The organism is Nocardia sp. NBC_00416, assembly GCF_036032445.1.
GTDB lineage: Bacteria > Actinomycetota > Actinomycetes > Mycobacteriales > Mycobacteriaceae > Nocardia.
The window spans coordinates 288,126-518,811 of the sequence record NZ_CP107932.1 but is presented as its reverse complement, the minus strand read 5'-3'; the positions used below and the strand labels follow the sequence as shown (position 1 = coordinate 518,811).

Annotated in this window: 193 protein-coding genes, 1 tRNA gene and 11 pseudogenes (2 of these 205 only partly in view); 106 read left to right on the top strand and 99 right to left on the bottom strand. The window is 67.2% G+C overall.

Annotated features, from left to right (window positions below):
• Both OG804_RS02425 and OG804_RS02420 read left to right on the top strand, forming a co-directional pair.
• Window positions 1–662: the 3' portion of a hypothetical protein gene (locus tag OG804_RS02425; RefSeq protein ID WP_328393388.1), read on the top strand. It extends 1,168 nt beyond the left edge of the window; 662 of the gene's 1,830 nt are visible here — the last part of the coding sequence; its start codon lies off the left edge, out of view; the stop codon is at window positions 660–662.
• On the top strand, window positions 659–1,444 hold the full coding sequence (locus OG804_RS02420) for an ESX secretion-associated protein EspG (protein ID WP_328393386.1): 786 nt from the start codon (window positions 659–661) through the stop codon (window positions 1,442–1,444). The genes OG804_RS02425 and OG804_RS02420 overlap by 4 nt, the downstream gene beginning before the upstream one ends.
• A gap of 1,246 nt (window positions 1,445–2,690) precedes the next feature.
• Here OG804_RS02420 and OG804_RS02415 read toward each other — a convergent pair.
• From OG804_RS02415 to OG804_RS02400, 4 genes are all read right to left on the bottom strand, one after another.
• Complete coding sequence (locus OG804_RS02415) at window positions 2,691–21,776, bottom strand: hypothetical protein (protein WP_328393384.1); 19,086 nt, start codon at window positions 21,774–21,776, stop codon at window positions 2,691–2,693.
• Between the two features lie 91 nt (window positions 21,777–21,867).
• Window positions 21,868–22,359 (bottom strand): YbaB/EbfC family nucleoid-associated protein, encoded by a 492-nt coding sequence (locus OG804_RS02410; RefSeq protein WP_328393382.1) that lies wholly within the window; start codon window positions 22,357–22,359, stop codon window positions 21,868–21,870.
• 3 nt (window positions 22,360–22,362) lie between these two features.
• Window positions 22,363–22,722: a hypothetical protein gene (locus OG804_RS02405; RefSeq protein WP_328393380.1), complete on the bottom strand. Its 360-nt coding sequence runs from the start codon at window positions 22,720–22,722 to the stop codon at window positions 22,363–22,365.
• 9 nt (window positions 22,723–22,731) lie between these two features.
• Window positions 22,732–24,027: a hypothetical protein gene (locus tag OG804_RS02400; RefSeq protein WP_328393378.1), complete on the bottom strand. Its 1,296-nt coding sequence runs from the start codon at window positions 24,025–24,027 to the stop codon at window positions 22,732–22,734.
• A gap of 273 nt (window positions 24,028–24,300) precedes the next feature.
• Between OG804_RS02400 and OG804_RS02395 the strand changes: the two genes are divergently transcribed.
• Entirely contained in the window at window positions 24,301–24,744 is a 444-nt protein-coding gene (locus OG804_RS02395) for a hypothetical protein (RefSeq protein WP_328393376.1), read from the top strand.
• 51 nt (window positions 24,745–24,795) lie between these two features.
• Here the strand turns inward: OG804_RS02395 and OG804_RS02390 are convergent, their stop codons facing one another.
• Complete coding sequence (locus OG804_RS02390) at window positions 24,796–25,698, bottom strand: IS5 family transposase (RefSeq protein WP_328393244.1); 903 nt, start codon at window positions 25,696–25,698, stop codon at window positions 24,796–24,798.
• An 863-nt stretch (window positions 25,699–26,561) separates the two neighbouring features.
• On the opposite strand from OG804_RS02390, the pseudogene OG804_RS02385 reads away from it, so the two are divergent.
• Window positions 26,562–26,917: pseudogene (locus OG804_RS02385) on the top strand (IS982 family transposase); the annotation flags it as partial.
• Between the two features lie 1,054 nt (window positions 26,918–27,971).
• Entirely contained in the window at window positions 27,972–29,222 is a 1,251-nt protein-coding gene (locus OG804_RS02380; protein WP_328393372.1) for a type VII secretion system-associated protein, read from the top strand.
• A gap of 53 nt (window positions 29,223–29,275) precedes the next feature.
• Here the strand turns inward: OG804_RS02380 and OG804_RS02375 are convergent, their stop codons facing one another.
• On the bottom strand, window positions 29,276–31,774 hold the full coding sequence (locus OG804_RS02375; protein ID WP_328393370.1) for an ATP-binding protein: 2,499 nt from the start codon (window positions 31,772–31,774) through the stop codon (window positions 29,276–29,278).
• Between the two features lie 145 nt (window positions 31,775–31,919).
• Window positions 31,920–33,173 (bottom strand): styrene monooxygenase/indole monooxygenase family protein, encoded by a 1,254-nt coding sequence (locus tag OG804_RS02370; protein ID WP_328393368.1) that lies wholly within the window; start codon window positions 33,171–33,173, stop codon window positions 31,920–31,922.
• A 415-nt stretch (window positions 33,174–33,588) separates the two neighbouring features.
• Between OG804_RS02370 and OG804_RS02365 the strand changes: the two genes are divergently transcribed.
• Both OG804_RS02365 and OG804_RS02360 read left to right on the top strand, forming a co-directional pair.
• Window positions 33,589–34,791, top strand: a complete 1,203-nt coding sequence (locus OG804_RS02365) for an IS110 family transposase (RefSeq protein ID WP_328393367.1) — start codon at window positions 33,589–33,591, stop codon at window positions 34,789–34,791.
• 453 nt (window positions 34,792–35,244) lie between these two features.
• Window positions 35,245–37,809: an ATP-binding protein gene (locus OG804_RS02360; RefSeq protein ID WP_328393365.1), complete on the top strand. Its 2,565-nt coding sequence runs from the start codon at window positions 35,245–35,247 to the stop codon at window positions 37,807–37,809.
• Window positions 37,810–37,938: 129 nt separating this feature from the next.
• Here the strand turns inward: OG804_RS02360 and OG804_RS02355 are convergent, their stop codons facing one another.
• Both OG804_RS02355 and OG804_RS02350 read right to left on the bottom strand, forming a co-directional pair.
• The gene (locus OG804_RS02355) at window positions 37,939–38,265 is read right to left on the bottom strand and encodes a histone-like nucleoid-structuring protein Lsr2 (protein ID WP_328393363.1); all 327 of its coding nucleotides are present in this window, start codon (window positions 38,263–38,265) and stop codon (window positions 37,939–37,941) included.
• Between the two features lie 200 nt (window positions 38,266–38,465).
• Window positions 38,466–39,351, bottom strand: a pseudogene (locus OG804_RS02350) (IS5 family transposase).
• Window positions 39,352–39,419: 68 nt separating this feature from the next.
• On the opposite strand from OG804_RS02350, the pseudogene OG804_RS02345 reads away from it, so the two are divergent.
• Window positions 39,420–39,922, top strand: a pseudogene (locus OG804_RS02345) (transposase); the annotation flags it as partial.
• A gap of 64 nt (window positions 39,923–39,986) precedes the next feature.
• Here the strand turns inward: OG804_RS02345 and OG804_RS02340 are convergent.
• Window positions 39,987–42,314: pseudogene (locus OG804_RS02340) on the bottom strand (transketolase-like TK C-terminal-containing protein); the annotation flags it as partial.
• A gap of 399 nt (window positions 42,315–42,713) precedes the next feature.
• Between OG804_RS02340 and OG804_RS02335 the strand changes: the two are divergent.
• From OG804_RS02335 to OG804_RS02325, 3 genes are all read left to right on the top strand, one after another.
• Window positions 42,714–43,193, top strand: coding sequence for an Lrp/AsnC family transcriptional regulator (locus OG804_RS02335; RefSeq protein ID WP_328393361.1), 480 nt, complete (start codon window positions 42,714–42,716; stop codon window positions 43,191–43,193).
• 376 nt (window positions 43,194–43,569) lie between these two features.
• Window positions 43,570–43,752, top strand: a complete 183-nt coding sequence (locus tag OG804_RS02330; protein WP_442941922.1) for a hypothetical protein — start codon at window positions 43,570–43,572, stop codon at window positions 43,750–43,752.
• A gap of 205 nt (window positions 43,753–43,957) precedes the next feature.
• Window positions 43,958–45,211, top strand: a complete 1,254-nt coding sequence (locus OG804_RS02325) for an ATP-binding protein (protein ID WP_328393359.1) — start codon at window positions 43,958–43,960, stop codon at window positions 45,209–45,211.
• A gap of 109 nt (window positions 45,212–45,320) precedes the next feature.
• Here the strand turns inward: OG804_RS02325 and OG804_RS02320 are convergent, their stop codons facing one another.
• Window positions 45,321–46,016 carry an NAD(P)-dependent oxidoreductase gene (locus OG804_RS02320; RefSeq protein ID WP_328393357.1) on the bottom strand — a complete coding sequence of 232 codons (696 nt, stop codon included), beginning with the start codon at window positions 46,014–46,016 and terminating at the stop codon, window positions 45,321–45,323.
• Between the two features lie 293 nt (window positions 46,017–46,309).
• Here OG804_RS02320 and OG804_RS02315 point away from each other — a divergent pair, with 293 nt between their 5' ends.
• Window positions 46,310–47,203, top strand: coding sequence for an RNA polymerase sigma-70 factor (locus OG804_RS02315; RefSeq protein ID WP_328393355.1), 894 nt, complete (start codon window positions 46,310–46,312; stop codon window positions 47,201–47,203).
• Between the two features lie 30 nt (window positions 47,204–47,233).
• Window positions 47,234–47,629 (top strand): NAD(P)-binding protein, encoded by a 396-nt coding sequence (locus OG804_RS02310; protein WP_328393353.1) that lies wholly within the window; start codon window positions 47,234–47,236, stop codon window positions 47,627–47,629.
• A 30-nt stretch (window positions 47,630–47,659) separates the two neighbouring features.
• Here OG804_RS02310 and OG804_RS02305 read toward each other — a convergent pair whose 3' ends face one another.
• The 9 genes from OG804_RS02305 to OG804_RS02265 form a co-directional block, all read right to left on the bottom strand.
• Entirely contained in the window at window positions 47,660–48,754 is a 1,095-nt protein-coding gene (locus tag OG804_RS02305; protein WP_328393351.1) for an amidohydrolase family protein, read from the bottom strand.
• Window positions 48,755–48,939: 185 nt separating this feature from the next.
• A complete protein-coding gene (locus tag OG804_RS02300; protein ID WP_328393349.1) occupies window positions 48,940–49,923 on the bottom strand; it encodes an MBL fold metallo-hydrolase in 984 nt (327 codons plus the stop codon).
• 129 nt (window positions 49,924–50,052) lie between these two features.
• On the bottom strand, window positions 50,053–51,045 hold the full coding sequence (locus OG804_RS02295; RefSeq protein ID WP_328393347.1) for an amidohydrolase family protein: 993 nt from the start codon (window positions 51,043–51,045) through the stop codon (window positions 50,053–50,055).
• Window positions 51,046–51,091: 46 nt separating this feature from the next.
• Window positions 51,092–51,541, bottom strand: coding sequence for a nuclear transport factor 2 family protein (locus OG804_RS02290; RefSeq protein WP_328393345.1), 450 nt, complete (start codon window positions 51,539–51,541; stop codon window positions 51,092–51,094).
• A gap of 5 nt (window positions 51,542–51,546) precedes the next feature.
• Entirely contained in the window at window positions 51,547–52,380 is an 834-nt protein-coding gene (locus tag OG804_RS02285; protein ID WP_328393343.1) for a fumarylacetoacetate hydrolase family protein, read from the bottom strand.
• A 31-nt stretch (window positions 52,381–52,411) separates the two neighbouring features.
• Entirely contained in the window at window positions 52,412–53,335 is a 924-nt protein-coding gene (locus OG804_RS02280) for a VOC family protein (RefSeq protein WP_328393341.1), read from the bottom strand.
• Complete coding sequence (locus OG804_RS02275; protein ID WP_328393339.1) at window positions 53,332–55,344, bottom strand: acetoacetate--CoA ligase; 2,013 nt, start codon at window positions 55,342–55,344, stop codon at window positions 53,332–53,334. Before OG804_RS02275 ends, OG804_RS02280 begins: the two co-directional genes overlap by 4 nt.
• 117 nt (window positions 55,345–55,461) lie before the next feature.
• The gene (locus tag OG804_RS02270) at window positions 55,462–56,664 is read right to left on the bottom strand and encodes an acyl-CoA dehydrogenase family protein (RefSeq protein WP_328393337.1); all 1,203 of its coding nucleotides are present in this window, start codon (window positions 56,662–56,664) and stop codon (window positions 55,462–55,464) included.
• A 50-nt stretch (window positions 56,665–56,714) separates the two neighbouring features.
• The gene (locus OG804_RS02265; protein ID WP_328393335.1) at window positions 56,715–57,233 is read right to left on the bottom strand and encodes a flavin reductase family protein; all 519 of its coding nucleotides are present in this window, start codon (window positions 57,231–57,233) and stop codon (window positions 56,715–56,717) included.
• 213 nt (window positions 57,234–57,446) lie between these two features.
• Here OG804_RS02265 and OG804_RS02260 point away from each other — a divergent pair, with 213 nt between their 5' ends.
• Window positions 57,447–58,262, top strand: a complete 816-nt coding sequence (locus OG804_RS02260) for a FadR/GntR family transcriptional regulator (RefSeq protein WP_328393333.1) — start codon at window positions 57,447–57,449, stop codon at window positions 58,260–58,262.
• 116 nt (window positions 58,263–58,378) lie between these two features.
• Here the strand turns inward: OG804_RS02260 and OG804_RS02255 are convergent, their stop codons facing one another.
• Window positions 58,379–60,118, bottom strand: a complete 1,740-nt coding sequence (locus OG804_RS02255) for a CocE/NonD family hydrolase (RefSeq protein ID WP_328393331.1) — start codon at window positions 60,116–60,118, stop codon at window positions 58,379–58,381.
• A 119-nt stretch (window positions 60,119–60,237) separates the two neighbouring features.
• Between OG804_RS02255 and OG804_RS02250 the strand changes: the two genes are divergently transcribed.
• A complete protein-coding gene (locus OG804_RS02250) occupies window positions 60,238–60,879 on the top strand; it encodes a TetR/AcrR family transcriptional regulator (protein ID WP_328393329.1) in 642 nt (213 codons plus the stop codon).
• The gene (locus OG804_RS02245; protein WP_328393327.1) at window positions 60,876–61,901 is read left to right on the top strand and encodes a magnesium and cobalt transport protein CorA; all 1,026 of its coding nucleotides are present in this window, start codon (window positions 60,876–60,878) and stop codon (window positions 61,899–61,901) included. The genes OG804_RS02250 and OG804_RS02245 overlap by 4 nt, the downstream gene beginning before the upstream one ends.
• A gap of 791 nt (window positions 61,902–62,692) precedes the next feature.
• On the opposite strand, the gene OG804_RS02240 is transcribed toward OG804_RS02245, so the two are convergent.
• From OG804_RS02240 to OG804_RS02230, 3 genes are all read right to left on the bottom strand, one after another.
• Complete coding sequence (locus OG804_RS02240) at window positions 62,693–63,130, bottom strand: hypothetical protein (protein WP_328393325.1); 438 nt, start codon at window positions 63,128–63,130, stop codon at window positions 62,693–62,695.
• Between the two features lie 278 nt (window positions 63,131–63,408).
• A complete protein-coding gene (locus OG804_RS02235; protein WP_328393323.1) occupies window positions 63,409–63,672 on the bottom strand; it encodes an IS3 family transposase in 264 nt (87 codons plus the stop codon).
• 37 nt (window positions 63,673–63,709) lie between these two features.
• Window positions 63,710–64,051, bottom strand: coding sequence for a transposase (locus OG804_RS02230; RefSeq protein WP_328393321.1), 342 nt, complete (start codon window positions 64,049–64,051; stop codon window positions 63,710–63,712).
• 82 nt (window positions 64,052–64,133) lie between these two features.
• Between OG804_RS02230 and OG804_RS32235 the strand changes: the two genes are divergently transcribed.
• From OG804_RS32235 to OG804_RS02200, 7 genes are all read left to right on the top strand, one after another.
• On the top strand, window positions 64,134–64,460 hold the full coding sequence (locus OG804_RS32235) for a tetratricopeptide repeat protein (protein ID WP_442941846.1): 327 nt from the start codon (window positions 64,134–64,136) through the stop codon (window positions 64,458–64,460).
• Window positions 64,411–64,689 (top strand): tetratricopeptide repeat protein, encoded by a 279-nt coding sequence (locus OG804_RS32230; RefSeq protein WP_442941722.1) that lies wholly within the window; start codon window positions 64,411–64,413, stop codon window positions 64,687–64,689. Before OG804_RS32235 ends, OG804_RS32230 begins: the two co-directional genes overlap by 50 nt.
• 75 nt (window positions 64,690–64,764) lie before the next feature.
• A complete protein-coding gene (locus OG804_RS02220; protein WP_328393317.1) occupies window positions 64,765–65,325 on the top strand; it encodes a hypothetical protein in 561 nt (186 codons plus the stop codon).
• A gap of 98 nt (window positions 65,326–65,423) precedes the next feature.
• The gene (locus OG804_RS02215) at window positions 65,424–67,610 is read left to right on the top strand and encodes a tetratricopeptide repeat protein (RefSeq protein ID WP_328393315.1); all 2,187 of its coding nucleotides are present in this window, start codon (window positions 65,424–65,426) and stop codon (window positions 67,608–67,610) included.
• A gap of 210 nt (window positions 67,611–67,820) precedes the next feature.
• A complete protein-coding gene (locus OG804_RS02210) occupies window positions 67,821–68,378 on the top strand; it encodes a recombinase family protein (RefSeq protein ID WP_328393313.1) in 558 nt (185 codons plus the stop codon).
• 235 nt (window positions 68,379–68,613) lie between these two features.
• Entirely contained in the window at window positions 68,614–68,979 is a 366-nt protein-coding gene (locus tag OG804_RS02205) for a transposase (RefSeq protein ID WP_328393311.1), read from the top strand.
• Window positions 68,933–69,832: an IS3 family transposase gene (locus OG804_RS02200; protein ID WP_328393309.1), complete on the top strand. Its 900-nt coding sequence runs from the start codon at window positions 68,933–68,935 to the stop codon at window positions 69,830–69,832. Before OG804_RS02205 ends, OG804_RS02200 begins: the two co-directional genes overlap by 47 nt.
• Before the next feature lie 652 nt (window positions 69,833–70,484).
• Here the strand turns inward: OG804_RS02200 and OG804_RS02195 are convergent.
• Window positions 70,485–71,084, bottom strand: a complete 600-nt coding sequence (locus tag OG804_RS02195; RefSeq protein ID WP_328393307.1) for a Uma2 family endonuclease — start codon at window positions 71,082–71,084, stop codon at window positions 70,485–70,487.
• A gap of 1,104 nt (window positions 71,085–72,188) precedes the next feature.
• Window positions 72,189–72,779: a hypothetical protein gene (locus OG804_RS02190; RefSeq protein ID WP_328393305.1), complete on the bottom strand. Its 591-nt coding sequence runs from the start codon at window positions 72,777–72,779 to the stop codon at window positions 72,189–72,191.
• 502 nt (window positions 72,780–73,281) lie between these two features.
• On the opposite strand from OG804_RS02190, the gene OG804_RS02185 reads away from it, so the two are divergent.
• The 3 genes from OG804_RS02185 to OG804_RS02175 all read left to right on the top strand — a co-directional run bounded on the left by OG804_RS02185 (window position 73,282) and on the right by OG804_RS02175 (window position 75,317).
• Window positions 73,282–73,689: a hypothetical protein gene (locus OG804_RS02185; protein ID WP_328393303.1), complete on the top strand. Its 408-nt coding sequence runs from the start codon at window positions 73,282–73,284 to the stop codon at window positions 73,687–73,689.
• Window positions 73,690–74,328: 639 nt separating this feature from the next.
• Window positions 74,329–75,087 (top strand): hypothetical protein, encoded by a 759-nt coding sequence (locus OG804_RS02180; RefSeq protein ID WP_328393301.1) that lies wholly within the window; start codon window positions 74,329–74,331, stop codon window positions 75,085–75,087.
• 17 nt (window positions 75,088–75,104) lie between these two features.
• Window positions 75,105–75,317 carry a hypothetical protein gene (locus OG804_RS02175; protein ID WP_328393299.1) on the top strand — a complete coding sequence of 71 codons (213 nt, stop codon included), beginning with the start codon at window positions 75,105–75,107 and terminating at the stop codon, window positions 75,315–75,317.
• Window positions 75,318–76,279: 962 nt separating this feature from the next.
• Here the strand turns inward: OG804_RS02175 and OG804_RS02170 are convergent.
• The 3 genes and pseudogenes from OG804_RS02170 to OG804_RS02160 form a co-directional block, all read right to left on the bottom strand.
• Window positions 76,280–76,663, bottom strand: a pseudogene (locus OG804_RS02170) (DUF305 domain-containing protein); the annotation flags it as partial.
• Window positions 76,664–76,892: 229 nt separating this feature from the next.
• Window positions 76,893–79,220: an NACHT domain-containing protein gene (locus OG804_RS02165; protein WP_328393297.1), complete on the bottom strand. Its 2,328-nt coding sequence runs from the start codon at window positions 79,218–79,220 to the stop codon at window positions 76,893–76,895.
• 108 nt (window positions 79,221–79,328) lie between these two features.
• Entirely contained in the window at window positions 79,329–79,676 is a 348-nt protein-coding gene (locus OG804_RS02160) for a hypothetical protein (protein WP_328393295.1), read from the bottom strand.
• A 425-nt stretch (window positions 79,677–80,101) separates the two neighbouring features.
• On the opposite strand from OG804_RS02160, the gene OG804_RS02155 reads away from it, so the two are divergent.
• From OG804_RS02155 to OG804_RS02140, 4 genes are all read left to right on the top strand, one after another.
• Window positions 80,102–80,422 carry a hypothetical protein gene (locus OG804_RS02155; protein WP_328393293.1) on the top strand — a complete coding sequence of 107 codons (321 nt, stop codon included), beginning with the start codon at window positions 80,102–80,104 and terminating at the stop codon, window positions 80,420–80,422.
• A gap of 322 nt (window positions 80,423–80,744) precedes the next feature.
• On the top strand, window positions 80,745–81,998 hold the full coding sequence (locus OG804_RS02150; RefSeq protein WP_328393291.1) for a hypothetical protein: 1,254 nt from the start codon (window positions 80,745–80,747) through the stop codon (window positions 81,996–81,998).
• Window positions 81,999–82,310: 312 nt separating this feature from the next.
• Window positions 82,311–82,868: a DUF7691 family protein gene (locus OG804_RS02145; RefSeq protein ID WP_328393289.1), complete on the top strand. Its 558-nt coding sequence runs from the start codon at window positions 82,311–82,313 to the stop codon at window positions 82,866–82,868.
• Window positions 82,869–83,118: 250 nt separating this feature from the next.
• Window positions 83,119–83,328, top strand: coding sequence for a hypothetical protein (locus tag OG804_RS02140; RefSeq protein ID WP_328393287.1), 210 nt, complete (start codon window positions 83,119–83,121; stop codon window positions 83,326–83,328).
• A gap of 35 nt (window positions 83,329–83,363) precedes the next feature.
• On the opposite strand, the gene OG804_RS02135 is transcribed toward OG804_RS02140, so the two are convergent.
• The 3 genes from OG804_RS02135 to OG804_RS02125 all read right to left on the bottom strand — a co-directional run bounded on the left by OG804_RS02135 (window position 83,364) and on the right by OG804_RS02125 (window position 85,761).
• Window positions 83,364–83,762: an HNH endonuclease family protein gene (locus tag OG804_RS02135; protein ID WP_328398203.1), complete on the bottom strand. Its 399-nt coding sequence runs from the start codon at window positions 83,760–83,762 to the stop codon at window positions 83,364–83,366.
• 158 nt (window positions 83,763–83,920) lie between these two features.
• Window positions 83,921–84,835 (bottom strand): LLM class F420-dependent oxidoreductase, encoded by a 915-nt coding sequence (locus tag OG804_RS02130; protein WP_328393285.1) that lies wholly within the window; start codon window positions 84,833–84,835, stop codon window positions 83,921–83,923.
• 41 nt (window positions 84,836–84,876) lie between these two features.
• Window positions 84,877–85,761, bottom strand: coding sequence for a helix-turn-helix transcriptional regulator (locus tag OG804_RS02125; RefSeq protein ID WP_328393283.1), 885 nt, complete (start codon window positions 85,759–85,761; stop codon window positions 84,877–84,879).
• 165 nt (window positions 85,762–85,926) lie between these two features.
• Here OG804_RS02125 and OG804_RS02120 point away from each other — a divergent pair, with 165 nt between their 5' ends.
• The gene (locus OG804_RS02120) at window positions 85,927–87,051 is read left to right on the top strand and encodes an aldo/keto reductase (protein WP_328393281.1); all 1,125 of its coding nucleotides are present in this window, start codon (window positions 85,927–85,929) and stop codon (window positions 87,049–87,051) included.
• On the opposite strand, the gene OG804_RS02115 is transcribed toward OG804_RS02120, so the two are convergent.
• Window positions 87,016–87,813, bottom strand: coding sequence for a hypothetical protein (locus OG804_RS02115; RefSeq protein WP_328393279.1), 798 nt, complete (start codon window positions 87,811–87,813; stop codon window positions 87,016–87,018). The two genes, OG804_RS02120 and OG804_RS02115, sit on opposite strands and share 36 nt — an antisense overlap.
• Window positions 87,814–88,233: 420 nt before the next feature.
• Here OG804_RS02115 and OG804_RS02110 point away from each other — a divergent pair, with 420 nt between their 5' ends.
• On the top strand, window positions 88,234–89,142 hold the full coding sequence (locus tag OG804_RS02110) for an IS5 family transposase (RefSeq protein ID WP_328391131.1): 909 nt from the start codon (window positions 88,234–88,236) through the stop codon (window positions 89,140–89,142).
• A 590-nt stretch (window positions 89,143–89,732) separates the two neighbouring features.
• A pseudogene (locus OG804_RS02105) lies at window positions 89,733–92,751 on the top strand (Tn3 family transposase).
• Between the two features lie 282 nt (window positions 92,752–93,033).
• On the opposite strand, the gene OG804_RS02100 reads toward OG804_RS02105, so the two are convergent.
• Window positions 93,034–93,678: a class I SAM-dependent methyltransferase gene (locus OG804_RS02100; RefSeq protein ID WP_328398201.1), complete on the bottom strand. Its 645-nt coding sequence runs from the start codon at window positions 93,676–93,678 to the stop codon at window positions 93,034–93,036.
• Window positions 93,679–94,017: 339 nt separating this feature from the next.
• Between OG804_RS02100 and OG804_RS02095 the strand changes: the two genes are divergently transcribed.
• The 3 genes from OG804_RS02095 to OG804_RS02085 all read left to right on the top strand — a co-directional run bounded on the left by OG804_RS02095 (window position 94,018) and on the right by OG804_RS02085 (window position 96,728).
• Window positions 94,018–95,028, top strand: coding sequence for a tyrosine-type recombinase/integrase (locus OG804_RS02095; RefSeq protein ID WP_328393277.1), 1,011 nt, complete (start codon window positions 94,018–94,020; stop codon window positions 95,026–95,028).
• 405 nt (window positions 95,029–95,433) lie between these two features.
• Window positions 95,434–96,330, top strand: a complete 897-nt coding sequence (locus OG804_RS02090; RefSeq protein WP_328393275.1) for a sigma factor-like helix-turn-helix DNA-binding protein — start codon at window positions 95,434–95,436, stop codon at window positions 96,328–96,330.
• Window positions 96,327–96,728, top strand: coding sequence for a hypothetical protein (locus OG804_RS02085; RefSeq protein WP_328393273.1), 402 nt, complete (start codon window positions 96,327–96,329; stop codon window positions 96,726–96,728). The genes OG804_RS02090 and OG804_RS02085 overlap by 4 nt, the downstream gene beginning before the upstream one ends.
• Window positions 96,729–97,296: 568 nt before the next feature.
• On the opposite strand, the gene OG804_RS02080 is transcribed toward OG804_RS02085, so the two are convergent.
• Window positions 97,297–97,689, bottom strand: coding sequence for a DoxX family protein (locus OG804_RS02080; RefSeq protein ID WP_328393271.1), 393 nt, complete (start codon window positions 97,687–97,689; stop codon window positions 97,297–97,299).
• 252 nt (window positions 97,690–97,941) lie between these two features.
• Between OG804_RS02080 and OG804_RS02075 the strand changes: the two are divergent.
• The 4 genes and pseudogenes from OG804_RS02075 to OG804_RS02060 form a co-directional block, all read left to right on the top strand.
• Window positions 97,942–98,268, top strand: a pseudogene (locus tag OG804_RS02075) (recombinase family protein); the annotation flags it as partial.
• A 273-nt stretch (window positions 98,269–98,541) separates the two neighbouring features.
• Window positions 98,542–99,075: pseudogene (locus OG804_RS02070) on the top strand (DUF1254 domain-containing protein); the annotation flags it as partial.
• A 416-nt stretch (window positions 99,076–99,491) separates the two neighbouring features.
• Window positions 99,492–99,917: a DUF1214 domain-containing protein gene (locus OG804_RS02065; RefSeq protein ID WP_328393269.1), complete on the top strand. Its 426-nt coding sequence runs from the start codon at window positions 99,492–99,494 to the stop codon at window positions 99,915–99,917.
• A gap of 509 nt (window positions 99,918–100,426) precedes the next feature.
• Window positions 100,427–101,401 carry an IS110 family transposase gene (locus OG804_RS02060; RefSeq protein ID WP_328393267.1) on the top strand — a complete coding sequence of 325 codons (975 nt, stop codon included), beginning with the start codon at window positions 100,427–100,429 and terminating at the stop codon, window positions 101,399–101,401.
• 479 nt (window positions 101,402–101,880) lie between these two features.
• On the opposite strand, the gene OG804_RS02055 is transcribed toward OG804_RS02060, so the two are convergent.
• Entirely contained in the window at window positions 101,881–102,072 is a 192-nt protein-coding gene (locus OG804_RS02055; protein WP_328393265.1) for a hypothetical protein, read from the bottom strand.
• Window positions 102,073–102,258: 186 nt separating this feature from the next.
• Here OG804_RS02055 and OG804_RS02050 point away from each other — a divergent pair, with 186 nt between their 5' ends.
• On the top strand, window positions 102,259–106,056 hold the full coding sequence (locus OG804_RS02050) for a tetratricopeptide repeat protein (RefSeq protein WP_328393263.1): 3,798 nt from the start codon (window positions 102,259–102,261) through the stop codon (window positions 106,054–106,056).
• A gap of 149 nt (window positions 106,057–106,205) precedes the next feature.
• On the opposite strand, the pseudogene OG804_RS02045 reads toward OG804_RS02050, so the two are convergent.
• A pseudogene (locus tag OG804_RS02045) lies at window positions 106,206–106,460 on the bottom strand (SDR family NAD(P)-dependent oxidoreductase); the annotation flags it as partial.
• 450 nt (window positions 106,461–106,910) lie between these two features.
• Window positions 106,911–107,372, bottom strand: a complete 462-nt coding sequence (locus tag OG804_RS02040; RefSeq protein ID WP_328393261.1) for a MarR family winged helix-turn-helix transcriptional regulator — start codon at window positions 107,370–107,372, stop codon at window positions 106,911–106,913.
• A gap of 87 nt (window positions 107,373–107,459) precedes the next feature.
• On the opposite strand from OG804_RS02040, the gene OG804_RS02035 reads away from it, so the two are divergent.
• Window positions 107,460–107,915, top strand: coding sequence for an SgcJ/EcaC family oxidoreductase (locus OG804_RS02035; protein WP_328393260.1), 456 nt, complete (start codon window positions 107,460–107,462; stop codon window positions 107,913–107,915).
• A 232-nt stretch (window positions 107,916–108,147) separates the two neighbouring features.
• Window positions 108,148–108,408, top strand: coding sequence for a hypothetical protein (locus OG804_RS02030; protein ID WP_328393258.1), 261 nt, complete (start codon window positions 108,148–108,150; stop codon window positions 108,406–108,408).
• Between the two features lie 76 nt (window positions 108,409–108,484).
• Here the strand turns inward: OG804_RS02030 and OG804_RS02025 are convergent, their stop codons facing one another.
• From OG804_RS02025 to OG804_RS02010, 4 genes are all read right to left on the bottom strand, one after another.
• A complete protein-coding gene (locus OG804_RS02025) occupies window positions 108,485–108,676 on the bottom strand; it encodes a hypothetical protein (protein WP_328393256.1) in 192 nt (63 codons plus the stop codon).
• Between the two features lie 50 nt (window positions 108,677–108,726).
• The gene (locus OG804_RS02020) at window positions 108,727–110,619 is read right to left on the bottom strand and encodes an NACHT domain-containing protein (RefSeq protein WP_328393254.1); all 1,893 of its coding nucleotides are present in this window, start codon (window positions 110,617–110,619) and stop codon (window positions 108,727–108,729) included.
• A gap of 380 nt (window positions 110,620–110,999) precedes the next feature.
• On the bottom strand, window positions 111,000–111,386 hold the full coding sequence (locus tag OG804_RS02015; RefSeq protein WP_328393252.1) for an effector-associated constant component EACC1: 387 nt from the start codon (window positions 111,384–111,386) through the stop codon (window positions 111,000–111,002).
• Window positions 111,301–111,798, bottom strand: coding sequence for a GNAT family N-acetyltransferase (locus OG804_RS02010; protein WP_328393250.1), 498 nt, complete (start codon window positions 111,796–111,798; stop codon window positions 111,301–111,303). Before OG804_RS02010 ends, OG804_RS02015 begins: the two co-directional genes overlap by 86 nt.
• On the opposite strand from OG804_RS02010, the gene OG804_RS02005 reads away from it, so the two are divergent.
• Both OG804_RS02005 and OG804_RS02000 read left to right on the top strand, forming a co-directional pair.
• On the top strand, window positions 111,787–112,083 hold the full coding sequence (locus OG804_RS02005; protein WP_328393248.1) for a hypothetical protein: 297 nt from the start codon (window positions 111,787–111,789) through the stop codon (window positions 112,081–112,083). The two genes, OG804_RS02010 and OG804_RS02005, sit on opposite strands and share 12 nt — an antisense overlap.
• Window positions 112,084–112,428: 345 nt before the next feature.
• A complete protein-coding gene (locus tag OG804_RS02000; RefSeq protein ID WP_442941721.1) occupies window positions 112,429–113,334 on the top strand; it encodes an NADP-dependent oxidoreductase in 906 nt (301 codons plus the stop codon).
• Between the two features lie 253 nt (window positions 113,335–113,587).
• On the opposite strand, the gene OG804_RS01995 is transcribed toward OG804_RS02000, so the two are convergent.
• The gene (locus OG804_RS01995; protein ID WP_328393244.1) at window positions 113,588–114,490 is read right to left on the bottom strand and encodes an IS5 family transposase; all 903 of its coding nucleotides are present in this window, start codon (window positions 114,488–114,490) and stop codon (window positions 113,588–113,590) included.
• A 422-nt stretch (window positions 114,491–114,912) separates the two neighbouring features.
• Between OG804_RS01995 and OG804_RS01990 the strand changes: the two genes are divergently transcribed.
• Complete coding sequence (locus tag OG804_RS01990; RefSeq protein ID WP_328393242.1) at window positions 114,913–115,314, top strand: MerR family transcriptional regulator; 402 nt, start codon at window positions 114,913–114,915, stop codon at window positions 115,312–115,314.
• A 589-nt stretch (window positions 115,315–115,903) separates the two neighbouring features.
• Window positions 115,904–116,089: pseudogene (gene merB / locus OG804_RS32225) on the top strand (organomercurial lyase); the annotation flags it as partial.
• 124 nt (window positions 116,090–116,213) lie between these two features.
• Here merB and OG804_RS01980 read toward each other — a convergent pair.
• From OG804_RS01980 to OG804_RS01955, 6 genes and pseudogenes are all read right to left on the bottom strand, one after another.
• Window positions 116,214–116,681 carry a MerR family transcriptional regulator gene (locus OG804_RS01980; RefSeq protein WP_328393240.1) on the bottom strand — a complete coding sequence of 156 codons (468 nt, stop codon included), beginning with the start codon at window positions 116,679–116,681 and terminating at the stop codon, window positions 116,214–116,216.
• Entirely contained in the window at window positions 116,678–117,022 is a 345-nt protein-coding gene (locus OG804_RS01975) for a hypothetical protein (protein ID WP_328393238.1), read from the bottom strand. Before OG804_RS01975 ends, OG804_RS01980 begins: the two co-directional genes overlap by 4 nt.
• Window positions 117,023–117,083: 61 nt before the next feature.
• Window positions 117,084–117,302 (bottom strand): annotated as a pseudogene (locus OG804_RS01970) (Tn3 family transposase); the annotation flags it as partial.
• A gap of 264 nt (window positions 117,303–117,566) precedes the next feature.
• Window positions 117,567–118,601, bottom strand: a complete 1,035-nt coding sequence (locus OG804_RS01965) for a tyrosine-type recombinase/integrase (RefSeq protein WP_328393236.1) — start codon at window positions 118,599–118,601, stop codon at window positions 117,567–117,569.
• Window positions 118,598–119,056, bottom strand: coding sequence for a hypothetical protein (locus tag OG804_RS01960; RefSeq protein ID WP_328393234.1), 459 nt, complete (start codon window positions 119,054–119,056; stop codon window positions 118,598–118,600). Before OG804_RS01960 ends, OG804_RS01965 begins: the two co-directional genes overlap by 4 nt.
• A 109-nt stretch (window positions 119,057–119,165) precedes the next feature.
• Window positions 119,166–119,250 (bottom strand) — tRNA-Leu (locus tag OG804_RS01955).
• Between the two features lie 165 nt (window positions 119,251–119,415).
• Between OG804_RS01955 and OG804_RS01950 the strand changes: the two genes are divergently transcribed.
• The 4 genes from OG804_RS01950 to OG804_RS01935 all read left to right on the top strand — a co-directional run bounded on the left by OG804_RS01950 (window position 119,416) and on the right by OG804_RS01935 (window position 122,562).
• Window positions 119,416–120,231: an SDR family oxidoreductase gene (locus tag OG804_RS01950; RefSeq protein WP_328393232.1), complete on the top strand. Its 816-nt coding sequence runs from the start codon at window positions 119,416–119,418 to the stop codon at window positions 120,229–120,231.
• 136 nt (window positions 120,232–120,367) lie between these two features.
• On the top strand, window positions 120,368–121,294 hold the full coding sequence (locus OG804_RS01945) for a D-isomer specific 2-hydroxyacid dehydrogenase family protein (protein WP_328393230.1): 927 nt from the start codon (window positions 120,368–120,370) through the stop codon (window positions 121,292–121,294).
• Window positions 121,295–121,526: 232 nt separating this feature from the next.
• The gene (locus tag OG804_RS01940) at window positions 121,527–122,126 is read left to right on the top strand and encodes a TIGR03086 family metal-binding protein (RefSeq protein WP_328393228.1); all 600 of its coding nucleotides are present in this window, start codon (window positions 121,527–121,529) and stop codon (window positions 122,124–122,126) included.
• Window positions 122,116–122,562, top strand: a complete 447-nt coding sequence (locus tag OG804_RS01935) for a nitroreductase family deazaflavin-dependent oxidoreductase (RefSeq protein ID WP_328393226.1) — start codon at window positions 122,116–122,118, stop codon at window positions 122,560–122,562. Before OG804_RS01940 ends, OG804_RS01935 begins: the two co-directional genes overlap by 11 nt.
• An 86-nt stretch (window positions 122,563–122,648) precedes the next feature.
• Here the strand turns inward: OG804_RS01935 and OG804_RS01930 are convergent, their stop codons facing one another.
• On the bottom strand, window positions 122,649–123,617 hold the full coding sequence (locus tag OG804_RS01930; protein WP_328393224.1) for an Acg family FMN-binding oxidoreductase: 969 nt from the start codon (window positions 123,615–123,617) through the stop codon (window positions 122,649–122,651).
• A gap of 462 nt (window positions 123,618–124,079) precedes the next feature.
• Between OG804_RS01930 and OG804_RS01925 the strand changes: the two genes are divergently transcribed.
• Window positions 124,080–125,159, top strand: a complete 1,080-nt coding sequence (locus tag OG804_RS01925; protein ID WP_328393222.1) for a DoxX family protein — start codon at window positions 124,080–124,082, stop codon at window positions 125,157–125,159.
• Window positions 125,160–125,208: 49 nt separating this feature from the next.
• On the opposite strand, the gene OG804_RS01920 is transcribed toward OG804_RS01925, so the two are convergent.
• From OG804_RS01920 to OG804_RS01880, 9 genes are all read right to left on the bottom strand, one after another.
• On the bottom strand, window positions 125,209–126,528 hold the full coding sequence (locus tag OG804_RS01920) for a cryptochrome/photolyase family protein (protein ID WP_328393220.1): 1,320 nt from the start codon (window positions 126,526–126,528) through the stop codon (window positions 125,209–125,211).
• The gene (locus OG804_RS01915) at window positions 126,525–126,896 is read right to left on the bottom strand and encodes a VOC family protein (protein ID WP_328393218.1); all 372 of its coding nucleotides are present in this window, start codon (window positions 126,894–126,896) and stop codon (window positions 126,525–126,527) included. Before OG804_RS01915 ends, OG804_RS01920 begins: the two co-directional genes overlap by 4 nt.
• A 125-nt stretch (window positions 126,897–127,021) precedes the next feature.
• Window positions 127,022–127,525, bottom strand: coding sequence for a hypothetical protein (locus OG804_RS01910; protein ID WP_328393216.1), 504 nt, complete (start codon window positions 127,523–127,525; stop codon window positions 127,022–127,024).
• Window positions 127,519–128,169, bottom strand: coding sequence for a hypothetical protein (locus OG804_RS01905; protein ID WP_328393214.1), 651 nt, complete (start codon window positions 128,167–128,169; stop codon window positions 127,519–127,521). The genes OG804_RS01910 and OG804_RS01905 overlap by 7 nt, the downstream gene beginning before the upstream one ends.
• Window positions 128,162–128,785: a hypothetical protein gene (locus OG804_RS01900; protein WP_328393212.1), complete on the bottom strand. Its 624-nt coding sequence runs from the start codon at window positions 128,783–128,785 to the stop codon at window positions 128,162–128,164. The genes OG804_RS01905 and OG804_RS01900 overlap by 8 nt, the downstream gene beginning before the upstream one ends.
• The gene (locus OG804_RS01895) at window positions 128,782–129,537 is read right to left on the bottom strand and encodes an ABC transporter ATP-binding protein (protein WP_328393209.1); all 756 of its coding nucleotides are present in this window, start codon (window positions 129,535–129,537) and stop codon (window positions 128,782–128,784) included. The genes OG804_RS01900 and OG804_RS01895 overlap by 4 nt, the downstream gene beginning before the upstream one ends.
• On the bottom strand, window positions 129,530–130,618 hold the full coding sequence (locus OG804_RS01890) for a FecCD family ABC transporter permease (protein ID WP_328393207.1): 1,089 nt from the start codon (window positions 130,616–130,618) through the stop codon (window positions 129,530–129,532). Before OG804_RS01890 ends, OG804_RS01895 begins: the two co-directional genes overlap by 8 nt.
• The gene (locus OG804_RS01885; RefSeq protein WP_328393205.1) at window positions 130,599–131,672 is read right to left on the bottom strand and encodes an ABC transporter substrate-binding protein; all 1,074 of its coding nucleotides are present in this window, start codon (window positions 131,670–131,672) and stop codon (window positions 130,599–130,601) included. The genes OG804_RS01890 and OG804_RS01885 overlap by 20 nt, the downstream gene beginning before the upstream one ends.
• 156 nt (window positions 131,673–131,828) lie before the next feature.
• A complete protein-coding gene (locus tag OG804_RS01880) occupies window positions 131,829–132,611 on the bottom strand; it encodes a helix-turn-helix domain-containing protein (protein WP_328393203.1) in 783 nt (260 codons plus the stop codon).
• Between the two features lie 92 nt (window positions 132,612–132,703).
• Here OG804_RS01880 and OG804_RS01875 point away from each other — a divergent pair, with 92 nt between their 5' ends.
• Window positions 132,704–133,144, top strand: a complete 441-nt coding sequence (locus OG804_RS01875) for a hypothetical protein (protein WP_328393201.1) — start codon at window positions 132,704–132,706, stop codon at window positions 133,142–133,144.
• 61 nt (window positions 133,145–133,205) lie between these two features.
• Here OG804_RS01875 and OG804_RS01870 read toward each other — a convergent pair whose 3' ends face one another.
• On the bottom strand, window positions 133,206–135,293 hold the full coding sequence (locus tag OG804_RS01870; protein ID WP_328393199.1) for an MMPL family transporter: 2,088 nt from the start codon (window positions 135,291–135,293) through the stop codon (window positions 133,206–133,208).
• 95 nt (window positions 135,294–135,388) lie between these two features.
• Between OG804_RS01870 and OG804_RS01865 the strand changes: the two genes are divergently transcribed.
• Both OG804_RS01865 and OG804_RS01860 read left to right on the top strand, forming a co-directional pair.
• Entirely contained in the window at window positions 135,389–135,901 is a 513-nt protein-coding gene (locus OG804_RS01865; RefSeq protein WP_328393197.1) for a MarR family winged helix-turn-helix transcriptional regulator, read from the top strand.
• A gap of 153 nt (window positions 135,902–136,054) precedes the next feature.
• Window positions 136,055–136,384, top strand: a complete 330-nt coding sequence (locus OG804_RS01860) for a plasmid stabilization protein (RefSeq protein ID WP_328393195.1) — start codon at window positions 136,055–136,057, stop codon at window positions 136,382–136,384.
• A 16-nt stretch (window positions 136,385–136,400) separates the two neighbouring features.
• Here OG804_RS01860 and OG804_RS01855 read toward each other — a convergent pair whose 3' ends face one another.
• Window positions 136,401–137,981 (bottom strand): Na+/H+ antiporter, encoded by a 1,581-nt coding sequence (locus OG804_RS01855; RefSeq protein WP_328393193.1) that lies wholly within the window; start codon window positions 137,979–137,981, stop codon window positions 136,401–136,403.
• Between the two features lie 545 nt (window positions 137,982–138,526).
• Here OG804_RS01855 and OG804_RS01850 point away from each other — a divergent pair.
• The 4 genes from OG804_RS01850 to OG804_RS01835 are packed head-to-tail and all read left to right on the top strand — an operon-like array spanning window position 138,527 to window position 143,281.
• The gene (locus OG804_RS01850) at window positions 138,527–140,380 is read left to right on the top strand and encodes an SCO2524 family protein (protein WP_328393191.1); all 1,854 of its coding nucleotides are present in this window, start codon (window positions 138,527–138,529) and stop codon (window positions 140,378–140,380) included.
• 11 nt (window positions 140,381–140,391) lie between these two features.
• Window positions 140,392–141,306, top strand: coding sequence for an SCO2523 family variant P-loop protein (locus OG804_RS01845; RefSeq protein WP_328393189.1), 915 nt, complete (start codon window positions 140,392–140,394; stop codon window positions 141,304–141,306).
• Window positions 141,307–142,302 (top strand): SCO2522 family protein, encoded by a 996-nt coding sequence (locus OG804_RS01840; RefSeq protein ID WP_328393187.1) that lies wholly within the window; start codon window positions 141,307–141,309, stop codon window positions 142,300–142,302. It abuts the gene before it with no gap.
• Window position 142,303: 1 nt separating this feature from the next.
• Window positions 142,304–143,281, top strand: coding sequence for an SCO2521 family protein (locus tag OG804_RS01835; RefSeq protein WP_328393185.1), 978 nt, complete (start codon window positions 142,304–142,306; stop codon window positions 143,279–143,281).
• A 10-nt stretch (window positions 143,282–143,291) separates the two neighbouring features.
• Here OG804_RS01835 and OG804_RS01830 read toward each other — a convergent pair whose 3' ends face one another.
• Together OG804_RS01830 and OG804_RS01825 are read right to left on the bottom strand one after the other, a co-directional pair.
• Entirely contained in the window at window positions 143,292–144,116 is an 825-nt protein-coding gene (locus tag OG804_RS01830; RefSeq protein ID WP_328393183.1) for a hypothetical protein, read from the bottom strand.
• A 16-nt stretch (window positions 144,117–144,132) separates the two neighbouring features.
• The gene (locus OG804_RS01825; RefSeq protein ID WP_328393181.1) at window positions 144,133–144,594 is read right to left on the bottom strand and encodes a GNAT family N-acetyltransferase; all 462 of its coding nucleotides are present in this window, start codon (window positions 144,592–144,594) and stop codon (window positions 144,133–144,135) included.
• Between the two features lie 270 nt (window positions 144,595–144,864).
• Between OG804_RS01825 and OG804_RS01820 the strand changes: the two genes are divergently transcribed.
• From OG804_RS01820 to OG804_RS01810, 3 genes are all read left to right on the top strand, one after another.
• Window positions 144,865–145,452 carry an NADPH-dependent FMN reductase gene (locus tag OG804_RS01820; RefSeq protein ID WP_442941845.1) on the top strand — a complete coding sequence of 196 codons (588 nt, stop codon included), beginning with the start codon at window positions 144,865–144,867 and terminating at the stop codon, window positions 145,450–145,452.
• An 85-nt stretch (window positions 145,453–145,537) separates the two neighbouring features.
• Window positions 145,538–146,182 (top strand): transcriptional repressor LexA, encoded by a 645-nt coding sequence (lexA, locus tag OG804_RS01815; RefSeq protein ID WP_328393177.1) that lies wholly within the window; start codon window positions 145,538–145,540, stop codon window positions 146,180–146,182.
• A gap of 62 nt (window positions 146,183–146,244) precedes the next feature.
• On the top strand, window positions 146,245–146,940 hold the full coding sequence (locus tag OG804_RS01810; protein WP_328393175.1) for an NUDIX hydrolase: 696 nt from the start codon (window positions 146,245–146,247) through the stop codon (window positions 146,938–146,940).
• A 37-nt stretch (window positions 146,941–146,977) separates the two neighbouring features.
• Here OG804_RS01810 and OG804_RS01805 read toward each other — a convergent pair whose 3' ends face one another.
• Together OG804_RS01805 and OG804_RS01800 are read right to left on the bottom strand one after the other, a co-directional pair.
• The gene (locus OG804_RS01805) at window positions 146,978–147,493 is read right to left on the bottom strand and encodes a carboxymuconolactone decarboxylase family protein (RefSeq protein ID WP_328393173.1); all 516 of its coding nucleotides are present in this window, start codon (window positions 147,491–147,493) and stop codon (window positions 146,978–146,980) included.
• Window positions 147,483–148,568, bottom strand: a complete 1,086-nt coding sequence (locus tag OG804_RS01800; protein WP_328393171.1) for an NAD(P)H-dependent amine dehydrogenase family protein — start codon at window positions 148,566–148,568, stop codon at window positions 147,483–147,485. Before OG804_RS01800 ends, OG804_RS01805 begins: the two co-directional genes overlap by 11 nt.
• A gap of 152 nt (window positions 148,569–148,720) precedes the next feature.
• On the opposite strand from OG804_RS01800, the gene OG804_RS01795 reads away from it, so the two are divergent.
• The 3 genes from OG804_RS01795 to OG804_RS01785 all read left to right on the top strand — a co-directional run bounded on the left by OG804_RS01795 (window position 148,721) and on the right by OG804_RS01785 (window position 151,731).
• Window positions 148,721–149,884 (top strand): hypothetical protein, encoded by a 1,164-nt coding sequence (locus OG804_RS01795; protein ID WP_328393169.1) that lies wholly within the window; start codon window positions 148,721–148,723, stop codon window positions 149,882–149,884.
• 177 nt (window positions 149,885–150,061) lie between these two features.
• Entirely contained in the window at window positions 150,062–150,517 is a 456-nt protein-coding gene (locus OG804_RS01790) for a hypothetical protein (RefSeq protein WP_328393167.1), read from the top strand.
• Entirely contained in the window at window positions 150,514–151,731 is a 1,218-nt protein-coding gene (locus tag OG804_RS01785) for a flavin-dependent oxidoreductase (RefSeq protein ID WP_328393165.1), read from the top strand. Before OG804_RS01790 ends, OG804_RS01785 begins: the two co-directional genes overlap by 4 nt.
• Window positions 151,732–151,756: 25 nt before the next feature.
• Here OG804_RS01785 and OG804_RS01780 read toward each other — a convergent pair whose 3' ends face one another.
• Window positions 151,757–152,581 carry a YceI family protein gene (locus OG804_RS01780; RefSeq protein WP_328393163.1) on the bottom strand — a complete coding sequence of 275 codons (825 nt, stop codon included), beginning with the start codon at window positions 152,579–152,581 and terminating at the stop codon, window positions 151,757–151,759.
• 113 nt (window positions 152,582–152,694) lie between these two features.
• Window positions 152,695–152,907: a hypothetical protein gene (locus tag OG804_RS01775; protein ID WP_328393161.1), complete on the bottom strand. Its 213-nt coding sequence runs from the start codon at window positions 152,905–152,907 to the stop codon at window positions 152,695–152,697.
• On the opposite strand from OG804_RS01775, the gene OG804_RS01770 reads away from it, so the two are divergent.
• Together OG804_RS01770 and OG804_RS01765 are read left to right on the top strand one after the other, a co-directional pair.
• Window positions 152,906–153,880 carry a TIGR03557 family F420-dependent LLM class oxidoreductase gene (locus OG804_RS01770; protein ID WP_328393159.1) on the top strand — a complete coding sequence of 325 codons (975 nt, stop codon included), beginning with the start codon at window positions 152,906–152,908 and terminating at the stop codon, window positions 153,878–153,880. The genes OG804_RS01775 and OG804_RS01770 overlap by 2 nt on opposite strands.
• Window positions 153,881–154,004: 124 nt before the next feature.
• Window positions 154,005–154,193 carry a hypothetical protein gene (locus OG804_RS01765; protein ID WP_328393158.1) on the top strand — a complete coding sequence of 63 codons (189 nt, stop codon included), beginning with the start codon at window positions 154,005–154,007 and terminating at the stop codon, window positions 154,191–154,193.
• Between the two features lie 184 nt (window positions 154,194–154,377).
• On the opposite strand, the gene OG804_RS01760 is transcribed toward OG804_RS01765, so the two are convergent.
• Window positions 154,378–155,175 carry a VOC family protein gene (locus tag OG804_RS01760; protein ID WP_328393157.1) on the bottom strand — a complete coding sequence of 266 codons (798 nt, stop codon included), beginning with the start codon at window positions 155,173–155,175 and terminating at the stop codon, window positions 154,378–154,380.
• A gap of 324 nt (window positions 155,176–155,499) precedes the next feature.
• Between OG804_RS01760 and OG804_RS01755 the strand changes: the two genes are divergently transcribed.
• Genes OG804_RS01755 through OG804_RS01740 form a run of 4 tightly spaced genes read left to right on the top strand, consistent with a single transcriptional unit; the run spans window position 155,500 to window position 160,080 of the window.
• The gene (locus OG804_RS01755; protein WP_328393155.1) at window positions 155,500–156,888 is read left to right on the top strand and encodes a GntP family permease; all 1,389 of its coding nucleotides are present in this window, start codon (window positions 155,500–155,502) and stop codon (window positions 156,886–156,888) included.
• A gap of 23 nt (window positions 156,889–156,911) precedes the next feature.
• Window positions 156,912–158,153 (top strand): CaiB/BaiF CoA transferase family protein, encoded by a 1,242-nt coding sequence (locus OG804_RS01750; protein WP_328393153.1) that lies wholly within the window; start codon window positions 156,912–156,914, stop codon window positions 158,151–158,153.
• Entirely contained in the window at window positions 158,150–159,088 is a 939-nt protein-coding gene (locus tag OG804_RS01745; protein ID WP_328393151.1) for a hydroxymethylglutaryl-CoA lyase, read from the top strand. Before OG804_RS01750 ends, OG804_RS01745 begins: the two co-directional genes overlap by 4 nt.
• Window positions 159,085–160,080 carry a 2-hydroxyacid dehydrogenase gene (locus tag OG804_RS01740; protein ID WP_328393149.1) on the top strand — a complete coding sequence of 332 codons (996 nt, stop codon included), beginning with the start codon at window positions 159,085–159,087 and terminating at the stop codon, window positions 160,078–160,080. Before OG804_RS01745 ends, OG804_RS01740 begins: the two co-directional genes overlap by 4 nt.
• 13 nt (window positions 160,081–160,093) lie before the next feature.
• On the opposite strand, the gene OG804_RS01735 is transcribed toward OG804_RS01740, so the two are convergent.
• The 4 genes from OG804_RS01735 to trpB form a co-directional block, all read right to left on the bottom strand.
• Window positions 160,094–160,879 (bottom strand): IclR family transcriptional regulator, encoded by a 786-nt coding sequence (locus OG804_RS01735; RefSeq protein WP_328393147.1) that lies wholly within the window; start codon window positions 160,877–160,879, stop codon window positions 160,094–160,096.
• An 18-nt stretch (window positions 160,880–160,897) separates the two neighbouring features.
• Entirely contained in the window at window positions 160,898–161,314 is a 417-nt protein-coding gene (locus OG804_RS01730) for a hypothetical protein (protein ID WP_328393145.1), read from the bottom strand.
• A 158-nt stretch (window positions 161,315–161,472) separates the two neighbouring features.
• A complete protein-coding gene (locus tag OG804_RS01725; protein WP_328393143.1) occupies window positions 161,473–162,936 on the bottom strand; it encodes an MDR family MFS transporter in 1,464 nt (487 codons plus the stop codon).
• A 396-nt stretch (window positions 162,937–163,332) separates the two neighbouring features.
• Complete coding sequence (gene trpB / locus OG804_RS01720; RefSeq protein WP_328393141.1) at window positions 163,333–164,574, bottom strand: tryptophan synthase subunit beta; 1,242 nt, start codon at window positions 164,572–164,574, stop codon at window positions 163,333–163,335.
• Window positions 164,575–164,820: 246 nt separating this feature from the next.
• Between trpB and OG804_RS01715 the strand changes: the two genes are divergently transcribed.
• The 4 genes from OG804_RS01715 to OG804_RS01700 all read left to right on the top strand — a co-directional run bounded on the left by OG804_RS01715 (window position 164,821) and on the right by OG804_RS01700 (window position 170,238).
• The gene (locus OG804_RS01715) at window positions 164,821–166,293 is read left to right on the top strand and encodes an NAD-dependent succinate-semialdehyde dehydrogenase (RefSeq protein ID WP_328393140.1); all 1,473 of its coding nucleotides are present in this window, start codon (window positions 164,821–164,823) and stop codon (window positions 166,291–166,293) included.
• Window positions 166,290–167,351, top strand: a complete 1,062-nt coding sequence (locus tag OG804_RS01710; protein ID WP_328393138.1) for a tartrate dehydrogenase — start codon at window positions 166,290–166,292, stop codon at window positions 167,349–167,351. Before OG804_RS01715 ends, OG804_RS01710 begins: the two co-directional genes overlap by 4 nt.
• Window positions 167,352–167,608: 257 nt before the next feature.
• Window positions 167,609–169,066, top strand: coding sequence for a catalase (locus tag OG804_RS01705; RefSeq protein WP_328393136.1), 1,458 nt, complete (start codon window positions 167,609–167,611; stop codon window positions 169,064–169,066).
• Between the two features lie 206 nt (window positions 169,067–169,272).
• On the top strand, window positions 169,273–170,238 hold the full coding sequence (locus OG804_RS01700; RefSeq protein WP_328393134.1) for a glycerate kinase family protein: 966 nt from the start codon (window positions 169,273–169,275) through the stop codon (window positions 170,236–170,238).
• A gap of 25 nt (window positions 170,239–170,263) precedes the next feature.
• Here the strand turns inward: OG804_RS01700 and OG804_RS01695 are convergent, their stop codons facing one another.
• Entirely contained in the window at window positions 170,264–170,731 is a 468-nt protein-coding gene (locus OG804_RS01695; protein ID WP_328393132.1) for a PPOX class F420-dependent oxidoreductase, read from the bottom strand.
• A gap of 571 nt (window positions 170,732–171,302) precedes the next feature.
• Between OG804_RS01695 and OG804_RS01690 the strand changes: the two genes are divergently transcribed.
• The 6 genes from OG804_RS01690 (at window position 171,303) to OG804_RS01665 (ending at window position 177,230) form a co-directional block, all read left to right on the top strand.
• Window positions 171,303–171,632: a hypothetical protein gene (locus tag OG804_RS01690; protein ID WP_442941718.1), complete on the top strand. Its 330-nt coding sequence runs from the start codon at window positions 171,303–171,305 to the stop codon at window positions 171,630–171,632.
• A gap of 314 nt (window positions 171,633–171,946) precedes the next feature.
• Entirely contained in the window at window positions 171,947–172,597 is a 651-nt protein-coding gene (locus OG804_RS01685; RefSeq protein ID WP_328398197.1) for an ABC transporter permease, read from the top strand.
• Entirely contained in the window at window positions 172,590–173,780 is a 1,191-nt protein-coding gene (locus tag OG804_RS01680; RefSeq protein ID WP_328393130.1) for an ABC transporter ATP-binding protein, read from the top strand. The genes OG804_RS01685 and OG804_RS01680 overlap by 8 nt, the downstream gene beginning before the upstream one ends.
• Entirely contained in the window at window positions 173,777–174,556 is a 780-nt protein-coding gene (locus tag OG804_RS01675; protein WP_328393128.1) for an ABC transporter permease, read from the top strand. Before OG804_RS01680 ends, OG804_RS01675 begins: the two co-directional genes overlap by 4 nt.
• Window positions 174,553–175,527: a glycine betaine ABC transporter substrate-binding protein gene (locus OG804_RS01670; protein WP_328393126.1), complete on the top strand. Its 975-nt coding sequence runs from the start codon at window positions 174,553–174,555 to the stop codon at window positions 175,525–175,527. Before OG804_RS01675 ends, OG804_RS01670 begins: the two co-directional genes overlap by 4 nt.
• A gap of 23 nt (window positions 175,528–175,550) precedes the next feature.
• Window positions 175,551–177,230: an FUSC family protein gene (locus OG804_RS01665; RefSeq protein ID WP_328393124.1), complete on the top strand. Its 1,680-nt coding sequence runs from the start codon at window positions 175,551–175,553 to the stop codon at window positions 177,228–177,230.
• A 14-nt stretch (window positions 177,231–177,244) separates the two neighbouring features.
• Here OG804_RS01665 and OG804_RS01660 read toward each other — a convergent pair whose 3' ends face one another.
• The 4 genes from OG804_RS01660 to OG804_RS01645 all read right to left on the bottom strand — a co-directional run bounded on the left by OG804_RS01660 (window position 177,245) and on the right by OG804_RS01645 (window position 180,713).
• Window positions 177,245–177,856: a TetR/AcrR family transcriptional regulator gene (locus tag OG804_RS01660; protein ID WP_328393122.1), complete on the bottom strand. Its 612-nt coding sequence runs from the start codon at window positions 177,854–177,856 to the stop codon at window positions 177,245–177,247.
• A 46-nt stretch (window positions 177,857–177,902) separates the two neighbouring features.
• Window positions 177,903–179,126: a cytochrome P450 gene (locus OG804_RS01655; RefSeq protein ID WP_328393120.1), complete on the bottom strand. Its 1,224-nt coding sequence runs from the start codon at window positions 179,124–179,126 to the stop codon at window positions 177,903–177,905.
• A 172-nt stretch (window positions 179,127–179,298) separates the two neighbouring features.
• Entirely contained in the window at window positions 179,299–180,087 is a 789-nt protein-coding gene (locus OG804_RS01650) for an SDR family oxidoreductase (protein ID WP_328393118.1), read from the bottom strand.
• A gap of 38 nt (window positions 180,088–180,125) precedes the next feature.
• Window positions 180,126–180,713, bottom strand: coding sequence for a TetR/AcrR family transcriptional regulator (locus tag OG804_RS01645; protein ID WP_328393116.1), 588 nt, complete (start codon window positions 180,711–180,713; stop codon window positions 180,126–180,128).
• Between the two features lie 467 nt (window positions 180,714–181,180).
• Between OG804_RS01645 and OG804_RS01640 the strand changes: the two genes are divergently transcribed.
• Together OG804_RS01640 and OG804_RS01635 are read left to right on the top strand one after the other, a co-directional pair.
• Window positions 181,181–182,506: a bifunctional o-acetylhomoserine/o-acetylserine sulfhydrylase gene (locus OG804_RS01640; RefSeq protein ID WP_328393114.1), complete on the top strand. Its 1,326-nt coding sequence runs from the start codon at window positions 181,181–181,183 to the stop codon at window positions 182,504–182,506.
• 745 nt (window positions 182,507–183,251) lie between these two features.
• The gene (locus OG804_RS01635) at window positions 183,252–183,971 is read left to right on the top strand and encodes a response regulator (protein ID WP_328393112.1); all 720 of its coding nucleotides are present in this window, start codon (window positions 183,252–183,254) and stop codon (window positions 183,969–183,971) included.
• 5 nt (window positions 183,972–183,976) lie between these two features.
• Here OG804_RS01635 and OG804_RS01630 read toward each other — a convergent pair whose 3' ends face one another.
• Both OG804_RS01630 and OG804_RS01625 read right to left on the bottom strand, forming a co-directional pair.
• A complete protein-coding gene (locus tag OG804_RS01630) occupies window positions 183,977–184,402 on the bottom strand; it encodes a DUF7144 family membrane protein (protein WP_328393110.1) in 426 nt (141 codons plus the stop codon).
• 84 nt (window positions 184,403–184,486) lie between these two features.
• The gene (locus OG804_RS01625) at window positions 184,487–186,307 is read right to left on the bottom strand and encodes an alkyl/aryl-sulfatase (protein WP_328393108.1); all 1,821 of its coding nucleotides are present in this window, start codon (window positions 186,305–186,307) and stop codon (window positions 184,487–184,489) included.
• Between the two features lie 302 nt (window positions 186,308–186,609).
• On the opposite strand from OG804_RS01625, the gene OG804_RS01620 reads away from it, so the two are divergent.
• On the top strand, window positions 186,610–186,840 hold the full coding sequence (locus tag OG804_RS01620; RefSeq protein WP_328393106.1) for a LapA family protein: 231 nt from the start codon (window positions 186,610–186,612) through the stop codon (window positions 186,838–186,840).
• A gap of 46 nt (window positions 186,841–186,886) precedes the next feature.
• Here OG804_RS01620 and OG804_RS01615 read toward each other — a convergent pair whose 3' ends face one another.
• The 5 genes from OG804_RS01615 to OG804_RS01595 form a co-directional block, all read right to left on the bottom strand.
• Window positions 186,887–188,545 carry a SulP family inorganic anion transporter gene (locus OG804_RS01615; protein ID WP_328398195.1) on the bottom strand — a complete coding sequence of 553 codons (1,659 nt, stop codon included), beginning with the start codon at window positions 188,543–188,545 and terminating at the stop codon, window positions 186,887–186,889.
• 89 nt (window positions 188,546–188,634) lie between these two features.
• Entirely contained in the window at window positions 188,635–189,294 is a 660-nt protein-coding gene (locus OG804_RS01610) for a GAP family protein (RefSeq protein ID WP_328393104.1), read from the bottom strand.
• An 81-nt stretch (window positions 189,295–189,375) separates the two neighbouring features.
• Window positions 189,376–189,801, bottom strand: a complete 426-nt coding sequence (locus tag OG804_RS01605) for a DUF7144 family membrane protein (RefSeq protein ID WP_328393102.1) — start codon at window positions 189,799–189,801, stop codon at window positions 189,376–189,378.
• A 99-nt stretch (window positions 189,802–189,900) separates the two neighbouring features.
• On the bottom strand, window positions 189,901–191,028 hold the full coding sequence (locus tag OG804_RS01600; RefSeq protein ID WP_328393100.1) for an AI-2E family transporter: 1,128 nt from the start codon (window positions 191,026–191,028) through the stop codon (window positions 189,901–189,903).
• On the bottom strand, window positions 191,025–191,165 hold the full coding sequence (locus tag OG804_RS01595; protein WP_328393098.1) for a hypothetical protein: 141 nt from the start codon (window positions 191,163–191,165) through the stop codon (window positions 191,025–191,027). Before OG804_RS01595 ends, OG804_RS01600 begins: the two co-directional genes overlap by 4 nt.
• Window positions 191,166–191,462: 297 nt before the next feature.
• On the opposite strand from OG804_RS01595, the gene OG804_RS01590 reads away from it, so the two are divergent.
• The 6 genes from OG804_RS01590 to OG804_RS01565 all read left to right on the top strand — a co-directional run bounded on the left by OG804_RS01590 (window position 191,463) and on the right by OG804_RS01565 (window position 198,896).
• Window positions 191,463–194,015 (top strand): LuxR C-terminal-related transcriptional regulator, encoded by a 2,553-nt coding sequence (locus tag OG804_RS01590; protein ID WP_328393096.1) that lies wholly within the window; start codon window positions 191,463–191,465, stop codon window positions 194,013–194,015.
• Between the two features lie 131 nt (window positions 194,016–194,146).
• Window positions 194,147–194,344 (top strand): hypothetical protein, encoded by a 198-nt coding sequence (locus tag OG804_RS01585; RefSeq protein WP_328393094.1) that lies wholly within the window; start codon window positions 194,147–194,149, stop codon window positions 194,342–194,344.
• A gap of 10 nt (window positions 194,345–194,354) precedes the next feature.
• Window positions 194,355–195,320, top strand: coding sequence for a TIGR00341 family protein (locus tag OG804_RS01580; RefSeq protein ID WP_328393092.1), 966 nt, complete (start codon window positions 194,355–194,357; stop codon window positions 195,318–195,320).
• 257 nt (window positions 195,321–195,577) lie between these two features.
• Entirely contained in the window at window positions 195,578–197,140 is a 1,563-nt protein-coding gene (locus OG804_RS01575) for a serine hydrolase domain-containing protein (protein WP_328393090.1), read from the top strand.
• A gap of 143 nt (window positions 197,141–197,283) precedes the next feature.
• A complete protein-coding gene (locus tag OG804_RS01570; protein WP_328393088.1) occupies window positions 197,284–198,078 on the top strand; it encodes a CPBP family intramembrane glutamic endopeptidase in 795 nt (264 codons plus the stop codon).
• A gap of 32 nt (window positions 198,079–198,110) precedes the next feature.
• Complete coding sequence (locus OG804_RS01565) at window positions 198,111–198,896, top strand: MerR family transcriptional regulator (RefSeq protein ID WP_328393086.1); 786 nt, start codon at window positions 198,111–198,113, stop codon at window positions 198,894–198,896.
• A gap of 569 nt (window positions 198,897–199,465) precedes the next feature.
• Here the strand turns inward: OG804_RS01565 and OG804_RS01560 are convergent.
• A complete protein-coding gene (locus tag OG804_RS01560; protein WP_328393083.1) occupies window positions 199,466–200,431 on the bottom strand; it encodes a GlxA family transcriptional regulator in 966 nt (321 codons plus the stop codon).
• 104 nt (window positions 200,432–200,535) lie between these two features.
• Between OG804_RS01560 and OG804_RS01555 the strand changes: the two genes are divergently transcribed.
• The 3 genes from OG804_RS01555 (at window position 200,536) to OG804_RS01545 (ending at window position 202,702) form a co-directional block, all read left to right on the top strand.
• The gene (locus OG804_RS01555; RefSeq protein ID WP_328393081.1) at window positions 200,536–201,702 is read left to right on the top strand and encodes an MFS transporter; all 1,167 of its coding nucleotides are present in this window, start codon (window positions 200,536–200,538) and stop codon (window positions 201,700–201,702) included.
• A complete protein-coding gene (locus tag OG804_RS01550; protein ID WP_328393079.1) occupies window positions 201,699–202,457 on the top strand; it encodes a methyltransferase domain-containing protein in 759 nt (252 codons plus the stop codon). The genes OG804_RS01555 and OG804_RS01550 overlap by 4 nt, the downstream gene beginning before the upstream one ends.
• Before the next feature lie 107 nt (window positions 202,458–202,564).
• Window positions 202,565–202,702: a hypothetical protein gene (locus OG804_RS01545; protein WP_328393077.1), complete on the top strand. Its 138-nt coding sequence runs from the start codon at window positions 202,565–202,567 to the stop codon at window positions 202,700–202,702.
• Window positions 202,703–202,838: 136 nt separating this feature from the next.
• On the opposite strand, the gene OG804_RS01540 is transcribed toward OG804_RS01545, so the two are convergent.
• Window positions 202,839–203,858: a polysaccharide deacetylase family protein gene (locus tag OG804_RS01540; RefSeq protein WP_328393075.1), complete on the bottom strand. Its 1,020-nt coding sequence runs from the start codon at window positions 203,856–203,858 to the stop codon at window positions 202,839–202,841.
• A 119-nt stretch (window positions 203,859–203,977) separates the two neighbouring features.
• Between OG804_RS01540 and OG804_RS01535 the strand changes: the two genes are divergently transcribed.
• From OG804_RS01535 to OG804_RS01525, 3 genes are all read left to right on the top strand, one after another.
• Window positions 203,978–205,570 carry a putative glycoside hydrolase gene (locus tag OG804_RS01535; protein WP_328393073.1) on the top strand — a complete coding sequence of 531 codons (1,593 nt, stop codon included), beginning with the start codon at window positions 203,978–203,980 and terminating at the stop codon, window positions 205,568–205,570.
• Between the two features lie 150 nt (window positions 205,571–205,720).
• Window positions 205,721–207,490 (top strand): cutinase family protein, encoded by a 1,770-nt coding sequence (locus tag OG804_RS01530; protein WP_328393071.1) that lies wholly within the window; start codon window positions 205,721–205,723, stop codon window positions 207,488–207,490.
• Window positions 207,491–207,616: 126 nt separating this feature from the next.
• Complete coding sequence (locus OG804_RS01525; protein ID WP_328393069.1) at window positions 207,617–208,108, top strand: nucleoside deaminase; 492 nt, start codon at window positions 207,617–207,619, stop codon at window positions 208,106–208,108.
• 6 nt (window positions 208,109–208,114) lie between these two features.
• Here OG804_RS01525 and OG804_RS01520 read toward each other — a convergent pair whose 3' ends face one another.
• Genes OG804_RS01520 through OG804_RS01510 form a run of 3 tightly spaced genes read right to left on the bottom strand, consistent with a single transcriptional unit; the run spans window position 208,115 to window position 210,155 of the window.
• Window positions 208,115–208,759, bottom strand: coding sequence for a class I SAM-dependent methyltransferase (locus tag OG804_RS01520; RefSeq protein WP_328393067.1), 645 nt, complete (start codon window positions 208,757–208,759; stop codon window positions 208,115–208,117).
• Window positions 208,756–209,487, bottom strand: coding sequence for a TIGR04282 family arsenosugar biosynthesis glycosyltransferase (locus tag OG804_RS01515; protein ID WP_328393065.1), 732 nt, complete (start codon window positions 209,485–209,487; stop codon window positions 208,756–208,758). Before OG804_RS01515 ends, OG804_RS01520 begins: the two co-directional genes overlap by 4 nt.
• Window positions 209,484–210,155 (bottom strand): glycosyltransferase family 2 protein, encoded by a 672-nt coding sequence (locus OG804_RS01510; protein ID WP_328393063.1) that lies wholly within the window; start codon window positions 210,153–210,155, stop codon window positions 209,484–209,486. The genes OG804_RS01515 and OG804_RS01510 overlap by 4 nt, the downstream gene beginning before the upstream one ends.
• 62 nt (window positions 210,156–210,217) lie before the next feature.
• Here OG804_RS01510 and OG804_RS01505 point away from each other — a divergent pair, with 62 nt between their 5' ends.
• Genes OG804_RS01505 through OG804_RS01495 form a run of 3 tightly spaced genes read left to right on the top strand, consistent with a single transcriptional unit; the run spans window position 210,218 to window position 213,486 of the window.
• Window positions 210,218–211,750 (top strand): hypothetical protein, encoded by a 1,533-nt coding sequence (locus OG804_RS01505; RefSeq protein ID WP_442941717.1) that lies wholly within the window; start codon window positions 210,218–210,220, stop codon window positions 211,748–211,750.
• 7 nt (window positions 211,751–211,757) lie between these two features.
• Window positions 211,758–212,471, top strand: a complete 714-nt coding sequence (locus OG804_RS01500; protein WP_328393061.1) for a response regulator transcription factor — start codon at window positions 211,758–211,760, stop codon at window positions 212,469–212,471.
• Window positions 212,461–213,486, top strand: a complete 1,026-nt coding sequence (locus OG804_RS01495) for a sensor histidine kinase (RefSeq protein WP_328393059.1) — start codon at window positions 212,461–212,463, stop codon at window positions 213,484–213,486. Before OG804_RS01500 ends, OG804_RS01495 begins: the two co-directional genes overlap by 11 nt.
• A 17-nt stretch (window positions 213,487–213,503) precedes the next feature.
• On the opposite strand, the gene OG804_RS01490 is transcribed toward OG804_RS01495, so the two are convergent.
• Complete coding sequence (locus tag OG804_RS01490; protein WP_328398191.1) at window positions 213,504–214,559, bottom strand: NAD-dependent epimerase/dehydratase family protein; 1,056 nt, start codon at window positions 214,557–214,559, stop codon at window positions 213,504–213,506.
• Window positions 214,560–214,738: 179 nt separating this feature from the next.
• Here OG804_RS01490 and OG804_RS01485 point away from each other — a divergent pair, with 179 nt between their 5' ends.
• Window positions 214,739–215,737 carry a zinc-binding dehydrogenase gene (locus OG804_RS01485; protein WP_328393057.1) on the top strand — a complete coding sequence of 333 codons (999 nt, stop codon included), beginning with the start codon at window positions 214,739–214,741 and terminating at the stop codon, window positions 215,735–215,737.
• Between the two features lie 203 nt (window positions 215,738–215,940).
• Here the strand turns inward: OG804_RS01485 and OG804_RS01480 are convergent, their stop codons facing one another.
• From OG804_RS01480 to OG804_RS01470, 3 genes are read right to left on the bottom strand one after another with little or no spacing between them, the layout of a single operon-like run.
• Window positions 215,941–216,744, bottom strand: coding sequence for a nucleotidyltransferase domain-containing protein (locus OG804_RS01480; RefSeq protein ID WP_328393055.1), 804 nt, complete (start codon window positions 216,742–216,744; stop codon window positions 215,941–215,943).
• 58 nt (window positions 216,745–216,802) lie between these two features.
• Window positions 216,803–217,006, bottom strand: coding sequence for a hypothetical protein (locus OG804_RS01475; RefSeq protein WP_328393053.1), 204 nt, complete (start codon window positions 217,004–217,006; stop codon window positions 216,803–216,805).
• Between the two features lie 46 nt (window positions 217,007–217,052).
• Complete coding sequence (locus OG804_RS01470; RefSeq protein WP_328393051.1) at window positions 217,053–217,541, bottom strand: FBP domain-containing protein; 489 nt, start codon at window positions 217,539–217,541, stop codon at window positions 217,053–217,055.
• Window positions 217,542–217,775: 234 nt separating this feature from the next.
• Between OG804_RS01470 and OG804_RS01465 the strand changes: the two genes are divergently transcribed.
• Together OG804_RS01465 and zapE are read left to right on the top strand one after the other, a co-directional pair.
• Window positions 217,776–219,242 (top strand): flavin-containing monooxygenase, encoded by a 1,467-nt coding sequence (locus tag OG804_RS01465; protein WP_328393049.1) that lies wholly within the window; start codon window positions 217,776–217,778, stop codon window positions 219,240–219,242.
• Between the two features lie 100 nt (window positions 219,243–219,342).
• The gene (gene zapE / locus OG804_RS01460) at window positions 219,343–220,503 is read left to right on the top strand and encodes a cell division protein ZapE (protein WP_328393047.1); all 1,161 of its coding nucleotides are present in this window, start codon (window positions 219,343–219,345) and stop codon (window positions 220,501–220,503) included.
• Here zapE and OG804_RS01455 read toward each other — a convergent pair.
• Both OG804_RS01455 and OG804_RS01450 read right to left on the bottom strand, forming a co-directional pair.
• Window positions 220,454–220,846 carry a hypothetical protein gene (locus OG804_RS01455; protein ID WP_328393045.1) on the bottom strand — a complete coding sequence of 131 codons (393 nt, stop codon included), beginning with the start codon at window positions 220,844–220,846 and terminating at the stop codon, window positions 220,454–220,456. The genes zapE and OG804_RS01455 overlap by 50 nt on opposite strands.
• Window positions 220,843–221,943 carry a molybdopterin-dependent oxidoreductase gene (locus OG804_RS01450; protein ID WP_328393043.1) on the bottom strand — a complete coding sequence of 367 codons (1,101 nt, stop codon included), beginning with the start codon at window positions 221,941–221,943 and terminating at the stop codon, window positions 220,843–220,845. The genes OG804_RS01455 and OG804_RS01450 overlap by 4 nt, the downstream gene beginning before the upstream one ends.
• 427 nt (window positions 221,944–222,370) lie before the next feature.
• On the opposite strand from OG804_RS01450, the gene OG804_RS01445 reads away from it, so the two are divergent.
• The gene (locus tag OG804_RS01445; protein WP_328393041.1) at window positions 222,371–223,579 is read left to right on the top strand and encodes a nuclease-related domain-containing protein; all 1,209 of its coding nucleotides are present in this window, start codon (window positions 222,371–222,373) and stop codon (window positions 223,577–223,579) included.
• Window positions 223,580–223,609: 30 nt separating this feature from the next.
• Here OG804_RS01445 and OG804_RS01440 read toward each other — a convergent pair whose 3' ends face one another.
• Window positions 223,610–224,122: an MmpS family transport accessory protein gene (locus tag OG804_RS01440; protein WP_328393039.1), complete on the bottom strand. Its 513-nt coding sequence runs from the start codon at window positions 224,120–224,122 to the stop codon at window positions 223,610–223,612.
• A gap of 263 nt (window positions 224,123–224,385) precedes the next feature.
• On the opposite strand from OG804_RS01440, the gene OG804_RS01435 reads away from it, so the two are divergent.
• Window positions 224,386–226,572, top strand: coding sequence for an elongation factor G-like protein EF-G2 (locus OG804_RS01435; RefSeq protein WP_328393037.1), 2,187 nt, complete (start codon window positions 224,386–224,388; stop codon window positions 226,570–226,572).
• 196 nt (window positions 226,573–226,768) lie between these two features.
• Here OG804_RS01435 and OG804_RS01430 read toward each other — a convergent pair whose 3' ends face one another.
• Together OG804_RS01430 and OG804_RS01425 are read right to left on the bottom strand one after the other, a co-directional pair.
• A complete protein-coding gene (locus OG804_RS01430) occupies window positions 226,769–228,067 on the bottom strand; it encodes an RNA polymerase sigma factor (RefSeq protein WP_328393035.1) in 1,299 nt (432 codons plus the stop codon).
• 10 nt (window positions 228,068–228,077) lie between these two features.
• Complete coding sequence (locus tag OG804_RS01425) at window positions 228,078–228,497, bottom strand: YciI family protein (protein ID WP_328393033.1); 420 nt, start codon at window positions 228,495–228,497, stop codon at window positions 228,078–228,080.
• Between the two features lie 264 nt (window positions 228,498–228,761).
• Here OG804_RS01425 and OG804_RS01420 point away from each other — a divergent pair, with 264 nt between their 5' ends.
• On the top strand, window positions 228,762–229,226 hold the full coding sequence (locus OG804_RS01420; protein WP_328393031.1) for a DUF7144 family membrane protein: 465 nt from the start codon (window positions 228,762–228,764) through the stop codon (window positions 229,224–229,226).
• Between the two features lie 109 nt (window positions 229,227–229,335).
• Complete coding sequence (locus OG804_RS01415) at window positions 229,336–230,583, top strand: cation:proton antiporter (protein WP_328393029.1); 1,248 nt, start codon at window positions 229,336–229,338, stop codon at window positions 230,581–230,583.
• A 73-nt stretch (window positions 230,584–230,656) separates the two neighbouring features.
• On the opposite strand, the gene OG804_RS01410 is transcribed toward OG804_RS01415, so the two are convergent.
• Window positions 230,657–230,686, bottom strand: partial view of a YegP family protein gene (locus OG804_RS01410; protein WP_328393027.1) — the end only. The gene runs 159 nt beyond the window's last position; the window shows 30 of its 189 coding nt (coding positions 160–189); its start codon lies off the right edge, out of view; its stop codon occupies window positions 230,657–230,659.

The following is a 230,686-nucleotide window of genomic DNA, read 5'->3' as shown; positions in this document are numbered from 1 at the left end:
AGATCATGATGCCAGCAGACCTGAGCGGCGCGAGCCGAGATTATGCAGCGCAGTCATCGGCCGCGCAGCAGGCGATAGGCGCGTCAACGGGGTTGCCCGCGGGACAGGTTGCGGACGCGGGCGGGGCTGCGGGTACGCAGGCTGAACCTACCGCACAGGCCGGCCAACAGGCAGCGCAGCAGATGCTCCAACAGGCGGGGCAATTGGCCCAACAGATGGGGCAAGAAGCAGCGAATGCGGCGCGGCAGGCCGGGCAGCAGGCGCTGCCGGCCGGATTGCCGCCGGGGGCACTCAGCGGACCGAACGCGTCAAGGTCCGCCGGGATCGGTAGTTCCACGGCGGGTGGAGCCGCCCGCGGCGCAGGCGTCGGTTCCAGTCCGGCCCGAAGCCCGAGTGAGGCATCGAAGCTGTTTCCGCGGGCGAACGCGAATACCGTCTCGGGGGCGGCTCCGGGGCGTGCGGGTTTCGCCTCGTCCGGATTCCCTTCATCCGGTATGGCGCCGGCGGGGACGCCGGGGTCCCCGGGCGCCGCCGCTGGACGTGGTACTGGACAGGATAAAGGTGGCGACTACAAACGGCCCGCGTTCCTGGACTCTGTCGAAAATCTCGATGAAGGGCTGGGCGCGGAGCCCAGGGCGGCCAGACCCGTTGTGGAGCAATGAGACATACCTGGGCCTTTTCCGACCTGGAGTTCGTGGTCCTGTGGAATCAGCTGCGGGAGGACTTCTTACCGCGACCATTCGTCTTCACTAGTCGAACACCGCTGTACGGCGACTACCTCCGCGAACGGCGGGAGGCCCTGGAGCGTTTGCACGACACGATGGATCCTGCCTTCGAAGGCGTACTGGAGAGGGTTGCCCGGCCCGATATTCGGTTGATAGCACGCGGTCTGGACAGAAGGGCGCCGGGCAGCCCTGAGGGAAGCATCCGTTTGCTGGCAGTCCGTCACGGGGACTACGGTTACTTATTGAAACAGCTGCCGGGTGAGACCATCGATCACAGCGGCGGGTTCACTGTTACGGAATGCGATCCGCTGAAGTTGGCCGATGCCATCGCGGCCGAGCTGCCAGAGGATAGATCGGGTCGACGATCCCATTTAGCGCTGCACCCTCCAATAGCTGTGGAGGCGGGTGTAGATCACTCGTTCGGACGGCTGTCGCTGTGGGATTCAGGCGACGACCCCGCCGAAAGTGCGGTGCAATTTCTGCAGTCAGCGGTGGCCAGATTCGGCGTGATCGAAATTGGACAAGGCACTTCGAGGTTCGGGCCGCGCGGCAGGGTGATCCGACGGCTCGGATGGCGAGACCTGGTCGATGACGGCCGTTATGTGATCACTGATGAGAATCCACCGATCGCGACCGGGGTCGACTCGGAACGGCTGACAGCAAAGATCAATGCCGAGATCACGGAGGTTGTCCGCGCCATCAGGGACGAGCGACGGTAGCTGCGTGAGATCGCCGTGGGTCCCGTGGGGTGCAACGATAGGCGCCATAGACCTGGGTGCCGACAGGCGGATCTGGAGCGGTATCGTTTCCCACAGACTCATCCGAGGAGTCACGTGATGTCTTGCGGAGCCGCCTATCACACCCGAGCGGTGCGACTTCGGCACGCCACACGCTCAACATCTGAGCCGAATACGCCTTTGCCACAGCGGAGGTCAACCGGAATGACCAGGCAAGCCCAGCCGTCGGACGTCTACCCGGTTACCAATTCGTAGGCTTTCGTCCGATTGTACCAATCCCGCGACACTGGGGTTGACAGTGAGCTGGGATCGGCGCTGTCCCCACCTGTTCTGCCTGCCAGTACGCCGTATCGGCGGAACTGCGCCGCCGAGATCCAGCCAGGATTGCGACTGGTGGAGAACTGATACTCCACCAACGGTTTCGTCTTCTACGGCAAGGACTCCGATCTCGTGGGGCCGATCGTGGGCACGCCGAGGCGGCGATGCTCATACCGCATCTGCTGTAATCATCGCTGCTCCATATCAACACGCTGCTGCCGCAAACCAGGCCAGAAGATGCCGTGTTCCGGAAGTTTCCGGGAGTCGATGAGCGAATCCGGACGTCGCGGGCTGTCGGCGCTGTTCTGGTCCAAAAGCAATCCCTACGGCAGCACACCATCCTGGACCTCACGGGCGAGGGCTTGGTCAAGGTTCTCTCGGGTTCGAGTTCACCGCTGGGTGACAAACCCCCCTCTCAGACGCGCTCTGAGGCCTCTGCGGCCAACCCCGGCCGGCGGACAGGAGCCTTCAGCGAGATAGAAACCCAGAGATGGAAACCGGACCAATAGGCATCGACCTGGTCAGGATCGGTTAGTTGCGAGCGTCTTTCGTGGGCATCCAGGCGCATTCGATCCCGCTGAGTCGTCCGGATTCGCCGCTGAGAATGACCTCGCCGGACGGCCTGGCGGCAGTATCCGCGACGCTCCGTTCGCCAAGATCCCGTCCGTCGCGCGGCCCGCGGCAGGAACTCCTCAGCCTGTCACTCGCAACTCTCGGCATAGCTTCGGTGCGCTGTAAGAGGAGATCCGCGGGTGCGCTGGAATTCGGCGCGCCTGACGGCTGGATCGTCGCCGGACCGGGCGACTCTCTCGACAGATTCAGCCGCCCGTTTTGAGCTGGGGATATTGTCGAACAGATGCTGGTCGTCCGAACTCGTGATCTTGGAGAGATTCTCGCCGCTCTCGTTCTTTCACCGATGGGGAATTCCGCTGGTGCGTAGGTCCAACTCCACCGGCGGGAGGCCGTTCGTCATGCGCGCCTCGAACCGAGCGGCATATTTCGTCCGTTCACGCAGCCGCTCCAGGATTTCCTCCTCCCATTCCGGACCGGATGGCGCTTCGAGGGCGGTGTGGACGGCCTGTGATGCTTCGTCACCGAACTGGTCCACAATACTGTTCGACCACGACCGTACTTGGTCGTTGATTTCCAGTTCCCGCCGCACCGCAACCATCAAGGGAGTATCCCCGGTCCGCATCATCTCGTCTACCGGCGAACCTCGCCATAGGCGCAGCACTTGCCGCAGCCACTCGGCTGTCATCTCGTCGGTCCGCCCCTTCGGGGCCATCTGGATCGTTGCCGTCGCCCAGTCGACGAGGCTTTCACCCACATACGGCGCCAAACGCTTCGATTGTTCCTCGGGTTGCACCTCGGGGTGCTTCTCGACCTTTTCCTCGGCCTTCTTTTCCTCGGCCTGCGCTGTCTGATCCACCTCCCGGTCGGTGAGCAGGTACGTTCGCTCCGATGCTCTACGGAGCATCTCGCGCACCTCCTCGGTCGACATTTCCAACTGTCGGGCCAGCGCTTCAGCACCGCGCTCGGCGAACTCGAGTACTCGCTCATTCCACAAAGCGCGGCCGGGAAAGAATTCCGGTCGCGGCTGCACTGATGGATGGGCCAGCTTCTTGATTCCGCGCGGGTGACGTTCTTCAGCCTGCTGCTCGGTGTCCTCGTCTGGAGCTTGCAGAACACTGTCGAGTACACGCCGCGAGTCGTCGGGAATCGCGACACCGGCCAACGTGTGACCGGTGACAATATCGGCGACCAGGTCCCGGAACAACCTGTCATTCGCTCGCACGAGCCCATCCAAGATTTGCCCGAATGGTTTGGTGGGCCCAACGATGTCACGGTTCATCAATGCATTGAAAATCCGGTCGGCCTGCGTCGTCTTGTCGGCGTGCTGGCGGTCCACCCAGGCCTGGCCCACGCCATTGATCACAACGGCACCCATGTATGAGGCATCTGCGCCACCGGATCCACCTTCGCCGCGGCCGGCGAGCCCCCCGTTCGCCCCGGCGCTGCCCGTCGTCACCCCTATGTCGAATCCACGCGCGCGCGCCGACATCTCGCTGTAGGGAGACCCGTGCCATTCCGCGAACCAGTGGCTGAGCAACTTACGTAGTGTCTGCCTGTCCTCGGGGTCGTACACAATGTAGGTTCCCACATCGGCGTATTTGTCAGGGTTTGGCATCACAAGGGTTCCAGCGCCCGGAACACCCGGTATGATCTGCAGGAACTCCCGGCGCGGCGGCAGTTTTTTGCGGCGCGCGGTATTCACTTGAACGATACCGGAGGTGCCGAGCGGAATCACATTCACGGCGTACTTGTCCTCGGCTACCGCCTGTTTCAGGACTTCCAGGGCCTCGCCGACTTGCTTCCACGGCTCTTCGGGGACCTTCGCGGCACGGTCAGCCCATTTGTCCGCGAGCTCTCGAAGCCGCGGTTCGTCCGGGTGTGCCTCGGCAAGCCGGTGCAGCCAATCCTTGGTTCTCTGGATTTCCTCGTAGGTTTGGAGGAGTGACTTTTCCCAGATATCGGTCAACGTACGGGCGGTGGCGACAGTCCCGGGGGTGTAGGCGCCCGCTCGATCGTTAATCGTGCGCCGCTCCTCCTCTTGATTGTGGATCACACCGAGACCATCATTGCTGACCGTGATCCCCCCGTTCGCGAACTCCCGGAGGGCGACCGCGGGATCCCCGCCGAGAAAGGCGATCAGACCGGGCCCGATATCCTGACCGAGGGCCCGCAGCGCGCCCCGGTGGATCAACTGCCCTACCGGCAGCCCGTGCATCACCCGCTCACGAGCGAGCACATCATCCAAGGTGCGGTGCAGTTTCGCCAGGTCAGCCTTCGGCGGATGTCGTCGCCACTGTGCGGGCAACCGGATATCGATGAGGCGTTCCCGGTACCGTTTTTTCAGCCTGCGATGGTAGTCGGCACCCGCGAAAGACACCAGCGGCACATCGTATTCCCTGTCGGGGTTGACAGAAATTGCGGCATACAGGACCAGCTGACGTCCGTCCCGCAAGGTTGTACGAATAGTGGCCAGTCGCGCATCGTCGGCGCCGCCCGCCACCTTTTTCATCTCGACGCCGGCAACCTTATCCATAGCCGTCTCACCGAGGACCTCGATCTTGAAATCAACTATCTCGTCGTGCTTTTCGGCCCATTTTTGAACGGATTCACCCACAACGGCGAGCACATTCTCAACGGATGTGCGCAAATCCTCGGACTCGGAGTTCATCGGCATGAGGGGACTCAGAATCTCCCGCTTCTGCTCACGCTGAGCCCAGATCAGTTCGAGCAAGTTCCGACTCAGAGCCGACCCCATACCGGTGGTGAGGCGGAACCCCAACCGCTCGTTCATCTCGTAGAAGGCGTTCTTCCGATGGTAGATCGCTGCCGATTCGGCCCACATGTCAGCGGGGATCGCACCGAATTCACCCCCTGCCCGCCCTAGGATCAGGGCCGCAGCCAGCGGTCCGACACCGAGCAAGTTCGCAAACGCCACGGTGATCGGAGCATAGAGGAGACCGTTGACGATCGCTGGTTGCTTCGCCCGCAACCGCCTCCCGGGCATACCGGCATACGCGCTGCCGACCGTATTCAGAGAAGAGAAGAACAGGCCGTAGAAAACTCTCTCCAAGTGCTCGTCGGTGGCGTAGTACAGCTCCCGCGAAAAGCGAGCTGTGAGGTCGAACTCGTTATGATTGTCGTTATTGTGGAATCTGATGTAGCTATTCGCCACCTCGCCGACCTCGAGTTTGTAGGAAAGCATCACGTTCTTCATAACGTCGTTTCCGACCAGCGGGAATTCGAACCTGCCGTTCTCCTCCTTCGGCAACGAGGTGCCCTGCAACGCCCCCAGGTGTAGGCTCGCCCAGTCTCCGTCCGCCATAGACTTCGGGACCAGCCAGCGCCAAGTCCCCTCTTCCACCGACTGCCGGAACGAACGCATCAGGCCCTCCGCGCGTCGCAGGAGTTCTGCCCGCTCCTCTTCCGACAGCTGCGCGACATCCTCGCGTGGCGGCTTGTGCTCCAATGGTTTGAGGCCCAAGGCTTCCCGCGCCCGCCCCAGTATTCTCGCAGTCCGGTATTGGTCGAGAGCATTCTCCCGCGTGGACGGCCCCGTTCCACCCGCAGTCGCGGCCTCATAGAGTTCGGCCAGCGTCGCCCGCTCAATTTTCTTATTGGCCTGCGCGTAGTCGGTGACCATCCGACCGCCGTGGCGCACAGCACTACCCGCCAGCAAACCGGCCAGCGGCCAGCGTACGGAGCCGAGATCGAGATCCAGCAACGCCGCCAGTACGGCGCCCATGAAGATTCCGCCGGTCTCCGCGGCAGCGCTAATCATATTGCCGAGCACAGTATTCTTCGGCGGCGGCTGCCGTGGCACATACTCACTGATGAGTTTGCGCATGTGCTTGTCGAGTTTCTCGCGGATCTCCTCCCGGCCGGCCTTCTCATCGACAACCAAGACATACTGCTCTTCGTGGATCCAATGTCCGCATACAACCACATCATCCGGCAGGTCTGCTGTCCGCAGCTGCACCGTGGGTCCCGATGTCCAGAACACTCGGTTCAATAACCACGACACCTTGAATACGGTGTTCTCCCTCGGATCCAGGGCACGCTGCGGATCTGGCTTCGGATATCGGCCGAACGCATGCGCAAGCATGGTCACCGGCCGCAAGTCGGTCCAGAAGGCCCGGGCCTTGGTAACCACGCCGAAAGGGGATTCGATACCACCGAGATTCGCCTCGAGCACCCATTCGATCCCATAGGCCAACGACCGCGACGGATGCTGCCCGAGGCCACGGTAACCTTCGAGCCAGTCCACCATCCGCGGAGTGAACCTCTTCAGCCTGATATCTTTCCCTGCTCGCAGGCACCGGATGCGCTTTTCGGCGTCCTTTCCCGACACGGTGTTCAGCCGAAGGCCGAAGTCCCAACCCACCGCCTCGCCGTCGATAACCTCGCTCGCCTCGCCACCTACCAGCCGACGGATCCGAACTTCGGTCTTCGTCAGTTTCTCGATCCACTCCTCGACCCGCGCCATGTCCACACCGCGGCCCGCTTCGGGCAGCGAGGCGATGTGGGCACCGAATTCTTCGGCCCACCGTAGATTCACCCCCAGGGCCGAATTGAGATTACCGACCCATGACTTGTTATCTGCGAGCGCATCGGCCAGCTTCATAAGGATGGGCAAATCCTCTTCAGGACCCGGCCATTGATCGGGAGCCGCCGACGCCCGTACCCGCGGGAGGCCGCGGATGGGGCCACGTGGCGCGTCGCCGCGATCGATCAGCGCGGCCCGGTTTCTGCCTGGGATGTACTTCTGCATCGGGCTTCCGGTGCGGCCGAAGACGATTCCGTGCACCGCGGTGATGTCCAGCTGGCCTCGCTGATGCAGCCACACTGCGATCTCGGCCTTGCCGACCCACGTGCGGTTGCGGCCGTTGACACGCTCGAAGACCACTACCTGGCTGCCGACCTCCTTCACCCCGAAGGCGTGGTCACCGGCCCCGCCGAAGGACATCGCCCCGGCGACGGCCCCGCCGTGGTCCTGCACATGCTGAATGACATCCTTCAGCGAGCGAAAACGCTCTCCGCCGGAGAGCCAGTCGCCTCCCACTGCCCGCGCCAATGCCTCCTCGCCTACCCCGCCCTCGGCGTCGTCGGCGACCAGGCCCGACCCCTGCCACACTCCTTCCGCTTGCTCGACGAATTCCCGAATGAACGACACCACCGGCGGAGCGCAGTCTCCGAGCACTGTCCGCCGCTGCGGCCGTCGATAGACCGCGCCGCCGTCGAGAAGCATCCCCGGGCGATGGTAGACGGGAACGGCCCTGCCCTGCTTGTCGATCGCGATGAGCTCTCGCAGACCGGACACTCCGGATTCCTGGTTCAGCAACCGGGTCAGGGTGTCGAGATCGATATCGCTGCCGCCCGTATGGAGTACGAGTCGGCCGCCCCGATTACCAGCGACCCTGGACCGGATCGCGTCCAGCAACCGGGGCAGGGATATGTCGTTCTCGGGCGCGTAGAAGTTGAATTCCCGACCCTCGATCAAGAAGTTTCGGTCAGGACGGCGCCCCCGCCGCTGAGGATGCTGCACGACCCGGTAGCCGGCCTCGGCCAGCGCCTCGACCGTCTCGTCTTCCCACCGGTACCTGCGTCGGTTGCCTGGGATCGTGTTATCGCGCGGACGAGTCGGCGCCAGTAGTTCCATGTTCTCGGCCGTGTCGACGAGACTGCCGGTGGGTTCGATGGGCAACTCGGTGTCCCCCGGGTTGGCGGAATCCGCCCGACTCCGGTGATCCGGGTCTGGGTCTGCCAGCACCGGGGCATCCGCAGCTGAACTCGGATAGAGGCGGACGACATTGTGGTACTGGTCGATCACGATGACTTCCCGCAGCTCCGGGATGCCCGGGTTCCCGCGGAGCCGCGTGTCCAGGGCAGCGAGGTCCACCACGCTGTCGGTTAGGTTCACCACTACGCGGTCCGTCTGCCCTTTGTCGATCTTCGCCTCGATCCCGCTGAACACACTGTCGACAGAGTCCGAATCCGGTGAGTAGACATCGAACACCATGCCTTCCACCAGCAGGTCGGGATTCTTGTCCGTGCCCGGAACAGTGGGGTTCTGCTCGACCCGGAAACCGACCCGTGCCAGGATCTCGGCCGACTCGTTCTCCAACGCCAATCGATGTTCATTCGTCGCGTCGACGTTCACGTGCGCGAGGGTCGGTTCGCCGGACGGCCTGGCGTGAGCATCGATGGGGCCGGACGGCTGGGTGTGCGCTGGGCTGGCATCGGGGACAGGCGCCTGCGAGGTCTCCGGTTCGACGCCGCCCACGTCCATCCGGGCGCCGATCGGGGCTGTACCGTAGTCGGGGCCAGGCACCGCTTCCGGGCGACCTTTGGCATCCAGCCGCTGCACGGGCCCGTCCGCGCGGAGCTCGCCACTACTGCGCGGCTTCGGGGTAGTTCCGTCGCCCGTACTGTCCCTTGAAGTGCTCGCCTCGTGCATGGCTTGCGTGTGCTGGGGGCCGAGTGCTTCGAGTGCGCCGATAGTCGAACGGGCCGGACCCACCCTCATCGCGTTGCCCAGGTTGTCCAGGAAAAGAGCGTCGACCTGCTGTCCCATCGATTCCCGAGGAGGCACAAAATTGGGTTTGAATACTCCCTGGTCGGGATCACGTAGTTCTATGCGAACCTTGCCGTTGCCGGTTACTCTTCGGATCAGAAAATAGACGCGTCGACCACCGCGGGCACCCGGCTCGAACACCAAAGCCCCGATGTTCGCACCACTGCCGGGCTGCTCGGCATCCATCACCTTGCCTCGGGCGCGCAAGTGCTCGGCCACCGTGTGCGCATCGGGGAATTCGTGTGTTTTCCCGTTGAAAGCCTTCTCGTAAGTTCTGACTCGGAGGCCGTACAGCTCGATCCTGCGCGGAATCTTGATATCGGTTCGCTTGTATTCGGTCCAGACATCCTGCAGCACCAGCAGCCCGCCTGGAATGCCGAGCTCGTGGGCCCAGTTCGACCGGGCGGGGTGGCCTCTGGCCAGGTGGTCCAGAGTAGGCGATGTTATTATTGCCCGAGGCCTCGAATTCCCGGCTTGCCGCAGTAGCCGGCTCAGGAAGCCCGACGGGGTTGTATGCCTGTACCACTGCGCCCATCGAGCCAACGTGATTTCGGGGCTTGAACCATTATCAACTATGTGCCAATGAGTAAGTCGTGACGGATCGGTCAGCGGCAGTAACACATCGTGCGCTCCGCCGATCCCGCCTTCCGCCAATGCCTCTTCCAGCTTTAATCCCTTGTTCGGATCCCCATCTATGTGACCATATTCCGGAATATTCTTCAGCCATTCTTCGACCATATGATCCGAATCCGGAATAACCCCGTTTTCAACATAGAATCGATGTCCGAATGCGAGGATCTCAGGCAAACTCGGACTGAGCATGCCATAGATCCCGCGGTCCGCGACATGATTGAATTCATGGCCAGTAACATGATAAATAGCCCGGTGTCGCACCAACGTCCCCCAGAAATGGGATTTCAAGGCCCGGAAGTGGACCCGTTGCATTCTCGCCGGATTAGCAACCGAATCCGGATCGAATACAATGATCTCGACCGAATATCCCCTCATCCCGTAACTGCGCACTTCAGCCAAACGCCGGTCGGACAAAGGTTTGAATGTCAGGTAGTACAGGTTGTACCGGGTGCCGTGTTCGGCAATATTGTCCCGCAATGCCTCGTCCACCGCTTCGAGAACCACTGCCGAATATGACTCGTCCTCCCACCCGAAGATCCGGATGTGGTGGTCGTCGTACAGCTTTCGGACGATGCGCTCTTTATTGTCGTAATTCGACAACACGTCGGGTGGCGCGGACACCAAGGCAAGCGATGCATCCCGCCGTGTCGGCTCGTTGAAGTACGCCCAGGTCTCACCCCAGCGTTCGACACCCCACCGATCCGCCGATTCTGGCCGAGACACGATGTACTTCCATATTTCTGTCGATATATTCAGATCACCAGAAAAATCTTCACCGAGTTGTGGCCGGTGTTGATGCCATCCAACCGATATATGCAGCGAACGATACCCGTCATCAGTCATTGATATTCGAATCAGCACCTCCGCAGCTACATCTCCCTTTTCGGCTCGTTCTCGCCCTTCGGGCCAATACTGCAGCCAATATCCTTCTATATATTCCAACACACCGCGTGCACCATCACGCACCATTGAAATTGCCGCATCGGTCCGGTTGGGATCATTCCAACCCAGCTCCCGCAGCTTCTCCTTCAGCACTACCGCGGTAGCCTCGACATAGGCCATATCGCCGTGGAAGAATCTGAAGGTAGCATCAACCAGATCCCGGGAATTTCCACTGTCGTCCAGCCGTTCCCGCACAGTCTGCACTGCCTCGTCGAGTGGGGCAAGATGAGAAAATGTCGACGGATAGTAGTCGATATCTCGCTCGCTGCGGCGCATACTTTCGATGTCCGACTTGATACCCCGCACCAAACTTTCCAGATCCTCGAGGAGCTCAGGATCGGCAATCGGTAGCTCGCGCAATCGTTGCAATTCCTCATCGGCATGTTCCACCGACAGCAGCGCGATCGGATCGGCATTTGCCCGGGCCGCGAGCACGTGCAAGTGGTTCGCCCCGTCCACCCAGCCCTTAACGGAGGACTGATAGTAGCCCCACAAACGCGCCAGCTGCAATGACATATCGGAATCGGATATCTCGCCGAGAAATTGACCCAGCCGCATTTCCACACGGGTGAGCTTGTGGTAGCGGCGCGTCTCGACTTCCGCGATCCGCACCAACCCGAGCTGATCCGGCATGGTCAAGTCGGACGCCAGCCGACGGAAAGCCCCCTCCGCACGCTCCGTATCGCCGGTGATCAGTTCTTGCACATCAATATTCGCGGCAGCAGCCAACGCCGTTAGTTCCGCCAATACCGCGTCCCGCTGGTGGACCACTTTCCTGAGAGTGAGATTGACATCCTCCCACCCCGGCGGCCTCCTCAACTGGCCCGCTGCAGCGGGCGCCGTACCTTCGCCGCCCGGAGCTTGCTGCTTTCCGGGCGCCCGACGGGGCGGCAGGCCGACCTCGAACTCGGGTTCGGTACCGTCGGCTCGTTTTTCAGCGCCGCGGCGGTCGGACGGCTGGCCCGGACTCCACGGCCGACCGCTGGCGGCGTGATGAAAGACCTGCCACTGCTCAGGCACCCCTCGCGGTGTGAACGGCACCCGCCGCGGAGCGCCGCGCCTTTCCCGCGCATTCGAATCCAGGCTCAGCATCTCCGCCGCATACTCTTCGGTCGTGCCGAAGCGGCCATTGTCGGGCAACGCGCCGATGGGGCCGGTCGGGGCGGCCCCGGCCACTCGTCCTGAGCCCTCGACGAATCGATGTTCCGGCTCTCCTGTGACTTTGATGACAACACCGAAGACGTCGGTGACGCCGATATCCCGGCGGGACCCCAGCCACTGCGCTACCTCAGCTTCGCCGGTCCAGGTCAGCTCTTGTCCGCGAACCTTTTCGCGAACCACCAGCTGGCCTTTTTCGTCCAGCTTCACCCCGAACGCGTGCGCGCCCGCATCGCCGAACTGCATCGCACCCACGACCGCGCCACCATTGTGGTATACGTGGTCCAGCACGGTCGCCAAACCGGCTGCGCCCTGGCCGAAGGTGGTCTTGTGCCATTCCGCGCCCAACGCCCGCATGATTGCCTCTTCGCCCACGCCTTGCAAGTCGGTCACCGGGTTGTCCGCCAGCCCTGGCACATTCATCGGTCTCTTCGTGACGTCCTCGATGAACTCCTGCACGAACCGCACGACCGCCGGCGCGCAGTTCATCGGCCCACCCCGCAACAGCTCCGGAACTTCACCTTTCAACGGGGGCACGTACGCGGCAGTATCCGGTACCGGCCGCGCTGCCGGCGGCACATAGGACCGCGGCCAGAAAAGTTGGATGTTCTCCGGAAGAGCGGGAAGTAAATGCCGCATGCTGTCCGCGACCCAGAAACCGAAGCGGTCGATGCCGGTTTCGATCCGGGCCGACAGTTGTTGCTCGGCATGCCGCACCAACAACGCGTGGAGAACTCGCTCTCCGGCGGTAGCGTTACCCGGATCGATTTCCACCGAGGCGAACGCCTCCGGCAATGCCTCGAGGAGGTTCAAGGACCCGTCGGGGTGGAAGCTGTACCCGCTGAACTGACGGTTCAGCCACTGGGTGAACCTGACTTCGTCTACCATCTCGTGCGTTGCCCGGAAGTGGTCGAACAGCGCGTTGTGGCCATCCACATGCGCTCCGCCCATTCCGGCGATGTACATCGAGTGCCCGAATTCGTGAATGATGAGCTTGTACACCATTCGGTGGATATCTCCACCTCGGGATCCGGCATCAATCTGTTCGGCCACCAGATGTCCGGGCTCGGGACGAATCGATTCCGGATTAGTGGCAAATCCTTCATCCAACGTGATCTGACGCGTAAAACCAGCTTCGATAGGCGCTACGGAGTAAGCGGACGTCATATAGGTTCGGGCCACCGTACCCTTGCTTCGCAAGGGGTCGATGGTGATTTTCCCGACTCTGGTATAGGGATACTTGGTGAGCATGGTATCGACCGCCCGGGCGAACTCACGCAGCGTCGTGAGGTCGACATTCGGATTATCGAAACCGGACACCCCGACAGCGTGTTTTGCCGACAATGCGCCCGCGATCTGCGCGGCCCCATGATATGTGTCCCACTCGTCGGCGTCGAGTTCGACGGGGTCACTGCCGCCGGTGTGGCTCGATGATCCCGGATCGGTGCCGCCCTGACGGCGTGGTGTGTGCAAGTTCCGCATGAGCATCTCGTGCGCTGCCTTCGCCGTCGCAGTCGCGGTCGACGGATCCGCTTCGACCGCAACGAAGGCTTCGATGATCGCCTTGGGCATGTCGACCGCAGGCGGATCGGCCAAGTGACTGTGTTTGCTGAATTGGCGCAACAGCCACGCCGCGTAATGATTCGGGTCGAAAGACGTGCGAGCGGCTTCGTACAGCTTTCTCAATTCAGTTGCGAACGGGAATCCACCCTTTGTATGGAGCAGAATGCGGCCGAACTCGGCAACGACAGCACTGTAGAGCGGCCTGCCGGAGAATCCCGGCCGCGGCCCGAGTTCTGGGTCCCCGTCCCACACCGCGCGCAATCTATCCGGTGCGGTGGCGAGCTCGGCACTCAATGTGATGGTGTCGAACTGAGTGCCAGATTCTCTTGCGGCAAGCGCACAGTGGCGTGTGTCCCTGAGTTTGCCGACTCGAATTTCCCGCAACGGGATCTGCGGGTACTTGCTCAACATGTCGTCCACCGCCCGGGCGAACTCCCGCAGCGTCTCCAGGTCGACATCCGGATTGTCGAAACCAGTCACCGCCACGTGATGTTTCGCATTCAATGCCTCGACCAATTCCGCGACAGTCGATCCACTCGCGAAGTCTGGAGGCTGGTACCCAGTCGTACCCTCTACAGCCGCAGCTTCCACGCCGAATCCACTCAGCATCGCCAATCCGGCGTCCAGCTCACTGTCGAGCCTGTTCAACTCCAGCTCGAGTACGGCACGGTCTGTCGCAGCAACCAGCATTTCGTCGAGACCGTGCAGCTTTTCGACCGCTTCGCGGAGCGGGTCCTCTCGCGGTCGGTTCTCGTCATGCAGCTGCAGCAGCAGTTGCCGCACCTGGTCGCTGGTGATGCTGCCCGGCAGCACTTCTCGGGCGCCGTCGGGTGCCACGGTCAGCTCGATGACGCCCTCGGGGCCGACGACGTCCGACAAATTCCGCCGCGCCTGCTCACGCAACCGAAGCATGTTCCGTGGCCGCTGCTCGATACGCCGGAGGTCGGACCAGCGCGCCGAGTTCGCTTTGGCGAGGTCGGTGAACCGATTCACGGCTACCTGGACGCTACTCGCCACCCGGTAGCGCTCCGCTGCCAAGTCCTGCAGTGCAGCGACCCGGGCGGTAACCAGCTCCAGCTGCGCACTCGCTCGGTTGAACTCCCGCAGCCCGGGCACCGACGAATCGATTTCCCGACCGGACTGCGCGAGGTGCTCGCGTCGGATATCGCCGAACCGGACTGCTGCCACCGCGCGCCGAGCGCCTGCCCGACGCACTGCGGCCTCCGCCGCGTCGACCCGCCGCGCACGCTCGTCGGCAGTGATCATGCGTTCCAGAAGCTCGATCGTCGTGTCGAGCCGAGCGCAGTTCTCCATCGCGGCACGCTGCTCATCGCCGTACTTGTCGACATACATCAACTTCTCGAGGCGCTCCGGGGTCAGCTGCGAAGGGGCCAGCTCGAGTAATGCCGCCGCCTCTGCGATCGCGTCGCGATGCAGTTCCCGCAGCCGCTCGAGTTCACCACGCCCATTCGTGAGATCGACTTGGACCTCTCGATCCACCAGATCGACTCGAGCGGAAGTACGTGCCTTCACCGCGTCATACCCGAACCTGGACAACTCACGTCCCAGCACATCATTGTCTTCGACACGTTCCGCACTCGGCAAGCTATCGGTAGCCGCGGCCAGCAACTCGTCGAACCGGCGGTTGACGAGCAGCCGCCGCGCATCTCGGTCGATTTTCTTGTCCTCGGTGTCGAGCATCAATCGCGCGTCGGCGAACTCGATCACCCACTCGGCTATTTCATGACCCTTGCGCTGCTGTGGGTCCAACCCGATCTGATCATCGGCGGACTCGATATACCCGGATGCCAGCTGCACCAGATCCGCGTCGGGAAGTTCATGTACATCCTCACCCGTCAGCAACCGCAGCTGGTCTCGCGCATCGTCTCGCATCTCGCGCCAGCGCTGGATGGTCTGCTCGGCCTGCCTCTGGGCCCCCAGGTCCGGCTGGTATTTACCGAAAATCCTGATAGATCGATTGTGAATTCCGCGAGAAGGCCATAGGACGTCCTCATCTTCGACGTCCTGTACCGCTTGTGCCGACTCATCGAGCTCAGCAGCCTGGGCGGCCAGCCGGCCGAACTCGCCGACAGACCCCACACCCTGTTCGGATCGCGCGGCCGCCTCGTACAGCGCGTACTCCAGGGAACGAATCCGCTGGGCTCGCAGCTCGAGCCGGTTGATGTTCTCGAGTATTTCGGCAACTCGATACAACCAGACGAATGCCGCCGCGGCGGCCGTCAAGGATTCTGTTTTGGGCTGCTGCGCACGCAGATTCCCGATCTGCTGTTCGGTCTCCAGCTCGCCGATCAACTGTCTCGGAGAAATTCCCATCGCCGCGGCCAGAACGTCACGGCTGCGCTCGAGCACGCCATAGAATTCCTCCCACGTCACGGACCCGAACTGCAAGAGCTCCGGGATGTTCACCTCCTCGCCCAGGCTGGCAAATTCCTCGCGCACCTGACCACGCAGCACGCGCACCGTGTCGTCAGAGCTACGCCGCATCACGGCAAGCCGTTCACCCAACACGGCAGTGCCATCGGGAGCACGAGGCATTTGCGCCGCGCCCATATTCGCTATCGCGAATGCCGCGCCCGGCCTGCCGCGGGTGCGGCTGTTCTCCCCGAGCGACACAGCCGCGTGCCCATCAGGATTGATGACTATGCCGTGCAACCCGACCACACCCGACAACCCCTGGCGCCACGACTCGAACGCCACCGCCGGCCGCTCCCCGTCGCGCACCATGACCAGACCGCGCTCCCGGTAGATCGTCACGGCGTGCGCACCCACCACACCTGCACGCTGGAAACCAGCGAACGCCACCGCCGCGATCATCACCCCACCCTCGGGCACCGCAGCAGCCAATGCTTCGAAACTCGCGAACCCATCGGGATTCCAGTCCGCACCGATCAGCTCCGCACCGCGATTACCGCTGACTCCACGCTCCGGCACTCGGGCCAGTTCCACTATCGACAAACGATCGCGCAGGTCAGCGATCAGCGTGGATTCGGCGTCAGGGTCTTGCTCCAGCGCGGACAGTACCCGGGCCAACCCGAATCGGGCGGCCTGCGGGAAACAGTCGTTGGCAACGCCTTCCACCCGATGCAAAGGATCCCAGCGCGCTACCCCCGGACCCGGAGCTTCGACGTCGCCGCGGTCGCGATGCGCTGCGCGCGTCTTGTCGTCCCACGCATGCGACACCAGGTCCGGATCAGCCGGCGGGCTCTCGTCGAACTGCTGCTCCGGCGAGGTGAGGTCGTCCACGATCTCATACCGTTCGGCCACACCTCGATACATCGCAGCCACATCATCACCGTGACTTGCGAGCAAGGAGTCGTCCACCACCCGGACACCAGCGATCCGCATGCCGGCCACGGTTTCGTACAACGAATGATGTTGTGGAATTACGAATGCCATCACCGCTCCGACAAAGTCGTGCATGGAAGCATCCGGTGGTCGCAGCCAGGCGAAGCGAGCGACCATCCGGGCCGCAGTGCCTGAAATTCCGGTCGCAACAGGGAAGCCGCGCTCAATCGCAACCTCGCGGAACCACTCGTTACTGGTCACGAAATCAACGCGTGCTGCACCCGGCAGCCACGTCAACGGCACGGCGTACCTCTCGGGATCGAGCCCCAGCGCGGTTTCGGGGTCGACCACCTCTCCATCGTCGTGATAGACCAGAACACCCTCGACAACAGCGTTCCCGACATCATCTCGCACACGTCGGCTCCGCTCGTCGTATACATAGAGCGGCAGGACGTGACTCACGGTGTCGTCCTCGACGCGGAGCCGGGCCTCCAGCGCCTCGATATCGACACGACCCCGATCATCGCGTGGAAGTGGCGCGTCGAGCTCCAACCTGCTCTTGCGGAGCTTCTTCAGTTCTCCAGGCACTGCCTCCAGTTCTCGCCGTGATAATGGCATTCCCAGCAGGCGCCAGTCCTGGACGGTGAGGCTTCGGCGTATTTGTTCACCATCATTACGTTCGTGTCGCGCTCGGCCACTTTGACGGAGGTCGTGTATCAGCCTCACTTCTTCCTCGGTGCTACGAGCCGCATACCGCCTGATGGACATATCTTGTGCCTGGATCTGCGCGTGCGGATCCGCCGTTGGTATCGACTCACGCAACCCCCTCAGCGCGACAACATCAAGCCCCAGCTCAGCTGCCTTCGCCTCCCAATTCTGTTGGTTCAGAAGCGCCGCGAGACCTTCGTCCAACGTTGTGCCGGAAGGCCAAGGCTCCTCCAGCTGCCGGTTCCGGATGATCGCGTTGAGCACAGCGGACATCAGCTCGCGTAGATTTCCGTGCCGCCGCAGTTCGTTCAACGACACAGAGGGCAATACCATGCCGCTCCAATATTTATTGGTGTGCGCGTAGAAGGCAGCGTCAATCTGCTCTGAGGTCGCCTCGGGGTGCAAGGCGGTGAGCACCTCGTGCAATCGATCCAACATTGCGACTGCCGCACGCCTACTCTCCGGTCTGTGGTAGAGAGTCCGCGCCAGTACGACCTCATCTCGCACGCGTCGCTGCCGCCAGCCGTTTTCCGCGGTTTCCTCGGCGATCTGTGCATGCGCCTCTGGATCGACTCCTTGGCTGGCGGGGCCGGGATCGTAGTCCGAACGTGGTTCGGTTGCCGCCGCATGGGTCTGGTGGTTGAACCGGTCCTGCCAATCGTGGAATGCACGCCACTGTTCTGGAACGTTCCTCGGCGATTCCGGTGCCGGCTGTGGAGCTTGGTCCCGGTGCCGGACGGGACGGTCGAGTTCTGCTGCTAGTTCGTCGGGGTTGGGGGGCATTGGGTGAGGCTTGCCGCTGCGGGTTGTTTGCGGGGTGCTGTTCTGGGCTGGTCTGGCGCTGCTAGTGCGCAATGGGTCATGTCGATGCTGTGCAGCGTCTGCTGGGCTCGTGTCCTCTTCTGGGGTCGTGTTGCGGAAGCCGCCCAGTAGGTCCTGGGCTTCCTGGAGCTTTTCGGATATCGCAGACGCCCGGCGAACCACCGCCGCCAACCTGCGCAGCGGCTCGTCACGCCCGCCCTCGCTCAGCCGCGCCAGCTCTGCTTCGAAATCTCCGGCCAACAACCGGTCCAGCCGCGCCCGCTCTACTCCGACCGCCAGGGTACGAATGTCATCGAGCGCCCCGACCCAGTCGGTAACCGCGCCCCGCAGCGCCCGCACCAGCTGAACCTGCTGCAGCGGAGACAACGCGGGATCCGGCAGCTCGGCCGACGCCTCCGGCAGCAAACGCGTGGTCTGCTCCACCTTGTGCAGATGAGCGACGTGGTCACGCACCCGCTCCCGTACCTCGAGCAGGCGCACCCGATCCACGACGGTCATCCCACCAGCGATCGCGGGCTCGGGCAACCCATCCAGAGCACGTATGAAACGATCCGGGTCGCGCAAAGCGTCCGCCAGGTCCGGCTCACTCATCCCGGTCGCGCGCGCGACATCATAGAATCGCGATAGGGTCTCGCGATGTTCGGTACGTAGCCGGTTCAACGAATAGTCCAATTGTCGTTTCAGCCGGGCTTGTTCATCCGCGTTGAGGATCTGCGCTGCATTTCTGTTCTCTTCATCGTCATCCTCGATGACATTCAAGACATACGGGGTCATCTTCGAGCCGTCCGACCGGATCGAGGTGACCCAGATCTTCTTCGTCACGTCCGGGATCGCATCCGGGGTGAAGACCTTCTTCAACCCGGTCGCCGGTTCGACGACCAACACCACATCATGCTCGACCGACAGGTGCACCACGTGCCCGCCGACGTTGTTCTTCCCCGAAGTATCGAAGGCGAACACTGTCACCAAGGTGCCACCCTCACCCAGAATTTTCGTCTGGTGTTCGAGCTGATGGAACGGCGACATCTGGTGCCATTGCTCGGGAGTCATCTCCCCGACATCTCGAGACAGCTTCAGCAGCCGGTCTCTTTCGTCGCGGGCCTTGGTCTCCAGCTGGTGCTCACGCTCTTCGGTCTGCCGCTGTTCGATCCGCTCGAGGTTCGCGGCGCGATCTTTCAAGTTCTGGATACGTTGCTGCAAAGCTTGTTCGGCGGTCTGGCCAGTGCGCGCGGTTATTCGATCCAGCTGGTGGCGTATGCCGACAGCGATGGGCTGCCCGTCCTGCAGCTGCTGCAGGACGGTCTCCAGCCGCACCTGCGTGCGGCTGATCCGCCTGGTGCGCTTGATCTGGCGCTCATGCTGGGCCCTCTTCAGGCCCTTGGCCTCATCACGTAGTCGGCGACGCTCGGCTTGAGCCTCGGTGTAGAGCCGCTTCGACTCCAACGACGGACCAGGTGCCAGATTGCTCCCAGATCGGATCAACTCCGCACCGATCAGCCTTTCAAACTCGGCAGACCCCAAACCAGCCGGATCGCACGGCCCAACCGGTCGGATGCCCGCAGTCGGGTACTGCACCGCCAACACGTTCGTCGACTGAACAGCACACTGACCTGCCAAGACAACGTTATCCGCACCCGGACCCCCGGCTGCCGCATTATCCGAGGAACTCGAATCTCCAACGCTTACGAGGTTATTAGGCGTCTCATCCGCTGTCCGATTGCCACCATCGGTGCCCGAATCAGCCTGAGGCCCACCCTCTGGATCCGGCTTCACCGCACCATCGGGTTGGGCCGTTGCGCCGGCTTCATCCGCATGGGTTCGGGTCTGCCGAGGATCTGCTGCCGACGTGCTGACGTGGCCCGAATCCGGTTGTGTGGTGGAGAAGCCGGCCGGTGACCCGGGGCCAGTGGCCGACATATGAGGGTCAGCCTTATCAGCGGTCCTGCGGCCAGGCAAGCCAGCTGCTTGTATGTCTGCGACGAGCCCGGAGCTCTCGCTCATGGCATTCCGGAAGGCAACTCCAGCATCGGAAGAGGCGGCCCCTCTGGTTCCGCTGCGTGCCGTCCCGTGCGGTTCGGTACCTGAGACGCTACCCGCACCCGAGACCGCCGCCGGTGTAGTAGCAGAAGGCGTTGCAGCAATAGGTGGTGTGCCGGATATATACGAATCGGAGGCGGGAACGCCGGGGCTCTGTGGGATGAGCGGCTCGCCGACAAGGGCCGCGGGCGGAGGGTCGGTGCTGATCGTATTTCGCCCGCCGACCGGGACGGGGTCGCTCGCCGCGGTTCTGGTGGGTTCACTGTCCGCTCCCGTGACCTGCTGCTGCATTCCCGTGCCCGATACCCCACTGTGCGTGGCTGCCCCCGCTGCACCACTCGTCGGTGCGGCATCGGTGTCGGCGGTTGCGGCGAATGCTGCCGTCGTAGGACCAGTCGCGGTCGGCGCCGTTGCCTGCGAGATGTCCGAAGACCCATCCGTGGCCGTATTCGACTGCGCTACTGAAGCATCGCCCGCATTCCTATCGGTATCCATGAGGACGGGACCGGTCACGCCAGGGGCGCTGCCGCGGCCCTGATTCGCGTGCGCCGCCTCCGCCGCCGCCCCGGCAGCCCGGCCGCTCCCGACCACACTGCCGGCCGCAGCTGCCGCGCGCGCCGGATCAGCCGAGCGGGAGCCGGTCCCGCTCCTGGTCGCGCTGCCATCACCGACCTGGGGTTCCCCCGGCTGCCCGGCGACGAGCGTGAAGTCGCTGCGCCGCATCCGCTGGCCTTCGCCGACCCGAGGCCTACGCAGATTGCTCATCGCCCCCGGGACAACACCATTGGCGACAGCGCCGAACCAGGCATACCTATCGGTCTGCCAGTTGTCGTAGATAACCCCGTTGGCGACCATCGCCCCTGCCTGACCGATGATCCCCGCGCCACTACCGACCGCAACACCGGTTCGTATCCGGTCCCAGAGACCACCACTGTCCCAGTGGAGCTTGCGAGTCAGGTTCTCCATACCTAACCCGCCGACCCCACCAAAACCGCCACCAACGGTGGAGATCGCCATAGTTTGTGTAATGGCATTCCAGTCCAGGCTGTCTTGATAACCCTCACGAATAAGCTCGCCCTGGACGATTGCCTCCTGCCCACCCCCTTGAAGTAACTCTCTAACCGCTTCCGTCACCCCGCGCTCCACAGCTTCGACCACCACTTTGCTGGTGATCCCCCTGACCAGCCGCGAGGTATTCTCGATCCCGATCCTCGCGGCCATACGCGCCAATATTTCCGCGGTTTCCTGCGTAACCCGCGAGGCCAGCCAACGGAAGAAAATACGGGTCGTCGACACCGCATATGCCTGCCTCAACGGTGCACCCGGACCCCACAGGCTGCTGCCGGCGAACTCGGTGCCCAACCAGATCAACCCGAAGATGCCATTCAGCTTCGCTGAGACAACCTGACCGCGGTAACTGTGGATCCCCCTGGCCAGCTCACCATAGCCGTCGGCAACACTTTCACTATGCGAAATTATCTGGGCCAGATATTCGTCGATGCCATCCGCGCCGTCACCCTCCGGGTATGCCCGACGCGTCCTATTTCGCGCCATGGCCATCGCCGGAATCACAATACTGTCGATTTCCCGCCGCAGATACTCGAAACCCTGCTGCACCTCGCCCGCATCGTTTTCATCGATCGACGGAAGCTCGACACCGACCAGATAGCTGAGCCACTCCATCCCCGGAGGGGGAAACGGAATACCCACGTCAGATCACCCGAACCCCAGCGGTATTCGGTAGCACCGGATCAGCAGACGCTTCAATTCGAGGTCACCGGCCGGAATCGTAAATCCTAGAAGGCCTGTCCGACGGCCGAACCCAACCCGGTTCGTCGTCGACCACCTCTCTACGCTCCAACGCATTCGGCGGGGCCAGCGACACGACCGGCGTGACCGGGACCTGTCCCTGCACATCGGGAAACCCCTCGACCAGATCGGAAAACTTGGGCATCGCCACATTTCGCTCGGTCAATGGCTGCAAGAGTTCCTCGGTCAGGCGCATGACCTCCGCAGCGGCCTGCTGAGCAGCCTGGGTCATCGCCGCGGCAAGCTCGTCATAATCCAAATCATCGACATCCGAAGAAAACTTGGTCTCGATCACCACACCATCAGCGTTCACCGAAACCGTAACCCGCCGATCCCGCACCGAAGCCGAAGCGGTGAGCCGCGCCCGCTGCACCTGCAACTGCGAAATCAACTGCATCTCATCCCGAAAGTAATCCATTGCCTCCGCAAGGGACGCGTCGGCAAAATCATCCGCCATGCCTCATCCCTTCACTGTGACGCTCGGAACAGTGTTCCGAATAGTGTGACCAGCTCCAATATCGACATTACGCAGCGACTCCGCCGCATCCATCTGCCCCTCGGACGCGGCACCGACCACCTCGACCGCACTATCATTTCCCTCGAGCACGGCATGGAACTGCGTATCGAGACCCTGTTGCCCGTTCTTGTCCTGAATAAAGTCCTTGCTGAAAGAACAGCCGGCAGTGATCTTCATGAACTGGCCCCACAACGCCGCGGCCGTCCTGCTGTGCTCGGCCAGCGCTTCCTGGACATCAGCGAGATCACCGGCTGCCTCGCCCAGGGCACCGGTATCGACATCGACCCCCCTGTTGTGCACCATGTCCCACCCTCATCCTTCCCGCGTGGTCGAGCCGAACGTGCTCATACGCACCGCCTCTAGCCGGCCCAGGAAACTCTGCTGCGGCAGCGAGGCCAACACCCCTGCCAGCGCCAGCTGGTACATCGCACCATCGAGATCGAACCGACCGTCGTCACCGAACAGGTTCACCACCGTTTCCCGGGTGACCACACCGACCTCAGCGGCCGACACCAGCGCAGCGGCGGCGGCTCGTTGTTCGATACTCGGTTGCGTCGCGGCCAGACCGGCGACGATGCCGACCACCGTGTTCACGGTCCATACCCCGGGCACAGCGGTGACACATTCTTCTGCTGCCGGGGATTCACCCCGGTACCAGCGACCGCCCTCCCACCAGTAGACGAACGACATCAATCCGGTCACCGATCGTGGGTTCAACACTGGGTCGGCAACCCAGTCGGGAGCGCCCGCGAAGAACTCCGGCATCGCCGCACCCTCGTTGTAGGTGGCGTCCAAACTCGGAGACGCCCATACCCCACCCGACAGCACCGCCCGCCCGCCCGGCAGCGAATACAGCGTGGAACCCCCGCGCCGCGAGCTCTCGAACCAACCCGTCGACGGGAATACCCGCGGACCCCAGTCGGCTCCCGCGGCCACGAATGCCGCAGCGATACATGCCCACCGAGCCCACATCTCGGGGAAGTCCGGGAACTCGTTCTCGGCCGGGTTCGGCCACACCTTCGCGTCCCTGTCCGCCCTGAACGCTGCAGCGGCATCCTGCGGCGTACGCCTCTGACGGTTGCGGTGACCGATGTACGCCGCCAGCCACACCGGCAGCGTGTCGCGCGGATACTCCGCCAAATCGGTGCGATAGGCCTCCGGCTCGAACAACTGCCCGTCCGGGAACGGCTCGGCGCCATAGTCGTAGTCGACCTCGAATTCGCCCTCGGAATTCAACCGCACCAGCAGCCGCCACCACGGCCCCCCGTCCAACTCCGCGACCAGCGCCCGGTGTTTCCGCGCCTGCGCCAGCACGGGCGCCGGCGGCTCGGCCCGCATCGAACGCTCGCCATCGCTGTAGACGACCTCGGCGACACCGGTTGTCGTCGTCAGCGCGAACACCGCGTCCAACTGCAGCCAACCGGAAGGACCTGCTTCACCGAGCGCATCGGCAATCTGCCGCGCCAACGCCTGGTCCCGGCCGTCAGCTCCGGGCTCTTCCCCTGGCTCGGCAGTTCCGTCGGGACCATCCAGCAGACTGAAACCGATGTCCGGCGGCTCGTCCTTCTCGTCGGCGTCACCCGGTTTCCCAATGTTCTGATCGCTCACAGTCCGCTTCCGCCGATCGTCATCAGTCCTGCTCGGTGTTTCGTGGCATAGGGGGCGCCCGCAGGGCCACGACACTTCGACTATCGACGGTTCCACGACCAAGATCCGATCGAAAGCCCTACGCCATGCCTTTCAGAATTTCCTCAGAGTCCTTGTTGGACATACTCACCGAACACGATGACGCCACCGAATCATTGAACTCCGAAACCCGTGTCGGGACGAACGGAACGCACGCGGAGCGACTCGACCGACGCGTCACGGCAGTCTGTTCGAGTGACCTTTCGATTGATGCCGGGCACCGGCCTCGACCTCCCAGCGAACGCGGGCGTCCTGCGATTCGGGATGACCGAGCATGCGGCGCATTGGACGGCGTCAACTCTGGCGGACATCCGCGTCGGCGGGTGGATGTGCGGAGCGCACTGGACCTTCTTCTTCGTCCACCGCGGCATTCTGGTCACGGCCTATGCCTGCACAGCTTGCGCCGAGCAGACCATGGGGCACTTGATCGTCGAGCGGACCGAGCAGCTCCTGGACCGAGCCGCCGACGTTCCGGTCGCCTTCGGCGACTTCGACCTCTTCGGCTACCCAATCCACGAACTGACCGAGGTCCTCGCCCCATCGGACCGCAAGCTCCTACTGTCCGCAGACGTCAACCCTCGGAGCACGCACTACCTGTCCGCCGTACACCTCGACGCCTGTGAAGGCGACCGTCGCTAGGGCGTGTGTCGAAGTGGTGAGCAGTGGGCGGGCCGACGGCCCGCCCACTGCTCATGGGTGGCGGAGCCATTGGTTGATCGCGGCGATGTGGATGGTTGCGAGGTAGCGGACGGCGAGTTTGTCGAATCGGGTGGCGACTGCACGGTGTTGTTTGAGCTGGTTGATGCCGCGTTCGATGGTGTTGCGGTCACGGTAGATCACCGGATCGAACGCCGGTGGTCGTCCACCGGCCGAACCGCGGGCCCGGCGGTGGCCGGCTTGACCGTCGGGCACCGGGATCGTGGCTTTGATCCCGCGCCGACGCAGCCAGTTGCGGTTGCCGCGACTGGAGTACGCCTTGTCGGCCAGTACGCGATCCGGTCGTCGGCGGGCCCGGCTCCCGGATGCGGGGATCTGGATCCGGTCGAGGACCGCCGCGAAGTGCGGACTGTCGCCGGCCTGGCCGCCGGTGAGCAGCATGCTCATCACCCGGCAACGGTCCTCGCAGGTCAAATGTAGTTTTGTTGTCCATCCGCCTCGTGACCGGCCCAGGGCATGGTCACCGGGTTCGCGCTCACCGGGGCCGCTCGGTGGTTCAGCTTGATTGTCGGGGTCGCGGCGGGCCCCGGCCGCGTGCTGATGGGCTCGCATGATCGTGGAGTCGACGCTGATCTGCCATCTGATCGCACCGGCGGCCTCGGCGCAGGCTTGCAGCGTTTTCAGGATCACTGCCCAAGCTCCGGTTCGCTGCCATCGCCGGAAAAGCCCATAGATCGCCGACCAGGATCCGTAGTGGGCTGGGATATCGCGCCACGGGCAACCGACGCGGGTGCGCCATCTGATTCCGTTGATGAGTTGTCGTTTCGTCCACACGGGCGGACGGCCCGTCTTCTGGTTACGGGGCAGCAGCGGCTGCAACCGCGCCCATTGCGCATCGGTCAGATCCGCGCGCCCCGTCACCGCTACGCTGGCCATGAGGTCTCCGGTCGGTCTTCGGTTTTACTTGGTCGTTCAACCGACTTACCGGAGACCTCGCCTATTTGCCAACGCGGCCAACATGTTTCAGAAATCAGCAGGTGGGGTGGCACCGCATAGCGGTGCCACCCCACCTGTTACTTCGACACAGGCCCTAGAGGTCTGCGTCCGCCACCAGGTCACCCCTCGCGGCACAATCCGTAGCACGACGACCTTCGTCATCGTCGAGGTCTCGTATCTCAACCATGTCGGCCCCGGCGAAAACTCCGGCGCGGCCGAATCGTCCAGCGACGGGACGCAACCGGTGCATCGCCAGGGCAGGTGTTGCCTGATATGGCACCGGACGAGTAAGTCCCAATGTGATCAATCCTGAGTAGTGTTGCGATGTGACCCGCTGTACTCCACCCCGTCCGGTGAATGTCGAGGAGCTGTTTCCGGAGGTTGTGCCCTTCCGGCAGGAAGCGGTGCGGTTGCACCCGCATGCGGGCGAGCCCACCCACCACGACAGCTCGATCGGCGGCCCTCTGTTGTGGCCGGCGCGGGAACCGTGGCCTACGTGTTAGGAGCACGACGCGATGGTTCCCGGCGCGCAGATCTTCCGAGCCGATGTACCCGACGTCGTTCCCTTCCCACCGGGCTGCGACGTGCTCCAGATCCTGTGGTGCCCCAATAATCACACGCCGGGCTGGGTTCTTCCCACGGTTGTCTGGCGAAACGCGGGCCAGCATCCGACCGGGATGTTTCCGTATCTGCCGCAGCAGTCCGGCTACAGAAAACGCCTGCGGGGAGCGCTGGGTCTGGTCGAACGGATCATCCGGATACTGGTCCGATCCAGCGAATTCCGGCTCGATAACTGCTGGATCGTGGACTCGACCCCGGTGCCGTGTGGTCGGTCCCGGCCCACGGTCAAGCGGTCGGAGGTGGCCGGGTGGGCTGGTTACGGCTGCTGGGTGAGTACGTGCTCACCATGCTGCGTCCGTCCCGCAGAGACGAGAAGACCCGCTACGATCAGCCGCTGCTGAAGAAGGTGCGGCAGCTGATCGAGTCGGTCAACGACACCCTCAAAGGCCGACTCGACCTCGAAGACCACGGCGGACGCAGCTTCGCCGGTATCGCGGTCCGCGTCGCTCAACGCGTGCTCGCGATGACCGCCGCGATCTGGCACAACCACACCACCGGCGTACCGGTCACACGGTCACTCATCGCCTACGACCCTTGACCAGGGTTCGGACTCACTCGTCCAGGTCGACGAACTGTCGACAGCCGCATCGACACCATGAAGAGATCCTGAAGGAAGTACCGGTCCACTTTCTCCTCAGCCCGTTCTCACCTCTAATCGGATGACGAGGAAGGCACCGCTACTACCGATGGCACAGCTCACCCAAGGTGCTGCTGCACGGATAGGTGATACGCAGTTGACTTGCCAGTTGCCCGCGCCGGCACATTGCGCGAGTGGGCGCGGGGATGATTGCCAGGGCGACGTCCCTGCGATGCCACTCTGGCATTGAGCGAGAGGATCGGCTGGCCCGGACAAGGCCGATCTCGCACTGTCGATCAGCTGAGCCTGCGTCAGAGTTCCCTCAGAAGTTATGGCGTCCAAACGAAAAGAGGAAAGTTGCACAACACAATATCCAAGACAGCGCTCATCGGATGGACCGTCTTTGCCGCGATAGCACTACTCATAGCTACAACCGCTACAGCCCGCGCCGACAGACTGCCGGATCAGTGCACGGACGGTTATCAAGTCGGGGCCACTGCATATGGACGGTTCGGCACTGAAAACGTACTGTCGGTGAAACAGTACTGGTCGCCCAGCTGCCGGAAGAACTGGGGCTACGCCTGGGTTTGGGACAGTGTACGGAAGAATGTCACAGTGACTCATGTTCAGCTCGAACTGGATAACGGAGACACCCTCGCCGAGAGTCTCAGTCGAAATCAGGAAGTACTGTCGGGACTGCCGAAGATTTCTACGAGCGGCAGATGCACCCGTGTCCGTGCGACCGTCGAAATCCAGTACAGCAATGGAACGAAAGATGCCCCTCCTGCTACCTATACTCAGTTTCGCTGCGGCTGAGCATGTTCGAGGAAGCAGTACGTGCGGATTCTCGCCTGCTGAGAACGCGTTGTTACAGCTTTCGAGTAGGTCGGGCAGGGCGAGTGTCTTCGACAATGATCGTCGCGACCTCCCCCCGGCATGACGACCGCCCCATATCGAGGAATCCATCGGTTGGCACACGGAAGTCACACCTTCGATGTTGCGCAGGAACAAGGGCATGGAAGACGCAACACCGCATGTGGCGCAGCAAGGCGACTGGTTCGTGCAGGTCGATCCGGGCTGGCAGGAGACCGCACCTGAGGAGATGCCGCCGTCAGCGGCGATCCTCGGCGGATGGATGATCGGTGCGGACGGGATTCCCGGTCCATTCGAACCCAACCCGAACTACGCCCCCGCCGATGAATCGATGCCGACCGATCCAATCCATGCTGTGCTCAGCCGCGTTGCCGACAGCGACGGGTTCTACGGTGATGAGGTCCTTGCGGCCCTTCGAGGCGCCGTGGTGGAGATCGGATGCGACGAGCACGATGAACCGCTGATAGGGCCGGCTCCGGATGGATTTCCCTGCGTCGCGATCGCCACTGCCGCAATACACAAACACCGAGTCGAGGCGGACCGATGGTGGCCGGTACCAGGCGTTACGCTGCCCATCATCGTGCCCGCCGGAACCGACATCCTACTGAATCCGGACACCCCCACACAGTTCCGGCTTCACACCCGGAGCCTACGGTCGATCGAGTCAGGCTCCCATTTACCTCGCGGAGGAAGCGTTACGCCTTCTCCTGGTCCTGCACTCGGAGCTTCGGGTCTTTCTGCTGAGCTGGTCCGCATGGCCAGGAGACTTGGCATAGCGGCGACGGATGCAGGTGAAGCGCTGCACGCTGTCACAGCGCAGTTCCCGGCCAGTTTGCGCATGACGATCGATACCCTCGCGGCAGGCACATCGAACGAAGCTCAACCGTTCGACCAACTCGACACGGACACATCCCATTACATGGGCGAATCCCGCGCGACGGGAGCTTCCCACACGTTCACGGCCAGCCAGGTCCGCGGCCGACCTGTACACAAATTCGATGGTTCGTTTGTCGGACTGAGCTTTCCGCTGAAGTCCATCGACGGCGACGATAGGTTGACACTCACTTCCAAGAGACCCGACTCAGTACGCGGCGAGCACTGCCACGCCGAGACGGCGGGTGGACTGTGGCCCCCGAGGCGACTACTGCCACCCGGGCCGAAGCGGGCTTTCGGCAGTCCCTCGCGCACATCCTCGGCACACAAAGGATCGAGGGGTCTGGTCATCGCCCGGGCACAAGCCGACACACGCATATACGGCAGCCGGATCGGGAGCATTCCGCTCACGAGGTGGGGCCTGTGGACACCCCCGCAAGTCGACGGAAGGGTTTACGGGCGGATCCTCGCATGCTCACCCGCAGAAGGTCCGGCCGCATTCGAATCGCCCGAATCGTGAAGGTGCCCGGGGTGGGGATTCGATGTACACCACCCCGCCTGAGGCCGAGTGAGCTATCGTCGGCGGGCACACAACGGGTCGACCACGTACGCCTTGGTAGCACTGGGGTCGAGCAACCCGGGGGGAACGAATTGCAGTATTTCGCGGCGAGTTCCGATCATGAGCTTCTGTAGTACAGACGATATCTGGGCCGCAACGGTTCTGGACGAACTGCCGCGGCGGGCAGCGATGGCGGTATTGGTGAGCCCGGACGCGGCGAGGACCGCGACATGACGTTCCGCAACGGTCAGTTCACCCCATTCCGTACGCACATCGGTGACTGGTTCCTCGTCGTGCGGCATCGGCGGGCCGAGCGCCCGATAGTGCACCTCGCTCCGCCTCGGGAGCATCTTCGCTCCGTCGAGCTCGGCGTCCTGGTAAGCGGTGTCGCCGAGTACGCCCCGCGCCGTTTCGATGGCGGCTCGGGTCTGGTCCGCGAACGGGCCGAGACCTTCCAGATCGACACCCAGGTGCGCGCGCAAGGTGCGCGCGCCGCCTGACAGCAACGCGGTCTCTCTGGCCGCGCCGGCGATTGCCTCTCCGCCCAGTCCACTTGGCAGCTGTTTCCGGATATCGGCGGCGATTGCCCACGCGATGATATGTACCGCCCATAGCGCACCCCACTGATCCCGGTGGTCGAGCTGGCGCTCGAGTGCGGTGCGCGCGACCGCCAGCGCGGTACGTGGGTCGCCGAATCGGACCGAGGCGATGGCCGAGGCCAGTTCGGCCCAGGAAATGGCCCAGCTCGCCCCGGAGAGCCGGGCGGCGTTCAGGTGTCGGTGAGTAATCTGCTCGGCCACTGTGCCCGGCCCGAAGAATCCCGCGGCGAGCGCCTCGAACATCTCCGCGATCGCCGCTCCGCCGAAATCGCCGGACGAACAGAACTTCGTGCGGGCGACACCGAATACAGCCACTGCGCTGGAGTCACGGTCGATCAGCATCCGTCGGGCGCCGTCGGCCAACGCGACCGGTGCAGGTAGCTCGGTCGCCGGCACCTTTCCCGCCGCGGGGTCGGCGCCGAACGCGCGCAGCGCCTCGGTCAAGGTCCGCTCGGCATCGTCGCGGCGTCCCTGGCACAGCGTGAGCCAACCGGTCATCGCCAGCGCTGCGGCGCGCGCCGGGCTCGGACCGGGATGCGAACGCTGGTCCGCGAGTATGGCCCGCTCAGCCCATCGGCGCATCTCGCGCATCGTGCCGAGGAAGAACGGCGCGCGCAACGCGATAAGCCCGGTTACGATCTCGAGGCCGATCTCGGCGTCACCCGGTGCCGCCACGCTGCCCTCTACCGCGACGAGCAGGTTGTCCCAGGCGCCGCGCGCCCAGTCGAGGAGTCGCTGCTCGTCGGGGCTGTACCAGATCGCACGCGCATGCATGATCTGGTCGCGGTAGTAACGACGGTGCAGATCGGCCAGCCGAGCGGTCTCGGCGCCGTCCCGCTGGCCGAGCTGTTGCCCAGCGAACAGTCGGATGGTCTGCAGCATCGAATAACGCAAAGTAGTCGGTGTTTCGTGCGCGATGACCAACGAACGGTCGACAAGACCTGCCAGTAGCACTGCCACGCGGTCCGGGTCGATCCACGACCCGGGAGCCTGCTCGGGATCCGCGCACACCGCCCGGATCGCCGACAACTCGGCCCCAACGGCCGAGCCCGAATCGGTCTCTGCGCTGTCGTAACCCGCCGCGAACACCGACAATCGTTCGAGCAGCAACTGTTCGTCCGGTTCGCACAGCTCGTAGGACCAGCCGATGACATCGATGACACCGCGATGGCGGCGATCCGCCCCGACTCGCGGGCCGTGTGACCACCGCATTCGCCGATCATCCGCCGCGCCACTCAACTCGCGTAGGACACCGTGCAGTGGTTGATGCCGTAGCCGGGCCGCCGCAAGCCCGATATAGAGCGGGTTGTCGTGTACCCGTCGGCAGATCTCACCAACGATCTCCGCTGTGGCGTCGCCGCTGTCGATATCTTGTCCAGTCAGTACCGCACGATTGCGGAACAGGGTCCTCGCCTGCTTTCCGGCCAGTGGATGGACCCGGACCACCTGCTCGCCTTCGATATGTAGCGGTTGCCTGGTGGTCGCCACCACGGTCAGGCCGGCCACCGCACGGAGCAGCTCGCCTACCAGCGGTCGGACGGCGTCGAGGACATGTTCGCAGTTATCGAGTACGAGTATCACCGGCAGCCGCCGACCCACCGCATCCACGCGGGTCAGTGCGGAAAAGATCGCTTCACGGTCGGAATCCCCGGAGAAATCGCTCGTCAGCACGGCGCGCGCGATCTCCTGCTCGACCGACACGTCGTCGGCATGCACGGCCAAGCGCGCCAAACGCACCCAGTACACGGGCGTGCCCGTCGCGCGGCGGTAGCGGCGAACAGTTTCTTCGACCAGCCGTGTCTTACCGATACCACCGGGCCCGGTCACGCTCACCAAGCGCGTGCGGGAGAGCAGCAGCGTGATGATCTCGTCCAATTCTCGCTCGCGGCCGACGAACCGACTCGTCGGCGGCACGACTTCACTCTGCAACTCCCCCGCCCTGTACCCCATGCCGGATCAGCCTACTCTGTTCGCGCGCAATGACATTCGAATTCCTCACTTGCACAACGGCAAAGGCCGATCGCACCCTGGGAAGGTCCACTGGGAAGGGGCCGAGGCTTCACCGCCTGCCGGCGTGCACAGACCCGTCATCGCCCGCGTCGGCGGGTGGCATCACCGCCCGAAGAGAGCCGAGCAGTGCGTCGGCGGGCCGGGCGAACGAATCAGCGAAGGCGTCCGCGAGCACGGGGTCATCCTGGGCAGCCAGCATGAGCTGCCGCATTTCCGCGGACGGATCGAGAACGGCCGCAGTCCACCGCGCCGCAGGATGCGCGGTCCCGGTGAGCCAGGGCGTCGCGACCGACTCCATCCAAGATCGGTCGAACGGTCCCGCCGGACGTGCCAGGATTGCGGTCGCGTACGCGTCCCCGCAGTGAGCGGCGCTGTTCGCGCCCTGCGCTCCGGCGGGATCCATCCGGCACACCACATCCCCACCACCGAGCACAGCTCGCCCAGAGGGAAGCATCGCCACCGGCCTGCGCACCATCGGACGCACCGCGCCGGTCAATGTGGCTCCCGCATCGGTCAATTCGGCCTCGCGATAGCGGTCGGCGAGATCGGCGGGCAGCTGGGATCCGAGGAGGCGAACCACCCGGCGCAACCGATCAGAGGGAGAGTCGCCGGGATCGAACACATCGAGCGGACCACCGGGCAGGGCTTCGATCAGCAGGATCTCGCAACACCGTTCACTCCCCGGCGCTCCGGTGAGACCGGGGTAGGAAATGACCTCGCCCAGGCCGGGCAGCGATGCATAAGTACCGAGGTTGTCCGGATCCGCCGCGACGCCCTCGAGGTAGAACACCGCCAGGCGCCTGGCGGGCTCCTTCGCGACCGGCCATGCGGGATCATCAGGAAAGCAGTCGGCCAGTTCGCCGAGCGCGCGGGTAACCACGGTCAGGTCGTACTCGGCCGCCCTGCGGTCGAGCTCGGTCAGCGATGGAGCGGCGATCTCGAGGTCCCCACCGGCCTCCACATAATCCGTGAGCCACCGCGCGAAGACCGTGCGCTGATCAACGCTCTGCGCGGGTCGCGTGAAGAAACCGGTCCAACCCAGGACCCGCCGGCCGTCGACCACTGTTGTCAGCCGGATGCCTAGTATCTCCGGCGCTCGCGAACGCCAATGGCCCATTCCAGCAGCCGCTTCCAGATCGAGCGTGGCCGGAAACTTCACCTGAGTGCTGGTTACCGTGCCGTTCAGCACAGCGGTTGCGTCGCGAGCCGCGATAAGGGTGACCGGAAGACCGGCCCGCTGCAGCCGGTACGCCAGCGGTAGCCCGCATTCGCCGGCACCCAGAATTTGGATGTATCCCACCATGGGTCCTAATCAGTTCGGGGAGTGTGCCATCCGACCCACTCCTTGTGAAAACTGGCCGAAAGGTCAGCACTTTCATACGTGTCTCGATCTCGAGTCCTGGCGAAGACAGTGCCCTGGCCGTTGGCCGAGAGGTTTGATTTGTTGCAGGGAGGTCGTGCCTGCCCGAATCAGGGATGTCAGCACTGCCTGATCAGATCGCTGATGGTTCTCCGTAAGTTGTTAGGCGGCCCGGGAGGGCCGGATGTGGCTGATGGTTCTCTGCCTTATGTGGCTTCAGAGGAGTGGCCGTCCGACCCTCCGGGGCGCCCTGACTGCTAATTGAGAATTGCGCGCCATGTGCGGTCGCTGATTACGGAGATGATGGCGGGGTGTTCCCTCGGGCCGGGACTGTCGTGTTCAGAACTCGGAGGAACGAATGAACCAACAGCGGCCCCGTGCGTGGGCTGGTGTCGATGCCGGCAAGGGCCACCATTGGGTGGCGGTGGTCGATGAGACCGGTGCGACCCTGTGGTCGAAGAAGATCATCAACGACGAGTCGGCGATCCTGACCGCGCTCGGCGAGATCTGCGGCCTGGCCGAAGAAGTCCACTGGGCGGTGGATATCTCGGGGTCTTCCTCGGCGTTGCTGCTGGCGTTGCTCGCCGCTCACGGCCATCAGGCCGTCTATGTGCCCGGCCGGACCGTCAACCGCATGTCGGGTGCCTACCGCGGTGAAGCAAAAACCGATGCCCGCGACGCCTACGTCATCGCTGAAACCGCTCGGCACCGCAACGACTTCACCGCGATCGAGGTGCCGGCCCAGCTCGCTGCCGACCTGGCGTTGCTGACTGCCTACCGCACCGACCTGGTGGCCGATCGGGTCCGGATGATCAACCGGCTGCGGGACGTGTTGACCAGCATTTTCCCCGCTCTGGAACGGGCTTTCGACTACAGCAGCCACAAGGGCGCGCTGGTCTTGCTGACCGGCTATCAGACTCCGGCCGCGATCCGACGGCGCGGCCGGACCCGGCTCACGGCCTGGCTGGCCAACCGCAGTGTCCGCGCCGCGGACACCGTTGCCGACACCGCCGTGCAAGCGGCTCAGGCCCAGCACACCACACTGCCCGGCGAGGACGCCGCCGGGCAGATCGTCGCAGACCTGGCCAAGCAGATCCTCGCCCTGGACGACCGGCTCAAGCAGCTCGACAGCCAGATCCGTGAGATATTCCACGGTCATCCGCAAGCCGCGATCATCGAGTCCCTGCCGGGAATCGGGCCGATCCTGGGTGCGGAGCTGGTTGTCGCCGCCGGTGATCTGTCCAATTACACCGATGCCGGGCACCTGGCGTCGGCCGCCGGGCTGGTCCCGGTCCCCCGTGACTCGGGCCGGCGGACCGGCAATCTGCACCGGCCCAAACGGTACAGTCGCCGCTTGCGGCGGGTGTTCTACATGTCGGCCCAGACCAGCATCATCCGCGACGGACCCAACCGCGACTTCTACCTGAAGAAACGCGCCGAGGGATGCAAGCACGTCCAAGCCATCATCGCCCTGGCCCGCCGACGAGTCGGTGTCCTGTGGGCACTGCTGCGCGACAACCGCGAATTCACCCCCGTCCCACCGGTCGCGCTCGCAGCTTGACTTCCTCATTGAGACTCCTCCCAGCTGCCCGAGCATGATCGGCAGCGACAATCAAAGGATCGTTGCGACTGCCGGTAGGCGATGACTTCGTCGAGGATCATCACGATGTGGAGTCGATGGGCCGCGATCGCCGAGATCGACGCAGCGCCGAAACAATTGCGCCGCCGTCAGATCGGCGACAACGCGGCGCCGCTCCGGGCCCTATTGCGCCAGCACCGAACCGGCTCATGGCATCGTGGACGACGATCTCAAAACCGGGACCCGCTATGACCGAGTCGCCACCCGGCCGGGTTCGACTACGCACTCCGCTGCTCGACATTCACGCTCCCAGGTTTCTATCGCTACCGAACTCAACCGTTCCGATGGTGTGATCTTCGGCGTATAGGTGGGAGCAATACATCGGTACAGCCCGAGCGGCATGGCCCACTGCGGCTACTGTGGACACTCATGTCGGTGCGACCCGAGCCTGGTGCGCCCACCACCCCAGTGGTTGCGGGCGATTTCGTGGGACGGAAGGAGGAAATCCGCCGGATCACCGCACTGCTCTCGGACCCGGTCCGACTGCTCACCGTGATCGGTCCAGGCGGGATCGGCAAGACACGGCTGGTCACAGAGGCCCTCACACAGCTCACAGGGGATCCCCGGCCGGTATATTGGGTGCGGCTCGACCACTTGCCCGCGGCGGCCGATGCCACGGCCATCGAGGATGAAGTCGCCCGGGTGGTAGTCGGCACCAACTTCTCCGCGCGTTCGGCACGGGAAATCATCGTCGATACGTTGCAGCGGTCCTCGGGACCCGGGCGTCCCCCCGTCCTGGTGCTCGACAGTTGTGAACACGTCCTCGACGGTGCCGCCTCGGTGACAGCCGATCTGATCGATGCCGTTCCCGAACTGACTGTTGTCGCGACCAGCCGCATGCGGTTGGGCTGGGTCGACGAATACCTGGTGCCCGTCCCACCGCTGTCGCGGGATGAGGCTGTCGCGCTGTTCCGGGCGGGAGCCGAGCGCGTGGGACACCCCACCGACGAGCCTGCCTCTATTGCGATTGTTGAACAGATCTGCCGCCACCTGCACAACCACCCGCTGTACATACGGCTGGCCGCAGCGCGGATGACCCGCCGAACGCTACCCTCGATCCTGAGTGAACTCAGCGGCGAACCAGACGACAGCCGGCTCGACTGGGCATCCGATCCAGATCACGCCTCGCATCCGCGCCATCGGGGAATCGCCGAGGTCATCGCTTGGTCGCTGGACCAGTGCGAGGAGCCCGAACGTCTGCTTTTCGAACGAATGTCGGCGTTCACACCGGGTCACGAGCGCACTCCTGCACCCGAGAAAATTCCCGGAAAGGGCGCCGGAGCCGAACTGGCGGCAATCGTGGCCGTCTGCGCCGATACCCAGGGCGGCGGCATCGCCCCGGACGATATCGAGGAGTTGCTGGAGCGGCTCGTCGATCGATCGTTGGTCACGCTGCATCTGTCCGCAGAGTCGGCAAGGTATTCGCTGCTCGAGAACTTCCGGTTGTTCGGCGCACAACAGCTCCGGCAGCGGGCGGACACCGGTGAGCGGAAACTGTTGGCGGCCCGGCACCGACAGTACTACCGCGACCGTGTCCGGCAAGCGAACTCCTTGTGGTTCGGCCCAGACGAACCGGAACTACTCAACTGGGCACGGGCATCGTGGGACAACCTCGAACTGGCGGTGCACGGAGAACCCTGGGACGCCGACACGGCGGCCGACAGGCTGGAAATCGCCGTTGGGCTGATCGCCCTACGCGTGCCGTTCTTCAGCGGATCACTGCGCGAGTCCCGCCGGTGGACCGAGCGCGCCCTGATATCCGCCGCAGGCCGGGAACCGGTGGGGTTGCGGGTCACAGCGCTGGCCATGCTCAGCTGGATCTGCCTGTGCCAGGGCGAATACGCCGACGCCGCCCAGCTACTGGACCGATGCGTCGCCCTTTGCGTCACGGATCCGGACGCCCACGCCGGATGGCGCCGCCACCCCGACCGCGATCTCGATCTTCCCGCACCGGTCGAGTTCGCTTGCGGCTGTGAACTATTCCTCGTGCGCCGGGACCCGCAGGCGGTGACAGTCCTCGGCCGGGCGCGGGCGCGGGCCGCCGCGGCCGGGGACGCCTGCGGCGCAGCGCAATACGAACTTTTCGAGGGGTTGGCCGCCGCCTTCCTCGCCGAACCCGAGCGGGCACTGCCCATCACTCGCCGACATCTGGACAACGCCACCCGCGTGGGAGCGCGGTGGTCACGATCGTGGGCAGAATTGGCCCTCGCGATCGCTCTGGCCCGGTGCGGCGAACCAGCGGAGTCACTGACGCTGGCCCGGCGTGCGCTCGCCGATCAGCTCGAGATGCGCGACAAGTGGGGCACGCTCTGGGCGGTGCACATCTGCGCTTGGGCCTTGGCCGGGACACTCCGCACATTCCACGGTTCTGCCCGAGAAGCCGGGGAGCTCGAAGTGCGGTATGCCACCGAAATCGCCAGGCTACTCGGCGGCGCCGCCACCCTGCGCACTCGCCTCGGCGTGCGGCTCGACAACTTGGGGCCCTTCGCGACGGAGACCGGAGCCGCGGCCGAGACCGCCCGAAACATGCTCCGCCACGCAGCTTTCAACGCGGCTGAGCAAGATGGCGCGGCACTGCGACCGGAGCTCGACGAGATCGAACAGGTAGCACTCGGCACCCTGTCCATGGACAGATTGCCCGCCGACCACCCGGCATCGCGGCAACGCCCGTCACGATGGCACGAGCTCTCACCCGCCGAACAGGATGTAGCCATCCTGGCCGCCGCAGGCTGGACCAACACCGCAATCGCCGACCGTCGCGGCAGCTCGATCAGGACAGTGGATGCGCAGACAGCGGCTGTTCTGCACAAGCTGCTGATAAGTACCCGCGGCGATATCACCGCGCTCGTGCCGCCAGACCATCGCGATACTGTCGCCGCCGAAGCCGCGCGCCGACCCCGTCGTTCGCGGCGGAGGACACCTGGTTCCAGCGCCCGGTGAACTGGTTCGGGCGACGGTACACTTCGCTATCCAGTGACCGTGATCGGCTCCCTCTACACACGACCAGTCGGAGAGGCCCGACTAGGTTCTCGAGACGCCCTGTGACCAGGCTGCGCCGTATCTCATGGCCTAGCTTGCAGCGCGCTGATACGCCTCGAGCACGGTGGAGGGAATCCGGCCGCGGTCGGGTATCTGGTGCCCATTGCGGCGAGCCCACTCCCGCACGGCCTTCGCGTCCCTCTGCCGACCGGCTGCGGTCGCCTTCGTCCGACCCCGTCCACCGATCCTGCGCGCGAAGGGGATCCACTTGTTCAGACCAGCGCGCAACTCGCGGGCGTTCGCCTCGGACAGATCGATCTCGTATGACACCCCGTCAACGCCGAACGAAACAGTCTCCGCAGCGTCCGACGCACCGTCGACATCGTCGATCACAGTGACAACAATTTTGCGCGCCACGCCACACCTCCACTAGCCAAACCCTGCCCGACCCAAGCTCCAACGCGGCACAATAGCAGCACACCCTGGCTCTTCCGCACAGAACCCGACCACGCTGATGCGCAGCGTGAACCGCTCCGGGTTTGGTGCCCACCTTCTTTCTTGGGAAAGATGGGCAGATCGTGCCTGCGAAGTACGACGAAGCGACCTAGGCAGTGTCCTCAAAGCCACATGAGCAGGGTGGCCAGGTCGAGCATCCCGCGATAGGAAGTGGCGGTTTTGTCGTAGCGGGTGGCAATCGCTCGATACTGTTTGAGCCGGTTGAAGCAGCGTTCGACCACGTTACGGCGCCGATAGGCCACGGGATCGAACGTCGGCGGCCGGCCACCGGCACTGCCACGGCGACGCCGGTTGGCCTGCTGATCGACGCGTTCGGGAATCGTGGCGGCGATACCGCGACTGCGCAGGTGAGCACGGATGGCGCGGGTGGAGTATCCCTTGTCGGCAAGCACCCGCCGCGGTCGCTTCCATGATTTGCCTCGGCCGGGTTTCGGCATCCAGATCCCGGCCGAGACCTGGGTGAACATGGTGCAATCGTTGATGTTGCCCGCGGTCAGCAGCAGCGTCAACGGCCGCCCGTGACCGTCACACGCCAAATGGATTTTCGTAGTCGGACCACCACGCGAACGCCCGATAGCATGATCAACTGGTTCGCTGTGCCCGCACCCGGATCCGTTGTCCCCCTGTGTGAACCACACGAGTCCGGGCACCGGCCGCGTGCTGGTGAACGCGCACGAGCGAGGAATCCACCGACACCTCACGATCGAGTTCATCGATCGCTTCGGCGATCACCTGCACCTGCGCCACGAGCATCGCCAGGGTGCCGTTGCGCGACCACCGCCAGAACCGGTTGTAAACCGTTTTCCACGGCCCGTATCGTTCGGGCAGATCCCGCCACGCCACCCCGGTCTTGGACTTGTAGAGCATCGCGTTCAGGATCCGCCGGTCATCCACCCGCGGACGGCCTTTTGCCCCCGAGACCGGCAACAACGGCTCGATCGTGCGCCACTGTTCCTCGGTCAACTCATGCCTACGCGCCACGACCACACATCAAATCAAACCGGCACCTCGACCGCACAGGCTTTGAGGACACTCTCTAGGCCAAAGCGGTCCGGCTGGTCATCGATCACCGTGACGACTACGACAGCGAGTGGGCCGCGATGAAGGCGGTCGCGGCCCGGTTGGGGATGACCACCGAGACGTTGCGTAAATGGGTCCGTCAGGCCGAGGTCGACCGGGGTGACGCTGATGGTGTCACGACGGAGGCCGCGCGAACGATCCGCGAACAGAAGCGGAAGATCGCCGAGCTGGAACAGACAATCGAGATCCTCTCGGCAGCAACGTCTTTCTTCGCGCGGGCGAACGATTCACGACAGAAGTGAGCTGTGGATTCATCGCCGAGTATCGGGATCGGTTCGGGGTCGTTCCGATCTGCCGTGCGCTGACCGCGCACGGATGCACGATCGCCCCGAGGACGTTCCATGCCTGGACGCGGCGGGCACCGTCGAAACGGGCGCTGTGGGCCACCACGGTGACCGAGATCCTGGCCAGCTACTACGAACCCGACGCGCGGGGCCGGCGCGCGCCGGAGTCGTTGTATGGGGCGGCCAAGATATATGGGCTATGCACTCCACGCCGAGCAACCGGCTGGAGACAGATAAACCGGTGGGCATCAACCCGACGAGGTCGAGGGCGGCGCGAACGATGCTGTCGGTATCGATGCCGTGGTAGCGGTACACGTCGTCGAGAGAGCCGACCTGTCCGAATCTGCTGACCCCGAGTGCTGCACCGGCGACATGGTTGATGCCGGTCAGGAAGGCCAGGGTGTGCGGGTGACCGTCGAGGACGGTCACCATAGGTGCTGACCGGTCGGCGGGGAACACCTGGTCGAGGATCCACGACGGGGCGTCGGCCAGGCCGCGGCGGGCCTGCGCCGCCTCGAACAACAGCCCCGGACTGGTCACGCATACGACGTCCGCGGCAATACCCTGCTCGGCCAATCGATCAGCGGCAGCGAGGGTTTCGGTGATGATCGCACCCATGCCGACCAGCGTGACGGACGGGCTGTGGCTGTGCCGGAGCATGTAGGCGCCGGCGACCACCTGCCGGCGTCGGCGTTCCCGCGCGGCCGGGTCGTCGGGAACCGTGGCGAGCGTCTGGTCGACCGGGCGGGTCGAGAGCCGCAGGTACGACGAGGAGCCGTCCGGCCGGCCCAACCGTGAGATGCTGTCGAGCAGTGTCAATTCGACGTCGATCGCGAAGGCCGGTTCGTAGCTCACACAGCCGGGCTGTTCGAGGCCGATCGACGGGGTCTTGATGGACTGGTGCGCGCCGCCCTCGGCGGCGAGGGTGACGCCCGACGGGGTGCCGACCAGGATCGACTGCCCGCCCGCGTAGATCCCGTACGACCACGGTTCGAGGGCCCGTTCGACGAACGGGTCGTACATCACCCCGATCGGGAACAACGGCTGCCCCCACCGGCTCCAGGTGGCACCCAACTCCCCCATCAGCCCGACGAGGTTCGTCTCGGCGATGCCGAGTTCCATATGCTGACCGGTGGGCTTCTCCCGCCAGTGCATGATCGTCTCGGCATCGTCGTCGAACCAGTTGCGGCGCTCGTTGGGCGACCACACCCCCACCTTGTTCAGCCAGCCCGCCAGGTTCGTCGTCGACGAGACGTCGGGGCTGACCGTCACGACCCGTTTGGCGGCGTCGGGGGCCTGACGGCTGAGGTCGAGCAGCGCCCGGCCCAGCGCCGCCTGGGTCGTCGAGGTACCCGATGGCGTGCGGCCGATATCGGCCGGCACCGCGGGCGGTGTCGCAAGGTCGACGGGGTCACGCTGGAGCTGCTGGGAAACGGCGGTGCAGACTCGGCCGGCGGCGCTGTCCGCAGCGAAGGGCTCCCACGGGTTCGCGGGGTCCATCCCGAGTTCGGCCGCGAGTTGCTCGTACTGCTCCACGGTCAGCAGCGACGAGTGGTTCTGCGGATGTCCCTGCGTCGGCAGGCCCCGGCCTTTGATGGTGTAGGCGATGATCACCGTCGGCCGAGTGTCATCGATCTGCGCATATGCCGCACGCAGGGCGTCCGGGTCGTGGCCGCCCAGATTGCGGATCGCCGCCAGCAAGGTGCCGTCCTCGAGATCGGTGATCAGAGAGGCGATCGCCCCGGCATCGGGGCCCTCGCCGGGTAGCCGCCCACGCAGCTGCTCGGCGGTGCAGCGCAGCAGCCGCTGGTACTCCGGGTTGGACATATCCAGGATCCGGGTCCGCAGCTCCGGCCCGCCGGCGCGGGTGAACAGCGACTCCAGCAAGGTCCCGAACTTCACGGTGAGCACCTGCCACCCGGCAGCGGAGAACATGGCCTCGAGCCGGCCCGCGGCGATATTCGGCACCACCCGGTCCAGCGACTGCCGGTTCAGGTCGACGATCCACACGATCTCGCCCAATTCGGCGACGGAGGTGTCGAGGATCGCCTCCCACACCGCGCCCTCGTCCAGCTCGGCATCGCCGACCAGCGAATACTGCCTGCCGTTTCCGGCGCCACCGATCGCGGTCTCGACATAGCGCCGGGCGATAGCACCCCAGATCGGCGCCGTCGCGCCGATACCCACCGACCCCGTCGAATAGTCCACGGGATCAGGGTCTTTCGACCGGCTCGGGTACGACTGCAACCCGCCGAACTCACGCAAGGTCGTCAGGTACTTCTCGTCCAACTCGCCGAGCAGATAGTTAATCCCGTGCAGCACCGGCGAGGCGTGCGGTTTCACCGACACCCGGTCCCCGGGTCGCAGCTGACCTAACCACAGCGAGGTCATGATCGACACCATCGACGCGCACGACGCCTGGTGCCCGCCCACCTTCAAACCGCTCGGATTCGGGCGCACCCGGTTGGCGTGGTGGATCATCGCTGTCGACAGCCACAGCACGCGATTCTCGATATCACGCAGCGTTTCCGAGCCGGCATCAGCAATCGGGGCGTGCGGATCAGCGGACGAGGTCGTCGCGGTCATAAGTCACTTCCTGATTCGACTGAGAAGAGTTGTGTCTGTGAGTAATTCGCCGTAGAAATCCGGTGCCGGAGTCATCCCGATATGGCGGTGCACCGGGGCCGGCGGCCGACTCCCGACCTCGCCTCGTGATCACCTGGGACACGCTGAGGCCTTCACGATATGAGGGGCCCGGCCCGGCGGATAGCCGGTTTGCGAGATAACCCGTCCACTAGACGAACCGCAGGCGGAACTGGTGATTCCACGTCTGCGGCGGAGTGCCGTCACGCCCACGCCTGTCGAGATTCTTTGTGCAGATCTCTCATCATCATGACTACTGACATACAATTCGAGCAAGTTCTCCCGCAGAGATTAATCATTCTGCACACCATCGTTGACTCGCTCCAGCTGGAGGTTGGCACAATGCCCACGCCCACCGTCGATTCCATCGACGCGAAAATCCTGCGCGCCCTGAACGAGGACCCCCGCGCCACCGTCCTCGCCCTGGCCGACAGATCCGGTCTCTCCCGCAATACCGTTCAGGCCCGGCTCACCAAGCTGGAGAAGCAGGGCGTCCTACGTTCCTTCGACCACCGGATCGACCCGGCCACGCTGGGTTATCCGCTGACCGCGTTCGTCCTCACCAAGGTCACCCAGCGCAAACTGGCCCCGATCGCGGCGGCCCTCGACAGCATCGCTGAGGTAGTGGAAGTGCACGGGCTCAGCGGCGTCACCGACCTTCTCGTCCATGTCGTGGCCCGCGACGCCGACGACCTGTACCGGATCGCGGGCCGAATTCTCGATATCGACGGCGTCGAACAGACCAATACCGCGCTCGTCATGCGCAAACTGGTCGATTACCGGGTGACGCCCCTGCTCGAACCACTCGCCGACCACTCCTGAGCTAACCGGTGTGTGGGCATTCTGCGCACGCACACACGTGCCGACACGGCGATCGCGAGCAGAATGCTGAAATGGGATGTCGCCTCTTGCCGGTGAGCGGGGGCCGGTGTTCCACTCTGTACTCGCCCACCAGCGAGCAACTCTCGTTGCGCATCGTCCTCCGATCCCGAGGATGCCCGGCAGGCCGCGAAGCCAGAATCGGTCCTTCGACCGCCGTGCCGATCACACCGCCGAACCAGATCGAAGGACATCCCTGTGAGTGCAACGAGCCGACTCCGTGAAAAACCGTAGCCCCACGCCGAGCCGGAACGTCTGCCCGAACTCGTCACCGGAGCACAGACCGTGGTGCGTTCCCTCGAGGAGCTCGGCGTCGATTGTGTCTTCGGCCTACCGGCCGGTGGTGGTCGACTTCGTCGTCAGCAACGACGCCCTCGTCTGGCCGATGATCGCCGCGGGCGCGAGCAACAATCACATCATGGCTGCCCGGGGAATCCGCCCCCTGTTCGACGACGAGGACGAACACCAGGTGATTCGACCACTGCCACGCACGGCGCGCTGACCCGCAACCAGCGGTCGCATCGGTTTATCGCCGGGCTCGAGCGACAACGGACCCGCCGGCCCAGACTTGGTTCGGGGTGCAAGCCGCTCGACGAGTATCGGTTCGCAAACTGCACACACTCATATCGCAAATCGAACGCTCACCCTTCGCATACTGCACATACAGTTGTCGCATATTGCATATCTCAAGGTGTATCATCAGCGCCGTGTCCCCTCGAAATCTGCTGCCCAGACATGCTGCCGCGGCCATCGAAGCCGCTCTGACCGACACGCGCGTGGTACTGGTCAACGGAGCACGGCAAGCCGGCAAGAGCACGCTGGTCCGACACATCGCCGGCCAGTCCGATGCGGAATGGCGCGACCTGGACCGGCCGCGGGACCGCGAAGCAGCGCTAGCCGATCCCGAGGGGTTCGTCGACGCCGGGACGCCCCTGATCATCGATGAGATCCAGCGGGCACCCGAGCTCCTGCTCTCCATCAAGGTGGCCGTCGATTCCGATCCCCAGCCAGGTCGGTTCCTGCTGACGGGATCGTCCCGGCTCCTCGGGCTGCGGGGTCTGCCCGACACTCTGCCCGGGCGTATGGAGACCATCGAGCTGTGGCCGTTCTCCCAGGGAGAGATCGACGGAACCACGGATGGGTTCATCGATGCAGTGTTCCGCGACGGACCAGCACTGCGCCACACTTCGCAGATCCTACGAACCGATTACGCCGACCGAATCGTCCGCGGCGGGCTACCCGAGGCCGTGATGCGTACCGACCCCCGGCGCCGGACCCGGTTCTTCGACAACTACGTGCAGAATCTGATCGAGCGCGATATTCGGCAGCTCTCCGAGATCGAGCGTGTACCACAGCTGAAGGCGCTGCTACGTCTACTCGCTGCCCGCTCCGGAACGACGGTCTCGGCCAACGGACTGGCGAGCGAACTCGAACTGTCACGCCCGACAATCCAGCGCTATCTCACCCTGCTCGACGAGGTCTATCTGATCAAACAGATACCTGGATGGTCCCGCAATATCGGCACCCGTGTCACATCCATGCCCAAGCTGGCGTTCGTCGACTCGGGGATCGCTGCCCGGCTACTCACCACCGACGCCCACGCACTCCGACGCCCGGAGGGCCCTTTCGGCCCACTCCTGGAGGGATTTGTCACCTCCGAGCTCGCCCGGCAGCTGACCTGGTCGGAGACAGAAGCCGACCTGTACCACTATCGCGACCACAACAAGGTCGAAGTAGACATCATCCTCGAAGATGCACACGGCCGGGTCGTGGGGATCGAGGTAAAGGCCTCCAACACCGTCCGAGGCAACGACTTCCACGGTTTGCGGCGGCTCGCCGACCGACTCGGAGACGACTTCGTGGTCGGAATCGTCCTCTACACCGGCACCGATACCCTGCCGTTCGGGCCTCAGTTCCGCGCTATGCCGGTCGGGGCACTGTGGGAGACCGGAACCAGCTGAGCGAAGCCGCGCCCACGATCAGCGGATCCGGATAACTTGCTCGAAAGGCGAGCCAGCAGTCGGGCGGTGGTCGCCGGACGTCCGACTCGGCAGGCCGACCAACGCCGGCTCAGCTCTTGGTGAGTGCTTGGCCACGGATCCACTGGAACAGAGTGGGGTTGTCGGTGCTGGTGATGACACCGACGGTTGTGTGCAGGTAGCGGTCGTCGTCGAGCAGGGCGAGCATGCTCGCGGCCAGATCGGCGCGGGAGGTGAACCGGCCGTCGGCGTGGCCCTGGACAAGGGTGTAGTCGGTGATCTCCAGCCGGTCGTAGAGGCCGCTCGGGCGGACTATCGTCCATTCCAGATCGCTGGCGCCGATCAGCGTTTCCATTCGCCGCATATCGTCGTACAGTGTTTTGCCCAGCACTCGGGTCACGTACGGCAGCAGTACTCGGTTGAACAGGAACCCACCCTCGGAGTACTGGTGTGGGTCGACTCCCGTCGAGCTGACCACGGCGAGCCGCCGCACTCGATGTCGTTGCATCGCTGCGACGATATTGGCCATGCCATGTGAGTACGTGGTGATCGGTTCCTTGCCGGCGGGCACCCCGAGCGTCGAGAGCACCGCCTCGCGCTCCGCTACGACGGCGTCGACAGCGACCGGATCGAGCACATCGGCGCCGACCACTTCGAGTCGATCATGGTGCAGAGGGAACGATTCCGGTTGCCGGGTGACCGCGGCGACCTGATGTCCGGCGGCGAGCGCCTGGTCGGTGAGCAGGCGGCCGGTGGGTCCGTTGGCTCCGAAGACTGTGATGCGCATGGTGCTCGTCCTTTCCTGGATTACGACGCTTGCAGGCCAACCGTCTGGGAAGTTGCGCGCAAGGGACCGAGTGCTTGCGGCCCGATGCCGGCCATCCGGCCGCTGCCCACCACTGCTACCTGCATGTCAGCTCTCCTGCCTGGGGTATTGGGATGCACATAAGTGCCCGAAGGCCGCGAACCTGTGACAATGCGTGCTGTGACCGGCGCCACTACGCCCGGATGTCACAAAGTGACCGCGGCACACCACTGATGCATGTCCTCTTCGACCGGTCCGACAGACGGGAGCGTGACATGAGCACCGAACGCGGAGACCCTGCCACCGAGGTTTTCGTCGCCCACCGCAACCTGCTGTTCACCGTCGCTTACGAGATGCTCGGTTCGGCCGCCGACGCCGAGGACGTCCTGCAGGAGACCTGGATGCAGTGGGCAGCCATCGACCTCGGCACGGTGCGGGATCAACGCGCTCTGCTGGCAAAGATCACCACTCGGCAGGCGATCCGGCGGCTGCGCACACTCGGGCGCCGCCGGGAGTCCTACGTCGGCCCGTGGCTACCCGAGCCGCTTCTCACCACACCTGACGTGGCCGAAGATGTGGAGCTGGCCGAGAACGTCTCGATGGCGATGCTTCTGGTGCTGGAAACACTCACTCCGACCGAGCGGGCGGTCTTCGTGCTACGCGAGGTGTTCGACCTGGCCTACGACGAGATCGCCGAAGCCGTGAACAAGAGTCCGGTCGCGGTCCGGCAGATCGCCCACCGGGCCCGCGCTCACGTCGCTGCTCGCCGGCCGCGTGGAGCCGTGTCGCCGGTCGAGGCCCGACAAGCGCTCAGGGCGTTTCAACGAGCGGTCGAGACCGGCGATATGCAGGGCCTGCTCGATACTCTGGCGCCGGATGTCGTGTTCTTGGGAGATGGCGGCGGAGTCAAGCAGGCGACGCTGCGGCCCATCGTGGGCGTCGACCGAGTGGTCCGCGTGTTGAGCGGCGGCACGGGCTGGCTGGGCGGCGCCGCATCGGCCGAGCCGGCGCAGGTCAACGGCTGTCCCGCGCTGATCATCCGACTCGACGGGCAGGTCGACGGCGTTGTGGCGGTGCGGATCGATGACGGCCTGGTCACCGGGCTCTACTACGTGCGCAACCCCCACAAGCTCTCGCGTATGCAACGCGCAACCGCTCTCGACCGTTGACTTGCGCCCATCTCCAGGGAGGAGCCCCCGATGCATACCCGAATCACCCTGATCGGCGGCGGAATCGCCGGTCTCACCGCAGCCATCGCCTGCGCCGAGGCCGGTATACCGGTGCACCTACACGAAGCCCACCAGACCCTCGGCGGCCGCAGCCGGGCTACAGCCGCACCCTATGTCGCACATGAGGGCGCCCACGTCTTCTACGCCGACGGACCGCATTACACCTGGCTGAAGAAGCGCGGCTTCGTGGCGGGGTTCGGATGGCCCGGTCCCACCGCCGCCGGTAAGGTCGCCTTCCGCGCCGACGGTCGGCTGCGGCGAACCCCTCCGGCCGCTGTCTTGCGCGCACAGCGCCGCGACCCGCCGCACGGAAGAACAGTGAACAACCCGGACCCGAGCTGGTCCCGAGGGAACAATGAACGGTAGCGGCGCCGCATCGAAGTGGCGAATCGGTGTTCAGTCGGCTCGAGCGACCGCGGACCCGCCGATCCAGATCTGGTTCGGGATCCGGGCCGCGGCGAGATCGGCGGTAGGGTCGGCGTCGAGGAGCATGAGATCGGCGCGCTGCCCGACATCGAGCGCGCCACGATCGCCGAGACGAACAGCCGAAGCAGCATGCGATGTGGCAGCCCGGAGCGCCTCGGTCGCGGTCATCCCCGCAGCCTGGAGAAAGCTCAGCTCGTCGTGCAGTGAACTGCCATGCGCGACAGGGGCGAACGGAGTCTCGTTCGCGTCGGTGCCGGCGATCACCGCGACTCCCGCCTGCAGCAGCTTGCGGACGCTTTCGGTGGCGTTCTCGATCGCGGCTTCGGCGCGGTCACCCAGACGCGCGTGAGCCATCACGCGCATCATCACCAGCGTCGGGGAGACGACGGTTCCGGACTCCAGGAGGCGTTGGACGGTGTCATCGGGCAGTGGACGGTCGAGCGGAGCGTGGGTGAGGATGTCCACTCCGGCGTCGAGCCCACGTTCGAATGCTGCCGCGGTGACGACGTGCGCGACGGTCACCAGTCCACGCGCGTGGGCGCCCTCGACCAACGCTCGAATGGTCTCCACCCCGAGCGCAGGAACCTCCGTCGCGGCCGGGTCCTCGACGATGATCTTGATCAGGTCGGCCCCGCCGGCGGTGCGCCAAGCGAGATAACGCTCGGCGTCGCCGGGTCCGGTCACTGCACCTTCGGCAGGAAAGCCCATCAAGGCGATCTGGGTGCTGCCGGGCGCCGAAGCCGCCGTTCCGGCGCTGAGGAAGTTCGCGACGCCCGCCTCGGCGCGAAGCTGATCGATGAGCTGGTCAGGATGGGTGCCGAGGTCGACCATGGTGGTCACCCCGGCACGCGCCGCCGCCTGCAGGGTGTCGCGGCTGCCGAGGTGGACGTGGGTGTCGATGAGTCCCGGCAGCAGAAATCGCCCTTCGCCGTCGATCACTTCCCCGGCGCGCCGATCTGTTCCCGCGGGCGCCACCGCCTCGATCGTGTCTGCGAAGCGAACATCGAAGGCCTGGTTCGGAGTATTGCTCAGCGGGAGATATACGTTCTGGATGGTCGTGGTCATAACTCACTTCCTCGGGGTCATAGCGGTCACGGTCGGCGCAACAAGGTCGGTTTCTTTGCAGCCCAGTCGAATTGGGCTTTCGCGGTCGGGACCAGCTCGGTCGACGTACGCCGCAGACAGGGGCAGCTTAGGGCTTCCGGTCAGTGCGGCGGCTTCGGTGAGGGTGGCACCGGACCCAGACGCGGTCAAAAGACCTCGAGGTCTTTCGCCACGGTCACGGGGCCGCTGTAGGACTGTGCGATCGCAGCGATCGCGTCTTCCTCGCTCCCCCCGCTGAGCGCGTTGTGGCTCAACATCACCATGCCGGGCTTTCCGGCTTGGGCTATGCGCCCGATCTCCGCCGGCGTCAGATGTTCGTCAACGAAGTGCTGGTACACACTCTTCTTCCCGGCTTCGGTCAGGTCGGGCCGCTGCCCGGTGACAACAGCCAGGGACGCGTCGGCGTCGATCACCTCCGTCACGAGCAGGTCGACTCCCGCGACCAGCTTCGTCATCTTCTCGCTCGGCCCGGTATCTCCGGTGAAACCGATCGATCGGTCCGGCAGGTCGAAGCGGTACGAGAGCGACACGTTCTCGACGAGCTCGCTGCTTCCCTCCGGGAAGCTGTAGTGGGTGTTCTGTGCGGCAGTCAGCTTCGCGGCACCGATGTCCACGGTGCCGCCGTCGGAAATCTCCACCACCGAGACGCCGTTGGCGGGTTCGCCTCCGGAAGCGAAATCCTGACTCCTGGCGTTGAACAGCCTGGTCGCCGGCGCCACGGCGGCGAGGAGCCCGTCGACCATCGCCTTCGTGCCGGGCGGTCCGTAAATCGTCAGTGCTTCCGGGCCGGGGACCTGTAGTCGCAGGCCCAAGAGGGCAAACAGCCCGCCGGTGTGGTCGAAGTGGAGGTGGCTGATGACCACGGTGTCGATCGTGCTCGGCGGAATGCTCATCTTCCCGAGCTGGTTCACGGCTCCGGCACCTGCATCGACCAGGATGTGGCGGTCCTTGGTCACCAGCAGGTTCGCCGGCTGCGAGCGATCGACTTGCGGAAGACCGCCGGCGCCGGTTCCGAGGGTGACGAACTTCGAAGACCCGTCGTAGACCGGGGACAGGTCCGGCGCCGAGCCACCGGTCGGCGACGCGACTGCCTCGTCGCCCGCGGAGCTTGCACATCCGGTGACCGCCATCGTGACAGCTGCGATCGTCGCTACGGCCGTCACCGACGCCCGGCGCAGACGTGGACTGGGCATTCTCATGGCCGAGTCTCCTCTGGTGCATTGACGTGTGAGCCCAACTCGCGTCCGCTGACAGCGGTGTCATCGACGGTGAGCTTGCCGTTCACCTGCGGTGCCCTTCAGACGAGGGAAGAGCTGGTGCGCGTTTCGGGTGGTCAGGGCGCGCCACGTGTCACCGTGCGGTTGTTCGGCGGAATCGATCGAGGCTATCTGGCCTGCGGTCGCGGGTGCGGGGGTCCAGCAGTAGTCGCTGCCGTACAGCAGGCGGTCGGTGCCGACGGCGGCGGTCAAGGCCGGGATCTGCCGCGGGAATGGGGTGCCGGCCATGTCGAACCACAGCCGGCGCAGCTGGTCCTGGACGGTCGGGTCGTCCGGGCTGCCGCCGTCGAAGAGCCGGCGGAACAATTCCAGGCGGTCGGCCAGTAGCGGCAGTGCGCCGCCGCCGTGCGTGAAGACCCACGAGATTTCGGGATACCTCAGGAAGACGCCGGCGAAGACGAGGTCGGCGGCGGTGCGGGCGGAATCGAACAAGAACTCCAGCATCGGCCGCGGCCGTCCCGAGGAGACGGCCTCGTGCCCCGGTGGCGACGTCGGATGTACGAAGACGACGGCATGGCGGCGATCGAGTTCGGCCCACACCGGTTCGAACAGAACGTCGCCGAGATACCGTCCGTTCGCATTGGTTTCCACGGCGACGCCGTCGCTGCCGAGAACATCGAGGGCATAGGCGATTTCCCGGAGCGCGCCGTCCACATCCGGCAGCGGCAGGTTGGCGAAATGACCGAAGCGCCGCGGATGTTCGCGCACCAGGTCGGTAGCGAACTCGTTGACCCCCCGGGAAAGCTCGCGGGCGGCCCGGTCGTCACCGAAGTGCGTACCGGGCGAGGACACCGACAACATCGCGGTGTCGATCCCGCCTTCGTCCATCAGCGCCAGATGGTCGCCCACTTTCCAAGTGGGCCAGCCGGGCATCCCGTCGGGATGCTCGTGCCCGGCAGTTCTCGCTGCGGTCACGTAGCGGTCGGTGACGAAATGCGCGTGCACATCGATAAGCGGTTCGCCGGCTGTGCTCATTGCTCCTGCCCTTCACGGTCATGCGATCGGTGGCCGGACTGCTCGTTCACCGAGGTTCCGGTCGCGGCTCGACATCGTCATCGAGATTTTCTGTGTGGCGCGGGGTGGCGTGAAAGAGCAACATGACCCATGGCTGTCCGGCCGTCGACCGTGACCAAATCGTCGAGGTCAGCGAGGCGATACCGTGAGTGTGGACGCCGACGGTGACGGTGGCGTGCATGGTGCCGATTGCCACTGCGATGTCGCCGCCCAACTGCACCTGCTCGATTCGGTGCTCGATCTGCTCGTACCGCAGCCCGCCCACGGTCGAGCGCGCCAGCAATGTTTGCTTGTCGTCACGCCAGCCGTTCGAATGGGTGTAGATCAGACGGTCGTCGTAGAACGCTGGCAATTCGTCGATCCGGCCGGCGGTCAACGCCGCGGTCCGCGCGCGTTCGCGATCGGCGATCTCGGCGGCAACCGTATCCCCGCGAGCATTGTTGTTGTCGACGTTCATACCGACTAGACCAGCGGGTTTCGGAGTTCGCCGAGACCCTCGACGTAGCTGACGAGGGTGGCGCCGCGGGGCAGGAATCGTGGTGGTGTGCGGGTGCCGCCGACGCCGGCGGGGGTTCCGGTGAAGATGATGTCGCCGGGAAGCAGCGGGCAGATCGCGGAGAGCCGGGCGATCAGTTCGGGCACGGAGAAGATCAGATCGCTGGTGTTGCCCTTCTGCAGAACCTCGTCACCGAGGGAGCAGCCGATCTCGAGGTTGCCCGGGTCGGCGATCTCGTCGAGCGATACCACGGCGGGGCCGGTGGGGCCGAATCCGGGAAACGACTTGCCGAGCCCGAACTGAGGTGCGGGGCCGGCGAGTTGGACTTTCCGCTCGGAGAGGTCTTGTCCCACGGTCAAACCCGCGATGTGGTCCCAGCCGCGGTCCTCGGCGACGTGGTCGGCGCGTTTACCGATCACGGCGACCAGTTCGACCTCCCAGTCGACATGGTCCGACGGCAGGGTAACGGTCGCGGTGGGGCCGGTGATGCAGGTCGGGAACTTGGTGAACACCAGCGGCGCGTCGGGTTCGGCGAGATTCGATTCGGCGGCGTGGTCACGATAGTTCAGGCCGATCCCGAACACCTGACGCGGGAGCGCCACCGGCGCTCGGAGCCGGTCGGGGTCGAACGGCCGATACGCGTCGCCGGGTAGCGTGCTCGCCCATTCGGTGAGTTCGGCCCAGCGTTCGTAGATATCGAAACCGTCCGGGGCGAAACGTCCGTTGCTCGCGGTCGCGATATCGACGGCGGTGTCACCGTCGATCACGTGGTAGCGGGTGTCGATCCTGCTGATTCGCATAAGTGTCCTGCTTTCGGGGGTGGTGTGCGGGTCAGTTCGGCGCGTGGGAACCGGTCATGAGGGCGGCGAGATCTTCCGGCGCCAGGAACGACGGCGGCGGTGGCGGACCCCAGTTGTAGAGGCCCTTCATACCTTCGACGACTTCGGGTTTCCACAATGCGTCGTCGACGACGCAGTCCAGGTCGCTGTAGTACTCGGAGAAGTTGCCGGCCGGGTCTTTGAGGTACCAGAAGAAGTTCGATCCGATGTGATGGCGGCCCAAACCCCATACGTGGCGTTCCGGATCGGCTTCGAGCATCGAGCTCGCGCCCCGGCCGACTTCGTCGACGTCGTCGACTTCCCAGGCGGTGTGGTGCAGGAAATTCAGCGGTGCCTGCTGGACCAGGACGTTGTGGTGGTCGGTGGAGCAGCGCATGAAGGCGGCCAGCCCGGGGACGGTATCGCTGATCTTGAATCCGAGCCCTTCGGCGAAGAATCGCTGACTGGCCTCTTGATCGAGCGAGCCGATGACGACATGACCGAGTTTGCGGGGCCGGACCGGACCGGTCCGGCCGATCCCGTCGGCCCGCTCGTCGCGGCGATCGTGCCGTCCGGGTCCGTTGGTGACCGGCCACGCCGCGGGCTGCTGCACGATCTCGGGGGCGATCTCCATCACCACCGTCAGCGACGAGTTCGGATCCTGGACAGTCAGCGAGCTGTCATCGGTGGCGTAGGCGATATCCAGCGTGTCGAGCTGACTACCGATCCGCGCCAGGTCGTCGGGGTCGTGCACGCCGATACCGAGTCTCAGCAACCTACGCTGTGGTGTGCGCGCGATACGGAGTTGCTCGCCGCCGTCGACCGTGCCGAAGCGGTATCCGCCCAGCTCGGTGAGCCCGAAATCGCGGTAATAGTCGGCGGTGGTGTCGGGGTCGGGTACTCCGATAGTGATCGTGGTCAGTCGATGCAGGCTCATCGTGTCTCCTGGGCATATTCGGTCGTCCGGGCGGAGCCGGAATTCGAAGGGGCAGGCCCTGATCTGCCGCGGTCGGTGACGAGGCGGACGTACCAGTCGACGAGTTCGGGGTCGTCCACCGAGGCCGGATCGATCACATCCCCCGGCTGTGCGCCCTGCATGATCCGTTTGAGCGGGACCTCGAGTTTCTTACCGGTGCGCGTATGCGGTATGCCGGGCGCGGCAATGATCTCGTCGGGAACATGGCGCGGTGAGGCATCGCGGCGGATCGCATCGGTGATGCGGGCCCGTAGACGATCGTCGACGACGACACCGGGTGCCGGGACGACGAACAGCGGCATCCAATATCCGCCACCCGGTTCCTCGACCCCCAGGACGAGAGCTTCGGCGATCTCGGGCAGGTTTTCCACGACGTCGTAGATATCCGAGCTGCCCATTCGGACTCCGTGCCGGTTGAGCGTGGAATCGGAACGGCCGTGCATCACCACACCGCCGGTGTCTGTGCGGGTGATCCAGTCACCCTGTCGCCACACCCCCGGAAACATCGTGAAATAGGTTTCGCGGTAGCGCGTCCCCTCGGGGTCGTTCCAGAACCGCAATGGCATCGACGGCATCGGGGCGGTGACGACCAACTCGCCGACCTGCCCCGTCAGTGAGTTGCCGCCGGGGTCGTAGGCGTCCACTGCTACGCCGAGGCACGGGCCCGGGATCTCCTCGGCGTACACCGGGAGCGTCGGCGCGCCGCCGACGAATCCGCTGACGACGTCGGTGCCGCCGCTGGTCGAGGCGATGCGCACCCGCGGACCCAGTTCGTGCGCGAGCCATTCGGCGGTGGCGGCAGGCAACGTGGCCCCGGTAACCCCGACGCAGCGCAACGCGTCCAGCGACCGGGCGCGGCGCAGGCCGGGAGCATCTTTGCGGCAGCCGAGCAGGTAGCCGGGGCTGGTGCCGAACACAGTGACGTCGAACCGGTCCACGAGATCCCACAATGCGTCGGCCTCCGGATGGGTGGGGCTGCCGTCGTAGCAGACGATCCGCGCCCCGGTCAGCAGACCGCCGACCAGACTGTTCCACATCATCCAGCTCGGTGTGGTGAACCAGAAGAACGTGTCCGTCGCACCGAGATCGAGATGCAGAGCGCTGGTTTTCAGCTGTTCGAGCAGCACGCCGCCGTGCCCGTGCACGATACCTTTCGGGACACCAGTGGTCCCGGAGGAGAACACCACCCATAGCGGATGGTCGAACGGCACCGGTCGCGTCTCGAACTCGTGCTCTCCGGCGGTGGCCTCCGACCACGGGGTCATCGCCGCGATACCGGACCCGATGCGGTCCACCGCGATCGCCACCCGCACACTCGGCAGCGACGCGCGTAAACGGGTCGCGTCGACGGACTTGTCCCGCGCCGCACCGTTGAACCGGTAACCATCGGCGGTGATCAACGCGACCGGTTCGAGTTGCCCGAGCCGCGACCGCGCGGCAGGGACCGCATAGTCCTGCCCACAGCAGGCCCACACCGCACCCAGCGAGGCAGAGGCGAGAAACGCCACGACCGCCTCGGCACAGTTGGGCAGATACCCGGCGACCCGGTCACCGGGCCCGACACCGTGCGAACGCAGCGTATACGCCAGCGCTGCGACCTGCCGGCGCAATTCACCCCAGGTCACCAACGTGGTGGCCGCGCCGGGTTCGCGAGCGTCGACGACAGCGACCGTGTCCGGATCACGTGCGCGCAGCAGGTGTTCGGCGTAATTGATCCGCGCGTCCGGGAACCACGTGGTTCCGGGCATCCGCGGATCGGTCAGCGACGCGCCGGGGTTCGTCGTGGATCGGATATCGAAGAAATCCCAGACCGCCTGCCAGAACTCACCGAGGTTGTCCACCGACCAGCGATGCAGATCCCGATACGTCGCCAACCGCACATCGTGCTCGGCCGCTACGAATTCGGTGAATCGTGAGATATCGGCTGTGGCGATATCTCTGGGGTTCGGCGTCCAGATGGGGACGGCCATGTAGGGCTCCTGTCGAATCGTGCGAGTTATCCCGAGACGAGGCGGCATACGGAAGACCGTGTGGTGGCGTGATCCTCCCCCTCCGACGCCCGCGGCTCGCGGTCTCGTCCGGCCGGATCAGACCAGCGGGGTGATGGGTTCGGCGACGTCGAGCAGCGCTTTGCCGTAGATCTCGTAGCTGATCTGTGGTGCGACGATGGCGTGGCGGGCGGCGGTGGCCGAATCGCGCCAGATCCGTTGCAGTGGGTTGACTTCGGCGAAGGAGCCGGCCCCGTGCGCGGACAACAGGATCTCGATGGCACGGGTGATGCAGTCGGCGACGTAGCCGGTGTCCGCCCGTACGCGAGCCCGGGTCAGGTAGTCGGGATAGTCACCGCGCGATGCGGCGTCGTCGATATCGGCGGCAGCACGGTAGGCGATCAGGTGCGCGGTGTCGATCAGCCGGGCGGCTTCGGCGATCTGTAACTGGAAGCCCACCGATTCTTTCTGGGCGGTGAAGAAGGTATAGGAGATCGGCTTCTTCGCAGCCTTGTCCACGACCAGGTCCAGCGCCGCCTTACCCATGCCCAACTGTGGGCCGACCAGCACCAGGGCCAGCACCGGCACCAGCGCGGACCGGTAGAAGCTTTCGTCGGTGTGCTCGGTGGGATAGTCACCACCGATGGCCGGTGGCACCCGCATCACGCGGTATTCGGGGACGAAAACGTCGTCGGCGACCATGCAGTTGCTGCCCGAGGACCGCATCCCCGCGACGAACCAGGTGTCCTCCAGATCCAGCTCGCCGCGCGGGATCAGCGCCATACCCTGGTCGACGACGGTTCCTTCGTCGTCGGTGATCGGGATGCCCAGTCCGGCCCAGGTGGCGTGCAGCGACCCGGAGTTGTAGTACCACTTGCCGGTTACGCGCCAGCCGCCGTCGACCTTGCGGGTTTCCGCGGTCGGGGTCAGTACACCGCAGACCTTGGCGTCGGGATCGGCGCCGAACACCTCGTCCTGGGCGCGTTCGGGGAAGAGCCCGACCACCCACGACATGACATTGGTGAGTGTCACCACCCAGGCTGTTCCGCCGTCCGCTTCGGCGACAGCCGCCGACACATCGAGCATGGTCCGCATCGAGGTCTCGTAGCCGCCGTACCGCTTGGGGGCGGCGACCTTGAACAGTCCGGCGTCGGTCAGGGCCTGAATGCTCTCCTCGACGACCCGGCGGTCCTGTTCGCCGGCCGCGGCATTGCGCTTCAGCAGCGGAGTCAGTTCTCTGACCCGGGCGACCAACTCGGCGGCGCTGGGTGCATCCACGGACTGCTGTTCGGTGGTGGTCATCGTTTCTCCTGATCGGTACTACGTAGGACTGAAGGGTGGATCGGCGCTGGTCAGCGGGAACAGGCGGTGATGTCGTCGACGATGGGCCGGCGTGGGCGCGCCGCGAATCGCGAGTGGGTTCCGAAGGTGCGGTGGCCGTATACCAGCGGGGCTTCCTGCGTGGACGCGGCGCGGGTCACCGAGCCGATCAACAGCAGGTGGTCACCTGCCTCGACGGTCTGCCACACATCGCAGGCGGCCCAGCCGACCACACCGTCCAGCCGAGGTAGCCCCTCGGCGAGGGACCATCCGGTGGTCGCGAACCGGTCGGCGCCACGAGTGGCGAACAGTGTCGCCAGCTGGTCTTGGCCGGAGGCGAGGACGTTGACCGCGAACCTGCCACGGTCCCGGATCCGGGCCAACAGGGCGGACCGGTGGTCCAGCGCGATCGAGATCAACGCCGGACGTAACGACAGCGACGCCAGCGAGCTCACCGTGGCACCGTGCGGACCCTGCGCGTCAGCGGTGGTGACCACCGTGACCGGCGCGCACACGCCCGCCATGAGGTCTCGAAAATGCTGATCCGACATCGCCGGCCACCTTTCGGTAAATCATCATGATTAATTGCGGCCCCACCCATGCTGAGGTGGCCCCGGTCACATGTCAAGAGGATCGGGAAAATAATCATGATTAATTTCGCCACCGGATCCACGTCCGCGGCGCATGGCGGACCTGGGGATACGGAATAGTCATGATTAATTGCTACAGTGACTGGGCACCGTCTCTCCAGCAGGGAGGAAGCGATGAGCGGAAACGACGGCGACACCGCCGCCGGAGCCTTCGCCGAGGATTTCGAGGGCCCCGCATACTCACGTGAACTCTGGTCTCGCGCAACAGATGTGGGCAGTACGGTCACTGTGGGCAGGTCCCGCGCCGAGCAGGCAGCAGGCCAGATCGCCCGATTGGCGGCGGCGATACCCGCCGGAGAGCGAATCGGCAGCAAAGACGAGTTGCGCAAGCTCTGCGGCGTCTCGGTCGGCACCATCAACGAGGCGATCAAACTCGCGCAGACTCGCGGAATCATCACCTCCCGCCCCGGCCCCGGCGGCGGGCTGTTCGCCTGCGACCCCTCACCCCTGTCTCGGATGAACGGATGGTTCCGCACCGCGGCCGACCAGGATTCGGCGTTCAACGAAGCCGTGCAAATCCGCGACGCGATCGCCCCCCTGCTGATCGAGGAGGTGCTGCGTCGCATCACCCTCGCTGATCAGGACGCACTTGCCGAACATCTCGAACACGTGCGGCGAACCCGCACCTCGGGTACGGTCTCGGATTTCGTCTGGGCATGCTGGGCCCTGCACGCCCGCCTCGCCGACATGGGCAAGGGCGTCCTGCTCAACACTCTCTACCTGAGCATCATGGATGTCGGCACAAGTTACGTGCGCACCGAGCTGGAGACCACCCCACCCGAGGACGTCGACCCGAGTCCGTTGGCCGAGGTCATGGAAGACCTCGTCGATGCCCTCGCCAGACGCGACAACGACGCCGCAATCGACGCGCTGCGTCGTACCGTCCCAACCATGATCCTGCGTCGGCATACCCTCGACTCGCCGTCGTGAACGGCAGGACACCGGCACGGAAGAAGCGGAGCACGCGGCGGCCACCTCGTCCGCTGGCGTGGAGGCACGAGTCTTGCCGGAGGTGCCACCCACGATCCGGCGGTGTCAGCGCCCGGTCACGCGGGCTCGACCGGCAGCTGTAGGTACGACGCCCGGTCGCCCCCGGTGTGGACGATGTGCTGCCCGCCGGTGGCCGGTGTGTACTCGCGGTTGCCCGGCATCATCGTGCCGAGGAGCGATCGGCTGCTGACGACGAGACGGAGCTGTTCGCCCGGCCGGAAGGTGAGTCCGACCGGGAGTAGGTCGATTTCGATATCGACGGCCTCGCCGGGTGACAGCTTCTCGATTCGGTCGAAGCTGTGGGCGGGGATGTCCGCGGTCGACAGCTGCTCGTCGAGATGGCGCATCGAGACACGCAGGCGTCCATCCGTGCCCTTGTACCGCAGGACCGAGGCGCCGCGTTCGGTGACGTCGTGCACCCGCGCGTTCTGGTTGGGCACCGTGAACTGCCGCAGCGGCGTACCGTACGCGTCGAGCTTCTGAACCAGGAGGAACAGGTCCATATCGTCCGCGCCCTCCGCCTCGACCCACAGGTGCGCCTTCGGGTAGCCGACCAGCACAGTCTCCTGATCGAAACGCTTCACGAACGAGACCTCGTCGGGATTGGCCCCGACGGCGTATCCGGCCCTCGCCGCGGCTTCGGGCGCCGCGTTGGTCAGCGTCCGCGAGTTCCCGTCGAGGTAGTACTTCACAGGCGTGACGTCTGCCGGCGGGAACTGATCCGCAGGGATGTTCACCTGGTCGCCGCCCTGGAGGTCGAGCAGGGAGTAGCGCACGCGGGGCGTCTTCTCCCAGCCGTTGTCCTCACCTTTCAGGAAGTGGTCGAAGAAGCGATGCAGATCCTGCCGATTCGTTTCGTCGTAGTAGTCGGGCCATTCCTGGCTGTTGTGGATGCGCAGCCACTTCTGCTCCGAGGCGATCCGCCGCCACGCGCGGAACGTTCCCGCCGTGTGCAGAGTGTTGGAGTAGCTGGCCACGATATAAGCGGGCACGGTGATGCGGCCGAAGTCGGGGATCTTGTTCTCCCAGAGCTCGTTCATCAGCGGGTAGCGCTGCGCCTCGGCGACGATGTCCTCTTTCCGGTTCTTGCCGAAGAAGCTGCCGTCCTGCAGCTGCTCGGCGAACCCGGTGTCGGGTATCCCACCCCGCATCACCAGATCGCGATAGACATCGCTGACGCCCTCCCACGGGTTGATCGCCGCCAGGTGGGGTGGCTGCTCGGCGGCGGTGAACCATTGCGATACCGCGAGGTAGGAGGTTCCGCTCATCCCGACTTTGCCGGTGCACCAGGACTGTTCGGCGAGCCATTCGATCAGGTCGTAGCAGTCACGGCCTTCTTGGCGGTCCCACAGCACACTGTCGCCGTCGGAGTCGACCACCCCGCGGATATCGGGGTTACAGATCGCGTACCCGTGCGCGCACCAGTACGCCGGATCCGGGCCTTCGAACTTCTCCAGCCCCGAGACGATGCCGTTGTCCAAGCCGACCAGGCCGAAGACGCCCATCACGCTGGGTGAGCTGCCCTGCCCTTTGCCGTACGGACTCCACGCCACGAGCACCGGTACCTGCTCCGCGCCCGCGGGACGGAACAGGTCGACATGGATCGTGGTGCCGTCCCGCAGTGGAACAGGGACGTCCTTGTCGAACACGATGTCGACCGGCAGCGGCCGGAACGGCGGCGCGATCCGGAACCCCGCCTCCAGGGTTCGGGTACCGGGGTCGAAACCGGTCAACACGCCGGTCCGGGCGGCCGGCAGCGGATGAGACGGTACGAACATCTTCTGGTCTTCGCTCATCGATGAGCCCCTTTTCGTCTCGTGACCTGGGATAACTTTCCGTTCTCCGACGAGCGTACGAGCACAAGCCCAAAAACTCAACGCGTGTTGAGAAAAATGTGAGGCGATAGATTCAACGTATGACGACCCAGGAAGGATCACCGGCCAAGGCGCGCCGCGGCCGGCGACCCGGCACGTCGACCACCCGCCAGGCGATCCTCGACGCGGCACGCGCGCGGTTCGCCGGCGACGGCTTCGCCGCCACCACGATCCGGCGCGTCGCCGCCGACGCGGGGGTGGATCCCTCGCAGGTGATCCAGTTCTACCGGTCCAAAGAGGAACTCTTCGCGGCCGTGATGGCCATCCCGCCCGCGGCGCTGCAACGGTTCAGCACCGCGTTCGAAGGACCCGACGACCACCTGGGCGAACGAGTCGTGCGCGCCTACCTGGGAGCGTGGGAGGGGGCACCCGAGGAATCCGAGCCCCTGATGGCGATGTTGCGCGGCGCGATCGTCAACGAGAACGCGAGCGAACAGCTACGCGACTTCATCCAATCCCGGCTACTGGAGGGCACCCGGACACGCACCGACGCGGATGCGGCTCTACGCGCCGGCCTGGCCTCGTCGATGCTGGTCGGGCTCGTCACCGGCCGCCGCATCATCGGCGTGCCCACCCTCGTCGAAGCCGATACCGACGAACTCGTCACCATCCTCGCCCCGGCGATCCAGCAGATCCTCGCGCCGCAGCCGGAGACCGTCGACGACAAGGGAGGCCGGGTATGACACCCATCGACGGCCACCTCTACATCGACGGGCACCGCACCGCGATCCTGCACAGTTTCGAAGAAGCCGACCGCGCCCTGCAGGCCGGAAATACGGTGGCCTGGCTCGGATTACAGGACCCCGACCCCGATGCGCTCGCCGACGCCGCCACCCGATTCGGGCTGCATCCACTGGCCATCGAAGACGCCCAGAAGGGACATCAGCGCGCGAAACTCGAACGCTACGGCAACACGATGTTCGTCGTCCTGCGCCCCGGCGCCTACCACGACGCCAGCGAACGGGTCGAGTTCGGCGAGATCCATCTCTTCGTCGCACCGCAGTTCGTCCTCACCTTGCGCCGCGGGAACTTCCCCGATCTGACCGCCACCCGCGTGGCACTCGAAGCCGAACCGGATTTCCTCGGCCTCGGCCCCGAGGCCATGCTCACCGCACTACTCGACCAGATCGTCGACGGGTATGCCCCGGTCGTCGCCGGCTTGGAAGAAGACATCGACGAAGTCGAAGACAGCCTCTTCAGCGGGGGCCCCGTCGACCCGAACCTGTCCGAACGCATCTACCTGCTGATCGAACAGGTCATCTCGTTCCAACGCGCGATCGGCCCGCTCCCCGACATGGTCCAGAGCCTGCTGCGCGGCGCCGACCACTACGGCACCGGCGGCGAAGTCCGGAACCGGCTCCGCAACGTCGCCGACCACCTCATCCGCGTCACCGAACGCGTCACCACCTGCCGGTCCCTGCTCGAAAATGCCCTCGGCGTGCACTCCACCCTCATCGCACTGGAACAGAACGACGCCATGCAACGCATGTCCAGCGCGAGCTTCGCCCAAGGCGAAGAAGTCAAAAGGATCTCTTCCTGGGCGGCCATCCTCTTCACCCCCACACTCGTTGCGTCCATCTACGGCATGAACTTCGACCACATGCCCGAACTCCACTGGGCGTGGGGCTATCCGTTCGCGGTAGCACTCATGCTCGGTCTGGGGCTGGGCCTCTGGGCCGTGTTCAAGTACAAGCACTGGCTCTGACCCACCGCACCGGATTCACCGATTACGCTCGGCGCCGACCCTCGTGCGGGCCGATGGCTCGGTACCGCCGTTGACGTGGAATTTGACGGTGCTTTCGGCGATTCCCAGTGCGCGCCACGCCGCCACACCTCCACTACCTAAACCCTGACCAACCCACGCTTCGCCCCGGCGCACTACCAGCCACAGAACCGGGACCCTCGCTCCTTCCGATGAAGCGGTCAAAGCAGGAGCCTGGAAAACCTACAGACAGCCAAAGGCCGTGCTCGGGCATACGCTTGGACACCCTGGAACCTGTGAGATGCTCGGCCTACCGGACGTAGCTGTCCATCAACAAAACTCAGTCTCCGCGACGCCTCGCGTGGTTGTATCCCGAATGTCTTCGAACTACAACCGAACCCCCGCAGTCCCCTGGTTCTCACAGACCGTCTACACAGGTTCGACGTCATTCCTCTCGGATGTTGATCCAAGGGCTGCGTCCCCTTCTCGCTCCATAAACCCGATCCTGCCCATACCAGGAGCAAGAGGGGATGCTGTCCAGTGACTGCCACGAGCGCTTCAGCACACTCCATTAGGGATGCTTTGGTGTAGATCGGGGTTGCGGTCGTTCCAGGATCCCGGTGTGCCGCGTATCGCCGGGCCACAGCCTCTCCGTAAGTGCGTTCAACAAAGTCGCACGCATACCAGTAGGTGTCGGGGAGTGAGGAGCATCCGGCCCTGGATGTGCTGGTGCATGGCGGAGGTCCAGGCCGCGACGTTGGCGACGCCGACGGCTTTGAGGGGAGAGTTCGGTCCTACGGCACGTAGAGCGTAGCGAATCCGGGGGTGTGGATGCCGCCTGCATTGAGGATGAGTGCAACCTGCCCGACACCGGTGTGCAGTGTCGCCTCGGGAGGGAATCCGCGGAGCCCGTCGGACGTTTGCGCGGCCCCGGTCGCGCCTGTGGAGAGGTTGATCCACTGCACCGACGCATTGACCGAACAGCCCCAACCTCGGCCGGATTCAGAGGAATCAGAGCCTCGGCCTCCTGCGACAACGACGACGCCGGACTGTTCGCCGACAATAGCAACGCAGTTGGCTGCAAAGGTATCGAAGCTCCCGGCCGGATTCCCGAACGGAGCAGAGTTGATCTGGAACGGAACCGTGGTGGCTGCGGTGGCTACCCCAGCTGCCGACAGCCCTGGCAGGGCGAACACCACTGCACAAATGACAAGCCTACGAACGAATTTCATGACCGGACTGTATCGGGGTTCCGGACTGGTGAGGTCTCGCATTCAACTATCGCGGGTTCTCGGCTGGGTCCTCGGTCGGGAGGGGGCACACTCGAGGCATGGGTGCCGTCGGGAAGGGTCGTCTCCCAAGTCCTCGTCATACCGTAACGAGCAGGCGGACTGCACGCGAGCGGTTCCGACCTGATTGCTCAGGCGGCGGACCGCCTGCCGGCGGGCAACGCACTCGCCATGAGCCGAGCCGTGATTACGATTGGCGGACGAACGGGTTCGGAGAAGCGTCAGTCCGTCACCTGCTTACTCAGACCGACCCTCCTCGGGTCTATGATCTTGTCGACGGTCTTCTCGCTGACCTTCTCACCGGCCTCACGCAGATCAGCGGTGATCCGCGGGGCACCGTAGGTACCGTCGGATTCCCGGTGATGGGCGACTATCTTGACCGCCAGATCGGCACGGCGCTGCGCCCGAGGCGCCAACGACACCGACCGGCACCGTTTCCGGTACTCGTAATACCCGGACCTGGACACATTCAACAGTCGCGCCATCCGCGCGACGTCCTCACCAGAGTCGCCGGTGAACGCATCAGGAGCGGCGCACTCTGCCATCAACTCGAACCGGGCCGGTTCTGCTGCATCGCGGCAAGTACGCCGAAGCTTTTTTCAGGAACGCGATATCTTTGTCCTGCTCAGCGACCTGTTTGCGTAACCGCAGCAACTCCGCCCGCTCGGCACCGGACAACGGCTGTTCCCGATGCACCGAAGCAGCTTCGACGCGGCGGCGTTCATCAGCAACCCAGCGGCCCAGCAGGCTCTCGTGCACGCCGAGTTCGCGGGAGACCTCGGCGACCGTGCGACCGGAATCGATCACCCGATGAGCAGCCTCGACCTTGTACTCGGTCGTGAACGACCGACGTTTCCGAGACACAGCAGACATCCTTCCGCAGGATCAACGATCCTGCTAACTCGGTGTCCACTACCCGGGGGGAGCCTCAGACCACCTCGACACCCTGACCTCACGCGGCAACCTGGCCATTGCCTACGAGTTCGTGGGGCGACTGCCCAAGGCGATTGCTCTGCACGAGCAGGTCCTCGCCGACCGTGTGCGGGTCCTGGGCCCTGACCATCGCCACTCCCTGGTCTCACGCGGCAACCTCGCCAACGTATACAGAAGAGCGGGGAAAGTGCCGGAAGCGGTCACATTGTGCGAACGCAACCTCGCCGACCGGATGCGGCTTCTCGCCTCAGATCATCCTGACACCCTGGCCTCCCGGGAACACCTGGCCTTTGCCTACGAGTCCGCGGGGCGGACTGTCCGAGGCGATTGCTCTGCATGAGCAGGTCCTCGCCGACCGGATGCGTCTCCTCGCCTCAGATCATCCTGATACGTTGACCTCACGTGGCAACCTCGCCTACGCCTACGAGTCCGCTGGCCGGGTGGCCGAGGCGATCGCGCTGTACGAGCAGAACCTCACAGAGGCCGAACAGAAACTCGACTCAGACCACCCGTACATCTCGATCCACCGTCGCAACCTCTTACGGTTGCGGCGTCGCCAAACCCTTTAGAACCAACTCGTCTATCTGGGGACACCCCAGGTAGACGTCGCCGGTGGGGTCACTACCGGGTGGGGTCCGGTTCGAATGACGTTGCAGGTTCAGATTTTCCGCTACTTTGTGCCGTACACCGTCCGGCGTCGAGCGGGGGCGGTCTCGATTGAGAGGGGCGGCCTGATGGGGCCAGAGGTCATGGCAGCGGCGATGGCTGCTGCGTCGGCGGTGTCGGCCGGTTTGGCGGCCGGAGTGAGCGAGACCGCGAAACTGGCGGTGGGTGATGCCTATCAGAAGGTGAAAGACGTGCTGGGACGGCGGTACTCGTCGGTGGATGTGGAGGTCGTCGAGGCCCGCCCCAAGGCTCCGGCACGCCAGGCGGTGCTGGCCGAGGAGCTGGAGGCGGCAGGCGCGGGCGCGGATGCGGAGCTGGCGACCGCGGTGCAGGTGCTGCTGGATGTGATCGAGCGGCATTCGCCCGAAGCCGCAGAGCTGGTGGGCGTGCGGCTGGAGCGGGTGGAGGCCGGCCGGGTCGAGGTCCGCGGGGTCCGAGCCGCCGGTGCCAGCGGTGTGATCGCGAAGGACGTGAAGGCTGCCGGGGACTTCTCGGTGACCGATGTGCAGGTGGTTTCGGAGCCGCCGGACCCTCGGTAGGCGCGGCGGCAACACCCGGGCCCGCCGCGCATGCCACGTTCTCGGCTACCGGGGTCGAGGTCGGCCGCGATTTCACCACCCAGATCACCACCCGGGTGGTGCAGCCGCCGGCAGAGGCATTCCGGCCGCCGGTCGAGGTCGAGGCGCCGCCGGGGATCGACAATCTGGAAGCGTGGCCGGGTTGGTTCGTGGGCCGCGAGGCCGAGCTGGCCTGGTTGGACGCTGCCCTGGCCGGGGACGGTGTGCCGGTGGTGGTCGCGGCGGTGCACGGGCTGGGCGGAGTCGGCAAATCCAGCCTCGCCGCCTACTGGGCAGGTACCCGCGACCATGGGTGCGCGCCGATGGTGTGGATTCACGCGGACTCCAAGCAGGGAGTGCAGCGGGGGCTGGCGGGGTTGGCGGCGCGGTTGCAGCCCGCGCTGGCCGAGGTGCTGGCCGTGCAGGATCTGGCCGAGCAGGGATTGCAGTGGTTGGCGACCCACACCGGATGGCTGCTGATCCTCGACAACGTAGAGGATCCGGCCGATATCGCGCCGGTGCTCGCGCGGGCCCGGACCGGGAAAGTGTTGATCACCGGCCGGTTGTCGGTGCCGTGGCAGGCCGGAGCGGTGATCATTTCACTGGATGTTCTGGCCGCCGATGAGGCGCAGCGGCTGCTGACCGGGTTGATCACCGCGGGTGGGGCGCGGGACCTCGACGGGGTCGCGGAGTTGTGCGAGGCGCTGGGATATCTGCCGCTGGCGGTCGAACAGGCCGGGGCGTATCTGGCGCACCAGCGGTTCACCACCCCACGCGCCTACCTACGCTTGCTCACCGACCAGCCCGGCCCCATCTTCGACCGGGCCGCGGCCGGTACCGACCCGCAGCGCACGATCGCCCGGGTCTGGCGGGTCACCCTGGACCGCATCGCGGAGCTCGGGCCTGCGGCGGTGGAGCTGCTGCGCACCCTGGCCTGGTACGCACCCGACAATATCCCTCTCACCCTCTGCCGGGATCCGGCCGACCAGATCACTGTGGACGCCGCGCTCGGGGTCCTGGCGGCATACAACATGATCACCCCCGACCCCGGTAGTGCCGGGCTTTCGATCCACCGGCTGGTCCAAGCCGTAGCCCGCACACCCGACGCCGCCGATCCGCACCGCGACCCGGAAGCGATCCAACAGGCCCGCGACCGCGCCGCGGCGACCCTGCACGCCAGCCTGCCCGACGTACAGAACCCGGCCACCTGGCCGAACTGGCGAACCTTGCTACCACATATCGACGCTCTCGCCGGTTACACCATCACCAGCGGCAGCGAGTCCACCACAGCCACGATCGCGACGATCCGCAACAACACGGGGATGTTCCTGAACGGTCAGGGCCTGTACGTCAGCGCCCTGGACCACCTCCACCACGCCCGCACCGACTTGGGGCGAGTCCTCGGCGACGAGCACCCCAAGACCCTGGGCTTCCGCAACAATCTCGCCAGCGCCTACCAGTCGGCGGGACGGTTCGCCGAGGCGATCCCGCTGTTCGAGCGGAATCTCAGCGACCGAGAGCGGATTTTGGGTGACGAGCACCCCGACACCCTGATCTTCCGCAACAACCTCGCCAACGCCTACCAGTCGGCGGGACGGTTCGCCGAGGCGATCCCGCTGTACGAGCGGACTATCACCACCGCGGAGCGGATTTTGGGTGACGAGCACCCCGACACCTTGATCTTTCGCCACAACCTTGCTCACGCCTACCGGTCGGCGGGACGGTTCGCCGAGGCGATCCCGCTGTACGAGCGGACTATCACCGACACGGAACGGATTTTGGGTGACGAGCACCCCGACACCTTGATCTTCCGCCACAACCTTGCTCACGCCTACCAGTCGGCGGGACGGTTCGCCGAGGCGATCCCGCTGTACGAGCGGACTATCACCGACACGGAACGGATTTTGGGTAACGAGCACCCCGACACCCTGATCTTTCGCAACAACCTCGCCAACGCCTACCGGTCGGCGGGACGGTTCGCCGAGGCGATCCCGCTGTACGAGCGGAATCTCAGCGACCGAGAGCGGATTTTGGGTGACGAGCACCCCGACACCCTGGGCTCCCGCAACAATCTTGCCAGCGCCTACCGGTCGGTGGGCCGGACCGCCGAAGCGATCCCGCTACTGCAGCGGACCCTGACCGACTCCGAACGGATCCTCGGCTTCGACCACCCCAGCACTGGCGTGGTCCGTGGCAATCTCGCGGCTGCGCGAAAGCAACAAAGCGGTCCGCCCGGCTGGCCCTCGACGGAGTCCTCGCACCCGTGATCACTGCTGTCCATTTGCTCTCGGGCTTCTCAGTGAACTACCGCTCGGCGCTTCCTCCCGTCATATGTCCAAGTGGAGTGGACCCCAAATAGACAGCACCCGTCGAGACGAAACGCGTAAAAATAGAATCCCGCAACGCCTTAATTGACAGTTGTCCACTGGGTTCATAGAGTCCAGATTGACAACTACAGTGCGGGAGAGGATTTCGGGATGCGGGTCGGCTACATCCGGGTGAGCACACTCGACCAGAACACCGTCCGGCAGCTCGACGGCGTCGAAGTCGAGAAGACCTTCACCGACAAGGCCTCCGGGAAAGATACCGCCCGGCCCAAGCTCGACGAGCTGCTCGCATTCGTCCGCGAAGGCGACGAAGTGATCGTGCACTCCATGGACCGCCTTGCCCGCAACCTCGACGATCTGCGTCAGCTCGTCCGGACCTTGACCGGCAAAGGGGTGAAGGTGGTGTTCGTCAAGGAATCGCTGACCTTCACCGGTGAGGACTCCCCTGTGGCGAATCTGCTGCTGTCGGTGATGGGGGCCTTCGCCGAGTTCGAGCGTGCCCTGATCCTGGAACGTCAGCGCGAAGGCATCGCCGCGGCCAAGGCCCGCGGCGCCTACACCGGTCGCACGCCGGCGCTGACTACCGAACAGATCGCCCAGCTGCATGAGCGGGCCGCATCCGGAGAATCGAAGTCGGTGCTGGCCACCGAATTCGGCGTCACCCGCCAGACCGTCTACAACTACCTGCGCGCCCCCGCGCCGCGGTGACCGGGACGGTCCCCTGCTGCCCTCGACCGGGAAGCGAGTCGACAGAAGGCCGTTTCCCGTTTGCGGGTCCGCCGACCGATAGTGGGATGGCGGTTTCTGCTCCCGCACAGTCCGCCATCCCGGGGCGGGTGAGTTACTTCGCTGCTGTGAGCCGCCAGCGTTGATGTGTGAGGCTCCCCCCGGGTAGTGGACACCGAGTTAGCAGGATCGTTGATCCTGCGGAAGGATGTCTGCTGTGTCTCGGAAACGTCGGTCGTTCACGACCGAGTACAAGGTCGAGGCTGCTCATCGGGTGATCGATTCCGGTCGCACGGTCGCCGAGGTCTCCCGCGAACTCGGCGTGCACGAGAGCCTGCTGGGCCGCTGGGTTGCTGATGAACGCCGCCGCGTCGAAGCTGCTTCGGTGCATCGGGAACAGCCGTTGTCCCGTGCCGAGCGGGCGGAGTTGCTGCGGTTACGCAAACAGGTCGCCGAGCAGGACAAAGATATCGCGTTCCTGAAAAAAGCTTCGGCGTACTTGCCGCGATGCAGCAGAACCGGCCCGGTTCGAGTTGATGGCAGAGTGCGCCGCCCCCAACACGTTCACCGGCGGTGGCGGTGAAGACGTCGCGCGGATGGCGCGACTGTTGTCGGTATCGCGGTCGGGATACTACGAGTACCGGAAACGGTGCCGGTCGGTGTCGTTGGCGCCTCGGGCGCAGCGCCGTGCCGATCTGGCGGTCAAGATAGTCGCCCATCACCGGGAATCCGACGGTACCTACGGTGCCCCGCGGATCACCGCTGATCTGCGGGAGGCCGGTGAGAAGGTCAGCGAGAAGACCGTCGCCAAAATCATGGCCGGGGTCGGGATCGAAGGGATCAGCCCACGCACCTTCAAAGTCGTAACCACGGTGGTCGACCCGCGTGCGTCGTTCCCGCCGGATCTGGTCGGGCGCCGGTTCGACCAGGGGCGCCTCGACGCGGTATGGACAAGCGATATCACCTACCTGACCTGCGGGGAAGCAGACATGTATTTGTGCGCGATCAAAGATGAGCATTCCAAACGGGTGCTGGGCTGGTCGGTGGCCGACCATATGCGCACCGAACTGGTCACCGACACCCTCGACACGGCGATCGCCGCACGCGGCGGCCACGGTCGCGGAACCGTTCTACACGCCGACCGCGGCAGTCAATACACTGCGTCGGCCATGGCCGCGGCCTGTCATCGTCACGGCCTGCACCGGTCGATGGGCGCTACCGGGATCTGCTGGGACAACGCCGGCGCGGAATCGCTGTGGTCGACGTTCAAACATGAGCACTACTACCGGCATACCTACGTGACGAAGACTGAACTCGTTGCCGCGGTTGACAAATGGATGCACTGGTACAACACTCGGCGCCGTCACTCCGCGATCGGGATGATCAGCCCACTCGCTTACGAACATTCACTCTCCGCGGCAGCTACAGCCGCATAATCCCCTGTCCACCATTCGGGGTGAACCTCACGATTCCTGAGTCGGCCTGCGTACCCAGCGATCGTGAACTATCGCGGGTCGCGGACCGTCTGTCCCCCGCCCAGCGACGGCGCGCCCGGTTCTGTATCGCCCGCTTGATGCTCGGGGTCCCGGGCCGCGACTCCTTGGATGAGGCGCAGCAAAGCCCGAGCAGCGTCAGGCGTGAGGTGGGGCGGGTCCTTCGGAACGATGACTTCGACTTTCGTCGATCTCCTGTCGCCCTGCGGCAGGCGGGTGGTAGTCGACCGAACGGTCTCGGCCCGTTCAACGTTCTGCATGAGGCCACCTTCTGATCGGTGTGGCAAGCGGGGACATACCCCAACGGCGGGCCCCTCGGCCGATATCCGCAGAGCCAGAAAAACATTCGCGATATGGCGAAGTTGATGCGCTACGCCGCCCTGCCGGTTTCTCAGTATTTCCTCAGAATAACCCGAACCGAACCCCCACAGGGCCCTACCTGCGGTTTTGCATTCATTCGACTTGACACCGACCGCTACCCACACATATAACCGCAGGTAGAGCGGGTTACACGAAAGAGTGGTTGTGTCCGGAGGGGGATACAGCGGCTATCCACAGAGATCAACCTGCGAAAACTCTGATTCTGGACTATCGATCAGGGGCGATGGAGGGCGTCAAAGGTGATGGCGAGGGTGACCGGTGTATCGAGGACCAGAGCGGTGTGGTGGACCTTGTGCGGCATGTATCGCAGTCCGGACCAGTCGAGTCGGTATTCCTCGATGCGGTCGATGGTTTCCCAGCTCTTATCGAAGTGGACGATCAAGTAGCCCGGAATGCCGGCCCGTGCATACATTTTGTGCTTTTCGGAAGTGTCCGCATCGACCGTGCTCTTCGAGACGACCTCGACAACCAGGGCGATATGGTCTCGGACGGTGTTCACGTCGTAGGGTTCGCAGTCGCGGATGAAGACATCCGGGTAGCGGATGTTGAGTTGATGGTCGTCTCGGCGATCGTCGGCATCGGCGAAGCGGACAGCGACATCGGACCCGATGCGTAGACATGGGCCGGCGGGGTCACGAGCGTCTTCCAGGGCGGCGGCCAGCCGCCGCACGACGCGGCTGTGCGCTTCGCTCTGCGCCATCAATCGCACAACGAGGCCATCCACGATCTCGACATCGCCGAGAGAATCCGGTTCGGCATTCAGGAATTCTTCGGCCGTGACCCGAGGGTGTTCGTCGGGATGTGATGCCGTCACGGTCAGCTCCTTGTGGGGTAGAGCGGCCATTCACAGGGATGGGCTGTGAACATGCTGGTCGAAGATATCAGTTTGTCTCGGTGCACTCGCTGTGGCTACTGGCCGATCGGTTCTTGCAGTGCGGAGCCGTGAGCGTCCATGATCTGGAGGCCGACGGTACAAGGAGTTCGCGGGATCGAGCGGGGTGGGCTGCGACCAGTGAGCGGCACAGGATGTAGCCGTGTCCGGGCAATGGGGGCGAGCATGGCGCGTAGGCCCGGGAGGACGTCGGCGATGTCGCCGGACATCGGCAGCCCCGCACCTGACGTACCCCGCCCTCACACCCCCACTTCACCTCGACACGCTGGAAGGATGTCGAGGCCACGCTGCGCCTTACCTGAGCTCCCGACGAAATAGCGCTAGCCGGCGAGGACACTCGCACCTCATCCCCGTGCGGGGCGCGGCTTCAGGTTTCCGGCAACAGCAGCGCCAGGATGCGGGGTGGCCGCCGCAAAAGGACACTACGCGAGCTGGTTCTCAGGCCTGTCTCAGCTGGACCCGACTTGAACCCCCACGCCGCTGACCTGCGCATATAGTTCGAGTGATTGATGCTCACACCACATAACTGCAGGTAGAAAGAGGGAGATATGTGTCCGGAGGGGGATCAGAACACTGGATTTGCGACAAGTGTGCACACATTTGGTGTGCATGCCGCCACAGTACACGTTCCCGCCGCTACTCCTCCTCCCTGTTTCAGCCCCTGGTCTGCCATTGCCGCGATCCGACGGGTGTGGTCGCCTGGTGCCACTACGAGCACTTCCGCGTACGCGACCAGAGGTACTCGAAGTAGACGCCGTCACCATGAGCCGAAAGTGCACCTCGAGACCGCCGCAGGCAAGTAGGAGTCCACGCAGCCGGGTCCCGCGGCAGCAAAACCATCCGGGTTGTCGATATGGCATTATCATCCGAACCTTCGAACGGGGGAGGAACTCGATGCCGATGCCCAAGGGAAGGCAACTCGTTGGCTGACGCATACGCGGGCTCCGCAGGGCCTGCATCCGGCGCTGTGCTATCGGGCAGATAGCACTTCAGCCACAAGAAACGGTTCAACGGACTGATGCCGGTTCACCGGGCTCGCTCGTACTCCGGACCGTCGCAACGTTCGAGCCACCACCATCCGCCCGTCAGTTCCATGCTGGGGCACAGAGGAATTCCGAAGCCGTTGTACGGTCCTGGCTCCGGCGTGCCGACGAAGTGCCCGTAACCGTAGGTGTCCTCGAATACATCGATGTAGTCGGCGGCGTACCGAATCGGTGCCCCGTTGCTGTCACCGAGGTTTGTGATACGGCAGTTGGGTGCCACGACGCACAGGTGCCTCGGCAGCTCGATACCGTAGAGATCAGCTTCGCCGTGCTCGGGTACCTCCACCGTGGCCGCTGCGGCGAACGCCGGATACTCGAGCCAGAACCGCGCCCACCCGCTGGCCTCGGTGTCGATGAACAAGAACAACGACCCGCCGACACTCACGGCCGCCAAAGCCGAAGCCGCCACCGAGAGCGCACGTGAGCTCCGGCGAGCAACTGGCCACAGCAGCACGCCGAACACGAACACCAGTATCAGATATCCGAAGGCGAACAGCGGCAAGTACAGCACCCAGATCCAGTGCAGGAAGAACTCGGCGTGCAAGGTCAGCAAGATCGAGATCACGGCCGCCACAGCGGATACACTCAGTGGCAGAATCGAATTGCGCTCTTCACACGGCATCCCGGAAATCTAACTGGGCGATCTGCGAAGTAGGCGTAGGAAATGTGCAGGTTCTGTGAGCGTACCCTCACCACTACGCTACCTGCCGCCGTGCCGTGGCACTCCGGTCCACGAGCATCGGACCGCCACCGCAACGTCCACCTCACTGGATATTGCGATCCGTCGAACCCCGCCCTCCAACAGGCATGGCGCAGCGCGGTTGTCACGGGAGAGCGCAGCCTCAGAGCGGTCGTCCACCCCGAGCTGCTCAGCGTCGGCGAAGTTCTGCTCGTAGACGGATGGCTGCGGCCGGCCGGCTATGAGACGGGCTGGGCTCGCTGCCCCGGTACCCGAGCCCGGATCGGTCGGGTGGCGCCTGGTCGGGTTCGGCGCTCAGGGCCCGGGTATCAGCTGGGCGAGAAGTCCGGTCCAGGGCCTCGGTGTCAGTAGGATCCTCGGCAAGGATAGGAGTTGCATGTCGGAGGTTTCGCAGCTGACGGCGGTTGATTTCGCGGGCGTGCTCTGGCCGGTCCTGCTGCGTCCGGGGAAGCTGTCGGTGTCGCGGGTCGAATTGGTGGGTGAGGGCGTGTTCGGATCGGTTGATGACGACTACCTGAGCCGTCTGCTCGCGGTCCGCGAGTACCTGGAGGAGCGGGGGCGGCTGTTGTGTTGTCAGGGAGCTCGGCCGGATGTGTGGCCGTCGGGCATGCTGCGGCAGTTCGATAATGGTCGGCGGGCATACGTTCTCGACCACGATCGGCGTGGTGACGAGTCCGAGACAGTGGACATCTTCGCTCCGGCGCCGGCCGAGATGGTCGTGACTGTGGCGGAGCAGGGTAAGGCCGTCTTCGCGTTCTATGGCTTGCCCTGGCGGGGAGAGTAGCTACTCGTCCGGTAGACCATGCTCGACCCGCTCCCATTTTCTTGACACCGATGTTCGGATTAGCGATGGCAAGTACCACTCGCTAGGAGGCGATGTCGAAATTCGCGACCAGAACCAGACGGCTACGGCGTGTATCGAAGTAGCTGATGGGATGGCACCGCGTCTCGATGCCATCCCATCAGCGGTTTTTTGAAAGACATTGTCCGCGGTCGTATAGGCGAGATCTCCGGTAAGTGTGTTGAACGACCAAGCACAACCAAAAACCAAACCGGAGACCTCGTGACCACAGTCACGGTGGCGGGCGCGCGGACCTGACCAAGGCCCCAATGGGCGAGGCTGGAACCGCCGCTGCCCCGCGGCAGAAACCCGGACGCCCGCCGATATGGACGAACGCCAGTTCATCGACGGGATACGGTGGCGCACCCGCGTCGACTGATCGGACCGCAGGTCGTCAAGAACCTTGCCGCCGCGCGACATTAGGCGGTACCGGTCAGATGGGCTAGTTTGAACTAACTGGCCGTGCTCATCCGATGGCGGCCGAACGCACGCTCATGCCGAGTATCGAGTGGCGGGCACCGATCGGCCATCGATATCGTGAGTGGGCGTTTTGTGGCAGGGGCGCTGGGAGATAGGGCGCGCATGTCCGGGGTTCGGCGGTTCTGGATCGAATTCGACCAGGGGAAAGACCAGCCTTACTTGCCGATACTGAGCCCGGGCGTCGGCGTGACCGGATTCGATGTGCGGGATTGCTTGTCGATGGTGACGGATCTGGTCGGCGACGAACCCTTGCCACCCGTGCGCCGAATAACGGTTGACATCTCACTGGCCGAGCCACTGCCGCTGAACCCTCGCCATCTCGGAGTCCCGGTGTGGCGCGGCGTGTGGTACCCGCCGGTGAACCTCAGAACCGGGCCGATCCGCACCATCGACCGCACAGGTGCGCCTTGCGACTCCACGACACCTGTCACGGCATCACGCCACCGAACGCGGACCGACGAGACCCTGCGCACCACGTGGTGGGACGAGATCCCGCATATCGATGCTCTGTGGTGGCCGCTGGTCGGCATGCACTGCGGCGGCAGAATGCGGTATCACGCACCGGATCTGCGTGATACCTGTGCCACGGACCCGACCTACGGGATACTGCTGCGCGAAGCCCTGGACTACATGATCGCGCGACGCCCGACGCCGGAGGAATGGTTCGACCCGACCGGAATCAGGTTCGCCGATGAGCGGGAACTAGGAGAGTACCTGCGAGCCTTCCTCGACTACCTGGTCGGAACTCGCCCGGAACCGATCTACCTCCCGCCGGTGAGCGGTTTTCACACGACGGGCAACCACGATTTCCCGACGACGAGTGAAACCTCCTGGAGGCCGTCCACGCCAGAGCACGGATAACCGGCATCCGCCCGGGCATGGTGTTCGTACCCTTTCACTACGGCTACAGGGATCTACCGCACGCCACCGGTCTCCGTGCCGCCAACGAACTGACCCGCACCGAAGTCGACCCCGCGTCCAAACAACCGCTGTTCAACAGCAGCCGCCCGGATATGCCGAGTAGAGCCGGGTTGACATCGGCCACGGAACAGCCGAACCACTGCCCACAGTTCCGCCGGCCGCCCGGCTGAGCGGCTGTCGGTGGAGGGGCCGGCCAGGGAAAGAGGGATATCACCAGGGTTGATGTGGACGGGCATCAACTCACCGGAGACCGGGCAGCCACCCCGGATACTCTCAGCACACCGGACACTTCATACAAGTGCTCCGGAAGCCCAGCCTGCGGCTCGGAGGTGGGATCGCGGGCGACGGTACCCGCAGCTATGTCGTCGCCAACAACTATGGCTCGCCCAGCAACATGGGCGGCGAAACGAGCAGTGGCACACTCAGCGTCACCGGGAGAACGTAGGGCGCCCGAGCAGATACCGCAACAGCGGCTCCGGCAATGGTGAGATCAAGTAGTCAATTGCCGCGACCTCACCAGCAGGAGACCGGCTGGATGCAGTGCACTGCGAGATGAGCTGGTACTCAAGACTGTCTCAGCTGAACCCGACTTGAACCCCACACTCCTGACCTGCGCATCTGGTTCGAGCAATTGATGTCAACACCAGATAACAGCAGGTAGAAAGAGGGAAGATATGTGCCCGTAGGGGGAATCGACCACTACGCCGCCCGCGCTCACCAGGCAACACGTCCTATAAATGGAATAGCGGACAGGTACACATAGAAACCGCAGATTAGGAAGTCCCCTCCACGCGTTCCGGCACTGGCACGCAACTGGTCGGCGAAGGGGTCGGTGTTGACCCAGTTGATATTCTCGCCGTGTGTTGGCCGCCCGGCGCTGGGCGCGATGAGGAACGGTCGCGCGCGCAGGACAATTCGGCTGCCGCCGTATCGGCGCCGGCCTTTACGCTGGGCGCCGATACTTCCGGAGGGGGAGCCGACCCGAACCCTACGCTCGTACATCGAACGGCACCGAGGTTGCCGTGAACACCGGTCGCGGCAGCGGCCGGTGCGCGCCCGACCAAAGACAACCGCTGCCGTCCGTGCGCAAGCACCTACTTTCGAAGAAGGCTCCTTGCCCGTCGGCAGCGATTCAGGGTGGGAAACCCGCCCCGCTCCCGAGCAGCAGGGTCATGGTGGCTGCCTCGCGGATCTGGTCGGTGAACATCGCGCGAGCCAGCCGGTTGACCGGGCCATCGGACAGTGCCTCAACAGCGGCCTTGGCCATCACCGCTCCGCCACCGTGGTGGCGACGCATCAATGTGAGGAATAGGTAACCGGCTCGCCCATCGCGGGCGGCGGCGAGTTCGTCGAGTTGGGCGGTGGTGGCCATACCCGGCATGCCCGCCGGAGTGGCCCGTTCCGGAGCGGGGTGATGGTCGTGCCTGGCGGCGGCCGACATCCACGCCATCGGGTGAGGGTTGGTGGGTAGCGCACCGGCCAGGGTGAGCCAGCCCGTCATGGTGCCGATTTCGGTGCGCTGGGCATCCGTCCGCTACCTCGCAACCATCCACATCGCCGCGATCAACCAATGGCTCCGCCACCCATGAGCAGTGGGCGGGCCGTCGGCCCGCCCACTGCTCACCACTTCGACACACGCCCTAGATAGGCCGATCTGGCGAATCCAGCACTTGGAGTAAGCATCTAAGAAACGAAACGCCTTACGATGCGAGCTATTCCGTTCGATCCATGCAACTGAAAGGGGATCAGCTCGGCTCCCTGGAGTGTGGTTGCTGGATCCATTGCTGGTAAGTCTCGTGGCGGAACTGGTAGGCGGTGCCGTTCACACGGAGCAGGCCGCTGCGGCGAGCCCAGTCTAGAAATACGGCGGGATGGCTGGGCATCGCCTTCGTGAATCGGAAAACGAGTGTGGCGAGGTAGAACCGCCCGGCCGCGAGCCCGACCGCGACTCCGAGCATGACCCCCGCCAGGATCCCAAGCATAATCCCGAACCGGAGCCCGTCCACGACCCCGTTCAGGAGTTCGTCCAGCCCGGCCACGAGACCTCCCGCCATCACGGAAACGCCCCCGTTCAGGAGCCCGAACACGAGACCTCCCGCCATCACGGAGACGAGACAGCTCGCGATAGTGGCAACTGCCGCAGCTTGGGTGTTGTTGCGAATGATCCGGCGTTCATCGATCACAAGCGCTAGCTCCTCGTTCGCATCAACCTGAAGTCCGACCACGACCCCGACCACGACTCCGGCCAGGATCCCGAACGTGATCCCGAACGTGACCCCGAACGCCAGGGGCCCGAACATCTCGAACGCCCCACCATAGACAATGACCCCGGACCTCTCGAACCCCCCGCCAGAGAAACTGACCCCGGATACCCCGACCACGACCCTGAACACGCCCCCGAACACCATCCCGAACACGACCCCGGCCAGGGACCCTGCCTTGAGCCCGCGTCTCCACCGGGAGGGGCCAGGCACACTCCATGCCATCCGCCGAGGGCGGGGTAACTTGATGAGCCCGAGCACGACCCCGAGCACGACCCCAAGCACGACCCCGAACACCACCCCGAACATGTCCCTAACCTTGATCCCGAACACGTCGCCGCCCCCGACCAAAGCCCCGAACACGTCCCCGGCCAAGGACCCGACGTACATGTCCTTGGCCAAGGACCTGAACACGTCCCCGGCCAAAGCCCCGAACACGTCCCCGAACGTGACTCCGAACACGCCCCCAGTCAGGGACCCGAACACGAGCACGGCCAGGGACCCGAACACGAGCCCGTGCAGGATGCGGATGTGGTTGGTTCCGGCGATCTCCCATATCTCGTCGAGTCGTATCGCGGTGCCGTTGCGTCCCTCGTCGCGGCGTCGTTGCAGACAGCGGGCCAGTGAGCCCAACCATTTCTCTACGCTGGCGTCGGTGTAGTCACGATATGTCTTTTTGCCTTCGTCGATGGCGGCGACAGCGGCGGGGATCTGAGCAGTAAACAGCAGGTCGCGGACAGCTGTTTCGGTGGTGCAGGCGATCAGTCGTTCTGCGATGCGAGGGGTGTGGTGCTGCTGGTGCAGGGTGGCGGAAGTGAGTCCGAGCATCCACGGGTTGCGCACGCAAGTGGCCAATGCCCCGTCAGGGTGGGCAGTGATGTGGGTGATGACCTGTGTCCAGCCAAGATGGCCGGATTCGGTCTCGTCCTGCTGTGCGGCGAGGTATTCGCTGATCGTGTTGGTGGCCAGTGGTTGCAGGATGAGGGTGGTGCCGCCGTGCAGGCCGTTGTCGTCGCGCGGCCGAGTGAGTTCCTCGAATTGGGTGGTGCGGCACATAACGATGACCGGACGGCCACGCCACGGGGCTCGGTTGAGCCGTTCCAGCAGCGCGCGGGCTCGGGACCCTGCACTGTCGGTGTCCATTTCGTCGAGGCCGTCGATCACGGGCAGGATCAGTCCGCGGTCCACCATCTCCCTAGCCACGTTGGGACGTAAGCGGTAGTCGTAGCCGAGCCGGAGGATCAACCAGCGAGTGAAGTCCTGCTGTCCGTCCCATCCCGCGGCGTTGATCCGCACCGGGACCGGTACGTTCGCGCGGGGCGAGTCATCCCGCTCCCACCGGGTTTTCAGCAAACCCAGCACCAGGTACGTCGCGGCCACCGTCTTCCCGCTGCCCGGGGCACCGAGCACGATCAATCGACGCCGGTGGGGTTCGCGGTGCCCCAGCAGTTCGAAGTAGGTGGCGATGTCCGCCACCTCGACCGGGCCGGCATCCCCGGCCTGCCGGGCCGTGGTGGTGAACTCGACCCGCATGAGCTCGTGGTCAATCGCCCGCAATTCTCGTTGCAAACGGTCCTCGCCCCGCTGCACCGCGGCACTCAACTCATCGGACAAGACCGCGATCGAAGCCCGGTCCGATACCGGCCGCCACCACCTATACAGCACCATCAACGGTTTGACCAGTGCCCCCAGCAGCTTGAAGACGCTGCCACCCATATCTCCCACACGGAACAGACTGCCACTAAACAGATTCCGGCATCCAGTGATCGAAAACAAGACGGAGACCTGAACCACCCCGGGTTCGATGCGCACCGGGTTATCTGTCTCCAGCCGTTTGCTGGGGCCGACGGGGGGCGACCGGCTCCCCGGAAGTTGGCTGGATGCGGACTCGGCGTGATGTGCTGTTTCAGGTTCTCCCGGTCACGGACGAGACTCGTCGGTGCCGTCACGGATGATGTCGGTTATTACTTTGGCGGATCGGGACAGACATGCCTCGATCGCGGAGATGATTGCGGGGTCGGTGTCCGAGGGCAGCCGGGCGTGGATACCGGCGGACGTCTCGGCGACGTCGTCGTCGGTGACCAGATACTCGGGTGTACGTAGCTTGAATAGTTTCCAGACCTCAGGCTCGTACACGGCCATGAGCTCGTCGAGCAGTTCCGGTTCGCACAATTCACGGAGTCGGGTAGCCAGCCGGTCCAGCTCGGGATCGGGGATCCCAAGCTCGTTGTCGAGCAGCAGCAGCTCGAAGGCCTGCGCCTCGTCCACGACTCCCATTGTCCCCTGCATGGCAAGGGCAAGCGCGATTGTGGTTGTTGAGGTGGCCAGCGGAAATTAGCGCCGCGAACTCGACGACCCGGTGCGGGGCCAGATCATCGACCACCTCACCGAACGAGTCGGCCAGGTGGCTCTGGTCGCGAATTTCGGCACCACCTCGATCGCGAATCCCAGCACCGTTCGATGTGGTGTTCATGAATCTCGACAGCACCCCGGCCAGACGACCGTACGCAATATCAGCGACTGACCTACTGTTGTTTGCCACCTGCCGTGCGGCCGCCGAGCTGCCGGACAAGGGACCACCGACTGCGGGAGTTCATAGAGTAAACATGTTCCAGATCCGTGATGTGAGAGCGGTCCAGCGGGCGTCCCGCCCAACGCTCGCTCATGCCGATGAGCGAGCCCTCATGTGATCGATGGGGACATTCGGTAGCATCGCAACGCCACTAGAAGAGGAAGATCAGGAACCCGAAGCAGGCCACTCCTACGCACAGGAGCGCCAGCAACAAAGTAGCGATGAACACCGAGCAGCAGAAGAGCACCCGGACCAGCCGAGCCTTGCGATGCGCTGCTGGTCGAACCCCATCCTTTTCGCCGGGGGCAACCTCTACTCCGACGACACCCGCCTTACTGGCCGCAATCCTCTCGAGGATCGCTTCGGTTCCGCTTCCGTGCCCGACCTGTTCACGCTCACCCACGCCGCCAGATTGCCACAGAACAGGAAACCCAGTGGCTGATGGCAGGGAACATGGACTCCGCCACTCAGCAAAGCGATAACCCGTTCTAGTGTTGCTATCGGTGAGCCCACAAGTGGCGACGTGTGTCCGTCATGATGGCAAGCGACAACCCAGCTGCGGAAGTCGGTCAGGTACCGCTGTACCGCAACCAGGATGGCGCGATGGTGTCGTGATTCGCGACCGGCCCCGAACAAGACGCTGTCGAAATTCGCGACCAGGCGGTGCCCGAATTCGCGATCAAAGCCAGATTCAGCAATTCACCCTCGCCGCGATCGCCCGGATCGCCTTGGCCCGCCCGACGATCCACCGCGCCGACGAGCCGATGACCGACCGCCAGCTGCGCGACCTGTGCGCTCTGGTGATCGAGGCCGACCAACCCGACATCCCCGACAGCGGTGTGCTGCACAATCCCGCGATGCGCCGGCTGATGGCCCGCCTGTCCTACCAGCAGGGATTCTTCCGCTACGACGAGTACGGCGACGTCATGCGCACCCTGGCGTTACTCGTCGAGCACGACCCGGCAGTCCACGGACTGCCCACCGCACAGGACTGGGAGGCGGAGCTCGGAGTTCCGCTGCCGGACTACCTCGCGATCGTGTTCGCCCTCTACGTCGGCGCGAACATGCGCCGCGGCCGATTCACCACCGCCGATCTGGCCCACCACGCCGAGGTCGGTGCCTTCGGTGGCCACGATGCGGCGACAGTGGAGAAGCTGATCGCCACCCATCTGGCCACCGACCTGCCGGCCCTGCATGAGAAGGCGCGCACCGAGGACGCGGACGAGAGCGGGCCGGGCCGGCAGATGTGGTTGACCAACCCGCTGCTGGCCACCCCCATGATCAGCGACAGCGACGGCTGGCGGGCGCCGATCAGCCCGTACCTGCTGCACAAGATCACCCCGTTGGGCCTGTACTTCACCGGCTTGACCCACTTCGGTGACGACTTTCCCCGTGCGCTGGGCGATTCGTTCGAGCTGGTCGTGGGCCGCCACCTCGCCCTGCTCACCGCCTGCGGGGCCGTCGTGCATCCCGAGATCGCCTACGGCCGCAAGGGGAGCAAGAAGACCGTCGACTACCTGATTGTATTTCCCGAACTCGTGCTGCTCGTCGAATCCAAGAGCATGCGATCGACCGCCGAGGCACGCCTCGGCGACGAGGACGGCCTGGCCCTGCTCACCACGCGGGTGCAGAAGGCACGCAATCAGATCGACACCACCGCCGACCTCATCGCAGACCGGATCCCCGAACTGGAGGCCATCCCGGCGGATCGGCCGATCCGCGGTCTGGTCGTCACCCTCGAGCCAATCCCTCTTGTCGATACCTACCTATTCACCGACCTGATCGGACCGAACACCGTGCAGAGCGCGACGGTGTGCGCCCACGACTTCGAAGCGATTCTGCCCACCCTGGCCAAGACGCCGGACGCCGGTCAGCGCCTCCTCGACGCGCTGACCTTCCGCGACCCGACACCACCGGCGCTGGCCCGCGCGGTGGACGAAATCGAGGGCCGCGAGGAGAACCCCCTCACCACTGACCTGTGGGACCGATGGAAGGAAATTCTGCCCCGACCGTCGTAACGACAACCCACACGAATGGGATTCGCCTGCCAGGAAGACGCGCCTCGATGACGAGACGATATGTGTATTCCATTGGAATTTCCGACGCGGGCCCCGCTTTCCGTGCCACCGCAGTGGATGGGCTGCTGTGGGCCGACGCCGGCTGGTCCGGCGCTGGCCCGCACCCACGTCCGTCGGCGGGGTAAGGCCCGCAGCCGCACGCCATATCGCCAACAGGACCCACGCTTTCGGTCACTGCGCCCGCGTACCGTGAGCGGTTGGCGGCGCACCTGGTGCCGGTCGATCCAGCAATGGTGAGCGTGGGGAGTGGTTATGGGGTACGGGGTCATGGCGTATGCGGTAGATATCGAGGTGTTGCGGGCCCCGTCCGCGTTCATGGCCGAACCACGCGACTACCTCGACCAGATGGTGAATATGAGCATGTCGATGGACAGACCCGACGGCTTCGCCGAGGCGCTGGAAGAGCTGTTCTTTTCTCGGCCGCGCACCGGCACGGACGGATCGGTCTACGGCTACGCCCTGGAATCGCTGTGCGAGCGGGCAGGCACCGCTCTGCCGAATGCCTACTGGTATCCGGTCGGCGAGTCATGGTTCCGAACCGTGCACGACGCCCTCGGCGAGATCGGTGTGCAGTTCGACCCTGGCGATCTCGTCTACTCGGGCTCTCCCGTTGTGCTGCCGGAGATCGTCGACTTTCCCGGGATCGGTCACCTCGCACACGCAGAGCTGACCCCGGTCGCGCAGGCGCTGGCATCCGCTGACCTGTCCGCCATCGCCGACGATCGGGTCACGCAATCTATTGCTGAAATGCGGGATTGGGTCCGATTCTGCGCAGACCATGGCTACGACCTCGTGAGCTTCTACCACTGAATGCGCCGTCGCGGCAGTGTAGGACCGCGCCCGCTTCGGCACCGAATACCATGGAGGCTGTGCAGCGCGCGGGGGCCGGTGATGCACCGTGAATCGCTTCCGCTACTGATCCTCGGGGCTGAACCAGGCAACCGGCGGGCGGACTCGGACGGCCGGGTCGCCACGCCGAGCGAGTGGTTCGGTGACCGACGGAACATCGGCCCTTCGCTCCTCCTCGGAGCGAAGGAATTTCATCGGTACGCTCGGTGGCATGGGCGGGGACCTGCTACTTCTGATCGCCACCGTCGGCCCGTTGGTGCTTTTCGGGTGGGCGGCTATTCGGGCGAAGCACCACGGCCTCGGGGGAGCGTTTGCCGGGCCGTTCCAGGAGATGTTCGATCCCGGCGCGGCGCGAGCACAGATCGTCGTCGAGGAGAGAGCGGAACTGCCGGATCCTGCGGATGCCGGCGAGCGGAGATGACCGCGCGCCCGCCGCGCGGACCGGCGCCGGAAGGTTCAGCAGCCCGCCAGGACTTCCGTGAGCGCGACCTTCTCCGCCGGTTGTACGGTGAGGTGCCAGGTCGATTTCACCGCGATCCACATCCGCGCATATGTGCATCGGTAGGTGGTGTTCGGCCGGAGCCACGCGGCCGGATCCTGGTCGCCCTTGGATCGATTGGACCGCGCGGTCACCGCGATCAGCTGAGGGCCGCCGAGATCGTTGGCGAACTTCTCGCGCGCCTCTGTGCTCCACTCCCGGGCGCCGGACCGCCACGCTTCGGCGAGCGGGACCACGTGTTGTCTGTACCTGACTGAGTGTGTCGTTGACCTCTGCGAAGAACCCACTGGATCGTCGTCCTCAGCAGTACGCGCGCTGGCCCGAAGACTCGATGACGAACGGCGCGAGCACCGCAAACAAACCGCCGAGCTGCGCAAAGCACTCGAAGCCGCGCACGGAGAAAACTTGGAACTCCGGCGCCGCTTGGCCCGCTACGAACCGGGCTGAGTCAGCTCCGTCGGCCACCGGGGGAACCAATCCGCCGGTGGCCGATTTCACGCGAGAGCACAGCAATTCAGATGAGGTTCAGTGCGTCCGCGACCGTGGTGAGGTAGTCGATGTGAGCATCGACGGAGTCGAGCCCGAAGCCCATGGTCGCTACGGCGGCGTGGGTGCCGCCTGCTGCGCTCCAGGTGGCGATCTCGGTGGCGACGGTTTCGCTGCCGTGGCTGAGGGCGACGTATTCCGCGCCGAAGTCTTCGGTGCTCCGGCCGGCTGTTCGGAGGCGTTCACGTAATTGGTTCCAGGAGTCGACCGCGGTGTCGATGCCGGTGGCGCCGAAGAAGACGAATCCGTCTGCGAGGCGGGCGGCGCGGTCGAGTGCTTTGTCGGAGGCTCCGCCGAGCCAGATCGGGATCGGACGCACGGGTTTGGGAATTAGGGCCGCTCGGTCGACACGGTCGAAGCGGCCGGAGAAGTCGACGACAGGTTCGGTGAACAGGCGACGTAGCAGGTCGATCTGCTCTTCCTGCCGGGTTCCGCGGGTGCGGAAGTCCTGGCCGAGGGCTTCGTATTCGACAGGGCTCCAGCCGACACCGACTCCGAGTCGTAGTCGGCCGCCGGAGAGCAGGTCGACGTCGGCGGCTTGCCGCGCGACGAGGGCGGTTTGGCGTTGCGGCAGGATCAGCACGCCGGTGGCGAATCCGATCCGTTCGGTGATGCCGGCGAGGTGGGCGAACAGGACGAACGGGTCATGGAACGGATCGTGTTCGGTGTAGGGGCCGGTCAGTGGCGGCGTTCGGTCGGCGTGTACGGCGCCCAGGACGTGATCGTAGGCGAGGAGGTAGTCGAAACCGAGGTCCTCGACCGCCTTGCCGAATCGCCGCACGGCGGAGGGGTCTCCGCCGAGTTCGGTCTGGGGGTAGACCGCACCGATCCGGATCCGGTCGGTCGCCGCGCCGGTCGGGGACTCGCTGCTGCCTGCGGACATATAGGTTCTCCATTCATCGGTCGCTGGACTACCGCGAGCGTTCAGTGCTCGGCGGGGCGAGAGGTCTGCGGATCGAGTTGATCTTGGGTGGCGGCCCAGCTGGCGAGCAGTGCGAGACCGTCGTGGGAGGCGCTGGCGGGTTCGGGGGTGTAGGCGGTCAGGGTCAGTCCGGTGTCGGCGGACAATGCCATGACCTCGAAGGCGAAAGTGAGTTCACCGACGACAGGGTGGTGGAAGGTTTTGGTGCCCGCGCGGTGCAGGCGCACGTTGTGGGCGGCCCACCGGTTGCGGAAGATATCGCTGCGGGTCGACAGTTCCCCGATCAGGTCGGACAGGTCGCGGTCGAAGGGGTTGCGGCCGGCTTCGGTGCGCAGCATCGCCACGGTGGTGTTGGCTGCCTCGTCCCAGTTCGGGTAGATCGTTCGGGCCTGCGGGTCCAGGAAACAGAACCGGGCGAGGTTCACCGGCCGTGCCGGGTCGGCGAACACCGGCAGGTACAGGGCCCGGCCCAGCCGGTTGGCCTCCAGCAGGTCCAGGCGCTCGTTCATCACGATCGCCGGAACCTCTGTCATGCCGTCCAGGATCCGGCGCACGCTGGCTCGAACCTCTCGCGCGGCGGGGCGGCGCCCGCGGGTGCGGGAGGTGGTGTTGGCGGTGCGGGCCAGGTCACGCAGGTGGGCGTGTTCGGCCTCGTCCAGGCGCAGAGCTACGGCGATGGCGTCGAGCACGCTGTCGGACACTCCGGTGAGGTTTCCGCGTTCCAGACGCGCGTAGTAGTCGGTGCTCACCCCGGCGAGCATCGCCACTTCCTCGCGTCGCAAGCCGGGGACGCGGCGTCGCCCGTAGGTAGCCATACCCGCTTGCTGGGGTGTGATCCTGGCTCGCCGGGTGGCCAGGAACTCACGGATCTCGTTGCTGCTGTCCACGTCAGTCAGGCTACGGTCCCGCGCCGGCAGTAGGGGTGGTCTGTCATTACCTGGGTAACCAGGCACTGCCTCGCCGTCCGCTGGAGGGGTTTGCTCGAGTGCAGGCCCGGACGCGGTGCAGATGCCGTGATCGCCAGGGATCGGGCCTCGGATTCGAGGAGACCCATGACGGAGGGCACAGCGTTTCGAGGGATCGGGCGGCGCGCGTTCGCGACACGAACCGCGCTGCTGGGGGCGGCGCTGGTTGTGGGCCCGATGGTGACAGCCGCGTGCGCGGATCAGCCGAAACAGCACCACGGAAGGGGCACCGATATGCAGACTCGAAGTCTGGGCGATTTGACCGTCTCGCAGGTGGGGGCGGGCGCGATGAGTATCAGCGCCAACTATGGCCCGCCTGCGGACCGGAATCAGGGCATCGCCACTTTGCGCGCCGCACACGACCGGGGTGTCACCTTCTTCGACACCGCTGAAGTGTATGGCCCCTACACCAGCGAAGAGCTGGTAGGAGAAGCGCTGGCACCCGTCCGGGACCAGGTGCGCATCGCCAGCAAGTTCGGCTTCGATGTCGAGGGCACCGGCGCACCGTTGAGCCGGCCCGAGCACATCAAAACTGTTGTCGAGGGCTCCCTGCGTCGGCTGCGCACCGACCGGATCGACCTGTACTACCAGCACCGGGTCGACCCGAATGTCCCCATCGAGGACGTGGCAGGGACAGTGAAAGACCTGATCAGCGAAGGCAAGGTGCTGCACTTCGGACTCTCGGAGGCCGGCGCGCGAACCATCCGCCGCGCCCACGCGGTGCAACCGGTGACCGCGGTGCAAAGCGAGTACTCCCTGTGGACGCGTGACCCCGAACGAAACGGCGTTCTCGACACCTGCGAGGAACTCGGGATCGGTTTCGTCCCGTGGGGGCCACTGGGTGAAGGCTTCCTGACCGGCACGATCGGCACCGGCACCCGATTCGACCCGGACACCGACCTACGGTCCCGCTTCCCCCGCTTCGCCCCCAACGCCCTCGCCGCCAATATGCCGATCCTGACCACGGTGAAACGACTGGCCGAAAAGAAGAACGTCACCCCCGCCCAGTTCGCGCTGGCATGGCTCCTGGCGCGCAAGCCGTGGATCGTACCGATCCCGCATCTGCCGCTGGGCGGGCGACTGGAGAATGAGACGCAATGCGGTTCCGGGCATCCCATAATGCCGATGAGCGGTTGTGCGGCGGCCGTGGAAGTGATCGTTCGTCAAGTAACTGGGTTATTGCATCATCTGGATGTGCGGGTGCTCATGTGATGTCGGGCAGATTCGGATGATCTGGTTGTTGACGTCGGAGACACAGATCTGGGTCGGCATGCTCGGGCCGCCTTGTACAGACCCCCATGAGCTGTTGGCGGCCTGGTCCTCGAAGGGGATCCAGTGGTGGATGTCGAATTGCCACTCGTCGCTGGCGATCGTCAGCAGCGGCTCGGTCGGGGTGCCGCAGGTGGGGCAGGGGGTCGGATACGGGTCTTGCATATTCCAGTCGATCCAGCCGCCGATCTTCCAGCCAGGCGCAAGATTTAGGAAGTTGTACGGCTGATCGTCGTCACCGAGACCACCGAACTCGACGCCGGGAATCTGGTCCATGGTCCACCGGTCCACTCGTCGCCGAAGCTCCCCCTCGAGCTCCCCCGAGTTCGGGTATTCGATCACCTGTTCCGGATCGATCATGCACGGTTCGGGCACCAGGTCCTCCTGACACTCCGCCGATTCCGGAGGATCCACCAGGACGTCGGATATTGCCGCCGCCGACCGCCAGAAAAGCGCGGTCTTGGGCAGGCAGTCGCCGTGCTCGTTGGGGCACCACAACACTTGCAGCAGATCAGCTCCCTCGGGCGGATTCAGACCAGGCACGTCACGGGCGTACAGTTGCGCGACTGGCAGCATCGCGATCGGACCGCCGGACGCCGGACGGTTCTCCATCCGGAGAAGGATGTTCCACTCCTCTGTGGTGTAGTCCCTGTGCTCGCCGTCCTTCGCTTCGCGCATCCGCCGCTTCAGCCTGACGTCTGCCACAGAGACTCTCGGTACCCATACTGCTTCGTGGTCCACGGCACTGCAGTGCGGCCAAGGCTCGTCTGCCGGCCACAACAGTGGCCCCCCGATCGAACTGTCGCGCACCGATGGCGTTCCCGGACGCGGATGCAGGCGAGTCGCGGTGCGGGCCAGTGGTGCCAACTCGGGAAAGACGGTCACGAGATCAACCGGACGTGGCGGAGTAGTACGAGTCACACAACAACCTCTCGACCTACCCGGAGGTATTCGATTTCGATGACGATGGGACCGGCGCGGTCCCATCCCGAGACTAGGCCGCGTTTCATAAGCCCGATGGTGTGGGATGGAACCCGTTGTCCGGGTTGAGAAGTTGGTGATGTGGCGAGGTCTCCGGTAGTTGGTTGAACGACCAAGCACAACCGGAAACCAACCGGAGACCTCGTGAACAGCGTAACGGCAACGTGCCGTGCGGATCTGACTGATGCTCAGTGGGCGAAACTGAAACCGCTACTACCTGCTGGTATGAAGCCGGGTCGGCCACCGCGGTGGTCGAAACGCCGGTTGATCGACGGGATCCGGTGGCGGATCCGGACCGGCAGCCCGTGGCGTGATATTCCGACAACGTATGGGCCGTGGCAGACGGTGTACGGGTTGTTCCGCCGCTGGCAGCGTGACGGCACGTGGGAATCGATACTGACCGCGCTGCAAGCCCACGCCGACGCGGGCGGCGAGATCGAGTGGACGGTGAGCGTGGACTCCACGATCGCCCGTGCGCACCAGCATGCGGCGGGTGCCCGCCGCGACTTCGACGGTCAGGTCGAACCGGCGGGTGGTTTCGACGACGAACCCGCTGACCACGGTCTGGGACGGTCGCGGGGTGGGTTCACCACGAAGCTGCATCTGGCCGCCGACCAGGGCCAGCGGCCGTTGGCTCTGGTGATCACACCTGGTCAGTGGGCCGATTGCCCGCAGTTCACGACGGTGCTCGGCGAAATACGGGTGCCGCGACTCGGGGTCGGTGGCACCCGGTCGCGACCGGATCGGGTCCTGGCCGACAAAGCCTATTCCTCGGCGGCCAACCGTGCTTACCTGCGGCAACGCGGGATCAAGGCAACCATCCCGATCAAGGCGGACCAGGCAGCGCATCGCGTGGCCAAAGGAAACGCTGGCGGCCGGCCGCCAGCGTTCGACCCGAACCTCTACAAACTGCGCCACGCCGTGGAATGCACGATCAGCCGCCTCAAACAGCACCGCGCAGTCGCCACCCGCTATGACAAACTCGCTGTCCGCTACCTGGCCACGGTCCGCGTCGCCGCAATCAACCTGTGGTTATCCGGCCACGACTTATGAAACGCGGCCTAGACGCGGCAACACACGGAACCGACACTGAGTAAGGGCGGCTCGATAGCTACATCGGTGAACATCCGACAACGCCCGCCCCCGGCCCGCTCCCTCTATTCCCTAGACCCGGACGAGCCGACACTGTGAGGTGAGTGGGTCCATCGCTGCAACGATGGACCCACTCACCAATTACCCGGACACTCTTCGATTTTCACCCGGCACTACCGCATACCACCTGCTGTGACCTGGCCCTTCCGCAGCTCCGGAAGGTGTTTGAAGAGCGTGGATCGCGAGACACCGGGTTGCCGTAGTATCCGCCGAAAATCGGGCGGATATGACGTCCTTACTGATCGGAGCACTGCTGGAAGTCCGCTCCGACCTGCTCGGTCTCTTCTTTACGACTACAGCGGCCAGGGGAATGGGCATATCCGTTGCTTTTTCGGCGATTGCTGGGGTTCCGGTAGTAACCGCCGAAAAACCAACGGATATGGCGTAGCCGCAGCGCGACTGCCGGTGAGGTCCGGTTCGGCCTGCGGTGGAGGCGGACTGCTGGTTTGCTTGTCTCCCAGCGCTATTGGTTGGTGTGGGAGGTCGGTTTCGTGGCGACGCGGGTGTTCGCGGATGAGGAGTTGGCGCGTCTGCGGGAGTTCCCGGAGATCGGCCGTGAGGAGCTGTTCCGGTTCTTCACGCTCTCGCCGGCGGATCTGGCGTTCGTCGATCCGGGGCGCGGGCGTGGTCCGGCTGATCGGCTCGGTATCGCGATCGCGTTGTGCACGTTGCCGTGGCTGGGGTTCGTGCCCGATCGCGTGGTGAGCGCCCCGCCGGTCGCGGTGGCCAGGTTGGCCGAGCACCTGCGCCTCGACGGTAGCGAGATCCGTTCTTACGGTCGCCGAGCTCAGACCCGCACCGATCATCTGCGTCTGGTCGCGCAGTATCTAGGCTGGCGTTCGGCCGGTGCGCTCGAGGTCAAGGAACTCGACGAGTTCCTGCTGGCGCGGGCGATGGAGCACGATTCCCCGACTCTGCTGTTCCGGCTGGGGTGTGAGTATCTGATCTCGGCGCGGGTTGTCCGTCCCGGCCCGGTGAGCATGGTCGAACGCATCGCCCACGCCCGTGAGCAGGCCCAGCGCGAGACCTACGACCGCCTGGCCCACGAGTTCACCCCGGACCGCTGCGCCGAGCTGGACGCGCTGCTGGTCACCGACACCTCTCTGGGGGTTTCACGGTTGCGATGGCTGTCGACCGGTCCGGTGGAGGCCTCGGCGGCCGCGGTGCGCGCGGAGGTCGACAAGCTGGCGTTCCTGCGCGGGCTGGGCGCGGATCGCCTCGATCTGTCGGTGCTCCCGGCCGAGCGGCGGCGGTTTCTGGCCACGATGGGACGCCGGTTGACCCCGCAGGCGCTGGAACGCCGGGATCCGCAGCGGCGGTACCCGATCCTGCTGACCGTGCTGGCCCAGTCCGGTACCGACGTGCTCGACGAGGTCGTGGCGTTGTTCGATCAGGCGATCTCGGCGAAGTTCGGTGCCGCGGAGCGCCGGATGCAGCAGGAGCTGGCCGAGCGCGGCAAGACGGGGGGAGGACCGCCAAGCGCTGCTCGACGACCTGCTGGCGATCGTCACCGACCCGGCGGTGGCCGATGAGGAGATCGGCGCGCTGATCCGCGGCGATGCGATCGGGTGGGAGCGACTGCGGGCGGCGCTCGCCCAGGCCAAACCCCGGTTGCCGCGTGATCACGGGCATCTGGCCGCGCTGGACTCCTCCTACAACTACCTGCGCCAGTTCACCCCGGCGGTGCTGTCGACGGTCGGTTTCGCCGGCGGGACCGCCGCGTCCGAGTTGCTGATCGCGGTCGCGATGCTGCGCGAGCTCAACGCCACCGGGCGCCGGAAGGTCTTCGAGGAGGCCCCGACCGGGTTCGTGCCCGCGAAGTGGCGTGGCTACCTCGATGCGGCGCGCAAGTCCGGCAGCACCACCGCCTACCGGCACTACTGGGAGCTGTGCGTGCTGCTGGCGCTGCGCGACGGGCTGCGCAGCGGGGACGTGTACGTGCCGGGCTCACGCCGCTACGCCGACCCGGCCGCCTACCTGCTCACCGGCGAGCAGTGGGAACCGCATCGGGGCGAGTTCTGCCGCCTGGTCGGGCGCTCGGCCGATCCAGGCATCGCCCTGGCCGCCGTGGTCGAGGAGCTGCATACCGCGGTGGGTGAGCTGGAGGCGGTGCTCGCCGAGGGCGAGGGCCCGGTGCGGCTGGACGGTGAGTCCGGGGAGCTGGTCATCTCGTCGTTGACCGCCGAGGATGTTCCTGCCGAGGCGGTCGCGCTCAAGGCGGAGCTGACCGAGATGTTGCCGTTCGCGCCGATCGTGTCGCTGCTGATCGAGCTGGACAAACGCACCGGCTACCTGGACTGCTTCACCCACGCCGGCGGCCAGGCGACCCGGACGCCGAAGCTGAAGCGCAACCTGATCGCGGTGCTGCTCGCGCACTCGACCAACCTCGGGTTGACCCGGATGGCCGAGGCCTGCGGCATCTCCTACGACATCCTGTCCTGGACCGACGAGTGGTATGTGCGCGAGGAGACGCTACGCGCGGCCAACCTGGTGATCATCGGCTACCACCAGCGGCTCCCGCTGACCCCGGTGTTCGGCACCGGGACACTGTCGTCGAGCGATGGGCAGCGCTTCCCGACACGCGGAAAGTCCACGACCGCGCGGCCGATGAGCCGCTACTTCGCGAACGAGGGCCTGTCGACCTATACCCATGTCACCGACACCCACGCCACGTACGGCACCAAGATCATCGTCGCCACGCGCCGCGAAGCTCACTACGTGCTCGACGAGATCCTCGGCAACGCCACCGATCTGCCGATCACCGAACACGCCACCGACACCCACGGAGTCACCCTGGTCAACTTCGGCCTGTTCGACCTGCTCGGCATGCAGCTGTCCCCGCGGATCCGGGACCTGGGCCGGATCACCCTCTACCGGCCGGGCCCGCGCGGCACCGCCGAGGCCCGGTTCCCGCACGCGGGCCCGCTGCTGACCCGCAAGGCAAACCTCGATCTGATCGCCGGGCACTGGGACGACCTGCTCCGGCTGGCCGGGTCGTTGAAGTTCGGGCACGCCACCGCCTCCCTGCTGGTCGGCAAGCTCTCGGCGTCGGGGCGCCAGAACACGCTGGCCGCTGCCTTGAAGGAGTACGGGGCGCTGCGGCGCACGATCTACGCCGCGAAGTACCTGGCCGATCCGGGCTACCGGCGCAAGATCACCCGCCAGCTCAACAAGGGCGAATCCCTGCACGCGCTGCGCCGCGATCTGCTCTACGCCCACGAAGGCACGATCCGGGCCCGCCAGCTCGCCGACCAGACCGAGAAGGCGTGGTGTCTGACCTTGGCCACCAACGCCGTGATCGCCTGGACCACCGAGTACTACGGCCTCGCGGTCGCCCAGATGCGCCGGGCCGGCCACCGCATCGACGACGAGGTCCTGGCCCACATCTCCCCCGCGCACAGCGCCAACATCAACTTCTTCGGCGCGATCGAAGTCGACATCGAGGCCGAACTCGCCGCGCTCGGCCCGACGGGCTACCGGCCGCTGCGGGTGCGCGACACCCTGTTCTGACCGGTCCCGGCGTTACACCAGGGCCCGGTTCGTGTGCTCGCTGTCGAGCCATTCGGTGGTCGTCATGTCCGGGATCAGGTCCGCACAGGATCGTCCGTCCTGGGTCCAGTCGTGGTCCCAGGCTCGCGGGTAGTGCGGTCTGGCGACGTAGCCGAGGGCGTAGGGAGCGCCCTCGACGCCGATCCGCAGCTTGTCGGCGGGTGCTGCCCGCCCACTGGCGTCCGGAGTGCCAGCTGATCGCCCGCCACACCCGGCCAGTGGCGAGCCCGATATATGCAGAAGTTAGGACTTACTGCGTGCGAAAAGAATCGCTTGCTGAGCTTTCGCATCCGGGTCGAGCAGCATCTGGGCCTCGACCACGAATCCGGCATCGTGCAGCCAGGATGCCACCTGGTCCGGCTGACGGCGGTGGACATGGACCTTCATCGGGTGACCGCCGTAGCCCTCCGTCTTCAACAGCGACTCGTCGCCGACGTGAAACAGGAGTTGCAACGGTCCGCCGGGACGCAATGCTCGGTGGAAGCGCCCGAATACAGTCGGCACCTCGTCGTCTGGGATGTGGATCAACGACTGCCAGGCGAGCAGGCCGGCCACCGAAGTGACGGGCAGGTCCAGTTCCGTCATCGAGCCCACCTCGAACCGCAGGCCGGGGTGGTAGCGCCGGGCCACGTCGATCATCGCCGGGGAGAGGTCGATACCGAAGGCGTCGACACCGAGCTCATGCAGGTGGGCGGTGACTTCACCGGGGCCGCAGCCGACGTCCGCGACCGGTCCGCCGCCAACGGCCCGCACGCTGTCGGCGAACAACGCCAGAGCCGCGCGAAGGTACTGGTGTCCGGCGAGGGCGCCGCGCACTTGGTCGGCATAGCTGACCGCGACCGTGTCATAAGAGGTTCGGGTGTCGGCCAACCAGTCATCCGTGGTCATGACCGGCACGATATTCCATGATCGCGGCGGACTCTGCGCTACCCGGGAACGACGAAGGTGCCTCCACCCGGCCGGGTGGAGGCACCGGTAGGCAGGACGGCATTGCTCATTGCGCGGGCCCCGAGAGACCTTGGCCGACTCTGTCATCCGGTGGCGTGGGCATCGGTGACTGCGGCGAACGGCGGTACGCGTCTGGCCGTGACCGCTCAACGATTGCAGTGATACCCCGGATAACGGTCTGTTATCCGGGGTGACATCGGGGACGGCCTGCGGCGACCCCGTCGCGGCGCGACATGAAGCGACCCGGTTATCCGGGGCAAGCACTGACGAAGGGATCCGATGGCCGCGAAGGTGACCCGGCTACGCACCGCCCCGCCGGCGCGCACCCTGCGCATCGCCGCCGAAGCGTTCCTCGACACGATCAGCTCGGCGAACACCCGCCGCGCCTACGGCATCGCCATCGTCAAGACCGTCGACCAGCTCGACGGCCGCGGACCCGACGGACTCATCGGGCACAGCCGCGCCCTGGACGCGGTCACCGACACCGAAGTCGGCGCCGCGCTGGAAACCCTCTGGGGCGACGCCGCGGTGAACACCTGGAACGCGCGCCGCGCCGCAGTCGGCAAATGGCTGAGCTGGTGTGCCGAGCAGGGCTGGACCGCACCGCGAGTGCCGACCTCGGCCGCGCGGTCGACGCCGCCGGACTCCGACACCCCGGTCCGTTCCCGCACCGCGATCGACCGGCTCATCGGCCGCCGCGATGTCCACCTGCGGGAGAAGACGCTGTGGCGGATGCTGTACGAGACCTGCGCCCGCACCGAGGAGCTGCTCGGGCTCAACATCGAAGACCTCGACCTCGCGGGCCGCACCGCGGCGGTGAAGTCCAAGGGCGCCAAACCCCGCACCCGCCGGCGCGGCGCCGCCCACCACGAACACGTCCTCGAGAACGTGTACTGGGACGCGGGCACCGCCCGCCTGCTACCGCGGCTCATCCGCGACCGCACCCGCGGGCCGGTGTTCGTGACCCACCGCCGACCGGGGCCCGGCAAGTACCTCGCCGACCGCGACGTCTGCCCCACCACCGGCCTTGCCCGGCTCTCCTACGACCAGGCCCGCGACCTACTCGACGCCGCCACCGCCGTCGACGGCCCCGGGACCGGCTGGGACCTGCACGAACTGCGCCACTCCGGCCTGACCCACCTCGGAGAATCCGGGGCCAGCCTGCTCGAACTGATGGCCAAGTCCCGCCACCGCAAGGCCGAGAACCTGCGCCGCTACTTCAAACCGTCCCCACAGGCGATGCGCGAGCTGACCTCGATCCTGGGCCCGGGAGCCGAACGCCGCCGCTGACCAGCAGCTACGCCATATCCGTTGATTTTTCGGCGGTTACTACCGGAACCCCGAACACTACCCAGCCTGCCGAGGCGCGGCCGCGCGATCATCATCCACGACGACAGCGATGATCCGGTATGGGATCACTACAGGTTCCTTGACTGCCGCTGGCTCCGAGGGCTGGTCGACGCCGACTACCAACATCTCCGGGAAACTCGCAGTCGCTCGACGGTCCCAGTCTTCGTCTCGAAACCTTGGTTTCGAGACGCCGACCGTGCTCGGTCAGAGATTTCGGCGAACTTCGATGGGGCGAGGGGGTTTTCCGCTATCCGGGTCTATAACTCTGGGGACCGTGCGGGCAGAGAGCGCGGTCTCGGGTCGGCGAGGGAGGCCAACCTGGAGCGTGCGTGGAGGAGGAAATGTATGGGTACGTCGGACTTCGATGCTGTCCGAATCGGCAGCACATCCGATCCGGACCCCGCCGGTGCCATGTTCCCGGAGAAAGCCGGTGACGGCGTTCTCCGGGATCATGACCTCGACGTGGCCGTCTGCGAGATCGATGTGTTGAGCAGTGAACTCGCCGTCTTGGCGCCGGCCGGGGATTCGATCGACCCGGTGCTGTGGCCGTCTTGCCTGGAACGGGTGCAGGCAGATTTCGAGGTATTCGACCGGCTCGTCGATAGCGACGTCAAGGGCGAGCCGTGGGAACAGATCGTCGAGGCGCTGGACGCGTACGCGTCCGGAGTTCTGGATCCGTGGATCAGAACCGGGGTGATCTACGCCCAGACCTCACACAGACTGCTCGGCGTGCCGGACTGGCCGGCCGGGCGTGATCGGCTGGCCTGCGACCAGAACTACCGCGAAGAGATGATCGCCCACATCGTGGTCCGCGCCATGGAGAAACTGCAGAAGGGGCTGCGCGCCGGCACCGGCTGGAATCCGCGCAAAGGTCTATCGCTGGCGTCGTATTTCGTCACCGGCTGCCTGCACGAGTTCGTCTACCTGTTCAAGAAGGAACATAGATGGTGGACCACCCATCAATGCGAGCTCGACGACAGTTCCGACGAGCTCATCGGTTCGGCCGGGCTGTGGGATTCACGCCTGGGCGCCGATCCCGCCGATATCGTCATCAGCCGGATGATCGTTCTCGAACACCTGGCCGCCCTGTCCCCGGTGGACCGGACGGCGTTGTGGGCGAACCTCAGCGGCTACTCGAACGCCGAGATCGCCCACCTGCTGCAGGTGACGACGAAGGCGGTCGAACGCCGCCTGCACCGGCTTCGTCAGAAGGCCCGCCAGTCTGTGAGGAGCCTAGGATGAACGGACACGAAAGCACCGATGCCAACGCGGCAGAACTGGTCTCACACGTCCGTGCCCTGATCGAACGCACCGCCCTCGGCGCGGAAGGTCCACGCCGGCTCCGGGCGCGGGCCTCGCGTGAGCAGCTCGAAAGAATCCAGCGGTTGCGCCGGTCCGGCGCCGATACCGACCTCGGGCCGTCGGAGGCCGCGGCCCGCCGCCTCGTCGCCGAGGCGCTGGGACAGACCGGCCTGCCGCGGCGCATCCCTGATCCCGACCGCACCGTGGCCATGTACCGCCCGGTAGACCACAAGATCGGCTATCCCGATCCCGCGCTCCTCGGACCACACCGAACCGATACCGCCACCCTGGTCAAGGTCGCCAACTGGCTACGCCGCTCCAGCACCTGCTCCATCTGAGCCCGGAAGGCATCGTCGACGGGCTTTCCCCGGGGTCCGCGGTGGCACGCGCGTTACGAAAGTGGGGTGACAATCGCCGACAGCGCTGTGACCTGCACTCCCCGTCGATTTCCGGCTTCTGTTTGCGGCGTGCTGCATTGAGCACGCGGGGCAGATCTATGCCCCGAAGCCTCAGTCGAATCGACTGAGGCTTTTGTCGTTTCACCCCATATCGACTCCAAGCCCTCGGCACCTGCCGGGGGCTTTTTTGTGTCCGTAGGTGTCGTTGTCCAGTCATGTCCCGGTCACGGTCTCGTCGCTGTTGGCGGCGGGACTGTGGCCCCTGCTGATCCTCGTGCTCGCCGTCGTCGGCGTGACAGCTGTTGCCCTGCTGCGCGCGGAGAAGCAGGATGTACCTGCGGTATTCGCTTCGTTTGCGCGTGCTTTCGGTTTCCACAGGAACTCGGAAGACCCGGCCACCCCCGGTCCGGAGGACAACTCCCGCGCCGATGACACCGACCGACCCGCGGAGAATGAGCCCAGGTCGGCGTCGACACTGCCGAACCGACCCGCTGGCGGCTTGCCCGAATCAGCCGGTGAACGACTCGGGGCCGAAGCGGCCCCAGGCCACGAAGGCGGCCGCAGCGAGGTAGACGAAGTTCAGTGCGACGTATTTGTACTGGCCGTAGCGGGCGTGGGTGATCATCGCGCCGATCATCAACAGGATCCAGCACACGGCGGTCACCGGCACCATCACCGGTGCGATGTCGAGCACGGCGGGCAGGATCAGACCGGCCGCGGCCAGGATCTCCAGAGCCCCGAGGGTTCTGACGAATCCGGCGCTGGCGTGCTCGGTCCATCCCCCACCGGACTTTCTGCCCAGTTCGTCCAGCTTGTCCTTCGCCATGAACGCCTTGGTGGCGCCACCGAACAGGGACAGGGCCGCAAGCAGGCCGGCAACGATCCAGAGGGCGAGGTTCATGAGCGTCCTTGAGTTCGGCGGTCCGGGAGGACCGGGTGTGGCTGATGCCGGTCGTGGGCAGCCCTCTCAGCTTCCCGATGGTGTAACCGGTCGGCCATCAGACACCGCCCGACCTGGGTGTGTGACACCAGGCCAGCGTGACGTGCGCCACCGCACGCGCTGCCCTTGCGGCGGAGTCGGGCCGAACATGACCACCGGCCTTGGCGGGGCGAAGGTGTAGCGAGCGGCAGCTCGATCTAGGACTGGCACGACCCGTTCGGAAAACTGTTCCTGCAAACCCTCGCCATGGTCGCGCAGTTCGAAGCCAACCTCGGCCGCCTGCGCACCCGCGAGGGCATGGCCAAGGCCCGCGCAAAAGGCCGACTCAATGGCAAACAGCCGAAACTGCCTCTCGCAGCCCAAAAAACGATCTACTGCCGCTACCACGACCCTGACGACAATGCGAGTCTTCCCGATCTGGCCGAGGGAAACAGCGTCGGCCGCTCCACCATGGTCGTGCTGTGGCACACGTACGCGCACTCGTCGAAGGCCACGACCCTCGCTTGTGGGACGAATGACGAACCACCCACATGTTCATAAAAGGGGGTGTTTGCTGACAGAACCGACAGTGGGATCATCGCTGAACAGCGATGATCCCACTGTCCAACGTCCAGAAATGCATCATTTTATGAAGATGCTCATTCGGGTCGCACCGCCACCGGGTATGTGCGGGGTTCACCTGCGGTTGGTGAGGTGAACGGCGGTTGCCGGGTGTGAGGCTCGTGTGAGCCGGGGCGGGCCGGCCGGTCCGTGTCCGGGGGCCAGGCATGTCAACGTGAGGAGTTGCAATTGCCCGAACCTGCGAGCGACGGCATGGCCTTCCGGGAGTTTCGTGTTTCCCCCGCAAAGAACTGGGATGAGCAGCGGATCTACGGGCGAGCGCTGGAAGCAGTGATCTGGGGAATGCCCGCGGTCAGTATGGCCTTCTTCCGCCACAGCGCGTTCGAGGCCTACGGCATCGGCTACCACGACGTGATCGCGTTCTCCCACCCCGCGCTGCCCCGCCACGAACTGCTCACTTCCAACGCACAGGTCCCCTACATCTTCACCTTCTTCGACCTGCGCGACGGCCCGGTCGTAATGGACGTGCCACCGGCCGACAGACATTCCCTGCTCTACGGGCAGGTGGTCGACGCCTGGCAGGTGAGCATCGCCGATATCGGCCCGTCCGGACTGGACCGCGGCCGAGGAGGCAAATATCTGTTCGTGCCACCGGACTGGCACCAGCCACTGCCCGAGGGCTACCTCGTCGTTCTGTCGCAGAGTTATCGGCTGAACATGATGCTGCGCTCGGTCAAACGCGGCGATACCACCGACGAGCAAGCCGAGGCGTATGCGCACCGGCTCCGCATCTACCCGCTCGCGCAGGCCCACGATCCCGCAGCGACCCGGTTCGTCGACGGCTACCCCGGATCGTGGGACAGTCTGCCGCACTACGATCTCCGGTACTTCGAGCATCTCGCCGACCTGGTCTCGGTGGAACCGGTACGGGCGCGGGACAAGGTCATGATGGGGATGCTGCCGACCCTCGGCATCGAACCCGGCAAACCGTTCACCCCCGACGCCCGCACCACTGACATCCTGGAACACGCGGTCATCGATGCGCGTGCGGTCCTGGAGGATTTCTTCGAAACCCCAGGCCGGGCGATGAGCCGTACTGGCCCGGCAGCCAATGGGGTTTCCTCGCCATCGACCCCGACCGCATCCAGGGCTTCAGCTACGAAACCGACACCGCCCTCTACTACGAAGACCGCGCTGGTGGCATGTTCTACGGGGCAACCTTTCTCCCGAAAAGCCTGCAGGGCGGCGGCACCTTTTACCTGTGCTCGCTACGCGACGCCGACGGCGAACTGTTCCGCGGCGCGAACACCTACCGGCTGCGGGTCCCCGCCGACGTCCCCGCCGACGACTTCTGGGCACTGGTCGCCTACGACCTCGACAGCAAGTCCTACATCGCCAACGACCTCGACCGCAGTGGCCTGTCCAGCTTCGAACTCCCCTCGATGACCGTCAACAACGACGGCAGCGTCGACCTCTACCTCGCCGCCACCGCTCCCACCGGATCGGAATCGAACTGGATTCCCACTGCCGGCCGCGACTTCTTTCTGTTCTTCCGCTTCTACAGTCCCCAGCAATCCATCCTGGACCGCTCCTGGCACGGCCTATCCGACGTCGAACGCCTCGACTGACCGAACCCCGCACCGCTCTCCGCCCGCTGCGGACACACCGGCTGCGGTCGAACCACCGGCCTTCGGTTATCTGCCAGAGGGTGCGCTCACCGCCGACCATGCTGATCACCCCGGGCTCCCGCCCAGATGTCACGTACTCCCGCCATCTCAGCGGGTCTATCTCGCTAAAGGCTCCTCTCTGGTCAAGCCCCGGCCAGCAGAGAGGTACCAACTTGTTGAATTGGGGCCGGAGTTCGTGGTCTGCAGCCATGATCTTCGAGGCTGCGGTCGGGATCGCTCGGGAAACACCTGTCACCCTCCGGGATTGACCTTCTAACGGCATGCGTCCCGGCCGTGGCCGCCGACAGGGAGTGGCTTGAGAGAGGTCTGCACCGCCCGAAGTTGGTTTGCCCTCCTCGTTGGAACCCGTTCGTTCGTAGGTCCTCCTGGAGGTGTCATGCCGAAAACCACTCCCACCGATCAGGTCGTGATCGCTGTCGACCCGCACAAAGCATCGTGGACGGCAGTCGTTGTCGATCAACAGTGCCGGCCGCTCGGTTCATTACGTGTCGAGGTCAACCGCACCGGCTATCGGCAGCTGCGCCGATTCGCCCAAACCTGGCCCCACGCGATCTGGGCGATCGAAGGAGCTCGTGGGCTCGGAGCGCCCTTGGCGCAGAAGCTGGCCATCGACGGTATCGAAACTCTCGATGTTCCAGCCAAACTTGCCCACCGGGTCAGTGCTCTCGACCGGCCACGGCCGCAAAACCGACGCTCTGTCGGTCGGTATCGCCGCACTCAACAGCACCGGACTGCAGTCCATGCGCACCGACCCGACCGCCCAGGTGCTGCGAACGCTCACCGAATACCGCGACGACCTGATCCGCACCCGCACCCAGACCGCCAACCGACTGCACCGCCTGCTGGTCCAATTGGTGCCTGCGGGGCTGCCGAAACGGCTCACCGCCGAGGCCGCGGCCCAGCTGCTGCGGTCGGTGCGTCCTCGTGAACACTACGGCCGGGCTCTCCGCCAGGTTGCTGTCGACCTGGTCGCCGAACTTCGCCGGCTCGATCGCCGCATCGACAGCGCGACCGACTCACTCAACGCCGTCGTCACCGAATCACGCACCCAACTCACCACCATCCATGGTGTTGGCACCGTGGTGGCCGCGAAGATCCTCGCGCACACCGGCGACATCCGCCGCTTCCGATCCGCCGCCGCGTTCGCCTCCTACGCTGGTGTCGCCCCGATCGAAGTATCCTCCGGAGACGCCCGCCGCCACCGGCTCTCCCGCGCCGGCGACCGTCAGCTGAACTACGCCCTGCATGTCATCGCGATCACCCAGATCCGCCGCGATACCGTCGGGCGCGCTTATTACCAGCGCAAACGTGCCGCCGGGAAAGGCCATAAGGAAGCGCTGCGATGCCTGAAACGCCAGCTCTCCGACATCGTCTACCGAATCATGCTCCGAGATGCCGGTACCTCTCTGCTGGCCGGGGCTTGACCAGAGAGGAGCCCTTAGATCCACAGTCCCGCCGGATTGCGGGCACCGACGATTGGGCGAACGGCGCGGCACAGGATGTAGCGCAGCTCGGCTGGGCCGGGGTCCGAGCACGCCCGGTCAGTTTCCCGTCGGTTCTTCTGGGCGCGCTCGATCAGGGTGTCGCACGCCAGCATGCACCAGCGGGGAGCCCACGATCTGCTGGTCGAAGTTCCGGGCCCGCGTTGTCCGGAGGCGGGACTGCGGTCGTGGTGCTGGGCACCGACGTGCCGGGCGGCACCGTGCTCGATACGATCGGACGTCGCGACGGTCCGATGACCGGCTGTGGTGGACACATCCGGGCACGACTCTCGGCGGGCCTGCAGGCTCCGGGCAAGATTTCGGCAGCGTTCCCGCCGCTGGATACCTCTGCCATCACCGCGATGATGACAGGGCAGCGCGGTTGGTGTTGTGAGTGCTCGAGGTAGGTGGGTTCGCACGGGTTACAGAGACTTGTAGGTGGTGATGGCGAGCAGGATCAGAGTGAGGGTGCTGCCGAATCCGATGCCGGCGGCACAGATCGTGGCCGCGAGGGTAGCGCCGTCGGTGCGGGCGAGCAGACCCGCGGTGAGGGCGACGAGGGTGGCCGCCAGCACGGCTGTGGTGAGCAGCAGGGCCTTGGTTATGGTGGGCATGAGTGGGTCGTTCTCCGTTTCCGGCCAGGGTTTGTCGGTCGAGATCAGCAAGCCCGACCGTGCACGACCTCGTCCAGCGAAGCCCAGCACAATGCGCGTGGAAAACACAGGTCAAAGCGGGTTTATCGGATTCGCCGAGAGCGGCGGTTCCGTTCCGAGTCACCCGAGTCGGAGAGGGAACAGACCGTGACGGGTAGCCGGCCTGACCGCCCGAAGTACACGCGCGCGGGTTACGTCCAGGCCTTCTTCAAACTCCATGCCGAGGCGAAGAACCCCTATCCCCAGGACGTCGCGGCGTGGATCCTGGCCAAGAAGAACCGGCGGGTCTCGGCCAACACGATCACCGAATGGCTCAAACCCAACCCGGTGGTTCCCCGTGATGTCGAGAAGTTCGTATTGGTGCTGGAATGCCTGCACGTGATGGCCGGCAAGCCATGGCCGCTGCCGACCGAGACGCTGCGACGGTGGCAACAGCGCCGCGCCGACGCCTACGCCGAAGCGCGCGCCACAGCGACGGAGAAACCGGGACCGGTCCAGGCGTCACCGGGCACCAGCGTGGCTGGTTCGCCGGACGAGGCCGGCCTCTTCCCGGCCGCTGTTTCACCCACGGGCGAATCCCGGGATGTCGTGGCGGTAGGCAAGATCCCTGCTGAACCTGTCCATTTCGTGGCGCGTGAGCAGTTGCGCCTACTCGCGCAGAGCGCGGCCACCTCACGGGTGTCGGTGGTGGTGACCGGGATGCGGGGTGTGGGCAAGACACAGTTGGCCGCCGCGTACGCGCGCGAGGCCATCGATTCGGGTATCGGGTTGGTGGGTTGGGTCGACGCGGAAACCGATGGTGCTCTGCTGGAGGGTTTGGCGGCCATCGCATCCCGGCTGGGGGTGGCCGATCCCGAGGGAGACTCCCAGCGCTCGGCGCATCGACTACGCGATCACCTCGTCACCCGCACCGAGCCCGGTGTGCTGGTGTTCGACAACGCCACCGACCCGGACCGGGTCGGTGAGTTCGTTCCGGTCCGCGGTGGCACCAGGATCGTGATCACCAGCACCGACCACGCCTTCACGACGCTGGGAACACTCGTCGATCTCGAGGTCTACACCCGCGCGGAGTCGATAGCGTTCCTGCGCAATGCCACCGGTCTCGACGACGACTACGGCGCCGACCGTATCGCCGGCCAACTCGGGGACCTGCCGCTGGCCCTGACCCAAGCCGCGGCCACCATCACCATCCGCCGAGTCGACTACACCCGCTATGAGACACTGCTCGACCAGCCGCTGCCCGCGGCGCTGACCCGCCTGGCCGGCTCACCGCACCCGCACCGGGTGGACAGAGCGATCCTGCTGTCACTGGAAACCACCGAAGCCGCCAGCGGCGACACCGAACTCGACACCGCGGTCCGCGACCTCCTCGAACTGATCGCGATGCTGTCCCCATCAGGGGTATGGGTGCAGATCTTGCCCGATCGGGCAGGACGTCTCCATGAGGCTCTGGCCCGCTGCGAGTGGGGGTCACTTCTGACCCGCTCGACCACCGGTGACGCCGTGCTGATGCACCGCCTCATCTCCCGGGTGCTGCGCGAACGCGCCTCCACCGAACAGACACTCACCCAATATCCGGCCGAGGAGACGGGACCCGGGCTCGGGCGGTTGGCGAACAACGCCCTGGAAGTGATCGAAGACCACTTCTTCGATACGAATCAGGCCTGGAAGTATCGCGAGACCGTCGCGCACCTGATCGATCACATCGACGCGATCTGGAACAGCCGGGCCCACACCACGAACACCCCCCTCGCCCAGAGATCGGCACAGGCCCGAATCTGGGCCGGACGCCAGTTGATCGAGGCCGCCGACACCACCCGCGCGATCTCCTACACCTACCAAAGCCTCGCCGACACGGCACTGCTCCTGGGCACCAGCCACCACGCCACCCTCGCCTGCCGCTTCAACCTCGCCATCGCCTACCACGCGGCAGGCCGCGTAGAAGAAGCTGTCTCGGTGTTCGAGCTGACGCTCTCCGACGCCGAACGGGTGCTGGGCTTCGATCACCCGGACACCCTGCTGTGCCGCAAAGACCTCGCCGAGAGTTACACCGCGACGGGCCGGATCGACAAGGCAATCCCGCTCTTCGAACAGACCATGGCCGACGCCGAACGAGCTCTGGGGCTCGACCCCCTCACCCTCGCCGTGCGCAACCAACTCGCCAACGCCTACTCGACCGCGGGCCGGCTCGAGGAGGCGATAGGTCTGCACGAGCAGACTTTCGCCGACCGCGCCCGCACCCTGGGCGCCGAGCACCCCGACACGTTGACTTCCCACAGCAACCTCGCCCTCGCCTACCAGGCAGCAGGCCGGGTGACCGAGGCCATCGCGGCGTCCGGGCAGGCTTTCACCGATCGCGCCCAGATCCTGGGCCCCGACCACCCCTCCACCTTGGCATCCCGCGGCAATCTCGCCCTCGCCCATCACGATGCGGGGAAGTCGACCGAGGCTGTGACGTTGTTCGAGCAGAACCTCACCGAATACGAGCGAGCTCTCGGCCCCGAGCACCCCGACACCCTGCGAGCACGCGGCAACCTCGCCGCGACGTACCGGGACGCGGGCCGGGTAAGCGAGGCGATCGTCTTGTTCGAGAAACTTCTCGCCGACACCGAGACAGTCCTGAGCCGCGACCATCCCGACACTTTGCGCGCACGCGGCCACCTCGCCGCGACGTACCGGGCGGCGGGCCGGATGAGCGAGGCGGTCGTGTTGTGCGAGCAGACTCTCGCCGACTACGAGCGGGCTCTCGGGCCCGATCACCTCGACACCCTGCGGGCCCGCAGCAACCTTGCTGCGACGTACCGAGCGGCGGGCCGGGTGAGCGAGGCGATCACGGTAGCCGAGCAATCCCGGATCGACCGTGAGCGGGTCCTGGGATTCGACCATCGGGAGGCATTGCGTGGCCGTGTCAACCTCGCCGTCACGTACCAGGCCGCCGGCCGTGCCGAATCCGTCCCGCTACTCGAGCAGGCCCTCACCGACGCCGACCGCATCCTCGGCAGCGACCACCCCGACACCTTGAGCCTCCGCAACGACCTCGCTGCCGCCTACAAAGTGGCGGGTCGGATACCCGAGGCGGTGACGTTGTTCGAACAGTCCCGCACCGACACCGAGCGAGCCCTGGGCCCCGACCACCCCCTCACCTTGCACGCCGCCGGCAGCCTCGCCTACGTCTACGTGATGGCGGGCCGAGTGCCCGAGGCGATCACGTTGGCCGAGCAGACCCTCACCAATTTCCAACGAATCCTCGGCCCCGATGACCCCCGGATTCCGGCCTGCCGCGGCAACCTCGCCCTCGCCTACCGAGTAGCGGGTCGGATACCCGAGGCGGTTGCCGTCTCCGAGCGGGCCTACGCCGACGCCGAGCGCATCCTCGGCGGCGACCACCCCGACACCCTGACTGTCTGTCACCACCTCGCCGACGCCTACCACTCGGCGGGCCGGGTGGGCGAGGCGATCCCCCTCTACGAAGACATCCGCGCCACTCGCGAACGAATCCTGAGCCCCGACCATCCCGACACGCTGGCCGTGCGCAACAACCTCGCCCACGCCTACCACTCGGTCGGCCGGGTTCCCGAGGCGATCGCCCTGTTCGAGCAAGTCCTCTCCGACACCGAGACGTCCCTCGGCGACCACCCCGCCACCTTGACCGTGTGCAAAAACCTCGCCGACGCCTACCACCTCGCCGGCCGCGTGGACGAGGCGACCGCCATGTCCGAGCAGGCCCTCACCAAACATGAACGGGTCCTGGGCTCAGACCATCCCGAGACCGTGACCGTCCGCAACAACCTCGGCGACACCTACCTGGCGGCGGGCCGGGTGCGCGAAGCCATCGCAACGTTCGAGCAGGCACTCACCGACGCTGAGCTCACCCTCGGACCCGACCACCCCGACACCCTGACCATCCACGACAATCTCACCCGCGCAACCCTGCAGGCCGGGTGAACAAGACCACCCATTCGGGCCGAGGCTCCATCACCCCAGCCGCCGAAGCATCCGCAGCCGAAATCACCTAATAGGCACCCGGGACGGGCATCTGCCGAATCGGCCCCGATACAGGACAGACAGCCCTTCGGTCCGCAGCCCTTGGTCATAGCGTAGATCGATTGGCCGGGAAACGGTGTGCGGTCGGCGTTGATACTGCCGATGTTGATGATGCGCCCGCCGTCGCTCATATGCGGCAGGGATTCGCGAATGGCGACGATCGCGGATCGGACGTTGATCGTCAGCATCGCGTCGATATCGGCCATCTTCATGTCGACGATCGGGGCGGAGCCTCCGAACCCCGGCCCCCGCCAAGCGGTGCCGCGCCCGCCGACCTTGGCCGACCTGCGCGACTCCGGGGTCATCGCCCACGTCGCCGAAACAGTGATCCTCCTCGATCGGCCCGATATGTATGGCTTCGATCGCGAATTCGGGCACCGTCTGGTCGCGAATTCGGGCACCGTCTCGTTCGCGGCTGGTCGCGGATCTCGACATCACTGCGCCATCCTGGTTGCGGTACAGCGGTACCGACTGACCTCCCGCAGCTGGGTTGCCGGTTGCCATCGTGACGGATCATCACGTCGCCACTCGTGGGACCACCGAAGGCAACCTTGAAACGGGTTATCCCTTTGCTGAGTGGCGGAGTCCCGTTCCCTGTGTGACCGGTAGGCGGCATTACCGGATGACCGGGTGGCGGGTAGCGCTTTAGCGTTCGGAGGGTCAGCGGGCCGAAACCCCCCGCATCCCAACGATATGGGTCGGCTCACGAGTATCCGCCGCGCCGGGCTACGTGACTGAGCTGGATATCCGCCTGCTCATCGCTGGGCTGCCCGGATTTCTTCGGTTGCCGCACGGAAGGCGGGCGCGGCGTGGGCGAAGTAGTCGAAGAGGACCGCGCGCTGTTCCGGTGTGTAGCGGTCGAGGATGTGGGCGATTCTGCGGCGCGCCGGTGCTACCAGCTCGCTGATGCCCGCGAGGGCGTCGGTCACGGGCTCGACGACGACCTTGCGGCGGTCGGTCGGGTCGCTTATCCGACGGGCGTAACCGGCCCGTTCCAGCCGGTCGATGAGGCGGGTGGTCGCGCCGGTCGTCAGGCCTGTTCGCTCTGACAACTGTCCCGAGGTCAGTGCGCCTGCCAATGCGAGCTGGCTGAGCGCGTACCACTCCGAGGCTTGCAGTCCTGCCGCTGCCGCGCCGGCCATGCCGTGCAACCCGACGGCGTCGAGATAGGCGCGGAAGACCTCCTCTTCGGCATTCTGCTGCGCAGTAGTTGCCATGATGCTCGAAGCCTCCTACTCTGATTGCTGCACACATGCAGATACTGAGTCTGTGCAGATAATTCATCTTACCCACAGGAGGAAGTCATGGCCATGACTGACCGGGACGATCAGCAGGCAGTTGTCGAGGTGATCGCCGGACTCGTAGATGCCTGGCGTCGTCACGATGCCGATGCCTACGGGGCAGCATTCACCGAGGACGCCACCTACATCACCTTCGTCGGCACTTACTACCGCGGGCGGGGCGACATCATCGAAAGCCACCGCACGCTGTTCGCCAAATACCTGAAGGGCACCCAGTTGGCCGACGAAATCCTCGACGTCCGATTCCTCGGGCCTGACACGGCCGTGGTCACCGGACGCGGCGAATCATACAAGGGAGACCGCCCCAAGAAGCTGACCAAAGTTCAGACCTACACCCTGGTCCGCGAGCCGTCCGGGCAGTGGCGCGTCGCGGCATTTCAGAACACGAAACGCAAGCCGATAATGGAGGCGATTTCGTTCAAAACCGCTCCCGGCCTGATCCCGGCAGCCCAGCGGTAGAGCGGGTTGTGCAGCAGGAGTGCGATGAACCCATAACGACGCACGATATTCCGCATGAGGGTCTGTTCGGCGGGATGCCCCAAGGCTGGTCGCGCATCACGGATCTGGAACATGTTCACTCGACGGACTACCGCAGTCGGCGGTCCATATCCGGCAGCGTGGCGGTCTCATGACGAGTACCGAAGGATAGCCGGTCGTGCGCTGAGGTTCCGTACCGGTCGTCTGGCTGGGGGTGCTGTCGAGATTCACGAACACCAAATCGAGCGGTGCTGGAATTCGCGACCGGAGTGATGCCGAGATTCGCGACCAGAACCACCCATGGTTCGGGCGATTGGCCGAGCGCAACGAACGCATCTGGCGGCAGTCCCGATATCGAACACCCTGGCAGATTGCGGTCGGCGAAGAACTCTCCGAAGCCAGGATCGGCCAGATCATCGCCGAAGGAACCGACTTCTACGACCGTCCATTCACGCCGCGCTCAAATAACGAGTAAGCGGCCGCCGTCGACCGCCGCACGGTCGACTTCTGTCGCGCGTGGCGATCGGTGATGCACCGTGAATCGCTATCGCTTATTGGTCCTCTGGGCTGGACCAGGCAACCGGCGCGGGGGCGCGGGCGGCCGCGTCCGCGGCGCCGAGTGAGTCCAGCATGTCGCGCCAGTGCGCGCGCCACGCCGCACGCTGGGGGTCGTCGGCCAATACCTGGTCGATGTGGAATCGAACGCCTCCGCCACTGCGGCCGTCGAAGCTGAAAGGGGTCAAGCCGGTCCATCGACGCGATTCTGCTGGCGGGCGGGTGAGCCCCGAACGGATCAGTTGGACGGGCTCTCATCGGCGCTCGGGGCGGGTTGTTGGAGCCATCGCCGGTAGGTCTCGTGCCGGAATTGGTAGGCAGTGCCGTTGACTCGTAGGAGCCCGTTGCGGCGAGCCCAGTCCAGGAACACGGTCGGCCGCGCCGCGAAAATGCCGGTCTTGCGGAAGATGAGCGTCGCGGTGAGGAACCGCCCGGACGCGCGGCCGATCAAAAGCCCGAACGTGGTGACAAAAATAATGGCGAACCACACGGACACGGGGATCAGGCCTGGAGCCCACCCTTCCATGATTAGGTCGCTACTGGTCTCGAGTCTGGGGATGGCTAGTAGCAACAGCGCGGCGATGGACGTGATTCCGGCAAGTGCTCCAATCATTGCTGCGGCGCGCAGATCGTTGCGGATCAAATGCCGTTCATCGACGGTGTGGCGTAGCTGGTCTTCGGCGTCGGCGGAGAACACGATCACGAGCACGAACGTCAGCGCGGCGATGATCCCGAGTACGAGTCCACTCGAGTGATGGCTGGCGACCAGTCTGACAACGATCCCGACACCGGCTCCGGCCACCAGGCCTAGAGGGAGGGCTTTACGCCACCTGGATCGTTTGGGCGCCTGCCATACCAGGCGAGTCGCTGGCACAGTTTTGAACAAACCGACCACCACACCGGCGGCCAGGCCGAACGTCAGTCCGAATGCGAGGCTGAATCCGATTCCGAGCACGAGTCCGAGGATGATCGCGGTCTGTATCAGGTGGAGAGGAGTGGGCATGGATGTGGTGTTCATTTCGGGCTCGTAACTGAGCATCAGGAGCGCAGGGCCGAGAATGATAGAGGCAGAGAGACCGGCTGTCATCGCGAGGAGGATGGCGGCCGTGGCTGCGTGCCAAACGCGGCATCGGGTGGTACCTGCGAGCTCCCAGATCTCGTCGAGCCGGATGGCGGTGCCGTCACCTCCAGTGCTGCGGCGGTGCTCGAGACAGCGGGCCAGCGTTTGCATCCAGGTGCGGACGTTGTCGCTGGTGTAGGCGCGGTACCGTTTGTGCTGTTCACGGCCGATGACCGCAGCGGGGATCTGAGCGGCGAACAACAGGTCTTCGACAGCGTCCGGGGTGGCGCAGCCGGTGAGGCGCTCTGCGGTGGTGGGGTCGTGGTGTAGGGCATTGACGGCGAGCCCGAGCATCCAGGGGGTGTGCAGTGCGGTTGCCAGCGCTGTGTCGGGTTCGGCGGTGATGCGTGTGCTGACCTCGGTCCATGTTCTGCTGGCCGTGCCGATAGCGTCTCTGTATGCGGTGAGGTATTCACCGATGCGGTCGGGCGGCAGGGGTTGCAGAGTGACCGTCGCCGCACCGTGCAGACCGTTGTCACCGCCCAGCTCGCAGAGTTTCCAGAACTCGGCGGTGCGGCATACGACGACGACCGGCGCATTACGCCAGGCTGTGGTGTTGAGCTGGTCCAGCAGAGCGCGGGCCCTCGATCCTCGGCTGTCGGGGGTGTCCATCTCGTCGAGGCCGTCGATCACCGGCAGGATCAACCCGTCTTCGACCAGCTTGCGCGCCAGCACCGGCCGTAGCTGCGGATAGTCGTAGCCCAGCCGGGTGGTCAGCCAGCCGGAGAAATCCTGCTCACCATCCCAGCCCGCGGCGTTAACCCGGACAGGCACCGGCTGTTCTGCACGCTGCGCGTCGGTAGCGGAGTTGCGTCGCGTTTCCAGCAGGCCCAGCACCAGATGGATCGCGGCGACGGTCTTGCCGCTGCCCGGCTCGCCGAGAACGACCAGACGTGGTAGCGGCTCACCGAGCAAATCGTAGTAGGCGGCGATATCGGACACATCAGCGGACTCGATGGTCTCTCCGGGCGTCGACCGCGAAACGGTGGTGAACCCGACCCGCATGAACACCCCCGGCCCTCCCCGCAGATCCTCACGCAGCCGCCTTTCGGTACTGCGCACAGTCGCGGCCAGCTCATCGGCCCAGCCGGCGACAGTCGCCCGATCGGTCGGCGGCCGCCACCACCGCCACAACGACATCGACGGTTTGATCAACGCCGCCCCCGCCCGCACGAGCCCAACTTACCAGACACACAAAATAGACTGCCACCACCGACATCTCGGCGCACCGTTACCGAAATTCTCAACTGGCAGACGGATTAGACGTTGTGGCGTGGCCCGGATCCCAGCCTGGTGTCGGTCGGTCATGCGCTCCTCACCTCCGCTGATGTGTCCGATGGTGGGTCCCTGGGCAACGATCAGGTCAGCGGTGTCTTCGGAGCCGGCCCGAGCTACGGATTGTCGATTTCGGGCGTCTGGCTCGGCTGCGCTTCGTCCAGGATCTGGGCGACCTTATCGAGCAGCTCCGGCACACCGCGTACTCGTTGCGCGTCGAACTCGACCCGGTGGCCGCTGCGGTCCTCGACGATCAGTGAGATGTCGGAATGGCGTTGGGTGAGCCGGGTCGAGATCGAGCAGGCGAGTAGCGCACCGACTCCGCCGGCGCCGAGGGCTACCGACAACACCTGTAGGACCCCCTCTTCGAGACCGCCATATTGGTCTAATCTTCCGACCCAGCGGAGTCGCCCGCGGTCAGATCCAATAAGAGCAGATGCCGTCAGCGGTTTCGGCTGACACGACACCACCACATGCGTGGATGACCCCGCGCGATCCGGCATTGTCGGCGCGACAGGTGAGCAGAGCGGGACGGATGCCGAGATCACTGGCCAGATGAAGTGTCTGGCGCAGGATCTCGGTCCCGTGCCCGCGCCTGCTATGTCGTGGAGCGACGACATAGCCGATGTGCCCACCCCACCGCGTCAGTTTCTCGGTCAGATGGTGGCGGATATCGCTGCTGCCCACCAGCACGCCACCGAGGTCGGCGACCAGGAAGGTGTAAGGCACCGTGGTCGGTGCCAAGCCGACGCCCGCGCGCGCATTGTCCTGGACGAGAAGGTACTCCGGCCACAACATACCTGGCCGGTAGTCCTTGGCGAAGACCGTGCCGTCCTCAGTGATCGCCGATCGTAGTTCGAGAAAGGCTTCTTCGTCGCGTGGTCCCGGCGGTCGCACGATCAGGTGGTCGGACATGGCCATGACAGCAAATTCCTGACCAACCCCGCCAACCAGGGCCTGGAGCTCCAACAGCCCATCATCGAGATCCCTGCCAGCCACTGGAGCCACTTCCTCCAGCTCGTGCTGGACGGCGCCACAGCTGGCGGCAAAGACCTCCCGGAGATCGAATACCGCAGCGACGGCCGGGTATCGCTACGAGTCGATCCGGTCGTGCTGATCTACACCCCGGCCGAGTGGGGTGCGTTCTGCGACGGCGTCCGGAAGGGCGAGTTCGACCGTTTCGCCGCAACGGCAGCATGATTGTGTAGGGTCTCAGAACTCGTGTCGGAATCTCAGAATGATTGTCGGTGACTTGGCAGATCCGCCACGGTTCTGAGATTCCACATCCTGTGCACGCAGTTTGGCATGCTCTGCTGGCGCGGTGATCGAAGCAACTCCGCCCTCTGCTTTGGCCGTTCGTCAGTATTGTTTCTGACGAACGGCTCGAAGCGTGGTGGTCCGACTGAACTGTCATGCCGACTATGTGGCATTGAGCGTCCCGCTGACGGCACCTCGCAGGATTGCCGGTGGACGGCTCGCACGGAATATTCCAGTACCCCACGGGGTTGACGGCCACAGTTGATCGTCAAGTTGTGGAGGTTGGGTATGCGCGCGATCCGGATCGATCGGTTCGGCGATCTTGCGGCACTAGGGATAGCAGAGGTCCCCGAGGTCGTCGCGGCAGGCGGTGAGGTCGCGATCCGTACCGTCGCCACCAGCATTAACCCGGTCGACGACAAGACACGCGAGGGTGGCATCGGCGAAGGAACGCCGCCGTTCCCGATGACGCTCGGGTGGGACATCGCCGGTATCGTCATCGACCCCGGCACGAGCGGGTTACGCCCCGGTGAGCGGGTATTCGGGATGTCGCATCAGCTGGGGACCGGCCGGGGAACGTGGGCCGATGTGGTAGTCATGCCGGTCGATGCGGTGGCGCCCGCACCGGCAACAGTCAGCCTTGTCGAAGCTGCGGCCGTGCCATTGGTCGGTTTGACGGCCCTGCAGACATTGGATTGGCTGGCGGTATCGGCCGGGGAGCGCCTGCTGGTCACAGGAGCGGGGGGCGCTGTCGGGAATGTGGCCCTGCAGGTGGCCCATGCCCGGGGTGTGCACGTCGACGCGTTGGTCTCGCGCGATGCCCACGTCGATCTCGCTGTTGCGCACGGCGCGAAGTTCGCCACCACCGACCCCGCCGCGCTGCCGCACCGCGGCTACGACAGCATCTTCGACACTTTCGGTGCCTTCGTCACCGATGCCGTGGTCGACGGCGGCCGATACGCTTCGATTGCGACGCAGGCCGGTTCGGTGCCGGATCTGTCGGAGCGCTCGGTGCGGACCACGGTCAATCAGGTGTGTGAGGATGGCGTCCGACTGCGCGAGCTGGCTGGATATATCGATGAGGGAATCCTCCGCGTCCGGGTGGATTCTACCTTCGGGATTCACGAAATCCGGCGGGCCCATGAGCGTTTTACCGCGCGGGATCGCCGCGGTAAGGTCGTCGTCACCTTCTGACACAAGGAAACCCGGCGCAGGTCACACGTCGGCTCGATGTACGACCAGCGATAGATCCAGCGAACGGAACTGTGCTCGCTCATAGCCGCCTATCGCGCGATCACCCGGCGGAGGTTGGTCAGCCAGCGGTGTGGCGCGGATCGCGGCGCGGTGTCGTGATAGCGGACGAAGCATGAGGAAATGCCACCCGAATTGAGACTAGGGCGTGTGTCGAAGTGGTGAGCAGTGGGCGGGCCGACGGCCCGCCCACTGCTCATGGGTGGCGGAGCCATTGGTTGATCGCGGCGATGTGGATGGTTGCGAGGTAGCGGACGGCGAGTTTGTCGAATCGGGTGGCGACTGCACGGTGTTGTTTGAGCTGGTTGATGCCGCGTTCGATGGTGTTGCGGTCACGGTAGATCACCGGATCGAACGCCGGTGGTCGTCCACCGGCCGAACCGCGGGCCCGGCGGTGGCCGGCTTGACCGTCGGGCACCGGGATCGTGGCTTTGATCCCGCGCCGACGCAGCCAGTTGCGGTTGCCGCGACTGGAGTACGCCTTGTCGGCCAGTACGCGATCCGGTCGTCGGCGGGCCCGGCTCCCGGATGCGGGGATCTGGATCCGGTCGAGGACCGCCGCGAAGTGCGGACTGTCGCCGGCCTGGCCGCCGGTGAGCAGCATGCTCATCACCCGGCAACGGTCCTCGCAGGTCAAATGTAGTTTTGTTGTCCATCCGCCTCGTGACCGGCCCAGGGCATGGTCACCGGGTTCGCGCTCACCGGGGCCGCTCGGTGGTTCAGCTTGATTGTCGGGGTCGCGGCGGGCCCCGGCCGCGTGCTGATGGGCTCGCATGATCGTGGAGTCGACGCTGATCTGCCATCTGATCGCACCGGCGGCCTCGGCGCAGGCTTGCAGCGTTTTCAGGATCACTGCCCAAGCTCCGGTTCGCTGCCATCGCCGGAAAAGCCCATAGATCGCCGACCAGGATCCGTAGTGGGCTGGGATATCGCGCCACGGGCAACCGACGCGGGTGCGCCATCTGATTCCGTTGATGAGTTGTCGTTTCGTCCACACGGGCGGACGGCCCGTCTTCTGGTTACGGGGCAGCAGCGGCTGCAACCGCGCCCATTGCGCATCGGTCAGATCCGCGCGCCCCGTCACCGCTACGCTGGCCATGAGGTCTCCGGTCGGTCTTCGGTTTTACTTGGTCGTTCAACCGACTTACCGGAGACCTCGCCTATTTGCCAACGCGGCCAACATGTTTCAGAAATCAGCAGGTGGGGTGGCACCGCATAGCGGTGCCACCCCACCTGTTACTTCGACACAGGCCCTAGCCGATTTGGGTACCGAACTCAGCCGACTCGGCCACCCTTGCACTCGGTCAGCATCCAGTCTCACAAGTCGGGGTAGCCGTAGTATTCGCCGAAAATCGGGCGGATATCCCGTAGCGGATCCCGGTACCAATCGCCGAAAGAACCGAATTGGCATAGCCGTAGGCGCGCGCTGACGAATCGCAGATGCGACCTGCGCTGGCGGCAGGTTGCGATGTGGAGCTGGGGGTTGACCCTGTAGTCGGGTACCGGGTTGAGAATGTGGGTATGCGTACCGGAGAGCTGGCCGCGCGGGCAGGCGTGAACACGCAAACCCTGCGGTACTACGAAGGGCGCGGCCTGCTGGAGCGGCCGCCCCGATCGGCTGCGGGCTATCGCAGTTATCCGGACGAGGCGGTCGCGGTGGTGCGGTTCGTCAAACGCGCCCAAGAACTCGGATTCAGCCTCGAGGAAATCGGTGACCTGCTGCATCTGGCCGACGGCGGTCCGGAGGACTGCGACACCGCCCGCGCCCTGGCGAAGGCGCGTATCCATCAACTGGCGCACCGGATCTCGGCTCTGCAGCGAATGCAGCAGTCACTCAGTGAGCTGGTAGACACCTGCGAGTTCCCCCGCGGGCAGCGCTCGTGCCCGATCCTTTCCGCCCTGCACCAGGAGGACACCCCGTGAAGCTGGAGATTTTGCAGGTCACCGATTGCCCGAATGCGGCCGTGCTCGAACAACGCCTGCGTCAGGCCACCGCCGGAACCGGTATCGAGGTCGATCTCGTCCATCGAGTCATCGACGACGTCGACCAGGCTGCCGAAGCCGGCATGACCGGCTCACCCACTCTGCTGGTCGAGGGCCGGGATCCGTTCGCGGTGCCCGGACAACCTGCCAGTGTTTCGTGTCGGCTCTACCGCACCAGCGGCGGTATCGAGGGCGCACCCTCGGTCGCAGCGCTCCGGCAAGCATTGGCCTCCACCACACCGGTATCCGAGGATGCCGACAAACCGGCGCCGGCGTGCTGTGCGGACCCGGCCGGGGAATCGGCCGTCGAGTCATTGACCGCGTGGCGTGGCCGCGCCCAGCCGCCGACGCGACCGAAAAGGCCCTCCACCACGCGATCCTGCGTGGCTTCGCTACCACCGGTCGAGCACCCACCACCGACGAACTCGCCACCACCCTCGGGGCGGACGCCTCGGTCGCGCAGCAGCTGGGCCGGCTCCACGAGGCCGACGTGATCCAGCTCGACAGCTCGGGGGCGATCGCCGCGGCGTACCCGTTCTCGGCCACGGCGACCGCGCATCGAGTCCACCTCGACGGTGGCGCGAGCGTCTACGCGATGTGCGCCATCGACGCGTTGGGCATCGCCGCCATGCTCGGCACCGACATCACGATCGAGACCACGGCCCCCGACACCGGGCAGCCGCTCACCATCACCATTGCTGATCAGCAGTTGACCGCGACTCCGGCGACCGTTGCCGTGTTCGTCGGCGGGCAGAACGCGCCCGGTCCTTCGGCGGATACCGCCCACGCACAGCAGCGCCCCGGCGCCGATCCAGGCCCACCAGCGACGTCCCTGCGTCTCAGCAGCCACAACGACCTCCCTCACGGGTGTCAGAGGCACCGGTGGTGGTGCCCGGTGCGGTGTCGAACGGGACAGGACAGGACGAGGATTCGCTGCAGGCCAGCAGATCCTCACATCCGGCCGCCAGCGCCGCGCGCAGGGTGTCGCGGACCTCGGTGAGCTCGGCGAGTTTGGCGTCGACCTCGGTGATCTTGGCGCTCACCCGTGCCCGCAGGTCCGCATCCGTGCGTCGGCGCGAGCCCACCCGGGTGCCTTCGAGCAGGTCGGCGACCTCTTCGAGGGTGAACCCGAGCCGCTGGGCGGCCTTGATCACCCGCAGCACCGTGACAGAATCCTGCGGGTAGACCCGGTGCCCGCCCAAGGTGCGGTCGGGCGCGGCGAGCAGTCCGCGGCGTTCGTAGTAGCGCAGGGTCTGGGCGTTGACCCCGGCGGCCGCAGCCAGCTGGCTGGTGCGTAACCCGCTCATCTGCTCGCCTCGATCGCGGCCCGGGCGCGCGCGGTGAAGGCGTCGAGCACCTCGACGTAGGCCGACGGAATCCCGACGCCCATCACGAGCCCCTCGCCGGTGGTGGTGAAGTCGAAGGTGAAAAACGAGCAGCAGCTGCTCTCGCGCCCGGCGAGCTGTCTGGCCAGGATTTCAGCGGCCGGATCCACGGTGATCTCCACTCGCGCGGACTCGGGCCGGTCGATGGTGCGCGCCCAGGTGGTGAAGAACTCGTCGAACTCGTCGACCCGAATCGGCTGCTCCACAGTGGGCAGGGTGCAGGCCGAAGGCACCCAATCGCCCTGAGCTGCTGACATCGTCATGATTCCACGGTAAGCCTGTACCCCGGTACAGGATGCAACCCCCGGGACGGGGACAAATGGTTCAGAACAAGGTGTCGCGCACCCGCAGCGGCCGATACCCGGTCGGGCCGAGCTGGGCGAGTTCGGCGTCGATGTCGACCTCGATCGCGCCGAAGAAGTTGATGTTGGCGCTGCGCGCCGGGGAGATATGGGCGATGACCTCGTCGTCGATCCGCTGCCCGGCCCGGCGCATCTGCTCCACGGCGAGCCCGTAATACTCGGTGGTCCACGCGGTCTGGGCCGTTGGCGGGCGTGCGCGGCCAGCACCGGGCGCACCGCATCTTCTCTCATCCCAGGACGTAATCCGCCTCAACTATCAGTCGACCAGAGCAGATCCCCAGGTCACCCGCGTTCCCATCTTCGACGTGCCCCGCCGGGGACACAAACTGCGACAGCTACCCGGACGCAGGTGCCGGAGAATTATTCGCAGCCGATACGCCGAGATCAGCGGCAAGACCGGGCGCACTTCCGCTGACCACGGCATAGGTTTCATCCTCGGCTGGTGTCAGTCTGCCACCGGTGCCAGCGGGTGAGGTTCGCCGGTGAGATGTGCGACGGCGAGGGCGACTTCGGTGATAGTGGCGGTGGTGTAGATGCCGGTGACTCCCCCACCTGCCTGGCTGTGGCGGGCGAATTCCCGGGCCACGGCGGTGCCGTAGTGGCGCTCGACCCAGGTAATTGTGGTACGACGCAGCCAGTGGATCGAGATCCCGTGGGTGAACACCCACGGGAGGTGTCTACCGAGGCGTTCGAACAAGTGGTTGTAGCGGCGGCGCGTGATCGGGTTGCCGTTCCGCGCGCGCAGCAGCGGGCCGGACGCGGGCGCACCACGTTGTTCGGCGTGGCGGCACAGGGCTTGTATGAGGGTCGGTGAGATCGGCTGCCACAGCTGGGTTCCGCCTTTCTCCCGCAGGAGGATTACCGATTGCACCGGGTCGAGATCCTGGGGCCGCAGGGCCAATGCCCCGGCGCGGCGGCAGGCGGTTTCGGTGTGTAGGCGCAGGATCAGGCTGTCCAGTTCGGGGTCGTTGCCGGTGGTGGCAGCGACTTCGACGAGCTGCGCCAGGACGTCGGTCGGCAGGGCGCGGCGGTTGGAGCGGGTGCGTTTGGGTTTGGTCAGGCGGGCGGCCGGGTTGTCGCGGGGGTCGATGAGTCGGCTGTCTTCGGCCTGCCTGTACAGCTTGCGCAGCGCGTCGATGACGTGGCGTACGACTTCATTGCCGCCGCGATCGGAACGCCGGATCACCCGACCGGCCCGGATCTGTTCACACAGCACCTGCAGATCCGCGGTGGTGGGTTCGTCGAGTCGCCGCTCACCCCAGCCGGGTTGAATCAGGATCTTGTTCCAGTACGTGCAGTAGTGCTCACGGGTACGGCCCGCGGGCATCCGGTCGATCGCGACCGGGATGAACTCGGCGAAGGTCGGTGTGAGACGGGTAGTCTCGGCCGGCGATCCGGCACCGATATCGGCGACGGTGAGACCGAAGCGTTCCATCATCATCTGGACCGCGGCGATATCGGCCTGGGTACCAGTAGTCATTCGGGTGCTCCTTCGGCAAAGCGACGAGCGAGGATGTCGTCGAGAACCGCGGCGGGATACACGACCAGCAGTGTCTGGTCGGGGTCGGCAGCGAGCAGCACACGGTCATGGATCCGGATGCCCGCGGAATGCCTGACGGCGGCGGGCAAGGAGAGGTGGCCGTATTTGGTGATGCCGCGGCGACCGTGGCCCGGGCGAGTGATCAAGACCAGTCCCCCGGTGACCCGCCACGACAGCAGATCTCCGGGATGCCAGTCGAGGGCTCCGACAATGGCTTTGTCGACGACACGTCCGTTGGTGTCGACGGGCCGGATGCTGTGCACGGCCCTCGACCGCACGGGCTCCTCGAGGGTCGCCATCGGCAGGGCTGGACCCGCAGCCCGACTGCCGGAACGGCCGATCAGGGGCCCACCCATGAACGAAGGCAACAACGGCACCAGTGTGTCACTGGTCACAATTTTCACCCCCGCCCGGGGTGAAACCACAGGTCACAGCGGTGACAGGAAAATGGGTGTCCAGGCAGTGCACGGACACGGTTTTTAGGGCACAAATGCAGCAAAAAAGTGTCCGGAGGGGGACTTGAACCCCCACGCCCGATAAAGGGCACTAGCACCTCAAGCTAGCGCGTCTGCCATTCCGCCACCCGGACCGGTGTGCTCAGCAAGAGTATCGGATCGCGCCACCGGGGCAAAATCGCCCGTGCCACCTGCGGATATCCATCCAATTGTCAGCCGGTGACGAATTCCGGTCCGGTGGGCCCGGTGGGTGGGTAGATTGTGGTGCGCAACGGAGCAGTCGCGGTGAGGAGCGCCAGGTGGGTCACGATGTCGCGGTGGTAATCGGGGTCGGCGGGATGGGGCGGGCGATCGCGCGTCGGATCGGGGGCGGGCGGCGGCTGTTGCTCGCCGATTTCGACAAAGAGAATCTGGATTCCGTGGTCGAGGTGCTGACCGGTGAGGGGCATGAGGTATTCGGGCGGCAGGTCGATGTGTCGGATGCCGGGTCGGTGGCGGCGCTGGCCGCGGCCGCGGCGGAGGCGGGGCGGGTCACGCATATCGCGCACACCGCCGGGGTGTCGCCGACTCAGGCCGTGACGAAGGCCGTGTTCGAGGTGGATCTGCTGGGGACTGCGCTGGTGTTGGACGCGTTCGAAGGTGTGGTCGCCGAGGGCGGGGCCGGGGTGGCGATCGCGAGTATGTCCGCGTATATGGTGCCGCTGCCCGACGATCAGGTCGCGGCGCTGGCGCATACCCCGGCCGCGGACCTGCTGGCTTTGCCGTTCCTCGACCACGACGCGCATCCGGGTCTCGCCTATTCGGTGGCCAAACGGGGCAATATCGCCCGGGTGCAGGCTTCGGCGGTGGGGTGGGGGCAGCATGGGGCGCGGCTCAACTCGATCAGCCCCGGAGTGATCTCGACGCCGATGGGCAGACAGGAACTGGACGGCGAATCGGGTGCGTCGATGCGCGCGATGGTGGCGGCATCGGCGACCGGGCGGCTGGGGACACCGGACGATATCGCGCACGCGGCGGCTTTCCTGCTGGATCCGGCCACAAGTTTCGTCACGGGGATCGATCTGCTGGTCGACGGCGGCACGGTGGCGGGGGTGCGGGCGCTCACCACGGGATGATTCCGGCGGGCGCGGCTGCTGTACTCACGCAGAGGTCCAGGTCCACTGTCTCGGTACGGCTGATGCCAACTGTTGACGGTTTCCGGATCGGCGGATGATGATGCCGCTGCCCCGTCCGACGATCCGAAAGTGAACTGTGCCCGACACCAGCACTCCCGCAATCCACCTCGGTCCGGAATACGACCCTGCCCTCGCGCGGGGAATCGAGGGTGGCGGCGGTCGACTCGTACCGCTCGACGACGCCGAGGCGGTGGTGTGGTCGGGCGGACCGGATGCGTTCCCCGACCGGCTACCGGACACGGTGCGGTGGGTGCAGTTGCCCAGCGCGGGTATCGAACGCTGGATGGCCGCGGGGATCGTCGATCACGACCGCGTCTGGACCTCGGCGGCGGGCGCCTACGCGCCGAGTGTCGCCGAACACGCGGTGACGCTGCTGCTGGCGGGGGTGCGGGGGCTGGGCGAGCAGGTGCGCGCCACCTCGTGGCGGAAAGCGGAGTTCGACGCGCGGGTGGGCACGCTGCGCGGGGCGACGGTCGCGATCATCGGCGCCGGCGGGATCGGGCGGGCGATGATTCCGCTGCTGGGCGCGTTCGGCGCGGACGTTCTGGCGGTCACCCGCTCGGGGACATCGGTGCCGGGGGCCGTCGAAACGGTGGCGGCGAGCAGGACCGGCGAAATCTGGTCGCGCGCGGATCATTTCGTCATCGCGGCGCCGGCGACGGCGGAAACCGCGCACCTGGTGGACGCGGAGGTGATGGCCCGGATGAAACCGACGGCGTGGATCGTGAACATCGCACGCGGATCGCTGATCGATACCGATGCGCTGGTGCGGGCGCTGGGCGACGGGACCATCGGGGGTGCGGCGCTGGATGTCACCGACCCGGAACCCCTGCCGGCCGGACACCCGCTGTGGACGCTGCCCAACGCCATCGTCACGCCGCATCTGGCGAATCCGTCGACCGGCCTGCGCACCCTGCTCGCCGACCATGTGCGCGCCAATGTCGAGCGGTTCGCGGCCGGGGAACCGCTGCTGGCGGTCATCGGTCTCGAACGGGGGTACTGACCGAAATATCCGGGCGACGCGGGCTCGGAGTATCCGAGTCGGGCAGGCGGGAACGCGCATCGCTGACACAGATGCCTGTTCCGCTTCCTGCGTCGACGCCCCGGGAGAAGGACCCGGCGAGCGCTCTCCTCGATTCATCGGCACTGCGAATGCCGCCCCGGGCACACCTCGAAGGTGATACCGGGGCAAAACTCTGCGCGCGCCCGAGTACACACCGATATAGCCTCGGCATATGGCATCCGATCCGATCGAGGACCTCGAGCGCGCGTCCGCGGCGGTCCTCGACCTCATCGCGGCTGTCCGCCCGGACCAGTGGGCGGCGCCGACACCGTGCACCGACTGGTCGGTGCGGGATCTGGTCGATCATCTCGTCGGTTCGAACCTCATGTTCCTGGCCATATTCGGCGAGACCCCGATGCCCGAACACGGCACCGATATCCTCGGTGCGGATCCGGTCGCCGCCTACGCGGCCTCCGCGACGGCGCTGGAAGCCGCTTTCGCCCGTCCCGGCATTCTGGACGAGGTCTATCAGGGCCCGCTGGGCGACGCGACCGGCGCCGACCGGTTGCAGTTCCGGCTCACCGACCTGCTCGCCCACGGATGGGACCTTTCCCGGGCCCTCGGCATTGCGGCCCGGCTTCCCGAGGACCTCGCCGAGACGGCATTGGTCTTCTCCCGCAGGCAACTACCGGATGGGTCCCGCCCCGGACGCTTCGCCGAAGCGCAGCCCGTTCCGGAGAACGCCACCGCCGTCGAACGACTCGTGGCGTTCCTCGGCCGCCCGGTCAGCCCTCCGTGGTCCGTCCCTGAAGGAGTACGCAATGGCAGGTAACGACAGCGTCAGAATTCCCCGCTGGCTCAAACCGGTGAACCGCGCAATGGTCGCCGTCAGCCGGGTCGGGGTTCCCCTGCCCATGGCGCTGCTCACCGCGCCGGGCCGCAAATCGGGGAAAGCACGAACCACACCGGTGACACCGTTCGAGTACAACGGCGTCGAATACGTGCTGGGCGGCATTCCCGGTGCGGACTGGGTGAAGAACGTGCAGGCCGCGGACACCGCCGAACTGAAGACCGGACGACAAGAGCGAACAGTGCGCCTGGTGGAGATCCCGGCGCAGGAGAGCGAACCGGTGCTGCGGGAATTCCCGCGGCTCGTGCCCACCGGTGTACCGGTCATGATCAAGTCCGGCGTGGTGACCAGCGATGATCCCGACGAGTTCGCCGCATTGGCCGGTCGGTGCGTGCTGTTCCGGATCGACGACGCCTGACGCCACCCGCACCAGGGCAGGACGGCTCTATTGCCGGTCTCTGCGACGACGGTCTCTGCGACGACGGCCGGGTAGCCGCGGACCGCTCAGATCTCGAGGACTTCGTCCACCGGTCGGCGTGGGGTGTCGGCGAGCGGCGCGGCACTGTACGGACTCCAGCCGACCCGGACCAACGCCTGCGGATACGCGCAGTCGTGCAACAGGCCGATGCGGATCGCCTGCCGGGAACGCGCCATCCCGAGGGGCTCTGTCTGCAGGCTGGTGGCCAGGCCGAGTCCTGTCGCGGTCAGCAGGAGGGCGCTGGTCGCCTCCCCGGCGCGCAGTTGCGCCCGCCGGTCGTCGCGGGTGGTGCCGACGACGAGCCACTGGGCGGCGTCGGGCTGATCCGCCGGGTCGAGCAGGGCAGGTTCGGCGAAGGTCCGGACCGGGATTTCACCGGCGGGACGTGCGCCCGGCGCGTTGCGCGAAGGGACGCCGTCGGTGATCCGGTTGCTTCCACTCCAGGTGGCGAGTTCGTCCTGATACCGGCGGTCGGTGGCGTGCACCGCGACGGCGCGCCGCATCGGTGTGGCGAGGCGCGGCAGCAGGGTGTCGGGAACCTGCCGAACGGCCGCGCCCCGGGCCGAGACCTGCGCGGCGAGGGAGCGGAGATGGCGGGCGGGGACGGGCCGCGGGATGTAGTGGCGTCGGTCGGTGCGCCGCAGCATGATGGCAGCGGCCAGGTCGATCTGGACGTCGGTGGGTTGCTGTCGGGCGGTGCGGATGGTGGCGAGATGGTCGGGGTCGGCGGGGTCCGGGCAGTAGTCGACCGTCGAAGCCCAGCCGAGGGCGGCCAGCGCGGCGCGCATGTGGTGCAGCGCGGCGCCGCAGCTGACGATGAGCGACCGCTTGTACGGGTCGGTGACCGTCAGCTGCCTGCCGGTATCGGCGAAGAGCTGGATTCCGGTGCGCGTCGAACGCCAGCGCCAGGGTTGGGTGTTGTGGACCGACGGCGCTCGGACCGCCAGTCCGAGGGCGATATCGGTGACCTCACGATCCGGGATCGTGCGGGGCATAGCTGTAGGGTCCTTCCGATTGCGGGCGATGTCGAGATTTTCCGGCTGTGATCGGCCGGCCGCGCCGATACGGCGCTGTCGCCACCACTGCGCCATCGGCTCCGGTGCCGGGCGCCCGCGGTGGTCGAGTTGCTGGCACCGAGGGTAGACATTTCGCCGGGCCGTGACCTGCACATTCGGATATTCTTCTGGTCGGCGCCCGTCGTCCCCGGTGTGCACGGGACGCCAATCATGCACCGGCGGTGCCGATCCTGCTGCACCCGGGGCGTGGTGTGATATCAGCCATAGTGACGGTGACCTCCGGGCTCCGTGACCCGACGTATATCTTCCGCTGCGGCCCCGGTCGGCGACACGCGCGACCTCGCGCTGTTTCCCACACCGAATGCGGGGTAGATCGCCAGTACTCTGGACTACCGCCCCCTGGTGACCAGCAGTGACAGATGCGATACACCGAGGAAAGGGATGCACACCATGCTGCTACGCCGGCTTGCCCGCCCCCTACTGGCGAGTGCGTTCGTCGTCAACGGAGTCGAAACCCTGATGCATCCGGAATCCCGGGTGAAGGAGGCGTCGACCCTGGTCCACAAGGGGCAGGAGTCGCTGCCGTCCGATCTCGCGGCCAACCTGCCCTCCGATCCCAGCACCCTGGTCCGGGTCACCGCGGCTGTGCAGATCGCGGGCGGCGCGCTGCTGGCGCTGGGTAAAGCGCCGCGACCGGCGGCCCTGGCACTGGCCGCGACGGTCGTGCCCGCGACGGTCACCGAACAGAACTTCTGGGCCGAGAACGACCCCGAGCGCAGGGCCGCGAAACGGACCGCCTTCCTGAAGGACGTCAGCCTGCTGGGCGGACTCATGATCGCCGCCTCGGATACCGCGGGCAAACCGTCGCTGGGCTGGCGAGGCAAGCGCGCCGCGCGCCGGGCCGCCGCGACGGTCGGCGGCGCGCTCCCGACCGGTGGTTCCGGCCGGAGTGGCAGCAGCGAGGCGGTTCGCCAGCAGTTGCAGCAGGCGGCGGGGCGCGGCCGGGAGCTGGCCGGATCCGCGGCGAGCCGGGGCGCGGAACTCGCCGAGACGGCCCAGGAGCGCGGTCCGGTGTGGGCAGATACGGCGAAGCACCGGGGCGCCGAGTTCGCCGGCATCGCGAAGCACCGGGGCGCCGAGCTGGCGGACTACACCAAGAGCCGCGGCAGCGAACTGGCCGAAACCGCCCAGCACCGGGGCCCCGTGTGGGCCGGAGCGGCGAAGCACCGGGCCGCCGAACTCGCCGACTACACCAAACACCGCGGCAGCGAACTCGCCGAAACCGCCCAGCACCGGGGCCCCGAACTGGCCGGAGCGGCGAAGCACCGGGCCGCCGAACTCGCCGACTACACCAAACACCGCGGCAGCGAACTCTCCACCGCGGCGAAGGAACAGCGCGTTCAACTCGCGAAGGCCTACCAGGAGGCGCAGAAGTCCGCACAGAAGTCGGCGAAGGCGGCGAAGAAGTCCGCGAAGAAGTCCGCGAAATCCGCACAGAAGTCCGCCAAATCCCGCTGGTGATCGTCGTCGCGCATGCTGCCCGGGCATTAGATGCCCGGGCAGCGTCGCGTCACATGCCCGGGAATTCCAGGATCGGCGCTGGATAATCCGCGCCGCCCGCCCGCCACGGGCGATGGATTCCCCGGCCGTCGATCCCGGCGAGTTCGGGCACCCAGCGGCGTACATAGTCGCCGTCCGGGTCGTAGCGGTCGGCTTGGCGAAGCGGGTTCAGCACTCGATTCGGGCGGGTGTCGTTGCCGGTCCCCGCGACCCATTGCCAGTTGAGCTGGTTGTTCGCCAGATCCGCGTCGACCAGCCAGTACGAGAAGTGTCGTGCCCCGGTCCGCCAGTCCACCCGCAGCGATTTGGTGAGGAAGCTCGCGGTGATCAGCCGGGCACGATTGTGCATCCACCCCTGCTCGCGCAGCTGCCGCATGCCGGCGTCCACGATCGGGAGCCCGGTCCGCCCCTCGCACCATGCCGCGACACCGTCGGGATCGGTACGCCAGCGGATCCCACGATCGCGATAGTCCGCCCACGCCGCGTCGGGCCGGGCGGCCAGGACCTGGTGGTGGAAGTCGCGCCACGCCAGCTGCCGGACGAACGCCGCACCGCCCTCGCTGGAATCACCGGCCCGGTGCACCACTTCCGTCGGTGACAGACACCCGAAATGGAGATACGGCGAGAGCCGGGACGTGGCGTCGGCGGCCAGATCGTCACCGGCGGTCGCATACTCGGCGGCGGCGTGGGAAAGCCAGTCCCGCAGGACTTTCCGGGCCGTGGTCTCGCCGCCGACGGACAAAGCGGGTGAGGGGTCTCCGGTGCCGAGTGCCGCCGGCTTCGGCAGCGACCCGAACGGTATCTCCGGCACGTCGAGATGCCGGGGCGCGCGCAGCGGTGTCCGCCGCCGCGCATCGGTCCAGCGACGGAAGTAGGGCGTGAACACGGCGAAGTGATCGCGACCCGACGGCAGCAGTTCACCCGGCTCCACGACCGTCAGCGACGCGCCGTGTACCCGCAGTGCGCGTCCGTCACGGGCCAGGCGTGCACGCAACCGCCCCTCTCGCTCGCGGCTGTAGGCGCTGACGTCGGCGGCGATGTGCACGACGGCCGCGTCGGCCGCCGCCGCCACCTGCGCCACCTGTTCGGCGACGTCACCGGTGCGCACGATGAGACGCCCGCCGATCTCGCGTAGCTCGTCGTCGAGTTCGCGGAGGGCGGCCGCCAGGAAGTGCGCGCGGTTGGGCGGGCACGGACGTCGCGACAGGATGGCGTCGTCGAGCACGAAGAGCGGGGCCACCGTCGCGGCTTCCCGGTGTGCGGCGGTGAGCACCGGGTTGTCCCGCACCCGCAGATCGCGGGTGAAGAGGGCGACCGCCACCTCGGTCACGTGAACCAGACCAGACAGAACGTATGGCCCACCGGGTCCGTGTAAACCCGGAATGCCTCTTCCGCGTGGACGAAGGCGGCGCCCAGCGCCAGTACGGCAGGTTCGGCGACCTCCACATCGCGCACCAGCACGTCCAGATGGATCTGCTGCGAGCCGGCCGGATCCGGGAACCGGGGCGGCCGGTATTGCGGTGACAGCTGGAACGCGAGTCGCCGGCCCTGTGGATCCACCATCGCCACCCAGGTGTCGTCGCTCTCCTCGCGCAACACTTCGCCGCCGAGCAATCCGAGGTAGAACTCGGAGAGCTGCCACGGATCCGGGCAGTCCAGCACGACTGTCCGCAAACCTTCTACCCCGTCGGCCACCATGATCGGCCTCCTTCCGAACGTGACAACGGTGATCGCGTACCCGGCCGGACGCCGTGGGAAACCCGAACGTGGGGCGCGGTGCCGCCGAGTGTAGGTCAGCGTCGGTGGTTCGCCGGGGCGGCGCGTCAGCGCGTCGGCGACGGCACTTCTTCGTAGACCTGCCCCACCTCGCCGGCGAGCAGCCGGTCGGTCATCTCCTGTTTCAGGACGGTCAGCCGCGCGTTGTCGGCGGCACTGCGGTCGCGGCGGGCGCCGAGCGCGATGAATTCGTCGGTGACGAAACCCGCGTCCCGCAGTTGCAGCACTACCCCGCGACCGCGGTAGGTGAATTCCCAGACGTACCGGGCGAGGGTGGCGCCGCGGGCGGTCGCCGCGAGTGCGGGTTCGACGACGAAACGCTCACCGGTGACCGCGCGCAGCGCCATTTCCACCGCGTCCCGGCCGCCCGGCCCGGGAAAGGCGGTGCGGACTGTGACCTCCCGGCGTTCGATATCGCCGAGTACCGCGACGGCGTGGCGCATCGCGCAGTACGCGTGCGCGACACCGCCGGGGAACTCCGTGCCGTGGTACTTCATCAGATCGGTGAACGAGATGTCGATCGGCACGCCCGATTCGAGGACTGTCAGCATGTCTTCCCTTTGTTCCTGGTGGCCCAGTACAGCGCGGAGTAGAGCAGTTGCGTTGCGCCGGGCATGAATCCGGATCCGTGGTGGTACACGGGATCCATCGTGGTCACGAGCAGTCGTCCGGCCGTGGACGTCTCGTCGATGTAGAGGATCGAACCGTCGCGGGCGCCGTCCTCGGTGTGCAGGTCGACCAGGCTCACCGCGCCGTCGGGCGGGTCCAGCACGCCGTGGTAGTGCCAGATCACCGCGCGCTCGGCGAAGAACTCCCAGGCGGGGTGGCCGGGTGCGCGGGTCCGCAGCCGGTGGTCTGCACCGGTGCGCCACCACCAGAACACTGTGGGACGGCTTTCTTCCCTGACTCCGGGCAGCCACTGTCCGACGGAATTCTCGCCGAAGACGAGGACGGTCGCCCCGTGATCCAGGGCGGCCGGGATCGCGCCTGTCCAGCGTCGCAGCAGGTCCGGGCGCAGCCGATCGGCGACCACGATCACCTCGGCCCCGGCCAGATCGTCGAGTGCGCCCGTGCGCACATGCACCGGACGGATCCGGTAGGGCGCGAGCGCGGGGTCGGCGAGGGTGGCCAGCTGGGCGTGGCTGCCGCCGTGCAGGAAGACGACGGCCGACGCGGGCCGACCGGGGTCAGTCATCGTGTCCCTCCAGCCACCGCAGGAGTTGCGGGCGCAGCCGGGCGGTACCGCGGTCGGCGCCGGCGAACTGCAGCAGGTCGTTGCCGCCGTGCACCAGTACGCGACCCGTGCCCAACGGGTAGTCGTAGTCGATCGGGGCGTGGGTGCGGCCGATCGTATGGACTATCCGCGCGTATTCGGGCAGGTCGGGGTAGCAGCCGCGACCGTAGAAACCGGCGACGCCGATCCGTTCCAGTTCCGCGAACGGGACGGGGCCGCGGGTTCCGGTGTTGTACAGGAACGACTTCGGATCGGTGCCTGCCCAGACGGGGTGTTCGGTGACCCGCGTCAACGCGAGATCGCGGGGATTGCGGAACTCGAGTTTGCGCCAGGTGGTCAGTCCGTCCAGGAAAACGCGCTGGACGTGGCCGTTGACCACGATCCGCCCGCCGCGGGCGACGAATGTGTCCAACAGCGGCCGCTGTTCGAGCAGGAATTCCTGGTCGGCGTCATCGGTCAGATAGATACCGGTGGTAGCGGTGTCGCACTCCCCCGGGAGGTCGTAGACGTCGACCTCCCGGAAGCCGTCGACCAGCTCCCCTGCGCTCCGGGCCATCACGGCTTTCACCACCGTCATCCGATCCCCCGTCCGAAATCGGGTACGGTCAGCCGCCTGATCGCACTCGGCGTCTCGATATCGGCCGTCACGATCGGGACGCCGTACATCTCGGACAGCAGTGCGCCCGTGAGCAATTCGCGGGTCGAACCGGACCGCTGGTCGTCCGGGCCCACCATCAGCATCGACCGTTCGGCCACGTGCAGGGCGTGGTCGGGATGATGGGTCGTCATCACGACCGCCATCCCCTCGTCCGCCAACGCCCGCAGCACGGTCAGGACCCGAGCCTGATTACGGAGGTCCAAGGCGGCCGCGGGTTCGTCGAGCACGATCGTGTCGCATTCGGAGACGAGTGCCCGGGCGATGAGCACCAGTTGCCGTTCTCCGCCGCTGAGCCCGGTGTAGTCCCGGTCGGCGAGATGCACGACGCCCACCCGGCGCAGCGCTTCGCGGGCGGCGGCGCGGTCGTGGACGGTCGGGGTGCTGTAGATCTTCACCGTCCGCGCCCGGCCCATGAGCACGATATCGAGGACCGAGAACGAGAACACCACCGAATGACTCTGCGGCACATAGCCCACCCGGCCGCTGACCTCGACCGCGCCGGAAACCGGCCGGGCGATCCCGGCCAGGCATTTCAGCATGGTGGTCTTGCCCCGGGCGTTCGGGCCGAGGACGGCGAGCACCTCCCCCGCCGCGGCGCGTACCGATACATCACGAAAGATCCACGGCCCCTTGGCCGAGTAGCGGAACGACAGTGATCGGGCCTCAAGCATCGGCACCCCACAGGCGGGAACGGTTGCGGATCAGCAGTACCACGAAGAACGGGGCCCCGATGATCGCGGTGAGGATCCCGATCGGGATCTCGGCGGTGCTCAGGGTGCGCGAGAGCGTATCGATCGCGGTCAGATAGGTGGCGCCGAGCAGCGCGCTGACCGGCAGGACGATCCGGTTGTCCGTACCGACCATCATGCGCACCAGATGCGGGACGACCAACCCGACCCAACCGATGACACCGGCCACCGAGACCGAACCCGCGGTGATCATGGCGACGCACAACAGCAGGAAGTTGCGCAGCCGCCGGGGTTTCAGCCCGAGCGCGGTGGCGTCCTCGTCGCCCATGGCGAGGATGTTCAGCCGCCAGCGCAGGGCGAGCACGGCCAGCCCGGCCACCACGATGGGTATCGCGGCGGTCAGCACCTTGGTGTAACTCGCGGTGGCCAGCGAACCCATGAGCCAGAAGACGATCGAGGGGAGTTCGCTGTAGGGGTCGGCGATGTAGGTGATGAACGAGACCATCGCCTGGAACATCGCACCGACCACCGTGCCGCCGAGGATGATCATCAGCAGCGGCGCCCCGGGGACCGCCCGGGCGATCGTGACCACGAGGACCAAGGCGACGACGCCGCCGAGGAAAGCACCGCCCACCAGTGCGGCCCCGCCGAAGCCGGCGAGCAGGATCAGCACACCGCCGAAGGAAGCGCCCGAGGACACACCCAGCACCTGTGCGCTGGCCAGCGGGTTCCGGAAGACGGCCTGCATCACGGCGCCGGTGAGCGCCAGACCCGCCCCCAGCAGTATCGACAGCAGCACCCGGGGCATCCGCACGTCGAGCACCACGGTGCGCTCCTGCGGGTACCAGGTCTGCTCGATCGGCAAGAACTGGCCGAGCAGGATCCGCACGATCTCGTTCGGCGGGACGCTGTAGCGGCCGACCGCCAGCGCGGCGACGGCCACGACGGCGAGCAGGACGACGAACCCCGGGACGACCAGCAGTCGGCGATCGAACCGCGCACGGCGCGGCGCCGGATCTACCGCCGCCGCGGCCGCGGCCTCGTCAACGGAGGAACTGGTCATAACCCGCGGCGTCCTTGTTCAGGTCGAAGCGCAGCACCTGGTCGATCTCCTGGTCGGAGATCCGGTAGGCGAACAGGTCGTCGAACGCGGCCCGGATATCGTCGCGCAACTGCCCGTCTCGGGCGCCGGGGTACAGGATGTGGTGCATCCACTGCCACATCAGCGGGGATTCGGCGCTGGGCACCTGCCAGCGGTAGCCGCCGAGCGGCGTTTTGTAGACACGCTTGTGCTGGACCGCGCTCACGCCGGCCAGCCGGGGGTCGGCGTAGATATCGGCGGGCGTGCTCTCGTCGAATCCGCTCAGCATGATGACCTCGGGGTTCCAGGCCAGGATCTGTTCGGGGCTCACCTGCCCGGCGTCGGAGAGGAAGTCCTTGGTGACCAGATCCGCGCCGACGAGGTCGAACTGGAATCCGTCGTAGCCCTTCGGGCTGGTGGTGCTGTAGGTGTCACCGGCGCGCGACAGGATCATGGCCCGGGGCCGGGGTGTCGTCTGCGCGGCCACGTCGGCGCGCATCTCGGACTGCTCGGTGCGCTGCCAGTCGACCAACTCCTGCCCGCGCTCGGGTTTACCCGCGATCTGCGCGAACAGCGTGATCCACTGCTCCAGATCCTCTTGCGTTCCGTATTTCAGGCCCACCACGGGAAAGCCCGCCGCCTCGATCGGCGCTGTGACGTCGGGCCCCCGGTCGCCCCACTGGACCACGACATCGGGATCGAGTTGGAGCAGGGTCTCGACATTGGGCACGAAATCGTTGCCCGCGACGACGGCGGATTCCGCCGACTGGGGGAACATGGTCGCGAACATGCCGCCCCGGTTCGCCACCAGCGTCGACTGGTTGATGCCGACGATCCGGTCGTAGCTGCGGTCGACGGCGGCGAAGATCGAGGGCGCCGGCATCACCGTGAACGCCACCTTGCCGGCCGCACCGGCCAGGTTCACGGTGTCGCCGCGCTGGTCGACGATCGACAGCGCCCCGACGCCGCCGGTGGAGTCGTCGGTCTGCGCTTCCCGGGTGGAGCATCCGGCGGTCAGCGCGAGGGCCCCGATCACGCCGGCGACCATCCATCGCCGTGGTGGGAAGCTCCGCTTCCGCCACCGTGCACGCTGCGTATTCGATGCCATGCGCATAATCGTCCTACCTCTGAATCATCCGAAATCGGATTCAGGTTAGCCTTACCTATGCAAATGGTGTGAAGCGGGGGTAACTCACTTATCGGCGCGATCGCGCAGGATCTGGGCCGTGGCTTCGTCGGCGGGGAGAAACGTCTCCAGTTGCAGTTCGGCGAGAGTGACGTCGACGGCGGTGGTGAACGACGAGATCATCGTGATCAGGCGCAGTTCGCCCGCGGCACTGCGCAGTCGCAGCGGTACCGCGAAACCCAGATGATCCGGTCCGAGTTCGGTTGGCGGCAGATAGCTTTCGAGTTCGGCGACCAGTTCGTCCACACCCGGATCCGGACTGCGGGCCGCCCGGCCCCGCAACCCTTCGGTGATATGGCGGCCCCATTCCGCGAGGTTGACCACCCGTGGGGCGAGTCCCTCCGGGTGCAGCGCCAGCCGCATGACGTTCAGCGGCGGCCGCAGCAGCGACGGCGTGGCGCCCTCGGTCAGCAACCCGAAGGCCGCGTTGGCCGCGACCAGGATGCCGTGCGGACGGACGACGACCGCGGGATAGGGCATATGCCCGTCGAGAATGCTGCGCAGCGCTCCGCGTGCCGGCGCCAGTTCGGCTGTGTCGAGTGCGGATTCGGGGAAGGCCGGAGCGTACCCCGCGGCCAGCAGCAGTCCGTTGCGATCACGCAGTGACAGACCGAGGGATTCGGCCAGTCGCACCACCATGGCCGGTCCCGGCCGGGACCGGCCCTGTTCCAGGAAGCTCAGATGCCGCTGCGTGGTACCGGCCCTGATGGCCAGATCGAGCTGACTCACCCGGCCCCGCAGCCGCCACTGTTTCAGCTGCCCGGCGAAACCGGTCCGTGTCCCTGCCATCGTCACCTGTGCAGTATCGGCGCCGGGTCCGCGCTCCCGCCATTCCCTCCAGGGAATCGCACAGCGGTGCACCGCCGGACACACTCGGTGATATGAGCAACCGTGACGAGCACGAACCGACCCGCCTCGCTGACGACTACATCGCGCTGTGGAACGAGAACGACCCGGAAACCAGGCGTAAGCGGCTGTCGGAGCTGTGGACCGAAGACGGCGTACAGGTACTGGTGAACCCGCCGCAGGGGATGCGGGACGCCCTGGCGGCCCTCGCCGTCCCGCTGCCCTCGGTCGAAATCCGGGGGCGTGCCGCCCTGGAGCGGCGGGTGAGCGCCGCCTATGACATGTTCGTCGCTTCGGGCGAACACAGATTCGCGGCGGCCGGGCCCGTCGTGCGACTGGCCGGCAATCTGTTCGGGCTCGCCTGGTCGATGGTCGCCACCGGCGACGGGTCGGTCGCGGGTGGCGGATACGACATCCTGCTCGTCGACAACGTGGGCCGGGTCCGCTGGGACCACCAGTACGTCGGCATCTCGTGATGTCCCACCGGGAACTCCCAGGTCTCCGGTGGCTGCCCGCCACCGGAGACCCGCGACCCGATTACCGCGGCTGTCCCACCAGCGGCGTACTCGGCTCGCCCGTCGAGCTGCGGGCCAATGCGCTGGGCCACCACACTTTCGGCCCGACCACGGTGAACAGGGCCGGAATGACAACCGTGCGGACCAGGAACGTATCGAGCACGATTCCGATGCCGACGATGATGCCGAGCTGAGTGAGGGTGATCAGAGGCAGTACTCCCAGGACGCAGAACACCGCGGCCAGCACGATTCCGGCGCTGGTGATCACCGCGCCTGTCGCGGAGACCGCGCGCACGATTCCGTGCACGGTGCCGTGATCGGGTGTCTCCTCGCGCGCCCGGGTCACCAGGAAGATCGTGTAATCGATACCCAGTGCCACCAGGAACAGGAACGCGAACAGCGGCACGGTGGTGTCGAGGGCCGGGAAGCCGAATACGTGCGCGGAGACCAGGCTGCCCAGCCCCAGCGCCGCGAGCGCGCTCAGCACCGTGACCCCGATCAGCAGCACCGCCGCGGGCAGCGCACGCAGGAGAACGAGCAGCACCGCGAAAACCACCAGCAGGATGAGCGGAATGACCAGCAGTTGGTCGCGGCGGGCGGCGTCGCGGGTATCGAGCGCCTGCGCGTCGCTGCCGCCCACCAGAGCCTGCGCACCGGGGATCGCGGACAGGGTCGTGCGCAGCTGTTCGATCGTGGTGAAGGCCGCCGCGGACTCCGGGGCCGCCTCGAGGGTCACCATCCACCGGTCGACACCGTGGTAGCTGCCGGCGAGGACCACCTGGGAGACACCGGCGGCGTTCTCCAGGGCGGGACGAACCTCGCCCGCGGCGCCCTGCCGAGTGAGCACGGTGGTCGGATCGGAGGCGCCCGAGGGGAAATGGGCGGCGAGGGTGTCCAGTCCGTCGACCGATTCCGCGCGCACCCGGAACTGCTCGGTCTGCGACAATCCGATATCGACACCGAGCAGACCGGCCGAGCATACGACCAGCAGCGCGATCGCACCGCCGGCGACCGCCACCGGGCGAGCCACCACCCCGGTCGCGATCCGGTGCCAGACGCCCTGCTCGGCGATATCGTCGTCGCCCGGTTCGGGCACGAAGGGCCAGAAGATCTTGCGGCCGCACAGCGCGAGCGCCGGCGGAAGCGCCACCAGTACGAACAGCACGGCAACGAGTAGCCCCGCGGCCGCCATGAGTCCGAGCGATCGGGTGTTCGGCAGCGTCGCGAGCAGCAGCGTGCACAAGGCAAGCACCACAGTGACATTGCTGGCGAGGATCGCCGGACCAGCACGGCGGACGGCCGCATGCAGGGCGCGGCGGTGGTCGCGGTGCCGATGCAGTTCGTCGCGGTACCGCGAGACGAGCAGCAGGGCGTAGTTGGTCCCGGCGCCGAAGACCAGGACGCTGGTGATCCCCGAGGTGGACCCGTCGAAGGACAGGTCGGTGACCCGGGCGAGCGCGGTGCCCGTACTGGTGGCCGTCCGGTCGGCCAGGCCGATCACCAGCAGCGGCACCAGCCAGAGCACCGGCGAGCGATAGGTGACGATCAACAGCAGCGCGACCACCAGCGCGGTCACGGCCAGCAGCGTGATATCGGCGCCGGCGAAGGAGTCGGCGATATCGGCCCCGAACGCGGGACCGCCGGTGATCTGCATGGTCAGCCCGGGTGGGACCTGCTGCGCCGCCGACTCGCGGAACCGATCGATTTCGGTGGCGAGGGCCGCACCGTTCAACTCCGACGGCACCGTCGCGCGCCCGAGCGCCGCCTTGCCGTCGGGCGAGACGACGAGGCCGGCCGCGCCGGCGGCCGAATCGGACACCGCGTCGACCGCCTGACCGGCGGCCGCCTGGTCGGAATCGGTGAGTTCCGCGCCGTCGGTCCGGCTGATCACCATGATCACTGGCGCGTCCGCGCCACCTGGGAAGTCCGCGATCATCGCCTTGACCTCGGCGGACTCCGAGTCTCCCGGCAGCGAGGTGGGCGCCTGCCCGGCGTCGTCGTTCGCACCGACACCCCCGATCACCGCGCAGGCCGCGGCGATCGCGGCGACGAGCAACAACCACGACCGACGGCCGGTGACCACAGCGGCATAGCGCTCCCACGCATTCACACCGCCGACTATTTCAGAAACTGAAATAATCGGCAATCTCGACGCCCTCGGCACCTAGACTCTTGCGAGCGAGACCAGGGAAAGGACGACGCCAGGTGACAGACGGCCCAGCGGCGGAAGCGGGCGGGGTGCGAGCACACGCCGAAAACGAGATCGCCACCGACATCCGCGCGCTCAGCGCCGTCTCCGAGCAGATCGGACACCTCTTCGCCCGGTCACATTCACTGCGCAGCACCGATTTTCGCGCGCTCATGCATATCGCCACCGCCGAAGCCGAGGGCCGGCCGCTCACCGCCGGCCAGCTACGCGAACTCATGGGACTGTCGCCGGCGGCCATCACCTACCTGGTCGAGCGGATGATCGCCTCGGGCCATATCCGCCGCGAAACCGACCCCGGCGACCGCCGACGGGTGATATTGCACTACGCCGACCGCGGGATGGCCGTGGCCGGCGACTTCTTCCTCCCGTTGGGACAACGCACCCGATCGGCGCTGGCCGACCTCCCCACCGCCGACCTCACCGCGGCCCACCGCGTGCTCTTCGCAGTCGTCTCCGCCATGCGCGATCACCATGTGGCGCTGACGCAGCAGCAATCGACCGACGAATAAGGCGGCTGCGTACCGCCGCGGAGCGCGGGCGAGACACCCGGGCGCCACGCATACCGGCGCGTATCCGGGGTAGCCCTGGGTCGACCCGATGACCAGCACGCTGATTGGCCCGGCCCCTCCCGGGTATACGGCCGGGCAGACAGGAGGTGTGTCATGCCGAAGGAATGGACCGACAAAGAAGAACGACAGTACGAGCACATCAAGGATTCGGCGCAGGACCGCGGCGTCGGCGCGAAAAGAGCGAAGGAGATCGGCGCGCGCACCGTCAACAAGAACCGCGCGCAGTCCGGCCGGTCCGAAACCGCGAGCCGTTCCTCCACGCGCGACATCTCACCTCAACGCCGGGGCGGTCTGCGTTCGGGCACCGACGGGCCCAAGGGGCGGACCCGGGACCAGCTGTACAACGAGGCGAAGAGCCGCAATATCAAGGGCCGGTCGAAGATGACCAAGAACGAGCTGGCCGAAGCGTTGGGCCGGTCCTAGCGCACCCGAGCACGGTTCACCTGCCGGGCCCCAGATCCAGACGCCGGGTCACCCGGTCGACCAGGTCGGGCGGCATACCCGGCTCCCGGCGGGCGGCCTGCGCTTCACGACGGCCCGCCTCCACCACTTCGGCCCGGATGCGTTTGACCGCGACGGTCATCCGGGCGTCCCGTTCGGCCTGCGCGCGGGCGTCCTCGTCGGCGGCCTCCGGATCGGCCCGGGCCGTCCGCCGCTGGATACTCTCCCGCAGCCGCTCATAGAGCTCTTCGGGCACATGCTCGGCGGCGGACAGCTCTTTGAGCCGGGCCATTTCGGCGTCGACGACCCGTTTCCACAGCTGCCGCTCGAGCCGGCGCTCGGCCCGGGTGTCGACGTGTACGCCGGTGAGCCGCACGATCAGCGGCAGGGTCGGTCCCTGCACCAGCAGCGTGAACAGGACGACCGCGAAGGCGGTGAACAGAATCTGGGTGCGGCCGGGGAAATCTTCGCCCGCATCGGTCACCAACGGAATGGCCAACGCCAGCGCGACCGTCGCGACTCCGCGCATTCCCGTCCACCAGGTCACCACGGTCTCCCGCCAGGTGTACGGTTCGTCGGCGTCCGCGTCGTGCCACAGTTTTCCGCGCAGCCACCAGGTCGTCATCAACCACACCAGCCGCAGGCCGACCACGACTCCCACCACCGCACCGGCCCCGCCGAGCAGCTGCGGCCAACTGTTTCCGGTGGCCGCGAGGACGGCGCTCAACTCCAGGCCGATGAGGCCGAAGGCGAAACCGCTGATCAGCAGCTCGGTGATCTCCCAGAACGAATCTCCGACCACGCGGTAGTCGGCGTCTCCGAATTCGGTGACCGCGTCGGTCAGATACAGGGCGCACACCAGGACCGACAGCACGCCGGACCCGCCCCACGACTCGGCGAGTCCGTACGCGGCGAACGGCAGCAGCAGGCTGAGGGCCACCTGCCAGCTCGCCTCGGCGAGACGCCGGGTGAGTCTGCTGCCCGCCACGCCCAGCAGCAAGCCGACCAACACCGCGACCACGGCCGATACCACGAATTCCAGCGCCGCACGCGGGGCCGAGAAAACTCCGGTGACCACCGCCTGTACCGCGACGGTGTAGACGACGATCGCGGTGACATCGTTGAACAGCCCTTCCCCGCCCAGCACCACCACCAACCGGCGCGGTAGCCCGAGCCGGCCCGCCAGCGCGGTCGCCGCGACCGGGTCGGGCGGCGCGACGATCGCACCGAGTACGAGCGCCGCCGCCACCGGCAGCCCCGGATACCAGGCATGGAACACCGCCGCGACCGCCGCCGCTGTCGCCACGACCAGTCCGACGGCACGCAGCACGATGGGTTCCCAGCTCTCCGCGAACTGCCGCCACGAGGTGCGCCGCGCCGCCGCGTACAACAGTGGCGGCAGTACCAGCGGCAGGATCAGATGCGGGGGCACCGCGATCTGCGGAACGAACGGCAGCAGGGCCAGGGCGCAACCGAACAGGGTCATCAGGACCGCGGACGCGACGCCGATCCGCCGCCCGATCGCCTCGGCGAGCACCGCGGCGAACAGGATCGCGAATGTCAGCACCAACTGGTCCATGACCGTCCAGTGTGCTGCTCCTCCGCACCGATGGCTGCGCGCAATGCCGGACGGTTACCGAATCGGCCGGTCCTCGGCCGGGCCGAATGATCGTTTGCGTCGCGCCACCGCACGCTCGGAGACCAGGACGTAGCGGCGACCCGCACGACGACCGGCTCGACGCGCCGGACCGTCGAATGAGTCGGGGAGTCCGACGGGGACGATCCGACCGGCCCGGCCGGTAAAACACCCGCAACCCGAGCGGACATATCGGGCGCGCGCACGGACCGGCCGGGTCGCACCGTGGCCGTAGGCCCGGGCCGGCGCCCGGTGGCATGGTGACCAGCCAGCAGCTCCGCACCACGGGCGGCGGGATCGCGACGGCGGCACGGAGACCGTCGCGCACCTGTCGATCGACCACCGGTCAGCGGAACCGGCTGCCCCACAGGCTATCTCGAAGCAACCGCCATCCCGGCCGTTTACTTGGCCAGGCGAACGACTTCGGGGCACACTTTAGGTGACGACGTTCGACGCGCCGATCGAACGCGGGGGCGAGGACACCGAATATGAGAATTAGGCCGCGGCAGCAGCTGCTGGACCTGTGGCGGGCCGTGCTGGCCTGCTCCTACCGGGACGACAAGTGGAGCTGGGGCGGCCGCGACGGCGCCAATTCGATCAGCGACGCCGAGCAGTTGCTGTGCCTGCTGTATCCGGCCGCCGAACTCGAGGCGTTCGCACTGGATCAGCCCGACGATATGGCGACCGACGCCAGACTCGCGCTGGACCCGTTCGGTGAGGAGACCCGGATCGGCGGCGTCCTGGTCCACCTTCTCGAGGACTACTTGGCGCGCTACACCGGACCCGACGGGAACCCGGTCTTCGCCGCCGGCAGCTACTTCCGCTCCGCCGACGACCATCGCCCACCCGCCGACGCCCAGCTCGCTTTGGAAGTCGTCGACTCCTATTCCATGTCGCTGAGCTTGTGTATCGCCGCATTGCGGTTCCTGCGTGGATTCCAGCGCTTCGTCGGCGGCGAGGTCCGGCGCGAGGCCCGGCAATTGAACGACCGCATCCCCCTGGTGATCGACGCGGTCGGTGCACGTCTCACCGCGGCGATGGCCGGCCTGGTGCGCAGTTTCGTGATCCACACGCCGGAGCCGAAATCCGAGGCCGGGCAAGCGATCCTGCACATGATCAACCAGAACCACGCCCCCGCCGAGGACGTCATCAGGCGGCTGTCGGCCCGGCTCGAGCGGCTGCGGGTCCAGGCCGCCAACGAGGTCCGGCTCAGCCAGGCCACCGAGGTGGATGTCGCCGACGACGAGCGGTTGTTCGAATGCGGCTGGGGCTGGGGCATCGTGCGCACCGCCGAACCGATCGATTTCGTCCCCGGCGAGGCCGGCAGCGCGGTCGGACACGCCGAACCCCGCCCCTACCTGTATTTCACCGCGGTCGCGTTGGACGGGATCATCGACCTGTCCTCGCAGCGCATCCGGGAACTGGATCTGCTGACCGACGAACAGCGCAAACTCGCCGACGCGCTCCAGCTGCGATTCGAACTGGCCCGCAACTACTGGTCCACCGTGGCGCGCTTCGGCGGGGGCCGCTGGCCGCTGGAGGACATCCCGTGGCGCACCTCCGACGGCGAGGAATCGGATTATTTCAGTCTCACCGTCGCGGCGATCCTCATCCAGGACCTGGTCTACCGGGACAGCACCGAGGATCTGGCACGCACGGTGGCCGTGTTCGATCAGCTGGCGCGCCGGGGCCGGATCACCAGCCGCCTCACCGCCGGCGACGCCGCCGCCGTGCTGCACTATCCCGGCGTTCGGCTGGGTCTGGCCGGTAGCGAGGACATCGGCGGCGGCCCCGCGCTGCTGTGGTACGTCCCGGATTTCGTGACGATGATGCTCAAACGCAGTTTGCAGGCGGCGCGGCTGCGCACCGACGTCGATACCCGCGATCAGCTGATGGCGCTCGCGGAAGCGGCCATGGACCATCTCGACCAGCGCATACAGCGCGACGGCCCGGCCGCCGGTCTGTGGGACGATCCCGGGGCGCTGCTCGGCCCCGCGCCGTCGGTGCCCGCCGGCCCGTCCTGGTTCGTCACCGAACGGGTGATGGAATGCCTGGTGATCGCCTACGACACCTTCCGCGAACCACCGCTGGCGCCCGCGACCATGGTCGCCCGCGCGGTCGATCTGCTGAGTGAGGCCGAGCACCTGCTCAACCAGGAAGAACTCGAGGTCGAGGGCAGCGATCTGACTCCGAAACAGGCTGCGGTGAACCGTATCCGGCAGTCGTTGGACCGGGCGCGCGGAGTACTGCACGAGCGCCCGGGCACGGCCTACAGTCTGGCCACCCAGGCCCTGATCCAGCTCGACGAACTGGCCTACGCGCGCCAGGACGCGACGCGGTGAGGGTGGCGTAGGTGCTGGTTTTCTCCACTTCCGACAAGGGCGGCACCGGACGTTCGGTGACCAGCTGCAATATCGCGTACCGGCTGTGCATGTCGGGCCGCAACGTCGCCTATGTCGACTTCGACTTCGGCTCCCCCACCGCCGGAGCGCTGTTCGAGATCAGCGCGGTCGAACGGGGTATCGCCGACGGCGGCGTGCACTCCTACCTGCTCGGCCAGAGCGGCACCGCGGCCCGGGTCGATGTGGGTACCGCTACCGACAGATCCGAACTCAAGCGCATCGCTCCCCGATCCGGACGGCTCGTGCTGTTCCCGGGCGACGAGGGCGGCGCCGAATTCCTCACCGCCGACGACGCGGTGGTGACCCGGTGCGCGGAACTGCTGGTGGCGCTGGAACAGGAGTTCCGGGTGGTGGTGGTCGATCTGAGCGCGGGCCGGTCGGTCGCGCTGGAGATCGCCCTGCAGGCGACCGCGCTGCCGCAACTGCGCAGGCGCACCGCGCGCTGGCTGATCTTCCATCGCTGGACCCGCCAGCACATCCTGGCGGCCGCCGGGCTGGTCTACGGCCCGCACGGTCTGCTGCAGACCGGCGCGGCCTGCGGCCACGACCCCGATGAACTGCTCGGCTCCACCCGCTATATCCGCACCGCGGTACCCGCCGCCGATTCCCATCTGACCGCGCAGCGCGCCGCACAGGCCGCGTGGCTGCAGGAACAGGATGTGGCGCTGCGCCGGCTGGCCACCGCCAACCGGCTCGGCGCGACGGCGGTACTCGGCGCGACCCCGATGGAACCGGTGCTGCAATGGCGCGAACAGCTGATCCTGGACAGTGATGTCAACGCCCACATCGCCAATCACGAAACCGCGCTGGCCTATACCGAACTGGCCCGGCGCCTGGTGGACGTCGCCAGTTGGGAGAGGCTCTAGATGCGGGACAGGCAGGTTTACAGTGAGGCCACCGAGCAGCCATGGATCGCGCCGGTTCCGTTATCGCATCTGTCGATCGAGGTCGGGCACTTCTATCTCAACGACATCGTCGGCGATATCGACAGGGTGAAATCGGAGTTCCGCCGCATCGTGCCGTTGGTGGCGGCTTTCGTCGAATCGGCGCGTGTGCGGTTCGGTCCCGACGTCCGGGTCAGCACCTGCTACCTGATCGACGACTACTTCCAGCCCGATACCGATCCTGTCGAGATCCTCGGCAAATTGCTCACTGCCGCTGCCGAATCCGGTCTGACCATCGACTACCTAGCGCGTGAGTCGGGCTGCTGGCAGACCTCGCAATTCGTCGACGGGGTCCCGCTGGGCGAACCGATACCGGTGGCCGAGATGGTGGCCGCGCGGATAGTCGCCGAACCGGCGCCGCCCGATACCGGGCGCCGGCCGCCCACCGTCCAATCGGGGTGGCTGTGCAACGGCCGCCGGTCCTCGGAACACGAACCGGCCCAGGCCATGCGGGGGCGCAGCTACGAACCGCCCGAGGAGTTCGGCCGGCGCGAGCACTCCATCTTCCTGGATGTGCAGTTGTGGAGCACCCAGGACGGGGTCACCCGCTGGTCGTGTCCGTTCCTGGCCGCGGTCTGGCATCTGCTCCGACTGGGCATGCTGCGGTATCACGGTGCCGCCGTGGTGGAACCGCAGCTGTGGCGCGGTGAGCCGTGGCCGCGGCGCTGGCACGAGGTGCCGCCGGTCGTGCAGCTCAACCCCGACGCGGCGCCGTTCGCGGCGTACCAGACTTTGTCGATGCTGCCCAAGCGCTATATCGGTATCGAACACTCGGTGCGCCTGGTACTCGATCACCTGGATCTGGACGACGACGTGCTCGCGCAGACCATCGCGGCGGGCGCCGCGGACGAGGTGCCGGTCACGGTACCGCGCAAGATCAGCGAGCGACTGTCCCACCTGCTGCTCGACGGGTCCTGAGATGGCCGCGACCGCACCTCTGGTCGTCCTCGGCGAGGTACGCACCTGCCTGTTGCCGTCTGCCACGGCGCTCACCCGCGCCGAGGCGGGTGAACTGCTGGCGCTGCTGCCCGGCTGCGCGATCTCGTGGAAGGAAAGGCCGGGCACACTGGGCCTCTCCCCGACCACGGCCGTCGGGGTGCATTGCGATCTGATGCTGGGCGAGGAGGTCGCCCGCATCGTCGGGACCGTGGCCACCAGCCTCGCGCTGGTGGGCGGGCGCGTACTGCAATCCTCGGCGCGCACCCGGGTCGTGCGCGCGTCGGAGCGCCGTCGCCAGACCTGGTCCCACTACATAAGCCAGAAGGGAGTCACCGAGGTCGTCAACCGGATCCCGGAGCGGATGGCGGCCGGAACCGCCCTGGCCGACGGCTATCTCGCCGACCGAGCCCATCCCGGCACGGCCCCACTCGATCTGGCGTCGATCAGCGAACGCCTGCTGGCCCGAGTACGCGCGGACTCCCGGCTGGACCAGAATCCGCCGGTGCAGACCGGGACGACCCGGCTGCGCTGGACCGCGCGGGTGGGCGGCAGCAGCGGACCGGCCGCCACGCTGCACATGGACGACGATACGGTCCGCTCGGTCCGGCTGATCGTGCGCGACGAGGCGGACCTCGCGGCGGCACAACGGTTCTGCGAGGATCTCGCGGCGCACGATTGGTTACTGACGGTGCTGGCCGGCGTTCTCGACGAGGCCGACCGTTTCACACCGCACAGCCGCGAGCGGATCGATATCCTCGCCCCGGCACTGGAACATCTGCCCGGGCTCTGGATGCCCGGCGCGCACACGCCACCGGTGCTGCGCGCACTGTGGAAGGAACTGCAGACCGATCCCGGTTTCTCCCGGCAGTGGAACACGCTGGTCGGCCGGCTGCGCGACAATATCGCGGTCGCGACGCTGTCCGCGCTGCGGCACAAGATCTTCGACGCCGAATGGTGAGCCCGCGCGATCACATCCGGAACCATTTGCGCACCAGCAGTGCGAAGAAGACCGACATCGATACCGCGCCGGTCCACGCCTCGACCACGAACAGCACCTTCGTGGCGCTGTGCAACTCCTTCGTATCACCGAGTCCGGGCGGGTTCAGGAAACTCGTCACACCCATGTAGACGGTGTCCGCCGGGCCCTGGACGTTGCCCAGCAGCAGGGCGACCCCGGTGAACAGCAGCATCTGCAGAACCACCCACACCAACAGCCAGGACGGCCGGTAGCCGTGGCCGCAGAGGATGTAGGACCCCTGTCCGGCCCACCGGCGCAATCCCAGTGGCAGCGCCCTGGTATTCGCCCGCGCGAGTTGCAGACCGCAGCGGTCCTCGGCGTCGTCGTCCTCGTTCACGCGGTACAGCGCCATCGCCCGCCGGAAAGCCAGGGCCGCGTGCGTGGCCAATCCGGCGGCCGACAGTTGCGCGCCGATCACCTCGTATTCCTCTGCCAGCAGGGTGTTCTGGCGAGCACTGAGGCGTAACGGACCCCGGAACTCCACTTCCGCGGCCATGAGCGCGGCGAGTACCGCACTGGGTACCAGCCAGCCCTCTTCGTCGTCGCGCGGATCGCGAGCCGCTTCGTAGAGATGCGGGAAGACCAGGGTGTCGGAATGGCGTCGGCGCGCACTGGGCGGATCGTAATCGTCCAGAACCGCCTCGACGTGCACGGCGAAGGAATCGAGTGTCATCCGCTCGGGATGCGGGGCGGCATCCAGATCGGAGGTGTATGCCGCTGCGTGCCTGGCGATCCGGGTCGAGACCGACGCCACGAACGGCGAGATCTCGCCCATGTCGCCAGTCTAGCGATCAGGGACGCAGCGCGAATTCGTAGAGGTCGCGGGGCTCACCCGAGCCGAAGTAGCGGTCGTCGTGTTCGACGAATTCGAAACCGGCCTGTTTGAACAGGTTCCCGGCCGGGTGATTATCCGGCCGGACGGTGAGAGACACGGTGTCGGCGCCCAGTTCCCGGCATACGTGCAGGGTCTGGTTCAGCAGGGCGCGACCGAAGCCGGCGCCCTGGTACCGCTTGGCCACCGCGAAGGTGAACAACAGCGCGCGCCCCGACTTCTCCAGGGTGAGTGCGTAACCGATGACCGTGCCGCCGGCTTCGGCGACCAGCCATTCCGATCCGTGCAGGTCGTAGAGTTGGCGCAGCATGAGGTACAGGTACGGTTCACCGAAGACCTCGGCCTCGATGGCCGCGATATCCTCGAGATCGGCAAAGCGGGCCTGCCGATATACCGGCTGTGGCGCCTCCGCGTTATCCATGTGCTCCCTCGTGCCAGGGCATATGCCGTCCGATACCAGCCTAGAACGTCAACTCGCCGACCGCGCCAGTGTAGGGGTCGCGCAACCGTTCTGTGATGCGGGCGGCTCCTGGTGTCGGCATACCCGATCGCTCGCGCTCGACACAGCGGCGGCGATATCGATCGCGTTCGCCTCGCCCGGCCTTGACCTGAACAATACTCGAGGAAGCAAGGTGATTCCGGAGCGGCACACCAGCGGCCGCCCGGCACATCACCTGGAGGAATTGTGGACATCGCCGCCGACACCGGCTCTCCCGCCGAGCCCTTGCACGTCGCCGTCATCCTCGGCAGCAGTCGAGACGGACGTTTCGCGCCGACGGTCGGGGATTGGTTCCTGAACAGAGCCGCGCACCACCCGAACCTGTCGCCGACCAGCGTCGACGTCGCGACCACCGAACTCCCCCACACCTTCGGCGCGCCCGCCCCGGCGATCGCCGGACCCCGGGCGACGCTCGCCGAGGCGGATGCCTTCGTCGTCGTCACCCCCGAGTACAACCACAGCTACCCCGGCACACTGAAGAACTTCATCGATCTGCATTTCGCGGAGTGGCAGGCCAAACCCGTGGGCTTCGTGAGCTACGGCGGGATATCGGGCGGGCTACGGGCGATAGAACACCTGCGCGCCGTGTTCGCCGAATTGCACGCCGTCACGATCCGGGACACGGTCAGCCTCCACAACCCCTGGGGACAGCGGGACGAAGCGGGCGCTCTGGTGGCCGACTCCGGCGCCGATGCCGCGGCGACCACCATGCTGAACCAGCTCACCTGGTGGGGCGACGCACTGCGCACTGCCCGCGCGGCCCGCCCGTACCTCGGCTGAACCACCCCGCGCGCGGGCGCCGACGGCGGACCACCTGCCCGGATATGCCGTAATCGCTGTCGGAGCCCGCGCATACGATGCTCCGGTGACCGAATACGACCACCTCGATACCTCGACCCTGCCGGTACGCCAGCGCCGCATTCTCGTGGCGATCCGAGAGTGGGTGGTACGGCACGGATACCCGCCGAACACCCGGCAGCTGGGCGACGCGGTCGGACTGCGCTCGACCTCGTCGGTGTCGAGGCATCTGAAGGGTTTGGAGGAGAAGGGTTTCCTGCGACGCGGTGACGGTATGTCCCGGCCGATGGATATCCGGTTGTTCCTCGACACCGGCGGGGAGCGGCAGCCGGACCGGGACGCTGTCGCGGTACCGGTCGTCGGCGATATCGCCGCCGGCGCCCCGATCCTCGCCGACGAGCACACCGACGATGTACTCACCCTGCCGCGGGAACTCGTGGGCCGGGGCACCGTATTCGGACTGCGGGTACGGGGCGACTCGATGGTGGACGCCGCGATCTGCGACGGCGATCTCGTGGTGGTGCGCCGCCAACCCGACGCGCAGACCGGAGAGATCGTCGCCGCGATGCTCGACGGGGAGGCCACGGTGAAGGTGTTCCGGCGCCGGGGCGGCCATGTGTACCTGGAACCGCGCAACCCCGCCTACGACGTGCTCGACGGGGACCGGGCGGTGGTACTGGGCAAGGTCGTATCCGTCATGCGCCGGATGTGAGCGCGACGGCCGGGTTCGCCCGCCCGCGGGCGGCGACAAGGCGATGGTGCATGATCGAACGCATGGGTGCTGACCCGGGACCACGGGTCCCCGAGAACCTCGACGATTTCCGCGCACTCGCGCGCACCCGGCTGGACTCGTTCCCGCGGATCGCGGTACCGGATACCGACGGAATGCGCCGCGCGGCCGTGGTCCTGTGCGTGGTGGATACGGGCGGATCGCTGGCGGTACTCGTCATCAGACGGGCCTACCAGGGCCGTAACGCCGGGCAGTGGGCGCTGCCGGGCGGACGGGTGGAAGCCGGCGAAACGTTGGAGCAGGCCGCCATCCGCGAGCTCCACGAAGAGCTCGGCCTGACGACCGGCCCCGAGGACGTTCTCGGTGTGCTCGACGATTTCCCGGCCGCTTCGGGCTTCGCCATCACCCCCATCGTGGCGACGCTCACCGATATCACCCGGCTCGCACCGAATCCGGACGAGGTCCACTCGGTGCACCGGGCCGATTTCGCCCGTTTGGCCGCCGACGACACTCCGCACTGGGTCCCGCGCAGCGCCGCCCGGATGCACGAGGCGACACCGGCCGCCGAGGTCCCGCCGGGGGAACCGGGACTGCTGCAGATGCGATTGGGCCCGGAAATGACCATCCACGCCCCCACCGGCGCCATGCTGTGGCAGTTCCGGGAAGTGGTGCTGCTGGGTAGCGATCCGGCGGCGGCGCGGGTCGCGGATTTCGCGCAGCCGGACTGGACGCACCACTGACCTGCCCATGATGCACCCCGTCGGCGCGAAACGAGGATCAGGCGCCGGGCCGCACGCCCGGTTCGCCCGCGGCCGCATGCCCCGGGAGCACGCAGACCGCGTCGAGTCCGAGGACGTGATTGAGGCGGCCGAACGCGAGCCAGGAACCGAGGCACATGCTCAACTCCACGATTTCGGCCTGGCTGTAGTGGGCCGTTATCCGGGCCCAGAAGTCCTCGTCGAGGTTGTGGTGATCGAGGGCATAGCGTTCGGCGTATTCGGCCGCCAGACGCGCGCGGTCGTCCAGCACGTCGGTGCCGCGCCAGTCGGCGACGGCGGCGTCGAATCCCGCCTCGACTTTCTGCCCGTCGCGTTCGGTACGCCAGTCCAGGCAGAACACGCACCCGTTGATCTGGGCGATCCGCAGCCGCGCCGCCTCGAATTCGCGTAGCCCGAGGGTGGTGTGCGAGTACACCGCCAGCGAGAAATTCGAGGCGGCGATACCGATACCGGGGACCATCTCACCCCATACGTATCCGATGGGGTCCTTGCCTTCGGGGATGTCAACTCTCATGACCGTTCCTTCCCAGCTTTCCGGCCGCCGGCCGCAGCGGCACATCGAGCGCGTCGTAGAGCCCGGGTTCGGCGGCCGCGAGCCAGTCGATCGCGCCGACCAGGCGTCCCACGGCGGTGGCGTTGCCGCCGGCCGCGTAGTTGTCGCCCTCGTCGGTCGCTTCGACGGTGACCTCGATCCGCGGACGTCCTTCGATGATCACCCGGTGCGCGCCCTCGCCGTTCGGCGGCGCGGGCCATTGCGGCGCGCACGAGGGATGGATCCGGGTGATGTGTTCGACCACGATCCGTGGTTCGCCTGCCACGATGCCCTGTACCTCGAACCGCATCGCGCCCTGGGTGCCGGCGTCGAACTTGCCCATCGTCGCGGTGTCGACCGTGGTCTCCAAGGGGAGCCGCTGCAGCGTCTCGCGGACCTCGTCCAGCTCGACCCCGAGCGCCCGGGCGATCAACCGGACCTGCCCGCCCCAGACCATCGTCGGCACGCCGGGCATCACCATCGGCGGCACCTGGTCCATGGGCTGGCCCATACCCACCAGGTAGCGGACGGAATCGGGCTGGTCGTAGGTCGAGTAGTCGAAGATCTCCTGGCATCGGACCACGTCCACGACACTGCCGAGACCGCTGATCAGCACCGGCAGCACATCATTGCCCCAGCCGGGGTCGATTCCGGACACGAACAGTGAGCCGCCGCCCGATTCGATCGCCGCCAGGATCGGGTCGCGGAACTCCGGTGGGGCGCCGCGCTGGTCGTAGAGCGCGTACAGCGCCGGCGTGACCACTACGGCGCCGGCCCCGATCGCGCGGACGATATCCGCGAGGGCGTCGTCGGGCCGGATATCGCCCGAGGCGGCGTACACCACCGCATCCGGACGGCCGGCCAGCACCGCGTCGATATCGGTGGTGGCCGGTACGCCCAGCGTCCGGTCCAGGCCGGCCAGGTCGCCCGCGTCCCGGCCGTTCTTGGCCGGATCGTGGACGAGCACCGCCGTCAGCGTCAGTGCGGGATGCGCGTCGACCGCCCGTATCGCGGCGCGGCCCACGTTGCCGGTCCCCCAGACAACCGTCGAGATCATCGGCGAATTCTAACAAGCGCTTGGTTGTCGAGGAGCGTTTCCGCGAGCTCGGACCGCGCACCCCGGCCACGGCGTCGCCCGGGCCGCACCCTTATCGAACCCTCACCGAACTCCGGGAGATCCCCCAAGAACAGACCGTAGAGTCCGCTTCCGTGATCAAGAGTCAGGTTCGGGCGGCCTCCATCGCTCTCGTCCTCGCGGGCGCGGTGACCGCCGGCGCCACCGCGTACTTCCGCCCATCCGTCGCGCCGACCGGAATCGCGCTGGTCAACGCCGATACCGGCCCGACAGGCGAGCAGGTGGTCGAGGCGGTGCGCAAGGCCGGCGGCTACGACTGGAAAGCCGTCCCCGCCGAGGCCGCCGACACCACCGCTTACGCCGCGGTGATCACCCTGCCCGCCGACCTGACCGATGCCATGGCGACACTCGGCGGCGCCGAACCGCGCCGGGCCCGGCTCACCGTCGATATCCATCGTGATGCCGACGCCGACACCGTGGAGGGCGCCATCGCGACCGTCACGGACCGGATCAGCGCGGCCGGGATAGCAGCCGCGCTCGCGGCCACGGCACAGGCCCGAACCGCTATCTCCTCCGCCCAGTTCACCGCGCAAATGCTGGGCGCCGGAGTGAACGCGGCCACGGCGGGCGCCGCGGAGTTCGATGCCGGCTCCGCACAGCTGATCGAACTGCTGGACAACGCGGAAAACGGTGTCGCGCAGCTGACTTCGTCCATCGATGCACTGCGCTCGACCATCGCGGGCGCCGCCGGGCAGGCCGGGCAACTGGCCACCGCACTGGACGGCACCGGGATCACGGTCGATCAGGTGCGGCAGTCCTCGGCCGCGATGACCGCCGGCCTGGACGAGATCCTGCCGCTGCTGCGCGGATTGCCGTTCGCTGACGACGCCAGGGTCGCCGACACCGTCACGAAACTCCAGGCGGTACGGGATGTCTCCGCACAGGCGAGCACTCAGCTGAACGGGCTCGCGGACTTGTCGGGGGTACCCATCGATCCGGGCACCGATCTCGGGGCTCTACTGCGCGGCATGGCAGAACGGCTGAATACGGTTGCCGGACAGCTGGACCGCGGCGCCGATCTCGCCGCGGAGATTCCCGGGCGCGCCCAGGAGGGCGGAACACAACTGCTCGCGGCCGCCGACCTGATCGAAACGGGAATCGCGCAACTCCAGCAGCTGACGACCAACCTGGGCACCCGGATCGGCGAGGCGGCGGCGGCCGTCCCACCACGTGGTCCCGCCCAGCAGTCCGCGTTGGCGCAGGCGCTCAGCAACCCCGTCGATATCGTGCGGAACTGATTCGCCCCCGATTCACCCATGCCCGGCCCCGCCGTGACGTGGCCCATCTCTCCGCCCACGGGAATGCCGCTACGTGCCGATATCCGTATCGTTGATCCGGTGACGGAATTCCTCACGGAGACAACGGAATCGGATTTGCCGTCGGTTACCAGGATGTTACTGCGCGCTGACGGATCCATGACGAGATTGCTGGAGGCGCTGATCGGCCTGCCACTCGTTCTCGACCTGACCGATCAGCATGTCACCACCGGCGCGACCCTCGACCACACTGTGCGCGCGGCACTGGGCTGCGACGACACCGATCCGGTGGTCGTACGACAGTCGACTCTCACCACAGCCGACGGCGCGGCGGTATCGCTGAACCGGGTGACCATCATGGCGACCGACCATGAGCTCACCACGCTGCTCACCGACGACCGGCTGCCCATCGGCCACAGTCTGGCCGCCGCGCGCCGCCACCTCGCGCGCACCGTGCTCGGCGCGGGCGTAGCGCGATGGCCGACGCCGGGCGGGCAGGAAGGGCTGCCCTGCGCATACAAGGAGAGCGTGCTCTCCGACTCCGGATCGCGCGCGGTGGCGCATCTGCACGAGCGGTTCAACCCCGCCTACGCGCCACTGGGGTCGACCCGGTGAAAGTACTGATCGTCGGCTCCGGAATAGGCGGACTGACGACGGCACTGAGCCTGCACGCGAGCGGAATCGATGTTCAGGTGATCGACCGGGTGGAGCAGCTGCGCCCACTCGGCGTCGGTATCAATCTCCTACCGCACGCGACCGGCGCCCTGGTCGAACTCGGCCTGGCCGACGCCCTGGCCGCACAGGCGATAGCCACGTCCGAATTGGTCCACTTCGACAGGTTCGGCAACGAGATCTGGCGCGAACCGCGTGGGCTGGCCGCCGGACATCCGTGGCCGCAGTATTCGGTCCATCGCGGCCGCCTGCAGACAGTGCTGCTGGACGCGCTGCGCGATCGCCTCGGCGATGACGCCGTGCGCACGGGACATCACTTCACCGCGGCGACACAGGAGGACGACCGGGTCCGCGCGGTGGTCCACGATCGGCGGCGCGATACCGCAGTGGAACTGACCGCGGATGTCCTCATCGGCGCCGACGGTCTGCACTCCGCGGTCCGGGCGCATCTGTACCCGGACGAGGGCGCGCCGGGCTGGAACGGTATCCGGATGTGGCGCGGGGTGGCCGCGGCGCCGCCGTTCCTCACCGGCGCGTCGATGGTGATGGCCGGGAGCAATCACGCCGCCAAGCTCGTTGCCTACCCGCTCTCTCCCGTGGAGCCCGGCCAGGACACCGTGCTGGTCAACTGGGTGGCCGAGGTGCAGATGCCCGACGGGGCCCAGGGCGAAGCCGAATGGACCCGCACCGGACGTCTCGACGATGTGCTGCCGTACTACCACGACTGGCATATCGGCGGCCTGGACGCCGGTGCGCTGCTGGCGGGCAGCGAGACCATCCTCGAATATCCGATGGTCGACCGGGATCCGTTGCCGCGCTGGAGCTTCGGGCGTATCACGCTGCTCGGCGACGCCGCGCACCCGATGTATCCCGTCGGATCCAACGGCGGTTCGCAGGCCATCCTGGACGCCCGGGCGGTCGCCGCGGCGCTGGAGGGGTCGACCGACCCCGTCACCGCCTTGGCGGCCTACGACCGCGCGCGCCGCGAGGCGGCCAACTCGGTGGTGCTCGCCAACCGGGATATCCCGATGGATCACACCCTGCGGATCGTGGCGCAGCGAGCACCCGAGGGCTTCGCCCGCATCCAGGACGTGCTGACCGCGCAGGAATTGCGGGCGATCACCGACGGCTACCGCCGGGTGAGCGCGATCCGGTAGCCCTCGCCGCGGCGACGACCGCGCGTCACCCCGCCTCGGGGAGCTGCTCGCCCTGCACCACCTGGATGTCCAGGTCGAGTTTGACCGTGGTCCCGACCGCGGCGACACCCGCACGGACCACGGCGTTGTAGTCGATGGCGAAATCATCGCGGCGCAAGGTCGTTTCGGCGTGGAACGCGGCACGCACCCCGCCCCAGGGGTCGGCACCGAACCCGCCGTAGGTGAGCGCGAGGTCGACGGGGCGACGCTGGCCGTGCAGAGCCAGCTCGCCCGACATCACCCAGGTGTCGCCGCCGGTGCGGCTCATCCCGGTGCTGCGGAACGAGATGAGCGGATAGTTCTCGACGTCCAGGAAATCGCTGGACCGCAGATGGTTGTCGCGCATCTCGATACCGGTATCGATCGCGGCGGCCTTGATCTCGGCATATCCGGCGGACTGTTCGAATCGGTCGGCGATGTCCAGCCGGCCGCTCACCTCGGCGAACCGCGCCTTGATACTGGAGATGCCCAGGTGACGCGCGGTGGCGATCACCGAGGAGTGCACCGGGTCGATGGTCCACGGTCCGGCCGGCGGCAGCGCGACCGCGTCGACCACGGGAGCCAGAGCCACCTCACCGAGTGAACCCGTTCCCGACGAGGAGATCTGCACGGCCCGCGCCGCCGGCTGATATCCGGCGGCGGTCAGCACCGCAGTGTGCACGCCCGGACGCAACGGCTCGGTGGACACCGCCCCGTTCTCGTCGGAGAGCGCGCGGCAGATCTGCCGACCGCGCATATCCGTCACGGTCAGGACCGCGTCGGGTACCGGCCAGCCGTCGGCGCCCTGGATGCGGCCGGTCAAACCGGACATGAGCATCACCTTTTCACCCTCAGAGTTGATTAGCACAAGCAACTAGTTGCCGATCACGAATATACCCACGGCGGATCCACGCCGACAGAGCGGCCGCCCAGCAGGGTGCGCGATCAGCCTTCGACAACGCGCAGGGCGCCGCCGATCCGGGTGAACGCCGTGGGCGTGCGCGGGCGGACGAGCCCCGCGCATTCCGGAGTATGCGGTTTCTCCGGTCGACTGCCGGGTATCGCGAGCGCGTCCGGCACACCACCGCTGCGAGCCGGAACCGCGGCGCCCCGGCCGGAAATGCCCAGTTCGACGACCACAGCGTTCGGAGGAACCATGGAGATCGGCTACAAACTCGCCGCCGAAGGGTTCGGCCCCACCGAACTCGTCCGGCAAGCCGTCGGAGCCGAAGCGGCCGGTTTCGATTTCGTCGAGATCAGCGACCATTTCCATCCGTGGCTGGACAATCAGGGTCATTCGCCGTTCGTCTGGACCGTGCTCGGCGCGATCGCGGCGGAGACAGAACGGATAGGACTCGCCACCGGCGTCACCTGCCCGACGGTGCGCTACCACCCGGCGATCATCGCGCAGGCCGCCGCGACACTCGCACTGCTGTCCGAAGGCCGGTTCACCCTTGGCATCGGGTCCGGGGAACGCCTCAACGAACATATCGTCGGCGACGGATTCCCCGGCGATGTCGCCGGCCGGCACCGGCTCCTGCGGGAAGCCCTGGAGATCATCCGGTTGCTGTGGCGCGGCGGGTACCGGTCCTACGACGGCCGGTATCTGAAGCTGTCGGACGCCCGCGTCTTCGACCTGCCCGAGGAACTTCCGGTGATCGCGGTTGCCGCAGGCGGGAGCGGCGCCGCCGAGATCGCCGCCGAACTGGGTGACGGACTCTTCGCCACCGAACCGAGGGCGCGGCTGGTGGCGACATACGAGGCGGCCGGCGGCGACGGCCCGCGCTACGCCGAGGTGCCCATGGCATGGGCGCCGGACGAGCACACCGGTGCGCGCGCCGCCCTGGAAACCTCGCGCTGGGCGCTCACCGGCTGGAAGGTGATGAGCGAGCTGCCCAATCCGGTGAATTTCGAGGCTGCGTCCGCCGCGGTGCGCGAGGAGGACATCCTGGAGAAATTCGCCTGCGGTCCGGATCCGCAGCGCTACCTCGATATCGCGCAGCCGTTCGTGGACGCCGGTTTCGACCATCTGGTGATGCAGAACGCCGGTCCCGATCCGGACGGTTTCCTCGACTTCTACCGCACGGAACTGGATGGGCCGATGCGCAAACTGACGCGGCAGCCGGCCTGAGTGCCGCGTCCCGGACATCCCGGGACATCGACGCCGACACCCCACCGCGGACAGTCTGCACGAGCGCGCCCGATGTGTTAGGCCTGAAGTTCGCACACCCGTCGATTCGAGACAGGAGTACGAGATGGAGCGAGGAAACAGCAAACACGGACCGGCCCGCGACGACGAGCTGGCGCACGAATTACAGGGCACGCTGCTCGGGAACCGGTCCAGCCGGGCCGAGGAATGGCGCGACCCGGAACCGCCCGCCGACGACGACACACTCGTGAACGAGCGTATCGACCGGACCGAGCGACCGGGCGGAAGGATCTGACGCGCAGGCCCGGTCGCGGGTGCCTTCGCCCACGCGGTCGGGCCGGTGATCGATCGGCACCACGAACGCGGAACCGGCCGCCCTATCGCGAGGGCGGCCGGTTCGCTGTGTCAGTAGCCCTGTCCCGACGTGATCCGGGTCCGGCCCGGATCACCTCACCCACGGGCCCGCGAACGGAATCCGGTCAGGACGGGGCCCCGGCGGCCTGCGTGGTATCGATCACACCGAAAGTCTCGCCCTGCGGCGCGGTGAGCACGCCCATCCGGCCGAACGGGCTGTCGTCCGGCCCCATCAGCACTTTCGCACCCAGCCCGGTTGCCGCGGCGAGCGTCGCGTCGGTGTCTTCGACCTGGAACCAGGCCAGCCAATACGCCGGACCGGCGCCCGGGTTCTTGGTGGAATCGTTCATACCGCCGACGGGTTCGCCCCCGGGATCGAGTGCGAAAGTGGCGTAGTCGACGTTCTCGCCGTCGCCGATCTCGGTGAACGACCAGCCGAACACCTGCGTGTAGAACTCCTGTGCGCGCTGGTAGCCGTCGGTATGCAGTTCGTTCCAGCAGTAGGCGCCGGGCTCGTTGTAGATCCCGGCGCCGAAATGCTGTTTCGCCTGCCAGGCCCCGAAGGCCGCGCCCGTGGGGTCGGTGGCGACGAGCATCCGCCCGACGTCCATCACATCGAAGGGCGGGGCCAATATGTTCCCGCCGGCGGCCGCGATCGCCGCGGCGGTGTCGTCGGCGTTGTCGGTGGCGAGGTAGGTGGTCCATACCGAGGGCATCGACTGCCCGGGTGGTTTGGGACCTATCCCGGCGGCCGGTCGGCCGTTGCGGAGCGCCATCAGGTAGCCGCCGGCTTCCGGGGCGCTCTCCGCGATCTCCCATCCGAACAGGGCGGTGTAGAAATCGCGGGCGAGCGTCGTATCGTCGACCTGACAGTCGGCCCAGCACGGTGTACCGGCCGGCCAGGGGGTTTCGCGTATCGGCATGGCGTGTCCTCCGTGTTCGTTTCGCGCGAGTCGAGCGATGACGGGAGGCCTCTCGAAGGCCGGAAGAGAACAGACGCGGACACGGACGAGGGCAGCTCAGATCCGCTCCGCGGTCCGTGGTGAGCTAACGGTATCCACCGCGACCCGGGTGGGCAACCATTCGGACCGGGCGTTCGAGGACGGCCGAGAACCCCGCGCGTTATTGCCTATATCGTGAGTCTGTGCTCATAATGTGAACCCACTGTGGCCTGAGTCACGACAGCCCTGCCGCTTCGCAAGAGCGGGAGAGGCACTCGGCCCGGTGCGACTCGATGGGAAAAGCACATGTCAGACCTTGCAACGATGATCAACACAGGCGCCGCGATCCTTGCCGTAGTCGTCCTGATCATCAGACTCAAAATCAATCCGGCGGTATCGCTGGTCCTCGGCTCGGCCTATCTGGGACTCACGGCGGGGCTGGGCACCGAGCAAACGATCGACACCATCGCGACGGGTTTCGGCGACATCATGGCCGAGGTCGGACTGCTCATCGCTTTCGGAGTTCTGACGGGTGCGATGCTGCAGGAAACCGGCGCGATCGAACGCCTGGTCCAGGCGCTGATCCGCGTATTCGGTGTCGATCGCATGCCGTATGCGCTGTCGCTGACCGTGGCGACCGCGCTGCAATCGATCTACCTCGACGTCCTGCTGGTGATATCAGCTCCGCTGGCCCGCTCCGCCGCGGCCAGGATCGACAAGAAGGGCACCGCCCGGATGGCCACCGCACTGGCCATCGGCGGCGAATGCGGCATCGTGCTGACCGTGCCGGGCGTCGGCGCGCTGGCACTGGCCGGACTGCTCGGCGTACCGCTGGGCACAATGCTGCTGTTCGGCCTGATCCTGGTGATTCCCACCGTCACGATCGCGGTCGCGATCATGAGTTTCCTCTTCGACCGGGGCTGGTGGAACGAAGACCGCGACGAACAGCCCTTTCCCGGTGAAGACAAGGACGAATCCGCGGCCGGCGAGACCATGTCGGCAACCGGCCTCGGCGGCGTGGCCGTCGACTCTCCTGCGCGGGCCGCGGTCCGTACCCCGCTGCCGCTGCTGATGGCGCCACTGATCACCGCGCTGGTGCTGATCGCGGCCGGAGCCATCCTGGATGTCGCCGAAATCCACAATCCGGTGATCGAATTCCTCTCCACGCCGGTCATCGCCCTGCTGATCGGGCTCATCGGAACCAGTGTCGTCGGCCGCCGCAGCGTCGGCATCGAACGGATCCAGCGTTCGATCGCGACCGGATTCCAGGAAAGCGGGCAGATCCTGATCCTCACCGGGGTCGGCGGGTCGCTGGCCGCCACCATCGCGGCCACCGGACTCGGCGACATCCTCGGCGACTATTTCACCGCGAGCACCGCCGCCCCGCTGCTGATGGTGTGGGTGATCGCGGCGATCCTGCACATCGCGGTCGGTTCGGTGACGATCTCGGCGATCACCGCCGCGGGCATCCTCGCCCCGGTCGCGCCGGCGCTCGGGATCGATCCGGTGCTCATCGCTCTCGCCGCGGGAGCCGGATCGCTGTTCGCCGTGCACGTCACCAGCAACACCTTCTGGCTGCTCCAGTCGCTGATGGGCCAGACCACGCGGGGCACGTTGAAAACGTGCTCGGTCGGGGTCTCGATCGCCTCGGTGGTGGCGATCCTGCTCATCCTGCCGCTGAGCGCGGTCCTGTGAACATCCGAGACGATAGGGAAGATATGCGCAACGAGCCTGTGCGGCCGCTCGCCGGGATCCGCGTCCTGGAACTGGGCAACTACATCGCCGCGCCGACCGCGGGCCGGATGCTGGCCGATTTCGGAGCCGAGGTGATCAAGGTCGAACGCCCGGGCACCGGTGACGAACTGCGCCGGTGGCGGCTGTACGGCGGCGAGACCTCCATGCTCTATCGCACCGTCAACCGCAACAAGAAGTCCGTCGTGATCGACCTGAAAACCGAGACCGGCCGCGCCCTGGTCCTGGACCTGGTCCGCGAATCCGATGTACTGCTGGAGAACTTCCGGCCGGGCACGCTGGAGAAATGGGGGCTCGGCCCGGAGGTGCTGCAGGAGGCCAACCCGGACGTGGTGATCACCCGCATCTCCGCCTACGGTCAGACGGGCCCCCGTTCCGCGCGCCCCGGATTCGCGGCGGTCGCCGAGGCGGTCGGCGGACTGCGCGAACTCATCGGCGATCCGGACCGGCCGCCGGTGCGCACCGGCGTCTCGATCGGTGATTCGATCGCCGGAATCTACGCCGCGTTCGGCACGGTGATGGCCCTGTTCCAGCGCGCCCGCAGCGATACCCCTGTTCCCTTGGCGGAGCGCATCATCGATGTGGCGCTCAACGAATCGATCCTGTCGGTGATGGAGTCGCTGGTCCCCGACTACCTCGCCTACGGGGTGCAACGGGAACGTGTCGGCGGCCGGATGGAGGGGATAGCCCCCAGCAACGCCTACCCGTGCCGCGACGGCGCCAGCATCATCGTCGCCGGTAACGGCGACGCCATCTTCCAGCGCTATATGGAAACGATCGATCGCCCGGACCTGGCCGCCGACCCGGACCTGCGCGACAATGCCGGGCGCTGGGCACGGCGCGACGAGCTCGACGCGGCCATCGCCGAGTGGACGGGCCGCCACACCCGTGACGATGCGCTGCGGATCCTCGACGCCGCCGGGGTGCCGTCGGGCCCGATCTACACCGCGGCCGATATCTGCTCCGACGAGCAGTACGCCGCCCGGAACATGATCCAGCGATTCGAGGTGGACACCGGCGCCGCCGAACCCACCTCGGTGGGATTCCCCGGCATCGTGCCGGTGATCGGCGCGACCTCGTTGCCGATCCGTACAATCGGCCCCGACCTGGGTGAACACACGCGCGAAGTGCTCGCGTCGGTGCTGCACCTGCGCGAAGACGAGATCGACGCCGTCACGGGCACTTCGGAAGCAGAGGTTTCGGCATGACCTTCTCCTACACACCGGCGGCGCAGCTGCGCGACGTCACACTGCGCGACGGACTGCAGCTCACCGGGAAACCCCTGGACACCGAACGCAAGGTGGCTCTCGCCCGCGAACTGCTCGCGGTGGGTGTGCCCGAGTTGGAGATCGGTTCCATGGCCCGCCCCGACCTGGTGCCGCCACTGGCGAACACCCTCGAGGTGATCGCGGCGCTGACGCCGGAGGAACTCGCGAAGTGCTGGGTGTGGGTGGCCACGCCGCGTCATGTGGAGAAAGCGGCCGCGGCCGGCGCGCGCAATTTCCAGTACTGCCTGTCGGCGTCGGATTCGCACAACAAGGCCAATATCGGACGCAGCACCGAGGACAGTGTCGCCGCCATGCCCGCGGCGATCGAATTGGCCCGGGACTGCGGCGGCGCCATCCAGCTCTGTATCGCGACCTCGTTCACCTGCCCGTTCGAAGGTGTCGTCGATCCCAGCCGGGTACTCGGCATCGCCGCCGACCCGCGCACCGACGGGGCCGACGATATCGTCGTCTGCGATACCCTCGGCCAAGCAGTGCCCGCGCAGGTGCGGCAGCTGATCGAAGGAGTCCGGGCCACCACCGCGCAGCGCCGGATCGTTTATCACGGTCACGACACCTGGGGTCTCGGTGTCGCCAATACCCTCGCCGCCATCGACGCGGGCGCGACTCTGGTGGACGGATCTCTGGGTGGGCTCGGCGGATGCCCGTTCGCGCCGGGCGCCAGCGGTAACACCGCTACCGAGGATCTGCTGTTCGCCACCCGCCCGGAGTGGCTGACCCCCGCGGCACTGGCGGCACTGGTCGCGGCCGGCGAGACGCTGCTCGCCGAACTGGGCGAGCCCAACCGTTCCAAGACCGCCCAGGGCGCGCGCTCGGAAGCGCGGGCTTTCGACTGGGTGATCGGAGCGCGTGCGTGACACCCACGGATTTTCTCGTCACCACTCCCCTGCCCGATCCCGGTATGCGACTGCTCGAGACCGCGGGAACGGTGACGGTGGCCGCGACGCGGCCGAGTCGCGACGAATTGGCGGACGCCTGCGCGTCCGGCGCCTACCGGGTGGTGGTGGCACAACTACAGGACGAATTCGACGCGGATCTGCTGGATCGGGCGCGGATCACCGGCATCAGTAATTTCGCGGTGGGCTACAACAATATCGATATCGCCGCGGCCACCGCGAATTCGATCGTGGTCGGCAACACCCCGGGTGTCCTCACCGACGCCACGGCCGATCTCGCGTTCCTGCTCGTGCTCGCTGTCGCGCGGCGATGCGTGGAGGCCGACGCTTTCGTCCGGGCCGGGAAATTCCGGGGCTGGGAACCGGAATTGCTGCTGGGCCACGATGTCAGCGGTGCGACACTCGGACTGGCCGGTTTCGGCCGGATCGCGCGCGCCACGGCCCGGCGCGCGCTGGCCTTCGGAATGACCGTGGCGTTCTGTCCCCGGCCGCCCGGCGACCGCGCGGTGAGCGCGGAAGAACTGGGTGAATTCGCCGGTCGGGTGCGGCATGTGTCGTGGCCGGAGCTGGTGGAGACCAGCGACTATCTGTCGGTGCACGTCCCACTGAACGCCGAAACCCGCCATCTGGTGGACGGATCCGTACTCCGGTCGATGAAGCGGTCGGCGATCCTGATCAATACCGCGCGCGGCCCGATCGTCGACGAGTCGGCGCTGGTCACGGCGCTGCGCGACGGAACGATCGCGGGCGCCGGGCTGGATGTGTACGAAGACGAACCGCGGTTGGCGCCCGGACTCGCCGAACTCCCCAACACCGTGCTGCTACCGCACCTCGGCAGCGCGACGGTTCCGGTGCGGGCCGAGATGGCCCGCCGCTGCGCGGAGAACGCTGTCGCCATCGCGCGCGGAGAACGTCCGCCGTACCCGGTCAACCCGGAGGCACTGGCTCGCTGACCGCGCAGTGGTGTCAGGCCGGAATACGGCCGCCCAGCGTCCGGGTGACCTGTTCGGCGTATCCGACGAGCAGGTCCACCCAGGCCTCGCACTGCGTCAGGGGCATCCGGATCGTCGGGCCGCTGATCGTCAACGCCGCGAGCACGTTCCCGGCCGCGTCGAAGATCGGCGCGGACAGCCCGGAGGCGGAATCCTCCCGCTCGCCGGCGCTGATCGCGTAGCCGTCCGCCCGGGCCCGGTCGATCAGCGAGCGCAGTTCCTGCGGACTCGTCACCGTGCCCTCGGTCAGCGGTTCCAGCGGCGCCGAGAGCACCCGCCCGGCGAGTTCCGGGTTCCAGGCCAGCAGAATCCGGCCCGCGGAACCGGCGTACAGCGGGATGATCTTGCCGACGTACATGTCCCGGCGTAGCGCGTGCCGGGTCTCGGCGATGGCCACACACACCCGGAAACCGTGCTCGGCACGGAACACGCAGGCCGTTTCGCCGGTCTTGTCCCGAATATCGACCAGGACCGGGTTGACGATCGACAGCAGATCCAGCCCCTTCACCGCCGTGGCCGCCCAATAACTCATCCGCAGCCCGATCCGGATCTGGTCCCCGGCGCGATCCAGCAGACCCTGCGCCACCATGTTCGTGACCAGCCGCTGCACCGTGGAAGTGGGGAATCCGGTGGTCTGCTGGATCTCACCGAGCGTCAACGACGGGCGGGCCAGCGAGAAGGCATCGAGAATCTCGGTGATCTTCACCAGCACCAGCAACGGCTGGTGGTTCGCGGCCGCCGCGCCGTCTTCCCTCGACATACCGCCGAATCTACGCCGTCACAGACACAACCCGCCGAGCCGGACCCCGGGGCGCGCGGTCACTTCGGCGCCCGCGGATACCGGCAGAATATCGGGCAGCCCGTCGGCATAGCCCGCGCTGAGACCGTTCACACCGGACGCGGTGGGAGTCCACTGGACGGTGGCCCGGCCATAGGCCACCGGGACCTTCCCCAGCGCGATATCGCCGTTGCTGGGCAGCCGATTGAAGAACTCCACCGTGCCGTACTCCACCGGACTGCCGTCGGGCAGGGTGACGGTCGCCTCCACGGTCACCGTGCATCCGGTGGGCACCGTGTCCGCCGACGCCGTGGTCGGTTCACCGGTGATGTCGAGCCGGATCACCGGCGCGACGGCGGCCTGTGCCGCGGGCGCCGAGAACAGCGGTATCGCAACCAGTGCGGTCGCACCGAACAAAGCCGCCGCCCACCGCGGACTCCGAAACCTGTATGCCGACATGAACATTGCGCCTCTCTGTCCTCGTATCCGGGAGGACGCCCATGCTCGTCTCCTCTTCCGGCCCGCCGCCGAAAGAATATGACTGTCCGGGCCGAGAATATCGGCGAACGGGTCGATCAGGCCTCGACCAATTCGGCTTCCGGCTTCTCGGTGCCGTCCGCCTCGCCGGGCGCACTGGACCGGTTGGGCAGCAGTACAGCCGTCACGATCACGATCACCGCCAACGCCGCCGAGACCACGAAGGCCAGCCGCATACCGTCGAGTTGGGCGGTGACCGCGTCGTAGCCCGCCGCCTCCAGCGCACTGGTGCGGCTCGCCATCACCGTGACGACCAGGGCCGTACCGAGGGCGGCGGCGACCTGCTGCAGGGTGCCCAGCATGGAACTGCCGTGGGAGTAGAGGTCCTCCGGCAGCGCGCCCAGCGCCAGGGTGAACACCGGGGTGAACGCCGCGGCCAGCGACACCATGAGCAGGATGTGCAGGGCCAGCAGTTGCCAATACGGCATATCGATGGAGATCTGGGTGAAACCGGCCAGCGCGGCGGTGATGCCGACCGCGCCCGGGATCACCAGGATGCGCCCACCGAATCGGTCGAACAGGCGGCCGATCACCGGTCCGAGCAGACCCATGGCCAGACCGCCGGGCATAACCAGCAGCCCCGTCTCCAGCGGCGAGAGCTCGCGCAGATTCTGCAGGTACAGCGGCAGCAGCATCATCGAACCCAGCATCGCCAGGAATGCGACCGCCATCAGGATCAGGCCCTTGGTGTAGGTACCCGAACGCAGAATGCGCAGATCCAGCAGCGGCGTGCCGTGACGCTGCAACCACAGCTGCCGCGCCACGAACAAGCCGATGAGGGCGATTCCGGCGACGGTGATCAGCACCGGCGTGGCGACGCTGCCGGCCTCGAAGCGGCTCAGCCCGTACACGAGGCTGCCGAAACCGAGCGCGGCGAACACCACGCTGAACCAGTCGATCGAACCCGTCTCCGGTTCGCCGATGTTCTCCAGCCGGCGCAGACCGAACCAGGTGACCGCACCCGCGATCGGCAGCACCAGCACGAACAGCCAGCGCCACGACGCGACCTGCAGCACCAAGCCGGAGATCACCGGACCCATGGCCGGGGCCACCGAGATGGCGAGCGTGACATTGCCCATGACCCGCCCACGGTCACGTTCGGGCACCACCGTCATCAGGGTGGTCATCAGCAGCGGCATCATCACCGCGGTGCCACCGGCCTGGACGACCCGGCCGATCAGCAGCACCGCGAACGACGGCGCGACCGCCGACAGCGCGGTACCCGCGAGAAAGATCCCCATCGCCAGCGCGTACGCCCGGCGGGTGGTAACCCGCTGCAGGAACCAGCCGGTGACCGGGATGACTGCCGCCATCGTGAGCATGAAGGATGTGGAAACCCACTGCGCCGCCCGTTCGGTGACCTCGAGGTCGTGCATCAGGCGCGGAATCGCGTTGATCATGATGGTCTCGTTCAGGATCACCACGAAGGTCGCGATCACCAGCAGCCGGACGACGGTCGGCGTCCCCCCTCCGGTTCTTCGCGGGGAAATTCGGGCGGGCATCGGCTACCTCCGGAGGTCGTGAGCGAACTGGTGCGGCCCGAAGGCGGTCGCCGATGACCGCGTTCCTGCGCCACACGTGAGAAGAGACGGGTGAGCTGCGCTTCGCTCATCGGTGACGCGCCAGTATTTCCTACGGCTTCGCCCGAGATCAATCGATTTTCCGGCCGCGGTATTCCCGGTCACGCCCGCGAGCAGGGAATTCCGAAGGCACGCACGGAGCGCTCCCCCGCCGCGTGTGAGCGAGGTCATGCCGAGCAGCGGGATCCCGCGCGGAGCCGCCCGCTGTCATCGCAGGCGCAGTACCTGCGCGGCGCGGGAGGCCTGCGTGGCCGGACCGGCGATACTCGAGGTGGTGAACGAACCGTCGGCGTCGGGTGCCCGACACCGGCCGCGAGATCAGCCGAGTCCCAACTGCTGTGCCGCGATATCCAGGTCCTTGTCGCCACGGCCGGACAAGCACAGCAGGACCAGCGAATCAGCGGGCAGCTCGTCGCGTTCGGACAGATCCAGCAGATGCCCTACCGCGTGCGCGGATTCGAGGGCCGCGATGATCCCCTCGCTGCGGCCGAGCAACTGCAGACCCCGCAGGGCCAGGGCATCGGTCGCGGCGGCGTGGCTCATCCGGCCGGTGTCCTTGAGATGGCTGAGTTCCGGGCCGACGCCGGGATAGTCCAACCCCGCGGCGACGCTGTGCGTCCCGGCGATCTGACCGTCGTCGTCCTGCAGCAGATAGCTGAAGCTGCCGTCGATCTCACCGGGCGTACCGGCGCTCAGCGATGCCGCGTGCTCGCCGGTGTCGACACCGCGCCCGGCGGCTTCCACGCCGACCAGCCGGACGCGGGCGTCACCCGTGAACGGGTGGAAGGCTCCCACGGCGTTGCTGCCACCGCCGACGCAGGCGATCACATAGTCGGGGAGGCGACCCTCGGCCACCAGGATCTGGGACCGGGCCTCCACGCCGATCGTGGTCTGGAAATCCCGCACGATCCGCGGATAGGGGGCGGGCCCGGCGGCGGTGCCGAACAGGTAGTGGGTGGTGTCCACATTCGACACCCAGTCGCGGACGGACTCGCTGATCGCGTCCTTGAGCCGGCGCTTGCCGGTATCCACCGCTCGCACGTCCGCGCCGAGCAGGCGCATCCGGACGACGTTGGGCTGTTGACGCTCCATATCCGCGGCGCCCATATAGATCGTGCAGTTCAATCCGAGCATCGCGCCGACCGTCGCGACGGCCACACCGTGTTGTCCCGCACCGGTTTCGGCAACGATGCGGCGTTTACCCATACGCTTGGCCAGCAATCCCTGCCCGAGCGCATTATTGATCTTGTGCGAGCCGGTATGGGCCATATCTTCGCGCTTGAGATAGACCTTCAGTCCCGGCGTCGCCAACCGCGCCGCGAACCGCGGCACCTCGTGCAGCAGAGTCGGTCGCCCGACCCGGACGCGCAGCAGGTGGGTCAGCTCCCGGGTGAACGCCGCATCGGCGCGGGCCAGCTCGTAGGCGCTCTCCAGTTCGAGCAGCGCGGCCATGATGCCCTCGGGAACATATCTGCCCCCGAATCTTCCGAATCGGCCACGCTCGTCGGGGAATTCCCCGTGACGAAAGGTATTTTGCTCCACCCCGTGACCGACGACCATCCAGCACTCACAATCTCTGTTCCCGATTCCGCTGCGGAAATTCTGCATTCCCGGCGCAAGCACCGAGTCTCCTATCGGCAACGGATTGGTTAACAGTACTAAAGGTAGGGATTTTCGCATCCCTCACCACATGTGGGAAAGCGGGCCCGATATCCACCGTCCGCACCCCACAGCCCGCACCCTATTGTAGGATTGTCGACAATATTGCCGGGAGGGCCGGTCCGCCGACAGGGAGGAGCATCCATCATGCTCACCGAAGCCACACTCACCGCCGCCGAGCGGGACGCCGTCGAGTCGGTGCCCACCGGCCTCTACATAGGCGGAGGTTGGCACGAGACCGCAGCGACGATGCCGGTCCTCGACCCGGCCACCGGGCAGCGCCTGCGCTCCGTCGCCGACGCCGGACCCGCCGACGGCCTGGCCGCACTCGACGCCGCGGCGGCCGCCCAGTCCGACTGGGCGCGCACGTCCCCGCGCGAACGCAGTGAAATCCTGATGCGCGCCCACCGGTTGCTCCTCGACGACGCCGACCGGCTCGCCCTGATCGCCACCCTCGAAATGGGCAAACCGCTCGCGGAGGCGCGCGGCGAGATCACCTATGCCGCGGAGTTCTTCCGCTGGTTCGCCGAGGAAGCCGTCCGTCTCGACGGCGGATATATGCCCGCCCCGGGCGGCGGCGCCCGGTTCCTGGTCACCAAACAACCCGTCGGGCCCAGCCTGCTCATCACACCGTGGAACTTCCCGATGGCCATGGGCGCCCGCAAGATAGGCCCGGCGCTCGCGGCCGGCTGCACCAGTGTGGTCAAACCCGCCGAGCAGACGCCGTTGTGCACGCTGGCGCTCGCCGAGATCCTGCACGCGGCCGGTGTCCCCGCCGGTGTGGTCAACGTCGTCACCACCTCCGATCCGGGACAGCTGATGACACCGCTGATCCTCGACCCGCGCTCACGCAAGCTGTCGTTCACCGGATCGACAGCGGTGGGCAAGAAGCTGCTGGAACAGTGCGCTCGCACGGTGATGCGCACCTCGATGGAACTCGGCGGCAATGCGCCCTTCCTCGTCTTCGACGACGCCGACCTCGACGCGGCGGTCGACGGGGCGCTCGCGGCGAAGATGCGCAATATCGGGCAGGCGTGCACGGCGGCCAACCGGTTCTTCGTACAGCGTGGCGTGGTCACCGAATTCGCCGAGCGGCTCGCCGCCCGGATGGGTGAGCTGCCGCTCGGCCGCGGCACCGAACCCGGGGTCGTGGTGGGCCCGCTGATCGACACCGACGCCGTGACCAAGGTGACCGACCTGGTCGCCGATGCCCGCGCCCGGGGCGCCCGAGTGCTGCTCGGCGGCGATCCGCTGGACGGCCCCGGGAACTTCTACCCGGCGACAGTCCTGGTGGATGTACCCGACGACGCGAACATCTGCCACACCGAAGTGTTCGGCCCGGTCGCGAGCATCGCCTCCTTCGACACCGAGGCCGAGGCCATCGACCGCGCCAACGACACCCCGTACGGTTTGGTGAGCTACGTGTACACCGAGGGCCTGCGCCGCGGCCTGCGGGTCTGCGAGGCGCTGGACACCGGGATGGTCGGGTTGAACCAGGGCGTGGTGTCCAACCCGGCGGCGCCGTTCGGCGGGGTGAAAGAATCAGGACTCGGCCGCGAGGGCGGCTTGGTCGGCATCGACGAATTCCTCGAAATCAAATACATCGGAGTGCCACTGTGAGTTCATATCGGATCGCGACCATCCCGGGCGACGGTATCGGGGTCGACGTGACCGCCGAGGCGGTGAAAGTTCTCGACCGGGTACTGCCCGGAATCGAATGGACCGAATTCGACTGGTCCTGCGAGAACTATCTGCGCACCGGCGCCATGATGCCCGCCGACGGACCCGAGCGCCTCGCCCGCTTCGACGCGATCCTGCTCGGCGCCGTGGGATTCCCCGGCGTACCCGATCACATATCGCTGTGGGGCTTGCTGATTCCGCTGCGCCGCGCCTTCGGCCAGTACGTCAACCTGCGCCCGGTGCGACTGCTGCCCGGCACCACCTCGGCCCTGCGCGACCGCACCGCCGCGGACCTGGATCTGCTGATCGTGCGCGAGAACTCCGAGGGCGAATATTCCGAGATCGGCGGGCGGCACAATCCGGGCCGGCCCGACGAATTCGTGCTGCAGGAATCCGTTTTCACCCGGGTCGGCTGCGAACGGATCATCCGGTACGCCTTCGAGCGGGCCGTCGAGCGGGCAGGAAAGGTCTGCTCGGCCACCAAGTCGAACGGCCTGATCCATTCCATGCCGTACTGGGACGAGGTCTTCGAACGGATCGCCGCACAGTACCCGGCCGTGCAGACCCGGCAGATGCACGTCGACGCGCTGGCCGCCGAGATCGTGCTGCATCCCGACCGGCTCGACGTGATCGTGGGTTCGAACCTCTTCGGTGACATCCTCTCGGATCTCGCCGCCGCCGTCACCGGGGGACTCGGCCTCGCGCCCTCCGGCAATATCAACCCCGGCCGGGACGCCCCGTCGATGTTCGAGGCGGTACACGGGAGCGCCCCCGATATCGCGGGCCAGGGCATCGCCAACCCGGTGGCGCAGATCCTCGCGGGCGCCATGCTGCTCGAGCATCTCGGCGAGCGCGACGCCGCCGCCGCGGTCGATCGGGCGGTCACCGACGTGCTGGGCGGCGGCGGGCCCCGCACCCCCGATCTCGGCGGTACGGCCACCACCACCGAGGTCGGCACCGAGATCGCCGACCGCGCGTCGGCGCTGCTGCACGCCTGACCGGGCGGCCGGGGCCGGGCACGCCCCGGCCCCGGCCCCGGCGGGCAACTACCGGATACCCGGTGACCTGCGTATTCAGTCGAACTTCGCGCCTGTTTCCTTTCCTTCGCGATTGCTTGGTGACATGCTGGGAACAGCTAGTGTGTGGACGGTCCCGGGTCGGGAACAGCTCCCCGCGCTCGGTCCGTCCACGCGACGAGGTCACCGGCCCCGCACCCCGGAGCCGGTCCATTCGCTCGGAAGGAGACGCCGAGAGCATGACCAGCGAGCAGCCCGAAATCCTGACAACGGACGCCGGTATCCCGGTCGAGAGCGAAGAACACTCGCTCACCGTCGGCCCGGACGGCCCCATCCTCCTACAGGACCACTACCTCATCGAACAGATGGCGCAGTTCAACCGGGAACGCATCCCGGAGCGTCAGCCGCATGCGAAGGGCAGTGGCGCTTTCGGCCGGTTCCGGGTGACCAACGATGTCAGCGCCTACACCAAGGCCGCCGTGTTCCAGCCCGGCGCGGAGACCGAGATGGTCGCCCGGTTCTCGACCGTGGCGGGCGAGCGCGGCAGCCCGGACACCTGGCGCGACCCCCGTGGCTTCGCCCTCCGCTTCTACACCAGCGAGGGCAACTACGACATGGTCGGCAACAACACCCCGGTGTTCTTCATGCGCGACCCCATCAAGTTCCAGAACTTCATCCGCTCCCAGAAGCGGCGCGCCGACAACAACCTGCGTGACCACGATATGCAGTGGGATTTCTGGACCCTGTCGCCCGAGTCGGCCCATCAGGTCACCTGGCTGATGGGCGATCGCGGTGTCCCGAAGACGTGGCGTCATATGAACGGCTACTCCAGCCACACGTATATGTGGGTGAACGCCGCCGGCGAGAAGTTCTGGGTCAAATACCACTTCAAGACCGACCAGGGCATCGACTTCCTCACCCAGGAGGAGGCCGACCGGCTGGCCGGCGCCGACAGCGACTACCACATGCGCGATCTCTACGAGTCGATCGACCGCGGCGAATACCCCAGCTGGACGCTGTACATGCAGATCATGCCGTTCGGTGAGGCGCAGAACTACCGATTCAATCCCTTCGATCTCACCAAGGTGTGGCCGCACCGCGATTATCCGCTGATCGAGGTCGGGCGAATGACGCTGAACCGCAACGCCACCGACAATCACACCGAGATCGAGCAGGCGGCGTTCCAGCCCAACAATCTGGTGCCGGGGATCGGGCCCAGCCCGGACAAGATGCTGCTGGCCCGCATCTTCTCCTACGCCGACGCGCACCGGGCCCGCCTGGGCGCGAACTACCAGCAGATCCCGGTGAACGCGCCGCATGTCCCGGTGCACAGCTACAGCAAGGACGGGGCGATGCGTATCCACCCGGTCTCGGACCCGGTGTACACGCCGAACTCCAAGGGCGGCCCCCGGCCGGATATCGACCGTTACGGCGAGCCCGCCGGCTGGCACACCGACGGCGATCTGGTGCGGGCCGCGTACACGCTGCACGCCGAGGACGACGATTGGGGACAGGCGGGCACGATGGTCCGCAACGTCCTCGACGATGCCGCGCGCGAGCGCCTGGTGAACAATATCGTCGGCCATCTGCTCGACGGCGTCAGCGACCCGGTTCTGCAGCGCGCCTTCGAGTACTGGCGCAATGTCGACAAGGAACTCGGCGACCGGATCGAGAACGGCGTCAACGCCCAACGCTGACCACCCGTCGACGGCCGCGGGGGCCTCGGCTCCCGCGGCCGTTGCCGTGCGGGCACCGGACGGTAGGGGCGGATAGAGTCGGGCACCATGAGCGATTCGGACTCCACCAGGGCCGGTGCCGGCGATCGTGCACGGCCGCGGACCGGTGACGGGCGCGCGCTGCACACCGTTGCGTCGCCGCGTTTCCCGATGAGCGGACGGCTGTCGTGACAGTGCTCGTCTGTCCCGACAGCTTCAAGGGCACCTTCACTGCCGCCGAAGTCGCCGACGCGATCGCCGGGGGCATCGAGGAGTCCGGCGCGTCATCGCGGCGATTGCCGGTCGCCGACGGCGGCGAGGGAACACGCGCGGTGCTCGCCCGGCCGCTCGCGCTGCGCGAGGTGACGGTCGAGACGCGCAACCCGTGGGGTGCGCCGTGCACCGCGACTTTCGGCCTGTCCGACGAGGGCACCGCGGTCATCGAGATCGCGGCCGCCAGCGGGGTCACCACGCCTCACGAAGGGTTCCGGGATCCCGTCACGGCCGATACCTACGGCACCGGCGTACTCATCGCGGAGGCGGTGCGGCGCGGAGCCGGACGGATCATCGTGGCCGCGGGCGGTTCGGCCACCACCGACGGCGGTGCCGGAGCGATCGCCGCGATCGAGGACGCCGGGGGTCTGCGCGACGCGTCGATCACCGTGCTCACCGACGTCACCACCCGATATGGGGATGCCGCGCGTATCTTCGGACCGCAGAAGGGCGCCGATCCGCAGACCGTCGACTTGCTCACCCGCCGTCTCGCCGAGACCGCACAGCGACTCCCCCGCGACCCCTCTACGGTCGACGCGACCGGTGCGGCGGGCGGGTTCTCCGGGGGAATGTGGGCGCAGTACGGGGCCGAATTGCGGCCGGGCGCGGACTATGTGCTCGACGCGGTGGGGTTCGACACTCTTGCCGCGCACGCGGGGGCGATCGTGGTCGGTGAGGGCCGCCTCGACGGACAGACCCGCGCCGGCAAGATCATCTCGGCGATCCTCGCCCGCGCCGGCAGCACCCCGGTTCACGCGGTGGTGGGCTCGGTCGGCGACGATCTCGGCGACTACCGGACCCGTTTCGCGGAGGTCGTCGTGGCCTCTGATCTCGCCGCCATGCGGGCGGCGGGCCGGCGGATCGGCGCCGCCGCGCGGTGACGAGCCGGAGGCGGCGTCCGGATCGTCAGCCGTCGGTGTCGAGATCCGGCGGGAATCCGCCCGTGGCGACCGGACCCCACCGCTCGATCTCGATTCGGATCAGCGATTTGTGCTGCCGCGCCATTGCCGCGCGGTAATCGTCCCAGTCCGGGTGCTCACCGGCGATACCGCGGTAGTAGTCGACCAGGCCGTCGAGCGCCTCGGGCATATCGAGCACCTCGGCGCGGCCGTCGACCTGCACATACGCGTCGTTGAACTCCTCGGAGAGCACACAGATCGAGACTCGCGGGTCGCGGCGGATATTGCGGGTCTTCGCGCGGCCGGGATAAGTGGACACGACGATCCGCCCCTCCGAGTCCAGACCACAGGTCACCGGCGACATCTGCGGGCTGCCGTCGGCCCGGCCGGTGACGAGCACGCCGTGGTGGCGAGAGCTCAGGAACGCCAGCAGATCGGCGCGGTCGACGGTGGTGGCGCTCGCGATTCGTGGCATGGAAACCTCTCCGGATCGACGCAAGGTAGGCCCTCGCAGCATAGTCAACGTCCCTCGTCCGATCCCGCTGCCGACCGGGCAGTGGAAGCCCGCGCGTTCTTCTCCCAGCCAGTCGGTCGGGCCCGTGCGTGCAGCGGCGCATTGTGATGTCGCGCGAAGTCGCGGCGTCGCCCTCCGCGCCCTGATTCACCCCGCCCGCGCCGGGTATCGCGAGCAACAGATCGACCGACACCGATGTCGTACGGGTCACCGCACCCGCAGGAAGGAGCAGCGATGCGTGCCACCGATCCGCAGAAGCCTTTCCCGGAACCGTCACCGGCGCCCGGCCCGGAACCCGTTCCGCCACCGGACCCACCGCCGCCCCCGCCGGTCCCGGGGCCGGCCCCGGATCCACCACCGATACCCGGGCCGGCGCCGGATCGCCCGCCGCCCGTCCCGGATCCCGGACAGCCGGTTCCGCCGCCGCCCGCCCCGAGCTGAGCCCGACCGACATCGGCCGCGGCGCTGATTCAACTGACGACAAGCGGGTAATCGAGGCTACGTCCCTGGTCGCAAGCTCGACAGGAAGGACATGACCATGGTCGCCGGACCCGACGATCCGAATCGGAACGATCCCACTTCCGAGCACGGTTTCCCCGATAACGCACGCACCACCCGCTCACACGCCGGAGAATCCATCGAGGACCAGCGCAACTGGCCGGGCATCATCCTGGCCGCCGTCGGCATCGTACTGGTCGGGATCACCCTGACCGCGGCGGGTTACGGCTTCGCCGGCTGGGCGACCGTGGCCGGAATCCTGGGCGGCGTGTGCATCGTCGCCGGTGTGCTGATCGTGGTCCTGGAGCATCGCCGCATCAAGGCGAAAGAGGGCGCCGCGCTGCGCGAACCGCGCGGCCACTGACGCCCGCGCCGACCGAGGGCGGCGGTCGCCGACGGTCGAGGCCGCCGTGATGAACGTCGTGGGCGGTGGTCGGCACAGGTTGATCGCCCGCGGCGTCGGACCGCGATCCGCCACGGACCGACTCGCGGATGCACACCCCGGCCCGGGCGTGTTTCGATCTTGTCCGCCGGGGGCATTCCTCCTTCGGGCCCGACGCCGCGCCGTGCGATCGTTGCGCCCGGGCAGGCATCTCGCCGGCCGCGTATGCCCGGAAACGTCCCGGGCGCGACGCGGCCGCGATAGCCTCGCTGTACGCCCGAGGGGGAGGTCGAATTCTGGACACGTGGTGGAGTTTCGTCGTGCAGCGGCGGCATCAGCTTTTCGTGGACTCCTGGCTCCATGTGTCGGCGGTGGTGCAGTCCCTGCTGATCGCGACGGTGGTGGCGGTACTCGTGGGAGTTCTGGTCTACCGCAGTCCGCTCGGTTCCTCGGTCGCGACGGCCGCGGCGGGCACGATCCTCACCGTGCCGTCGTTCGCCCTGCTCGGGCTGCTCATCCCGCTCCTCGGGCTGGGTGTCGCGCCGACGGTGACCGCGCTGGTGCTCTACGCACTGCTGCCGATTCTGCGCAACACGCTGATCGGGCTCTCCTCGGTCGATACCGCGGTCGTCGACGCCGCACGCGGGGTCGGTATGAACCGGTTGCGGGTGCTCACCGCGATCGAACTGCCGCTGGCGTGGCCGTCGATCCTGACCGGTATGCGGGTGAGCACCCAGTTGATCATGGGCATTCTGGCGCTGGCCGCCTATGCGAAGGGCCCCGGTCTGGGCAATCTGATCTTCTCCGGCCTCGCCCGGCTCGGTAGCCCCAACGCGGTACCGCAGGCGCTGACCGGCACGGTGCTGATCATCGTGCTCGCCCTGGTTCTCGACGGGATCTTCGTCCTCGTCGGACGTTTCACCATTTCGAGGGGAATTCGTGACTGATTCCGAGGCCCGCGCGGCCACCGGGCGCACGGCGGTATCCGGTGTCGAGATCGTCTTGGACGCCGTCACCAAACGGTATCCGGAACAACAGGATCCGGCAGTGGACGCGGTGTCGATGACGATCCCGGCCGGCGAGATCGTGGTATTGGTCGGCCCGTCGGGGTGCGGAAAGACCACCACCATGCGGATGATCAACCGCCTGATCGAGCCGACCTCCGGCACCATCACCATCGACGGCCGCGACGCCGCCGGAATCGACCCCGACCGGCTGCGCCGCGGGATCGGCTATTCGATCCAGCAGGCGGGCCTGTTCCCGCATATGACCGTGGCGAAGAACATCGCGACCGTCCCCGGACTCATCGGCTGGGACCGCCGGCGGATCGCCGCCCGCACCGACGAGATGCTGGAATTGGTGGGCCTGGATCCCGGCGTCTATCGGCGCCGCTATCCCCGCCAGCTCTCCGGCGGCCAGCAGCAGCGGGTAGGTGTGGCCCGGGCGCTGGCCGCCGATCCGCCGATTCTGCTGATGGACGAACCCTTCGGCGCGGTGGACCCGATCACCCGCGGCCTGCTGCAAGACGAATTGCTGCGGCTACAGGCGGAACTGGGCAAGACCATCGTGTTCGTCACCCACGATTTCAACGAAGCGGTGAAACTCGGCGACCGGATCGCGGTGCTGGGCGACGGCTCGCGAATTCTGCAGTACGACACCCCCGCCGCGATTCTCGCCGACCCCGCCGACGATACGGTGGCCGGTTTCGTCGGGGCGGACGCGTCGCTCAAACAATTGACGCTGACCCGGATCCGGGACGTACCGCTGGGCGACTGCCCGGTCGTCACCGAGGACGATTCGCTGGAATCGGCGCGCACCGCGCTCGCCGGCCGGCCGTGGGCGCTGGTGCTGGATACCGCGCGCAGGCCGCTGCGATGGATCTCGGCTGAACACCTCGGCGGCGCCGGATCGCTGCGCACGGCCGGATCCCCGGTGACCGCGACATTGCCGCTGACCGCGACCCTGCAGGACGGCCTGGAAGCGTTGCTCGCCGACTCGAATGCGACGGCGGTGGTCATCGATTCGGCGGGCGAGTACGCCGGTGTGCTCACGATCGACACCCTGGTCGGCCATCTGGCCGCGCTGCGCGCCGCACACAGCGCCGACGCGGCGACGGACGTACCGGCATGACCGCCACCGTGACGGCCGCCGGACCGGGCAGACGATCGGCGCACCTGCGGGCCGAGCGGTTGCGGTTGCTGATCCAGCCCGTGCTCGTGCTGCTGCTCACCGCCGGTGTGCTGGTGTGGGCGTTCCGGCGTGATCTGACCACCACGCAGCAGGCGAGTGTGAACGCCGGCAATATCGCCACTGTCACCTGGCAGCACATCCTGATCACCGCCACCGTGGTGGTGCTCGTCGTCGCCGTCGCGGTGCCGCTGGGCACTCTGCTCACCAGACCCGGGTATCGCAGACTCGCCCCTGTCTTCGTCGGGATCGCCAATATCGGCGCCGCGGCGCCGGCAATCGGGCTGATCGTGCTGTTCTATCTCGTCACCCGGACCACCGGCTTCTGGATCGGCGTCGCGCCGATCGCGTTCTATTCACTGCTGCCGGTCCTGCGCAACACCATCCTGGGCTACCAGGAGGTCGATCCCCAGCTCATCGACGCCGGTCGTGGGCAGGGGATGTCGGCGGCCACCGTGCTGCGCCGGATCGAATTCCCGCTCGCGGTCCCCTACATCCTGGCCGGGTTGCGCACCTCGCTGGTGCTCGCGGTCGGTACCGCGACACTGTCGTTCCTGGTCAGCGCCGGCGGGCTGGGGATCCTCATCGACACCGGATACAAGCTGCGCGACAATGTCACGCTGGTCGTCGGGGCGGTCCTGGCGGTCGCGCTCGCACTGCTGGTGGACTGGCTCGGCGCGGTCGCCGAACAGTTCCTCGGACCGCGGGGGCTGAAATGAGGTCCGCCGCGGTATCGCGGGTGCTGGCCCTGGCCCTGGTGCTGCTGGTGGCGGGATGCGGTCTGCAATCCGGCAGCGCGGTGCCGTTACAGGTGGGTCCCGGCAGTATCCGCCCGGTCCCCGAACTCCGGGGAGTGCCGATCACGGTGGGCTCCAAAGACTTCAGCGAACAGAACACCCTCGGTTACATCATCGAATTCGCGCTGGTCGCGGCGGGCGCCGAGGTACGGGACCTGACGAATATCCAGGGCTCCAACAGTCTGCGCGACGCGCAGCGCAGCGGCGAGATCGATATCGCCTACGACTACACCGGCACCGGCTGGGTCAACTACCTGGGCAACGAGAAACCGGTGCCGGACGAACAGGGCCAGTTCGAGGCCGTCCGCGACGCCGACCTGGCGAACGGCATGACCTGGGCGGCGATGGCCCCGATGAACAACACCTACGCCCTGGCGACCGCCCGGCGCACCGCCGAACGCACCGGCGTGTGGACCCTCTCCGATTACGCCGAGCTCGTCACCGCCGACGCCGCCGCGGCGAGCACCTGCGTCGGCACCGAATTCAATGTGCGCCAGGACGGGTTCCCGGGGATGGCGGCCGCCTACGGCATCGATGCCGGGCGGGTGCCCAAGCGCATCGTCCAGGACGCCGTGGTCTATCAGGCGACCGCCGACGCCGGCCAGTGCGGATTCGGCTCGGTCGCGGCCACCGACGGCCGCATACCCGGCTTGGACCTGGTCCTGCTGGACGACGATCGCGCCTTCTTCCCGAAGTACAATGCCGCACTGGTGATGCGTACGGAGTTCGCCGACGCCCACCCGCAGGTGGCCGAGATCATGGCGCCCATCTCGCGGCTGCTGACCAACGAGTCGATCACGGAGCTGAACCGGCAGGTCGACGTCGAGGGCCGGGAGCCCGCGGACGTGGCACGCGATTGGATGGTCGCGCAAGGATTCGTCACCGAGGAGTAAACGGCCAGGCGAGGAGACGGTGGATGGTTGCCCCGGACAGTCCGAAGCTCCCGTCACCCGCACCGGCCCGGTCGGTCCTGTTCGGTCTGCCGCCCGCGGGCCGCAGGCTGCCCGGGGCGGCGCGGGCGGCCCTGGCGTTCGGCGCGCCCGCGCTGCTGGCCGTGGCCCTCGGCCACGAACAACAGGGCCTGATGGCGGCGACCGGGGCGCTGGCGGTGATCTTCGGCGAAGGCCAGGTCTACCGCCGTCGGTGGCGGGTGGTCGGGGCCGCCGCGATCGCCCTGGTCGTCTCCGCGTTCGCGGGCGGCCTGGCGGGGGAACTGATCCAGCAGCGGACGGACGCGGGCGGATCGCACTGGTGGCAGCTGGTGCTGGTCCTGCTGATGTCGGCGGTCGCGGTGAGCGGTACCTTCGTCAATTCGGCGCTGCGGCTGGGCCCGCCCGGCGGGTTCTTCTTCGTCCTGGCCGCCGGAGTCGGGGCGTTGATCACCGGGCACGGGGTGCCGCCCGGCGAGGTCGCGCTGTGGACAGCGATCGGCGGGGTCAGCGCTCTGCTGGTCAGCATGTCGGCGGCATCGACGACCGCCCACCCGCCGGAGGAGAAGGCGGTGGCGGCGGCCGTCGCGGCCGTGCGCGACTACGGCGAGCTCGAACCGGCGGCCGAGGATCGGCTGGACGCCCGCTACGCCACCGCGATGAAGGTGCAGACCGCCTGGGCCCTGCTCGACGACGCCCGCCGCACCGACGCCGCCCGGCACGACCTCGCCGCCACCCTGGCCCGCGCCCAGCGGGACTTCGCCGCGGCACTGCACCGCGGCGGCTCCGGTGACGACGAGTCGGACCTGCTGTTCGATACGGGCCGTCCGGCGCCCACGCCCCGCCCGTCGTTGCGTTACCGGATGCTGCGGTCGCTGTCGCCGGACAGTCATGCCGCGGTCTCGGCGAACCGGATCGGCGTGGCGGCGGTGCTCGCCGGCTGCCTGACGGTCGCGCTGGACCTCGGTCGTCCCGACTGGGCGGTCCTGACCGTCACGGTGCTCCTGCACCAGGGCCCCGACCGGGTGCGCGGAACATACCGCGGAGTGCACCGGATCGGCGGCACGGCCTTGGGGCTGGTGCTGTTCGCCGCTCTCTACACGGTCGAGCCGCGGGGATGGGTGCTCGTGCTGATCCTGATGACACTGCAATTCGCCATCGAACTGCTCGTCGCCCGCAACTACGGGCTCGCGGTCGTGTTCATCACCCCGCTCGCGCTGCTCATGGGCGGCGGCGGGAAATACGGCGACGTCCTTCCGGTGCTGCGGGACCGGCTCCTCGAGAGCGTCATCGGGGTGGTGATCGGCCTGACGGCGCTGTGGGCGGTCGACCGGCGCGCGCACCGGCGCGTACTGCTGCGCAACGACCAGCGGGTGATCGAGGTGCTCGACCGGCTGCTGCGACTCGCGGCACTGCCCCGGCCGGAGCGCGACGCGCTACCGCGGCGGCGCAGGGAACTGGAGTTCGAACTGATGGGATCCACCCTCGGCGCCATCGACGCGGCGCACAACGAGCCCGAATGGGCACGCACGCACTGGACCCGACACCAGCGCATCAGGCGGCTCGGCCATCGAATCCTCGCCGCGACCTGGCAGTTCGCCGATGGCCGGCCGGGCGATAGCGCGCAGCTGGATCGCTGGTCCCGCGCGCTGGCCGAACTGGCGTAACCGGATCGGCGAGATCAACGGCCACCGGCGTCGGTTACGTCCTCCACGGCGAGTCCGTCGTCCAGCAGGAACGGCAGCAGGAAATCGCGGAGCAGCGACCGCTCCTCGTCCTCGCTCGCCGCGGGCAGTGTCAGCAGCGAGATCATCACTCGCACCGACCACCGGCCCAGCCGCCGCGCCGCCGCCACGGGCAGATCGGGACGCATGCGCGCGACGAAGACCGCGACCAGTTCGTCGATCACCGCCGACGAATCCGACAGCCGTGCCACGATCCCCACATTCGCCGGTTCGAACCAGACCGCCAGGTGCGGGGTCTTGCGCGCTGCGGCCAGGGTCGCGGTCATACCGTCGAGCAGGCGTTCGGCGCGGTCCGCACCGTCCAACGGGTGGTCGCGCCACACTCGCGCGATGAGCTGGCCGGCCTCCCGGCCGGCGAAGGCCACGTACAGCGACTGCCGGTTCTCGAAATACCGGTACAGCGTCGCGCGCGAGCATCCCGCGGCCTCGGCGACCTCGGCCATCCCGACCGTACCGGCCCCTTTGTCGATGACCAGGCCGCGGACCGCGTCCAGAATGCGTTCGCTCGCCAATTCGGCCCGGCCGCCGGCCAGCCAGTCACCGGTCATGGCGCACCGGGCAGGCGCGAGTCGGCGACGCGTTCGAGCCCGGCGGTCACGCCGCGCACCGGAACGGCACACTGGTCGGCCGCCGCACATACGGTCCCGGCGCGTAGGTGACGGCGTCGATATCGACCCGGTAGTCCGGGAACCGGTCCAGCAACTCCTCCAGCGCCACCCGCGCCTGCATCCGCGCCGCGGCCGCGCCCAGACAGTGGTGGGGACCGTGCCCGAAGGTCATGATGCGCTGCGGATTCCGGTCGATATCCAGGTCCGCGGCATCAGCGCCGAAGGCCCGTTCGTCGCGATTGGCCGATCCGTACACGAGCAGCACCTTACGGCCCGCCGGGATCGTCGCGCCGTCCAGCTCCACGTCACGCGTGGTGGTTCTGGCCAGGCCCTGGACCGGGGAGGTGAGGCGGGCGAGTTCTTCGATCGCGACCCGGATGCCCGCCGGGTCGTTCGCGAGCGCGGCGCGCTGGTCGGGGTAGCGCTGCAGTAGTTGGACGGCGCCGCCGAGCAGCCCGGTGGTGGTGTCGTTGCCGCCGGCCACCATGGTCCAGGTGTAGGCCAGGATCTGCACCAGCCCGTCCATATCGGCGTCGTCGGCCGCGACACCCGCCTGCACCAGCAGCGATACCGTGTCGTCGCCCGGATCGGTACGCCGCCGGGCGATGAGTTCGGCGAAATATCCCAGCATCTGCATCGAGGCGGCCTGAGCGTCCGCGGTGCGTTCGGTACTGGCCGCGACCACCGCGTCGGTCCAGCCGTCGAAGCGACCCCGATCCGCTTCTGGCACGCCGAGATAGTGGGCGACCACCATGGTCGGCAGCGGCTTGAACAGGTCCGCGACGATATCGCCGCCGCCCTGTTCGGCCAGCCGGTCCAGCCGCTCCCGCACGAACCGGCGCACCACCGGTTCCACCTCCTCGACCTGGCGCGGCGTGAATCCGCGGGCCACCAGCTTGCGGAAGTCGGTGTGCTGGGGCGGGTCCTGCATCACCATCGGCGGATTCGCGGTGAGGCCGATCTGCTCGAGTTCGCCGTATTCCACGGTGAGGCCGTCGCGGGAGGAGAACGTGTCGGTGTCCCGGGCGGCGGCGTACACGTGCTCGTGCCGCGTGAGCACCCAGTAATCCTGCTCGGGGCGGGCGGCCGGGACGACCCGGTGCACCGGATCGTTCTCCCGCAGACCGGCGTACATGGACCACGGCGACCGCCAGGTCTCACCGGAGCACAACTCGAAACGGGATCCACTCTGATACGTTTCCGCGACCATGTTTCGACAGTAAGACAGAATGTAGATTTTGTCTAACATCTAGTGGGGCGCGACCTGCTCCGGGCGCCGCCGGAGTCGCGACGGCGGGCATCGACGGTCACATCGACGAGTCCGACGGGATCGTCGAGAATCGCCGGAACCCACCCCGCGCCCGCCGCCGCACCGTCGGCCGTCAACGCCAGTGCAGGTCTCCGATCAACGCCGTCTCCGCACCCCCGTCGGCGAAGATGACCTGACCTGTCACGAATCGGTTGTCCGCACCGGCCAGCCAGCAGATGAGCTCGCCGACCCACTCCGGTCGCCCGGGAAAGCCACCGAACGGTTGCGGCGCCGAGGCCTCCACCGCGGCACGGGTGTCCTCGCTCGCGAAGATCCACGCGGCCGCGGGTGTGTCGACGACGCCGGGCGCGACAGCGTTGAGAGCGATCCCCGATCCCGCCCACCGGGGCGCCGGGGCGCTCCTGCGCACCCAGCGGTTCAGCGCTCGTTTGGCAATGCCGTAGGCGCCGGTAGCGCCGCCGAGGGACGGGTCCGCGGCGAGGTAGGCGACGGCGGCGGCTTCGTCGCCGTCGAGGCATGCTTGCACCACACGCTCGTCCGCGGGCGCCAGCGACGAGGTCGACGACACGACGACGGCCCGGGGCGCCGCGCTCTGCGCCAGCAGCGGCCGCAGCCCTTCCAGCGTCGCGACGGCGCCGAAATAGTTCGTCTCGAGCAGGCCGGTCTTGCCACCCCCGGCGACGGCGAGCACCGCGTCGATGGGCCCACGCTCGACCACCTGGTCGACCAGCGATCGCCGGCCCTCGGGCGTGGCCAGGTCGGCCTCGATCTCGGCGTCACCGAGGTCGCAGCCGATGACCCTGGCTCCGCGATCGCGGAGCAGTGCCGCGGTCGCGGCACCGATGCCCGACGCGGAGCCGGTCACGACATATGTCCGACCGGCGACCTCTGTATTCGTCAATGCCGTTCCTTCCGTTCACAGGCCGACGACGCTCCGCGTCAGGGCCGTTGGCTCGTAGCGCGGTCGAAGAGTTCGACCAGTTCGTTTCCACAGAGTTCGGGGTCGAGTCCAGCGCAGAGCAGTGGGACCACACTGTCGATGGACGCTCGGAGCGCCGCCGCCATGACCTGCGGGTCGAACGAGCGGAAGGCTCCGGTGCGCTGACCCTCCACGAACAGGCCGGTCAGCCGGCTCAGCGATTCGACGTGGTGGCGCTCCCAGACACCGTGGCCGCCGTTGAGCAGGATCTGCTGGAGCGCCCGCACCTGCGGCAGGTGATCGGCGATGAACGCCACATTCGCGCGGATGACGGCGGCGAGCAGTCGGCGGACGCCGGTCGAGGCCTCCAGGGCGGTCCGCATGTGGGCGTCGGCGTCGGTGACGATCTGATCGGCAACGGCCGCGAACAGCTCGTCCTTGGTGGCGAAGTGATAGGTGATCACCCGCTTGCTGCTGAGCCCGGCCCGGTTGCAGATGGCTTCGAAGGTGGTGGCCTGGTAGCCGAGCTCGGCCAGCAGGGCGACCGCGGTACGGGTGATCTGGCGGCGGCGGGCCGCGGTCGCCGCTCGACGATCGGTCGTGACCACCACACCTACTCACCGACCCCGACGGGCCGATCGCCCGGCGACTCACCGAGCCCGCAGATTGTGTTATCCATGCGGATAATGTTATCCGCATGGATAACGTTCACACAAACCGGCCGGAGCGCCCGTAAACGGCGCCGCCGTTCGTCCCGAGACCAGCACCCGTCGCGTGGGCTCGGCCGCGATGAGCGTCCTCCGGTCGATCCCGCTGTTCGTCGCGGCCGCGATCGCCGAGTCGGCCACGGGTGGGGCGCGCCGATGGGCGGGAAAGCCTCTCGAGGGTCCGGGCCGCACGGCATGATTGGACTCAGGACGAACAAAACCGTGGCCATTTCCGCTCGATCGCCCCTAGCTTTGACGGGCCGCAGCGGTGCACGGGCCGCGGCAGGCCGGAAAGCGCGCTGCCCGAAGTGGATTCGCCGCGCTGCCCGGCGCGATCGGCTGATTCCCAACCACAGGAGTACTTCGCGATGACCGAACCCACCCCGCCGGCCGACCCGTCCGCCGACTGGAGCTTCGAGACCAAACAGATCCACGTCGGACAGGACCCGGACGCCACCACCAATGCGCGCGCCCTGCCGATCTACCAGACGACCTCCTATACCTTCCGCGACACCGCGCACGCGGCGGCGCTGTTCGGGCTGGCGGAGCCGGGCAATATCTACACGCGGATCATGAACCCCACCCAGGACGCGGTAGAGCAGCGGATCGCCGCGCTCGAAGGCGGGGTGGCGGCACTGCTGCTCGCCTCGGGCCAGGCCGCGGAAACACTGGCGATCCTGAACCTCGCCGGGGCGGGTGACCACATCGTCTCCAGCCCGCGCCTCTACGGCGGCACCTACAACCTGTTCCACTACACGCTGCCCAAGCTCGGAATCGAGGTGTCCTTCGTCGAGGATCCCGACGACCTCGACCAGTGGCGCGCCGCGATCCAGCCGAACACCAAGGCCTTCTACGGCGAGACGGTATCCAACCCGCAGAACCACATCTTCGATATCCCGGGGATCGCCGAGGTCGCGCACCAGGCGGGTCTCCCGCTGATCGTGGACAACACGGTCGCGACCCCGTACCTGATCCAGCCCCTCGCCCACGGCGCCGATATCGTCGTCCACTCAGCGACGAAATACCTCGGCGGCCACGGTGCGGCCATCGCGGGCGTGATCGTCGACGGCGGCACCTTCGACTGGACGGTCCGCGGCGCCGACGGACCCCGGTTCCCGGGTTTCACCGAACCCGACCCCAGCTACCACGGCGCCGTGTTCGCCGACCTGGGCGCCCCGGCGTTCGCGCTGAAAGCCCGGGTGCAGCTCCTGCGTGACCTGGGTGCGGCGATCGCGCCGTTCAACGCCTTCCTGATCAGCCAGGGGCTGGAAACACTGAGCTTGCGGGTGGAACGGCACGTGCAGAACGCGCAGGCGGTCGCCGAATTCCTCACCGAGCAGTCGGCGGTGACCTCGGTGTCGTACGCGGGCCTGCCCTCCTCCCCCTGGTACGAGCGGGGCAAGCAGTTGGCGCCCAAGGGCACCGGCGCGGTGGTCGGTTTCGAACTGGCCGGCGGCGTGGACGCGGGCAAGAGGTTCGTCGACGCGCTGACCCTGCACAGCCATGTCGCCAATATCGGCGATGTGCGCTCGCTGGTCATCCACCCCGCCTCGACGACGCATTCCCAGCTGACGCCGGACGAGCAGCTGAGCTCCGGGGTCACGCCGGGGCTGGTGCGCTTGGCCGTGGGTATCGAGGGAATCGACGATATCCTGGCCGATCTGCGCGCCGGCTTCGCGGCCGCGGCGGGATAGTGCCGGCGCACGACGTCGCCTGAGCAGAGAACCGGTTCCACCCCGCGGGTGGGACCGGTTCTGTCGTCCCCGGGCGCCCGTGGGTTCCCGCGACCGGGCGGCGGCGCCTCAGAACGCGATACAGGGCGTTCCGGAGGAATACACATGGATGACGCAGAGCACGGACTCGATCACGGCTTCGATCAAGTCGACGGGCTGATAGGCGAACGGGTGCATGAACAGACCTCCGTGGTGAGCCGGATCCGAGCAGGCGGCCGATCGGTGCGCGCAGTCTCCCGTACAGCGTGCGCCCCGGCGCGGTGGGCGGGCAGGCGATTCTGGACACGACACCGCATAGATTTCACAGCGTCGTGGCCGGGGCCCGGTCGCAAAGAACACGTCAATGCGCCGGGCGTGACCCGTAAACGTCCCGTCAAGATGACCCGGTGCGCCGTGCGCGGCTCGTACCGTCGATCCGGTTCGGCAGCCGCGGCCCGGAATCCGGCCGTGTCGCGCTGCCCGCCATTTTCTGAACGGAGGCCAGAGTTGCCGATCCCGCACCGCTCTCGGGCACGGCCGCTCCGGACGGCCCGGGTCGATAGCCGCGGCCGGGCTTCGCACCGGATCTCCGGAACCGGGTGCCCGGCACCCGTGGAGGGTGCGTGAGCCGTGTGCGGTGACATGATTCCGAAGTGAGCACGACATCCGACCGCACCCCTGGCAGCCGGAACCGCGAGCGCGACCAGGACGTCACGGAGGTGCTGTGATGAAGAACCCGCCGGAGCAGGCACAGGAGTCGGGGCCGCACCCGACAGTCCTGGTGGTCGACGACGAACCGCAGATCCTGCGCGCGATGCGGATCAACCTGTCGGTGCGTGGGTACGAGGTAGTGACCGCCGCCACCGGAGCGGGCGCGTTGCGTGCGGCCACCGAGCGCAGACCCGATGTGGTGGTGCTGGATCTGGGCCTGCCCGATATCGACGGCATCGAGGTGCTGGCGGGGCTGCGCGGCTGGACCCGGGTGCCGGTGATCGTGCTCTCCGCCCGCACCGATGCGGCCGACAAGGTGGACGCGCTCGACGCCGGCGCCGACGACTACATCACCAAACCGTTCGGCATGGACGAATTCCTGGCCCGGTTGCGGGCGGCGCTGCGGCGCGCGACGGCGTCGGCGGAGATCGACGAACCGGTGGTCGTGACCGATTCGTTCACCGTCGATCTGGCGGCCAAGAAAGTCCTCAAAGCCGGCGCCGAGGTGCATCTGACACCCACCGAATGGGGTGTGCTGGAGATGCTGGTGCGCAATCGCGGGAAACTGGTGGGCCGCACGGAGCTGTTGCGCGAGGTCTGGGGTCCGGCCTACCAGACCGAAACCCACTATCTACGTGTCTATCTCGCCCAGTTGCGCCGCAAACTCGAGGACGACCCGTCGCATCCGCGACACCTGGTGACCGAACCGGGTATGGGTCACCGGTTCCGGCAGTAGCGGCGCTACGTCTCTTCGGGGTGCCAGGACGAGACGGTCCACAGAGCCACCGCGCACACCACGATCACTATCGTGGCCCATCCCGGTGCGTGCGGGAGCCACAGGAAGTTCGCGACCATGGTCGCCGCGGCGATCGCGATCGTCGCCATCCGCGCCCACGCGGCTCCGGCGATGAGAGCGACCCCGACCGCCGCCAACAGGATGCTGTAACTGATGTGGACCCAGCCCCACACCGAGGGTGTCATGCGATAGCTGTAGGACGGCGGGGCCCCCGAGTACGGATCGTTGTGCAGTGACGAGATGCCCTCGATCACCCCCAGCACCGCGACCCCGAGCAGGATCGCCGCGACGGTCATCACCCCGACGGCGGCGACCGATTGCCGCGCGGGTTGTCGCACAGGCTGTGGCGGATGAGTTGCCGAATGCGCCACCGGGTCACTCCTCTCGCTGTGCCGCCGTATCGATCGAGAGCTGGTCCTCCGATACGGCGCGATCGCTGCTCCGGCCGCCGCGGATCAGGGTGTGACGATGGGGAACTGCGGGTCGGGAGTCTCGAGCAGCCCGATGAAGGTCTCCAGCAGGCTCTTGTCGCCGGTGATCGTCACACCCTCGAAACCCTGGCCGCCCACTGCTTTCAAGAGCTGTTTCTTGGTGAGCGTCAGCGTGAGATCCGCGGGACCGGCGACCGGGGTCTCCGATGTCGGGGTGCGATGGCTGAGTGCGCCGTTGGACAGGGTGATGCGGTGCACGCGGTTCTCGTCGGTGAGTTCCCAGTCCATGGCGAAGTCGACCGCGGCGGCGCGCAGGCCGTCGATCCGGACCGCGAGCGAGTCGACGATCATCTCCAACGTCAGGGCGGTCATCATCTCGGGGCTGGCCGACTGGATGTCCGTCGGGCTAGGTCCTTTACGCAGTTCCTGGGCGCCGGTCAGGTAGAAGTTGCGCCAGGTCCCGTTCTCCGCGCCGTGTCCGAGCCGGTCGTAAACCTGCGCCAGCGCCTCTTTCGCGCTGTCGTTCCCCGGTTCGGCGAACACGGCGTGACCGAGCAGGGTGGCGGCGAACCGGAGGTCGCCGGTATCGGCGTAGCCGCGGCCCTTCGCGACGATCGCCTCGATGCCGCCGTAGTCGGCGACGTAGCGCTGCGCCTGCGCGACCGGCGGATGCTCCCACAGATGCGCGGGATTCCCGTCGTACCAACCCATGTACCGCTGATAGATCGCTTTGACGTTGTGGCTGGTGGAGCCGTAGTAGCCGCGGTTGGCCCAGATCTTGTCGAGCGCGGGCGGGAACTCGAACCGTTCGGCGATCTCCGGTCCGGTGTACCCCTCGTTGGTCAGGCGCAGGGTCTGATCGTGGAGGTAGGCGTACATATCGCGCTGGCCCGCGAGCCACGCGGTCCAGTTCTCCCGACCCCAGGTCGGCCAATGGTGGGAGGCGAAGGCGACATCGGCCTTATCGCCGAACCGGGCGATGGCCTCGTCGAGATATCGGGCCCAGACCCGGGAATCGCGTACCAGCGCACCGCGCAGCGTCAACACGTTGTGCATATTGTGCGTCGCGTTCTCGGCCATGCAGAGGGCGCGGCGGTCGGGGAACAGGAAGTTCATTTCGGCCGGCGCCTCGGTGCCCGGGGTGAGCTGGAAGATCATCCGGACTCCGTCGATCTCCTCCTCCTGCCCGGTGTGGGTGATGTCCACAGTGGGCGGGATCAGCGAGATGGTCCCGACGGAGGTGGTGATACCCAGTCCGGCGCCGATATGGGCGTCGGGCGCTTTCGGCAGCGCCGCGCCGTACATGAAGACCGCGCGTCGGGTCATGGCGTTACCGGCGTAGACGTTCTCGCTCACCGCGTGCTCCAGGAAGCCGACCGGAGCCAGGATCGGCACCGGCGGGTGGCCGACCGGCAGCACGCCCCGCGAACCGCCGAAATGGTCGGCGTGCGAATGGGTGTAGATCATGCCGGTCACCGGCCGGTCGCCGCGTTGCGCGCGGTAGAGGGCCAGACCGGCCGCCGCGGTCTCCACGGACAGCAGGGGGTCGATCACGACGACGCCGTCGCGGCCCTCGACCAGGGTCATATTCGACAGGTCCAGGTTGCGTATCTGGTAAATACCCTCGGCCACCTGGAACAGTCCCTGTTTGCTGCAGAGTTGTCCCTGCCGCCACAGGCTGGGGTTCGCGGTGTCCGGGCAGTCCCCGTCCAAGAATTCGTAGGCGCCGATGTCGTAGACCACCCGACCGTCGGCGGCTTTGATCACCGGCGGGTCGAGTTCGGCCATGAACCCGCGGGTCGCGTTGCCGAAATCGGCGGTGTCGTCGAAGTCCAGAATGGTCATCGTTGCCTCACTCCGCGATCTGTCGGCTGGCTATCGGTCTCCGGCGCGAGATCAGCTCGCCCGCACCGCTCGGTCGGTTCCGCGCACACGGACCACAACGTCGGTGCACCGGCATCGCCCACGCTAGGCAGTCGCGGTGGGCGCCATATCACCTGCGACGGGTGAACTCCCGCTCGAGTCGCGCCGACCGCCGCCGTGGACGCTCGCCTGGCACAGCTCATCCCCCGCGGGTGATGCCCCGCGCGGTTCGGCGACGAAGACTGCACAGTGTTCCGACCGCTCTGACCTCCCGGAGGATCGCGATGACCGAACGCGCACCCAAGCCGTCACTGCTGTCCCGCGTCTCGCTGAACCAGTGGCTGGCCCTCGCCCTGACGATCGTCGCCGTGGTGTTCATCATCCAGAACCGCGACCGGGTGAACATCCACTTCCTGCTGATCACGGTCGGATCGCCGATGTGGCTCATCCTGCTGATCATGTTCGTGGCCGGTCTGCTCGCCGGTTGGCTGACCGGCCGACGCGCGCGACGCTGACCGCTGAACTGCCCGGACCGATGCGGCTGCCGCCGGGTCGGCTCGATCACCGGCGCTCGCCCGGCGGGTGATCCGGCCGTGCCGTCTCCCCCACTGCCGCCGCGACGGTCGGATACACGCGGATCCGGTGACTGCCCGGTTCCGCGGCCTCGAGTTCGTCGCCGAACTGTCCGATCGAGCGCGCGACGCGGAAGTCGACGCGCCGGCGAGCGAGGGTGTCGCGCAGATCGATCAGCATGGTCGCGGCGGTGACGTCGATGACCGGTGAGGTCTCGGCGTCCAGGACCACGAGCCGGGTCCGGTCGGTGCACAGCTGCTCGACGCGGCGGCGGACATGGTCGGCGTTGACGAAGTACAGGCCCGATTCCACCCGCACCACCAACAGATCCGGGCGCTGGGTGAGATCGGGGTGCCGGGCCACATCCAGCCACAGCGGGCCGCTCGGTGCGAGTGCCGCGATATGCGGCTGCGAGGTGCGGTAGACCAGCAGCACCATAGCGATACCGATCCCGATGAGCAGTCCGGGCAGCGTGTCGAAGAACAGCACGCCCAGCAGTGCGGCCACCGCCGCGATGAAATCTGCGCGGGCGGCGGCGCCGTAGATCCCACCGAGCCATTCACTCCAGACCCGGTACAGCCGGCGCAGCGCCGCGATATCGACCAGTTCGACGACGGCCGCGATCACCACGGCGGCCAGCGTCGCCTCGGGCAATTGTTCGAACAGACCGGTGAGGAACAACAGGGTGAGCACGGTGAGCGCGGCCACCACCAAACCGCTGACCTGACTCTTGGCCCCGGCCGATCCGTTCACCGCGGTCTTGGAGAGACTGCCGTTGACCACCATTCCGGAAACGAAACCCGACCCGAGGTTGGCGGCGCCCAGACCGAAAAGCTCCCGGTTGGGGTCCACCTCGTAGCCGGACTTGGCCGCATAGGTCTTGGCGGCGCCGAGGCCCTCGGCGAATCCGATCAGCAGCACCCCCACGGCGGGCCCGAGCAGATCGAGATAGTCCCGCGTCGCCACGCCGTCCGGCAGACCCGGGGTCGGCAGGCCGGCATCGATATGGCCGACGATCGAAACCCCCTTCGCGTCCAGGTCGAGCACGGCGACCAGCAGGATCCCGGCCAGCACGGCGAGCAGCGAGCCGGGTACCAGCGGCAGCCAGCGCTTGAGACCCAGTACGAGCACCAGGCTCGACAGGCCGATCAGCAGGGTCCGCCAGTCGGCGTCACCGAGGCCGGTCAGCACGCCCCATGCCTGCTCGAAGAAATCGCCCTCGTGTTTCTCGATGCCCAGCAGCTTGGGAACCTGGCCGATGATGATCACCAGCGCCAGCCCGATGATGAACCCCTTCAGCACCGGCTCGGAGATGAACGACGCCACGAACCCCAGCCGCAGGAGTCCGGCCAGCATGCCGACCACACCGGTCGCGATGGCCAGCGCGGTGGTGAGCGCGAGGTAGCGGCCGCCGTCGGCCGCCGCCAGCGGAGTGATCAGCGCGGCCGACAGGGCGGCCGTCGCCGACATCGGTCCGACGATCAGGTGGCGGGAGCTGCCCGCCAGCGCGTACAGGACCAGCGACGGCACCGCGGCGTACAGTCCGACCACCGGCGGGACGCCGGCGATCGTGGCGTAGGCCAGCGCCTCGGGCACCAGCACCGCCCAGACAGTGAGGCCCGCGACCACATCCGGCCGTATCCACATCCGCTGGTACCCGTGCAGCGAAGGGAACAAGGCGCCCAGGGCCCGGCGCACGCCCGCTCGGTGCCCGGTGGAGGCCCGGTCCCGGTCGGTCACAGGCCACCGATCCCTTTACCGAGGACCACCGATCCCATCACCAGCAGCACAGTCGCCATCACCAGATGGTTGTTGGCCTCCAGCCAGACCCGGGCCCGATCCAGCCCGCCGCGCAACCGATCGGCCGCGACCGCGTAGCCGATGACCACGCCCAGGACACTCGCCGCGGCGATCACAGTGAATACGACCACGGCCACGATCTGCGTGCCCACACCCAGTCCGCTCGTACCCACGACCACTCCTGCCGACACGCACAGCAGCAGGTTCTTCGGATTCACCGCCGCGAGCGCCGCGCCCAGCGCCACGGCTTTGGCGGCGGTGATCCGATCGATACCCCGCATCCAGCCGGGCTCGGCGGTATCGGCACGGTGACGCCACTGCGCGACCGCCACCCCCAGCAACAGCAGTCCCAGCACGATCTTGATCCAGGACACTGCCGCACCGGGTTCGGTATCCGAGGACAGGCCGATCACACCGGCGAGCAGCGCGAACACCGCGGTCGCGAGCGCGATCCCGGCCGTCCAGCCGACGGCGAATCCGCCCGCGGCCGCCGACGCGTTCTTCGACAAGATCATCAAGATGGCCGCGACCACGGGAATCGGCGAGATCGCCACACCTACCGCCAAGGGGAGCAGATCACCGATCACTGTGCCCATCGCACCACGCTATGCGCCGGGCCGGACGGTTCGCGTCATGCGAGGAGGGTGAGTTCCGCCGGCCGGTGCCGCGCGCTCGCGTCAGGCCCGCGGCCGCCACGTGGCGATCGCCCAGATCACGACGATATTGAGGGCGATGACCAGGATCGACCACCACGGGTAATAAGGCAGCCACATGAAATTGGCGAGGATGGACAGCGCGGCGATACAGATCGCGAACACCCGTCCCCAACCCGTGCCCGTCATCAGCCCGATCGCGGCGAGGATCAGCAACGCACCCAGCACGATATGGATCCAGCCCCAGGTGGTGACGTCGAACTCGTAGACGTAGTCGACGCCGACGACGAACAATTCGTCCTCGGCGACCGCGGCGATGCCCTCCAGGACCGACAACACACCGACGGTCAGCAAGAGGATGGCGGCGGCGATGGAGGTGCCGGCGGCGACCCCCTGCCGCAGCGGGGCGTGGCCGGAACTACTCGTCATCGGTTCCCGTGCGGTTGTCATCTCCACTCCTTCCGAGCGCAGGTGTGGCGTCGACTCTTGCGTAGCCCACTGCCGGTTCACCTCACCCGTTCCGGGTGAAACCGGACGACGCGCGACAGGTCAGGACGCGGGGTCGGCGTCGGTCGTGTCCTCCGGTTCGGAAGCGGGCGGCCGATCGCTGATCAGCACGTCCATCCAGCGCGTCGACGGATCGATATCGAACAGCAGCGCCTTGGCGAGCAGGGTGAGCGGAATGGCCAACAATGCCCCGAGCGCGCCCAGCACCCAGGCCCAGAAAACCAGGGACAGGAAGGTGACCGTGACACTGAGCCCGACCGCGTCGCCCACGTACTTGGGCTGGATCACCGACTGCACCAACACGTTGAACACGCAGTAGAGCACGATCACCCACACCATCTTCCCGAACCCGCCGTCGAGCAGGGCCAGCAGCGCGGGCGGGATCAACCCGATCACGAAACCGATATTCGGGATGTAGTTGGTGATGAACGACAGCAGTCCCCACAGCAACGGGAACGGCACGGCCAGCATCCACAGCGCCACACCGTCGAGCACCGCCACGATGAGCCCGAAAACGGTGGAGACGATCAGGTATTTGCGGGTGCCGGCGACGAAGGTGGTCAGGGCATGGGCGATATCGGGACGCAAACCCGCGACCGCGCCCATCCGGCGCCCGACGGACATGCCGTCGAACGCCATGAACAGCAGCAGGGCGAGCACGAACAGCAGATTCGAGAACACACCGGCGAGTTCGCGCAGCGCGGCTTCGAGGACGTCGACCAGTTTGCCGATATCGAATCCGCTCAGCGCGTGCTGTATCCGGTCATGGTCCACACCGAACCGCTCCAGCAGCGAACGAACCTGATCGAACAGCGAGGAGAACTGGTCGGAATAGTCCGGCAGGGCCGTCGCCAACTGGGCCGCGGACACCACCAGCGCGGCCGCAAGGCCCAGCAGCACCAGATACACCACCACCAGAGCGGCGATCATGCCCACCCACGCGGGACGGCCGCGGCGCTGGATCCAGGTCTGGATGGGCTGCGCCGCGATCACCAGCATCAGGGCCAGGAACACCGGGCCGAGCACACCGGAGAACGCTTTCGCCCCGGTGATGGCCACGACCGTGGCGGCCGCGACGAGCAGCACGATGAGACCGCGCGGGATCGCCCACCGCTCCGATCCGGCGCTCCCCGACGCGGAGTCGGCCGCGCCGGGGGCCTGATCGGTCACGGCACGGCCTCGGCCTCGACCCGCCGCTCGGCCGGAGCCGCCGTCCACTCGGTCGTTCCGCGGCCGCGCGAGATCGGCGACACCGGTGCGGCGAGCAGTGGGGGCACGACCGGCCGGAGCGCTTCCCAGAACGACATGGCCCACCTCGTTTGCGTCGGATACCGGTGTCCCCGGGCGCGGCGACCCCTCCACGCTATGGCCGTCGAACGGGTGCACGACTCACCCGGCGGGGATGAATTCGAACGGATACGCCCAGGTAACAGGTTGGTTCCCGACCGGCTGAGAGGGGTCGTTACTCCGGTAGGCTGCGGCCGAGTGAGTGAGTGCTAGTGCTGTTTCGGACGACGTCTTCGGGAGGCACCGTGACCACTTCGCCAACATTGGATCTAACGGGCCGTTCGGTTTCGCGGGCCCGGGCGCGATCACATATCCCGGTGTTTCCCTTCACCCCCGTATCCCGGCCGCGATTGCATGCCGTGCTGGATTCGGTGGTCGGCGGCGGCAACGGCGGCGTGCTGCTGATCTGCGGCGCGGTCGGGATCGGTAAGACCGTCGCCGTCGCGGACTGGGCGGCGCACCGGGCGCACCGCGAAACCCGGATCGCCTGGATCACCGTCCGCGACCAGGCCTCGCCGTGGGCGGGACTGCGGGCGGATCTCGGACTCTCCGGGCCGGGAACCGGGCAGCCGGCCGCGGGTGTCGGGGAGGCGGAGTCGGTCATCGCGGCGCTGGCCGAGAGCTCCGCGCCGACCGTGCTGGTCATCGACGACGCGCATCTGATCACCGATCCGCTCGCACTGGCCGGGCTCGAATACTTTCTGCAGCACGCCCCGTCCACCGTGACGACCGTGCTGTGCGCACGTTTCGATCCGCCGATCCGGTGGCATCTGCTGGAACTGCACTCGAGGCTGACCCGATGGAGCGCCCCGGACCTGGCGTTGTCCACCGAGGAGGCGGCCCTGCTGTGCGAGGGCCACAGCTGCGAACTCGACCAGGAGGCGTTGCGGACCCTGATGTCGCTCACCCAGGGGTGGGCGGCGCTGGTCCGCATCGCCGCGATCTACCTGAGCGCCAACACCGGCGACCACGGCGACGCCCTGACCGCACTCGCCCGGCCGCCGCACGCGTTCACCGATCTGCTGGTGGGCGAACTCATCGACACCCTCTCACCGGCCTTGCGCCAGTTCCTGACCTGCACCAGCGTCCCGGAGGAATTCACCGAGCAACTCGCCGACGCGCTGGTCGGCGGCGGCGCGGCGCACTGGCTCTACGAACTCGACCGCCTCAACTTCCCGATGACGTCGATCTCGCGCGGCGGCAAGGTCTGGCACACGTACCATCCGATGCTGCGGGCCTACTTCCACGCCGAGGCCAACCGCCTCGGTACGGATATGTGCGCGGATCTGCGGCTGCGCGCCGCGCGCCAGCTGATGTCGGCCGGCGAGCTGCGCGCCGCGCTCCCGCATCTGCTCGCCGTGGCCGACCACCGGCCGCTGGCGGGTTTCCTGGCCGAGCACGCACTGGCGCTGGTGTTCGCGGGCGACGGTGAGGCGCTTTTCGACTCGCTCGCCGCGACGGCGCCCGATGTCCTGGCCGATCCCTACCTGCGGTTGCTGCAGGTCACCGACGCGCTGCTGCACGGTGACAGCGGTTCGGCGCAGGCGTATCGGGACAGCGCCCGGCTGCTCGCCGACGACGATCCGCTCTCGTTGGCGGGGCCGCACCGGCTCGAGGCGCTCACCACCGCGGTCGACGCGGAGCTGGCAGTGGCGACGGGCAGCACCGCGGAGACGGGGGCGTTTTCGGATCGGATGCTGCCCGCCGACCGGCCCGACCTGGACGGCTATCTCGCGGTGACCACCGGAACCGCGCTGGCGATGCGCGGCGAACTGGGCCGCGGCGAGGAGCGGTTGCGGATCGCGCTGACCCGCACCCGGTCCCGCTGCCACCCCCGGCTCCGGTTGATCGCGGTGACCCGGCTCGCGGTCACCGCCGGGCTGGCCGGATCGATCACGACCATGCGCCAGCGCGCCGAACGAGCTTGCGCCATCGCGCGCGACCACGACCTGCTGGATCTGCCGGAGACCGTGCACGCGACGGCGTTGGAGGCCTACGGCGCCTATCTGCAGGGCACCGAACCGCAACCGGGCCACATCCGCATCCTGTGCGCCGAGCACATCCGGCGGGACGGGACACCGGGTCCGGTCGCCGGCTGGCTGCCGCACGTCGTGGGCAGTCTGCTCGACTGCCAGCACGCGGCCGATCGGGGCGCCGCCGCGGATCGGCTGCGCCGCAGTATCGGCCGCCTCCTCGATGCCGACCCGCCGCCGGTGCTCAGCGGTAGCCTGCTCAGCGCCTCGGTGTGGGCGCTGCTGGCGGCCGGCGAAACCGGTACCGCCCAGCGTTTGGCCGAACGCGCCCGGACAGTGCTGGGCCGCACCCCCGACACCGTCCTGTCCGGCGCCGCGCTCACCGCGGTCGGCGGTAATCATCACGGAGTGGTCCTCCAGGTCGAACCGTTGCTGTCGGCGTCACCGGGCCCCCACCCGGTCGCGCAGCTGACCGGCTGGCTGCTCTACGCCCGCGCCCACCACCAGCTCGGCAACGATTCCAAAACCCGCGAAGCCGTCGACAACGGTCTGTGCATCGCGGCCACTCATCGGATCACCCGGCCGTTCTTCGATGTGCCGGGCACGATCGATCTGCTCGACTATTACGCGGGATGTTTCGGCCACCGCAGCGCGTTCGCCGATACCGTGCGCGCCGGCCACCACACGCGTCGGCACAACCATCATCCGGCGCTCACCGCCACCGAGCTGACCATCCTGCGGCAGCTGCCCTCCGGCCGGACGACCCAGCACATCGCCGACGACCTGGGGGTTTCCATCAACACCGTGAAAACACATCTGCGTGGGATCTACACCAAACTCGGCACCGGGTCGCGGATGGAAACGCTGCAGGAAGCGCGCCGTACCGGATTGCTCTGAGTCCGGCCCGCTCCCGTCGCAGCGGCGACCCCTTCACCCGGTCCGGAGGATGCGCGGCACCGTCGCCGCGCGACACACTCGAATCCTGCACGGCGGCACCTGTCGCCGTCCGGACGAGGCAGGAGACGGCGATGCGATACCAGTTCACCATCGACGGCGAACTCTCCGAACGCGCACTCGCCGCCTTCCCCGAGCTCGACGGCGATCGAGCCAGCGGCACCACCGTGTTGTCGGGACCGGTCACCGATCCCACCGGCATCCGGGCCATCCTGGCCCGGATCGACAATCTCGGGCTCACCGTGATCGAGATGCGACGGCTCCCGGACTGAGGGCGCGACCGTGTCACTGCTCGTTCCCGCAACTCAACGCCGGTCACTCGACGAGATCACCGATCGCCTCGACCTGAGCGTCGGCGACACCCGTGCCAAACGCTCGGCGTTCTGGCTGATGCTCGTACTGTCCGGAGTGATCGCGGTATCGGGCGTGGTCGGCGATTCCACGGCCACGGTGATCGGCGCCATGATCGTCGCGCCGCTGTCGGTGCCCATCCTGGGAGTCGGGCTGGGCATCACGACGGGCCGGGCCCGGCTGGTGGTCCAGAGTCTGCTGCTGGTCGTGGCGGGCGCCGCGGCGGTCGTGGCACTGGGCATCCTGGTGGCCCAGACGCTCCCGAACCCCACCGATGTGCTCGCCAATTCCCAGGTGCTGGGCCGGACCTCGCCACGGCTGGTCGACCTCACCGCCGCCCTGGCCACCGGTCTGGTCGGCGCCATCGCCGTCACCCGCCGCGATGTCGGTGATGTGCTGCCCGGGGTGGCGATCGCCATCTCACTGGTCCCGCCGTTGGCGGTGGTCGGCGTCTGCCTCGGTTCGGGCGCACCGAATCTCGCGCTCGGCGCGTTCGTGCTGTTCGCGTCGAACATGATCGCGATGATCATCACCACCACGCTGGTGCTGGTGTTCACCGGGTACGCCCACGAAGCCGGCGCGGGAGCCGCCCGGCGGGGCCGCGCCTATGCGGTGCTCGCCGCCGCGCTCGTCGTGGTCGCGGTGCCCATGGTCGTCAACTCGCTGACCTCACTGTGGGCCGAGCAGATCGCCGACGCCACCCGCCAGTGGCTGCGCGACGTCCCGGGCGCGCAGGTGACCGACGTGACGCTGCACAGCGATACCGCCACCGTCCAGATCCGGGCGCCCGAAGACCTGCCCCCGATCGAATCGCTGCAGCGGTCCGTCGACGCCCTGGTGCCGTGGAACCCCCATGTCGTCGTCGTGCACACCGTCGGCACCCGGGTCACCGGCTGACCGTCCGCGGGCTCAGCAGGCTGCGAAACCGGGTCCGCGCAGCAGCATCACCGAACATTCGCGAACCCCGGTCGTGGGGTCCCACTAGTACTCGCGCGAAAAACAACGAAAGGCTCGAGCAGCGGCGATGGGGTGCCGACAAGAACGGTGTAGCTATGAGCTAGATCACGATTGCAGTTGACCTTAGGTCAGGGTGGAAGCTCGTCGCAGCGGCACGACGCCGACCGGGACATAGCAGATTCGATGGAGCGACCACCATGTCGATTACCCTTTCCGACCAGGACAAAAGCACTCTGCGGACTGCCGCCTACGGCGCCGTCTCGCTGATCGCCGCCGCCGGCGCCGCCGGCAAACCCCACAAGATCGCCACCAAAGGCTCCCTCGCTCTGTACACCGCGACCGGTCCGGTCGGGCACGTACTCGCCGCGAAATCAAAGGACATCGATCTGACGGGCACGTCGGTGGCCGAACTCGCCGACCAGGTGCTGCCGGCCCTGACCACCACCATGAACCTGCTCGCGCAACAGGATCCGGCCGAGGCCGGCAACTTCCGCACCACCGTCCTCGTCGCCATCGAAGCAGCCCGGACCCACCAGGGCCGGCCCAGCCCCGCGACAGCCGAAATGGCCCGCAAGATCACCGCCGCCCTCGACGCCGGCGGGGTGGCCACCGCGGACCGCGCGGCCACCGTGCCGAATGCCGCTGTCGGGCAGGATCGCCCGGAACTGCAGAAGGCGATCGAGGAGATCGTCGATTCCGGTTTCCTCGGGGTGTCGCTGCGCGTGCACGATGAGCGGGGCGAGTGGGTCGGCAATGCCGGGGTGGCCGAGCTGGGCGGGACGGCGAAGCCGCCGATCGACGGGCACGTCCGGATCGCCAGCAACACCAAGACCTTCACCGCGGCCCTGGTGCTGCAACTGGTGGCCGAGGGCAAGATCGAGCTGGACACCCCGGGGGCGGACTACCTGCCCGAGTTCGAGCTGGACGAGCGGATCACGGTCCGAATGCTGTTGCAGCACACCAGCGGAGTGTTCAACTTCACCGGCGAGATGTACGAAGACGGGACGATCGTGCTGGGGATCCCGGCGCCGGGCACCCCCTTGGGTAAAGAGTGGGTGGACAACCGGTTCCACACCTATCGGCCGCAGGAGCTGGTGGAGCTGGCGTTGTCCAAGCCGGCGCGGTTCGAGCCGGGGAAGGGCTGGAGCTATTCCAACACCAACTACGTGCTGGCCCGGCTGCTGATCGAGAAGGTCACCGGCCGATCGTTCGCCGAGGAGATGCAGCGGCTGATCCTGGGGCCGCTCGGGCTGTCGGGCACCGCGGTGCCCGACGCTTCGCCGGAGATCCCCGAGCCGCACGCTCACGCCTACTACCGGTACGAGGAGGACGGCGAGGAGAAGACCGTCGACGTCACCCGCCACAACCCCTCCTGGAACCCCTGCGGCGGTGACATGATCTCGACCACCGCGGATCTGGCCACATTCATCTCCGCACTGCTGGGCGGCAAGCTCCTACCGGCCGCGCTGCTGGCCGAGATGTGCACACCGCATCCGACGGGCATCCCGACGATGGACTACGGCCTGGGGGTGTTCGTGCGGGACCTGGGCCCGGACGGCGGGATCGTCATCACTCACAACGGCGGCCACGCGGGCTACGCGACGCTGATGTACAGCACGCGCGACGGGAGTAAGACCATGACCGCCTCGCTGACCTGCGTGGACGACTCCGAAATGTCTGCGGCGGTGCCGTTCCAGAATGCTCAGCAAAGGCTCCTCGCCGAGGTGTTCGGCGGCGGGCAGGCCGATCCGGGTCAGTAGCAAGCGAACGGGACCACGCCGAACTCAGCCGGCTCGGCGTGGCCCGTCCACCTGTCCTGTCCGCCGGGCTCTGCCCGGCTGGGTGGGCACTCTCCCACTCATTTCACCTACCCATTCACCAACAGGTTCGAGGAATTCTTGTCATGCGCGCCTTCGAAGACACGCGACCGAACGGGATAGTTCAGCGGCTGCTGGGCAACCGCCACTCCCTGCCGCTGTCGGTCATGTTGCATCTTGTCCCCGGCGCCTTGATCGTCGCCGCCTACCTGCTCATCGCCGAACCGTTCGTCGAGGCGATCGGTTATCCGGCCTTCATGGGCTGGGCGATCGCCCTGTGCCTGATTCTGATACCGCTCCAGGTGGGGCTGCTGTGGCTGGGCCGCCGGCGCAACGGCCGGTTCTCGATGCGCGGCGTGCTGCACTACACCGATAAGCCGGTCCCGCGCGGCAATCTGTTGGCGATGGTCATCGCGCTCATCGTGTGGATGATGATGCTCGGGTTCGCGCTGGCACCGTTGAACAACTTCTTCTTCGAATTCTTCTCATGGCTTCCGTTCGCGGACACCGGTGGCAGCGGCAACAACACCTACCTCGACCTCGATGGATACTCGCACTCGATGCTGCTCACCACGATGGTGATATGCCTGCCGCTGACCGGAATCTCCCTGCCGCTCATCGAGGAGCTGTACTTCCGCGGTTTCCTGCTGCCCCGCATCGCCCACCTGGGCCGATGGGCGCCAGTGCTCAGCACGGTCTTGTTCGCGCTGTACCACTTCTGGTCGCCGTGGGTGTTCGTGTCGCGGGTGATCTTCACGTTCCCGGGATACTGGCTCGCCTGGCGGCACAAGGACATCCGGCTGTCGATCGGGATGCACGTCGGCGTGACCTCCATCGTGGCGACGCTCGGCACCATCGCGGTTGCACTGAACCTCATCTAGTGGCGGGCTCGAGCACAAGGCAGGCTGAGCAGATGAGGAACGGTGTCACGATCGGGCAGGCGGCGGCCTTCGTCGGTGTCACGGTGAAGACGGTGCGGCATTACCACAAGCTCGGCCTGGTCGCGGAGCCCGAACGCGACAGCTCCGGTTTCCGGCGCTACGGATCGGCCGAGTTGTCGCGGCTGGTGCAGGTCCGGACGTTGGCCGCGGCCGGGGTGCCGCTGGTCGAGATCGGGCCCCTGCTCGCCGCCGACGCCGCGTCGTTCGCGACCGCGCTCGCCGATGTCGAGCGTCAGCTCACGCAACGGATCGAGGAGATGATCGCGCGGCGTGACACCCTGCACCGGCTCGCCGACGGGGACCGGGCACTGCTGGGCGACCGCGCCGTGGCGCTGCTGAGACGAATGGCCGGCCTCGACCTCCCCGCGGACGAGATAGCGACCGCCCGAGAAGGCTGGGTGCTGGCCAAGGCCCTGGTACCGGAAGGCTTCGACGACTACCTCACCCATCTCGAGCACGCCCTCGACGATCCCCGCTACGTCGCCTTGATCAAGCGCGCCGCCGAGGCCGCGGCCTGGGAACCGGACGACCCCCGCATCGCCGAGCTCGCCACCGCGATGGCCGACCATTACCTCGCCAACCCCGCTCACCTGAAGATCGTCACCGCCCTGCAAGCCCGCACCGACGCCGCGACCCGGTACACGCTGATCGCCCGCCACGGCGAAGAGCAGACATCGGCCACGGCACGGGCTGCCGCGCTGTTCGAGACCAAGCTCCGCGCCGCCGGTATCCGCATCCCCAGAGCGGACTCCCACTGACCGCACCGTGCTCGGTGCTCAGGCTTCAGCTTGCCCACAGACGCAGCACCACCCCGATCCATGAACACGACCCACCACGATGATCGGCGTACCGGCTTGCCTCGATCGGCACCGATATACACCGGCACCCTGGGCATTGCGCGCCTCGAATGATCCCGTTCGGGTGGCGGCCCTCTCTGTCGGCACCGCATTTCAGCTGCCGGGTTGTGATTCGGGGCCTGTGCCCGCACACGGGGACTTCGGTGCAGACCTCGACCCCGATCCATGGGCAGGTGCCCGGGAGGTTACGCCAATGGTCGGCGATCGCACCGTTGACAACCGGTGCGCCGCGTAGGCAGTAGTCGGTGTCCGGGCACGTGACGACGACGCCGGTATCGTCGTTGCGCTTGACGGTGAGCATGTCGAGCAGCACCCAGGGGCCGACGGGGCATGCGCATCGATCAGCTGGCACCGCGCACCTCATCCGATTCTGCGGCTCGCAATCGGCCGACGGCGGCATCCGAATCGCTGCGAGACAGCAGGGGGTTGAGTCGAAGTGGTGCGATGGACCAGACCTGCGCGGTGCGTATTCAAGCGTCGTCGCGGGTGTGGCCGAAGGCTTGGCGGTAGTCGCGGGGCGGCAGGCCGACGTGGCGGGTGAAGTGGTGGCGCATGGTGAGGGCAGTGCCGAAGCCGCAGCCGCGGGCGATGGCGGTGATGGGCAGGTCGCTGACCTCCAGGAGGTGTTGGGCGGCCAGGACACGCTGGGTCAGGAGCCACTGCAGAGGGGTGCCGCCGGCGGACTGAACGAAGCGGCGGGCGAAACTGCGCTCGGACATGTGCGCTAGGTCCGCCATTTGCGCGACGGTCCACGGGTGGGCCAGGTCGTTGAGAACTCGTTCGCGTAGCTCTGACAGGTCGTCGATCTGGCCCTGGGCGGCCGGGATGGGGTGGGTGATGAACTGTGCCTGTCCGCCGGTCCGGAAAGGTGCGGTGACCATGGTGCGGGCGATCTCGGCGGCGACGGCGGCGCCGTGGTCGCGGCGGACCAGGTGCAGGCACAAGTCGATGCCGGCGGCCACGCCCGCCGAGGTCCATACGGAGCCGTCCCCGACGAACAGGACGTTGGGGTCCACGATCACGTCGGGGTGGCGGCGCGCGAGTTCCTCGGCGTCCAGCCAGTGCGCGGTGGCGCGGCGGCCTTCCAGCAGGCCGGCGGCGGCCAGCAGGAACGCACCCGAGCACAGGGATGCCACGGTGGCGCCGCGTGCGTGCGCGGCACGCAGCGCGACCCGAACCTGCGGATGGACGGGCGCCGTGGGGTGCTGGACACCGGGGACGACGACCAGGTCGCACTCGTCCAGACCGTCCAGACCGTGGTCGGGAACGCAGGTCACGCCCGAGGTCATGGGGACAATGGAGCGGTGCGACCCGCAGGTGCGCAGCTCGAACCGTGGGACGCCGCGGGTGGTCCGGTCGAGCCCCCAGACCTCGGTGATCACGGCGTAGTCGAACACGCGGACCTGCTCGGTGACCAGTACCCCTACACGCATCATGGCGGAAATCTATCCCACATTGGCGTTTCAGCCCCTCACGCCTCTGGTGGCTCGCCGACCATGCTGGACACCGGTATTTCCCGTTAGGTGAGGAGTGCGGCGCCATGCCGTTGGCTTTGTTTGCCCTGGCCGTCACGGCGTTCGGGGTGGGGACCTCGGAGTTCGCCATCATGGGGCTGTTGCCGCAGGTCGCCCAGGGGGTCGGGGTGTCGATCCCGGACGCGGGGGGCCTGATCACCGGGTACGCCGCCGGTGTGATCGTCGGAGCGCCGCTGCTCACCGTCGCTTCGGCCCGGCTACCGCGCCGCACGACGCTGATGATCGTCGCGGCGCTGCTGGCGGCGGGTAGTGCCTTGTCGGCGGTCGCCTCCGACTATGGCCTGCTGCTGGCGGCCAGGGTGGTCGCCGGAGTGCCGCAGGGGGCGCTGTTCGGGGTCGGGTCGGTGGTCGCGGCGCAACTCGTCCAGCCGGAACGGCGGGCAAGCGCGATGTCGGTGATGTTCGGCGGGTTCACCATGGCGAACGTGGCCGGGGTGCCGCTGGTGACCTGGCTGGGGCAGGCCGCGGGCTGGCGGGCCACGTTCTGGGCGATCGCGGCGTTGGGCGCGCTGTCGATGGTCGGCATCGCCGCGCTGGTCCCGCGCCGGCTGCGGTCCGAGGACGAGACGGGACTGCGTTCGGAACTGGCGACGCTGCGGCGGCCACAGGTCTGGCTCGCGATGGGAGTGACGACGGCGGGCTTCGGCGGTGTGTTCGCCTCCTTCACCTATGTCACGCCGATGATGACCACGGTCGCGGGCTTCAGCGGGTCCAGCATGACGCTGCTGCTGGTCGTTTTCGGGCTGGGCATGGCCACCGGCAACCTGGTGTCGGGCCGGTTCGCCGGGCGGAGGCTGATGCCGAGCCTGTATGTATTCCTGGCCGGGCTGACCATCGTGCTGAGCCTGTTCGTGGTGACGGCGCACAGCAAGGTCCTCGCCGTCTGCACCTTGTTCCTGCTGGGGCTGTTCGGGTTCGCGACCGTCCCGGCACTGCAGATGCGCATCCTGGACAAGGCCACAGGTGCCCCCACCCTCGCCTCCGCGCTGAACTTGTCGGCCTTCAACATCGCCAATGCGCTCGGCGCCTTCCTCGGCGGCATGGTGATCAGAGCCGGATACGGCTACACCGGTCCCAACGCGGTCGGCGCGGTACTGGCCGCCACGGGGCTGGTCCTGGCCGCCTGCTCAGGACTGCTCGATGCGCGCGCCAAGGCGGCGATCGCACGATGAGCCACACTCCCGGAGCCGAACGCTACACACCCGGCCACGACACCTTCGCCCTCGGATTCATGGCGGCAAGAACAGCCGCGACGCACGCACGGTTCTTCCTGCCGCACCTGTCTCCGGGAACGACCTTGCTGGATCTGGGATGCGGGCCGGGCACCATCACCGCCGACCTGGCCGCCGCCATCGCACCGGGACACGTTCTCGGAATCGACCAACAAGCCGCCCAACTCTGCAGTGCACGCGCCCTCGCGCGACAGAGAGGCCTCACCAACGTCCGATTCCGGGAGGGATCCTGCTACGACATCCCGCTGGACGACAGATCGGTCGACCACGTCTTCTCCCACGCCCTGATGGAACACCTCGCCCACCCGGCCCAGGCCCTGGCCGAGATCCGGCGGGTGCTGCGCCCCGGCGGCACGGTCGGACTCTGCAGCCCCGACTGGGGCGGCTTCCTGCTGAGCCCGCCCTGTGACGACGCCGTCAGCGCCTACACTCGCCTGCAGCAAGCCAACGGCGGAGACCCCTTCGTCGGCCGCAAACTCGGCGAGTATCTGCTCGAAGCGGGATTCGAGCAGTGTCACCTCGACGCCCACTACGAACGCTATGCCGACCCGGCCCGCATCGCGGGCTATCTCGCGGTCCAACTCGAGGCCGCGGAGCAGACCACCCACGCTCGTCGGCTTCGCGACTGGGCCACCAGCCCAAGTGCGATGTTCGCTCAAGCATGGGTCACCGCCGTCGCCGCACGACCCCACTGAAACCCGAACGGGAAGGGACGCCTGGCAGTCGGTCACCGCCGGCGGTTGCCGACACCGCGCTCACTGAAGCGCAACACCCGCTTAGGGATCTTCGAGGTCGGTGGCCTATGACACGTTGGCTACTGGAAGTCCTCGACATACCGGGGGCGTATCGGAAATGGGGATGGTCGCGGGTCGGGGTGTTGCGTCCCGGCTGGGAGGGGGCGCCGCAGTTCGATGCTCTGGTCCGGTCGCTGCCCGGGTGAGGGCACACCGCAGCCCGGGGCCGACCACGAAACGGGCCGGGACACCTCCTGTGTCCGGCTCGTTCTCCGTCTGGGGCAGCGGCGGCACAACGCGAGGTCGGTGGGTGCTTCGTCGCCGAACCACCCGCCGGACGGGTCAGTACGGGGCCGCCTGTCCGGCCCAGCGCGGGTCGAGCCGGTCCGCCGAGGAGCGCGGGAACGAGATGCGGTCCGGATTCCCGTCGGAGGTGTAGCGACCCTCGGGATTCGCCGCCAGTTCGTCGAGCCAGTACGCCGAATCGAACGGCACCGCGCCGAGGCCGGAGCGGATCCTGGGCACCGCGGTGGGATCCACGCCGGCGAACGGTGCGGGGGCGGGATTCGCGCCGACCAGCATGACGGCCCCGAACCGGTAGGCCGTCCCGCCCCAGCTGCCGGCCACGGCCAGGCCCGGATCGGACGGGGACGAGCCGAGCGGCAGGGCCATGGTGCGCACCTCGGTTCCCGGGGCGGCGGCGGTGATCGAGCGGACGTTCTGGGCCAGTTCGCGCTGCACTCCCCCGGCGTCCAGCGCACCGAGATCCTGGTGGGTCGCGGTATGCGAACCGATCTCGTAGCCGTGCCGGGCCAGCCAGGGCAATGCGCGGGGGTCCCCGCCGAACGGGTCGTCGGTGACGTAGAAGGTCGCGCGGGCCGGGAAATCCGGGTGGGCGGCGGCGAACTCCTCCAGGATCGCGACCGCGCAGTCCGGGGCCGGGGTTCCCGCGGCGGTGAACCGCAACTGACTGGTCGTGGAGTCGTCGAAGGTGAGTACCACCGGATGTGTTCCGGCCGGGATGTCCACCGCGCCCGCGGCGTACTGGGCGGCGGTGATCGGACGGTAGCCCTCGTGGTGCAGGCGGTTCAGCTCGGCGCGGAACTCCGCGGGTGTCTGGTCGTATTCGCCGGCGGGCTGCGCCGACAGCTGGTGGTACATGAGGATCGGCACCCGGCCCAACTCGTCGGCGCCGACTGTCGCCGGGTCCGGCAGCGGCGGGGTGGTCACCGGGGGCGGTGCGGGAGGCGCCGGTGCGGGCTGCGCCGGAGTCGCTTCGGTCGCCGCGCCGCAGGCAGTGGCCGCCGCGCAGACCAGCGCCGAGACGACCACCCGTACAAATATCCCCGGGAATCGCACCATCGATCGAATGTTACGTGCCGACAACGATTTACGTTCCGTGTCCACGAAAGAGATTGAGAACCGCGCGGACTGTCCATATTGATCGGGACAGTGTTCGTGGGAGTTGATGCGTTGTGCTCATGCGGTTCCGGGCTGCCGATCGTAAACGGTTGGCGGCCTTGGCCTTCGGTGTTCTCTTGGTAGTACTACTGGCCGCGGCCGGGATAGGGGCCGGCAGATCCCCGGCCCCGGGGCTCCCGCTGACCGGTCTACCGCCCGGCCCGGTCGGCGCGGCCGCGCTGAAAGATCTGGCGATCCGCGTGGACGCGCGCGGCCACGACCCGCACGCGGTGGAACTCGCGGTGGACGGCGCGGCGGTGACCGGCCGGGTCGAGGGCGATTCGGTCGTGTACCACCCGGAGGGACTGGCCGACGGCGAGCACACCTTCACCGCGGAGATCCCGCGCGGCGCCCCGATCGGCTGGGTGCGCGGCGGCCCGGCCGCGACGGCGACCTTCACCGTCGACACCGCCGCACCCGAGCTGGAAGTGGCGCAGCCCGATACCGTCGCGTCCTATCGCGACCCGGTCACCGTCCGCGGCCGGGCACCCGACGCCGCACGCGTCTCGATCGGTGCGGAGACGGTGACACCCGGACCGGACGGCAGTTTCGAGACCGAGCTGTCCCATCATCCCTCCGGTTCCGAAGTGGTGGCCGTGGACGCGGCGGGCAACGCGACCAGCCGGGCGCTGACTACCGGAATCGACCTGCCCCGGATGCGCGCGGTCCACGTCACCGCGTACGCCTGGTCGGACGACGGGATGCGCGAATCCGTCCTCGATATGGCGCGGCAGGGTCGTATCGATACCGTCCAGCTCGATATCAAGGACGAGGACGGGATGGTCGGTTACGACTCGAAGGTTCCGCTCGCCCGCACCACCGGCGCCGCCACCCCGATCTACGAGGCGCGGGCCGCACTGCGGCAGCTGCACGAGATGGGTGTGCAGGTGGTCGGCCGGATCGTGGCCTTCCGCGACCCGGCCCTCGCGGGCTGGGCGTGGCACCACGGCCGCCCGGATTGGGTGGTCCAGGATCCGTCCGGGCAGCCGTACTCCAGCCACTACGGCGCGATCGCGTTCACCAATTTCGCCCATGCCGAGGTGCGCGCGTACAACATCGCGCTGGCCGTCGAGGCCGCGGAACTGGGCTTCGACGGGATCATGTACGACTACGTCCGCCGCCCGGACGGCAGTCTGTCGAGTATGCGGTTCCCCGGGCTCACCGGTCCGGCGACCGCGGGCGTCGCCGGATTCCTGAAGCAGAGCCGGGAGCCGGTGCACAGCGCGGGCGCCCATCTCAGCGCGGCCGTCTACGGCATCGCCGCCTCCCGGCCCGACCAGATCGCCCAGGACATCTCACTCATCGCGAAGCAGGTGGATTTCGTCGCCCCGATGATCTACCCCTCGCACTGGAACACCGGCGAGTACGGCGTGGCCGATCCCAACAACCAGCCCTACGACATCGTCGCGGCGGCACTGCGGGATTTCCAGACCGTGACCAAGGGCACGGGCGCGAAGGTGATCCCCTGGCTACAGGATTTCAGTCTGGGCGCGGATTATGGAGATGCCCAGGTCAGAGCTCAGATCGATGCCACCAATAGGGCCGGGATCGACAGCTTCTTCCTGTGGAGTCCCAGCGTCTCCTACCACGCGGGGGCACTGGCCCCGAAGTGATGCGAATCCTCCGCCTCCGCTGCGTCCGCGCGGACCGCTCAGTGCGCACACCGTAACGTCGCGGGGCCGCCGCGCGAACTCTACGGTGACGCAATGGCCCGTCGGGGGGCCTGTCCGTCCATTTATCAGAAGTGGAATGGAGCTCGGGACATGGCTTTCCGAAGTAGTTACCTCGTGCGCTGCCGCACCTACCTCGCGCAGCACCGAATCGCCTCGGCGGTCGCCGCCCCGGCCGCCCTCGGCGTGGTGGCGGCGGTGGCCGCCGCCTATTCGGTGACCTCGCCGGCACAGCAGGCGGATACACAGTTGAAGGCCTCGGTCACCGAGTGCCACGACATGGTGACCATCTCGGTCGCCGGCCGCGGTGACACCCCGGCCACGGGCACCACCGCGATGCTGGTCGGGGCCGACGGCAAACCGCTGCCCGCCGCGCTGTCCGGCGACCACAGCAGCGAATGGGTCGACCCGGTGGTCAACGCCCCCGCCGATGACGTGGACCCCGGCTCGTACGCCGCCGTGTACATCGCCTACCCGGCGAATATGGCCACCTACGAGGACGCGGTCACCACCGGTGTGGCCAACACCCAGCAGGTGATGCGCGAGATCGCGCAGGCCTGCCCCGATACGCAGTTCGCGATCGTCGGCTACAGCGAGGGCGCCGACGTGGTCCGCCGGGTCGCGATGGAGATCGGGCACCAGGAGCAGCAGGACGGCGGCTACGGGATCGTCGACCCGAACAAGGTCACCGGCGTGGTCATCCTCGCCGACTCCGGCCGCTCGGCGGGCGACGGACCGTTCCCCGGCGCGCAGAACCCCTACGGCAACCCGGACGGCTTCGATCAGTCGTACCAGAACGGCGGCACCGCGGTCCCGGGCCGTGGCGCGGTGGCCGGCACCGGCGGCGACTTCGGCGCGCTGAACGGCAAGATCGCGTCCTTCTGCTCCGACGGCGACCTCACCTGTGCGGCGCCGGAGAACATCGCGCTGCTGCAACTGGTGGTCAATGTGGCGCGGCAGATGAATGTCGACGCGCTCGAACGCGAGGGGCTCACCCCGGCGACCGGACAGGATGTCGCGGTCGCGCTGAGCCGGGTCGCGCTCGCGGCGCTCGCCGATATCGAGTCGCAGCCGAACTGGATGGCCAGTGACGAGACCTTCCTCGAGGTGCTGCTGCGGGTCTCGGATCCGGCCTACGTGCCCGGGTCGAACACCCCCGCCCCGGCGGCCGCGGATTCCATCGCCAGCGATCAGATGTCGCCGCTGGCCTATCTGCCGCAGAAGGTGTTCAACGAGATCGTCGGACTGATCGTGACGAACCAGAACACCATCCCGGTGATCCTGTCGGACCCCTACAAGCTCACCCTCGGCCCGAACGCCACCGGTCACCACTTCGACTACTGGCGCGACGCCGACCCGGGCAACGGCAAGACGCTGACCTCGGCCGAGTACGCCGCGGCGTGGCTCACCCACTTGGCGAAACAGGCGCAGGCCGGGCAGCCGGTGACCACGACCGCGACCCCGACCCCCGAAGACCTCGACGACGCGTACCGCGCGGCGGCCGCCACCTCGACCGCGCCGACGAGCGCTCCGACCACCACGACGGCCGCGCCGACCACGAGCGGCACCGCGCCGACCACCTCGCAGTCTCCGACCGGTTCCGCCACTACGCCGCCGACCGTCGAGCCGACGACCACCCCCGAACCGTCCACCACCGAGCCCACGACCGGGGAGCCGTCGACGACCGCGCCCACGACGGCGCCCACCGAGGCCGTGACCGCGACCACCCCGGTGGCGCCCGAACCGACGACCGCTCCGGTTCCTTCGCCCACCGGTCCGGCGCCGACCCAGGTCGCCGGAACCAGCACCACGCAGACATCGGCCCCGCGGCCGAGCGGCACTTTCGCGGAAACGTCGCGCTGACCACCCGCCGAGTCCGCCGGCCACAGACGTGGTCGGCGGACGCCTGCTGTCGCCGGGCCGCACCTGCGCACGCCGACTCGCCCGGCCGGTGAGCCGCTCCGGGAATCGATCGGCGAGGATGCCTCCATGACGATCACCGCACACGATGTGGATCACCTACGCCGCTGTGTCGAACTGGCCCGGGAGGCGCTGGCCGCGGGCGACCAGCCGTTCGGATCGCTGCTCGTCTCCGGCGACGGGACGGTGCTGTTCGAAGACCGCAACCGGGTGCGGGACGGCGACGCGACACGGCATCCGGAATTCGAGATCTCGCGCTGGGCGGCGAACCACCTCGACCCGGCCGGCCGCGCGGCGGCGACCGTCTACACCTCCGGCGAACACTGCCCGATGTGCGCCGCGAGCCACGGCTGGGTCGGGCTCGGCCGCATCGTGTTCGCGACCTCGGGTGGTCAGCTCGCCGGGTGGTTGCGCGAATGGGGCGCACCGGCCGCGCCCGTCGCCGTCCTGCCGATCACCCAGATCGTTCCGGGCGCCCGCACCGAGGGTCCGGTCCCCGAGTTCGAGCACGAGGTCCGCGCGCTCTACCGCGACTGTTTCGCCCCGGACACACCCGGATGATCGGGTTCACCGCGGTGCGCCGCTGCGCAACCACGCGATATGGCGTCCGGAGATATCCGCCGTGGTGAGCAGGTCGAAACCGGTCTCGCCCGCCAACCCGGCCGCGTGATCGATCCCGGCCTCCGCCCACGGAAACCAGTCACCGGCCTCAGTGCGGGTTTCCAGCCGGATCCGCTGGACGCTGATACCCGTGCCGGGGCAGGAGAATTCGACGATCGCCAAGCCGCCCGGCCGGAGCAGTCCGGAGACGCGACGCAGGATACGACGTGGATCCCCGCCGATGCCGATGTTCCCGTCGGCCAGCAACGCGTAGTGCCAGCGGCCGTCACCGGGTAGCGGACCGAAGATATCGCGCGCCACCGCGGGGGCGCCGCGGTGGCGGGTGACGGCGATCGCGGTGGGTGAGATATCCACCCCGAGCGCGACCACGCCCCGGCGGCACAATGTCTCCACGAGCCGGCCCGGTCCGCAGCCGAGGTCCACCGTCGGCCCGTCACAGCAACCGACCAGGGCGGAGTCCACATGCCGATCGACGGCGGTGGTGCGGTCGCCGCCCAGCCAGCGCCGGGTCGGGAGCGGGACGCGGTCGCCGGCGGCCGTGCGGATCCAGCAGTCCCGCCCGGTGAGAGCCGGATCGAACCGGCCGATCACCGCGCGACCCGGCCGGCGTCGAGCGCCCCGACCGCGGCGGCGAAGCGACCGGAACAGTCCGCGGCGAAGCGACCGGAACAGTCGGCCGCGACCCGTACCGCGTCGGCGAAGTGGTCGACGTCGGTGAAGGTGGGCAGCAGTTCCACCCGGTATCCGCTCGTCCGCAACGCGCCGCGGGTGTGTTCCCCGGTTCGCGGGGTGGACATGGGCACCTCGGCGAGCAAGCGGGCGGCCCGCGGATCGGACAGGCCCAGCCCCCACCAGCCTCCGTCGGTCGCCGGACCCAGCAGCGCGTCGGCGCCGGCGACCAGCGCGCGGGCGGCGTCGGCGAGTACCCGGGAACCCAGCTGCGGCGTGTCCATACCGATCTGCAGTACCGGCAGCCCCGGGCGCGCGGCGTCGGCATGCGCATTGGCCAGCCGCACCCCGAATCCCGTCCCACGCTGCGGAACCATCTCGAAATCGGCCAGTTCGCCGGATATCTCGGCGCCACGCTCGGCAGCGTCGAGGTCTCCGGTGAACGCCACCACCCGGTGGGCGACCGGGCAGTCCCGGACCGCGTCGAGGGTGTCGAGCAGCGCCGCGGCCGCCACCTGAGCGGCCTGCACCGGCGTCAGCGGCGGGGTCAGCCGGGTCTTGGCGTACCCGGCGACCGGCGCCTTGGCCACGATCAGGACGGTCACCGGCAGGAGCGCAGCATCGGCGCGGGACGCGTCCGGAGCGCTCATCGCAGGACCGCCAGGAAATCCCGGGTCGCCCGCAGCGATCCCCGCGCCGACCCGGACACCTTCGACACGCCCCCGGCCCGCGCCCGGTAACTGATATCGACCTCGCGCACGTCCCACTCCGCCGCGGCGGCCCGCACGAGCAGTTCGAGGGGGTACCCGAAACGATCGTGCAACCGCCCCAGCGATTCCAGCCGGTCCCGCCCCGCGACCCGCATGGCGCCGATATCGTGCACCGGCAGCCCGTAGCGGCGCCGCAGCCGGTGCGCGACGACACTGTTGCCGAGCCGGGTGTGCCACGGCCAGACGCCACCGGTCACCGGACGACGGCGGCCGACCGCCAGATCGGCGCCGTCCCGCACGGCCGCGACCAGACCGGGCAGTTCCCCCGGATCCATGGATCCGTCGCCGTCGAGCACCGCGACGAGTTCGGTGCGGGCCGCGGCGATCCCGGCCTGAACCGCGGCGCCGTATCCGGGACACGGCTCGGTGACCACCCGTGCGCCGGATGCGACGGCGACGGCCGCAGTGCCGTCGGTCGAACCGTTGTCGACCACGATCGACTGGTACCCGGCCGGAACGGCGGCGAGCACCGCCGGCAACGCTTCGGCTTCGTTCCGGCACGGGATCACCACGGTGACCCCGGCCGGTTCGCAGTGGTCTGTCGGCATGGATGCCAACCTAAGCCCGAATCGGCGCAAAACCTGTGACAAAACCATGACGTCGTGTCCCGATGCCCGGTGAATCCGCTGTCACCGGCGCGGACCGGCCTAGGGTGGCCTCTGTGCCGGATCTGATCGAAACCACCGCCCCGCGCAGCCGGGTCCGGGGCGAACTCTTCGGCGCGGCGACTGCCGCGATCCTGGTAGTGGTGGCGTTCGCCGTTCCGCAAATGGCGAGCGAACCCTGGCGGCGCAGTCTGTTCGCGGCCGCGGCGCCGATCTTCGGCCACTGGTCGCCGCATATCGGCTGGGGCACCGTCGCGGCCGTCGTGGTCGCGGCGGCGGTAGTGGTCCGCGGCCCGACACTCGCCGGGCGGCTGCCGTGGCGGCGACTGCTCGGCATCGGTTACCTCACCGCGGTCGGGTGGGCCTTCGCGCTCGCACTGGTGGACGGCTGGGAGCGCGGCTTCACCGAACGGCTCGCGGATGGGCACGAGTACCTCGCGGAAGTGCCCGGTATCACCGATATTCCCGCCATGCTGGACTTGTTCGCCGGCCGGATCCTCGACGGGCAGCCCGATTCCTGGACCACCCATGTCTCGGGTCATCCGCCCGGCGCGCTGCTGTTCTTCGTACTGCTCGACCGGATCGGTCTCGGCGGCCCCACCTGGGCGGGGATCGTCTGCGTCCTCGTGGGATGCAGTGCGCCGCTCGCGGTCGCGGTCGCGCTGCGCGCCCTCGGCCGCGAGGACCGCGCCCGGGCGGCGCTGCCGTTCCTCGTGCTCGCGCCTGCCGCGATCTGGATCGCCGTCTCCGCCGACGCCTTCTTCGCCGGGGTCACGGCGTGGGCGGTGGCGCTGCTCGCCATCGCCGCGAGCGCCGAATCCGGCCGCGTCGCCGGGAATCGGAGTGTCCGAAACGTGGATCCCCCGCTGATCCCCGGACCGCATCCGGCCGGGGCGTCCGGGGGCGGTACCGCGCCCGGGGCGCACGAGCGGCCGGGACCCGGCGCGTCTCCGGCTCGGAGCGCCGTACCGGCGGCACTCGCCGCCGGTGTCCTGTTCGGGTTCGGGATCTACCTCAACTACGGCCTGATTCTGATGGGACTGCTCGCGGTGGCGGTGCTGCTGGGAGCGCGGACCGCGCGTCCGCTGCTCCCCGCGCTACTGGGTGCGCTGCTCGTGGTCGCCGGGTTCACCGCCGCGGGATTCTGGTGGATCGACGGCTATCACCTCGTGGTCGAGCGGTATTACCAGGGAATCGCCACGGGCCGCCCGTACGGGTACTGGTGGTGGGGCAATCTCGCGGCGACGGTCTGCGCGGTCGGTCTGGCGACGGCCGCGGCGCTGTCCCGGGCACTCGCGCCCATCCGGCTGCGTACGCTCGACCCGGGTTCGCTGCTGGTCCTGGCCGCGGTCTGCGCGATCACCGCCGCCGACCTCAGCGGGCTGAGCAAGGCGGAGACCGAACGCATCTGGTTACCGTTCGATATGTGGCTGCTCGCGGCCACGGCGTACCTGCCCCGTGCGCGTGCCCGCCCCTGGCTCGCGGTTCAGGCCGCCGGAGCCCTGGTCCTGGTCCATCTGCTGATGACGAATTGGTGAGGCATCCATGTGCATACTCGTGGCCGACGACGACCCGGTGGTCCGGGAAGTGGTGCGCCGGTATCTGGAACGCGACGGCCGCACGGTGCTCGAGACCGGCGACGGTCGCGCCGCGCACGCCGCGCTGACCCGCGTCGGCGAGCCGGACCAGGTGGAGCTGGCGGTACTGGACGTCATGATGCCGGAGCCGAACGGTATCGAACTCTGCCGTGCGATCCGGGCCGGCGACCGGCCCCATATCCCGATAATCCTGCTCACCGCCCTGGGCGACGAGGACGACCGGATACTCGGCCTGGAAGCGGGCGCCGACGACTATGTCACCAAACCGTTCAGCCCGCGTGAGCTCGCGCTACGGGTCGCCTCGGTGCTGCGGCGCGCACGCGGCGTCCCGGTCGGCGACCAGGAGCCGCTGTGCGCCGGTCCCGTCACGGTGCACCCGTCCGCGCAGGTGGTGCTCGTCGGTGATATGCCGATGTCGCTGACTCCGCGCGAATTCGACCTGCTGGTCTTCCTGCTCCGCAATCCCGGCCGGGTGTTCAGCCGGGAGAGCCTGCTGGAGCAGGTGTGGGGCTGGGACTTCGGGGATCTGTCGACGGTGACCGTCCACATCAAACGACTCCGCGCCAAACTCGGCGCACACCACCGGATCGACACCGTCTGGGGTCGCGGTTATGCCTGGGGCCGTACCGAGATCACCGCGGAGCGCCTCGATGCCCGATGACCTGCCGGAGATCATCGGCTACACGCTCGCCTGCTCGCTGCCGGTCGTGATCGCCGGGGCGCTCGCCCTGCGCGCGCTGCGCGACCGTTCACTCACGGCGAGTACGGCGGTGCTCGTGGTGATCCCGACCCTGGCCACGCTCGCCGGGATCACCGGAGTGAGCGGTTTGATGTTCACCGCGGAGTTCCGGCGCACCTCCATCGTGCTGCTGCTGGTTGCCGCCGTCACCGTGCCCGCGGCGATCCTGCTGGGCCGGGAACAGGCTCGGAAAACGGTCTGGGAGAAGCAGATCCGTGAACAGGAGCGGGCCGCCGAGCAGTCCCGCCGGGAGCTGGTCGCCTGGGTGAGCCACGACCTGCGGACCCCGCTGGCCGGGATCCGCGCGATGACCGAGGCGCTCAGCGACGGTGTGGTGGCCGACCCGTCCGATATCGCACGCTACGCCGAGCAGATCGGGCGGGAGACCCACCGGCTGTCCCGGATGGTCGACGACCTGTTCGAGATGTCGAAGATCTCGGCGGGCGCCCTGCGGCTCGATCTCGAACCGCTGGATCTGCGCGAACTCATCGACGAGATCTACGCCGCGCACCGCGCCACCGCCGACCGCGCCGGGGTCGGGTTCACCGCCCGCCAGCCCACCGCCCCGCTGCCCGTGTCCGCCGACGACCATGCACTGGGCCGGGTGCTGGCCAATCTGGTGTCCAATGCCATCGCGCATACTCCGCCCGGCGGTGAGGTGGTGATCACGGCCGGACAGTCCGACGGACAGGTCTGGACCCGGGTGGACGACTCCGGGCCCGGTATCGCCGCCACCGACCTCCCGCGGATCTTCGAGGTCGCCTACCGCGGCACCGCGGCCCGCTCCCCGGTGGCGGACAACGGGGTTCCCACCGGCAGCGGTATGGGCCTGGCCATCGCCGCCGGCCTGGTACAGGCACACCGGGGCGCGATCACCGCGGCGAACCGGGATATCGGCTGTCGCTTCGAGATCCGCCTACCGGCCGAATCGGGGTAGCGCGCCCGGCCCCGCGTTCATCCGATGGTCGCTCCCGCGGCCGTCGGACGCAGCGGCGCGGAGGCGAATTCGACCAGACCGCGGGCCGGGGACACCTGGGCGGTGAATCCGAGCAGTTCCCGGGCCCGCGTCGGATCGGCGACGATATGCCGGACATCGCCCGGCCGCACCGCGCCGGTGACCACGGGTTCGGGCCCGCCGTGCGCCGCCGCGAGGGTGCGGGCGACTTCGCCGATGGTGGTCGGCTGCCCCGAGCAGATGTTCAGCGCGACGAATCCCGGTAACGTGGTCTCGATCGCGGCCACATTCGCCGCGGCGATATCGCTGACGTGCACGAAATCCCGGGCTTGACGGCCGTCTTCGAAGACTTGCGGGGCCCGCCCGGCCGCCAGCGCGGAGCGGAATATCGCGGCGACGCCGGAATACGGTGTGTCCCTGGGCATTCCGGGGCCGTAAACATTGTGGTATCGGAGCGCGGTGACCGCCCCGCCGGTGGCCGCGGCCCAGGCGGTCGCGTAGTTCTCCTGCGCCACTTTGCTCGCCGCGTACAGACTGCGCGGCCGCGACGCCGTCTCCTCCGGCACCGGAGCCCATTCGAGATCCACCCCGCGGTGCCGGTGTTCGAAGAGACCGGCCGCGAGATCCGCGCGCCCGCGGGCCGCCACCTCGATCACGCCCGCGGGCCCCCGGTAGAGCCCCTCGCCGTACACCACCATCGACGAGGCGAGGACGAGCCGGGCGCATCCGGCCCGCTCCATGGCGGCCAGCAGCACCGCGGTGCCGTAGTCGTTGTGCCCGGCATAGGCCGGCGCGTCCTGCGCGTTCACTCCGGCGCCCACCACGGCGGCCTGATGACACACCACCTCGACACCGGACAGCAGACGGTCGAGCCCGGCGGCCTCGCGGACGTCCACCCGTTCCACCCCGACCGGCGGTTCCGCGCCGGGACCGTGCGCCGCGGGCAACATGAGGTCGACCGCGATCACGTCGTGTCCGGCCGCCCGCAGCGCGGCGTGGATATGAGATCCGATGAATCCGGCCGCGCCGGTCAGCAGTACTCGCACGCCCCCGATCCTGCCCGCTCGCCGGCGTGGACCGGGTCAACCACGTCGGCGACGTCATGGATTCGTCATACTCGCGCCCCGCGAACGGGAGTTCGATCACGGAAAGGGGCATCCGGACTTGACCTCGAGTTCCCTTCAGGTTTCAGACTGGTGCGTGTTCAACGGATATCGAACCCGAGGAGGCTCTCGTGCAGGCAGTACAGGCAAAAGAATTCGGCGGTCCCGAAGTGCTGGAGGTCCACGATGTCGCGGCCCCGGAACCCGGCGCGGGTGAAGTCCTGATCCGGGTCGCCGCGGCGGACGTGATGTTCCTCGACACCCGGCTGCGTTCGGGCTGGGGCACCGACTTCTTCGCCGTACAACCGCCGTACGTGCCCGGCGGCGCGGTCGGCGGGACCGTCAGCGCGGTCGGCCCGGGAGTCGACCCCGCCTGGCTGGGCGTCCTGGTGACCGCGCGAACCGTCGCCAGCGGCGTCGGGGGCGGGCTGCCCATCGGCGGATACGCCGAACTGGCTCTCGCCGGTGCCGACCACCTCAACAAGGTGCCCGCCGGAGTGGACATCGAACAGGCCACCGCCCTGGTCCACGACGGTCACACCGCCTCGGCCGCCTTCGAACGCGCCGGGGTCCGGCCCGGGGATCAGGTGCTGATCACCGCCGCCGCCGGCGGTCTCGGCACCCTGCTCACCCAGTTGGCCACCCAGGCGGGCGCCCGGGTGATCGCGGCCGCCCGGGGCGAGGCGAAACTGGCCCTGGCGAAACGACTCGGCGCGGCGGTCGCGATCGACTACTCGGAGCCCGGTTGGGCCGATCGGGTCGTGGCCGCGACGGACGGTCACGGACCTCGTATCGTGCTCGACGGCGCCGGCGGCGCGCTCGGCGACGCCGCGCTGGAGATCACCGCGGCGGGCGGCCTCTTCATCGGATACGGCGCGGCCGCAGGCGAATTCGCCGGAGCCGCGACGGACGGGGCCCGGGCTCGCGGAGTCGAGGTACTGGGACTCTACGACCTGAACACCGGAAACGACGACCGGCCCCGCTACGCCGCCCAAGTGCTGGAACACCTCGCGGCCGGTCGGCTCGAAGTCGTTGTAGGGCAGACGTTCCCACTCGCCCAGGCCGATCGGGCCCATGCCGCGATCGGCGACCGCACGGCGTTGGGACGCACCGTGCTGCGCATCGGCTAGCGAACCCGCCGCCGGCCAGCGACCTCGCTCAGTCGACAAGGAACTCGTCGAACGGCGGGCGAGGGCGATGATCTCGACCGGTTCCGGCCAGAACCGCAGCGGGATCCACGCCCCCGCCCGACGCTACCCGCCGGAGCGCGGCCACGGTGGTCGCGAACTGCCGGCCGTCACCGCGCCGCCCGGTGGACACCCGTTTCACCTGATCACCCCGCTGAATCGCGAAGGGTTCCGGCTACGACGCCCCGCACCCAGGAGAGGAACGCACCGACACCGTCGGCGGGCAGCGCGAGAGCCTGCGCGCGCGGCCGGTCGACACTGCGCAGCGCCGCCTCGACGAGCCCGCGGAACTCCGCCTCGGCCGCCGCGATCAGCCGCCCGGCCTCGGATTTCGCCGTCCAGCGGCCCGTCCGGCAGAACACTACGGTCCGGCAACCGTTGAGCACCCTGTTGTCCGCGAGGTGACCGGCGCCGGACGCGTGCTCGCGGACCGAATCCGAGACGGCGCCGAGCAGATCCGGCAGCGCCGGCGGCGCCAGCACCTCCCGTACCGGACGTCCGAACAGCGATACCCCACTCTGATGGCCGATCGCACGATCGATCGCGTACCAGAATCCCGGCGACCCGGCCGATTCGAAGTCGGCGACCGGGGGCAGCAGGGGTCCGGTGTTCAGATTCAGTAGGTACCCCGCCGCCGGCGACGGCGACCCCGCGAAATCCGCGTCGTAGACAACGAGTTCCAGTCCGGTAGCGGGACAACGCAACCCCGGGTGGCGCACCGCGGCGGCCAGCTCGTGCCGCGCCGCCGTCGGGGCCGCGGCGTCGACGACCACCGTGATGTCGATGTCACTGCGTCCGTGCCGGTAGTCGCCGAGTGCCAGGGACCCCACCGCGAACACACCGACGAGATCGCTCCCGTACACGGCCCGGGTCCGTCGTACCAGTTCGCGCAGGTACGGCCGGACTTCGCGGGGCAGTACCGGCGCGGGCGTCCGATCGGGACCCATCATCGATCTCCGGTGGCACGGACGCCCGCCGCGCACAGGTCATGCGGACTGCCCGCCTCGGTCATATCCGCCAGGCTACGGAATCGTGCGAGCCCTGCTCGCGCACGGCGCGGAGCCGGGCTGACGTCCGCTCCGCCTCCTCCCCGATCGGCACGGCCCGGCGGACCGGACCGTCTCGATCGGGGAGGACGACGGATACTCCGGATTCCGTGGTCGCCACCAGGAATCCGGAGTCCTGCCGGGTGTGGGTCTCGAGTGTCGGCACATGGGCCGGTTACCTCCCTTTCTCGTTTCCGCGGTTCAAGCGATGATCAGGAGCGCACGCGGCCGAGGAACGCTGTCACGTTCTCGCGCACCTGACGGATCCGGTCATCGGGGTCGAAATCGTCGCGGTAGGCCCGCCCCAGCGCCGGCGTCTTCTTCCGCCGGACGTACAGCGAGCAGCACAGATCGGCACACATGTAGGTACCGGTCGTATTGCCGCGCCGTCCCGACTCACCGGCCTTGCGGGCCGTCATCAGCACGACTCCCCCGCTGGTGTGGGTGGTCGAGCAGATCGTGCACATCTGGGACCGGCGCGGACCGCCGGTTTCGTGACGGAGGGCGATTCCGGCGTAACCGTCGCCTTCCGGCAGTACGAGGTAGGCGCGGCCGGGTAGCCCCGGGTCGGACCAGCCGAGGAAGTCGAGGTCGTCCCAGGGACGGTCGGCCAGGTCGGCGGGTACCGACAGGCGTTTGGCGTCTCCTTTCGAGCAGTTGACGAACGCGGCTCTGATCTCACGTTCGGTCACGGGTTCCATGGGTTCTCCTTCGATTGCCGAGATGGACAAACCGCGACACCCTATCGACCGCGCCGGAGCCCCGGCAATCACATTTCCCGGGCCGGACAGCGCCGGGCGCGTATCCGTGCCCGTTCCGTGTGCTGTGCCGCGGTGCGTACCACGGACCGCCCGGCGATCTCTTGGCCGAAAGTGCCGATCCGCACCCCCGTCACCGCCCTACAGTGAAGTGGACCACACGAGACAGGAGTGCGTATGAGCGCGGAACGCCGGGTGTCGGTGCTCGTCATCGGCGCCGGATTCGGCGGAATCGGGGTGGCGATCGAACTCCGCCGGCACGGCTTCGACGATATCTCCATCCTGGAGAAAGCCGCCGACCTGGGCGGAGTCTGGCGGGAGAACACCTACCCCGGGGCCGCCTGCGATGTGCCCTCCCCGCTGTACTCCTACTCGTTCGAGCAGAAACCCGACTGGCCGCAGCGATACTCCGGCCAGGCCGCCATCCACGACTATCTGCGCGGCGTCGCCGAGCGGCACGGCCTGCTCGACCGGATCGAATTCGGCGCCGAAGTCAGCGAGGCCGTCTTCGACGAGCAGGCCGGGCGCTGGACCGTCCACACCGCCGACGGGGCGACCCGGACCGCCGATGTGCTGATCTCCGCAGTCGGGCAGCTGTCGCGCCCGCAGTGGCCGAGCATTCCGGGCATCGACAGTTTCACCGGCGAGGCGTTTCATTCGGCGCTGTGGGATCACGGAGTCGATCTCACCGGCAAACGGGTGGCCTGCATCGGCACCGGCGCGAGCGCCATCCAATACGTGCCACAGATTCAGCCGGAAGTCGCGCAGCTGACCCTGTTCCAGCGCACCGCCGCCTGGGTGCTCCCGAAATTCGATACCGAGTATTCGCCGATCCAGCACAAGCTGTTCGCCAAGATCCCGGGCGCGCTGCTGGTGGAACGTTTCGGCTGGTGGCTCACCGCGGAGATCTCCTCGCTGGGGCTGGTGGAGCTGCCGGTCATCAGCCGGCTGGTGGCGCGAATGGCGACCCGGAACCTGACCGAGAACGTCGCGGACCCGGCGCTGCGGGCCGAGCTGACCCCCGACTATCCGATCGCCTGTAAGCGCGTCCTGTTCTCCAGTGACTACTTTCCCGCGCTCACCCAGCCCAATGTCGAGGTCACGACCGAGGCCATCACCGAGATCACCCCCGAAGGCGTGCGCACCGCCGACGGAACGCTGCACCCCGCCGAGGTGATCATCTACGGGACCGGGTTCAAGGGCACCGAATTCCTCTGGCCCATGCGGATCCGCGGCCGCGGCGGCCGGGAACTGTCCGAGGCGTGGTCCGCGGGTGCGCATGCGTATTACGGCATCACGGTCCCGGAATTCCCGAATCTGTTCATGGTGTACGGACCGAACACCAACCTCGGCGTCGGGTCGATCATCTACATGATCGAATCGCAATCGCGCTACATCCGGCAGGGGGTGCAGCTGCTCGCCGACAATCCCGGCCGGGTACTCGAGGTCCGGCCCGAGGTCGAGCACACGTTCAACGAGGAGCTGCAGAAACGGCTCGAACGGACCCCGTGGAACTTCTGTTCGAGCTGGTACCGCAACGCGACCGGCAAGATCACCAACAATTGGCCGGGCACGGTCACCCGATACCGGCGCCGGGTCCGCAGGCTGGACCCGCGGGACTACACCCTGACACCGGCCGCGTAATCGCCACCGCGGCGCGATCATCCTCACATGTGCTCCTGGTCTCTGGGCTCGGCGACGCCGTCCTGCCAGGCTGACCTCCAGCACCGAGGAGGTGGCGAGGGTGGCGAGGGCGCAGCGCGATTGGACACCGGAGGTGTTCACGACGGCCGCACGGGAGGCCGGTTTCGAACTCGACGAAGCGCAACGGGCCGCGGCCGCGCGACTGCTCCGCCTCGGTGCGCACACAGCAGGCCGCCGCTCTCGCTTCCGAGCAAAACCGACTCGCGGAGTCTATGTCTGGGGACCCGTCGGGCGCGGTAAGAGCTGGCTGGTCGACACGTTCTTCGACGCCGTGCCGGTCAGCCGGAAACGCCGCGTGCACTTCCACGAGTTCTTCCGCGAATTCCATGCCCGCTACGCGGCCCACCGTCACGAACGCCGCGCCTGCGATCGCGCGGTGCGCGACCTGCTGGGCGACTACCGGCTGGTGTGTTTCGACGAGTTCCATGTGCACGACCCCGGCGACGCCACCATCATGGCGAAGGTCGTGAATTCTCTTTTCGCCCAGCGGATCACCCTCGTCGCGACGTCGAACTATCCGCCGTCGGGTCTGCTGCCCAACCCGATCTTCCACCACTTGGTCGAGCCGTTGGCCGCCACCCTGGAGAGTGCGCTGGACATCGTCGAGGTCGCCGGTCCACAGGACTACCGCCGCACGCACCGGCCGGGCACACCGGCCGCGGAATTCGAGCGCGGCCGCTATCTCTGGCCGGGAACCGGCAGCCAACTGTCCGACGCGGGCCTGGTGGCGCCGGCGGCGGCCGAACGCCACCGCATCGTGCTGGGGGGTCGCGCCGTGACGGCGCGGGCCGTGCGCGGTGAATCGGTGTGGTTCGATTTCGCCGATCTGTGCGACGCCCCGTACTCGACCATCGACTATCTGACACTCGCGGACAGATTCCGCACCTGGACCCTGACCGGCCTGCCACCCTTGGCGACGACCAACCGCGACGCGGCCCAGCGCTTCGCCAACCTCGTAGACGTCCTCTACGACCGGGACCGCCGGCTCGAACTGATCGCCGCGGCATCGCCCGCCGAGACGCTCACCGGCGATTCCCTGCCTCTCGACATCCAGCGCACCGCAAGCCGCCTCGCGCTGCTGTCCGTCCGCGCCGAACGATACGAACCGGGAACACCGGTGACGGCAACCCCGGACACCTTCGATACCGCCTTCACCCGCGCCGCCGCACCAGGTGACCGCTCAACAGCAGCGCCCAGCTGACCGCGATCGCGGCGGCGAGACCCACCGGATAGTTGCGGTCCAGCAGGCTCGAATTGCCCGCGGCGGGAGACAGCAGAACCGGCAGCGCGACCAGAACCAGGGTGACCGTGCAGACCGCGCCACAGGTGAGTACGCCCCACCACGTCGGCGCAACGACCCGGCCGACTGTGTAGCCGGCGGCGGCGCACACCGGGGCGAACACCGCGTCGTGCAGCAGGATCCCGACGAGAGCCCAGAGCGCGATCTCACGGACGGCGCCTGGGCCGAGGTCCGCGAGCAGCGTGAGGCCGTAGCCGCCGAGGGCCAGTCCGACCAGCAGGAGCAGGATACGGACGGTGGTCATCGGATCACCTCGATGCGGGAGAGCCATTTGGTCTGCAGCACGCCGGGACGGTTCGGGGCGATGAGCCGGCACGGATAGCCGTGATCGAGATCCAGGGTCTCGCCGTTGAGCGCGAGCGCGACCAGTGTGCGGTCGTCGACCGCGTGCGGCCGCGGCAGCCGCGATATCCGGTAGACACCAGCGGTTTCCAGCGATTCGAACCGGACCTCGCCGGGTTCCACTCCGCCCACCGCCGCCAACAGATCGCGCAGCCGGACCCCGGTCCAGTCCGCGGTGGCACTCCATCCTTCGACGCAGGCGATGGGGAGGCGGGCCGTTGTCTGCGGGAGGGCGAGCAGTTCGGCGCGGGTGAATTCTCGACGCTGATCGCCGACGGCCACCGTCAAACGGTAGGCGGGGTCGCGGGCCGACTTCTCGATTCCGGCGCGGGCCGCGGTGCGGTTCACCGGCAGCCCCTGCGGCCCGGCACCGCTGCGCGGCGCGAGCACAGCCAGCGGACGGAGGAACCCGACGGATTGCCCGGCGACGCTGAGGACGGCGGCGACGGCCGCGGTTCCCGCCCCGGCCAGCGCGGCGCGGCGCGACAGCCGGACGGCGGGTTCGGGTGGCGAGGAAACCGGTGGACGCGCGCGCAACGCCGCCCTGATCACCGGAAGTTTCACCGCCAGATGAACAGCCAACGCGCCGACGGCGAGGTAGGCCATCGCGTAGTGCGCGGCGGGAAAGTAGAAGTCCCACCAATAGAACTGCGCGATATTGGACAGGCCGGTGGCGAGCTGGAACAGGACCGACCCGACCAGCACCGCGATCGACAGCCGCTCGAGCGCACGCCGCGGGCCCCCGAGGATCGGACGCGCGAACAACCTCGGGTACACCGCCCACAGTTTCACCAGCACCAGCGGTACGGCGGCGATACCGGACAGCACATGAGTGCCCTGGGTGACGCGATACAGCCACGCCGGATTCGCCGGCCACCAGAACCAGGCCGGTGGATGCTGGATCAGGTGGCTCAACAGTCCGGTGAGGAAACAGAGGACGATCGCCGCGCCGAGCCATCGCCCCACCCGCGAAGCCACCTGGGGCCCCCGGCCGGTCATCACCGGACCCGCTCGTTCGACAGATGATCGGGCACGACCGGGGATACCCCGGCCGCATACCGGCGCCGGAGCACGACAGGGAGCCGGGCGGATTCGCTCTGATCTGCGGGCACAGCAGTGACGTTAGGCGCGAAACCGGGTGAAATCCGTGACCGAACGATGACGGCGCGTGCTACCGGCTCGGGTCCCTGCGCGCGGATATCCGGCTCTGTCCGGCCGGGCGCGTGGTGCGGATTCGACTATCGCACGGTATGGCGCGCTTGCCCAGTCGCCGACGACAACCGGCCTGGTGGGCGGTGGTGCCGGGAACGGGCATCGGCCGAAACGACCACCTCGGGTAACGCCCACTGTCGCAATCGTTCTCGAAGCGGAGTGCGTTCTGCGGATAGGGTGACCACATCACCAGCGACAGGGAGGGGTGCGCTCGATGCTCGTCATCGCCGACAAGCTCAGGTCGGGTGCGGAGAAGCGGGTCGCCGCCTGGCTCCGGAAATGGCAGGGGGACTACCGGGTCCCCGGGGTCGCGATCGCGAACTGCTTCGTTTCCGGGCAGGAGGTCGACCTGGTGATCATCACGCCGCACACCACTGTCGTCTGCGAGGTCAAGGGCGTGAACCCCGAGATCACCAGTGGCGTCCTGCACTGCACCACCAACAGCCGGTGGAAGGTCCCGGGGTACGAGGGCGACCCGGTCGGCGTGCGCCAGAGCGATACCACCCCCTACGACCAGGTCCGCGAGGGGCTCTTCAAACTGAAATCGGCGGCCGGCCAGGTGGGCGGGCCCACATTCGTGAGCGGTCTCGTGGTCGTGGTGCCGCCGCGCGGATCCACCGTGCGCCTCGACAAGAGATCGGCCCCGCAGGGTTGCGACGTACTCCTGTGCGACACCCAGAATCCGCTCCGTGCCTGGTTCCATCGTGCCCATCACCGCAGCGCCGTCGTATGGACCGCGGAGCAGGCGTACGCCTTGATCGAGGCGCTCGAGCACGGTGGCAGCACCTCGGTGGCCGATCTGGAGGCGGCGGGATTCCCGCTGGAGGCCTCCCCGGCACCGGTCCCAGCTCCCGCCTCGGTCCCAGCTCCCGCCTCGGTCCCAGCACCCGCCTCGGCACCTGCACCCGCTGCGCAGCCGCCGCAGGCTCGCACGCGATCGGAGCCCACGCCGTCAAGAGCTATGGCGCCGGATCCCCCGCCACCGCGTCCTATGCCACCGCCGCCCGCGCCACCGAAGCCCGCAGCGCCCGAGCCTTCGCCGAATTCCCGGCCCCGCACGGCCGATCGCTCCCGCGTCGAAGATCGGACTGTCGTCCCCGCGCCGCCGGAGCTCGCACCGGAGCTCGTGCCGGAGGCCGCACCGCCCCCGGAGCCGTCCCCTGCGCCCGTCGAGGCTCGGCGCCGCGGCGGCTTCCAGACCGCGGCGGCGTTCGCGGCGATCGCCGTCCTCGCCGCCGGACTATGGTTGGTGGCCCAGATCGGCGGCGGCCGTGCCGACCCTGGGGAAACCTCCGATCAGCAGCAGATCAGCTCGGCCACCGAGCAGCCCGCCCCGGAGCCGCTCCCACAACCGGCGGCCGAGACGCCACCGCCCGCACCACCGGCCCACACGCAGTGTTTCCCGTTCCAGCCGAATTGCTGACGCTCAGCCGGAACGGCCGGAACACCCGGCCTACTCCCCGCCCGCGTCACCCGAGCACCCCGCCGAGGCGTACGGCCCGCTGGAGGTCTGTTCCGCCACGACCCGGTCGCCGATCAGGATCCGGCAGGTGACCACCCCGCCATCCGCGTCATTGTTCGCGGTCAGCGAGACCACGGTGCCGAAACCGCCGATGGTCACCTCCTTGCGCCACGGCATCGTGGCCACCGTTTCCCGGGCCATGCCGAGGTCGCGGCCCAGATAGGTGATCGAGACGTCGCTGCCGGTGCCTTCGACCTGGTAGGTCACGGTGGTCTCCGGGACGGACACCTCGTCCGCCTCGTCCGCGACGCCCGCGACGACAGCGAGACAGCCGCCGACGAGGCACAGGACGACCGAGACGAGCCCGCCGAGGAGCCACGGCCATCTCACCCTCGGCGACCGGCGGTATCCCGGGGGCGGCGGTTCCGCGAGCGGGTTCTGGCCGAGCGGGTGTCCCTGCGGCTGTCCGGGGTGCTCCCGCTGGTCGCCGGACGGATCGGTCAATGTGAGCTCCTCTGGTCGGGGGCACGGTCCATCGCCCCATCGGGAGGTGGATCACATTTTCTCCAATTGATGTTACATCGCTATATTCGCTGTTCAGAGCCTTGCTGGCCCGGGATTCGCCGGGGGACGCCGGATACCGCTCGACGGAACCGGTGAAAGGCGGGGCGGCAACGAATCGGTCGAACTCGCCCGGTCCATAGACCACGAGCCGCGCGGGTGGGAAGCTCGAACATGACACGTGCCGATACCGAGGACGGTGAGTCATGGTTGTCAGAGCGAACGGGGGGATACAGCCGGAGCACATCCGGAACGTGGTGCTCGTCGGCGGTAGCGGATCGGGCAAGACCACGTTGGTCGATGCGCTGGCGCTGGCCGCCGGGGCGGTCAACCGGGTGGGCCGGGTAGAGGACGGAACCTCACTGTCGGACTACGACGAGATCGAACACCGCAGGCACCGATCGGTGCAGTTATCGGTCGTACCGGTGCGGTGGGGCGAGGTGAAGATCAACCTGATCGATACGCCGGGGTACGCGGATTTCGTGGGCGAGCTGCGCGCCGGGTTGCGGGCGGCGGACGCGGCACTGTTCGTGGTATCGGCCGCCGACGGCGTGGAGGGGGTCGGCGGGACCGGTCGTGCGCTGTGGGAGGAGTGTGCGAGCGTCGGGATGCCGCGTGCGATCGTGCTGACACATCTGGACACGGCCCGGGCCGATTTCGAAGAGATGCGGCGAACCTGCCAGGCCCTGCTCGGGGGCGGGGCGACGGAGAACGTCCTGGCCCTGCACCTGCCGGTGTACGGACCGGCGGCCGCCGACGGACACCGGCCGGCGACGGGCCTGGTGGAGTTGCTGGAGCAGCGGGTCGCCGACTACTCGTCCGGGGAACAGCTCCGGACCGAACCTGGATCCGAGGATCGTGCCCTGATCGAACAGGCCCGGGACCGGCTCATCGAGGGGATCATCGCCGAAAGCGAGGACGAAACCCTCATGGACCGATACCTCGACGGCGAGCCGATCGAGCTCCCCACCCTGGTGGCGGATCTGGAACGGGCGGTGGCCCGGGGCAGCTTCCATCCGGTGCTGTTCGCGGCTCCCGCGATCGGCGACGGCCGGCACGGACTGGGCACGATCGAACTACTCGAACTGATCACCGCCGGATTCCCGACACCGGCCGAGCACACGGTCTCGGCGGTGCGGCCGGCGAACGGTTCGGGGGCGTCACGGGACTCCGCACCGGTGGCACTGCGGTGCGATCCGGCCGCCGAACTGGCCGCCGAGGTGGTCCGCACCTCGTCGGACCCGTATGTGGGCCGGGTCTCGCTGGTGCGGGTGTTCTCCGGAACCCTGCACGCCGACGACACCGTGCACATCTGCGGGCACAGCCCGGGCGCCGAGCACGACGAGGACGAACGCATCGGCGGCGTCACCGCGCCGTTCGGACGCGAGCAACGGCCCCTGAGCGAGGCCGTAGCCGGAGATATCGCCTATGTGACCAAACTCGGCCACGCCCGGACCGGCGACACGCTCTCCGGCGCCGACTCCCCCCTGCTGATCGAGCCGTGGCAGATGCCGGAACCCCTGCTGCCCACCGCCATCCGTGCCCACAGCAAGGCCGACGAGGACAAGCTTCCGCAAGGGTTGGCGCGGCTGGTCGCCGAAGACCCGGCCCTGCGGGTGGAGAACAACGAGCGGACCCATCAGCTGGTGCTGTGGTGCCTGGGCGAAGCGCAACGCGATGTCGCGTTGGAACGGCTGCACAGCCGGTTCGGCGTCGATGTCGATATCGAGGAAACCCGGGTCGCACTGCGCGAGACATTCGCGGGGAAAGCGGGCGGGCGCGGGCGCCATGTGAAACAGTCCGGCGGACACGGCCAGTACGCGGTGTGCGAGATCGAGGTGGAGCCGCTGCCGACGGGTTCGGGTATCGAATTCGTGGACAAGGTGGTCGGCGGCGCGGTGCCGCGGCAGTTCGTCAACTCGGTGGAGAAGGGGGTGCGAGCCCAGGCCGAACGCGGTGTGGCGACCGACAATCCGCTCGTCGACGTCCGGGTCACGCTGCTCGACGGCAAAGCGCATTCGGTCGATTCCTCCGATGCCGCGTTCCAGACCGCCGGCGCGCTCGCACTACGTGACGCAGCGTCCGGTACCGATATGGCGCTGCTGGAACCCGTTGCGCTGGTACAGGTCCGGGTTCCCGACGGCCATCTCGGCGCGGCTCTCACCGATCTGTCGGTGCGGCGTGCCCGCATCCTGGGCACCGAGCAGGCCGACCGGGGCCGCACCCTGATCCACGCGCAGGTACCGGAGGCCGAACTCACCCACTACGCCACGGAACTGCGGTCGCTCACCCACGGAATCGCGCAGTTCACCCGGGAGTATCTGCGGCACGACCCCATGCCCGCCCAGCGAGCGGACCGGGTTCGCGACCGATCACCGGTAACGCGCGGCTGACGCGCAGCTCCTCGATCCGCTCCCGCAGATGATCGAGGAGCCCCTGCGGATCATCGAATCCGGCGGGATCGATGGGCGCGCCGAAACGAACGGTCACCTGCCGAAGGCGGTCGAAGGCCGGCCGACGTCCCGGGCGCGGCAGGTCGGCAGCACCTCGTCCGTTCCGGTGGTGCCGACGGGCGGCCGGATGACGTCCTTACGCCGTGCCGGAGTCGAGCAGGTGGATCTTGCGTGCCAGCACGGTGCGCTCCCTGTCGTTACCGCAGCGGAGGACCGCGCGTTCGAGCTCCACTCGCGCCTCGGAGAAACGCCCCAGACGGGTGAGCAGCTCACCGCGCACGCTCGGCAGCAGATGCGAATTCGCGAGTTCGCCCGCGGCCTCCAACGCGTCGACGATCGGCAGGGCCGCCGCCGGACCCTGCGCCATCGCGACCGCGACCGCGCGGTTCACTTCGACCACCGGGGAAGGCGCCAGCCGGCCCAGCGCCTCGTAGAGCAGCACGATCCGGCCCCAATCGGTGTCCTCGACCGACGGTGCGATCGCGTGACATTCCGCGATCGCCGCCTGCAGCCCGTAGTTGCCCAGCCCGCGCCGAGCTTTCTCGGCGCGAGCCAGCGCGGCCCGGCCGCGCCGGACGGCGGACCGATCCCAGCGACGGCGGTCCTGCTGTTCCAGCAGGACCGGTTCGCCGTCGGGTCCGGTGCGCGCCGGGAAACGGGCGGCGGTCAGTTCGAGCAGCGCCAGCAGGCTGTGCACCTCGGGTTCGTCCGGGACCAGCCTGGTCAGCACCCGGGCCAGGCGCTGGGCCTCCGCGGCGAGATCGAACCGGATGAGATCGGTACCGGAGCTGGCCGAGGAGCCCTCGGTGAAGATCACGTAGACCACGCGCAGCACCGATACGAGCCGCCCCGAGCGATCGGCCGCAGGCGGGATCACGAACGGCACCCGGGCGGCGGCCAGGGTTTTCTTCGCCCGGGTGATCCGTGCTTGCACCGTGGCGGTCGGCACCAGGAAAGCCCGGGCGATCTCGTCGCTGGTGAGACCCCCGATCACCCGGAGGGTGAGCGCTACCCGCGCTTCCGGGGACAGCACCGGATGGCACGCGATGAACATCAGGGCGAGCACATCGTCGTCGATCCGGTCCGGATCCCACAGCACTTCGTCCGTCGCCCGGACCGGGTCCGCCGGCTCGCTGCCGGCGGCGACGCCGCCCTCGCCCAGGTCCCGGGCGAGGGCGGCGTACCGGTCGTCGAGAGCCGCGCGGCGGCGGAAGCCGTCGACGGCGCGACGCCGGCCGACGGTGAGCAGCCAGCCCGCGGGATTGCGCGGCACACCCTCGCGCGGCCAGGTCACCAGCGCCTCGGCCAGGGCTTCCTGGGCGAGATCCTCGGCGAGGGTGAATTCGCCGGTGTAGCGGGCGAGGGCTCCGACGATCCGCGCCGATTCGATCCGCCACACCGCGGCCACCGCCGCGCGGCCGTCGTGCCGTTCCACGTCGGGCCGGTCAGAGCTGGCCGGTGGCTTCGCGCCAGGCCCGCTCCTTCTGGATCCAGATATTGTCCTGGGGGAATTCGTCGATGGTGCTCACCCGGCGGATCTCGGTTTTGAAACCCGCACCGCTCATCGGCATCCGTTTGGCCCATTCGACGGCCTCTTCCTTGGACGCGACGTTCAGCACGTAGTAGCCGTTGAAAAGCTCTTTGGTCTCCCCGTAGGGACCGTCGGTCACCACCGGGTCCGCCGATGAGTAATCCACGACCACGGTTTCGGCGGCGTCGTCGAGGCCTTCCGCCGCGAGGAGCACCCCGGCCTGGATGAGTTCGTCGTTGAACTTGCCGACCGTTTCGAGCATCTCGGTGAAGTCGATATCGCCCATGGCGGCGAAGGCTTCGTCGGTGGCACGCATGATCAGCATGTATTTCATGATCCGGTCTCCTTGTCATCGGGGCCCCTTCCGGACCCTTTCACCCATAGGTCGAACGGGGCATCCGACGGATCGACAACCCGCCGAATATTTTTTCCCGAATATCGCGACTCGGTTCCGTTTCTGCGCGAATCCGGTAGAACGTGCTGGCCAGTGGCATAATTCTCGATCAGAACAAAGGAATCGAAGTGTGGCGTATGAGGGCGTCACCGGCGATCAGTTCCCGAGGTCCGGTGTGGCCCCTCCCATCCGAAGGGAGTTGTTATGACCACCGACCCCGCAGCACCGACCGCCGGCAGAGCCACGACCACCGGGGCGCACGCGGCGGCACAGCACGATGAGCGGCCGGTGAAACAGACCGTCGCCGGCGGCACCTCCATCGCGGCGGCGGCACTGCTGCTCGTCGCCGGATTCATCACCCTGTTCCAGGGCATCTCCGCGGCCGCCAACGACGATGTGTTCGTCGCCGGACCGCAGTACGTGTACGAACTGGACCTCACCAGCTGGGGCTGGATCCATATCGTCTTCGGCATCCTGCTGATCCTGGTCGGCCTGGCGCTCTTCACCGGGGCGCTGTGGGCGCGGGTCGTCGCGATCGGGCTGGTAGCCCTCTCGATCGTGGCGAACTTCCTGTGGATCCCCTGGTACCCGCTGTGGTCGATCCTGATCATCGCGCTCGACGTGGTGATCATCTGGGCCATCGCCACCTGGGACACCGAGCGGGTCTGAGATCTGATCCCGGCCGGTAATCGGCGGGACCGCGTCGGCACGGGGACCGGAACGCATCGTCCCCGTGTCGGCGTCCGGCCGTCGCGGCCGACGGTGCGACCATGATCGGATGACGATATCGGCGGCGGCCTCCGTGGATCCGGAACCGTCGGCGATCGTCTCGCTGTTCTGGATCGCGGCCGTCGCGGTGGCGGCGCCACTGCTGTCCCGGCTGCTGCGCGGGCTGGTCCCGGATGTGGTCGTGCTGCTGGTGGCGGGGATCGTGCTGGGTCCGCACGTCGCCGGGCTGGCGGGCACCGCGGGTGGGGTGGATCTGCTGAGCGAACTCGGGCTCGGCATGCTGTTCCTGCTCGCCGGATACGAACTGGATACCCGGCTGCTGCGCGGTGGGTCGGGCCGGACCGCGTGGCTGACCTGGGTGGCCGGGCTGGCGCTCGCACTGTTCATGGTGTGGCTGGTCGCCCCCGACGCCGGTTTCACCGCCTCCATCGCGGTCGCCATCGCGCTCACCTCCACCGCGCTGGGCACGCTGTTACCGATCGTGAAACAGGACGGCGTCCTCGAGAAACCGTTGGGCCGCGCGGTCCTGGCGCACGGGGCCGTCGGCGAGCTGGGCCCGGTGCTGGCGATGTCGGTGTTGCTCAGCGGCCACGATCTGGGCTCCTCGCTGGTGGTGCTGTTGCTGTTCGCGGCCGCGGCGGGCGTGGTGTTGTGGGTGCCGCAACGGATGCTGGACCGCCATCCCGGCGTCGACCGCGTGCTCGTCGCGCTGACCACGGGCACCAACCAGCTCCCGGTCCGAATGGTGTTCCTGCTGCTGCTGATCCTCATGGCGGTGGCCGAGGTCTTCGACCTCGACGTCGTACTGGGCGCGTTCGCGGCGGGTGTGATCCTGCGCCGCCTCATCGCCGAAACCCATCCCGGGATCCAGGACTCGCTGGAAACCATCGGGTACGGCGTGCTCATCCCGATCTTCTTCGTCGTATCGGGGATGGGCATCGACCCGTCGGCCGTCGCGGACAAGCCGCTGACCTGGGTGGTTTTCGTGCTGGCGATCGCGGTCGCGCGCGGGTCGACGGTGTGGTTGAGCGAGCGGTTCGTCCCGCACGGGGCCAATCTGGCCTTTCCGCGCGAGCGGGTGCAGCTGGCGCTGTACGCGGCCACCGGGTTGCCGATCATCGTCGCGGTCACCCAGGTGGCGACCCGGTCCGATCTCATCGGCGAGGCCCTCGCCTCCACCTTGGTGGCGGCGGGCGCGACCACGGTCCTGGTGTTCCCGATGATCGCGAAATGGGTGGGCGGCAACGCGGTCGCGGTGGGCGGGCCCGATTCAGGGGCCCGGCCGGGCGACCGGTGAGCGGCAGGCAAACGCGGACCTCGGCGCTTGTCTCCGTGTCGGTGGAGGCAAACGCCGAGGTCGTAGCGCCGCGTCAGGAACCGGCGGTGACTTCGACGATCGT

Excerpts from the sequence above, each read along its gene's own strand:
- OG804_RS01880 (WP_328393203.1), bottom strand. The coding sequence starts at position 132,611 with ATGGCAGGGACACGGACCGGTTTCGCCGGGCAGCTGAAACAGTGGCGG.
- OG804_RS01415 (WP_328393029.1), top strand. The coding sequence starts at position 229,336 with ATGACGATATCGGCGGCGGCCTCCGTGGATCCGGAACCGTCGGCGATC.
- OG804_RS01675 (WP_328393128.1), top strand. The coding sequence starts at position 173,777 with ATGACCGCCACCGTGACGGCCGCCGGACCGGGCAGACGATCGGCGCAC.
- OG804_RS02420 (WP_328393386.1), top strand. The coding sequence starts at position 659 with ATGAGACATACCTGGGCCTTTTCCGACCTGGAGTTCGTGGTCCTGTGG.
- OG804_RS01545 (WP_328393077.1), top strand. The coding sequence starts at position 202,565 with ATGACACGTTGGCTACTGGAAGTCCTCGACATACCGGGGGCGTATCGG.
- OG804_RS02280 (WP_328393341.1), bottom strand. The coding sequence starts at position 53,335 with ATGAGCCTGCATCGACTGACCACGATCACTATCGGAGTACCCGACCCC.
- OG804_RS02220 (WP_328393317.1), top strand. The coding sequence starts at position 64,765 with ATGACGTTGCAGGTTCAGATTTTCCGCTACTTTGTGCCGTACACCGTC.
- OG804_RS01995 (WP_328393244.1), bottom strand. The coding sequence starts at position 114,490 with ATGGCCAGCGTAGCGGTGACGGGGCGCGCGGATCTGACCGATGCGCAA.
- OG804_RS02275 (WP_328393339.1), bottom strand. The coding sequence starts at position 55,344 with ATGGCCGTCCCCATCTGGACGCCGAACCCCAGAGATATCGCCACAGCC.
- OG804_RS01515 (WP_328393065.1), bottom strand. The coding sequence starts at position 209,487 with ATGAGCGCTCCGGACGCGTCCCGCGCCGATGCTGCGCTCCTGCCGGTG.
- trpB (WP_328393141.1), bottom strand. The coding sequence starts at position 164,574 with ATGGTCGTCGGTCACGGGGTGGAGCAAAATACCTTTCGTCACGGGGAA.
- OG804_RS01570 (WP_328393088.1), top strand. The coding sequence starts at position 197,284 with ATGCGCGCCTTCGAAGACACGCGACCGAACGGGATAGTTCAGCGGCTG.
- OG804_RS02310 (WP_328393353.1), top strand. The coding sequence starts at position 47,234 with ATGCATACCCGAATCACCCTGATCGGCGGCGGAATCGCCGGTCTCACC.
- OG804_RS02155 (WP_328393293.1), top strand. The coding sequence starts at position 80,102 with ATGGGGACATTCGGTAGCATCGCAACGCCACTAGAAGAGGAAGATCAG.
- OG804_RS02370 (WP_328393368.1), bottom strand. The coding sequence starts at position 33,173 with ATGGTGGGATACATCCAAATTCTGGGTGCCGGCGAATGCGGGCTACCG.
- OG804_RS01860 (WP_328393195.1), top strand. The coding sequence starts at position 136,055 with ATGCCGAAGGAATGGACCGACAAAGAAGAACGACAGTACGAGCACATC.
- OG804_RS02405 (WP_328393380.1), bottom strand. The coding sequence starts at position 22,722 with ATGGTGCACAACAGGGGGGTCGATGTCGATACCGGTGCCCTGGGCGAG.
- OG804_RS01770 (WP_328393159.1), top strand. The coding sequence starts at position 152,906 with ATGGAGATCGGCTACAAACTCGCCGCCGAAGGGTTCGGCCCCACCGAA.
- OG804_RS02295 (WP_328393347.1), bottom strand. The coding sequence starts at position 51,045 with ATGAGCACAGCCGGCGAACCGCTTATCGATGTGCACGCGCATTTCGTC.
- OG804_RS02260 (WP_328393333.1), top strand. The coding sequence starts at position 57,447 with ATGAGCGGAAACGACGGCGACACCGCCGCCGGAGCCTTCGCCGAGGAT.
- OG804_RS01775 (WP_328393161.1), bottom strand. The coding sequence starts at position 152,907 with ATGGTTCCTCCGAACGCTGTGGTCGTCGAACTGGGCATTTCCGGCCGG.
- OG804_RS01610 (WP_328393104.1), bottom strand. The coding sequence starts at position 189,294 with ATGGGCACAGTGATCGGTGATCTGCTCCCCTTGGCGGTAGGTGTGGCG.
- OG804_RS01715 (WP_328393140.1), top strand. The coding sequence starts at position 164,821 with ATGCTCACCGAAGCCACACTCACCGCCGCCGAGCGGGACGCCGTCGAG.
- OG804_RS01915 (WP_328393218.1), bottom strand. The coding sequence starts at position 126,896 with ATGGTGGCCGACGGGGTAGAAGGTTTGCGGACAGTCGTGCTGGACTGC.
- OG804_RS02120 (WP_328393281.1), top strand. The coding sequence starts at position 85,927 with ATGACGGAGGGCACAGCGTTTCGAGGGATCGGGCGGCGCGCGTTCGCG.
- OG804_RS02055 (WP_328393265.1), bottom strand. The coding sequence starts at position 102,072 with ATGCCCACCATAACCAAGGCCCTGCTGCTCACCACAGCCGTGCTGGCG.
- OG804_RS01925 (WP_328393222.1), top strand. The coding sequence starts at position 124,080 with ATGCACACCATGCTGCTACGCCGGCTTGCCCGCCCCCTACTGGCGAGT.
- OG804_RS02415 (WP_328393384.1), bottom strand. The coding sequence starts at position 21,776 with ATGGAGTGGCTCAGCTATCTGGTCGGTGTCGAGCTTCCGTCGATCGAT.
- OG804_RS01450 (WP_328393043.1), bottom strand. The coding sequence starts at position 221,943 with ATGACCGGCCGGGGGCCCCAGGTGGCTTCGCGGGTGGGGCGATGGCTC.
- OG804_RS02150 (WP_328393291.1), top strand. The coding sequence starts at position 80,745 with ATGACCGACCGCCAGCTGCGCGACCTGTGCGCTCTGGTGATCGAGGCC.
- OG804_RS01965 (WP_328393236.1), bottom strand. The coding sequence starts at position 118,601 with ATGACTACTGGTACCCAGGCCGATATCGCCGCGGTCCAGATGATGATG.
- OG804_RS01930 (WP_328393224.1), bottom strand. The coding sequence starts at position 123,617 with ATGCCCCGCACGATCCCGGATCGTGAGGTCACCGATATCGCCCTCGGA.
- OG804_RS02180 (WP_328393301.1), top strand. The coding sequence starts at position 74,329 with ATGTCCGGGGTTCGGCGGTTCTGGATCGAATTCGACCAGGGGAAAGAC.
- OG804_RS01635 (WP_328393112.1), top strand. The coding sequence starts at position 183,252 with ATGAAGAACCCGCCGGAGCAGGCACAGGAGTCGGGGCCGCACCCGACA.
- OG804_RS02200 (WP_328393309.1), top strand. The coding sequence starts at position 68,933 with ATGGCAGAGTGCGCCGCCCCCAACACGTTCACCGGCGGTGGCGGTGAA.
- OG804_RS02365 (WP_328393367.1), top strand. The coding sequence starts at position 33,589 with ATGAACCAACAGCGGCCCCGTGCGTGGGCTGGTGTCGATGCCGGCAAG.
- OG804_RS01500 (WP_328393061.1), top strand. The coding sequence starts at position 211,758 with ATGTGCATACTCGTGGCCGACGACGACCCGGTGGTCCGGGAAGTGGTG.
- OG804_RS01625 (WP_328393108.1), bottom strand. The coding sequence starts at position 186,307 with ATGACCATTCTGGACTTCGACGACACCGCCGATTTCGGCAACGCGACC.
- OG804_RS01805 (WP_328393173.1), bottom strand. The coding sequence starts at position 147,493 with ATGAGAGTTGACATCCCCGAAGGCAAGGACCCCATCGGATACGTATGG.
- OG804_RS01595 (WP_328393098.1), bottom strand. The coding sequence starts at position 191,165 with ATGTCGTTCTGGGAAGCGCTCCGGCCGGTCGTGCCCCCACTGCTCGCC.
- OG804_RS02090 (WP_328393275.1), top strand. The coding sequence starts at position 95,434 with ATGGGTACGTCGGACTTCGATGCTGTCCGAATCGGCAGCACATCCGAT.
- OG804_RS01510 (WP_328393063.1), bottom strand. The coding sequence starts at position 210,155 with ATGCCGACAGACCACTGCGAACCGGCCGGGGTCACCGTGGTGATCCCG.
- OG804_RS02010 (WP_328393250.1), bottom strand. The coding sequence starts at position 111,798 with ATGTCCGACCACCTGATCGTGCGACCGCCGGGACCACGCGACGAAGAA.
- OG804_RS01455 (WP_328393045.1), bottom strand. The coding sequence starts at position 220,846 with ATGACCACCGTCCGTATCCTGCTCCTGCTGGTCGGACTGGCCCTCGGC.
- OG804_RS01615 (WP_328398195.1), bottom strand. The coding sequence starts at position 188,545 with ATGTGGATACGGCCGGATGTGGTCGCGGGCCTCACTGTCTGGGCGGTG.
- OG804_RS02130 (WP_328393285.1), bottom strand. The coding sequence starts at position 84,835 with ATGTCCGCAGGCAGCAGCGAGTCCCCGACCGGCGCGGCGACCGACCGG.
- OG804_RS01640 (WP_328393114.1), top strand. The coding sequence starts at position 181,181 with ATGACCGAACCCACCCCGCCGGCCGACCCGTCCGCCGACTGGAGCTTC.
- OG804_RS01565 (WP_328393086.1), top strand. The coding sequence starts at position 198,111 with ATGAGGAACGGTGTCACGATCGGGCAGGCGGCGGCCTTCGTCGGTGTC.
- OG804_RS01900 (WP_328393212.1), bottom strand. The coding sequence starts at position 128,785 with ATGACGGTGGTGAAAGCCGTGATGGCCCGGAGCGCAGGGGAGCTGGTC.
- OG804_RS01830 (WP_328393183.1), bottom strand. The coding sequence starts at position 144,116 with ATGGGCGAGATCTCGCCGTTCGTGGCGTCGGTCTCGACCCGGATCGCC.
- OG804_RS01465 (WP_328393049.1), top strand. The coding sequence starts at position 217,776 with ATGAGCGCGGAACGCCGGGTGTCGGTGCTCGTCATCGGCGCCGGATTC.
- OG804_RS01910 (WP_328393216.1), bottom strand. The coding sequence starts at position 127,525 with ATGCTGACAGTCCTCGAATCGGGCGTGCCGATCGACATCTCGTTCACC.
- OG804_RS02065 (WP_328393269.1), top strand. The coding sequence starts at position 99,492 with ATGTTCTACGGGGCAACCTTTCTCCCGAAAAGCCTGCAGGGCGGCGGC.
- OG804_RS01690 (WP_442941718.1), top strand. The coding sequence starts at position 171,303 with ATGACCATGGTCGCCGGACCCGACGATCCGAATCGGAACGATCCCACT.
- OG804_RS01695 (WP_328393132.1), bottom strand. The coding sequence starts at position 170,731 with ATGCCACGAATCGCGAGCGCCACCACCGTCGACCGCGCCGATCTGCTG.
- OG804_RS02390 (WP_328393244.1), bottom strand. The coding sequence starts at position 25,698 with ATGGCCAGCGTAGCGGTGACGGGGCGCGCGGATCTGACCGATGCGCAA.
- OG804_RS02175 (WP_328393299.1), top strand. The coding sequence starts at position 75,105 with ATGGTGTTCGTACCCTTTCACTACGGCTACAGGGATCTACCGCACGCC.
- OG804_RS01550 (WP_328393079.1), top strand. The coding sequence starts at position 201,699 with ATGAGCCACACTCCCGGAGCCGAACGCTACACACCCGGCCACGACACC.
- OG804_RS01990 (WP_328393242.1), top strand. The coding sequence starts at position 114,913 with ATGCGTACCGGAGAGCTGGCCGCGCGGGCAGGCGTGAACACGCAAACC.
- OG804_RS02040 (WP_328393261.1), bottom strand. The coding sequence starts at position 107,372 with ATGGCAACTACTGCGCAGCAGAATGCCGAAGAGGAGGTCTTCCGCGCC.
- OG804_RS01620 (WP_328393106.1), top strand. The coding sequence starts at position 186,610 with ATGACCGAACGCGCACCCAAGCCGTCACTGCTGTCCCGCGTCTCGCTG.
- OG804_RS01780 (WP_328393163.1), bottom strand. The coding sequence starts at position 152,581 with ATGTCCGGTTTGACCGGCCGCATCCAGGGCGCCGACGGCTGGCCGGTA.
- OG804_RS01765 (WP_328393158.1), top strand. The coding sequence starts at position 154,005 with ATGGAGCGAGGAAACAGCAAACACGGACCGGCCCGCGACGACGAGCTG.
- OG804_RS01790 (WP_328393167.1), top strand. The coding sequence starts at position 150,062 with ATGACGAGATTGCTGGAGGCGCTGATCGGCCTGCCACTCGTTCTCGAC.
- OG804_RS01755 (WP_328393155.1), top strand. The coding sequence starts at position 155,500 with ATGTCAGACCTTGCAACGATGATCAACACAGGCGCCGCGATCCTTGCC.
- OG804_RS01800 (WP_328393171.1), bottom strand. The coding sequence starts at position 148,568 with ATGATCTCGACGGTTGTCTGGGGGACCGGCAACGTGGGCCGCGCCGCG.
- OG804_RS01840 (WP_328393187.1), top strand. The coding sequence starts at position 141,307 with ATGCGGGACAGGCAGGTTTACAGTGAGGCCACCGAGCAGCCATGGATC.
- OG804_RS01660 (WP_328393122.1), bottom strand. The coding sequence starts at position 177,856 with ATGACCGGTGACTGGCTGGCCGGCGGCCGGGCCGAATTGGCGAGCGAA.
- OG804_RS02320 (WP_328393357.1), bottom strand. The coding sequence starts at position 46,016 with ATGCGCATCACAGTCTTCGGAGCCAACGGACCCACCGGCCGCCTGCTC.
- OG804_RS01575 (WP_328393090.1), top strand. The coding sequence starts at position 195,578 with ATGTCGATTACCCTTTCCGACCAGGACAAAAGCACTCTGCGGACTGCC.
- OG804_RS02245 (WP_328393327.1), top strand. The coding sequence starts at position 60,876 with ATGACACCCATCGACGGCCACCTCTACATCGACGGGCACCGCACCGCG.
- OG804_RS02250 (WP_328393329.1), top strand. The coding sequence starts at position 60,238 with ATGACGACCCAGGAAGGATCACCGGCCAAGGCGCGCCGCGGCCGGCGA.
- OG804_RS01850 (WP_328393191.1), top strand. The coding sequence starts at position 138,527 with ATGAGAATTAGGCCGCGGCAGCAGCTGCTGGACCTGTGGCGGGCCGTG.
- OG804_RS02255 (WP_328393331.1), bottom strand. The coding sequence starts at position 60,118 with ATGAGCGAAGACCAGAAGATGTTCGTACCGTCTCATCCGCTGCCGGCC.
- OG804_RS02235 (WP_328393323.1), bottom strand. The coding sequence starts at position 63,672 with ATGGCGCGACTGTTGAATGTGTCCAGGTCCGGGTATTACGAGTACCGG.
- OG804_RS01605 (WP_328393102.1), bottom strand. The coding sequence starts at position 189,801 with ATGACAACCGCACGGGAACCGATGACGAGTAGTTCCGGCCACGCCCCG.
- OG804_RS02240 (WP_328393325.1), bottom strand. The coding sequence starts at position 63,130 with ATGAAATTCGTTCGTAGGCTTGTCATTTGTGCAGTGGTGTTCGCCCTG.
- OG804_RS02210 (WP_328393313.1), top strand. The coding sequence starts at position 67,821 with ATGCGGGTCGGCTACATCCGGGTGAGCACACTCGACCAGAACACCGTC.
- OG804_RS01480 (WP_328393055.1), bottom strand. The coding sequence starts at position 216,744 with ATGATGGGTCCCGATCGGACGCCCGCGCCGGTACTGCCCCGCGAAGTC.
- OG804_RS01760 (WP_328393157.1), bottom strand. The coding sequence starts at position 155,175 with ATGCCGATACGCGAAACCCCCTGGCCGGCCGGTACACCGTGCTGGGCC.
- OG804_RS02085 (WP_328393273.1), top strand. The coding sequence starts at position 96,327 with ATGAACGGACACGAAAGCACCGATGCCAACGCGGCAGAACTGGTCTCA.
- OG804_RS01745 (WP_328393151.1), top strand. The coding sequence starts at position 158,150 with ATGACCTTCTCCTACACACCGGCGGCGCAGCTGCGCGACGTCACACTG.
- OG804_RS01470 (WP_328393051.1), bottom strand. The coding sequence starts at position 217,541 with ATGGAACCCGTGACCGAACGTGAGATCAGAGCCGCGTTCGTCAACTGC.
- OG804_RS01665 (WP_328393124.1), top strand. The coding sequence starts at position 175,551 with ATGGTTGCCCCGGACAGTCCGAAGCTCCCGTCACCCGCACCGGCCCGG.
- OG804_RS02140 (WP_328393287.1), top strand. The coding sequence starts at position 83,119 with ATGGGCGGGGACCTGCTACTTCTGATCGCCACCGTCGGCCCGTTGGTG.
- OG804_RS02315 (WP_328393355.1), top strand. The coding sequence starts at position 46,310 with ATGAGCACCGAACGCGGAGACCCTGCCACCGAGGTTTTCGTCGCCCAC.
- OG804_RS02080 (WP_328393271.1), bottom strand. The coding sequence starts at position 97,689 with ATGAACCTCGCCCTCTGGATCGTTGCCGGCCTGCTTGCGGCCCTGTCC.
- OG804_RS01890 (WP_328393207.1), bottom strand. The coding sequence starts at position 130,618 with ATGACCAGTTCCTCCGTTGACGAGGCCGCGGCCGCGGCGGCGGTAGAT.
- OG804_RS01525 (WP_328393069.1), top strand. The coding sequence starts at position 207,617 with ATGACGATCACCGCACACGATGTGGATCACCTACGCCGCTGTGTCGAA.
- OG804_RS02100 (WP_328398201.1), bottom strand. The coding sequence starts at position 93,678 with ATGACCACGGATGACTGGTTGGCCGACACCCGAACCTCTTATGACACG.
- OG804_RS01705 (WP_328393136.1), top strand. The coding sequence starts at position 167,609 with ATGACCAGCGAGCAGCCCGAAATCCTGACAACGGACGCCGGTATCCCG.
- OG804_RS01655 (WP_328393120.1), bottom strand. The coding sequence starts at position 179,126 with ATGGTCGCGGAAACGTATCAGAGTGGATCCCGTTTCGAGTTGTGCTCC.
- OG804_RS01810 (WP_328393175.1), top strand. The coding sequence starts at position 146,245 with ATGGGTGCTGACCCGGGACCACGGGTCCCCGAGAACCTCGACGATTTC.
- OG804_RS01540 (WP_328393075.1), bottom strand. The coding sequence starts at position 203,858 with ATGGTGCGATTCCCGGGGATATTTGTACGGGTGGTCGTCTCGGCGCTG.
- OG804_RS01585 (WP_328393094.1), top strand. The coding sequence starts at position 194,147 with ATGCGATACCAGTTCACCATCGACGGCGAACTCTCCGAACGCGCACTC.
- OG804_RS02380 (WP_328393372.1), top strand. The coding sequence starts at position 27,972 with ATGGAAGACGCAACACCGCATGTGGCGCAGCAAGGCGACTGGTTCGTG.
- OG804_RS02300 (WP_328393349.1), bottom strand. The coding sequence starts at position 49,923 with ATGGCGGTCACCGGATGTGCAAGCTCCGCGGGCGACGAGGCAGTCGCG.
- OG804_RS01980 (WP_328393240.1), bottom strand. The coding sequence starts at position 116,681 with ATGAGCGGGTTACGCACCAGCCAGCTGGCTGCGGCCGCCGGGGTCAAC.
- OG804_RS01905 (WP_328393214.1), bottom strand. The coding sequence starts at position 128,169 with ATGACTGACCCCGGTCGGCCCGCGTCGGCCGTCGTCTTCCTGCACGGC.
- OG804_RS02285 (WP_328393343.1), bottom strand. The coding sequence starts at position 52,380 with ATGCGAATCAGCAGGATCGACACCCGCTACCACGTGATCGACGGTGAC.
- OG804_RS01535 (WP_328393073.1), top strand. The coding sequence starts at position 203,978 with ATGCGGTTCCGGGCTGCCGATCGTAAACGGTTGGCGGCCTTGGCCTTC.
- OG804_RS02270 (WP_328393337.1), bottom strand. The coding sequence starts at position 56,664 with ATGACCACCACCGAACAGCAGTCCGTGGATGCACCCAGCGCCGCCGAG.
- OG804_RS01875 (WP_328393201.1), top strand. The coding sequence starts at position 132,704 with ATGAGCAACCGTGACGAGCACGAACCGACCCGCCTCGCTGACGACTAC.
- OG804_RS02095 (WP_328393277.1), top strand. The coding sequence starts at position 94,018 with ATGGCCGCGAAGGTGACCCGGCTACGCACCGCCCCGCCGGCGCGCACC.
- OG804_RS02410 (WP_328393382.1), bottom strand. The coding sequence starts at position 22,359 with ATGGCGGATGATTTTGCCGACGCGTCCCTTGCGGAGGCAATGGATTAC.
- OG804_RS02265 (WP_328393335.1), bottom strand. The coding sequence starts at position 57,233 with ATGTCGGATCAGCATTTTCGAGACCTCATGGCGGGCGTGTGCGCGCCG.
- OG804_RS01425 (WP_328393033.1), bottom strand. The coding sequence starts at position 228,497 with ATGAAATACATGCTGATCATGCGTGCCACCGACGAAGCCTTCGCCGCC.
- OG804_RS02185 (WP_328393303.1), top strand. The coding sequence starts at position 73,282 with ATGTCGGAGGTTTCGCAGCTGACGGCGGTTGATTTCGCGGGCGTGCTC.
- OG804_RS01735 (WP_328393147.1), bottom strand. The coding sequence starts at position 160,879 with ATGTCGAGGGAAGACGGCGCGGCGGCCGCGAACCACCAGCCGTTGCTG.
- OG804_RS01505 (WP_442941717.1), top strand. The coding sequence starts at position 210,218 with ATGCCCGGTGAATCCGCTGTCACCGGCGCGGACCGGCCTAGGGTGGCC.
- OG804_RS01670 (WP_328393126.1), top strand. The coding sequence starts at position 174,553 with ATGAGGTCCGCCGCGGTATCGCGGGTGCTGGCCCTGGCCCTGGTGCTG.
- OG804_RS01725 (WP_328393143.1), bottom strand. The coding sequence starts at position 162,936 with ATGCCCGCCCGAATTTCCCCGCGAAGAACCGGAGGGGGGACGCCGACC.
- OG804_RS01560 (WP_328393083.1), bottom strand. The coding sequence starts at position 200,431 with ATGATGCGTGTAGGGGTACTGGTCACCGAGCAGGTCCGCGTGTTCGAC.
- OG804_RS02000 (WP_442941721.1), top strand. The coding sequence starts at position 112,429 with ATGCGCGCGATCCGGATCGATCGGTTCGGCGATCTTGCGGCACTAGGG.
- OG804_RS02145 (WP_328393289.1), top strand. The coding sequence starts at position 82,311 with ATGGGGTACGGGGTCATGGCGTATGCGGTAGATATCGAGGTGTTGCGG.
- OG804_RS01555 (WP_328393081.1), top strand. The coding sequence starts at position 200,536 with ATGCCGTTGGCTTTGTTTGCCCTGGCCGTCACGGCGTTCGGGGTGGGG.
- OG804_RS01940 (WP_328393228.1), top strand. The coding sequence starts at position 121,527 with ATGGCATCCGATCCGATCGAGGACCTCGAGCGCGCGTCCGCGGCGGTC.
- OG804_RS01750 (WP_328393153.1), top strand. The coding sequence starts at position 156,912 with ATGCGCAACGAGCCTGTGCGGCCGCTCGCCGGGATCCGCGTCCTGGAA.
- OG804_RS02335 (WP_328393361.1), top strand. The coding sequence starts at position 42,714 with ATGCCCACGCCCACCGTCGATTCCATCGACGCGAAAATCCTGCGCGCC.
- OG804_RS01825 (WP_328393181.1), bottom strand. The coding sequence starts at position 144,594 with ATGGATAACGCGGAGGCGCCACAGCCGGTATATCGGCAGGCCCGCTTT.
- OG804_RS01895 (WP_328393209.1), bottom strand. The coding sequence starts at position 129,537 with ATGCTTGAGGCCCGATCACTGTCGTTCCGCTACTCGGCCAAGGGGCCG.
- OG804_RS01855 (WP_328393193.1), bottom strand. The coding sequence starts at position 137,981 with ATGGACCAGTTGGTGCTGACATTCGCGATCCTGTTCGCCGCGGTGCTC.
- OG804_RS01530 (WP_328393071.1), top strand. The coding sequence starts at position 205,721 with ATGGCTTTCCGAAGTAGTTACCTCGTGCGCTGCCGCACCTACCTCGCG.
- OG804_RS01935 (WP_328393226.1), top strand. The coding sequence starts at position 122,116 with ATGGCAGGTAACGACAGCGTCAGAATTCCCCGCTGGCTCAAACCGGTG.
- OG804_RS01445 (WP_328393041.1), top strand. The coding sequence starts at position 222,371 with ATGCTCGTCATCGCCGACAAGCTCAGGTCGGGTGCGGAGAAGCGGGTC.
- OG804_RS01975 (WP_328393238.1), bottom strand. The coding sequence starts at position 117,022 with ATGACGATGTCAGCAGCTCAGGGCGATTGGGTGCCTTCGGCCTGCACC.
- OG804_RS01835 (WP_328393185.1), top strand. The coding sequence starts at position 142,304 with ATGGCCGCGACCGCACCTCTGGTCGTCCTCGGCGAGGTACGCACCTGC.
- OG804_RS02035 (WP_328393260.1), top strand. The coding sequence starts at position 107,460 with ATGGCCATGACTGACCGGGACGATCAGCAGGCAGTTGTCGAGGTGATC.
- OG804_RS01435 (WP_328393037.1), top strand. The coding sequence starts at position 224,386 with ATGGTTGTCAGAGCGAACGGGGGGATACAGCCGGAGCACATCCGGAAC.
- OG804_RS02015 (WP_328393252.1), bottom strand. The coding sequence starts at position 111,386 with ATGCCGGATCGCGCGGGGTCATCCACGCATGTGGTGGTGTCGTGTCAG.
- OG804_RS01420 (WP_328393031.1), top strand. The coding sequence starts at position 228,762 with ATGACCACCGACCCCGCAGCACCGACCGCCGGCAGAGCCACGACCACC.
- OG804_RS02305 (WP_328393351.1), bottom strand. The coding sequence starts at position 48,754 with ATGACCACGACCATCCAGAACGTATATCTCCCGCTGAGCAATACTCCG.
- OG804_RS02290 (WP_328393345.1), bottom strand. The coding sequence starts at position 51,541 with ATGAACGTCGACAACAACAATGCTCGCGGGGATACGGTTGCCGCCGAG.
- OG804_RS01495 (WP_328393059.1), top strand. The coding sequence starts at position 212,461 with ATGCCCGATGACCTGCCGGAGATCATCGGCTACACGCTCGCCTGCTCG.